The organism is Thalassotalea marina (genome assembly GCF_014656435.1).
GTDB classification, from domain to species: domain Bacteria; phylum Pseudomonadota; class Gammaproteobacteria; order Enterobacterales; family Alteromonadaceae; genus Thalassotalea_C; species Thalassotalea_C marina.
The window spans coordinates 1-230686 of record NZ_BNCK01000008.1 but is presented as its reverse complement, the minus strand read 5'-3'; the positions used below and the strand labels follow the sequence as shown (position 1 = coordinate 230686).

General features: G+C 39.3%; 205 protein-coding genes and 1 riboswitch (1 of these 206 cut by a window edge). Of the genes, 81 read left to right on the top strand and 124 right to left on the bottom strand.

The window, feature by feature from the left end:
- Positions 1-664, top strand: the 3' portion of a protein-coding gene (locus IE199_RS17060) for a substrate-binding periplasmic protein (protein WP_189772986.1). The gene continues 116 nt to the left of window position 1, outside the view; only the last 664 of its 780 coding nucleotides appear in the window; its start codon lies off the left edge, out of view; the stop codon is at positions 662-664.
- A gap of 123 nt (positions 665-787) precedes the next feature.
- On the opposite strand, the gene IE199_RS17055 is transcribed toward IE199_RS17060, so the two are convergent.
- Positions 788-1654 (bottom strand): flagellar protein MotY, encoded by an 867-nt coding sequence (locus IE199_RS17055; protein WP_189772984.1) that lies wholly within the window; start codon positions 1652-1654, stop codon positions 788-790.
- Between the two features lie 203 nt (positions 1655-1857).
- Between IE199_RS17055 and rnt the strand changes: the two genes are divergently transcribed.
- A complete protein-coding gene (rnt, locus tag IE199_RS17050) occupies positions 1858-2538 on the top strand; it encodes a ribonuclease T (protein ID WP_189772982.1) in 681 nt (226 codons plus the stop codon).
- On the opposite strand, the gene IE199_RS17045 is transcribed toward rnt, so the two are convergent.
- From IE199_RS17045 to IE199_RS17035, 3 genes are all read right to left on the bottom strand, one after another.
- Positions 2535-2909 carry a hypothetical protein gene (locus tag IE199_RS17045; RefSeq protein WP_189772981.1) on the bottom strand — a complete coding sequence of 125 codons (375 nt, stop codon included), beginning with the start codon at positions 2907-2909 and terminating at the stop codon, positions 2535-2537. The genes rnt and IE199_RS17045 overlap by 4 nt on opposite strands.
- Positions 2910-3074: 165 nt before the next feature.
- Positions 3075-3680: a peroxiredoxin gene (locus IE199_RS17040; protein WP_189772979.1), complete on the bottom strand. Its 606-nt coding sequence runs from the start codon at positions 3678-3680 to the stop codon at positions 3075-3077.
- An 89-nt stretch (positions 3681-3769) separates the two neighbouring features.
- On the bottom strand, positions 3770-4111 hold the full coding sequence (locus tag IE199_RS17035; protein WP_189772977.1) for a Grx4 family monothiol glutaredoxin: 342 nt from the start codon (positions 4109-4111) through the stop codon (positions 3770-3772).
- A gap of 262 nt (positions 4112-4373) precedes the next feature.
- Between IE199_RS17035 and sodB the strand changes: the two genes are divergently transcribed.
- The 4 genes from sodB (at position 4374) to IE199_RS17015 (ending at position 10036) form a co-directional block, all read left to right on the top strand.
- The gene (gene sodB / locus IE199_RS17030; RefSeq protein WP_189772975.1) at positions 4374-4955 is read left to right on the top strand and encodes a superoxide dismutase [Fe]; all 582 of its coding nucleotides are present in this window, start codon (positions 4374-4376) and stop codon (positions 4953-4955) included.
- A gap of 295 nt (positions 4956-5250) precedes the next feature.
- Complete coding sequence (locus IE199_RS17025) at positions 5251-7185, top strand: PrkA family serine protein kinase (protein ID WP_189772973.1); 1935 nt, start codon at positions 5251-5253, stop codon at positions 7183-7185.
- A gap of 24 nt (positions 7186-7209) precedes the next feature.
- On the top strand, positions 7210-8487 hold the full coding sequence (locus tag IE199_RS17020) for a YeaH/YhbH family protein (RefSeq protein WP_189772970.1): 1278 nt from the start codon (positions 7210-7212) through the stop codon (positions 8485-8487).
- Between the two features lie 28 nt (positions 8488-8515).
- On the top strand, positions 8516-10036 hold the full coding sequence (locus IE199_RS17015) for a SpoVR family protein (protein WP_189772969.1): 1521 nt from the start codon (positions 8516-8518) through the stop codon (positions 10034-10036).
- Between the two features lie 52 nt (positions 10037-10088).
- Here the strand turns inward: IE199_RS17015 and IE199_RS17010 are convergent, their stop codons facing one another.
- The 10 genes from IE199_RS17010 to fadR all read right to left on the bottom strand — a co-directional run bounded on the left by IE199_RS17010 (position 10089) and on the right by fadR (position 27518).
- Entirely contained in the window at positions 10089-11078 is a 990-nt protein-coding gene (locus tag IE199_RS17010; protein WP_189772966.1) for an isoaspartyl peptidase/L-asparaginase family protein, read from the bottom strand.
- 38 nt (positions 11079-11116) lie between these two features.
- Positions 11117-11983: a glucosamine kinase nucleotide-binding domain-containing protein gene (locus tag IE199_RS17005; protein WP_189772964.1), complete on the bottom strand. Its 867-nt coding sequence runs from the start codon at positions 11981-11983 to the stop codon at positions 11117-11119.
- 109 nt (positions 11984-12092) lie between these two features.
- Complete coding sequence (locus tag IE199_RS17000) at positions 12093-13883, bottom strand: sodium:solute symporter family protein (protein ID WP_189772962.1); 1791 nt, start codon at positions 13881-13883, stop codon at positions 12093-12095.
- Between the two features lie 15 nt (positions 13884-13898).
- A complete protein-coding gene (locus tag IE199_RS16995) occupies positions 13899-16430 on the bottom strand; it encodes a beta-mannosidase (RefSeq protein ID WP_189772961.1) in 2532 nt (843 codons plus the stop codon).
- Positions 16431-16511: 81 nt separating this feature from the next.
- Positions 16512-17249: a copper homeostasis protein CutC gene (locus tag IE199_RS16990; protein ID WP_189772960.1), complete on the bottom strand. Its 738-nt coding sequence runs from the start codon at positions 17247-17249 to the stop codon at positions 16512-16514.
- On the bottom strand, positions 17249-18994 hold the full coding sequence (locus IE199_RS16985) for an endo-beta-N-acetylglucosaminidase (RefSeq protein WP_189772959.1): 1746 nt from the start codon (positions 18992-18994) through the stop codon (positions 17249-17251). The genes IE199_RS16990 and IE199_RS16985 overlap by 1 nt, the downstream gene beginning before the upstream one ends.
- A 131-nt stretch (positions 18995-19125) precedes the next feature.
- Positions 19126-22014: a discoidin domain-containing protein gene (locus tag IE199_RS16980; RefSeq protein WP_189772958.1), complete on the bottom strand. Its 2889-nt coding sequence runs from the start codon at positions 22012-22014 to the stop codon at positions 19126-19128.
- An 86-nt stretch (positions 22015-22100) separates the two neighbouring features.
- Positions 22101-25058, bottom strand: coding sequence for a TonB-dependent receptor (locus IE199_RS16975; RefSeq protein WP_189772957.1), 2958 nt, complete (start codon positions 25056-25058; stop codon positions 22101-22103).
- A 361-nt stretch (positions 25059-25419) separates the two neighbouring features.
- A complete protein-coding gene (locus IE199_RS16970; RefSeq protein WP_189772955.1) occupies positions 25420-26430 on the bottom strand; it encodes a LacI family DNA-binding transcriptional regulator in 1011 nt (336 codons plus the stop codon).
- Between the two features lie 377 nt (positions 26431-26807).
- Entirely contained in the window at positions 26808-27518 is a 711-nt protein-coding gene (gene fadR / locus IE199_RS16965; RefSeq protein WP_189772953.1) for a fatty acid metabolism transcriptional regulator FadR, read from the bottom strand.
- 340 nt (positions 27519-27858) lie between these two features.
- Between fadR and IE199_RS16960 the strand changes: the two genes are divergently transcribed.
- The 3 genes from IE199_RS16960 (at position 27859) to dsbB (ending at position 31715) form a co-directional block, all read left to right on the top strand.
- A complete protein-coding gene (locus IE199_RS16960; protein ID WP_373304822.1) occupies positions 27859-29157 on the top strand; it encodes a M24 family metallopeptidase in 1299 nt (432 codons plus the stop codon).
- Positions 29158-29509: 352 nt separating this feature from the next.
- Positions 29510-31099: a sodium/proton antiporter NhaB gene (gene nhaB, locus IE199_RS16955; protein ID WP_189772950.1), complete on the top strand. Its 1590-nt coding sequence runs from the start codon at positions 29510-29512 to the stop codon at positions 31097-31099.
- A gap of 97 nt (positions 31100-31196) precedes the next feature.
- On the top strand, positions 31197-31715 hold the full coding sequence (gene dsbB, locus IE199_RS16950; RefSeq protein WP_189772943.1) for a disulfide bond formation protein DsbB: 519 nt from the start codon (positions 31197-31199) through the stop codon (positions 31713-31715).
- Between the two features lie 40 nt (positions 31716-31755).
- Here dsbB and IE199_RS16945 read toward each other — a convergent pair whose 3' ends face one another.
- The 3 genes from IE199_RS16945 to IE199_RS16935 form a co-directional block, all read right to left on the bottom strand.
- Entirely contained in the window at positions 31756-32400 is a 645-nt protein-coding gene (locus IE199_RS16945) for a LiaF domain-containing protein (RefSeq protein ID WP_189772941.1), read from the bottom strand.
- Positions 32401-32601: 201 nt separating this feature from the next.
- On the bottom strand, positions 32602-33399 hold the full coding sequence (locus IE199_RS16940; RefSeq protein ID WP_189772939.1) for an FRG domain-containing protein: 798 nt from the start codon (positions 33397-33399) through the stop codon (positions 32602-32604).
- Between the two features lie 91 nt (positions 33400-33490).
- Positions 33491-34528 carry a GGDEF domain-containing protein gene (locus tag IE199_RS16935; RefSeq protein ID WP_189772937.1) on the bottom strand — a complete coding sequence of 346 codons (1038 nt, stop codon included), beginning with the start codon at positions 34526-34528 and terminating at the stop codon, positions 33491-33493.
- A 184-nt stretch (positions 34529-34712) separates the two neighbouring features.
- Between IE199_RS16935 and map the strand changes: the two genes are divergently transcribed.
- The 4 genes from map to IE199_RS16915 all read left to right on the top strand — a co-directional run bounded on the left by map (position 34713) and on the right by IE199_RS16915 (position 39587).
- On the top strand, positions 34713-35501 hold the full coding sequence (gene map, locus IE199_RS16930) for a type I methionyl aminopeptidase (RefSeq protein WP_189772935.1): 789 nt from the start codon (positions 34713-34715) through the stop codon (positions 35499-35501).
- Between the two features lie 23 nt (positions 35502-35524).
- Positions 35525-38149, top strand: coding sequence for a [protein-PII] uridylyltransferase (gene glnD / locus IE199_RS16925; protein WP_229854793.1), 2625 nt, complete (start codon positions 35525-35527; stop codon positions 38147-38149).
- Positions 38150-38173: 24 nt separating this feature from the next.
- A complete protein-coding gene (gene dapD, locus IE199_RS16920) occupies positions 38174-39004 on the top strand; it encodes a 2,3,4,5-tetrahydropyridine-2,6-dicarboxylate N-succinyltransferase (protein WP_189772933.1) in 831 nt (276 codons plus the stop codon).
- Between the two features lie 241 nt (positions 39005-39245).
- Positions 39246-39587, top strand: a complete 342-nt coding sequence (locus IE199_RS16915) for a hypothetical protein (protein ID WP_189772931.1) — start codon at positions 39246-39248, stop codon at positions 39585-39587.
- On the opposite strand, the gene truC is transcribed toward IE199_RS16915, so the two are convergent.
- Positions 39571-40332 (bottom strand): tRNA pseudouridine(65) synthase TruC, encoded by a 762-nt coding sequence (gene truC, locus IE199_RS16910; protein WP_229854791.1) that lies wholly within the window; start codon positions 40330-40332, stop codon positions 39571-39573. The two genes, IE199_RS16915 and truC, sit on opposite strands and share 17 nt — an antisense overlap.
- Positions 40333-40410: 78 nt before the next feature.
- Here truC and IE199_RS16905 point away from each other — a divergent pair, with 78 nt between their 5' ends.
- The 3 genes from IE199_RS16905 to IE199_RS16895 all read left to right on the top strand — a co-directional run bounded on the left by IE199_RS16905 (position 40411) and on the right by IE199_RS16895 (position 43490).
- Positions 40411-41418 carry a DUF3549 family protein gene (locus IE199_RS16905; protein WP_189772929.1) on the top strand — a complete coding sequence of 336 codons (1008 nt, stop codon included), beginning with the start codon at positions 40411-40413 and terminating at the stop codon, positions 41416-41418.
- Between the two features lie 17 nt (positions 41419-41435).
- Positions 41436-41735, top strand: coding sequence for a DUF3301 domain-containing protein (locus tag IE199_RS16900; RefSeq protein ID WP_189772927.1), 300 nt, complete (start codon positions 41436-41438; stop codon positions 41733-41735).
- Positions 41736-42395: 660 nt separating this feature from the next.
- On the top strand, positions 42396-43490 hold the full coding sequence (locus IE199_RS16895; protein WP_189772925.1) for a hypothetical protein: 1095 nt from the start codon (positions 42396-42398) through the stop codon (positions 43488-43490).
- A 583-nt stretch (positions 43491-44073) separates the two neighbouring features.
- On the opposite strand, the gene IE199_RS16890 is transcribed toward IE199_RS16895, so the two are convergent.
- Positions 44074-44739, bottom strand: a complete 666-nt coding sequence (locus IE199_RS16890) for a GNAT family N-acetyltransferase (protein ID WP_189772923.1) — start codon at positions 44737-44739, stop codon at positions 44074-44076.
- Between the two features lie 92 nt (positions 44740-44831).
- Complete coding sequence (locus IE199_RS16885; RefSeq protein ID WP_229854789.1) at positions 44832-45896, bottom strand: beta-ketoacyl-ACP synthase 3; 1065 nt, start codon at positions 45894-45896, stop codon at positions 44832-44834.
- A 177-nt stretch (positions 45897-46073) separates the two neighbouring features.
- Between IE199_RS16885 and IE199_RS16880 the strand changes: the two genes are divergently transcribed.
- From IE199_RS16880 to IE199_RS16870, 3 genes are all read left to right on the top strand, one after another.
- Positions 46074-46289 (top strand): dodecin, encoded by a 216-nt coding sequence (locus IE199_RS16880; protein ID WP_189772918.1) that lies wholly within the window; start codon positions 46074-46076, stop codon positions 46287-46289.
- 107 nt (positions 46290-46396) lie between these two features.
- Positions 46397-48274 (top strand): GNAT family N-acetyltransferase, encoded by a 1878-nt coding sequence (locus IE199_RS16875; protein WP_189773095.1) that lies wholly within the window; start codon positions 46397-46399, stop codon positions 48272-48274.
- A gap of 3 nt (positions 48275-48277) precedes the next feature.
- Positions 48278-49201: a histone deacetylase family protein gene (locus tag IE199_RS16870; RefSeq protein WP_189772916.1), complete on the top strand. Its 924-nt coding sequence runs from the start codon at positions 48278-48280 to the stop codon at positions 49199-49201.
- A 14-nt stretch (positions 49202-49215) separates the two neighbouring features.
- Here IE199_RS16870 and IE199_RS16865 read toward each other — a convergent pair whose 3' ends face one another.
- The 5 genes from IE199_RS16865 to IE199_RS16845 form a co-directional block, all read right to left on the bottom strand.
- A complete protein-coding gene (locus IE199_RS16865; protein WP_189772914.1) occupies positions 49216-49893 on the bottom strand; it encodes an MOSC domain-containing protein in 678 nt (225 codons plus the stop codon).
- 70 nt (positions 49894-49963) lie between these two features.
- Entirely contained in the window at positions 49964-50299 is a 336-nt protein-coding gene (gene hpf, locus IE199_RS16860; RefSeq protein WP_189772912.1) for a ribosome hibernation-promoting factor, HPF/YfiA family, read from the bottom strand.
- Positions 50300-50529: 230 nt separating this feature from the next.
- On the bottom strand, positions 50530-50703 hold the full coding sequence (locus IE199_RS16855) for a DUF3545 family protein (protein WP_189772910.1): 174 nt from the start codon (positions 50701-50703) through the stop codon (positions 50530-50532).
- 130 nt (positions 50704-50833) lie between these two features.
- Positions 50834-51670 (bottom strand): HDOD domain-containing protein, encoded by an 837-nt coding sequence (locus IE199_RS16850; RefSeq protein ID WP_189772908.1) that lies wholly within the window; start codon positions 51668-51670, stop codon positions 50834-50836.
- Between the two features lie 33 nt (positions 51671-51703).
- On the bottom strand, positions 51704-52645 hold the full coding sequence (locus IE199_RS16845; RefSeq protein ID WP_189772906.1) for a DUF808 domain-containing protein: 942 nt from the start codon (positions 52643-52645) through the stop codon (positions 51704-51706).
- Between the two features lie 280 nt (positions 52646-52925).
- Here IE199_RS16845 and IE199_RS16840 point away from each other — a divergent pair, with 280 nt between their 5' ends.
- The 4 genes from IE199_RS16840 to IE199_RS16825 all read left to right on the top strand — a co-directional run bounded on the left by IE199_RS16840 (position 52926) and on the right by IE199_RS16825 (position 57470).
- Positions 52926-55463 carry an ExeM/NucH family extracellular endonuclease gene (locus IE199_RS16840; protein ID WP_189772903.1) on the top strand — a complete coding sequence of 846 codons (2538 nt, stop codon included), beginning with the start codon at positions 52926-52928 and terminating at the stop codon, positions 55461-55463.
- Positions 55464-55475: 12 nt separating this feature from the next.
- On the top strand, positions 55476-55970 hold the full coding sequence (locus IE199_RS16835; RefSeq protein ID WP_189772901.1) for a hypothetical protein: 495 nt from the start codon (positions 55476-55478) through the stop codon (positions 55968-55970).
- Positions 55971-56221: 251 nt separating this feature from the next.
- Complete coding sequence (locus IE199_RS16830; protein ID WP_189772899.1) at positions 56222-56608, top strand: GntR family transcriptional regulator; 387 nt, start codon at positions 56222-56224, stop codon at positions 56606-56608.
- A 10-nt stretch (positions 56609-56618) separates the two neighbouring features.
- Positions 56619-57470 carry a hypothetical protein gene (locus tag IE199_RS16825; RefSeq protein ID WP_189772897.1) on the top strand — a complete coding sequence of 284 codons (852 nt, stop codon included), beginning with the start codon at positions 56619-56621 and terminating at the stop codon, positions 57468-57470.
- Positions 57471-57542: 72 nt separating this feature from the next.
- On the opposite strand, the gene efpL is transcribed toward IE199_RS16825, so the two are convergent.
- The 4 genes from efpL to IE199_RS16805 all read right to left on the bottom strand — a co-directional run bounded on the left by efpL (position 57543) and on the right by IE199_RS16805 (position 60154).
- Positions 57543-58115, bottom strand: a complete 573-nt coding sequence (efpL, locus tag IE199_RS16820) for an elongation factor P-like protein EfpL (protein ID WP_189772895.1) — start codon at positions 58113-58115, stop codon at positions 57543-57545.
- Between the two features lie 38 nt (positions 58116-58153).
- A complete protein-coding gene (locus tag IE199_RS16815) occupies positions 58154-59080 on the bottom strand; it encodes a M14 family metallopeptidase (protein ID WP_189772893.1) in 927 nt (308 codons plus the stop codon).
- Between the two features lie 119 nt (positions 59081-59199).
- On the bottom strand, positions 59200-59361 hold the full coding sequence (locus tag IE199_RS16810; RefSeq protein WP_189772891.1) for a hypothetical protein: 162 nt from the start codon (positions 59359-59361) through the stop codon (positions 59200-59202).
- A 34-nt stretch (positions 59362-59395) separates the two neighbouring features.
- A complete protein-coding gene (locus IE199_RS16805) occupies positions 59396-60154 on the bottom strand; it encodes a hypothetical protein (RefSeq protein ID WP_189772889.1) in 759 nt (252 codons plus the stop codon).
- Positions 60155-60383: 229 nt separating this feature from the next.
- Between IE199_RS16805 and IE199_RS16800 the strand changes: the two genes are divergently transcribed.
- Positions 60384-61469, top strand: coding sequence for a c-type cytochrome (locus IE199_RS16800; RefSeq protein ID WP_189772882.1), 1086 nt, complete (start codon positions 60384-60386; stop codon positions 61467-61469).
- Positions 61470-61484: 15 nt separating this feature from the next.
- Positions 61485-62537, top strand: coding sequence for an aldo/keto reductase (locus tag IE199_RS16795; protein ID WP_189772880.1), 1053 nt, complete (start codon positions 61485-61487; stop codon positions 62535-62537).
- Between the two features lie 68 nt (positions 62538-62605).
- Here IE199_RS16795 and IE199_RS16790 read toward each other — a convergent pair whose 3' ends face one another.
- From IE199_RS16790 to IE199_RS16775, 4 genes are all read right to left on the bottom strand, one after another.
- On the bottom strand, positions 62606-63751 hold the full coding sequence (locus tag IE199_RS16790; RefSeq protein WP_189772878.1) for a hypothetical protein: 1146 nt from the start codon (positions 63749-63751) through the stop codon (positions 62606-62608).
- Positions 63752-63835: 84 nt separating this feature from the next.
- Positions 63836-63918: riboswitch (cyclic di-GMP riboswitch) on the bottom strand.
- Between the two features lie 32 nt (positions 63919-63950).
- On the bottom strand, positions 63951-65171 hold the full coding sequence (gene arsJ / locus IE199_RS16785) for an organoarsenical effux MFS transporter ArsJ (RefSeq protein WP_189772876.1): 1221 nt from the start codon (positions 65169-65171) through the stop codon (positions 63951-63953).
- Positions 65172-65183: 12 nt separating this feature from the next.
- Positions 65184-66191 (bottom strand): ArsJ-associated glyceraldehyde-3-phosphate dehydrogenase, encoded by a 1008-nt coding sequence (locus tag IE199_RS16780; RefSeq protein ID WP_189772874.1) that lies wholly within the window; start codon positions 66189-66191, stop codon positions 65184-65186.
- Positions 66192-66245: 54 nt separating this feature from the next.
- Complete coding sequence (locus tag IE199_RS16775; RefSeq protein WP_189772872.1) at positions 66246-67031, bottom strand: metalloregulator ArsR/SmtB family transcription factor; 786 nt, start codon at positions 67029-67031, stop codon at positions 66246-66248.
- Positions 67032-67253: 222 nt separating this feature from the next.
- Between IE199_RS16775 and ppc the strand changes: the two genes are divergently transcribed.
- From ppc to IE199_RS16760, 3 genes are all read left to right on the top strand, one after another.
- Complete coding sequence (gene ppc / locus IE199_RS16770; protein WP_189772870.1) at positions 67254-69815, top strand: phosphoenolpyruvate carboxylase; 2562 nt, start codon at positions 67254-67256, stop codon at positions 69813-69815.
- Positions 69816-70020: 205 nt separating this feature from the next.
- On the top strand, positions 70021-70725 hold the full coding sequence (locus IE199_RS16765) for a hypothetical protein (protein WP_189772868.1): 705 nt from the start codon (positions 70021-70023) through the stop codon (positions 70723-70725).
- A gap of 113 nt (positions 70726-70838) precedes the next feature.
- Positions 70839-71681 carry an alpha/beta hydrolase gene (locus IE199_RS16760; protein ID WP_189772866.1) on the top strand — a complete coding sequence of 281 codons (843 nt, stop codon included), beginning with the start codon at positions 70839-70841 and terminating at the stop codon, positions 71679-71681.
- 123 nt (positions 71682-71804) lie between these two features.
- On the opposite strand, the gene IE199_RS16755 is transcribed toward IE199_RS16760, so the two are convergent.
- On the bottom strand, positions 71805-72557 hold the full coding sequence (locus IE199_RS16755; RefSeq protein ID WP_189772864.1) for a sporulation protein: 753 nt from the start codon (positions 72555-72557) through the stop codon (positions 71805-71807).
- Between the two features lie 156 nt (positions 72558-72713).
- Here IE199_RS16755 and IE199_RS16750 point away from each other — a divergent pair, with 156 nt between their 5' ends.
- Complete coding sequence (locus IE199_RS16750) at positions 72714-73904, top strand: serine hydrolase domain-containing protein (RefSeq protein ID WP_189772863.1); 1191 nt, start codon at positions 72714-72716, stop codon at positions 73902-73904.
- A 52-nt stretch (positions 73905-73956) separates the two neighbouring features.
- On the opposite strand, the gene IE199_RS16745 is transcribed toward IE199_RS16750, so the two are convergent.
- Positions 73957-75246, bottom strand: coding sequence for a S41 family peptidase (locus IE199_RS16745; RefSeq protein ID WP_189772861.1), 1290 nt, complete (start codon positions 75244-75246; stop codon positions 73957-73959).
- Between the two features lie 201 nt (positions 75247-75447).
- Between IE199_RS16745 and IE199_RS16740 the strand changes: the two genes are divergently transcribed.
- The 7 genes from IE199_RS16740 (at position 75448) to IE199_RS16710 (ending at position 82099) form a co-directional block, all read left to right on the top strand.
- Positions 75448-76245 (top strand): acyl-CoA thioesterase, encoded by a 798-nt coding sequence (locus IE199_RS16740; RefSeq protein ID WP_189772859.1) that lies wholly within the window; start codon positions 75448-75450, stop codon positions 76243-76245.
- A gap of 62 nt (positions 76246-76307) precedes the next feature.
- Positions 76308-77183: a dTDP-4-dehydrorhamnose reductase family protein gene (locus IE199_RS16735; RefSeq protein WP_189772857.1), complete on the top strand. Its 876-nt coding sequence runs from the start codon at positions 76308-76310 to the stop codon at positions 77181-77183.
- A 112-nt stretch (positions 77184-77295) separates the two neighbouring features.
- Complete coding sequence (locus IE199_RS16730) at positions 77296-78396, top strand: ABC transporter substrate-binding protein (protein ID WP_189772855.1); 1101 nt, start codon at positions 77296-77298, stop codon at positions 78394-78396.
- Positions 78397-78478: 82 nt separating this feature from the next.
- Complete coding sequence (locus IE199_RS16725) at positions 78479-79600, top strand: GNAT family N-acetyltransferase (protein WP_229854786.1); 1122 nt, start codon at positions 78479-78481, stop codon at positions 79598-79600.
- Between the two features lie 13 nt (positions 79601-79613).
- Complete coding sequence (locus tag IE199_RS16720; protein ID WP_189773090.1) at positions 79614-80228, top strand: DUF938 domain-containing protein; 615 nt, start codon at positions 79614-79616, stop codon at positions 80226-80228.
- Positions 80229-80514: 286 nt separating this feature from the next.
- Positions 80515-81711, top strand: coding sequence for an acetyltransferase domain-containing protein (locus tag IE199_RS16715; protein ID WP_229854784.1), 1197 nt, complete (start codon positions 80515-80517; stop codon positions 81709-81711).
- Positions 81712-81817: 106 nt separating this feature from the next.
- A complete protein-coding gene (locus tag IE199_RS16710; protein ID WP_189772854.1) occupies positions 81818-82099 on the top strand; it encodes a hypothetical protein in 282 nt (93 codons plus the stop codon).
- A gap of 45 nt (positions 82100-82144) precedes the next feature.
- Here IE199_RS16710 and IE199_RS16705 read toward each other — a convergent pair whose 3' ends face one another.
- The 13 genes from IE199_RS16705 to bluB all read right to left on the bottom strand — a co-directional run bounded on the left by IE199_RS16705 (position 82145) and on the right by bluB (position 94561).
- Positions 82145-82555 carry a VOC family protein gene (locus tag IE199_RS16705; RefSeq protein WP_189772852.1) on the bottom strand — a complete coding sequence of 137 codons (411 nt, stop codon included), beginning with the start codon at positions 82553-82555 and terminating at the stop codon, positions 82145-82147.
- A 13-nt stretch (positions 82556-82568) separates the two neighbouring features.
- Positions 82569-83477: a LysR family transcriptional regulator gene (locus IE199_RS16700; RefSeq protein ID WP_189772850.1), complete on the bottom strand. Its 909-nt coding sequence runs from the start codon at positions 83475-83477 to the stop codon at positions 82569-82571.
- 137 nt (positions 83478-83614) lie between these two features.
- Positions 83615-84592, bottom strand: coding sequence for a glutathione S-transferase family protein (locus IE199_RS16695; RefSeq protein ID WP_189772848.1), 978 nt, complete (start codon positions 84590-84592; stop codon positions 83615-83617).
- 13 nt (positions 84593-84605) lie between these two features.
- Positions 84606-85439, bottom strand: a complete 834-nt coding sequence (locus IE199_RS16690) for a pirin family protein (protein ID WP_189772846.1) — start codon at positions 85437-85439, stop codon at positions 84606-84608.
- Positions 85440-85958: 519 nt separating this feature from the next.
- Positions 85959-86276, bottom strand: a complete 318-nt coding sequence (locus IE199_RS16685) for a hypothetical protein (RefSeq protein ID WP_189772843.1) — start codon at positions 86274-86276, stop codon at positions 85959-85961.
- A gap of 76 nt (positions 86277-86352) precedes the next feature.
- On the bottom strand, positions 86353-86733 hold the full coding sequence (locus IE199_RS16680; protein WP_189772841.1) for a hypothetical protein: 381 nt from the start codon (positions 86731-86733) through the stop codon (positions 86353-86355).
- 57 nt (positions 86734-86790) lie between these two features.
- Entirely contained in the window at positions 86791-86988 is a 198-nt protein-coding gene (locus IE199_RS16675; RefSeq protein WP_189772839.1) for a hypothetical protein, read from the bottom strand.
- Between the two features lie 173 nt (positions 86989-87161).
- Positions 87162-87563, bottom strand: coding sequence for a hypothetical protein (locus IE199_RS16670; RefSeq protein ID WP_189772837.1), 402 nt, complete (start codon positions 87561-87563; stop codon positions 87162-87164).
- On the bottom strand, positions 87563-90634 hold the full coding sequence (locus IE199_RS16665) for an error-prone DNA polymerase (RefSeq protein ID WP_189772835.1): 3072 nt from the start codon (positions 90632-90634) through the stop codon (positions 87563-87565). The genes IE199_RS16670 and IE199_RS16665 overlap by 1 nt, the downstream gene beginning before the upstream one ends.
- A complete protein-coding gene (locus IE199_RS16660) occupies positions 90634-92040 on the bottom strand; it encodes a Y-family DNA polymerase (RefSeq protein WP_189772833.1) in 1407 nt (468 codons plus the stop codon). Before IE199_RS16660 ends, IE199_RS16665 begins: the two co-directional genes overlap by 1 nt.
- 2 nt (positions 92041-92042) lie before the next feature.
- Positions 92043-92723 (bottom strand): translesion DNA synthesis-associated protein ImuA, encoded by a 681-nt coding sequence (gene imuA / locus IE199_RS16655; protein WP_189772831.1) that lies wholly within the window; start codon positions 92721-92723, stop codon positions 92043-92045.
- A 205-nt stretch (positions 92724-92928) separates the two neighbouring features.
- Complete coding sequence (locus tag IE199_RS16650) at positions 92929-93843, bottom strand: TlpA family protein disulfide reductase (RefSeq protein WP_189772829.1); 915 nt, start codon at positions 93841-93843, stop codon at positions 92929-92931.
- Positions 93844-93907: 64 nt separating this feature from the next.
- On the bottom strand, positions 93908-94561 hold the full coding sequence (gene bluB / locus IE199_RS16645) for a 5,6-dimethylbenzimidazole synthase (protein ID WP_189772827.1): 654 nt from the start codon (positions 94559-94561) through the stop codon (positions 93908-93910).
- Positions 94562-94746: 185 nt separating this feature from the next.
- On the opposite strand from bluB, the gene ribA reads away from it, so the two are divergent.
- From ribA to IE199_RS16630, 3 genes are all read left to right on the top strand, one after another.
- A complete protein-coding gene (gene ribA / locus IE199_RS16640; RefSeq protein WP_189772825.1) occupies positions 94747-95364 on the top strand; it encodes a GTP cyclohydrolase II RibA in 618 nt (205 codons plus the stop codon).
- Between the two features lie 132 nt (positions 95365-95496).
- Positions 95497-96357 carry an alpha/beta hydrolase gene (locus IE199_RS16635; RefSeq protein WP_189772823.1) on the top strand — a complete coding sequence of 287 codons (861 nt, stop codon included), beginning with the start codon at positions 95497-95499 and terminating at the stop codon, positions 96355-96357.
- Positions 96354-96971 carry a TetR/AcrR family transcriptional regulator gene (locus tag IE199_RS16630; RefSeq protein ID WP_189772821.1) on the top strand — a complete coding sequence of 206 codons (618 nt, stop codon included), beginning with the start codon at positions 96354-96356 and terminating at the stop codon, positions 96969-96971. Before IE199_RS16635 ends, IE199_RS16630 begins: the two co-directional genes overlap by 4 nt.
- Here IE199_RS16630 and IE199_RS16625 read toward each other — a convergent pair.
- The gene (locus tag IE199_RS16625) at positions 96968-97933 is read right to left on the bottom strand and encodes a phosphotransferase (RefSeq protein ID WP_189772819.1); all 966 of its coding nucleotides are present in this window, start codon (positions 97931-97933) and stop codon (positions 96968-96970) included. The genes IE199_RS16630 and IE199_RS16625 overlap by 4 nt on opposite strands.
- 135 nt (positions 97934-98068) lie before the next feature.
- Between IE199_RS16625 and IE199_RS16620 the strand changes: the two genes are divergently transcribed.
- From IE199_RS16620 to IE199_RS16595, 6 genes are all read left to right on the top strand, one after another.
- The gene (locus IE199_RS16620; protein ID WP_189772817.1) at positions 98069-98710 is read left to right on the top strand and encodes a hypothetical protein; all 642 of its coding nucleotides are present in this window, start codon (positions 98069-98071) and stop codon (positions 98708-98710) included.
- Positions 98707-99471 (top strand): DUF3307 domain-containing protein, encoded by a 765-nt coding sequence (locus IE199_RS16615; protein ID WP_229854782.1) that lies wholly within the window; start codon positions 98707-98709, stop codon positions 99469-99471. The genes IE199_RS16620 and IE199_RS16615 overlap by 4 nt, the downstream gene beginning before the upstream one ends.
- Positions 99472-99560: 89 nt before the next feature.
- The gene (locus IE199_RS16610; protein WP_189772815.1) at positions 99561-100511 is read left to right on the top strand and encodes an alpha/beta fold hydrolase; all 951 of its coding nucleotides are present in this window, start codon (positions 99561-99563) and stop codon (positions 100509-100511) included.
- A gap of 385 nt (positions 100512-100896) precedes the next feature.
- The gene (locus IE199_RS16605) at positions 100897-103692 is read left to right on the top strand and encodes a TonB-dependent receptor plug domain-containing protein (protein WP_189772813.1); all 2796 of its coding nucleotides are present in this window, start codon (positions 100897-100899) and stop codon (positions 103690-103692) included.
- Positions 103693-104045: 353 nt separating this feature from the next.
- On the top strand, positions 104046-104453 hold the full coding sequence (locus IE199_RS16600; RefSeq protein ID WP_189772811.1) for a GFA family protein: 408 nt from the start codon (positions 104046-104048) through the stop codon (positions 104451-104453).
- 169 nt (positions 104454-104622) lie between these two features.
- The gene (locus IE199_RS16595; RefSeq protein WP_189772809.1) at positions 104623-105360 is read left to right on the top strand and encodes a substrate-binding periplasmic protein; all 738 of its coding nucleotides are present in this window, start codon (positions 104623-104625) and stop codon (positions 105358-105360) included.
- Positions 105361-105376: 16 nt separating this feature from the next.
- Here IE199_RS16595 and IE199_RS16590 read toward each other — a convergent pair whose 3' ends face one another.
- Positions 105377-105721 carry a Fis family transcriptional regulator gene (locus IE199_RS16590; protein ID WP_189772807.1) on the bottom strand — a complete coding sequence of 115 codons (345 nt, stop codon included), beginning with the start codon at positions 105719-105721 and terminating at the stop codon, positions 105377-105379.
- 185 nt (positions 105722-105906) lie between these two features.
- Here IE199_RS16590 and IE199_RS16585 point away from each other — a divergent pair, with 185 nt between their 5' ends.
- Entirely contained in the window at positions 105907-106419 is a 513-nt protein-coding gene (locus IE199_RS16585) for a TFIIB-type zinc ribbon-containing protein (RefSeq protein WP_189772804.1), read from the top strand.
- Positions 106420-106462: 43 nt separating this feature from the next.
- Here IE199_RS16585 and IE199_RS16580 read toward each other — a convergent pair whose 3' ends face one another.
- On the bottom strand, positions 106463-107620 hold the full coding sequence (locus IE199_RS16580; protein WP_189772803.1) for an alpha/beta hydrolase-fold protein: 1158 nt from the start codon (positions 107618-107620) through the stop codon (positions 106463-106465).
- A gap of 229 nt (positions 107621-107849) precedes the next feature.
- Here IE199_RS16580 and IE199_RS16575 point away from each other — a divergent pair, with 229 nt between their 5' ends.
- The 4 genes from IE199_RS16575 (at position 107850) to IE199_RS16560 (ending at position 113467) form a co-directional block, all read left to right on the top strand.
- A complete protein-coding gene (locus tag IE199_RS16575; protein WP_189772802.1) occupies positions 107850-108770 on the top strand; it encodes a winged helix-turn-helix domain-containing protein in 921 nt (306 codons plus the stop codon).
- A 70-nt stretch (positions 108771-108840) separates the two neighbouring features.
- Entirely contained in the window at positions 108841-110274 is a 1434-nt protein-coding gene (locus tag IE199_RS16570; protein WP_189772801.1) for a serine hydrolase domain-containing protein, read from the top strand.
- Positions 110275-110300: 26 nt separating this feature from the next.
- Positions 110301-111305 (top strand): alpha/beta fold hydrolase, encoded by a 1005-nt coding sequence (locus IE199_RS16565; protein ID WP_189772800.1) that lies wholly within the window; start codon positions 110301-110303, stop codon positions 111303-111305.
- A gap of 197 nt (positions 111306-111502) precedes the next feature.
- Positions 111503-113467: a RiPP maturation radical SAM C-methyltransferase gene (locus IE199_RS16560; RefSeq protein WP_189772799.1), complete on the top strand. Its 1965-nt coding sequence runs from the start codon at positions 111503-111505 to the stop codon at positions 113465-113467.
- Positions 113468-113509: 42 nt separating this feature from the next.
- Here the strand turns inward: IE199_RS16560 and IE199_RS16555 are convergent, their stop codons facing one another.
- Together IE199_RS16555 and IE199_RS16550 are read right to left on the bottom strand one after the other, a co-directional pair.
- Entirely contained in the window at positions 113510-114499 is a 990-nt protein-coding gene (locus tag IE199_RS16555) for a GGDEF domain-containing response regulator (RefSeq protein WP_189772798.1), read from the bottom strand.
- Positions 114500-114521: 22 nt separating this feature from the next.
- Positions 114522-120602: a response regulator gene (locus tag IE199_RS16550; RefSeq protein WP_189772796.1), complete on the bottom strand. Its 6081-nt coding sequence runs from the start codon at positions 120600-120602 to the stop codon at positions 114522-114524.
- A gap of 212 nt (positions 120603-120814) precedes the next feature.
- Between IE199_RS16550 and IE199_RS16545 the strand changes: the two genes are divergently transcribed.
- Together IE199_RS16545 and IE199_RS16540 are read left to right on the top strand one after the other, a co-directional pair.
- Positions 120815-120994, top strand: a complete 180-nt coding sequence (locus tag IE199_RS16545) for a hypothetical protein (protein WP_189772795.1) — start codon at positions 120815-120817, stop codon at positions 120992-120994.
- 15 nt (positions 120995-121009) lie between these two features.
- Complete coding sequence (locus IE199_RS16540) at positions 121010-121675, top strand: iron-containing redox enzyme family protein (protein WP_189772794.1); 666 nt, start codon at positions 121010-121012, stop codon at positions 121673-121675.
- An 84-nt stretch (positions 121676-121759) separates the two neighbouring features.
- On the opposite strand, the gene IE199_RS16535 is transcribed toward IE199_RS16540, so the two are convergent.
- The gene (locus tag IE199_RS16535) at positions 121760-122557 is read right to left on the bottom strand and encodes a GNAT family N-acetyltransferase (protein WP_189772793.1); all 798 of its coding nucleotides are present in this window, start codon (positions 122555-122557) and stop codon (positions 121760-121762) included.
- Between the two features lie 133 nt (positions 122558-122690).
- On the opposite strand from IE199_RS16535, the gene IE199_RS16530 reads away from it, so the two are divergent.
- Positions 122691-122918, top strand: a complete 228-nt coding sequence (locus tag IE199_RS16530) for a hypothetical protein (protein ID WP_189772792.1) — start codon at positions 122691-122693, stop codon at positions 122916-122918.
- A gap of 41 nt (positions 122919-122959) precedes the next feature.
- Here the strand turns inward: IE199_RS16530 and IE199_RS16525 are convergent, their stop codons facing one another.
- A complete protein-coding gene (locus IE199_RS16525; protein ID WP_189772791.1) occupies positions 122960-124078 on the bottom strand; it encodes a pyridoxal-phosphate-dependent aminotransferase family protein in 1119 nt (372 codons plus the stop codon).
- 167 nt (positions 124079-124245) lie between these two features.
- On the opposite strand from IE199_RS16525, the gene IE199_RS16520 reads away from it, so the two are divergent.
- Entirely contained in the window at positions 124246-124791 is a 546-nt protein-coding gene (locus tag IE199_RS16520) for a YaeQ family protein (protein ID WP_189772790.1), read from the top strand.
- A 72-nt stretch (positions 124792-124863) separates the two neighbouring features.
- Entirely contained in the window at positions 124864-126192 is a 1329-nt protein-coding gene (locus IE199_RS16515; RefSeq protein WP_189772789.1) for a M20/M25/M40 family metallo-hydrolase, read from the top strand.
- 220 nt (positions 126193-126412) lie between these two features.
- On the opposite strand, the gene IE199_RS16510 is transcribed toward IE199_RS16515, so the two are convergent.
- Positions 126413-127798 (bottom strand): DUF3300 domain-containing protein, encoded by a 1386-nt coding sequence (locus tag IE199_RS16510; protein WP_189772788.1) that lies wholly within the window; start codon positions 127796-127798, stop codon positions 126413-126415.
- Positions 127799-127961: 163 nt separating this feature from the next.
- Here IE199_RS16510 and IE199_RS16505 point away from each other — a divergent pair, with 163 nt between their 5' ends.
- The 3 genes from IE199_RS16505 to IE199_RS16495 are packed head-to-tail and all read left to right on the top strand — an operon-like array spanning position 127962 to position 129404.
- The gene (locus IE199_RS16505) at positions 127962-128465 is read left to right on the top strand and encodes a DUF2867 domain-containing protein (RefSeq protein WP_189772786.1); all 504 of its coding nucleotides are present in this window, start codon (positions 127962-127964) and stop codon (positions 128463-128465) included.
- Positions 128462-129016, top strand: coding sequence for a TetR/AcrR family transcriptional regulator (locus IE199_RS16500; protein WP_189772784.1), 555 nt, complete (start codon positions 128462-128464; stop codon positions 129014-129016). Before IE199_RS16505 ends, IE199_RS16500 begins: the two co-directional genes overlap by 4 nt.
- Position 129017: 1 nt before the next feature.
- The gene (locus IE199_RS16495; protein WP_189772782.1) at positions 129018-129404 is read left to right on the top strand and encodes a DUF6463 family protein; all 387 of its coding nucleotides are present in this window, start codon (positions 129018-129020) and stop codon (positions 129402-129404) included.
- Here the strand turns inward: IE199_RS16495 and IE199_RS16490 are convergent.
- The 3 genes from IE199_RS16490 to IE199_RS16480 form a co-directional block, all read right to left on the bottom strand.
- Positions 129382-130665, bottom strand: a complete 1284-nt coding sequence (locus tag IE199_RS16490; RefSeq protein WP_229854780.1) for an ATP-binding protein — start codon at positions 130663-130665, stop codon at positions 129382-129384. The genes IE199_RS16495 and IE199_RS16490 overlap by 23 nt on opposite strands.
- 69 nt (positions 130666-130734) lie before the next feature.
- Entirely contained in the window at positions 130735-131418 is a 684-nt protein-coding gene (locus tag IE199_RS16485) for a response regulator transcription factor (protein WP_189772779.1), read from the bottom strand.
- Position 131419: 1 nt separating this feature from the next.
- Positions 131420-131713 (bottom strand): PepSY domain-containing protein, encoded by a 294-nt coding sequence (locus IE199_RS16480; protein WP_229854779.1) that lies wholly within the window; start codon positions 131711-131713, stop codon positions 131420-131422.
- Between the two features lie 207 nt (positions 131714-131920).
- Between IE199_RS16480 and IE199_RS16475 the strand changes: the two genes are divergently transcribed.
- On the top strand, positions 131921-132715 hold the full coding sequence (locus tag IE199_RS16475) for a choice-of-anchor H family protein (RefSeq protein ID WP_229854778.1): 795 nt from the start codon (positions 131921-131923) through the stop codon (positions 132713-132715).
- 54 nt (positions 132716-132769) lie between these two features.
- On the opposite strand, the gene IE199_RS16470 is transcribed toward IE199_RS16475, so the two are convergent.
- From IE199_RS16470 to IE199_RS16460, 3 genes are all read right to left on the bottom strand, one after another.
- Positions 132770-133972, bottom strand: a complete 1203-nt coding sequence (locus tag IE199_RS16470; protein ID WP_189772775.1) for an acyltransferase family protein — start codon at positions 133970-133972, stop codon at positions 132770-132772.
- Positions 133973-134096: 124 nt separating this feature from the next.
- Positions 134097-134438 (bottom strand): tautomerase family protein, encoded by a 342-nt coding sequence (locus IE199_RS16465; RefSeq protein ID WP_189772773.1) that lies wholly within the window; start codon positions 134436-134438, stop codon positions 134097-134099.
- A gap of 39 nt (positions 134439-134477) precedes the next feature.
- Positions 134478-135230, bottom strand: coding sequence for a hypothetical protein (locus IE199_RS16460; RefSeq protein WP_189772771.1), 753 nt, complete (start codon positions 135228-135230; stop codon positions 134478-134480).
- Positions 135231-135345: 115 nt separating this feature from the next.
- Between IE199_RS16460 and IE199_RS16455 the strand changes: the two genes are divergently transcribed.
- On the top strand, positions 135346-135777 hold the full coding sequence (locus tag IE199_RS16455) for a hypothetical protein (protein WP_189772769.1): 432 nt from the start codon (positions 135346-135348) through the stop codon (positions 135775-135777).
- A gap of 46 nt (positions 135778-135823) precedes the next feature.
- On the opposite strand, the gene IE199_RS16450 is transcribed toward IE199_RS16455, so the two are convergent.
- The 3 genes from IE199_RS16450 to IE199_RS16440 form a co-directional block, all read right to left on the bottom strand.
- On the bottom strand, positions 135824-136708 hold the full coding sequence (locus IE199_RS16450) for an alpha/beta fold hydrolase (protein WP_189772767.1): 885 nt from the start codon (positions 136706-136708) through the stop codon (positions 135824-135826).
- Between the two features lie 74 nt (positions 136709-136782).
- Positions 136783-137385 carry a PepSY domain-containing protein gene (locus IE199_RS16445; protein ID WP_268245330.1) on the bottom strand — a complete coding sequence of 201 codons (603 nt, stop codon included), beginning with the start codon at positions 137383-137385 and terminating at the stop codon, positions 136783-136785.
- Positions 137386-137439: 54 nt separating this feature from the next.
- A complete protein-coding gene (locus IE199_RS16440) occupies positions 137440-139119 on the bottom strand; it encodes an ABC transporter ATP-binding protein (protein ID WP_189772763.1) in 1680 nt (559 codons plus the stop codon).
- 171 nt (positions 139120-139290) lie between these two features.
- Here IE199_RS16440 and IE199_RS16435 point away from each other — a divergent pair, with 171 nt between their 5' ends.
- The gene (locus tag IE199_RS16435; RefSeq protein ID WP_189772761.1) at positions 139291-140166 is read left to right on the top strand and encodes a TetR/AcrR family transcriptional regulator; all 876 of its coding nucleotides are present in this window, start codon (positions 139291-139293) and stop codon (positions 140164-140166) included.
- A gap of 128 nt (positions 140167-140294) precedes the next feature.
- Here IE199_RS16435 and IE199_RS16430 read toward each other — a convergent pair whose 3' ends face one another.
- From IE199_RS16430 to seqA, 7 genes are all read right to left on the bottom strand, one after another.
- A complete protein-coding gene (locus IE199_RS16430; protein ID WP_189772759.1) occupies positions 140295-141851 on the bottom strand; it encodes a dihydrolipoyllysine-residue acetyltransferase in 1557 nt (518 codons plus the stop codon).
- Positions 141852-141860: 9 nt separating this feature from the next.
- Complete coding sequence (locus IE199_RS16425; RefSeq protein ID WP_189772757.1) at positions 141861-142838, bottom strand: alpha-ketoacid dehydrogenase subunit beta; 978 nt, start codon at positions 142836-142838, stop codon at positions 141861-141863.
- Positions 142838-144022 carry a thiamine pyrophosphate-dependent dehydrogenase E1 component subunit alpha gene (locus IE199_RS16420; RefSeq protein WP_189772755.1) on the bottom strand — a complete coding sequence of 395 codons (1185 nt, stop codon included), beginning with the start codon at positions 144020-144022 and terminating at the stop codon, positions 142838-142840. Before IE199_RS16420 ends, IE199_RS16425 begins: the two co-directional genes overlap by 1 nt.
- Positions 144023-144312: 290 nt before the next feature.
- Entirely contained in the window at positions 144313-145428 is a 1116-nt protein-coding gene (gene astE, locus IE199_RS16415) for a succinylglutamate desuccinylase (RefSeq protein ID WP_189772753.1), read from the bottom strand.
- Positions 145429-145524: 96 nt separating this feature from the next.
- The gene (locus IE199_RS16410; protein ID WP_189772752.1) at positions 145525-146268 is read right to left on the bottom strand and encodes a GGDEF domain-containing protein; all 744 of its coding nucleotides are present in this window, start codon (positions 146266-146268) and stop codon (positions 145525-145527) included.
- A gap of 92 nt (positions 146269-146360) precedes the next feature.
- Entirely contained in the window at positions 146361-148007 is a 1647-nt protein-coding gene (pgm, locus tag IE199_RS16405) for a phosphoglucomutase (alpha-D-glucose-1,6-bisphosphate-dependent) (RefSeq protein WP_189772750.1), read from the bottom strand.
- Positions 148008-148025: 18 nt separating this feature from the next.
- A complete protein-coding gene (seqA, locus tag IE199_RS16400) occupies positions 148026-148577 on the bottom strand; it encodes a replication initiation negative regulator SeqA (protein ID WP_189772748.1) in 552 nt (183 codons plus the stop codon).
- 155 nt (positions 148578-148732) lie between these two features.
- On the opposite strand from seqA, the gene IE199_RS16395 reads away from it, so the two are divergent.
- From IE199_RS16395 to fur, 5 genes are all read left to right on the top strand, one after another.
- The gene (locus IE199_RS16395; RefSeq protein WP_189772746.1) at positions 148733-149500 is read left to right on the top strand and encodes an alpha/beta fold hydrolase; all 768 of its coding nucleotides are present in this window, start codon (positions 148733-148735) and stop codon (positions 149498-149500) included.
- A 113-nt stretch (positions 149501-149613) separates the two neighbouring features.
- On the top strand, positions 149614-149835 hold the full coding sequence (locus tag IE199_RS16390; RefSeq protein WP_189772744.1) for a DUF2788 domain-containing protein: 222 nt from the start codon (positions 149614-149616) through the stop codon (positions 149833-149835).
- 4 nt (positions 149836-149839) lie between these two features.
- A complete protein-coding gene (gene ybfE / locus IE199_RS16385) occupies positions 149840-150121 on the top strand; it encodes a LexA regulated protein (RefSeq protein WP_189772742.1) in 282 nt (93 codons plus the stop codon).
- A 19-nt stretch (positions 150122-150140) separates the two neighbouring features.
- A complete protein-coding gene (gene fldA, locus IE199_RS16380) occupies positions 150141-150668 on the top strand; it encodes a flavodoxin FldA (RefSeq protein ID WP_189772740.1) in 528 nt (175 codons plus the stop codon).
- A gap of 207 nt (positions 150669-150875) precedes the next feature.
- Entirely contained in the window at positions 150876-151319 is a 444-nt protein-coding gene (gene fur / locus IE199_RS16375; protein ID WP_189772738.1) for a ferric iron uptake transcriptional regulator, read from the top strand.
- 59 nt (positions 151320-151378) lie between these two features.
- On the opposite strand, the gene IE199_RS16370 is transcribed toward fur, so the two are convergent.
- The 21 genes from IE199_RS16370 to rpsB all read right to left on the bottom strand — a co-directional run bounded on the left by IE199_RS16370 (position 151379) and on the right by rpsB (position 175242).
- On the bottom strand, positions 151379-151837 hold the full coding sequence (locus tag IE199_RS16370; protein ID WP_189772737.1) for a GNAT family N-acetyltransferase: 459 nt from the start codon (positions 151835-151837) through the stop codon (positions 151379-151381).
- Positions 151821-152735 (bottom strand): DMT family transporter, encoded by a 915-nt coding sequence (locus tag IE199_RS16365; protein WP_189772735.1) that lies wholly within the window; start codon positions 152733-152735, stop codon positions 151821-151823. Before IE199_RS16365 ends, IE199_RS16370 begins: the two co-directional genes overlap by 17 nt.
- A gap of 348 nt (positions 152736-153083) precedes the next feature.
- Positions 153084-154262 (bottom strand): dicarboxylate/amino acid:cation symporter, encoded by a 1179-nt coding sequence (locus IE199_RS16360; protein ID WP_189772733.1) that lies wholly within the window; start codon positions 154260-154262, stop codon positions 153084-153086.
- A 73-nt stretch (positions 154263-154335) separates the two neighbouring features.
- Positions 154336-155688, bottom strand: coding sequence for a tRNA lysidine(34) synthetase TilS (gene tilS, locus IE199_RS16355; protein ID WP_189772731.1), 1353 nt, complete (start codon positions 155686-155688; stop codon positions 154336-154338).
- A gap of 41 nt (positions 155689-155729) precedes the next feature.
- Positions 155730-156686 carry an acetyl-CoA carboxylase carboxyl transferase subunit alpha gene (accA, locus tag IE199_RS16350; RefSeq protein ID WP_189772721.1) on the bottom strand — a complete coding sequence of 319 codons (957 nt, stop codon included), beginning with the start codon at positions 156684-156686 and terminating at the stop codon, positions 155730-155732.
- Positions 156687-156749: 63 nt separating this feature from the next.
- Positions 156750-160280: a DNA polymerase III subunit alpha gene (gene dnaE, locus IE199_RS16345; protein ID WP_189772719.1), complete on the bottom strand. Its 3531-nt coding sequence runs from the start codon at positions 160278-160280 to the stop codon at positions 156750-156752.
- Positions 160281-160282: 2 nt separating this feature from the next.
- Positions 160283-160915 carry a ribonuclease HII gene (gene rnhB, locus IE199_RS16340; RefSeq protein WP_189772717.1) on the bottom strand — a complete coding sequence of 211 codons (633 nt, stop codon included), beginning with the start codon at positions 160913-160915 and terminating at the stop codon, positions 160283-160285.
- 3 nt (positions 160916-160918) lie between these two features.
- Positions 160919-162088, bottom strand: coding sequence for a lipid-A-disaccharide synthase (gene lpxB, locus IE199_RS16335; protein ID WP_189772715.1), 1170 nt, complete (start codon positions 162086-162088; stop codon positions 160919-160921).
- Between the two features lie 2 nt (positions 162089-162090).
- Positions 162091-162861: an acyl-ACP--UDP-N-acetylglucosamine O-acyltransferase gene (lpxA, locus tag IE199_RS16330; RefSeq protein WP_189772713.1), complete on the bottom strand. Its 771-nt coding sequence runs from the start codon at positions 162859-162861 to the stop codon at positions 162091-162093.
- Between the two features lie 14 nt (positions 162862-162875).
- Positions 162876-163328 (bottom strand): 3-hydroxyacyl-ACP dehydratase FabZ, encoded by a 453-nt coding sequence (gene fabZ, locus IE199_RS16325; protein ID WP_189772710.1) that lies wholly within the window; start codon positions 163326-163328, stop codon positions 162876-162878.
- A 46-nt stretch (positions 163329-163374) separates the two neighbouring features.
- Positions 163375-164406 (bottom strand): UDP-3-O-(3-hydroxymyristoyl)glucosamine N-acyltransferase, encoded by a 1032-nt coding sequence (gene lpxD / locus IE199_RS16320; RefSeq protein WP_189772708.1) that lies wholly within the window; start codon positions 164404-164406, stop codon positions 163375-163377.
- Between the two features lie 158 nt (positions 164407-164564).
- Positions 164565-165080, bottom strand: a complete 516-nt coding sequence (locus IE199_RS16315; protein ID WP_189772706.1) for an OmpH/Skp family outer membrane protein — start codon at positions 165078-165080, stop codon at positions 164565-164567.
- A 61-nt stretch (positions 165081-165141) separates the two neighbouring features.
- Positions 165142-167610 (bottom strand): outer membrane protein assembly factor BamA, encoded by a 2469-nt coding sequence (bamA, locus tag IE199_RS16310; protein WP_189772704.1) that lies wholly within the window; start codon positions 167608-167610, stop codon positions 165142-165144.
- Positions 167611-167639: 29 nt separating this feature from the next.
- On the bottom strand, positions 167640-168995 hold the full coding sequence (gene rseP / locus IE199_RS16305) for a sigma E protease regulator RseP (RefSeq protein WP_189772702.1): 1356 nt from the start codon (positions 168993-168995) through the stop codon (positions 167640-167642).
- A 5-nt stretch (positions 168996-169000) separates the two neighbouring features.
- Positions 169001-170224, bottom strand: a complete 1224-nt coding sequence (ispC, locus tag IE199_RS16300; RefSeq protein ID WP_189772700.1) for a 1-deoxy-D-xylulose-5-phosphate reductoisomerase — start codon at positions 170222-170224, stop codon at positions 169001-169003.
- Positions 170225-170233: 9 nt separating this feature from the next.
- On the bottom strand, positions 170234-171103 hold the full coding sequence (locus IE199_RS16295; RefSeq protein WP_189772698.1) for a phosphatidate cytidylyltransferase: 870 nt from the start codon (positions 171101-171103) through the stop codon (positions 170234-170236).
- A 36-nt stretch (positions 171104-171139) separates the two neighbouring features.
- The gene (gene uppS, locus IE199_RS16290) at positions 171140-171895 is read right to left on the bottom strand and encodes a polyprenyl diphosphate synthase (protein WP_268245329.1); all 756 of its coding nucleotides are present in this window, start codon (positions 171893-171895) and stop codon (positions 171140-171142) included.
- Positions 171896-171973: 78 nt separating this feature from the next.
- Complete coding sequence (frr, locus tag IE199_RS16285; RefSeq protein ID WP_189772694.1) at positions 171974-172531, bottom strand: ribosome recycling factor; 558 nt, start codon at positions 172529-172531, stop codon at positions 171974-171976.
- 24 nt (positions 172532-172555) lie between these two features.
- On the bottom strand, positions 172556-173296 hold the full coding sequence (gene pyrH / locus IE199_RS16280; protein WP_189772692.1) for a UMP kinase: 741 nt from the start codon (positions 173294-173296) through the stop codon (positions 172556-172558).
- Between the two features lie 286 nt (positions 173297-173582).
- Positions 173583-174422, bottom strand: coding sequence for a translation elongation factor Ts (tsf, locus tag IE199_RS16275; RefSeq protein ID WP_189772690.1), 840 nt, complete (start codon positions 174420-174422; stop codon positions 173583-173585).
- A 91-nt stretch (positions 174423-174513) separates the two neighbouring features.
- The gene (gene rpsB / locus IE199_RS16270; protein ID WP_189772688.1) at positions 174514-175242 is read right to left on the bottom strand and encodes a 30S ribosomal protein S2; all 729 of its coding nucleotides are present in this window, start codon (positions 175240-175242) and stop codon (positions 174514-174516) included.
- A gap of 403 nt (positions 175243-175645) precedes the next feature.
- On the opposite strand from rpsB, the gene IE199_RS16265 reads away from it, so the two are divergent.
- Positions 175646-176251, top strand: coding sequence for a protein-disulfide isomerase (locus IE199_RS16265; protein ID WP_189772686.1), 606 nt, complete (start codon positions 175646-175648; stop codon positions 176249-176251).
- 68 nt (positions 176252-176319) lie between these two features.
- Here IE199_RS16265 and rpsO read toward each other — a convergent pair whose 3' ends face one another.
- From rpsO to rimP, 6 genes are all read right to left on the bottom strand, one after another.
- A complete protein-coding gene (rpsO, locus tag IE199_RS16260) occupies positions 176320-176589 on the bottom strand; it encodes a 30S ribosomal protein S15 (protein WP_189772684.1) in 270 nt (89 codons plus the stop codon).
- Between the two features lie 112 nt (positions 176590-176701).
- A complete protein-coding gene (gene truB, locus IE199_RS16255; protein WP_189772675.1) occupies positions 176702-177649 on the bottom strand; it encodes a tRNA pseudouridine(55) synthase TruB in 948 nt (315 codons plus the stop codon).
- Complete coding sequence (rbfA, locus tag IE199_RS16250; protein WP_189772673.1) at positions 177650-178036, bottom strand: 30S ribosome-binding factor RbfA; 387 nt, start codon at positions 178034-178036, stop codon at positions 177650-177652.
- Positions 178037-178117: 81 nt separating this feature from the next.
- Complete coding sequence (infB, locus tag IE199_RS16245; protein ID WP_189772671.1) at positions 178118-180787, bottom strand: translation initiation factor IF-2; 2670 nt, start codon at positions 180785-180787, stop codon at positions 178118-178120.
- A gap of 21 nt (positions 180788-180808) precedes the next feature.
- A complete protein-coding gene (gene nusA, locus IE199_RS16240) occupies positions 180809-182305 on the bottom strand; it encodes a transcription termination factor NusA (protein ID WP_189772669.1) in 1497 nt (498 codons plus the stop codon).
- A 39-nt stretch (positions 182306-182344) separates the two neighbouring features.
- Positions 182345-182803 carry a ribosome maturation factor RimP gene (gene rimP, locus IE199_RS16235; RefSeq protein WP_189772667.1) on the bottom strand — a complete coding sequence of 153 codons (459 nt, stop codon included), beginning with the start codon at positions 182801-182803 and terminating at the stop codon, positions 182345-182347.
- Between the two features lie 498 nt (positions 182804-183301).
- On the opposite strand from rimP, the gene IE199_RS16230 reads away from it, so the two are divergent.
- From IE199_RS16230 to nth, 8 genes are all read left to right on the top strand, one after another.
- Complete coding sequence (locus IE199_RS16230; protein WP_189772664.1) at positions 183302-185161, top strand: EAL domain-containing protein; 1860 nt, start codon at positions 183302-183304, stop codon at positions 185159-185161.
- A 258-nt stretch (positions 185162-185419) separates the two neighbouring features.
- Entirely contained in the window at positions 185420-186001 is a 582-nt protein-coding gene (rsxA, locus tag IE199_RS16225) for an electron transport complex subunit RsxA (RefSeq protein WP_189772662.1), read from the top strand.
- Positions 186001-186555, top strand: coding sequence for an electron transport complex subunit RsxB (gene rsxB, locus IE199_RS16220; RefSeq protein ID WP_189772660.1), 555 nt, complete (start codon positions 186001-186003; stop codon positions 186553-186555). The genes rsxA and rsxB overlap by 1 nt, the downstream gene beginning before the upstream one ends.
- A 10-nt stretch (positions 186556-186565) precedes the next feature.
- A complete protein-coding gene (rsxC, locus tag IE199_RS16215; protein WP_189772658.1) occupies positions 186566-189142 on the top strand; it encodes an electron transport complex subunit RsxC in 2577 nt (858 codons plus the stop codon).
- A 4-nt stretch (positions 189143-189146) separates the two neighbouring features.
- A complete protein-coding gene (gene rsxD, locus IE199_RS16210) occupies positions 189147-190196 on the top strand; it encodes an electron transport complex subunit RsxD (protein WP_189772656.1) in 1050 nt (349 codons plus the stop codon).
- A 9-nt stretch (positions 190197-190205) separates the two neighbouring features.
- Positions 190206-190832, top strand: coding sequence for an electron transport complex subunit RsxG (rsxG, locus tag IE199_RS16205; RefSeq protein ID WP_189772654.1), 627 nt, complete (start codon positions 190206-190208; stop codon positions 190830-190832).
- On the top strand, positions 190832-191536 hold the full coding sequence (locus IE199_RS16200; RefSeq protein WP_189772652.1) for an electron transport complex subunit E: 705 nt from the start codon (positions 190832-190834) through the stop codon (positions 191534-191536). The genes rsxG and IE199_RS16200 overlap by 1 nt, the downstream gene beginning before the upstream one ends.
- A 116-nt stretch (positions 191537-191652) precedes the next feature.
- Positions 191653-192285, top strand: coding sequence for an endonuclease III (gene nth, locus IE199_RS16195; protein WP_189772650.1), 633 nt, complete (start codon positions 191653-191655; stop codon positions 192283-192285).
- Positions 192286-192429: 144 nt separating this feature from the next.
- Here nth and IE199_RS16190 read toward each other — a convergent pair whose 3' ends face one another.
- The 7 genes from IE199_RS16190 to IE199_RS16160 all read right to left on the bottom strand — a co-directional run bounded on the left by IE199_RS16190 (position 192430) and on the right by IE199_RS16160 (position 199492).
- On the bottom strand, positions 192430-193824 hold the full coding sequence (locus IE199_RS16190) for a serine hydrolase (protein ID WP_189772648.1): 1395 nt from the start codon (positions 193822-193824) through the stop codon (positions 192430-192432).
- A gap of 132 nt (positions 193825-193956) precedes the next feature.
- Positions 193957-194568: a hypothetical protein gene (locus tag IE199_RS16185; RefSeq protein ID WP_189772646.1), complete on the bottom strand. Its 612-nt coding sequence runs from the start codon at positions 194566-194568 to the stop codon at positions 193957-193959.
- Between the two features lies 1 nt (position 194569).
- Positions 194570-195046: an RNA polymerase sigma factor gene (locus IE199_RS16180; RefSeq protein WP_189772645.1), complete on the bottom strand. Its 477-nt coding sequence runs from the start codon at positions 195044-195046 to the stop codon at positions 194570-194572.
- A gap of 825 nt (positions 195047-195871) precedes the next feature.
- Positions 195872-196999, bottom strand: a complete 1128-nt coding sequence (locus IE199_RS16175) for an ABC transporter permease (RefSeq protein ID WP_189772643.1) — start codon at positions 196997-196999, stop codon at positions 195872-195874.
- Positions 196999-197931: an ABC transporter ATP-binding protein gene (locus IE199_RS16170; RefSeq protein ID WP_229854777.1), complete on the bottom strand. Its 933-nt coding sequence runs from the start codon at positions 197929-197931 to the stop codon at positions 196999-197001. Before IE199_RS16170 ends, IE199_RS16175 begins: the two co-directional genes overlap by 1 nt.
- Entirely contained in the window at positions 197921-198859 is a 939-nt protein-coding gene (locus tag IE199_RS16165; protein ID WP_189772639.1) for an HlyD family secretion protein, read from the bottom strand. The genes IE199_RS16170 and IE199_RS16165 overlap by 11 nt, the downstream gene beginning before the upstream one ends.
- On the bottom strand, positions 198860-199492 hold the full coding sequence (locus tag IE199_RS16160) for a TetR/AcrR family transcriptional regulator (RefSeq protein WP_189772637.1): 633 nt from the start codon (positions 199490-199492) through the stop codon (positions 198860-198862).
- 348 nt (positions 199493-199840) lie between these two features.
- Between IE199_RS16160 and IE199_RS16155 the strand changes: the two genes are divergently transcribed.
- On the top strand, positions 199841-200260 hold the full coding sequence (locus IE199_RS16155) for a VOC family protein (RefSeq protein ID WP_189772634.1): 420 nt from the start codon (positions 199841-199843) through the stop codon (positions 200258-200260).
- A 61-nt stretch (positions 200261-200321) separates the two neighbouring features.
- Here the strand turns inward: IE199_RS16155 and katG are convergent, their stop codons facing one another.
- From katG to IE199_RS16135, 4 genes are all read right to left on the bottom strand, one after another.
- Entirely contained in the window at positions 200322-202469 is a 2148-nt protein-coding gene (katG, locus tag IE199_RS16150; RefSeq protein WP_189772632.1) for a catalase/peroxidase HPI, read from the bottom strand.
- Positions 202470-202695: 226 nt separating this feature from the next.
- Positions 202696-204708, bottom strand: coding sequence for a fused MFS/spermidine synthase (locus IE199_RS16145; RefSeq protein WP_189772630.1), 2013 nt, complete (start codon positions 204706-204708; stop codon positions 202696-202698).
- A 132-nt stretch (positions 204709-204840) separates the two neighbouring features.
- Positions 204841-206076, bottom strand: coding sequence for a Na+/H+ antiporter NhaA (gene nhaA / locus IE199_RS16140; RefSeq protein ID WP_189772628.1), 1236 nt, complete (start codon positions 206074-206076; stop codon positions 204841-204843).
- 26 nt (positions 206077-206102) lie between these two features.
- Positions 206103-206519 carry a hypothetical protein gene (locus IE199_RS16135; protein ID WP_189772627.1) on the bottom strand — a complete coding sequence of 139 codons (417 nt, stop codon included), beginning with the start codon at positions 206517-206519 and terminating at the stop codon, positions 206103-206105.
- 129 nt (positions 206520-206648) lie between these two features.
- Here IE199_RS16135 and nhaR point away from each other — a divergent pair, with 129 nt between their 5' ends.
- Positions 206649-207548 carry a transcriptional activator NhaR gene (nhaR, locus tag IE199_RS16130; protein WP_189772624.1) on the top strand — a complete coding sequence of 300 codons (900 nt, stop codon included), beginning with the start codon at positions 206649-206651 and terminating at the stop codon, positions 207546-207548.
- Positions 207549-207814: 266 nt separating this feature from the next.
- On the opposite strand, the gene IE199_RS16125 is transcribed toward nhaR, so the two are convergent.
- Entirely contained in the window at positions 207815-209458 is a 1644-nt protein-coding gene (locus IE199_RS16125) for a SulP family inorganic anion transporter (protein ID WP_189772622.1), read from the bottom strand.
- Positions 209459-209672: 214 nt separating this feature from the next.
- Positions 209673-210443 (bottom strand): transcriptional repressor AgaR, encoded by a 771-nt coding sequence (agaR, locus tag IE199_RS16120; protein ID WP_189772620.1) that lies wholly within the window; start codon positions 210441-210443, stop codon positions 209673-209675.
- Positions 210444-210731: 288 nt separating this feature from the next.
- Between agaR (IE199_RS16120) and IE199_RS16115 the strand changes: the two genes are divergently transcribed.
- Positions 210732-212051, top strand: coding sequence for a sugar MFS transporter (locus IE199_RS16115; protein ID WP_189772618.1), 1320 nt, complete (start codon positions 210732-210734; stop codon positions 212049-212051).
- 92 nt (positions 212052-212143) lie between these two features.
- On the opposite strand, the gene IE199_RS16110 is transcribed toward IE199_RS16115, so the two are convergent.
- The 6 genes from IE199_RS16110 to IE199_RS16085 are packed head-to-tail and all read right to left on the bottom strand — an operon-like array spanning position 212144 to position 218846.
- The gene (locus IE199_RS16110) at positions 212144-212593 is read right to left on the bottom strand and encodes a hypothetical protein (protein WP_189772616.1); all 450 of its coding nucleotides are present in this window, start codon (positions 212591-212593) and stop codon (positions 212144-212146) included.
- Positions 212593-214278, bottom strand: coding sequence for a GMC oxidoreductase (locus tag IE199_RS16105; RefSeq protein WP_189772614.1), 1686 nt, complete (start codon positions 214276-214278; stop codon positions 212593-212595). Before IE199_RS16105 ends, IE199_RS16110 begins: the two co-directional genes overlap by 1 nt.
- Positions 214279-214290: 12 nt before the next feature.
- Positions 214291-215478, bottom strand: a complete 1188-nt coding sequence (gene nagA / locus IE199_RS16100) for an N-acetylglucosamine-6-phosphate deacetylase (RefSeq protein ID WP_189772611.1) — start codon at positions 215476-215478, stop codon at positions 214291-214293.
- A complete protein-coding gene (locus tag IE199_RS16095) occupies positions 215465-216385 on the bottom strand; it encodes an ROK family protein (RefSeq protein ID WP_229854776.1) in 921 nt (306 codons plus the stop codon). The genes nagA and IE199_RS16095 overlap by 14 nt, the downstream gene beginning before the upstream one ends.
- 29 nt (positions 216386-216414) lie before the next feature.
- Positions 216415-217545: an SIS domain-containing protein gene (locus IE199_RS16090; protein WP_189772609.1), complete on the bottom strand. Its 1131-nt coding sequence runs from the start codon at positions 217543-217545 to the stop codon at positions 216415-216417.
- Positions 217542-218846 carry a D-tagatose-bisphosphate aldolase, class II, non-catalytic subunit gene (locus IE199_RS16085; protein WP_189772608.1) on the bottom strand — a complete coding sequence of 435 codons (1305 nt, stop codon included), beginning with the start codon at positions 218844-218846 and terminating at the stop codon, positions 217542-217544. Before IE199_RS16085 ends, IE199_RS16090 begins: the two co-directional genes overlap by 4 nt.
- Positions 218847-219136: 290 nt before the next feature.
- Here IE199_RS16085 and IE199_RS16080 point away from each other — a divergent pair, with 290 nt between their 5' ends.
- Positions 219137-220594, top strand: a complete 1458-nt coding sequence (locus tag IE199_RS16080; RefSeq protein WP_189772607.1) for a Gfo/Idh/MocA family protein — start codon at positions 219137-219139, stop codon at positions 220592-220594.
- A gap of 172 nt (positions 220595-220766) precedes the next feature.
- Here IE199_RS16080 and agaR (IE199_RS16075) read toward each other — a convergent pair whose 3' ends face one another.
- The gene (gene agaR / locus IE199_RS16075; RefSeq protein ID WP_189772606.1) at positions 220767-221528 is read right to left on the bottom strand and encodes a transcriptional repressor AgaR; all 762 of its coding nucleotides are present in this window, start codon (positions 221526-221528) and stop codon (positions 220767-220769) included.
- Positions 221529-221799: 271 nt separating this feature from the next.
- Here agaR (IE199_RS16075) and IE199_RS16070 point away from each other — a divergent pair, with 271 nt between their 5' ends.
- The gene (locus tag IE199_RS16070) at positions 221800-224640 is read left to right on the top strand and encodes a TonB-dependent receptor (RefSeq protein WP_189772605.1); all 2841 of its coding nucleotides are present in this window, start codon (positions 221800-221802) and stop codon (positions 224638-224640) included.
- 300 nt (positions 224641-224940) lie between these two features.
- Complete coding sequence (locus tag IE199_RS16065) at positions 224941-226302, top strand: DUF3472 domain-containing protein (RefSeq protein WP_189772604.1); 1362 nt, start codon at positions 224941-224943, stop codon at positions 226300-226302.
- Between the two features lie 55 nt (positions 226303-226357).
- Here the strand turns inward: IE199_RS16065 and IE199_RS16060 are convergent, their stop codons facing one another.
- From IE199_RS16060 to IE199_RS16040, 5 genes are all read right to left on the bottom strand, one after another.
- Positions 226358-226756, bottom strand: a complete 399-nt coding sequence (locus IE199_RS16060; RefSeq protein ID WP_189772603.1) for a MerC domain-containing protein — start codon at positions 226754-226756, stop codon at positions 226358-226360.
- Between the two features lie 48 nt (positions 226757-226804).
- Positions 226805-227458, bottom strand: coding sequence for a DUF1826 domain-containing protein (locus IE199_RS16055; protein ID WP_189772602.1), 654 nt, complete (start codon positions 227456-227458; stop codon positions 226805-226807).
- A 331-nt stretch (positions 227459-227789) separates the two neighbouring features.
- Positions 227790-228266: a GNAT family N-acetyltransferase gene (locus IE199_RS16050; RefSeq protein ID WP_189772594.1), complete on the bottom strand. Its 477-nt coding sequence runs from the start codon at positions 228264-228266 to the stop codon at positions 227790-227792.
- Positions 228267-228389: 123 nt separating this feature from the next.
- Positions 228390-228584 carry a glycine zipper domain-containing protein gene (locus IE199_RS16045; RefSeq protein ID WP_189772592.1) on the bottom strand — a complete coding sequence of 65 codons (195 nt, stop codon included), beginning with the start codon at positions 228582-228584 and terminating at the stop codon, positions 228390-228392.
- Positions 228585-229470: 886 nt separating this feature from the next.
- On the bottom strand, positions 229471-230445 hold the full coding sequence (locus tag IE199_RS16040) for a transposase (RefSeq protein WP_189772590.1): 975 nt from the start codon (positions 230443-230445) through the stop codon (positions 229471-229473).
- Between the last annotated feature and the right edge of the window lie 241 nt (positions 230446-230686).

Sequence of the window (230686 nt, the reverse complement as noted above, 5' to 3'; positions counted from 1 at the left end):
TACTCAAGGGAAAATTGAAGGGTTCAGTACTGAAGTTGTCAAAGAAGTATTTAAGCGGGCCGATATTCCGTATAGTTTATCTATCAATTCTTGGACTCGCTCATACAACTTAACACTGCAGCGTAAAGGGGTTTGTATTTACTCTATTGCTCGATTGGCGTTTAGAGAGCCTCTTTTTCATTGGGTTGGCAATATTACCAATACGAATATGGTGATTTTTGGCGCCAAAGGACACCCACCTTATCAGTTAAAAAGTATCGAAGAAGCGCAACAATATACCGCAGCAGTAATAAAAGACGATATTACACATCAAGCACTGCTTAAAAGTGGCTTTAAAGATGGTGAAAATCTGTATGTTGTAGAAAATACGAGTTCTTTACTTAAGTTGTTAACCAGCCGTGATGATATTGACTTAATTGTAGCCGACGACATTACAATTCATTACCGCGCGAGGTTAGCCAATATAGATATGTCGAAAATATCGCGATTATTTGAAATGCCAGATTTGCCGTTAAATTTTTATTTAGCCTGTAACAAAGATACCGACAAAAATGTATTGTCAAAACTTGAACAAGCATTAATCGACTTAAAACGTGATGGAAGTTATCAAAAAATATTTGAGCGGTGGCAGCAGTATTTGCCAAATGCAGAGCCAAGTAAGTAACCTCAACTTCGCATAAAAAATGCGTTTCTAGGTACTACTATTTATATACAAACAAGAGGTTAAGAAAAAAACGCCCTAATTAAGGGCGTTTTATCAAAGTTTATTCTAGGTTAACCACAGTATTTAAGGCTTTTCCATTCGGATAACTACTCGCCTATTTTTAGCTCGCCCTAATACGGTATCATTTGATGCAATGTGGCGATTTTCACCGTAGCCTTTGGCTTCTATTCTAGTAGGGTCGATACCATTCTCAATAAAGTACTGACGAATTTTTTCAGCTCTTTTCTGAGAGGTTTTTAAGTTTGTATTTCTTGCACCCCAGCTATCGGAAAAACCGTCAATTAGTACTAATTCTAAATCTTGATCTAAAGATAGGTAGTCCCTAATCATATTAATTTTTCGTTTAGACGCTTTTGTGAATTTATCTGAGCCAAACTCAAAATTTAACACCGTATAAGCAATGTCATCAAAACTGTAATTTAGTAATCGGCCAACGCAACCAACAAACTTTTGATAAGCTTTATGAAACTTAGAAGATGATAAGCCAACCGAAATTTTATCGGCATCGTTGTACCAATCATCATAATAAAAGGTAGGACTCATGCCTTTCTCAAGTTCTGTTAACATGGTCCAAGCGACTTTTTTAGGTAAATCTGGAGAAAATTGCTTGTGCAACTTCATGTTTGCTAAAGTTCGTCCGCCTATGCCAGGTCGCCATGAAGGTGCTATTGACCTTACTTCTGCCAATGAATAATTGTCGGGCAAATTGAGCATATCAAGCTCAAACATCATGTTGGTATTACGATTGGCTTTAGCAAAAAACTTTGCCTCACCATAATTAGGAATATTGTGAGATAAGGTACATTGTAATCGAGAGTCGTCTTTTAACTGCCAACTTGAATTAGATAGATCTGCTTGGTACTGACGTATACCCGCGCTTGCTTGCGACACAAATACAGAGAGAGAAATTGCAAGAAGTAGTTTTTTCATATCGATCAATCAGTAATTAAGCTTATTTTATCTATCGGCAATACTGCTGCTTCCTTTAACATTAATTTTATTTTCGCTGACAATTGTACATTTAGCTAGCAATAATTTGGTTCATTATTAATTATTACTGTGTTCCGTTAGTTTTCAACATTAATTTCTGACATAATGCGCGCATCTTCAAAAAGCAAAAATAAAGTTTAAATATGAGTGGCGAAAGCGCAACACAACCATCTACTGAAAACTCAAATAAATATAACTATACAGATCGCTTTCGCGGTTATTTTCCCGTAGTGATTGACGTAGAAACCGCTGGATTTAACGCTCAAACTGATGCTTTACTTGAAATAGCGGCAAGCACGCTAAACTTTGATGAAACAACAGGACTGTTTTCTCTCGATCAAACCCAGCACTTTAATGTTGAGCCTTTTGAAGGAGCAAATTTAGAGCCTGCGGCTTTAGAGTTTACTGGCATCGATCCAACGAACCCTCTTAGAGGCGCGGTTGATGAAAGCCATGCATTAAAAGAAATATTTAAAACTGTTCGAAAGAAGATGAAAGCAGTAGGCTGCAAACGTGCCATTATTGTTGCTCACAATGCCGCTTTTGATTTAGGTTTTTTAAATGCTGCGATTGAAAGATGTAACATTAAACGTTCCCCATTTCATCCCTTTGTAAGCTTTGATACCACGACGCTTTCAGGCCTAGCGCTAGGTCAAACCGTGTTAGCCAAAGCTTGTGAAGCTGCGGGGTTAGATTTTAATAATAAAGAGGCGCACTCAGCGCTATATGACACTGAAAAAACAGCAGAATTATTTTGTTTTATTTTAAATAAGTGGCAGACCTTGGGTGGTTGGCCTGTTGAACCAATACCCACTGAGGATTAAAACAAGCCCTGTTTGCGTGTACGGTTATTGTGCCGACAGATAAGATTACGAATTGCCCAAATCATCAGGCTAAACGCAATAAATTGCACTATGTTACTGTTAGAAATCATTAATAATAAAATACCAACGGCGCTAAATGCGTAAGGTAAAAATTCGTAAATAAGCTCTGGTAGCCAAACACGCTTTTGTTTATGTTTATACTTATCGCGCCTGCGATGAGCTGAGCGTTGCACCAGTACGATACAAGCAGCCAAATAAAAAACCGCCCCTGAAAACAATAGTGGCCAACTATCCCCTAAGGAAAACAAAGCGCCACTGGCTAAAAAATAGCCATAAGGAAGGTTTTCATATACAACACGCGGTAACTCCATCTTTCTACCTAAATCAATGCCTTGTTAAGCTAAGCTTAGTACAAAGTGCAAAAATGCAATAATTTGATTTATCGCACATAATTTTTATTGGTACATGTAACGACATTTATTTAGAGCAGAAAAAAGGCCGCTGTTGCGGCCTTTTCTATACTAATTCACTACAACTTATAGTTTGTCAGCATTGTCTGTTAGGTATGAAGCAACGCCGTCTGGAGATGCAGTCATGCCTTTGTCACCTTTGTTCCAACCAGCAGGACATACTTCACCGTGCTCTTGGTGGAATTGTAAAGCATCAACCATACGTAACATTTCATCAACGTTACGGCCTAATGGAAGGTCGTTAACTACTTGATGACGAACATTACCTTCTTCATCAATTAAGAAAGAACCACGGAAAGCAACACCAGCTTCTGGATGCTCAACGTCGTATGCTTGACAGATTTCGTGTTTAACGTCAGCAACTAATGTGTATTGAACTGGACCAATACCACCTTCGTTTACTGGCGTGTTACGCCATGCGTTGTGAGAAAATTGAGAATCGATAGAAACACCGATTACTTCTACACCGCGGCTTTTGAATTCTTCAAAGCGGTGATCAAATGCGATAAGCTCTGATGGACAAACAAATGTGAAGTCTAACGGATAGAAAAATACAACTGCTTTTTTGCCTTTAATTGCTTCTGATAACGTGAAGTTATCAACGATTTCACCACTACCTAAAACTGCTGCAGCTGTAAAGTCAGGTGCCGGACGGCCCACTAATACACTCATTTTATTCTCCAATGTTATATGTATGTTTGTAATACCCCAATAAGTATTGAGGCGCTACGTGTATTTTCAACTCTTGGTTTAAATTAAATTTATTCTTGATCTTCATTAGTTGCAGCACGCTCTGCTGCTTCTTTGATCAATGGCTGTAACTCACCTTGTTGAAACATCTCAAGAATAATGTCACAACCGCCAACTAGCTCACCTTCAACCCACAATTGAGGAAACGTTGGCCAGTCTGCATATGCTGGTAGTTCAGCGCGAATATCTGGATTTTGTAAAATATCTACATAAGCAAATTTTTCACCACAAGACATCAATGCTTGAGATGCTTGAGCAGAAAAACCACAACTTGGTAACTTAGGAGAGCCCTTCATGTATAGTAAAATGCTATTTTCTGCGATTTGCTGCTTTATACGCTCTACTGTTTCCATTTTTAAACCTCGATTAATCATAGCCAATGCTACGCATATGGTGCTTGTTTCAGCATTATTCAATGCGGAAACAACTAATAATAAAATTTTTTAAATAAAAGGGCTTAGCCTTGAAATATAGGCTAGTAATACCTATAAATTTGAGTACACTATGCATAGCTTAAAAATACTTGAGTATTTTACTCGGATTTTTATAAAAACAAACCACTAAATTTGGTTTAGGGCAAAATAATTCTTTCTAATCAATTCCCGGAGAATATAAATGGCTATTGAATTACCTGCATTACCATATGCAATGGATGCACTTGCACCTCATATCTCACAAGAAACTTTAGAGTTTCATTATGGTAAACATCACAACACATACGTAGTTAAATTAAACGGTTTAATCGAAGGTACTGATTTCGAAGGTAAGTCTTTAGAAGAAATTGTTAAAACTTCTGAAGGTGGTGTTTTTAATAACGCTGCTCAAATTTGGAACCACACTTTCTACTGGAACAGCTTAAGCCCTAACGGTGGTGGTGAGCCTACTGGTGCATTAGCTGACGCAATCAATGCAAAATTTGGTTCATTTGAAGCGTTTAAAGCAGCATTTAACGACAAGGCAGTAAACAACTTCGGTTCTAGCTGGACTTGGTTAGTAAAAACTGCTGACGGTAGCTTAGACATTGTTAACACATCAAATGCTGCAACACCATTAACTGAAGATGGCGTAACTCCATTGATGACAGTTGATTTATGGGAACATGCTTACTATATCGATTACCGTAATTTACGCCCTAGCTACATGGAAGCTTTTTGGGCATTAATTAACTGGGAATTTGCTTCAGCAAACTTCGCTTAATTTCTGCTAAATTAATTTTTAAAGCCAGCCAATATTTGTGCTGGCTTTTTTTATGCCCTCTTTCCAGCACCTTTTTATAATTTATTACCCTCGTTACATTTTTTGTCTAAATAATTTGCAGCAACAGCTAAATTTCGTACTAAGCTTACATTAGGACTTTTTGAATTTATGGTTAAGTAAATGCCTTAGCAAACAATAGATGTGTTGGCGCAAGTGATGAATTACTTGTCAGCTCTGATTTGCGACCTTGTGGCTAAAGTGCATTTATGTGCGCAATTATTCTATGGAGACGGTTATGAGTATTTTTCAACACTATCAATCACGCTACGATGAACTACAAGAAGAGTCATGTTCAATTCAAGATTTTCTTGCTATCTGTCGTGATAATAAAATGGCTTATGCTAGTGCTGCTGAAAGGTTATTATCGGCCATTGGCGAGCCTGAAATGATAGACACCTCATCTGATCCCAGATTGAGTCGCATTTTTTCCAACCGTGTAATTTCTAGATACCCTGCCTTTAAAGAATTTTTTGGTATGGAGGAGGCAATCGAACAGATTGTTTCGTACCTCAAGCATGCCTCACAAGGCTTGGAAGAACAAAAACAAATATTGTATTTATTGGGGCCTGTTGGTGGTGGTAAATCTTCTCTAGCTGAAAAACTAAAAGCCTTAATGCAGCAAGAAGCGATCTACGTGTTAAGTGCCAATGGGGTACGTAGCCCAGTAAATGACCATCCTTTTTGCTTATTTGACAAAAACGCTGACGGTAAAATATTGATGGATGAATACAACATTCCAGAGCGCTATTTAAATACCATCATGTCACCTTGGGTTGCTAAACGTTTGCATGAATTTAAAGGTGATATTTCAAAGTTTGAAGTAGTTAAAGTGTACCCGTCAATTTTAGACCAAATTGCTATCGCCAAAACTGAGCCAGGCGATGACAACAACCAAGATATTTCTAGCTTGGTGGGTAAGGTTGACATTCGTCAACTTGAGCATTTTGCACAAAACGATCCTGACGCCTACAGCTACTCTGGGGCACTTTGTCGAGCAAACCAAGGCTTGATGGAATTTGTTGAAATGTTTAAAGCACCAATAAAAGTGCTACATCCTTTATTAACAGCTACTCAAGAAGGAAATTACAATCCAACTGAAGGGTTATCTGCACTACCCTTTGACGGTATTTTATTAGCGCATTCAAACGAATCAGAATGGCAAACCTTTAGAAACAACAAAAATAACGAGGCATTTTTAGACCGAGTTTATATCGTTAAAGTCCCGTACTGCATGAGAATTTCAGAAGAAGTTAAAATCTATGAAAAATTACTCAAAAATTCTGAGCTAGCAAACGCACAATGTGCACCAGACACATTGGAAACATTGGCACAGTTTTCTGTACTTTCTCGATTAAAAGAGCCTGAAAACTCCAGCATTTATTCGAAAATGCGCGTTTATGACGGTGAAAGCTTAAAAGATACTGACCCTAAAGCTAAATCTTACCAGGAGTATCGAGACTACGCAGGTGTAGACGAAGGCATGTCGGGCCTGTCTACTCGCTTTGCATTCAAAATATTGTCGCGAGTTTTTAACTTTGACCATATGGAGGTTGCTGCTAACCCTGTTCATTTGTTCTATGTTCTTGAACAGCAAATAGAAAGAGAACAACTGCCCAAGGAAACATCTGAACGTTACCTTACTTTTATTAAAGAGTATTTAACACCACAGTATATTGATTTCATTGGTAAAGAAATACAAACAGCTTATTTAGAATCATACTCAGAATATGGCCAGAATATATTTGATCGTTATGTCACGTACGCTGACTTTTGGATCCAAGATCAAGAATATCGAGACACAGAAACCGGCCAATTATTTGATAGAGAAGCGTTAAATAACGAACTAGAAAAAATAGAAAAGCCAGCTGGTATTAGTAATCCAAAAGACTTTAGAAACGAAATTGTTAATTTTGTCTTAAGAGCAAGAGCCAATAACAAAGGTAAAAATCCGAATTGGACCAGTTATGAAAAACTGCGCACTGTCATCGAGAAAAAGATGTTCTCCAATACCGAAGACTTGCTACCAGTTATTTCATTTAATGCTAAAACATCAACTGACGATCAACAAAAACACGATGATTTTGTCAAACGTATGATGACCAAAGGCTACACCAAAAAACAAGTGCGTTTGCTTTCTGAATGGTACTTGCGTGTTAGGAAGTCGTCTTAAGGATTAGCAACTGAGGTAAATTGCATGGCAAATTTTATTGATAGACGCCTCAATAGTAAAAACAAAAGCACCGTCAATAGGCAGCGCTTTATCAGGCGTTACAAATCACAGATTAAAAAATCTGTCGAAGAGGCGATTAATCAACGCGGTGTGACTGATGTTGAAAGTGGCGAAAATGTTACTATTCCAAAAAAAGACATGTCGGAGCCCATTTTTCACCAAGGCAAAGGCGGCGTCAGAGACCGAATTCACCCTGGTAATGACCAATATTCTGCTGGCGATAAAATCAAACGTCCTCCTCAGCAAGGAGGACAAGGCTCAGGCCAAGGTGAAGCCAGTGATTCTGGAGAAGGTCAAGATGACTTTGTCTTCTCTATTTCTAAAGATGAATATCTTAATTTGTTGTTTGAAGACCTTGAATTGCCCAATTTAGAAAAAAACCAGTTGGACAAATTGGTTGACTATAAAACAGTACGTTCAGGTTATTGTACTCAGGGGGTACCAGCAAACATCGACATTGTTAAATCGCTACAAGGCTCAATAGCTCGTCGTATTGCGATGACCTCTTCGAAACGCAAAGAATTAAAAGCGCTTGAACAACAATTAGAAGCATTGGAAAAGGACCCACATGATCATGTTGCGCAAGAGAAAAAGTTGCAACAAGACATTGTCGATTTAAAGTCAAAAATAGCCGCGGTTCCTTTCATTGATACTTTTGATTTACGGTTTCGTAATTACGCAAAACAACCAGTGCCAACTTCAAAAGCTGTAATGTTTTGTCTAATGGATGTTTCTGGCTCAATGGACCAGGCAACTAAAGACATGGCAAAGCGCTTTTATATCTTACTGTATCTTTTTCTAACGAGAACATACAAAACCATCGATGTGGTTTATATCCGTCATCATACGCAAGCAAAAGAAGTTGATGAACAAGAGTTTTTCTACTCTCAGGAGACAGGTGGAACAATAGCTTCTAGCGCCTTGGAGTTAATGATAAAAGTTATTGATGAGCGATATAACCCCAGAGAATGGAATATTTATGGAGCTCAAGCATCTGATGGTGATAATTGGGCTGACGACTCGCCCTATTGTTATAAATTGATGACCCAAGACTTATTACCCCTATGCCGCTATTTCGCTTACATAGAAATAACGCAACGCGCTCATCAAACGCTTTGGCAACAATACCAAAAAGTCGCTGATACCACACCACATTTTGCTATGCAGCATATAAAATCCGTGGAGGATATTTACCCCGTTTTTAGAGAGCTTTTCAAAAAAAATACCAAACAAGTAGCGTAACCATTTAGGTTTTTAACAGGAGAATTTTATGCCTCGACGTAAGAAGCTAGCAGATGGACCAGACTGGACGTTTGAACTGCTTGAACAATACCAAGCAGAAATTGCTCGTGTGGCAGAGCACTATCGTTTAGATACCTATAAAAACCAAATTGAAGTTATTACTGCTGAACAAATGATGGATGCTTACGCCAGTGTCGGTATGCCAATAGGCTATAACCACTGGACTTTTGGCAAAAAATTCATTCAAACCGAACAGACATATAAGCGCGGACAAATGGGCTTAGCTTATGAGATTGTGATTAATTCAGATCCTTGTATCTCATATTTAATGGAAGAAAATTCTATCACTATGCAGGCTTTAGTGATGGCTCACGCCTGTTATGGCCATAATAGTTTTTTTAAGGGAAATTATTTATTTCAATCATGGACTGATGCCAGTTCGATTATTGATTACCTTTTATTTGCCAAAAACTATATTGCAGAGTGTGAAAACAAATATGGCGTAGATGAAGTTGAAGCCTGTTTAGATGCGTGTCATGCCTTGATGGCGCATGGTGTTGATCGCTATAAACGCCCACAAAAAGTGTCAATGACCGAAGAGAAAAAAAGGCAGAAATTGCGTGCTGAGTATATGCAGTCTCAAGTGAACATGTTATGGAGAACCCTGCCTGAAGCGGTGAAAAAAACCAAAACAGAGACGCTAAACTTTCCTTCTGAGCCACAAGAAAACATTTTATATTTCATTGAAAAAAACGCGCCGTTATTAAAACCATGGCAACGTGAAATCGTTCGAATTGTTCGAAAAATTTCTCAATATTTTTACCCGCAAAAGCAAACCCAAGTAATGAACGAGGGTTGGGCTTGTTTTTGGCATTACACCATATTAAATCACCTGTATGACGAAGGCTTAGTCAGCGACAACTTTATGATGGAGTTTTTGCATAGTCATACCAATGTTGTCGCACAACCCGAATACAATAGCCCGTATTATTCAGGTATTAATCCTTATGCGTTGGGCTTTAACATGTTTATGGACATTAAACGAATTTGCCAAGAACCGACCGAAGAGGACAAAAAGTGGTTTCCAGAAATTGCAGGTAAAGATTGGCTAGACACAGTTCACTTTGCCATGGAAAACTTTAAAGACGAAAGTTTTATCAGTCAGTTTTTATCACCTAAGTTGATGCGCGATTTTAAACTATTTCACATTCATGACGATGATAAAGAAAACTTCATCGAAATATCAGCTATACATAATGAAGCAGGTTATCACAGCATACGTGCAGCATTATCAAATCAATATAACTTAAGTAACCTTGAACCGAACATCCAAGTGATTAATGCTGATATCCAAGGTGATCGTTCATTAACACTAAAATATACAAGGCATAATGAAATACCACTTGCCGACTCAAAACATGAAGTTTTGAAACATCTTTATTATTTGTGGCAATTTGATGTCAAACTTGTTGAAGATAATGATGAGGGTAAACCCGTAATCATTGCACAATGCCCTATCCCTGAAGTCAATACAGAAAAGGCGAGCTAACAAGCTCGCCTTTTCTATACAAAACTAACATAAGTTACATGCCCAACTAATGTCAGGAAGAAGCAAGAATACTTGGCGCATCAATTAACGTGGTGCCTTTAACATCCGTCACGGCATAATCAAACCCCGGTTGAATACAATAAGAGCCGTACTCTCCTTGTTTGTTTAGCGCGATAAAGCCAACTTGAAATGACTTATAATCACCCAGCTTCGTCGCTATTCTTTCAACCGCTTTTTGACAAGCCTGTTGCGGGCTCAACCCTTGTCTCATCATCTCTACAACTAAATGACAGCCAACCGTTTTAATCATTAACTCGCCCATACCTGTCGCGGTAGCAGCCCCTACTTCGTTATCAACATATAGGCCGGCACCGATAATAGGAGAGTCCCCAATTCGCCCCGCCATTTTAAAAGCAGCGCCGCTAGTAGTACAAGCCCCAGATAAATCGCCATGTTTATCTAACGCTAACATACCAATGGTGTCGTGATTTTCTATATTGATTACTGGCGCATATTTTGATTCTTTAAGCCACTCTTTCCAAGCTCGTTCTGCCTTATCTGTTAGTAAGTTTTCTTTTTTAAATCCTTGTGACAAAGCAAAATCTAAAGCTCCTTGGCCAGCGAGCATAACATGTGGCGTTTTATCCATAACAAGTCTTGCTACCGAAATCGGGTGTTTTATGTGTTTTAAATACGCAACCGAGCCACAATTTTGGTTTTCATCCATGATGCAAGCATCAAGCGTGACGTGTCCTTCTCTATCGGGATATCCTCCATAACCTACAGTCATCACGTTTGGATCTGCTTCAGGAACACGAACACCTGACTCTACTGCATCTATTGCCTTACCGTTTTCTTCCAACACCGTCCATGCCTGTTTGTTTGCTGCAATACCATGTTGCCAGGTAGAAATAACGATAGGTTTATTTGGTTTATTACCTGACTTGCGAGTAGCAGCCACCGCACCCGTAAAGGAAGTAACGCTTGAAGCTACCGCCGTTGAAAAAAGTGAGAACTTTAAAAATTGTCTTTTGCTATTCATATATTAACTCCCTGAATTTTATTGTTATCTAAGCAATTTTACTGACCAAGCTGAGTTTTCATAAAACAAATAGCCCCTTGCTCTGCACAGAGCCTCATCGGCTTTAGTTGCTGTATAGTCGTTGGTGCGAGCCTTGTTGTAATTTGCTCTGCAACACCACCTGTAATGGATAAACGTGGTGGGTTCGTTGCTAGTAATTTCTCAGCTACTTTATCAATAAAGGAAGCACTCTTATCAAGTATTCTATTTGCGATTTGATCGCCAGAAGACGCAGCTAGAAATACCAATGGCGCCATCCTACCGTATTCAACCGCTTTAGCGCCAATTAAGTGTTCAGCAATTTGTGGCGATCCAAGGTGTTCTTGAATTAACTCTGTTAACAAGGTGGGGGCAGATAAACCATCTTGTGCCAAAATCACTTTTTGTACTGCTTGAAAACCAAGCCATGCGCCACTGCAATAATCCCCCATTAAAAAGCCTTGTCCTCCAATTAATGTCTCATTCCCTTGCACCATAGCTTTAGCACTAAAACCCGTTCCGGCAATTATCAAGGCACCGTCTTCACCTGCATGTGCACCATATAAAGCGGTAGTTAAGTCATCTGTTAACACCAAAGATTTAAAGGGGTGTACCCAACTATCCATCAATACTTGATATTTTGGTAAATGTAAGCCAGCCAAACCTGCGCCAACAACTAACGAAGAAATACGATGTGATGGTAAGTCAGCATTCCTCATTGCCTCCGTAACTGCCATCATAATAGAATCAGTAACTGTTTTAACGCCATGAGAAGGGTTAGCTGTTCCACCATACCCTAAGCCAAGCAGCTCACCTCGGTCGTTTTCAATACGTACACGGCAATTAGTTGCACCACCATCAACGCCAGCAAATATTATATCGGTCACTCTTTTCTCACTTCTATGTTTATCATTAAAATCAACTCGCTAATACATTTACTAGTCAACTCTTCTATAGAGATTATTTTTGAGCACTCTCTTAAAGTTACTACTGCGCTCAATTTTCTAATTTGTCGTACCAATTTTTTTTCAAGATAAATGAAGTAAATGCCAACAAAGATATCGCAATCGACATAGCATGAAACTCTCTAATAACCAGATAGATGGGAATAACGACAAGTGTTAATTGCCAGACAATACCGACAACTACATTACTAACATCACGTTGAAAATGGCTTTTTTGCACAAAAGTAGGATTACGCTGTTTAACTTTTTTACGAATGGGTGACCACCAGCCCCACGGCCTAACTTGTTGATAAAATGCTATCAACACTTCATCCTTTTCTGCGGGTGTTAACAAGGTACCTGAAATTGAGCCTATAAGGCCCGCTAAGAACAAAAATGGAAACGCATAAAGTGGTTGCAGCTCAGGAAACAATAAAGGCAATAATAGTGCAGCCAACAGGCCTGCTACTAAACCATAAAAATAACCATACGCATTAAAGCGCCACCAATGCCATTTAAGGATATTAGCAGCGGCATATCCACCAAACAAAGCGCCAAAAATCCACTGCATGATGTCGTTAATAGACGAAATCAACAAACCGACACCAATGCCAACAACCACTAATAAAGTTGTGACCAGATAACTCATCTGAATATAAGTACGATTATCGGCATTGGGATTAATATGCTTTTTATATATGTCATTAACAATGTATGCTGGCGCTGCGTTTACTGCAGCAGCATAGGTTGACATAAAAGCCGCCAGTAGCCCCGCAATTAGCAAGCCTGCCAGTCCAACTGGCATTAACTCACTAATCGCGAAAGGTAGAATTTGTTCAAAATCAAATATTGCATTGTTGGTTTGAATTTTAGGTCCCATGTATACAAGTGCTAAAACTGATAACCCTGCCACCATCATGTAGCGCGGAAAAAACATAACAAGAGACACTATTGCGCTCATTTTAGCAGCATCTTTTGGGCTTTTGGTCGCCAGTATTCTTTGCATGTCATAATTTGGCACAGGACCCGCTAAACTTGACAGTACCCCTTTAAATACCATCATCATGAAGAAAAAGCCAAACAGGCCAAAGCCATCTTGATAAATTTTTTGATTGACTGAGTCAATGACGCCCGTCCAGTCTAATTCTAGCTGCCAGCCAAAAAACAGCTCATTCCAACCGTCAGGCGTTACCGCATCAAGCGCTTCTGCACTCACCATATTCATGGAAATTATACCCACTGATATTGCGGCAATTGTCATAATGACAAACTGTAATAACTCAGTAAAAACAACGCTATACATTCCACCTTTCACCACATATAAGGTGGTAAAGAAAAATATCAATAATGCGTACGTATTGGGTGATAAATCCCATGGAAAAAAGACAACAGCAAATTTGCCAATACCGATAAATGCATACGAAATGAAGCCGATAGCACTTACTACAGCGAAAAATACAACAGCAATATGGCATAATTCAGTGCCTCGACCATCTCCAAAACGTGTACGTAACCATTCAGCTCCCGTCATCACATTGGAGCGCCTTAACCAGGCCGACAAATACACCATTAAAAATACTTGATTAAAAATAGGCCATACCCAAGGTAACCAAGCACTTTTCATCCCATAGACGAAACACATCGACACCAACCACATCGTGCCAGCAATATCAAACATACCCGATGCATTTGATACACCTAACACCCACCAAGAAATCTTCTTACCCCCGAGGAAATAAGCATTGATACTTTTACTTGCCTTTTTAGACAAATAAAAACCAATCGCTATCGTGCCAAGCAAATAACCTATGATGATAAGAATATCTATTAGGTGTAAATTCAAAACTAGTCTCCAACACTACAAATGACTATCTATCATTGAAACCACTTTAATGCCGGATAATAGTGTTGAACGACATGAAACTGGGATCTGCTCAATAGACAAAGTGATCACCTTTTCCTGATTTGCGACTAAATCAAAAAAGTTATCAGAAAAGTTTTCTTTGGCTACTGGAGCTTCAACGTATACTTGCCGAGCTAGCGTATCTGATTTTAATGAAACTACAAGCAACCCATCTGATATTTCCGAACGTATATTCATTGTCGGTGATTCTAATGCTAGATCTTTGGTGGGCACGAAATAATGAAGTGCCGTGCTAATTGGTAACGTATTTTCAATTTCAAACAATGACGCCGTTAAAACAACCGATGATTTGTCAGCGTTTTTAAGCACGTGATTCAAAGAAAGTTCAACATACCTTGAGCTTGATCCCAAAAGCTCGACAATTTGTTGTTGAGACCATAATACTTCTCCCCTAAAACTCGCCAAGGTCACCTGTAGCTGGTAGCTTTTGGTTGCAAGATTATCTGAAACTAGGTTTAACCTAATATTTTGATCCCTTTCATCAATAAAAACAGCAACAGGCTCAAATGATCTTTTAACCTGATAATGCATCGCTTTCCACTTTCCGTAGTAATCAATGCCCGACCAAGAAGCAACAGGCCAACAGTCGTTAAACTGCCAATATAAAGACCCCATACAAAATGGCATAGCACTGCGATGCGCTTCAAACGCTATTTTCATGCCTAACGCTTGCTGTACTTGGCTGACATACAAAAAGCTCTCAAAATCTTTTGGCTTTTTATACTCACTTTCCATATAACTGCTGATCAGAGCGTTGCCACGTGGATGTTTTTGATGCAGCTTCATTACATCAGATTCAATGTGTAAGTCACGTTGTTCGCTGTACTGACACACTGAAGATAACAAGGGAAAAGACTGAAAACCAAATTCACTCATAAAACGTGGAATGCGATTTTTAAACTCGCTAAAGGGCTGTTCACCATGCCAAACGCCCCAATAATGGTTATCCCCTTTGTTATCATCTGCTTTAATTTCCCAAAAACCAATTGGCGAAGAAGAAAAATAAAAGCGCTCGGGATCCAACTGTTCAACTAAGGCAGGCAATACAGATTTAAATAACAGTTCGTATTCTTGTTTTAACTGCTTGTAAATTTCATCAGAATAATTAAATGTTTGCGGCCAGTTCCAAAATTTAATGCCCATTTCTGTTTCATTGTTACCACACCATAAGACCAAACAAGCATGGTTTCTTAATCGTTTGACGTTGTATATCACTTCTGCTCTAACATTCTCAAGAAAGGCTTCGTCGGCGGGGTACAAACTGCAGGCAAACATAAAATCTTGCCAAATAAGTATGCCGTACTCGTCAGCTAGTTGGTAAAACTCGTCCGCCTCATAAATACCACCTCCCCAAACTCGTAACATATTCATGTTGGCAGCTACCGCATCTTCAAACACTTTTTTGTATTTTTCACTAGTAACACGACTAGGAAAACTGTCCGAAGGGATATAATTCGCGCCTTTCATGAAAGTTGGATAACCGTTAATTTTGACAAAAAAAGACTCGCCTATGTCATCCTTTTCATTGATCACTTCAATGGTGCGTAGACCCACTTTTCTTTCTTGGTGTGAAATGCACCGCAGCCCTTGATAAAGTGAGATATTTAGCGCATATAAATGTGCATCACCTAAACCTGCTGGCCACCAGCGTTTTGGGTTAATAATGGTGATAGGAATGGCGTAAGTCTTTTCGCCAGCTTCCATTGCCACAGCAACAGGTATAGTCAACTCAGGTATTGAATCACAGACAATCACTAGTTGTCCGGAAAAACGATCAATGGCATTGAGCGTCACATTAACAACTAATTGCGCTTTCGCATCATCCAGGAAAACTTGTTGTATATATATGTCACAAATATGTGATTGCGCTAAAAAATCAATACTGACATCGCGCCATATACCTGAAGTGACAAAACGTGGCCCCCAATCCCAGCCATACTGATAAGGTGCTTTACGTGAATAAACGCTCAGCCGTTCTTCAGATTTATCGTTTTCTGCTGGGTAAGTAAACCCCTTCGCCTTGTGCTTAGCCATCACCTCATTTATCGGCGATCTAAATTTGACCAATAGCTCATTTTCGCCCAAAACAAGAGCGTGTAAACAGCGAACTTTAGCGCCAACAAACATATTTTCGTTTTGGTGAATAAGCGTCTTGTTTAAGTACACATCACAATAGGTGTCTAAGCCATCAAAATTTAACAGCACTTCAGCTGCGTTCAAGTCATCATGATTAACATGGAATACTTTTTTATATTCCCAGTCACAATGTTCAATCCACTGCAATGAATTTTCGTTTTTTCTGTAAAATGGGTCGTCAATCACACCAATATCAAGTAAATCAGTAAAGTTACATCCAGGCACTGTCGCATCTGCCCATTGGTCATCCCCTGACTTTCTAAATTGCCAGTAACCATTTAGGTCGACGTGTTTGGTTTCTTGTCTACTTACTTCTTCTGATACAAACATAAATTAACTAATTAACTCAATATTTTTTGGATAAGCCCTACAGTGAAGCACGTAAAGGCAAAGACTCACTCAAATCATTCATCATGACAACACATGGTTTCTCATTTCATGTAGTTTTGTGCCATCGACGACATCATTTTGCATAACGCCACTATTAGCATGGAAAGACACCCGCGCTGCTTTACCAGCTGATCTCCCGATAAGGTGATGATGCAATTGCTGTATATTGTCTGGATTAACACCGCCGCCAACCACTAACTCTATAGCGTTATCAGCCCAGCGGATGATATTTTTTAACGTTGAAATGCCATCTACAGCCCCTAAGTCAGCTCCCCAAGGCGTGCCATTGCTTAACACTCTGTTTACGCCATAGCTTACAAGCTCAGCTAACGCTGTCGCTTTGTTTGAAAGCTGATCGAAAGCACGATGAAAAGTAACGTGCAAATTTAAGGAATGACATAGTGGCATCAATGCTTGTAACACCACTTCATCAAGGGCATTTTGACGAGTTAAGGTGCCAAAAACTACGCCATTAACACCTAACTGAGCGGCAACTTCAATTTGTCTTTTCATCACTAATAGTTCTTCAGCAGAATAGACGAAGTCACCTGCTCTCGGCCGAATCATCACTAATAAACCAGCTCTTTGTCGAAATGCCTGACGTGCAATTGAGATTGCTTGTTGACTAGGCGTTAAACCACCTGAGGAAAGGTCATAACAAAGTTCTATTCGGTCAGCACCAGCATTGTAAGAAACGTTAACATTTTGCTCCAATTTCGCGAGGTCATTGCTATCTAAACAAACTTCTATTTGAGTCACTAGTTTAACTCCATAAATCCAATATTTGCCTTAAATGACGTTACCGTTTTATCCTTGGTCGCTAACCCTATAGCCACAATAGATTGACCTTGATAATCGCTCAAGCTCACTTTATGTGTTTGCCAATTTGAGCCTTTTGCAGGTAAAGACACAGAGATGTGTTTTCCATTGGCAGTCTCTAACCAAACTTCTATCAACTCGCCTGGAGTATTTTGCTTAAACGCTACTGTAAAGCTACTCGCTGAATTAATGTTGAAGCGAGTACTGTATAGCGGTACAACGGCGCGTCCTTGTGATAGATCACCAACTACTGCAAGTGAACTTCCTCCGGAATAGGCGCTGTCAAAGTCATAGTTGAGCGCCAAAGAGTTATTACCTTCGATAGCAAATTGCCACGTCGGTACAATGTCTTGCTTTGCTATGTCGTGCCATTCGCCACGCACCGCTGTCCCATGTTCAAACCATTGCAAGCCATGGCCGGTGTTAAAACTTGTGCTAAAGGGCAAGGCCATTAATGGCGATTTTGCCGGAATATACCGAGCTAAACCCACCCAACTTTGCGATTTGTCATGTGTCATGGGGTTTAAATCATCGCCTGCAAACAGTCGTTGTTCAGTTTGGTAAAAAGCTTGATAGTCTTGTTTGTCGGACTGAAAACGGCTCAAAGCCTTAATGTCATCAGTACCTGCAAAGTTAAAATTGGCGTTGTTACCAAATAAAGCAATCGAGCCCAATCCCGCTTTGTGTGTTGCAGGGAATAAAGCATCTAGCCACTGCGTAGACCTAAACATTGCTTGTGCATTTCGTGCTGGCCACAAGTCAACACCGAAATAAACATCATAAGGAGCACGGTCGATTTGATTTACGTGTGAAAAAGACTGCTTCGCCATGTCCTCATTCCACCAGTAATTTAAGAATATTGCATCACTGATACGTTGTTTTCCATCTTGAAAATAAGGCGTGTTTTGCTTATTGAGCATATTTTGCCATTTTACCTGCCCGTCACTAATCATGGCGTCGTACCAGTGAATTTCCATATGCTCTGGTGCTATTTGGGTTAAATAACGCATAAAGTCTTGCATCTCTTGAGCAAGATATTTCCCTGTTTTAAAGTCTTGACGAGCGATTAGCTGACCATTTTCATCCTTTTGTTTGGTCAAATCAGTTTCTTGATTCATCAGCCAACCATCAAAATTATAATAATCGGCTATTGCTAAAAGCTCTTTAGCAACTGGAAATTCGCCATTTTCGTCACGAGCTAAAAAGCGCTTAACAGTGTCAATTGAACCGCCATACTGGTTAACCGCTAAAAAAATTGATCCCAGTACTTTAACGCCGTTACGATGCGCAGTATCAACCCATGGGCGAGCCGGTATACTAACGGTTTCATTTGCTGTGCCTGCAAACCAAACTAATGAGTCAATATAAGACCAGTGAGTAAAGTTATAGAGATTAAACACATCTTGTTGCGTGTTATAGTTGCCCAAGTTATTCATACCATCTGGCGCAATAAGTACTTTAAGATCTGGGTGTGTCGGCAAATCAGTTTCAACACGAAACCTAGGTTGAACAGGTACCGTACTTATAACGTTTTCAGCTTTCAACGACGGCGTTTCACTCCAAGACTTCACCTGCTCTAAGGTTAACGACAATGGCGGCTTATTATGATTAATGTCCGCGTAAATCGGGAAAGGTGTTAGTAGTGTACTTGCTAGTAGTAACGCACTTGAAACTATTGTTTTCATGAATTTTTTTTGCTCACTATCAATGTATTTAACTGCTTTATACAGCTTCAATAGTTAATGTGAAAGAAGGATGTACATATTGTGTTAGGGAGATAAATATGTACGCCCTTCCCTCATCATTAACCAACTACTTACATTTGCGGGCCGATTAATTCTATTTCAGCGATTTGCATCAAGGTATCGTCACCTTTATTTTTAGTAATATTTAGGCGATAACTTTCAAAAGCGAAGCCATTGCCCATGTCAAATAGCTTTCTTTCAAATCTGTTATCCCATGACTCACCAACCCAGTTACCTATAGTCACCCAAGTTACTCCACCATCGTTCGAGCCTTGTAAGTTGAAGTTTTCAGGGTCTCGGTTATCGGCGTCATTGGCACTGGTGATTGCCAAGCTACTAACTATTTGTGCAGTTAGAAAGTCTACCTGAATCCAAGAAGGATCTTCCTCACTTGGTGCTCCTGCCCAATCGTTATGATCTAACCATTTAGTGTTAGTATCATTGTCAAACGCTTTAGTTTCTGCTTCACCATCACCAATACGGTTTCTCGCAGTGATCACAACACCTGCTGTTTCTGAATGATCTACAGCATTGTATTGCGGTCCAATCAACTCAATTTCAGCAACTTGCATTAAGGTATCATCACCTTTGTTTTTCGTGATGTTTAAGCGGTAGTAGCTATACGCTAAGTCATTACTAAAAACCAATAATTTACGTTCAAAACGTTGGTCAAACGATTCGCCCAGCCAATTTGCTAGCGTGATCCAATTTTCACCGTCGTTTGACGCTTGAATATTAAAGTTTTCAGGGTCACGATTCTCTGCATCATTTGCGCTAATCAGTCCTAGTTTGTTTACTGTAACAGGTTCAGGGAATTGCACTTGCACCCAAGAAGGCGCTTCTTCTGTTGGTGCTCCAGCCCAATCATTATGATCTAGCCATTTCGTTTCAAGGTTACCATCAAATGCCATGGTTTCAGCTTCCGCATCACCGATACGATTGCTCGCAGTGATTGTGGTACCGACTGCCAAGCCATGATTTAAATCAGGTAACTTTGGACCTATCAACTCAATTTCCGCGACTTGCATTAGCGTATCATCACCCTTATTTTTTGTGATGTTTAAGCGATATGTGGTAAATGCTAAGCTGTTCGCAAAGCCAAACACTTTACGCTCAAAGCGCTCATCAAACGATTCCCCCAACCATGATCCTAAAAGTGTCCATGTTGCTCCACCGTCATTTGACGCTAAAATATCAAAGTTTTCAGGGTCTCTATTTGGTGCATCATTTGCACTCGTTATTGCTAGTTCATTAACGGCAACAGCTTCAGTGAAATCAACTTGTACCCATGAAGGGTCTTCGCTGCTCGGTGCCCCTGCCCAGTCGTTGTGATCTAACCATTTCGTATTTACGTCACCATCAAACGCTTTACTTTCTGCTTCACCATCACCGATACGATTTCTTGCCGTAATCGCAATATTAGAGTCAACTTTTGTGTGGTCGACACTTTCATAAATTGGACCAACAAATTGAATCTCTGCCAATTGCATTAACGTGTCATTACCTTTGTTTTTTGTAATATTCAGACGGTAATAACGGTAAGCTAAGCTATTGGCAAATTTAAAGGCTTTTCGCTGAAAGCGCTCATCAAACGCCTCACCGACAAATGAGGCTAACGTAACCCATGTTTCTCCGTCTTGAGAGCCTAAAATATCAAAGTTTTCAGGATCTCTATTATCGGCATCATTTGCACTGGTAATGTAAACGGCATTAACAGCATGAGCCTGCTCAAATTGCACTTGAATCCATGACGGATCTTCCACCGTTGGTGCACCGGCCCAATCATTATGATCTAACCACTTAGTATCAACATCACCATCAAATGCTTTAGTTTCTGCCTCACCATCACCAATTCTGTTTCGAGCGGTAATAACAGCGCCAGCCATATTTTCTGGTGTTGTTACTTCCCGAACTGGCCCTGATGCCGCTTGTTCTTCAATGAGTGGTAAAGTTAAATCCATTACATCATCTGCGGTTAAGCCAAGTTCAGCGATAAATGGATGTTGCGTTAAAGATTGATATAAGTGACTTCGTAAGGCGTTCAATGCATCTGGATTACCTGCGATTGCAGCCTGCATGTTTGCATAAGCATTGACCAAAGTAGCTTGTTGCGTATAACCCGATGCAAATGATGAGAAAGCACCATTAAGCAACGATAGTTTAACTTCAGTATCAGGCAGATAAGTATCTGTACATACTTCTTCCATTACCTCGTTACCATCGTCATCTAACAAAGGTTCGCCATTATCGTCTAACACAGGCTGATCTTCACACTCAGTGCTGACAATAAAGTTTTCTAATTTTTCTGCACTCACTACAGGTAGAGAAAATACATTAACGTTATTCGCATCAATGCCTAATGCCTTTAATACCAATGTTGAATACTCTTGCTGTGCTAATAACAGTAGTTGCTCGGTAGAGACATTCCGACCTTCACTAATCGCTTCTTGGATCATCTTTGTAGCAAAAGATGTCAATACATTGATATGAAAGGTAGCATCGCTTGCCGTTGCTTGATGACCATAAGGCACAGTCACGTACGTTAGTGTACTCAACTGGGTACCAGCAATAACGTTGCCGGCGACAGTATCTCCCATTGAGGCGTCACCACATTGCACGGCATCACATGTCATCAAGCTATTAGCGTTTGCCGTAGCTGTTATTTCAACAATGCCTGTTATGCCAAAGCCAGCGTCACTCTTTACCGTAATTTCGCCGTTACCTTCGGTATTGGTTTGTGCCGTATCTCCTAGTCTTTTTAACTTAGCACCGTTTAACGCGTTTACTTCAATATCTGCAAATGCCAAAGTGCCCTTAATAGCACTACCTGACAAGGTTGCAGACGTTGACTCTATTCTCTTTGGTATGCTTTCTGGTTTTGGATCATCACTTCCGCCACCACACGCTGACAACACCAGCGCTATCGACGTGCTTAGGGAGAGTATTGTAAATTTACTCATAATTTGTTCCTCTTAATCTTTCAATTCAAGCTCTAACTCATGGCCATTGGGTTTTGGTTTTGATTTTAAATTGGCCTATTTTTTTGTTAGAAACTATATGAAATGCCAGCGTAAATGCGGCGACCGGTATAAGCATTGCTACGATATCGAGCGTCAGTGTCATCGCCGATATGCGAAAAGCTCTCAGACTCTGTTAAATTGATAACAGAGGCGGTTGCGACTAATTTATCTGTAATGTTGTACGACGCATTAATATCAATTTGGTCGTACTTATCAGCGAATACTTCCATACCGTTAGCAATGCCCAGCAAAGTGTCGCCGCGAAGGTTATAAGACGCTCGTACGCTAAAGTCTTCATTTTCGTAGTACGCTGAAAAGTTAAATTGATAGTCTGCGCTGCCAATCAAGCCTGATTCACCAATTTTGGCACCGTCTACGTCAACGTCTGCTTTGTTAGTATCGTTGTAGGTGTAGTTACTATAAAAGCCGAAGCCATTAGCAAAAACATGCTGGATAAACACTTCAACACCACGAGACGTTGCATTAGAGCCATTACCAGTTGTTGAGTAGTTTTCAATAAGCACATTGTCGCCACCAGCTGTCACCGTTTGTCCAGCAATTTCAAACGTTCTGGTAGGAATATCTTTAGTGGTATCAATTACTAGAGGAACAACAAAGTTGTCAACATCCTTGTTAAACAGTGCTAAACCAACCGCAGATCCGTCGGCGTAGTAGTACTCTAAACTTATATCAGCCTGAACAGATTCAAATGCTTTTAAGTTTTTATTACCGCCACTACCCGACCAGCCAGGTATGGTATTAAATTCAGCGCGATCTGAAGCAAATTCATTTGAGATCCAAGTAAGTCTTTCTTGGCTACCGAGATCACTGTAGTCAGGACGCGAAATAACTTTTGCCAACGCACCACGAAGTACAAGTTTATCGGTAACATCGTAAGCAATGTTAAAACTAGGCAGTACATGTGTATCTTCGCTTGTTTGTTCAACTAAGATATATTCATCTTCAGAATAGGTATCGCCACTCAGTTGATTGCCGTCTTCATCCCAATAGTTTTTATAAAATATGAATAGGTCAGTAGAAGAGCCTGTTGTTTCAGTTTTAACCAGTCTTACGCCAAAGTTTCCTCGAAACCTATCGCCCATAAAATCACCTTGTACATAACCAGCGGTAATTTGCTCTTCAATGTCATAAACAAAGTTCTTTTCGTTGCGTGTATATTTTACAAAGTTATCTTTTAGGTAATCCGCGTATGCGCCCCAATTAATCGTTGGCATTAAGTTAATACCAAAACCTCCGGGAATATTTCCCATAGGCTTATCATTTAGTATTAATCGCGCGTCAGGCATACCGTCATTCCACTGGTAACTGTCTGCTCTGGTAATGCCGCCTTCGCTTGCTTCTCCTGCTGCGATGTCAAAGCTGGGATCTAAATAAAATGTATTTCTTGTTTCCCGATGCAAACTTGCTTTGCGATATTTGAGACCAGTTCGAAGCGTATGAAAGATGCCTAAATCTATATCTAAGTTAAGGTCTGCTTGAAAGTAGTCTTCTTCAAGTGTGCTTTTAACAAAACTTGAGTTAGAAGAGCCTGGATCAACACCACCACCAATACCTGCCTGTAGATTAGTTAGCATGTTAGGGTCAACATAAATATGCATTTTTTTATTGTCGATGTACCAACCAGAATATGCTGCTGAGTTTTCGATTGCTGGCTCACCCGTGTCTTTATTTGAAGCATAATAGGCAGCTTCGTAGCGCTCTTCTGGCCCGCCTTCAGATTCCGTATGACCTGCAACAACGGTTAACGTGTAGCTATCACCTTCATACATCGCTGAAAAATCAAAAGTGTCAGAAGTTGACTCTTCTCTGTTGTATACCCCGCGAATCCACGGGAAATGCATCATTTGTTCTTCACCGGTCGCACCTATGGTATAGTCAGCACCAGTAATAATGGTGCCTGAATCATCGGTAGCAATATCCGTAATCATGCCATTGGTCAGATGCCATTCAGGCATATCAATAGCAGACATTGTGGAGTCTAACCCCAGTTTAAAACCAAAATAGTTAAAGGTAAGTTCTAAGCGCTCAAGCGGACGCCATTGTGTGGTGAATTGTACCCCTTCTCGCTCTCTCTGTTCTTCAAAAACACTGGTACGGGTAAATTGTGGCACCCACATGTTTTCATAGCGATTGCCATACGCGTCAACTGGTGCCGCATTGGTCAAGGTATTTTCTACAAAATTGCCATTAACGTCAGCCGAAGTACTGGCGCTTCCTGTCCAACGCCAAGAGTTTGCGCTACCAGTTAAAGAACGATTGGTTCTATCTTGTTGGGTATAGCCCAACAAAAAACCAAGTGTCGACGCTTCATTCTTCCATGAATAAACACCGGTAAATTGAGGCTCGTACTTATCAGTTACATCTGCATAAGTATATTCAACACCGAAAGTGCCTGAGTTAGCATCCATATCAAGTGGCTTTCTGGTATGCAGTAAAACGGTACCACCAACACCACCTTCATCAATGTGAGCTTCAGGTGATTTATAGACCTCAACACGTTCAATCATTGCAGAGGGAAGCAGCGCATAGTCAAATGACCTTGAAGGTTCACCAGGAGACGACGCAATAAAATTACCGTTAAGTTGCGTATACGTTAAATCCGATGAAAGACCACGAATACTAACCGTAGAGCCTTCACCGCCGCTTCTTGATATAACAACGCCAGGGACACGTTGCAGTGAATCAGCAACATTTTTGTCAGGGAATTTGCCGATGTCTTCTGCTGTGATGGCGTCAACCATAGCATTTGACAGCCTTTTAATTGAAAGGTTTTTAGCTGAGCTTGCCAATATACCCGTGACTTCTATGACTTCTATATCATTTTCTTTTTTATCATCTAATTCAGCCGACTCTTGTGCATGTGCAACGCCTACTGCACATAAAATTGCACTACACAGAAGTGAGCGTTTAAAAAAGGTAGATAATGGAACATTGAGAGGTGCGTCTAACTTTCCCGCCTGCATGTCGTGTTCTCCTTCAGATTTATTGTTATATATTTATTTTTGTAGTTATGGACTAATGTGAATTACAGAGCCTAAAGCCCTAATTAACATTTATGTAAAACAAACGACCACATGTAATCGATTACATTACACTATATTAAAAAAGCCATGCGAGTTTTGCCCCTCATGGCTTATAGCAATCATATAGAAACAAAATGTAATCGATTGCAAAACAAATTTATACTAGAATCAAAAAAAAAGAGTGTCAACAATTTTATGTATAAAAATTATTCAAAAGGCAGGTATCAAAATAGTGTTGCTGGCATGGTAAGGCATATCACCTAACACCTATACCCATCGTTTGCAGCGCCAGAATTAGCCTCTAACTATTTTTAGCTAGACCTGTGCTTTCTCTTTCTACCAGTTGAAATTGCATAATCTCGCGATCTTTTTTTAGCACTTCTTTACGAATTTGTTTCAGCACTACTTCAACCGCTTTTCTACCCATTTCACTGGCCGGTTGATGGATAGTTGTCAAGGGGGGATCGATATAACCAGACACTTTAATATCATCAAAACCAACAACGGAGATATCTCCAGGTACCTTCAAGCCATGTTTTTTGATTTCATGAATAGCACCTATGGCAATATCATCATTAAAGCAAAAAATCGCTGTAGGTTTTTCATGTCGAGACATTAAAATATTAACTCCCTTCTCCCCAGCTTCGATGCTATATTCACCGCCAACAATCATATCGTCATTAAACGCTATATTCTCTTCTGCTAAAACACTGGTTATTCCGCCCAAACGATCTCGATGAATTTGACTATCAATTTGGCCGGCTATCACAGCAAATTTTTGATGCCCATAACTGATTAAATGCTTTGCCAAAGCTCGACATGCTGCATAATTATCTAACTCAATGACTGGATATTTTATATCAGAAACGATACGTTCACAGACACTTACCATTGGAACGGCTTCAGCAAGGGCAGCGTCATTATCTGAGAATGGGAAAGAGTGATCCAAGTGGATAATTCCATCAACTCGATTAGACAGAACCATGCCTGCATATTCGTTCTCTCTAGCCGGGTCACCTTGGGTATCACCTAATAAAACAGAGTAACCACTTTCTTGAGCAGCTTGTTCAATTCCTTGAATGATCTTGAGAAAAAAAGGATTGGATAAATTAGGAACAAGAACAACAATCGTATTCGTTTTGCCTGTTTTAATGCTTGAAGCAAGCACATTAGGTCGATAGCCTGACTCAGCAATAGCCTTTAAAATTTTCTCTCGAGTCTTTTCGCTCACCATGCTGGGATTTTTCAACGCTCTAGACACGGTAGCAGTAGAAACTCCTGCCAGCTGACAGACTTTTTTAATTGTCGACATGTTTTATTCCTATTTGGACTCAGGTTGATGAAACCGATAACAATTGTATCCAAAATAGATACTTAAATTCTATTCAACACATACGAATATTATATAAAATTCCATTTAAGTCTATGACTTTTAGGAGCTTTAGTAAGAGCTCATGCTTAATCATTAAGCCCACAACTAATTTAAGCTTTCGAGAGTACAATGTAAATGATTACATTACCTATAATTTGAGTGCTGTATTGAAGTTACTGCTGATGCTATTTAGCTGCTTGGGAATGTTTGGCAGTATTATTTGAATATTATATAGAGGATAAATATTGATAAAGCGTAATAACTCACGCTTTATCATATACATAGTGTTCGAAATGGAATTATCGATGAAAACTTGGTTACGCTGATAATTCTTTTAACACATCATCTTTCAACTCAGCCCATAATTTACCAGATTCAATACCAAACTTTCGTACAGCTAATACTGACTCGTCAAATTGCTGCTTTTGAGCAAGTTCAATAAGCTTTTCATAGTAATTACGCGAAATCTCTCTGCCGTTTGGATGAGCAAAATACAAGCTTCCCAGTCTTGAATAAAGACCCTTAAAGCCATTTAAAATCAGTAAATAAATAGGGTTACCTGAAGCTACGACCAATTCTTTGTTTAATTGATAATCAAACTCAGCGTAGGCTTCACCAGTGTCTTCAATTTCCTGGTAGCCCTTTAACAACTCAATCGCCTTCTCAGGGTTGTTCTTAAGCGCACCTCTGACATATATTGCACTGATATTAGTGCGCGCTGACATAAGATTGTCGACTAAGTCGGGAATACCATCTTGATCAAGTTGCGCTAATGTTTCTAACACGTTAAGGCTTGAAGTATCCCAAAAGTTATTCACTTTTGTCGGTTTGCCATGTTTAATCGTTAACCAACCATCTCTAGCTAGTCTTTGAAGGACTTCTCGTAACGTTGTGCGCGTAACACCGATCAGTTCTGATAACTCTCTTTCTGCGGGTAATATTGAACCCGGCGGGAAACCACCGTTCCAAATGGATTCAACGATATACTGCTCAGCAAATCCGGCTGGACTGTGTGCTTTAATAACCATACGGCTCCACGCGATTATATAACCAAAATTGAAACTGATTGTACCAGAAGATTTTTTTGGTACAAGCTGCATATTGTCTATTATTAGATATCCTTTTAAATGCATGAGTTAGCATTTTTACCTAGCATCAAATAACAAAAATATTATTGTATGGAGTTTTTAGACACTTTAACACCTGATAAAATTTGCATTCATTAATCTCACTTATTGTGTCATTGAACAGAAAATAGTTGTTACCGATCACCTTGTACAATAATGTAACGATTACAAATCAACCAATTATGGAAGCTAGACAGTGAAATCTACTCGCTTTTTTGTATTAATTTTTAGCATGTTTGTTATGTCAACTGCATGCGCAAGCATTATTAACAAAACTCCACCGGAAATAATGTCAATGCAACAACGAGCTCAATGGATTGATGGCATATTAGAAAAGCGTATATCTACTCTTATGCCTTCGCTAATGAAAGAATCAGGCATTGATATGTGGATATTGATCAGTAGAGAATATAACGAAGATCCAATTTTAAAAACCCTACTTCCTGCCACTTGGTTGTCGGCACGACGCACCACTATTCTTGTATTTGCGTTAAATAAACAAGGTAAAGTTGATGCTTACGCAGTTGCTCCATATAACGTTGGAAGTGTCTTTAAAAAAGCCTGGGACAAAAAGGCGCATCCCAACCAATGGCATGCTTTAAACAGTTTAATAGAAAATCTTCAACCTAATAAAATTGGCCTAAACCAATCACAATATTGGCAGCATGCCGATGGCTTGGTAGCAACTGACAAAGAAAATTTTCTTGCTAATTTGCCAAGCGCCTACCACAACAGAATAGTCTCAGCCGAAAAACTAGCAGTATCATGGCTTGAGCAGCGCATTCCTGAAGAAATAGAAAAATACAAAGACATCGTAGCCATTGCACATAGTATTATCGCTGAAGGTTTTTCAAATAAAGTCATCATACCCGGTAAAACAACAACTAACGAGTTGATCTGGTGGTTTAGAGAAAGAGTCAGGGAGTTGAAACTACAAGTATGGTTTCACCCTAGTATTATGATCCAGCGTGCTGACCAGCGACAGTTTGATCACGAAGCAAGTTTCACCGATGGCTATGGCAACAATGTTATCCAAAAAGGTGACCTTTTGCATGTTGATTTTGGCATTAACTACTTACGATTAAATACAGATACACAGCAACATGCCTATGTGCTAAAAGAAGGTGAAACAGCAGCTCCTACATATTTAGTTGAGGCATTAAACAAAGCCAACCAATTACAAGACATATTTACCAGGCAGTTTAAGGTTGGTAGAACGGGCAATGAAGTCCTCAAAACTTCTCTTGATAAAGCTAAAAGCAAAGGCTTAAAACCTGCAATTTATACCCACCCTCTTGGTTATCACGGCCATGCTGCAGGCACAACGCTAGGTATGTGGGATAAACAAAATGGCGTTCCTGGAGACGGAGATTATCCTCTTCATCTAAATACCGCATACTCAATTGAACTCAATAATGCCATTTTTATTGAAGAATGGAACAAAGAGATTCGTGTCATGTTAGAAGAAGACGCCTTTTTTGATCAATCAGGTGTCTGGTATTTAAACGGCAGACAAACAGAACTGCTATTGGTCCGTTAGTAACAGCACTATTATCAGTCGTTATTATCACCAAACGCTATGTTTTGATGTAACGGCTGATTATTTATCCTACCTACACTTATCAATTGTAACTGGTAAATCATTGCATCTACGTAAAGCCATAACGGCAATGTTAGTTGGATATGTAATAGAATTAATCAACCAAAACGGTAAAGCCTTGAAATATACTTTGATATTAAAGATAAGAAGGCAAATCAAGTAGGATCGTGCAATATAATTTACAAGCTGAAATTTAATGCTTAAACTAACTGGTAACCTTAAGAATTAATAAAAACTACAAGTAATTAGCTCATTAACTTATTACTTACATTTCACTGCTGAAGGGTCAACTATGCAACAATCATTTGCGAGCGCATTTTACAAAAACTTTCTCGGCAATTCGCCCGAATGGTACAAACTGGCCATCATCATCTTTTTGATTGTCAATCCTATTCTATTTTTCTATGTTAGCCCGTATGTTGCAGGCTGGGCGTTAGTCCTTGAGTTTATTTTCACGTTGGCTATGGCACTTAAGTGTTACCCTCTTCAACCAGGTGGTTTGCTAGCGATTCAAGCTGTTGCCATCGGTATGACCTCGCCCTATCAAGTGTTACATGAAATACAGCTCAATATAGAAGTTATTTTATTATTAATCTTCATGGTTGCGGGTATTTATTTCATGAAAAACCTGCTGCTATTTTTATTTACAAAAATAGTAACTAAGGTTCGTTCAAAAACAGTTGTTTCACTATTATTTTGTTTTTCAAGTGCCTTTCTTTCAGCATTCCTTGACGCTCTAACGGTTATAGCCGTCATAATTAGTGTCTCTGTTGGCTTCTATTCTGTTTATCACAAAGTAGCCTCGGGCAAAGAAATTCAAAGTGATCACGATCACACATCAGACAATGAGTTACATGAATATTCTCGCGACGATTTACAATCATTTAGAGCATACCTTAGAAACCTGCTTATGCATGCAGGTGTTGGTACCGCATTAGGCGGCGTTTGTACTATAGTAGGTGAGCCACAAAACTTAATCATTGGTCAACAAGCAGGTTGGGAGTTTATTGAATTTGCTATTCGCATGTCGCCAGTTACCTTCCCTGTACTTATTGCTGGATTGTTGACTTGTGTATTACTGGAAAAACTTAAGTGGTTTGGCTATGGCGCCCCATTACCCGATACGGTTAGGCAAGTACTTATAGACTTTGACGAAGCAGAATCAAGAAATCGTGACAAACGTGAACAAGTTAAATTAATCATGCAAGGTGTTATTGCTGTTTGGTTGATTGTTGGTCTTGCATTGCACTTAGCTGCAGTAGGCTTAATTGGTTTAACTATTATTATTCTAGCGACCTCATTCACTGGCGTAACTGAAGAGCACCAAATCGGACATGCTTTTGAAGAAGCATTACCATTTACTGCGCTTCTCGCAGTATTTTTTGCAGTTGTTGCAGTTATTATTGATCAGCAGTTATTTACCCCTGTCATCAACTGGGTGTTAACGTTTGAAGGTAACATGCAATTAGTGATGTTCTATCTTGCTAACGGTTTCCTTTCAATGGTTAGTGATAACGTATTTGTTGGAACGGTATATATTACCGAGGTACAAAAAGCATTAGCCGCTGGTGTAATAACCCGAGACCAATTTGATTTACTGGCTGTTGCTATTAACACTGGCACCAATTTACCTAGTGTTGCAACACCTAATGGCCAAGCTGCATTTCTATTTTTACTTACTTCAGCCTTAGCTCCACTTATTAGATTGTCCTATGGCCGTATGGTGATTATGGCTTTCCCATATACTATTGTATTAACCCTTGTTGGCTTGCTAACCATCTATTCAGGTTTGTTAGAAAGCAAAACTCAAGAGTTCTATGATTCAGGTCTAATACAGCATCACACAGCAGATGATGGCAAATTGCCAGCAACTGGCCATTAATGATAAAACCAGAGGCGCCTAGTTGGTGCCTCTATTACGTAACATGACGTTTTAATTCAACCATTCCAATCTAATAAATAGCAATAAAGGAAACTAAGTGAAATTTTTAAGTAGTTTGAGCACTAATCCAAGAGCTTGGTTATTACTTGCTGGCAGCGCCCTTGCCTTTGAATTAATAGCTTTATTTTTTCAATACGTGATGGACTTAAGACCTTGTGTAATGTGCATTTACCAGCGCGTTGCTATCTGGGCTGTGTTCTTTGCAGGCTGCATTGGTTATTTTACTCACCGCTATATGGTAGGACGAATTGCCGCTTATGGGCTATGGGCAACAGGAGCGATTTGGGGACTGATTATCGCGCTTGAACACGTAGAAATGCAAACATCTACAATGTCATTTTTATTTAGCTGTGAGTTTGTGCCTAACTTTCCAACTTGGGCTCCCTTACATGAATGGATGCCATTTTTATTTAAAGCCGATGGTGACTGTAACAATATTGATTGGCAATTTTTAGGCTATAGTATGCCGCAATGGATGGTCGTTATTTACGGCGCTTATACTGCGGTATTTGCCGCTATCGTAATTAGCCGCATTGCCGACACAAAAAAACTGTAATCTGCTCGAATAAAAAAAGAGGCCAAGCGCCTCTTTTTTATTACCTGTTGAACATGTTTCTCATGCTATCAGCAAAAGCAACAAATTTTTCTTTTATTGTTTTTTTCAATCGAATATCCACCCCACCAAAAATAGCAACACCTTCGATTACTAATGTTGGGGCATTTCTGTCAGCTATTGACGGCGCTTTATTACTTACACCGCCGAAAATACCAAACGCTTTAGAAACAACATTGACATGTTCAGGCACGTAGATTTCTTCACCACCAAACAAACAAAACACACGAAGTGTCGTTTTTTGTCGGGTAAAAACCGCTTCACTAAAATCTAATGTACAGCCACCAAATATACTTAAAGTCCGAATTTCTCGAGCTACTGTCCAACGGCCACTACGGTCACTGCCACCAAAAATGTTTACCATGTAATCAACTTCTTCATCTTCAGATGGTGCGTAGTGCGGCACAAAGTCTTGCTTTTTGCTGTCTAGATAGTCACGGTCAACTTGTAAATCTAAATCTTCTGCTAACGATGCAATTTCAACATTATCTTGACTATTCATTGCTGTATCGAGTCGTCGCTCAAAAGCCTCAAACGAGAGCTTGCCATGGCTATAGTTCATGATCAATTGATCAATCACCTCTTCTCTAACGGTTTCTGTGGGTCTATCTTCTAATTTTACCGGCATAAAACATCCTTTTAGTCTTTGAGGTTTAACCTGTTGCAACCTCAAGTGGTTTGCTCATTTTAAGCAAGTGATGAGCCATTAAGTTATTTTCTTTAATTTCAATAACTAATATAAATATGTTAAACATGAGCTTTATCGATTTGATAATTTTTAGTTAACAGTCCAAACATTTAGCGATATTTACCACCGGCTGCTTAATAATCAAGTTAGAGATTCATTATTTTGGCTGTAGTGACGATGTAGCCATCGACTTAACCCGTCTAATCCTGGAAAGATTACCCGTTCAGTTACATTGCATTGATCAAGTTTGTCGCGTATTTCCCATTTAAGTTTTGCTGGGATGATAATTTTTCTACATAAATGAGGGTATTCTACCAACCAATCTTCTATGCTAATTGCTGAATCTGACATCACCGAAAATAGTGCAAACTGATTAACAATACGATCGTCCATAGAAGGCGGCTCAAAGAAAAGTAACATTGGGCACGGCGCAATACTCGAAAACTGCTGCAGTGTGCCACTAGCTCTATCAAGCATTTCAGTCGTAAAAGTATTTGCTCCCTCTTGCAATAGCTCTTTCCTTAAGGTGTCGTGCAGGTAATGATGAGCTTTTTCATAGTTTAAACACCAGATAGCACCGTCCAGATGGTACTTGTCCATATTTGCTGTGGCAAAATGCATGGCGATTAGAGGAGAATGAGTCCAATCTAGTAATCGTGTAGGTAAACCATGATGTTGCGCAACGGAAACCCAATGCCAGAATGAATCAGACGACACTACATCTCTGTGTGCGTACTTTTTAAAGTTGCGCATTAGATGGTGTTCAAGCGCAACAAAGTCGCCACCAAGCCTTTTTAACGTCGTATCGAGTTGGTATGTAGCGTCTGATAAGCCTCTAAAAGCGTATGGTGACCTAAACCTTAATAAACCATTATTCCATGCATCATGAAATAGGTAACTTTGCAGAGATGCCCAACTATCGGCGATTTTTATATCCATTTTGAATAAGTGTTAACACCAAAATTTTACTCAAACTATATGGGTTATATGACTTATTCATGACAGATAAGGTAGCGAGTTTAATTTTTATTTAAAAAAGCTCAATGTCGCCTTCTTCTTCATGTTCAAAAATATCACCAGAAGCTACTAATTGTTCATAATTGCAGACTTTATTTCTGCCTGCTTCTTTGGCGTAATAAAGTGCTTTGTCGGCATTATCAAAAATACTTTTGGGATGGACAGAATCAGCAACTTTAGCAAAACCAATACTAACGGTTATTTTTCCCACCATAGGAAATTTATGTTGTGACACTTTTGCACGAAATGACTCAAGCAGTTTTACAACATCATTATCAGAAATCGGCTCTAAAATGATGACAAATTCTTCACCACCAAACCTGAATAACAAGTCATTTTGGCGAAAACTGTGATTCATTAACTGTGACAATGTCAGTAACACTTCATCCCCATAAATATGGCCAAACTTGTCATTAACTTGTTTAAACAAATCAATATCTATCACCGCTAGCCATGTAGCACCGGCTTTGCCTTTTTCTCTTTTTTCGTTTTCGACAGATTCGCCATATTTTTTGTTGTAATATTGTTTTTTGATCAACTGATTGAGCTTTAAATCATAAGTACGACGATTAAATAACCCCGTTAAGCTGTCTTTTTCACTATGGGCCAAAATCGCATAAAAATTTTCACATACTTTGGTTATTGCCAAAATAGAATCTAATTTATTTGAAAAGCGTTCTTCTGAGGAGATATCAATGGCATACTCAATCTTGCCTTCAATAAGGATAGGAATAAACACGTGGTGTACCCCTTGAGAAGACTGATAAACGGTTAGTTTTAATAAATGATCAATGTTTTTGTCTAGATACTCATGTGTATCTTGAGGAACGTCAATATTCCACTGAAATTGCTTGATCCCTTCATCATCCTTTTTAACCGATAAGGTCACAATACTCTTGTAGGAAGCAAATGGAAATTCATTGTATTGGAACAAGCAAACACTGCAACTTGGGATCAATTCGGCAATTGTGGCGACAATACTGATACCAAACTCATCCGAATCACGATTATTGGTGATCTCAATAATTGAATCCAAAACTGTTTTGCTCATAATTTTATAGTCTTTAATCTAACTTATGAAAAAGCTTAATTATTACTAATTGTATGCACCCATATAGAAATTCGCGAATAAATGACAACATTAATCTAACCTTCCCATAGGCATAGCATCAAAATAAAGGTAAAATTTGCACATTATACCCTTTTAAATGCTTTAAAATTCAACTGAGATATTGATGACAATTACCATTAAAACTGCAGAAGAAATTGAAAAAATGCGCATCGCAGGTAAATTGGCTGCCGATGTATTAGAAATGATCGAACCACATGTTAAAGCAGGTGTGACGACAAATACCTTGAATGATTTATGTGCCGAGTACACGGAAAAAGTTCAACAAGCAATTTCAGCTCCGCTAAACTATCATGGATTTCCAAAGTCTATTTGTACCTCAGTAAATCATGTTGTTTGTCATGGTATCCCTAACGATGAACCACTAAAAGATGGTGATATCATTAACATCGATATAACCGTCATTAAAGATGGGTTCCACGGTGACACAAGTAAAATGTTTCTAATAGGTGATGTCACAGCAGAAGATTCAAGATTGTGCCGCATTACGCAAGAAGCGCTTTACATTGGTTTGAAAAAGGTTAAACCAGGTAATACTTTTGGCGAAATTGGTACAGCAATACAAAAATTCATCAAGAAGTCTGGTCGTTATTCTATTGTAAAAGAATACTGTGGTCACGGCATCGGCCAGGAATTTCATGAAGAGCCTCAAATTGTTCACTACAAAAACAATGATAAAACTAAAATGCAAGAAGGCATGTGTTTTACCGTTGAGCCGATGATTAATATTGGCCGAGCCAATACCGTGCTAGATAAAGAAGATAACTGGACGGTTTACACTATTGACGGCAAAAAATCTGCTCAATGGGAACACACTGTTGTAGTGACCAAAACTGGTTGTGAAATATTAACATTACGTAAAGACGACACTATCCCTAGAATGCTACACAACTAACCACAATTGTTGAGACAATATCTTTGAATACTAATTCACTTGTTCCAGCCAATTACATTGAGGCGCTTTCAATAAGCGCCCCCAATATTTCTACAAAAGAAATTTGTGAGTTAAACGCTCAGTTTTTGCAATGGCAAAAAGGGCGTTTTCAATGTGAAGAAGTCAGCAGTATTATTAATGCCCGTGCCCAATATATTGATTTAATATTAACAAAATTATGGTGTCAACACCACTTAGATGAGCACCAGATAAGTTTGTTGGCCGTCGGTGGTTACGGCCGAGGTGAACTTCACCCATACTCAGATATCGATATTTTACTGCTGACACAAGAGCAGCTAGATAAAAAGCAAGAAGCGTTAATTTCAGCATTTATTACCCAACTATGGGATATTAAACTAGATATTGGCCACAGCGTTCGCAGTATCAAAGAATGTCTAAAACAAGCGGTTAATGACGTAACAGTTGCCACTAATTTAATGGAAATGAGGCAAATTTGTGGCAATGAGTCTTTAACTCAACATTTACAGCCGTTACTCAACGAAGAAGTATTCTGGACGTCTCAAAAGTTTTTTGTGGCTAAAAGAGATGAACAGCTTGCTAGGCACAAACAATATCACGGTGCCGCCTACACGCTTGAACCCAATCTAAAAGCAAACCCTGGAGGTCTGCGCGATATACAGACCATTGGCTGGGTTGCAAAACGCCACTTTCAAGCAGACTCGCTTGAAGAGCTAGTTCAACATAATTATTTAACCAACAATGAATATAATGAATTGTTGGAATGTCAGGACTATTTATGGCGAATGCGCTGTGCCCTGCACTTTATTGCCGGACGTAGTGAAAACCGTTTGTTATTTGATTATCAGGCGGATGTAGCTGAGTTCATGGGGTTTGGCGATCAAGGCAAGTTAGCAGTAGAACGTATGATGAAAAGATTCTTTCGCATCATAGGTCGAGTCGCTGAATTAAACAAAATGTTGTTACAGCATTTTGATTACACCATTATCAAAAATAAAAAACACCAAGTTGAGTTAAAACTTAATGACGACTTTGTGGTATTAGATGGACAAATAAAAGCAATTAATAAGCGCACCTTTATGCGCTCAATTAACATCATGGAAATGTTCTTGTTAATTGCACAGCATCAGGAAATTACTGATTTACATCCTGAAACGCTAAGGCTAATGCGTAATGCTAGAAGACGTTTAGTTTCTGGCATGATGGACTACGCAAGGTGTAGAGAAATTTTTATTGAGATCATCAAGCACCCTCGCGGCTTGGGACTGCCATTAACATTGATGCACCGACATTCAATTCTTGGTGCCTATCTACCAGCGTGGCGAAATATCGTGGGTCAAATGCAGTTTGATCTTTTCCACGCGTATTCAGTTGATGAACATAGTTATCGATTATTACAAAACCTATATCGCTTTAGTAAACCTGAATTCAATGAAGAATATCCGCTGTGCAGTAAAATTGTACAACGCATCAGAAAGCCAGAAGTACTTTATTTGGCTGGTATTTTTCATGATATTGCTAAAGGTCGAGGAGGCGATCACGCCGAGCTTGGTGCTGTAGATGCGCTTCATTTTAGTGAAGATCACAAGCTGAATAAACATGATGGCCGCATGATTTCATGGCTAGTAAAACATCATTTATTGATGTCGGTTACTGCTCAACGCCGTGATATTTCAGATCCAGAGGTTATCAAAACCTTTGCCGATATCGTGCGTGACGAGGCACATTTAGACTATTTATACTGTTTGACCGTTGCTGATATGCGAGCAACCAACGAAAGCCTGTGGAATAGCTGGAAAGCAAACTTACTTGAAGAACTTTATTTTGCCACTAAAAGAGCCTTTCGACGAGGTTTAGAAAAGCCGGTTGATTTGCGTTCAAAAATAAGAGAGAACCAACAACAAGCTACGGATCTATTACTTGCGCAAGGTGTAGATGAGTCCGCAATAAAAAATTTGTGGAAAGAATATAAGGCAGATTACTTTTTACGTTATGCACCTGAACAAATACTCTGGCACAGTGAGCATATTCTAGAGCATGATAGAACAAAACCTCTCATTTTGATCAGTCCAAAGCCTTACCGTGGTGGTACTGAAGTATTTGTTTTCACTAAAGACAGAGCTAATATCTTTCACTCTATTGTATCTTTGTTGGGAGCTAAAGGCTTTTCGATTCACGATGCCAAAATTATTACCAGTAAAACGGGTTATACCGCCAATACTTTTGTTATTCTCGACCAACGCGGTAAACCGATAAACGATAGTTACAGAGCGTTAGAATTAAGCCAATCTTTGACCCATTCTTTGTTGTCTGACAGTAAACCGAGCTCAATTAAAAGACCAGCTAAAAAGCTAGCGCAATTTCGGGTTACTACGCAAGTTGGTTTTGTTGACACTGCAACACAACGAAGCACCTTGCTTGAAATCGTTGCCTTAGATAAACCTGGATTATTAGCCAAATTCGCTTCGGTATTTCAAGCACTGAATTTACATATTCACTCAGCAAAAATTACTACTTTTGGAGAGAAAGCTGAAGATGTTTTCATTATCTCAAACAGTGAAGGAAAAGCGCTGTCAGAAGTAGAACAAGCAGAGTTAAAAGAAAAACTCATTGAAGAATTATCAAATTAACCGATTTAACCAATAGGAACAATTATGTCTGAGCTACAACATATCATCGAAGACGCATTTGAAAACCGAATGGAAATTACTCCGTCAACCGTTACGACCGAAGTAAAAAATGCCGTATTAGATGCACTAGAGGCACTTAACAATGGCTCAGCCAGAGTCGCAGAAAAAGTGGCTGGCGAATGGGTTGTTCATCAATGGCTTAAAAAAGCAGTGTTATTATCATTTCGTATTTGGGATAACGAAGTCATTGACGGTGGTGAGAGCAAATATTTTGATAAAGTACCTTTAAAATACAATGATTACAGCCAAGAGCAATTTGAGAAAGATGGCGTTCGAATTGTACCACCAGCAACAGTAAGAACGGGTAGTTACGTCGGTAAAAACGTAGTTGTTATGCCGAGTTACGTGAATATTGGTGCCTATGTTGACGAAGGTACTATGGTGGATACATGGGCAACAGTAGGCTCATGTGCACAAATTGGTAAAAACGTACATTTATCTGGTGGTGTTGGTATTGGCGGTGTTTTAGAGCCATTACAAGCAGGCCCAACAATCATTGAAGATAACTGTTTCATCGGTGCCCGTTCTGAAATTGTTGAAGGTGTTATAGTTGAAGAAGGTGCAGTAATTTCAATGGGTGTTTACATCGGTCAAAGTACACGTATTTTTGATCGTGAAACCGGAGAAGTACACTACGGACGTGTACCAGCGGGCTCTGTAGTTGTACCTGGCAATTTACCTTCAAAATGCGGCACATATAGCTTGTATGCAGCTATCATCGTGAAAAAGGTTGATGCAAAAACCCGTGCTAAAGTTGGTATAAACGCGCTACTTCGTTCAGTAACTGAAGAATAACCTCAGTACGTTTCAACTCTTAGAATAAACGATAACGCCCCAGTTACTATTTTTGATAGTTCTGGGGCGTTATTTTTTTGACGCTTATCTATTGCTTTGAGTTTTGCTGATAACCAATTAGTCGTTATCAAGTATTTATTTATTTTTGTTTCATTAACTTAGCAATTAATTTTGCGCGATTTTTGACCTTGGCATGTCACTTGCGATAACACGTTTAAAGAGATTTAGAGTTATCTGCGTTATGAAAAAATCAGCCTTAGTTAGTTTGCTTTTATGTGTATTTACTGTCGCATGTAGTAGTACACCTAAAATCGCACACACAAATGACAAAAAACCGTTAATTTCAGATCATTATTTAATGTTATCTTTGTTAGATCGCCCTATCACCACCGATCAACAACTTATGGTAGCTTTTGCTCAACAACAAGATCAATTGCAACAAGGGTTAAATCCAGTATTTGTTAGGCCAGTTTATTTAATAGGTGCAGAGATTGAAACCAAACAGACGGACAAATACACTAGCTATTATTCGCAACTTATCGCCCAAGACATTAATGCTAAAAGAATTAGTGGTCCAGAGTAATTGAGTCCCAACCAAGTTTTTCAAAAGCTGATAGCCATTGCTGGTCAAAATCAGCAGAAATAACAACGCTCTCTCTTGTCACCGGATGAATAAACTGCATTGATTGTGCAAACAACATTAAGCGCTTAAAACCAAAATGTTGAGCAAAAAATGGATTTTGTTTGTTGTCCCCATAATTGATATCACCAATAATTGGGTGGCGAAGATGTGCCAGATGTTTTCTAATTTGGTGACGGCGTCCTGTCTCGGGCTTAGCCTTTATCAAAGAATATCTCACTGAGTCATAACGACCTAAAGCAATAGGTAAACTAGCAGTGCGCAGACACTGGTAGTGTGTTATTGCATCTTTTGCCTCAACCTCTTCACGTTTAAACTTATCACCAATTTTGTCCAGTTTCACTTTTATCGGGTGATCAATAGTGCCTGATTCTGGCTCTACAAAGCCCCTTGTTAATGCGTAATATTGTTTTTGAATTTGATTGTCGTGAAAATCTAAACTCAGTTGCCTCGCAACGTCTTCATTTAATGCAAACAGCAACACCCCAGAAGTTGGTTTATCTAAACGATGCAAAGGATAAGCATACTGTCCTACCAAATCTCTCACAAGTTGCAATGCAAAAAACCTTTCATCTTTATCTAAAAAGCTTCGATGAACAAAAAGATTTGCAGGTTTGTCAACGGCGACTAAATATTCGTCTTGATATAAAATCGTTAATTCTGGTTTTTCAGTGATCAAGGTAGACAAGAGATTCAACTTAAACTCGCTTTAGTTTGCGCGCTATTATCTCTATAATGCTTGCAGATTTCGAGAAGTATATTAGTTATGTCTACAATCGCTACCATTACAGAATTATTATCATTATCACAATGCCAATATCGTGTTTACGATTTAGGGCGCCGTATTGAAAAGATCAATAAAGAATCATTTGAAAAGCTTGAAAACAATCAATTGCCGCATGCAACGCCAATACAAGGGCACGCACACTTTGCCATTTGCTTTTGGCAAAAGCATTCTCCTACCCCCTATTTATGGTTTGTTAAATTGCCACTTGATGAAAGAGGATTAATTAATCAAGGCGCTAGAAACCACTTTATTGCAATTATTGTTGAAGCTTTAGGTACCGACCTTTCGGTCAATCCAACAGAAAAACAAGAAGAGCTTTTAAAAAACAACCCGTACATCTTTAACCCATCGCAATACAAGCTCGCCATGTTAAACAGTTTGCTAAACGCTGAATTAAAAAAGCCACCTAGCAGCCATTACCAGCCAGTTGTGCAATATTTTCAATCAAAGGATTGGAGCCAATGGCATCAATTAGGCGCGCAAGGACTAACCGATTTCATTTCGAGGTTAAATGAATCTTCAAATGAAGCATTATTAATTTCCGCATTAAAGCAATTACCCAACGAAGTACTATCTCCTTTATGTTCAGCCATGGAAAACGTTGAATTGTCCGCTGATCTTATTCAAGAGATCATTACATTTTATTATGAAGGAAACATTGAACAACAAGCCATGTTGTTGCGTTCACTTGCCTCTTCAACTGATCACCCATTTAGCCAGCAACTTTTTAGTGCCCTATTAAGCCAAGAGTTTATTGCTCAAGAAATAACAATTATCATCGCGGGTAGATGCTGGCAGGTACTGGAACAGCCAGAGTTTTGCTTACTTTACTTAGAAGCATTGGCAAAGCAACATGCTGATATATTTCCAGCTATTTTCAAAGATATTGTTGCTATTCCGAGTATCAGACCATATTTGTTTAGTTGTATGCGTGATCCACAACGCAGTGAAGAGCTAGCCAAAGCCATTGGTGCATTGTTTAATTAATTGATTGAAGTACAACTATGTTAGATTTTTACGTGTTAATAGTTATTTTTTTATTTGGCTGGTTTTTTGTCTTTCAGCGTAACGTTGCCGATGCAGCAAGGGTCGCTGTAAAAAAATACTGCGATAAAGAAAATCTACAGTTCATTTCAATTGCTAGAGAGTCAACGCGTTTAACATTTAATAAACGGCAAGGAGTTTGCTGGGTTAACGTGTTTGCCTTTGAATTTAGTGGTGATGGAGAGTCTGCGTACTCGGGAAAAGTAGAGTTTAAGAATTTAAAATTTACCAGCGTAGATGTCCCAGCCTATCGCATTTGATGCAAACAACAGATAAAGAAAAAGCGACTTAATGTCGCTTCTTCTCATTGGCTAGGTTATCCATCCCCTAAACTTCTACTCAGTGTCTTCCTGACATGGAACTCCAATTTCCTTTAGTAAACTTTCCATAGTAACAAACGGTGTTGACTCCAATCTCTTAACTTCCTGTTAATTATCAATCCTTGTCGCAGTTCCTTACTGCTCACCCTTTGCAAAAACATCCAATGTTTTATTTCCCTTTAGTCCTTTTCCTTGCTGAACTACTCAAATACAAAACAATCCATCGTTTGTACTTGTCTTTGGTTTTCCCTAACCCTGTGTCGTCCTGACATGATTAAGTTTAGCTTTCTTCGAATTTGATACCAGTGGACCAAAATAAATATTTAAACCTACATAACCAACAAGTCTTTTACACAACAAATTAAACTCCAATTATTCAATAACTTAACAACATTCGATAAATTTTCACCTACAAATAAAACATGAAAATCTGACATCATTGTAGGATATGTCTCACAAAGATTTTGTCAAAATTCCACGCTCAGATCTTATGCTCTGAATCCAAATTTTACATTTTTACCCTAAAAGCACCTGACATTGCGGATAAAAATGATTACCCTTGCCTCATCACTTCATTGATAAGCAAAACTTGTATCTTCTATGGAAAACACTCTTCCTCTTATCCAGTCATTATTTTGCAAACAAGGTTTAGATAACCGCCCTAGGTTTGGCGTTATTATTAGTGCGAGCCATTTTTTATTGTTATTTTTTTGGCTTATATTTTCCCAACAGCCTACCTTTTTGGCCATCATTGCCTCCGTTTTAACAGGTGTTATTTTTCTGTCGAGTAAAAGACGATTAAAAGATGCAGGTTTAGCCAATTATTGGGTATTGTTACCAGCGTTAGGCTTTATTGTCGCTTCAATCGCCTTGATTAGTTTTGACAGCTCCTGGTTATTACTTGCTTTTATACCTTCATTAATGACAGCAAGTTATCTCATTTCATTACCAACACGAAACAATCAACAATATACACAGGGCTATGCTGGCCCTGTTGACTTATTAGCTAACGCAACGAAATCTGTACATGATAGAAATAAAATAGAGCCGAGCCTTCATGGCTCTGTAGAGCACCTGCAATTAGCAGAAATTAACCATAGGGCAAATTCAACTTTTCAGCAGCCTACAAATTTGAAATCGGTAAACCTTGAACAGTGGTTCAAGGACAACATTTTATCCATTAGACATATTAAAATAATCGCCCCGCTTTGTTTTTCATTGGTTTTGATATTAGTTGTCATCCGAATCACCAATGATTCTGCTGTGGCGCCTGAAGAAGTCGATCTACCATCGAAAGTTGAACAAGTAACGCAATCACAAACTTCAACCGGTGAGCTATTAAATATTGTTGCTATGCCGGATGATTTTGAATTAGCTAGTAATGAATTTGATGGAATTAAACTTAGATGGCAAGCCGACGAAATTGCAAGCCAAACACTATGGGACGTATTGACGGCAAAGGGTGACAAATCATGTGCTAGCCTCAGTTTTAATAACGGAAGTCAGTATCGTGTGATAAACGTTATGGTCACTAATAACGACACTTATGTTGCTACATTCTCGCCTTTAGATACGGATAAGATCATTAAGGATTTAGCCTATAAAAACACATTTACTGTTTGTGGATATGATTTTTCATTAAAAGGTAGCCAAGCAGCTATTGGCAAAAATAGTTACTTTGGAAAATGGCTATAACACAAAGAAATAGCGATAGCTATTTTGGAGTATGAGCAGAATGGTTGTGGGTATTTAGAAATTGAATAAAGAAAATGCGGCCCATTAAAGAGCCGCATTTCTCTAACTAGCTTAATGCTTCCTGCATAAATATAGTTCCCGCTTCATCCCTAAATAGCTTTCCTTAGCCTTTCCTTGTTAGATCCGTTAATCGTCCTTCAATGTCCCTATAAGCGACTTATCCTAAGTCACAGCATGCGTCCATCAGCTTCCTAGCTATCTTCCCTGCTCAGATCATCCTTGTCAAAATACCGTTTTAATCCCTAACATTTCAATCTAGAAATTTGTTTAGCTTTTGCTAAACACTTAAGCATTCCGTTTCTATGTCGTCCTGACAACTTTAATATTACGCGCTTTTCGTTTTTTTCGTAGGCAATAAAATACAACCAAAAGGCAGAAGCTTATACAATACATACCGCAAAACAAGATAACCCCTTATATTACAAAAACTTAATTAAATGCAATGTTTGATTTTCTGCGATAAAAAGCTAAATATCTCACGCACATGTAAGACATGTCTTACAAAATTTATAGCAAATTGGCGCTATGAGGCTATTGAGTCATCAACTTTGTCTTCCCGATAATGCACCATTAATGAACCAGTGACATTACCAACGGATACTTCTTTTACAAATTGATAATCTACATCATTAAAAAAGGCTTTGTATTTTTCATTAGTGGCATAAACAGCAACCCCTTCACTGTCGGGGTATTCTTCTAATAACGTATTAACAGCGGCCATTAAATAGTGACCAAAACCATGATGTTGATGTAAAGGGTGAATTGCAATAAAGGAAAGCACATGGAAGTTTTTCATCGGAACGGCAGACATGACCGTTTCTTCTTTTTCGATCATTTGCTTGGTGCTGAAATAGCCCGCACCAAGTAACATTTTTAATCGCCAGTGCCAAAATCTACCGGACGCTAGACCATCTTGACGGCTGTTTAAACAAGCTACTCCGACCATAGATTCGCCCAAGTATAAGCCAACAATTGGCTGTCTAGCTTGCCAAAACGCGTTTAATTCTTCTCTGATTGATGAGCGTAATCTTTGCTCATAATCACTTTTTTCGCCTTCAAATATCTGTAAAAATACCGGATCATCGTGATATGCCTGATATAAAAGCGACACCGCCAGTTTTAAATCTTCTGCATTTAAATATGCCGCTCTGATATCTTCTTTGGTTGCTGTAGGAGCTACACTTGACATACATGACCCTCTAATTGTTGTTTTTATAAACAATAACAACAAAACTTCAAAAAGGTCAAATAGCAACAATAAATAGATTCAAATGAACCTATTTACTGCTTTGCTTGGATAATATCCTGAACTAACGCTAAACCTGATTTTGACGATTCAGGTAGTGATGCATCACTTTGAGATTTGGCAACAGGCTTATTTAAGAATGACACAACATGAGCACTCCAGGTTAAACCTCCACCAAATGCAGGCAGTAATACTTTACTGTTTTCAGTAACTAAACCTTGCTCAATAGACTCAACAAATGCAACTAATGCAGTTGCTGCCGACATATTGCCGTACTTTTCAATATTGACAAATACCTTTGATTTATCGATAGATAGTTTTTTAGCCAGCGAATCTATAATACGTAAGTTAGCTTGATGTGGAACGACTAAATCAATGTCATCTGAGGTTAGCGATAACTTTTCGAGTACCTGTTCACAGCCTTGTGCCATACCTGCAACAGCTTTTTTGAAAATTTCTTGCCCTAAGAAATTCCATTGGGCATCGCCTAATGTTCTAGCTTTATTCGCATATTTCATACCCCATCCTTGCACGGCAAGAATATCTCGAGATTCGCCAAAACAACCTAATGCCTCAGTTAGCACACCTTCAGCTTGTTCAGATGCCTCAAGAAACAAAGCCGCTGCTCCATCACCAAACAACACGGCGACATCACGATTTTGCCATTCCATAATTGGAGATATCACTTCAGCACCAATGACCAATGCATTTTTAACAACGCCACTTTTAATCATGGCAGTAGCCGTACTCAAACTATACATACCACTAGTACAAGCGGTATTTACATCCATACAAGCCGCTTTGTCTGCGCCTAATAGTCGCTGAACATTAGAAGCAGCATTTGGACAAAGTTCATCAAACGTTGTACTACCAAAAACAATTAACTCTACGTCTGCTGCAGTTTTTCCCGCTGCCGCCAATGCGTGTTCGCAAGCTATATGCGCCAACTCGCTCACCGTGACGTGTGAAATTCTCCTTTCTTTCATCCCGGTTCGGCTTGTGATCCATTCATCACTTGTGTCTAAAAACGTGGCTAAGTCATCATTTGTTAAAGTAGCTGGTGGTAAACACTTTCCCCACCCTGTAATTGCAGCGTACATCTTATTCACCTCAACCTTATATATTCTAGGAACTGATCATACCAGTTGTATCACTCGATACTAATAGTTTGTTTCTCATTAGTCCAATACTTGCTGTTTTTAGCATTAACTCGCTCGCTGTTAAGCAAACATTGACTATAGTGAATATAGCCAATTGTTTAAATTCAGGAATAACACATGTCAGACCATCACACATATAAAAAAGTTGAACTTGTCGGTTCATCTAAAACTAGCATAGAAGACGCAATTCACAATGCATTAGCCGAATGTAGCAAATCAGTTGATAACATGGACTGGTTTGAAGTGACCGAAACACGTGGCCATATTGTTGATGGCAAAGTTGGCCACTTTCAAGTGACTTTAAAAATTGGTTTTCGAATAAAAAACAGTTGATGTTTTCTTAAGCAATGCAGTAAGTTTTTGCTTTATATCAAGGCATTGTTTATCTCTATGGGGTATGATTATGCAGTTCATTGGAAGAAATAGAGAAAAACTTAGTGATGCAGCTTACTGACAAATCCGGTACGCCGGTGCTTTGGCAAGATTTCATAAAATCAGGCAATCGCATCTTTATCGGTTCAAATGCCGCAGTGCCAAATGCGCTAGTTGATAACCTTATCGACAACAGCGCACATTTACACGACATTGAAACGGTTCACATTTTAACTTTTTCCGATAATGTTTGGGCAAAACCTGAACATAAAGATTTATTCAAAGTTAATTCATTCTTTATTGGTGGTAAAAACGTTAGAGAAGCTATTTCTGAAGGCCGTGCCGATTATACACCTTGTTTTATCTCAGAAATTCCAACGCTATTTAAACAAAATATTTTACCCCTTGATGCCGCGCTGGTGATGGTCAGCCCGCCAGATGAATACGGTTATTGTTCCCTTGGCGTGAGTGTTGATGTAGTCGCAGCGGCAGTAAAGTCTGCAAAATATGTTATTGCGCAACTTAACCCGCTCATGCCGCGTACGAACGGACATAGTTTTATTCACGTCAATCAAATTCATGCATGGCTAGAAGCTGAACAGAAGTTACCTGAAATACCCGATGCCGTGATGGACCAAGTCAGTGAACGTATTGGTCAGTACACAGCAACCTTAGTTGAGAATGGTGCAACAATTCAAGTTGGTATAGGTAAGATCCCTAACGCAGTACTTAAATACTTAGCGAATCATAAAGACTTAGGTGTTCACAGTGAGATGATTTCTGATGGAATCATCGATTTAATGCTTTCTGGTGTCATTAACAATCGCCGTAAAACATTTCACAAAGGCAAAACTGTTGTAACGTTTTGTATTGGTACCCAACGGCTGTATGACTTTGTGGATAAAAACCAACATGTTGAGTTTTACCCATCTGAACATATCAACTCACCAGTAAATATAGCTAAAAATGACAACATGGTGGCTATTAATAGTGCCATTGAAGTTGACCTTACAGGCCAAGTGGTTTCTGATTCTATCGGTTATCAATTTTATAGCGGTATCGGCGGACAGGTTGACTTTGTTCGTGGTGCTTGGCTAAGTAAAGGCGGAAAACCTATCATCGCTTTACCTTCAACCACTAAAGATGGTGAAATATCGAGAATTGTAGCGCACATTACCGAAGGCGGTGGTGTAGTAACTTCCAGAGGCCATGTTGCCTATGTTGTTACCGAATACGGTATTGCTGACTTGGTTGGAAAAAGCATCCGAGAACGCGCTTTAGAACTTATCCGTATTGCCCATCCCAAATTTAGGGAAAGTTTGCTGCAAGAGGTACGTAAACATTATTGGGTGCCACCTTATCAAGACAATACACCAACATCAGTACCAGAGTTAGGTTCGGTAGAGCTTAAAAAATTCACATTAGGCGGCGAACGTTTTATTTTGCGCCCATTGTTTCCCTCTGATGAAAGGCGACTACAAGAGTTCTTTTATTCACACACAAAAGAAACCTTGATGATGCGTTATAACCACCACATGACACAAATGACACGCGAGAGCTCTTGTAAACTAGTTAGTGTAAACCAACATCAAGATTTAGCGCTTTGTTTTACTAAACGAGATCACCTAGGTGAAGTTATTCAAGCTGTTGGCCGATATTACTATATAGAAGCGATTAATGCCGCAGAAGTTGCTTTTGTCATTCGAGAAACACAACGAAGTAAAGGCATGGCAACAACTTTATTGCTACAAATGATAAAAATTGCCAAAAAACGTAACTTAAGTAAACTACTTGCCTGCGTTCGCCGAGATAATGCTCCCATGTTAAAAGTGTTCGAAAACGCGGGCTTTGTTAAAGGCTACTCGGAAGATTTTGACGAAATATCGCTGAGCTTAAATATCGAAGAGCAACCCGAAGAACAAGAAACTGACGATGAGCAAGGATAACTTATGACCGTGGGTATATTTGGTCATTACCGCTGTAATGGCCACAACATGGGTGACTACCACCCTGAGTCTCCAGCACGACTAGATGCGATTCAAGATCAGCTTATTCGAAGTGGCCTCGAATACGTCATAAAACAACAAGATGCAACTCAAATAGAACCTGAGTTACTGCATTTAGCACACGATGCTGCCTATATAGAATATATTTTTGACAACGCCCCTGAAGAAGGCTTGTTTCGCCTAGATGACGACACCGCAATGAATAACAAAACGCTAGAAGCTGCATTATTCTCAGCTGGCGCAGCCATCAATGCAGTTGATCAAGTAATGGCAGGAGAACTATCCTCAGCATTTTGCTTAACACGCCCACCGGGTCATCACGCTGAACGCGACAAAGCAATGGGTTTTTGTATCTTTAATAACATCGCCATTGCTTCAGAATACGTCAAAAAACACCACAATTTAAGCCGAGTTGCTATTTTGGATTTTGATGTACACCACGGAAATGGCACAGAAAATATCGTCAAAGATAAAGTAGGTACGCTGTTTTGTTCGAGTTACCAATACCCATTTTATCCGTTTGAAATGGTCGAAAGTGATACACCACCTATAATTAACACACCTTTACCACCAACCACTAAAGGACCTGAATTTAGAGCAGCTATCAGTGAGAAGTGGCTTGGGCATTTACATGCCTTTAAACCAGAGTTCATTTTTATTTCAGCTGGATTTGACGCGCACATTGAAGATGAAATGTCGCAAGTGAGCTTAACTGAGGACGATTACCGCTGGATCACTGACGAGATAAAGTTAATCGCCGATAAATACGCTCAAGGTAGAATTGTTTCTATGTTGGAAGGCGGCTACGCTCTTGGAGCTTTGGGTCGTTGTGCAGTAGCGCATATCAATGGGCTTATAGGTAATTAACCTTGTACAACTTACTAAGGTTTGCCATTTAATCTGAAGTACCAACTCTCTACTTCGTTTGTGGCCAACCTTGTTTTTACTTTATCCATCCAACTGTTAGATAACGCATGCTGCTGGGACAACTGCATTAAGCCTTCTTTGCATAGTGGCTGATTAAAGAAAATTTCACTTACTTGTGCCACTGTCATTGCATTTTCTGGTCGCTCAATCAAAGTTAACGGTAAACATTCATTTACCTTGCCAGGGTTGATTACACGATAAAGCCAGCCACAACGGCCATTTGCTTGCATTTCTTCGGCAAAATTCTCTAATTGCCATCGTTTATTGAGCTTAAAACAGGGTGACCGAGGTTGGCTGACCTCTATGATCGCATCTCCCCATTGGTAGCGATCGCCAATAAATACATTTGTTTCCAACATTCCCACAGAACTGATGTTTTCACCAACACCTGGTATCTGCCACAACTGTTGTTCGCCAAAGCGTTCTTGCCAATACACATAGTGTTCAGATGGGTATTGATGTAGCGCCCTTTCTAAACCACCATGAAATTTTTTTTCAGCACAGTCGTCACCTTGCAAGCCGTATAACGTTAGCTCAACATCTCCTTTAATAGGAAGTTTATCCATTGCCGTAGTCATACCAAAACGTTGTTTTACTTTGCCTTGAAAGATGGCTATTACGTTAGTCGTCATGATGAATCGAAGTTAAATTAGGTGGGTTATTTAAAGAAGAAACTAAAAAGGGGCGACGCCCCTTTTATTATTAACTTGCTTGGAACGCGTCAGATTGTTCCACTAAATATTTTTGGTGAAGCTTTTTGCTTAACTGCCCTTTGCGGTGTTTTAAAGCTGCCTCTAATTTTTTGGCCGCTTGTGCAATAGCTGCATATAGCTCTTTACCAGCAGCACGCACTGAAATCTGCTGACCTTCGTATTGCGTAGTAACCTCAAGCTTTTGTGTGTTTGGCTCAACGGTTATCACAGAATCTATTCTCATTAAATCGGGAAAATGCTTAGCAACTTTGGCAAATTTGCTTTCGATAGCTTGTTGAATTGCATCAGTAATTTTTACGTGGTGACCTGAAATTGTTATTTTCATTTTGTTACCTCTTACATGGAGAAAAGAAAAGCACGAAGTGCTAATACACCAATGAAAAAATACCTGAGCGGATTTATTCACTTGGTATACTTCTATACTCTGGGCAACAAAGTCATTTCACAAGAGGTATTTAATAATATTTTTTAATTGAATGTATATAAATGTTTCAATTAAGCGGTTTGCATTAATCAAAAAAGGCCCGAGCATGAGCTCTAAGCCTTTATTTATCGCTAGAAAGAATAAGAATCATATTCTTCTAATTCTCGTTTTAATCGCCTTCTTTCTTTTATATTTTCAATTTCTCGCCATTTACGCTTTTTACTCTTAAGCTTGGCTTTAGGGTCGTGTTCTACAATATCGTCAAAGTCTAAAAATTCTAAGTTATCCCATTCTGCGCTGTTCATTGTTTTTCCTTGATGGTTAACAATGCAATCAATTTAGTCGCAGTTTATGACGTTTATTTGAATGAAAAATGACACTTAAATGACAGCAATTTTCTGCCATTTAATCAGCTAATTACCCTACTAAATAAAATCAAATAACTTCTAAAATAGACATTATTTCCATCGCCTGTGCACTGCAATATGCTAACGCGTCATCTAGATGCTGGTCAGTAAGCCCTAGGTCTTGCATTAAGTGTTGCCCAACAAAAGCTTTTTTACTGTACATGCCAGGATGAGAGCTGACCAAAGCTAAACGTGTGGTGACAAACAACAAGCTAGCTTGTTGATCTAACTCTTCTTGATAAGCGTGACGATAGTTTCTCAATGGCTCAATAATAGCCTCTGGAAGTTGCCACGAGGCAAGTAACGCAGCGCTGCATTCAGAGTAAGTAAAACCAAACACATCCAGTTGACGCTCCCAAGGCGTGTCTTCTTTGGTATATTGTTCGCAGTATTTTATTTTTTGTGGCTCATGGTGCACTAAAACCAGCGCACCAATATTGTGAAATAGCCCAGAGAGAAAAAGGCTATCACTGTTTTTTAGGCCTATTTCATCAGCTAAATATTTAGTCATTAAGGCACAATCTACACTGATCTCCCAAAGCCTATCCATATCAGCGATTTGTTTGTCTACACCAGAAAAAGCAGCAGTTACCCCATAAGCATTAACAAGGTTTTCAACTTCCCTAAGCCCTAAAATCATCAATGCTTTATCAATACTTGCCACTTCTTTAGGAAATCCAAATAGTGCGCTATTAGCAATTTTTAATAGCTTTGACGACAATGCTGGTTCTAATGAAATTAGCGTGGCAATTTCACCCAGTGTTGCGTCAGGCTCAGACAGTTTTTGTTTAAGCTTTAAATAAACATCAGGCAATACACACAACTCTTGTGCTTGTTCTACGTAAAATTCGATGGCTTTAGACATGCTTTAATTCCATATTATTTTAACATCAATAATTTAAGTGAATCGTTGCTTGAGCGCCTGCACAGCAAAAACAATGGCGACAAGACAAAGACCCGCAATCAAACCTAACAGACCTTCAGAAAGTATAGATGAAATAGCAGACATCCAAGAACCTAAGATGTTAGTTACCTGCTGCGTAATATTTTCAATACCGTGATGTAGCCACGAAAAACTATGACTTAAAATCCCACCGCCAACAAGAAACATTGCTAAAGTACCAACGACCGATAAACTCTTCATTAATAAGGGAGCAAACTGAAGAAGTCCACGTCCTAGTAGTCGCGAAGCCGCGCTAAAACGGCCTGAAATAGAGTGGCGCAACAAATACAAGCCCAAATCATCAAGCTTTACAATCGCTGCGACTAGTCCATAAACACCAACAGTAAAAGCTAAGGCCAAACTAGACAAGACAATCACTTGTGTTTCAAAAGGAGCAGTTTTTACCGAACCGAGAACGATAACCACTATTTCAGCGGATAAAATAAAGTCTGTGCGAATAGCACCTTTTATTTTTTGCCTTTCCGCTTTGAGCAGATCTACTTGTTCATTGGACACTTTATTGAGTAATTCTGTATGTTGATTTTCAATAGATTGCGCAGAATGCAGCAGTTTATGGCAAACTTTTTCAGCCCCTTCATAACATAAATACAAACCACCAATGACCATTAGTACCGTGATTAACGGAGGATAAAGCGCACTTATTAGCAACGCACCAGGCACTAAGATCACTTTATTCCAAAACGATCCTTTGGCTACAGCCCAAACAACAGGTATTTCTCGGTTGGCTTTAACCCCTGACACTTGTTGTGCATTTAATGCTAAATCATCCCCTAACACGCCAGCTGTTTTTTTGGCGGCCGTTTTAGACAAAATAGCGACGTCATCTAATATCGTGGCAATATCATCAATTAATGCCAGTAAATTAGCACCTGCCATTGTTTTTCCTTATACAAACATTTCGCCTAAAAATGTAACACATTTACACTTTAAGTCAGTAAGCAGAAATTTATTTTTAATAACTCTGCCACTTTAATCGCACGAATCCCACGACCAGCAACACTTTACTGACCTTTTAGTCAGCTTTATTCTTAAAACTTAAATCAATATTTAACAACGCCTACATACAAATATAATAAAAACTTCACATTAACACTTTACCATTTGGACAGTTTTAGAGATAAATAGTATCCCCCACTAACAAAAACTGGCTATAACAATGAAAATAAAAACATTACTCACTGCATCTGCAATGTTGGCATTACCAGCATCAGCCGATGTGATCATTTCTGAATATGTTGAAGGTGGTTCATTCAACAAAGCTGTTGAACTATTTAATACCAGTTCAAACTCGGTTGATTTATCAACCTATCAGTTAAAACTGTATTTTAATGGTAAAACTCAAGCTTCAGTCATTGCGTTAACTGGCGCAATTGGTGCTAAACAAACCTATGTGATTGCTCATAGTGATATTGACCCTGCCGCCCACGTTGATTTTCCAACAAATAAATTGTTGTTTAATGGTGACGATGCAGTTGTACTTGAAAACGATGGAGCAATCGTCGATTCAATTGGCAAAGTAGGTCAAGATCCTGGCTCAGAATGGGGCAACGGCTTAACTAGTACCAAAGACAATTCCATCGTCAGAAACGCAAATATTTTAACTGGTGATACCAACCCTTTTGACGATTTTGACCCTGCACAAGAGTGGACAGGTTTTGCAAAGGATACCATTGAAAACCTAGGTCAACATACTGCAGATGGTGGCAGTGATAATGGTGATGGTGGTGACGGCTCAGACAATGGAGGCGGTGATAACGGTACAGGTACTGGCAACTGTGGTGAAAGCTTTACTGCAATTTCAGCAATTCAAGGTACGGGTACTACCTCTCCTTTAGCCGGCCAAACACTTTGGGTTGAAGGTATTGTGACATCTGATTTGCAAGCTGGTGGTTACAAAGGCTTTTTCATTCAAAGTGCAGACTCAGAAGTAGATAATGACAACAATAGCTCTGAAGCCTTGTTTGTTTATCACAGTGCAGACGATGTTAATGTTGGCGATCGTGTACGTATTCAAGCTGTGGCCAACGAATATAGAACGTTAACGCAACTATCAACGGTCAGTTCAATTGAGGTATGCCAGTCTAATCAAGCACTACCTACAGCAACTGTGTTTACTTTACCTGCCAACGACACTGAACGAGAAGCTTTAGAAGGTATGCGAGTTACGCTTAGCAATACAGTGGTAACAGACACGTACAACTACGGTCGCTATGGTCAATTCTCTGTTGCTTCTGAGCGTTTATTTAATCCAACTCAAGTAGCAACGCCAGGCGCAGAAGCAAATGCTTTAAGCGCGCTGAATAAGCTAAAATCAATCGCCGTAGATGATGGTTTAACTAGTCAAAACCCTGAGAGTTTACCTGCACCTGCTCCTGAGTTATCTGCGGTCAACTCGTTACGCTCTGGTGATACCATCCCAACGTTAAGCGGCATCTTGTCATATCATTTTGACCAATATGTTGTGTTTCCATCAGGTACAGTAGCTACACAAGCGTCTAACCCTAGAACGATGGAACCAAAAATAGACGTTAAAGGCAATGTAAGAGTCGCTAGCTTTAACGTGCTTAATTACTTTAACGGTAACGGGCAAGGTGGTGGTTATCCTACCGCACGTGGTGCCAAAACAGAGCAAGAGTTTATTCGTCAGCGCGATAAAGTCATTGAAGCAATTTATGCTATTAACGCAGATGTAGTCGGCTTAATGGAAATTGAAAATGACGGTTATAGCACAACATCCGCGATAGCTGATCTTGTTAACGGTTTAAACGCTAAACATAACGCTAATGTTTATGCTTTTGTGGCGCCGGTAAATGGCTCCTTAGGTGATGATGCAATTGCTGTTGGTTTGATCTACAAAAGTGCGCGAGTTTCACCCAAAGAAGCAGCCAAAATCCTAGATACCAATAACTCTCCTACTGACGAGCAGAATCAACCACTGTTTTTAGACAATAAAAACCGCCCTATGCTTACCCAAGTATTTACGCTTAATGATTCGGAGCAGCAATTTGCTGTTGCTGTTAACCATTTAAAATCTAAAGGTAGCGATTGTGACAACCTCAATGACCCAGATTTACACGATGGTCAAGGAAACTGCAACATCACACGTACTCGCGCCGCAAAAGCTATTGGCCAATTTTTAAATAATGAGCTTACTGATGTACCTACACTTGTCATAGGTGATTTAAACTCTTACGCAAAAGAAGCGCCATTAACAGCATTAGCCGATGCCGGGTTTGTCAATGTATTTGACCATCTTAATAAAACAAATACTTATTCGTATATCTATCAAGGCGAGCTTGGTCATTTAGATCACGCATTAGCTAACGATGCATTAAAAGATCAAATTGTAGACGTCACATCTTGGGCCATCAATGCTGATGAACCTCGTGTATTAGATTACAGTATGCAAAACCAACAAGCAGTACACCATACTAAGTTTTACGCGCCTGACATGTATCGTTCGTCAGACCATGATCCCGTTGTTATTGAATTAAACCTTGTACAAGCAATGTTTGGCGATTTAGACGCTGATCAAGATGTTGACCGCAACGATTTAGATCTATTTTTGCAACAAATCACCGCGGGCGAACTAACCGATATGCGTTTTGATTTTAATAATGACAATACCTTAGACCGCCGAGACGTACGTGGCTTTATGCAGCTTTGTACTCGCAGCCGTTGTGCAACAGAATAAAAGGAGTTAACCATGAAATATTTATTACTAGTACTTTGTTTTTTAAGCCATGCAGCATCAGCTACTTTAATCACCCTTGACGCTGATAAAGCTAATTATGCCACTAATGAAACTATTGAACTCAACATTAACGTCAATGATATGTTGCCAGATGCAGCTGAATTAGAATTTGATATCGCTTTTGACCCAGTGTCAATTGAATTCGATTTTCTAGATATTGCTCCATCTAGCGGTGTATTTTACGATTTTACCGATGTTAACGCGGGGATATTGACGGTTAACCTTTGGTGGTTTAGTGCGCTTGATGTACCAGCAGGTAATTTCAACTTGGCCACAGCGTTGTTTACTGCACTTTCAGATGTAAGCCCTGTGTTTAATGTTGTTTCAATGAATCAGTACGATGAACTGGGTAATTTGCTTCAACCGGTAGCTGTTGATGAGCCTTGGGCATTAGTATTGTTTGCTACTGGCCTAATTTTCATGAGCTATAGACGAATTAAAGCATAATAGTTCACGTTTTACTTTTCGCGCCTGACAACTTGCATCTCATTGTCAGGCGCTTTTTATTGTCTGTACCATCCCTTTTTTTCTCAAAATCTCTTCGTTTTTAGCACTATCTTTCAGTATTCCAATACGCTTAACTTATATTAATTTCATAAATTTCAAACAATTACATTGCACATCAAATAAACACTTTACATATCGCAATTTGATCCTGTACCATATGTACCACACCCACTAATGGTACAAGGTGTTATATGGAGATAGATATAGATATTGAATCCCCTATTCCTTTGTTTAACCAATTGGTTGAACAAATTAAACGGGGGGTAACAAAAGGCCAGTTATTGCCGGGCGCGCCGCTACCGTCAATAAGGCAACTTGCCAATGATTTAGCAGTAAACAGCAAAACGGTGGCCAAAGCGTACAAGTTGCTAGAGCGTGATGGTGTTATTGAGTCCAAAGGTTATAGAGGGTCATTTATTCATCAAAGCGCAAAACAAAATTGTCACTTTGATATAAATCAGTGGTTGATTGATAAGTTGACTGACGCTGTCAGTCTGTTGAAAAAATCTGGCGCAACAAATTCAGAAATTCGTAACGCATTTAACCACGTCATTAATACACAACAAGAGCAAAATTAAGGAGAAGGACATGCCAAATACACTACTATTCATTGCCATATTTGTTTGTCAAATTTGGTTGTTATCCTTTTATCTGCCTCACAGATATACAAATAGAATCAATTATTTACTAGAGCACTTTCCTGAGTCGCAATACCCTAAGCTGTATCCAGAATCAGAAGAAAAAGCAAAAAGTGTGAAAACAATTTATTTAACGATGAATTACCTGATGTTACTCATTGGTGTTGCATTGTTATGCTACTTTTCCCTTTTTGATGGTTCTTATCAACAAAAAGAAAAGTTCTTAGATGCCTTACCACTGTTTTACGGTATGTGTCAGTTTTTACCTATTGCTTACTTGGAAATTGCCGGTAGAAATCAGCTTAAATTAATGCGCTTAACCGATAAACGTACTCATCGAAAGGCATCATTAACACCGAGAAGCCTATTTGACTATGTACCACAGTGGTTAATTGCTGGTGTTGCTTTGGCCTTTTTGGGCAGTTTATTCTTCGATCTATATATTAATAATTGGCAATTTACTGAAAAGGTGACCATCAAGCTTGGTTCACTTATCGCAACAAATGTACTTTTTGGCGCTATTGCGTATTATCACTTGTACGGCAAGAAGTGTGACCCTTATCAGTCAGAGACAGATAGACAAAAAGTTACCCAGCACACCATTTATTCTTTAAGTGCAATAAGTATCTTTGTGTCTTTATTCTTTGCAGCACAAACGTTTGTTAACCATTTTGACCTTAGCTATGCCGAGATCATCATAAATAGCTTATATTTCCAAATTTTGGCTATCGCCAGTTTTGTTAATATTGCCAGAGGGTTAGATGTAAAAACCATGGACTTTTCAGGCTACAAAAAAGATTAGAAGTAGCAAGGTGAATTCGTAATAAAAAAGGAGTGCTTTGCACTCCTTTTTTATTGTCTGGCTGACATGGATTTACTTATCACCACGACCCATGAACTTTTTCTCTTCAGTATTAATTTTAACGATATCACCTGTTGAGATATGCTCTGGTACCTGAATAATCAAACCTGTCGAAAGCGTTGCAGGCTTAGTTCTTGATGTAGCAGATGCCCCTTTAATTGAAGGATCTGTTTCAAGTACTTCTAATTCAACACTTGACGGCAAATCTAAACCAACAGGCGTACCATCAACTAAAATCACTTGAACGCCTTGAGTTGATTCATTGATGAATAATACTTCTTCAGCAATGGCATCTTTGTGAATGTTGTATGGCGTATAGTCTTCATTGTCCATGAAAACGTACTCTTCACCATCAAGGTATGAAAACATAGACGCGCGGCGGATAAGATCAGCATAATTTAGCATGTCTACGTCTTTGAATGTTTCATCGACTTTGCCACCAGTAACCACATTGTACATTCTCATGCGATATAAACTACCACCAGCACGACCTTGTGGTACAGAACGCTCTATATCTTTAATGATATAAACACCGCCGTTAAACTCTATCGCTTGGTTCTTTTTAACTTCACTTGCCTTAGGCATAACTTATTTCCTAAATATTCACTATCTAATAATTTGTTTTATGGTTGTTTTTGACTTAAAACGTAGTCTAAACCAGAAGTTACAACAGTAGCCTGTGCTAGATTACAATTAGCGTCATCGACTTTTGGGCTATCTGGGTACACTTCCGTCGTCGTAACATACTGCGCATTAGTTAATCCCATACACAACCCAAGTTGTTTTGCCGCGTAATTTATCACACCCTCTTGTTCAATAGGAACACCAATCAGTCTATTTTCTTCATCAGCTGGTGCAATGTGAGTCACTTGAGCCACCGCATTAATGATAGCAGTTTGAAATTCAGCTTGAGGGTTTTCACTATCGGCAACTAAATAAAAACCATCTGGGATGTTCCAATTGTCATGAACGCTGCCATCTCGAGCTGCCAATGCAGGACGAAATTCAGAATTATCAGTATCTGTTGTTTCATGTAAGTCGATATGGACGATTATGTCTGACTGGTATTTAGCGATAAAATCGATAAGTGCCGCAGACTCTTCTGCCGGAGAGTCTGCATAAAAAGAACGGTTTGGATCGATAGCGTTTGCATTCCAGCGATTAATCGTTTCATATCCCCAAGGACTAATGCACGGCGCAATAATGAAATTAAAATGCTGTTCGTATTGTTCGCTGTAATCACTGGCAAAAAGCAAAGCTCCATGTACACCACTAGTTTCATAGCCATGTACCCCACCAGTTACTAATACGGTAGGCTTTTGAGCATCATAATGCTTGCTTACCAATGCAATTAAGGGATATGTGTCTGGGCTGATAGGCAGTGCCCCATAATTAACCGTGTTAAAACGATTTGCTAAAGCATGTATTTTGCTAACCACTTCTTGTTGATAGCTACGTTTTACTTGTTGGTTTGCTAACCAAAGTTGTTTTTCACTTTGCTGCCACTTTTGACCAGGTGTACCGATAGGATAAGGAGTATTTGATTGCACGGTGAAGACCTCATTAACTTTGAACTAAGTTTTGTCGATCATACCTTAATTAATGCCAATTGCATCAACCAATTACTCCTATTTACGCCAAGCGAGCTAAATTGAAATAGAGCCAAGCATTAACTCAAAGTTAAGCTAATAGTTGGCTCTTCATTTTCTTCTTTATCATCAATAACATCTGTTTTTTCTAACTCAATGTTTTCTGCTTGATTGGGCATGGTCTTGTTACCAACGCTGACAAGGTCTCGAGTAAGAACACACGCTAAACATAAGCTCATCATAAAGTTAATGCCCTTAACCTCAAAGACTTAACTTTTAGTTAAGTCTAACTGTAATATCTTCAACTTCTCTTATTTGATAAGCTCTAATGCGACTTCCGCCGGTAAATTGGCTCGCTACTTGTCCTTGTCTTGAACGACTAATTTCAATATCTAAATCACATGATTTACTGCGATCAATGGCTGAATCTTGAAACATAGTTAATTCAGTTAGATCAAACTGCTGACTGGCTACTTCATTAAATGTAATCGACTGTGAAACTCGTCTGTCACCGCCAGACGTTGCTTTGCATTTAGCTGTCATAATAATTTCCGTATTACTTTCGCTGTCCACACCGTCGATTTGAACAAGTAAATCGTTATTTGGTCCATAACTCGCGTTATCGCTCGGAGACAAAATTTTAAAATTTTGTGGTAACTCAGCCGTAGATAACATTGAGCCTTCCTTTTTACGATAAAAGTCTATCGTAAACAAAGCATTGTCAGAGGTAACACTCACTTTACTCTGATATTTAGCATCTTCAAAAATGTTGTCAAATTGCAATTTCTTCTTTGTATTTAACACTGACACTTGAAGATAATCACCACCCGCTAAAATTAGATGGGCACCTGAACTGTCGCGCTCATGTAACTCAGCTTTAACTTTACTTTCTTTGCCATCAGATTCTATTTTAAAGTCTGCCCAAATTTGTTCGGTACTCACTTTGCTTGATGCTTTATTGTCGCCACCACAAGCAAATAGCAAAAAACTAGAAGTCACTGCTATTGCTATTTTATTAATATTTGAAATTTTCATTGTTAGTCCTTTTCACAACAAGATGAATAAATGCTGAACGTATTATTCAATTAAACAGTTTTTTTAGCTGTTAGCTTTATAAGGACAAATGTTTAAAATTTGTAAAATCATTTTTCATTGCCATGCTAGGGCGTCATTTTGTTTCTAAACTTTTCCATTATAAATTGCCGATTGCGAAAAACGTTTTCGCTGGTTAGGCTTAATAAAACAATAAAATGACGGCACACTTATGATCATTAGAGCACTGGTTGTTTCCTTATTCTTGGTACCTGCAATATCAGCTCAAGAATATCAATATCAAGATATTTCTAATCCCAGAAAACTCACTGAAGCACAAGCACAAAAGGCTGAAGAAAATTATCAGAAGTACTGCTCTTTATGCCACGGAAAGGACAGACAAGGACATGTTAATGATCATGCTCCGTCTTTACGCTCAGCAAGTTTATTTGAGTCAGGTGTACCGCATGCAATTTTACGCCCTATGTCTTATGGCCGAGTAGGCACACCTATGGGAGGCTATTTAGATGAGGTAGGCGGCCCAATGACCTTGGCTGAAACATGGGATCTCACCTATTGGTTATTTGAAAAATCAGGGGTTAAACGTAAAAAACTATCAACAAATCCCGTGCATGGCGATATCAAACAAGGTGAAAAAACCTATTTACAACATTGTACAACTTGTCACGGTAAAGACGGCGAAGGCGTCACTGCCCCTGCGTTAGGTAATCCGTCAGCGTTGGCGCATAACACTGATGAATTTATTCGATATGCGATTCGTCACGGACGCCAAAATACCCCAATGCAAGCGTATGCCAAACTACTATCCAGCCAAGAAATTGATAACGTAACAGCCTTTTTACGGAGTAAAGCAAGTGGCTGGCAAGAAGCAAAGCCAGTGCTTAAATCTTTACCGACACCAGAACAATACGTCGTAAACCCAGAAGGTGAGGATCCAAACTTTACATTGAAAGATGGTTTATATGTGATGGCGACAGATTTAAACCAAGCTTTAGTACAAAAGAAAAAAATGGTTTTGTTTGACACTCGAGTTACCTCGGTTTGGCAAACCGCTCATATCGCTGGCTCAGTTCCACTGCCCTATTATTCAAATTTAGACGATATGGTGGCGGACATTCCAAAAGATGTACAAATTGTGGCATATTGTTCCTGTCCACGTGCCGCAGCAGATCACGTTATTCACCAACTCAGAGATCGCGGATATACTCGCACTGCAACACTTTGGGAAGGTATATTTGGCTGGATGCATATGGGCTACCCCGTAACTCGAGGTGATATTGAAGGTGTTCAAGATTAACAAAGGTGTACTTTAATGAAATATGTACGTTTAGGAAGTAGTGACTTAGAAGTATCTCGTGTCTGTTTAGGTACAATGACATGGGGAGTACAAAATAATCAGCAAGACGCTGATCAACAATTAGAGTTAGCACAATATTATGGTGTTAATTTTATTGATACTGCAGAAATGTACGCAATTCCTCCCAACAAAAACACTTATGGCAAAACAGAAAGCATTATTGGCAATTACTTACGAGCTAATCCTACTCGTCGAGACAACTTAGTTATTGCTAGTAAAATAGCGGGTCCCGGCTTGTCTTATATTCGAGGTGGCAGCGAAATTTCTTCTACCACGGTAAAACAAGCGGTAGATGATTCATTAACTAGGTTACAAACCGATTATATTGATCTATACCAACTCCACTGGCCAAACTATACGTCACCACATTTTGCAAAACATTGGCCAAACGATATCGCTTATACGCAGTTTAACGCTGAGCAGGAAAAAGAAAAAATCCATGATATTTTGACTGGTTTAGCGGATTGTGTAAAAGCAGGTAAAATTCGTTACTGTGGGCTTTCAGATGATACTCCATGGGGGATCATGCAATATCTTAAGTTAGCAGAACAACACAATTTACCCAAAATAGTATCAATTCAAAATGAATTTAGTTTATTGCACACTAAAGACTGGCCTTATTTAGTTGAAACTTGCGTGCATGAAGATATCGCCTATCTCCCTTGGTCTCCACTTGCTACAGGATTGCTTACTGGTAAATATCTAAACGGAGCTCGACCCGAAGGCAGTCGTTGGACATTAATGCAACGCCACGGCCTATTTCGTGATACTGAACAAACTCATATGGCAGTTCAAGCTTTTGTCGACATAGCAAAAAAACACCAATTGGCCCCGGCACAATTGGCACTAGCTTGGGTAAATCAAGTTGAAGGAGTAACCTCCACTATTATTGGTGCCACCTCTGTTGAGCAATTAACAGAAAATATTGAAGCATTTGATCTTAAACTTTCAGCGGAAGTTTTATCTGACATAACAAGCTGGCTAAAAACTTATCACCAACCGTTTTAAAAAGATAAAAAAAACCGCAGTCATAACGACTGCGGCAAAATTGTTTTAGAGAAACAAAACTTGTTGTTTTACCCTACAACAGAAGGGGATTTTCGCGTGGTAAACGCAATTCCAGCCAACGCTAAACCAAACAAGGTCCAAGTTGCAGGAGTCGGAATAGCAACGGGTTGAAGCGTGCCATTATTATTTGGAGTATTACCGCCAACAGGATCATTCGGATTTGGGCTGTTATCAGGCACTACCGGCACAGCAGCTGGACCACCACCTGACACAGGTGTTGATGTAGGATCATTACCGCCATTACCACCTTGGTTATTTTCCTGATCATTGTCATTACCTAAGTTGCCAATCACTTCGTTAACTTTGGCTCGAACAATATCATCATCTTCTGTTGGGGTTTGCATTGGCTCTTGGTCACTTGGCTTTGGTTCAAACCGGATCTGACGATGTTGCATGGTTGAAACCGCCTTCGCTTTCTCCTGCCCAGTCAAGAATAAGCCTCTGTCACTAATACTTGAACCGTCCGGAATATTAAACGCCAATGGAGCTACCGCAGAGCCTTGTTGACCAGTTGAATCAACAACAGGCGAACTATAACTTGCACGTCTTAACAAGCCATTGCCTACATCACTGTAATATTGACCAACTGTTGGTAATGCTTGAGTAAATCCAGGTTGTAAACTGGCGGTACGACCATAACTTAAATGTTGTACCTCCATTGGTTGGTAATCAGTTTCAAGCCAATCACGTGTATCTCGAATGACCGTATCACCGATATTAATCGAGGTGAACAAACTTGAATCATAGTTGTCTATGGCAAATGTTGGATCATTAACAACGTTAATCGTGATCGCATATTCGGTGTTTTGTTCATCAACAACACGTAAGTTCACCGCCATATCCTCGTCAACTTCATTAACCACAACGATAAGCGAATTGTTGTCTAGAGTTGCCCGAATAGCTTCACTATCAGACTCTATAGATGTTTGCCCAGCAGCATTTGATGCGCCGGCAAATGGGATAGTTACCACTGAATTTTCAGCAGCTAAAATACTGTTATTTGTCATACCTAACAAATAAAAGTTCGCCCCTTGTAATGGCGATATTTGTTGGCTATTTTGCCAATTTACGATACTTGCAGAAGCTGAGTGCGAAGTCACTGCTAATGCTAATATTGTCGAAATCAAAGAGAAATTAAGCTTTTGCTTATTCATCGATCCGTCCTTGCCTATAAAATTAGTTAGGTTATTCAACTATGTTTATAAACTTCTAAGGCAAGAAGGTAGGAAATTCAATTTTTCTGCAACCCCGCTACCATAGCATACGCCTTAGGTCGGAAGTTTTGCGTGTATGGATTTCGCCATACTTGCCTTTTACAAACTGTTAACTCAACAAATATACTTAACTTGCTAGTTATGTCAACATTTTATTTTCACAAGTTTCTATTTTTCTTGGTAAAAATGCAGAAATAGCCGCGGCAATGAGTAAAAAGCAAAATGAGACAATTAAACAAGCGGCTAAACCATAAAGCTGATAAATACCACCAGAGAGCACAGTGCCAAGCAATCGCCCAAGTGCATTGGCCATATAATAAAAGCCAACATCCATTGAAACGCCGTCGTCGCTGGCATAACGAACGATAAGAAAGCTATGCCAAGAAGAGTTTAACGCAAAGACAATACCAAAAATAACAAGTCCACAAACAACACTTAACACTATGGCCAAACTGCTTTGTAAGGCGATGGCAATGGTTAGCGGAATTAGCGCTAAAACAGCCGCTAATACAGTGGTTGTTAAATGATAAGAATATTTTTCTGTAAAGCGTTTAAGGAGCTGAGGAGCAACCGATTGGATTGCACCATAACCTATAATCCAGAGCGCTAAAAATCCCCCAACCCACCAATGATTCCAGCCCAACGTTGTCGCTAGAAATACAGGAAGCGCCACCACAAACCAAACATCACGAGCAGCAAATAGAAACATTCGAGCAGCAGATAAAATATTGATAGCACGGCTTTTAGAAAACACTTGGCTAAACTTAGGTTTATGGTTTGCTTTGCCTAAATCACCAGTAAGCGCATACAAGCTAAACACCCAAACCAATAACAAAGCTAAAGCCATGATTAATACAGCCGCTTTAAAGCCAAGTGTTGTTAGTAATAAGCCGCCCAGAAAAAAGCCCACACCTTTTAATGCATTTTTAGATCCAGTGAGTAAAGCAACCCATTTAAACAATTGTGAATCTTGCCCTTGCGCAACTAACATCTTAATTGAGCTTTTGGCGCTCATTTTATTCAGATCTTTTGCTATACCCGACAAAGCTTGAGCAGCCATCACATAAATAACCGTTAACCATTCACTCGGCGCAGCCAACATCAATAAAGCAACAATTTGCAATACTAATCCTACGTTCATGGTTTTATTTAGGCCAAATCGAGCGCCAAGCCAACCTCCCACTAAGTTAGTGATAACGCCAAACACTTCGTAAAACAAAAACAATAAAGCAATATTTAATGGTGAATAACCCAGTTGGTGGAAATACAACACCACTAACATTCGTAGTGCACCATCAGTTAAGGTAAATGCCCAATAGTTGCCGGTTACAATTAAATATTGCTGAATATCTTTTGTCATAGTCACTATTTTTTACTTTACAGAAAGGCCAACTTTTAATGCGAGCTCAGCGGTACGATTGGCGTAGCCCCATTCATTATCGTACCAAAGGTAGAGTTTAACTTGCGTGCCATTGACCACCATAGTCGACAAAGCATCAACAATGCTTGATCTAGGGTCTGTTTTATAATCAATTGAAACGAGTGGCTTTTCCTCATAACCTAAAATTCCGTCTAAATCCCCCTGTGCAGCTTGTTTCATCCAACCGTTAATTTCCTCAACCATCGTAGCGCGAGAAAGTTCAAACACGCAATCGGTAATTGACGCATTGGTTAACGGTACTCGAACCGCATGACCATTTAACTTACCTTTTAATTCTGGAAATATGTGGGTGATGGCGGTTGCTGAACCCGTTGTTGTCGGGATCAAGCTCGTACCACATGATCTTGCTCGACGTAAATCTTTGTGTGGCGCATCAATAATCGTTTGGGTATTGGTAATATCATGAATGGTGGTCATAGAACCGTGTTTGATACCAATATTGTCTTGTAGCACTTTAACAACAGGCGCTAAGCAGTTTGTTGTGCATGAAGCGGCCGTTACAATAGCATGCTGCTCAACATCATATAAATGATCGTTAACGCCCATCACAATATTAAGCACGCCCTCTTCTTTAACTGGTGCGGTAACAACAACACGCTTAACCCCTTGTTGAAGATATTGCTCGAGTAATGCCTTGGTTTTCATTTTACCTGAAGCTTCGATAACCACGTCACAATCTGACCAGTCTGCTTCACTGATTGTAGTGTGCCTAGTACAGCTGATGTGACAATCACCAATAATAAGGTTGTCATCTTGATGTGTCACAGGGTGTTGCCAACGACCATGTACAGAATCAAACTCCAGCAAATGAGCTAGCGTTTCAGCATTGCCTGCCGGGTCATTAATCTTTACAAACTCTATATCTTGCCAGCCAAATGCAGCGCGCAAGGTAAGTCTGCCCATACGACCAAAACCATTGATACCAATTTTTATCGTCATCGTATTACTCTCGTTTAAAATTTTGACCTAATTTGTTGTATTGTTAAGGTGAACTTATCGACAAAATGCCACTTTATCGGGTCTATTTTGCATTTTGTTTAAGCGGGTTAAATTTTCCTGAATAAAGGCAATATTAGCTTGTGTGGTTAACGCGATATTAGATTTTACCCACGTAGGTAATGCCGGGTTGAGTCGATAAAAAACCCATTGCCCATGTTTGCGAGCCAACAACAGACCGCTATTTTTTAGCACCGCCAAATTGCGCGACACTTTAGGTTGGCTTTGCTCATCGAGCGCTTCCATTAATTCACATACACAAATTTCACCAAAATAATGCGTTAGCATTAACGTTTTTAAACGAATTTCATCTGTCATACATTTAAAAAACGATAAGGGCTCTAATGTCGCTTCAGGAAGGTGATTGGTTGAAAAAGTTTCAGGAAACTCAACCTGTAAAAACATATTAATACGTTGGCAGATTTCATGGTAAGCATTATCAAAGGGATCAGAGCCTGAACGAGTGACTGGGTCTGGAATATCCCAAGCTAACACCGATCTTCCATTAATGATGCCCCGACAGTCATTTGTTGCCTGATCACAAAGTGTAATCACATAATCAAATGTTTTATCAATAAAAGGCTCAAGCCCTTTGCTGATAAGAAAGTCATGATTAATTGCATAACGGTTTAAGGTATCTATAGTTTTTGTGTGAATTTGTGTTGGATGGCTGCCCGCACTTTGAACCTCAAAATGCGCCTCAGCAACATGAGTCAAAATAGCTTGTGCAATTTGAGAACGAGCTGCGTTGGCTGTACAAACAAATAAAACTGTTTTTTTCATGTTGGCCTCATCTATTGAAGTCGACATAATACATATACTTTTTTATATATACAATTTTTTATATACAAACAATTTTGTTGTTTTGTTACAAATGGAAGTTTTTAGCTTGATAAATTATTATACAGAATTAGGCTATCACTTTTTGTTATTAGAGTTTAAGCTCAATTTACCGTACAGTGAAAACAGTCCAATTGTAGTAATAAAACAACAAAAGAGGATTTCATGTTAGAGACCATTTCAAATAACGTCCGAAAATTAGGCGAAACTTTAGGGCAAACCATTGCCAATGATAAAGGAGAGACCTGGGTCGACAATATTGAATCTGTCCGGCATCTGTCAAAACAAGCCGTTAACGGTGATTTAGACGCAATAAAAGCATTGCAAACGTTGTTTCAATCGCTCGATCAAGATGACCTTTTAGTACATGCCCGCGCCTTTAGCCAATTTCTTAATCTCGCCAATATTGCGGAGCAACAATATACGGCAAGTAGCGCAGGATTAAACGAGCTAGATTTACCACACCCACTTGATGCATTAAGTGAAAAAGTACAGGGAAAATCGCCAGCAAACATCGAAAAAGCGTTACAGCAGCTAGAAATAGAACTTGTACTCACCGCTCACCCTACCGAAGTTAACCGCCGAACATTTATACACAAATATCATGAAATTGCTTTAGAGCTTGAACAAGCAGGTGAAAACTTAAGTTCACGCGTTGAAGAGTTAATCGAACAAGCTTGGCATACCCAAGAAATAAGGAACAAACGCCCTTCCCCGCTAGACGAGTCTCGCTGGGGACTCAACACCATTAGTGATAGTTTGTGGCATGCCGTTCCCCATTTTGTCCGTGAATTGGATCAATTTAGCCAACAAAATACCGGAAAACCTTTACCTGAGAATTGCGTACCGTTAACCATGGCGAGTTGGATGGCTGGTGACAGAGATGGCAATCCCTTTGTTACCGCTAAAATCAGTCAACAAGCGATGATCAATGCCAGATTAATGGCGGCTGAATTGTATTTAACAGACTTTCAGTCTTTGTATTTAGAGCTGTCGATGAACAAGGCAACGCCAGCATTAAAAGCAGAAGATACCAATGATATTGGTCCGTATCGACAATGCTTAAAACCTATTATTGCCAAGCTTAAACAAACCATTGAACAGTTAAGTAACGGTAAAACTAAACACACCATTAAATGCTCAGACGAGTTGTATCAACCATTAAAACAGTGTCGCGACAGCTTACTCGCCGTTGGATTAACAAGAATTGCCAATTCAAAAATCATTGACCTGATGCGTAAAGTGCAATGTTTTGGCATTTCTCTCGTAAAGTTAGACGTTAGGCAACATAGTGAACGCCACGATAGTGCAATTGCAGAAATTGTTGCAGCTCTGGGACTAGGTGATTATTTAACCTGGACAGAACAAGAAAAAATTCACTTTTTAGAAACTGAAATCAATAACACTCGCCCGCTGATCCCCAATTTGACTTGGAGCGATGACACACAAGAAGTGCTCGACACCTTTAGTTTTATCGCGCAACAACCACAAGAAGCTCTGGGCATTTATATTATTTCGATGGCAAGTAAAGTCAGCGATGTATTGGCGGTTAATTTACTGATGAAAACCGCGGGCATTAGTTGGCCTATGCCAATTGCGCCATTATTTGAAACGCTAGACGATCTTAACAACGCCACTGAGGTTATGGGTAATTTGTTATCATTACCAACTTACAAACAGCGCTGCCAAAACAAACATTACGTGATGATTGGCTACAGCGATTCAGCTAAAGATGCTGGAGTATTAGCGGCGGCTTGGGGTCAATATCATGCACAAGAAGCGTTAGTTAACGAGTTCGCAAAACATGGCGTTACGTTAAAACTATTCCATGGTAGAGGCGGTACAATTGGTCGTGGCGGCGGTCCTGCACATGAAGCGATTGCTTCTCAACCTCCAGGTACACTAGATGGCGGCTTGCGGGTGACTGAACAAGGTGAAACTATTCGTTATAAGTTTGGTTTACCTAGTTTAGCTGTGCGTAGCTTACATTTATACGCCAGTGCAATACTAGACAGCTTAATTACGCCACCAGTAAAACCCAAACAAAGCTGGCGCGATACCATGGATAAAATGGCAGCGTTTAGTTGTGATATTTATCGTGGATACGTACAAAAAGAGCCTCGATTTGTACAATATTTTCGTCAAGCAACACCTGAACAAGAACTTGCTTCTCTGCCACTAGGCTCTAGGCCAAGCAAACGTAAAGTTGACGGTGGTATTGAATCACTTAGGGCTATTCCATGGATTTTTGCTTGGAGTCAAAACCGCTTAGTTCTGCCAAGCTGGCTTGGTCTGGGACAATCCCTTGAACATCACAAAGAAAGTGATGGGCATATTATTAAAGAGATGTTGAGCGAATGGCCTTACTTTAGAGCACGCCTATCTTTAATTGAAATGGTTTACTTAAAATCTGAGCCTATGATTTCTTCATTGTATGACAAAGCGCTGGTGCAAGACGATTTAGTCAACATTGGTGAAACACTCAGAGCACAGCTAGCACAAGATAAAGAAAGTGTTCTCTCGCTGTTACCACACGATGAAATCATGGCAAATGATCCATGGAATTTACATTCGTTTAATTTACGTCAGCCTTACTTGGTGCCACTGCACCTGATGCAACTTGAAGTACTTAAACGTTTACGTGAAAACCCGGAAGATCAATTTAGCGAACAAGTGTTAATGGTTACCATGGCAGGTATTGCCACAGGTTTACGTAATACTGGCTAAAAGATTTAATGTAAGTTTCTAAAGGCGCATTGGCGCCTTTTTCTTTGTTCAAAAAATGCCTAAGTCACTAACTCCCAACATTTTGCTCATACAAAATAAGTCGTTTTAAAAATAAACAAAAATAACATTGCAGTTATACATTTTTGCTTTAGTATAAATTTTAACAAGGTTCTTATACTTGATGCTGACTCTAAGGAAAGAAAGAATGCGGCGGGGTGCGATTTTTATTTTTATGTTATTAGGTATAGTTGGCTACACCTATTATTTAACAACTTCACATCATATCAAAACCAAACAAAGTAGCAGTGCACTTAAGTTACCATCAGCAACTAGCACTTTGCCAACAACGATAAATCAAACTAAGCCTCAAGAACACAGTGTGGTTGCTACAACAAAACAGCGTCAAAACCAAACAAAATACATTGAAGAACAAGAAGCACTTGAACAAAGTTTAAAAGAAAAAGTGATAGAACGGCTAACTTACAACGGTGTTTCTTACTATCAAACATTCAAACATACAGGAATATCAATCATACAGCTGGATGAGTTTCATCAAACATTATCTTTTGACTCACGTAGTACCCTTGTTGAAGATAAGTTACGAGTTCATGTGAACAAATACGCCGTATTGGGTGTTATTGATGATTATAATGTCTATTGCAACAGTTATGGCTGTGAGGTGATGGTTAATTACAATATGGATGCTGAACCTACTTACTTAGCCGAATTTGAATCGGTGAGGCTACACTCTATTACTGGTGAGCCATTAACTGTAGTGATGACTATAGTCGAACCGACGTCAAAGTTCATGTATACATTTGCTCCTTTTGATAAGCCACTTATGTACACCGATAATCGAACGTTTGAAGACTTAGTTAACAGCGTGCCATATGATGAAGAAATTGAGTAGTCAAAACATAGCCACTCATCAATTAAGGCTGATTGACAGCTAGCTCAGAAAAATACAACATTGGTCAAAAGATCTTCACCAAATTTTAGATATTAATTAGTTTGAATTAACATATGAAACTATCAACACTGCTCTTATTTTTAGTTTTAACGCCCAGTTTATCCTTTGCGCAAAAGCTTGCTATCGAGACAAATGAAAGTGACTTTGTCATTGGTAAATCAATCACTATTAAATCGAGTATTTTAAATGAAAAACGACAGCTAAATATATATCTACCAGCGAGCTATTTGCATGATAAAAGCAAAAGCTACCCAGTTATTTATTTGTTTGATGGTTCAAAAGAAGAAGATTTCATTCATATAGCTGGCATAGTGCAATTTGGTTCGTTTTCTTGGATTAACATGGTTCCTGAGTCTATCGTTGTGGGGATCGGCAACGTTGACCGAAAAAGAGATTTTACTTACCCATCAAATAACACACTTGATCAAAAAGAGTTTCCAACGTCTGGTAAGTCAGCTCACTTTATAGCTTTTATCGAAAATGAGCTGCAGCCTTATATCAACTCAAAATTTAGAACAACAACAACTAAAACCGTCATAGGGCAATCTTTAGGTGGGTTGTTAGCAACGGAAATACTGTTTAAAAAGCCAAATCTTTTTGATAACTATATTATTGTAAGCCCAAGTTTGTGGTGGGATGACGAAAAATTACTCAACATACAACTGCCCAAATACCACTCGAATAAATCTGTTTATGTCGCAGTGGGTAAAGAAGGCACAGTCATGGAAAGAACGGCAAAAGCGTTATTTGATAAGTTAGAAAATCAACAACAGCAAAATTTAACACTACATTTTGAATTTTTAGCCGATAAAACACATGGCGATGCACTTCATATAGCGGTTTATAATGCGTTTGAAAAAATATTTATGCCAAAAAACGCAATCAAAAACAAATAAAAGTTAATAAGTTAATAAGTTAATAAGTTAATAAGTTAGCTTTAATCTGTGTATTCTTTATACAGTCAGATTCACTTAAATTAAACTAAACCTGACTGCATTTATTTGAGTTAAAGCTGCGTTTTAACCCAAAATGTTTTCAATATAAGGCCTAACACTGTCAACCGTTGTGCAGTGGTTAGGAATAGAAACGCTGCGATAGCCATCGCCAGTAAAAGCACGATCTATTTCAATTAGTACACCAGTTTCTGCACCATTATCAACAAAAGTTACTTCTATCTCTTTGGCACCAAAAAATGAGCGTGATTGTGGTTTAAATTCATATTCTTGATAGCAAGGTAAATGTGATGCAAACCCATGACCACGAACACCACCGGCTTCTATATCGACTTTAAACAGTGAATAACCACTTTGATGTATCACATCCAGTACTGCAATTTGCGTCAGTGAAGGTTCAATAAACAAAGGATCTTGGTCAGAGCCATCGATGCCCGCTTTTATATCAAGACCAGTTTGTAACCATACTTTCGATACCTGTTGACCAAACAGCTGTGTTGCTGGCACTTCTGGGTGAAGCGTTAATGTAAACTGCTCTTTGCGCGTTTCGCCAGGCGCAATAACGATATCTAAAGGTTGTTGCCAATGTTGCAGTACAACACTTTTGTTGTATTCAATTTCTTCATCGCCAACATTAGATTCAGTTTTAGCCTTCGCCATTACCGCAAATTCTAACCCATTTATATGCTGCTCAACATCACCACCTACAATGATAACTTCAATATCAAAAGCATCACCTGCACGTAATTTGTCTTGTAGTAAAATTGTATCTACTTTGGCTTTACCAATACCAACACTGGCCAGTAGTTTTTTAAACATCAATCTATCCTTCTTCGATTGTAGGGCTTTAATTTACTGATTTCATAAGGTGTTTGCAAAACAATTGGCGATGGAATTATCACTTCACCTCTCTTTTTATTTGTCTTATGATTAGGTATCATCGACGCTTTTTTAAATTCTAGGTACCATTAAATTATGCGCTTCGCCCTGCTATTCTTGCTATTGCCATGTTTTACCTTCGCGCAAGATTTACAATCTATCAATAAAAGTTTTGCAAAAACGGTAAAGCAAGAATTAAGTAACAAAAGTATTCCGGGGGCAGCCTATACCATTGTTAAAGGCGATCAAGTCATTGCCATTGAAACTTTTGGACACTTGGACAAAAAGAAAAAACAAAAAGTAAATAAAGATACAGTATTTCGTCTAGCTTCGGTTTCTAAGCCGTTTGCTTCAACGCTGACCACCATGCTGGCTCAGGAAAAAAAGTTTAGCCTAGCTGATCCTATTACAAAATATGTGCCTGAATTTAAACTCAAAACACCAGGCGCAGCAGAAAAAATCCAATTAAGACATATCCTTAGTCACTCCTCTGGATTAATGCCAAATTCATACGACAATTTACTGCACGAAAATTGGAGCATGGACAAAGTCATCAAACGTTTTGACCGCATATCCCCTATTTGCCAACCGGCAAAATGTTACGGCTATCAAAACGTAGCATATGGCATGTTGCAAGATGTGATTGAACAAACACAGCGCCAAAGCTACAAAGATCTATTAACAAAGCGTATTTTTGAACCATTGGGAATGGACAATGCTTCAGTGGGTATAGACGTTTATGAACAAAGCAGTAATACCGCAAAACCACATGTTTTACGTAAGCGCGTAAAAACGGGTAGAAAAGACAAAAACGGTAAAGACATCCGCCGCTATGTTTGGCGAACAGTTGATGTAACACCTGATTTTTATAAAGTAGAGCCCGCTGCAGGTGTTAATGCCAGTATTGCAGATATGGCGAAGTGGTTGTCGGCAAACTTGGGATATAACCCTGAGGTATTACCTGCAAAACTGCTGAATGAGTTAACAACGCCTCGTATTGAAACTAAACGAGATCTGCGTCGCACATACTGGCGTAATCATATATCTGAAGCGTATTACGGTTATGGTTGGCGTATTTATCAATTTGAAGGTTATGAATTGATTTACCATTCGGGTTGGGTAGCAGGCTTTAGAGCAGATATTGCCTACTCACCTGACTTAGATATAGGCTTTGCCATGTTGATGAACGCTGAAGCAAACTCTATCAGTAAGTTGTCTACCGAATTTTGGCAATCGGTCACAGAAAGTATGTCTGTGGCGAAGTTAGCGCAGCAACAAGCAGAATAGTCGGTTAACTAATACTTAATGAAGCATCTCGTGTCAGCGATGCTTCATCTGTTTAAAGCGTTTTACAGCGCTTTATTGTTAATGGTAAATGAGAACTAAAACCTATCGATATGCCAGATTTTACATCTTCCCGATCAATAAAATGTACTGTTTGGTTCATCTTGCCTGAGCCATTACCCAACTCATAGCTGACTTTTGACTTTCCGTTTCCATAAAATTTTACTTGATAAGGAAACTGATATTTTTCAGTAGATTGATTAAAACGCGGTTCAGCAACACGATAACTCACTAAACATTTGCCTTTGGCATATTGCCATTGCCCGTACTCAATATTTTCTCGATACAGAGAATACTGCTCTTCAGGCGTAGCTCTGTCTTGAGCAACACGGTATTTAACGGCAGAGACCTTTGCTAATTCATGAGCTTGTTTTAATGAAAGTATAGAAACCACAGGTAAGTTAGGGGTTATGCCTATGCCTTCTATCGCAAATTGACTCTTAGGTTCAATTACCGTTGACACTGGATAACTCACCTCAATATCTGAAAATACTGTGTTAGTTTTTTTAAGGTTCACTTCACCGGCGGTATTTTCACCAACAACATAGGCGAGACGCTGCTGCTGCATAGCTAACGCAAAAGATTCTGCAACTCCTGAGGTAGTTGTATTGGTTAAAATAAAAAGAGGTAACTCGGGTCGGGGTTTACCTGCAATTTTAGGATCTGACTCAACCGTTAACACCGTTTCTTGATTACTATTTCTGAATATAGCTAAAGGCACTTTAGCGTTAAATAAATAGCCAGAAAGATAACGCATGGCGTTGAGGGTACCACCGTCATTTCCACGCAAATCGAAAATAAGTGCATCACTTTTTTCAATATCTTTAAACATTTTATCTATTGCTTGATTGGTTGCGTTTAAATCAAGGTCTACAATAGCAACATCACCTTGCCCGTATTGAACAGTTAATGCATTGACACTCGTGTTTGGTGCATCACTTGAAGTAGCAATATTTATTGTTACCGCATCACTGCCAAGCTTTTTAGCGATATCCTTGGATAACTTTTGACTAAAGAAGTTTTTATCTTCATATCCAGCATAATTAAACTCAACCAAGTTCGTGCGCAATACTCTTGCTAATTGTGCTATTTGTTCTTTTGAATAAATGCTGTGTTGCAATAATTGAAGCGTATTTTCGATTACTTGTTTTTGCTGGTGTTCGGTAAATTCAGCACTGTGACTAACAATTGGGCTCACACAAAGCGCTGCTGCCAAAACAATTTTGGTTTTTTGGTATTGTTTCAAAACTTGCCGCCCCGCCACCTTCATCACAATGCTCGCCATTTGCCTCTTCCCTAATTTATTTTTGTATCAATCACTTAAATCTTAACCAATATACTAACTTTTTCGTATAACGCAAATTTAATGGGAATGGTACATAGAGTAGCGAAATTAACCATAACATTTCATATTTCGACTCGCAGTGCTTTTCAGGCTCTTTAAAATTGACTAAGATACACTCATCTGACCAGTAGAGATAGCAGCATGTCAATTGACCACGTTTTTGCAGCGTTTAAAACCAAACAACAACAATACGAGCTAATGGTACCATTGAGTTGGACTCAAGGTAGAACCTTGTATGGCGGATTATCAGCAGCACTTGCTTATCAAGCAGCTGAAAACTTGATTGAAGATGAACGCTATGTACGAGCTTTTCACTGTAACTTCATTGGCCCTATTGATGCTGAACAGCCTGTTATTGTTGAAGCAGAACTTTTGCGCACTGGCAAAAATGTTAGCCAAATTGTGGCAAAGGTTTCTCAACAAGAGCAAGTGGCCACTATGGTTCAGGTATGTTTTGGCGTAAATAGAGACTCTAAACTTCACCATATTGACCAAAGTCGGCATTCACTAAAACCACCTAAAAGCCCCAAATTTATTCCACAAATCCCAAAGCTTGTCCCTAAATTTATCCAACATTTTGATTATGTGTTTGAGAAAGGCAATTTGGCTTTTACCAAAAATGAAGATGCTATTATTCACGGTTGGTCTAAGTTTTCTAAAGCACCAAATTCAATGAACATAGCTTACCTAATTGCCTTAATGGACGCCTGGCCACCAACTATGTTTCAATTATTAAGACTACCTGCACCTGCGAGCACTATGAGTTGGGATATCGAATTTATTAACCCACAAGCCATTGTCGAGCCTAATAGCTGGTTAGCCAGTGAAACAACTGCACATCATATTCAAAACGGCTATGGCCATGAAGAAGCAAAGTTTTGGAACGAACAAGGTCAGCTAATTGCCATTGCAAAACAAGTCGTTGCGATATTTGCTTAAATATTCACAAAGACCATTAAGTTTTAGTATGATGACAAAAACATCAGCAAAAATAGATTGCAATGGCAAAAATAATGGTCACAGGCGCGACAGGTCTACTTGGTCGCGCATTAATGAATACGTTAAAAAGTTCACACCATGTAATAGGGACTGGTTTTTCTCGAGCGAAACCACCACTAATATCCCTTGATTTATGCGACAAACAACAGATTGAGCAACTACTTAACCAGGAAAAACCCGATGTTGTTGTTCATGCTGCAGCTGAAAGGCGTCCCGATAAATGCGAATTTGATCAACACCAAACACTGGCACTAAACGTAGATGTCAGCCGCCAACTTGCCAGCCTGTGTACTTCATTAGGCATTCGTTTATTTTTTATCAGTACTGATTATGTATTTGATGGTACTTCACCACCGTATTTAGAATCGGCCGCTACGGCACCGCTCAATTTTTACGGTCAAAGTAAAGCCGCGGCTGAACAAGCAATTTTATCCGTATCCTCGAACCATACCATTATTCGTGTACCGGTTTTGTATGGCGAAGTTGAGTATTTAGCCGAATCTGCCGTTACGGTTATTGCAAAGCAACTTATTGAAAACAAGGCAACTAAACATGATCATTGGGCGATTAGGTTTCCAACACATGTTGAAGATATTGCGTTAACTATTAAAGACTTGATAGCGCTGCCTGTGGCCAAATCCAGTGGTATTTTTCATATATCAGGTAATCAATCGATGACCAAGTTTGACATAGCCTGCCTTATTGCAGAACATTTAGGCATCAACACTAAGACATTTGAAGCCCAATTAGAGCCAGATCAAAGCGCCCCCAGACCACATAACTGTGCATTAAAAGATACTAAACTTAATGAGTTAGGCATTAATCACCAGCGAGACTTTGCACAGGCAATAGTTCAGGTGATATCACCTCATTTGTAATATTGAAAAATAAGCACGTTGGCGAAGCAATTCGCCAACGTGCTATTAATTTGGCATATCACATGCAAATTAGACGCTTCACCTAAAAATAAAAATGCACTATGCTTAAACAATGAAATGTACATTACTCAAACTGTTATTGGGTTTATCGCTTATTTCATGGACTGCTTTAGCTGACACTCTTAACGTTGTATTTATCAATCCTGGGCATCAATCTGATAATGCTACAGGAACGTTTTGGTCTAAAGTAAGTCTTTTTATGGAAGCGGCATCCGAAGATCTCGACATAAATCTCACCACCTTTTACGCTGACAGAAACCATATTTTTATGGCTCAGCTTACCAAAGAAGTGAAAAAACAAGATCCCGACTTTGTTATTCTGGTTAATGAAAAAGGCAAAGCGGTGCAGATGGTAAAAGAATTAGCACCATTAAATGTCCCTATTTTTATGCTGCTAAACACCTTTGACGAAAATGAAATAAACGCATTTTCCGAAGCCGAAAAAGCAAATATTATCGGCAGCTTAATTCCTAACAACCGCGCGGTAGGAGAAAAACTCGCCGATTCACTGATCACCACACACCTGAGAAAAACCGCCAAGCCAAGATTGTACATGTTGGCCTTTAAAGGTGATTACGCCACTGCTGCGTCAAATGAACGTCATCAGGGATTAATGGACAGTTTATCAAAACATAAAAACATTGAATTAGTCGATGTAGTTGTTGCCAACTGGTCAGAACCACAAGCATATGCCAAGACATCAGGTCTGTTAAAACGTGTGCCTATCGATATTATATGGGCCGCAAATGACCCTATGGCTTATGGCGCTAAAAGAGCAACAATTGAAGCAAAAATTAACTACCCGATTACCATAGGTGGGATAAATGGTGATTTGCACACTAGCTTGTTCCCACTTGATGTATCTTACGGTGGCCATATGGCGCTTGGGGCTTATGCACTTGTTATGTTACGTGATTATCAAGATAAACTATTGTCAGATGGTCAAATGCATCAAAACATTAATGTCTTTAGTAAGTTATCTAAACAAGAAATTATTGCCTTAAACGAAGCCTTTTCTCATGGTGAGTTATCTGGTTATGATTTTGCTCGATTTTCTTTGGGTCATGTAAACCCGGTCGAATTTTCTTTTGATAAACTTCCATTGGTTTATTCGCAACCCAAACTGAAAGTACAAGTTAGCCCCTGCCCTTAGTAGCTATAAGGCTTATAGAGAATTTTGCCAGATTAGGTGATAGTATTTTGTGATATACCACGTCTAAAGTGACATAACCAACGTGCAACTTTCCATTTTACCTTCTATTGACGATATATCAGCGCATGACTGGCAGCGCTTTTTGTCAAAAAATAGTAGCCCTTTTATTCAACACTCATTTTTATCTGCACTTGAGAGCAGCAAAAGTGTGCATGCCAATACTGGCTGGTTTCCATACCACTTAAAGCTACATGATAAGCACAACATACATGCGTTACTTCCCATGTATGTTAAGTCGCACTCGTGGGGTGAATATGTGTTTGATTGGGCTTGGGCGGAAGCATATGAACGCTATAACATTGATTACTATCCTAAACTTCTGGTCGCTATTCCGTTTACCCCTGTACCTACTCTAAAGTTACTTAGTGATACATTGCACATAACTGAACTGTTTTCATCGTTAACAGCCATCTGTCAGCAATCCGAGCTAAATAGTTGGCACTTTTTATTTGCATCTGACATCACAATTGATGAACAACAATTAGCTCAACTCAATGTTTATACGCGTTATAGCGTGCAGTTTCATTGGCACAATAAGAATTACCACTCTTTTGAACACTATCTCAGCTTTTTTAATTCTCGAAAACGTAAACAAGTACTTAAAGAAAGGCGAAGTATCACCGAACAAAAAATAACAATACGTCGTGTCAAAGGGTGTGATATATCGACAGCAGAGTTGCAGTATTTTTATCAGGTTTATCAACAAACTTACTTAGCGCGAAATCATCAACCACATTTAACGTTGGAATTTTTTCAGCAAATATGCCGATTACAAGGCCAACAGATGCTGTTTGTTTTTGCCAATAAAGACAATAACGACGTTGCATGCGCTTTATTTTTTACTGATGAAAATAATCTTTATGGTCGCTATTGGGACTGTAGTAACCATGTTAATAATTTACATTTTGAGCTTTGTTATTACCAAGGTATTGAGTATTGTATTGAACACGGTTTAAAACACTTTAATCCAGGTACTCAAGGAGAACATAAATTGGCAAGAGGGTTTGAACCTGTTGTACTCAAATCATTCCATTGGATCAAAGATACAGGTTTTCGTAGTGCTATTCGCGCTTACTGCCAACAAGAGCAAATAGATATGTTAAGCTATGCCAAACAGTGCCGAACGCACCTACCTTTTAAATAGCCGTACGAATATGATGGAACTTCCCTTTTCTCAAGCATGTGAAAATAATCAACAACCAATATTGGAACAACTTGCAACTTTCCTTAACGGTGAAGAAAGTATTTTAGAAGTCGGCTCAGGTACAGGGCAACACGCGGTTTATTTTGCGAAAAAACTGCCTAATATTACTTGGTTTAGCGCTGATTTAGCCATTAATCACCCCCATTTAACGCAGCGATTTAAAGAGTCGACTCTGGCAAATATTTGTGGCCCACTTGAACTAGATTTAAGCCAAGATTGGTTAACTAGCACGCGTCCATTGTTGGCAAATAAAGCAGTTTCTGTCGTTTACAGCGCGAACACCTTACATATTGTCTCATGGACTTTGGTTGAACATTTTTTTACTAGCGTCTCCGAATTACTGCCCACTCACGGCCTACTGTTTGTTTATGGCCCCTTTAATTATCAAGGACGTTTTACCAGCCCAAGCAATGCCGAGTTTGATTTATGGCTTAAAGAAAGAGACGCACAAAGTGGTATTAGAGATATAGAAGCGATTGTTAAACTGGCCAATCAGCAAAAATTAACATTAAAACACGATATTGCGATGCCTGCGAATAATCGATTTTTGGTATTTCAAAAAGAATAAAGCAAAATGTTTTGTCGCTGTAGTCGCCAAACTATGGATTTGAGTCACAAATCTTACGAACTTTTCTATTAAAACTTTTCTATATGAAAGTTATGTCAGTGACAATCAATTTATCACTGAGATAACTCCGCTTCCCCGTTAATAAACTTTTTACCACCTAATCCAATTGGTATAACACCTTAAAACTTAGGTTATTTTTTGTAGCACTTATTCTAATGCAACAAACCAATAAAGATGTTATAACATCACACAAAATAAACCTAACTAATTAAATAATGGAGAAAACGTGACTACGCAAACCGTCACAAGTTCATGGCAAAACCATTCAACTGTTGAATCAACAATTAATGTAAATAAACGTTTAGCAAGCATAGATGCTCTGCGCGGCTTGGTTATTGTCTTTATGTTAATCGATCATTTAAGGGATATGTTTTATTTACATGTCCAAGTAGCTGATCCTGTTAATGTTAACGTTACTGAACCTGCCCTATTCCTGTTGCGTTTACTAAGTTCTTTATGTGCACCTATTTTTGTATTGTTAACTGGCCTTTCAGCATACCTTTATGGCTTGCACCATACTAAACAAGAAGTGGCTAAGTTTTTATTCAAACGAGGCGCAATTCTTGTTCTACTCGAACTAACAGTTATTAGCGTTGCATGGACTGGTAGCATTCCACCGAGTAAATTATATTTACAAGTTATCTGGGTGATTGGCTTGAGCATGATGTTAATGTCAGCCTTAATTTATTTACCCAAAAAAGTGCAATGGGGTTTGGCAATCACGTTGATCGCTGGACACAATGCGCTTGATAGCATTCAATTACCCTCAGAACATACTTTTCACACCATATGGGCCATTCTTCATCAGCGAGATTGGTTACAAATTACTGATTCTCTTAGCGCCAGAACAAGCTACCCATTAATACCTTGGCCCGGCATAATGTTGCTCGGTTATTTATTGGGTTGCTGCTTTAATCCTGTTATATCTGCGCAGTCAAGACAAAAACAGTTATTGAAGTTAAGTGGCGGTTTTATGGTTTGTTTTATATTGATCCGCATGAGCAACCTTTATGGTGATGCCCCTTGGTTTGTCGGAGAGCATTTTGGGATTACTTTGATGAGCTTTTTTGCACTCACTAAGTACCCACCTTCTTTACTATTTACCTTGTTTACACTTTCTATCGGCTTTGTATTACTGGTATGGTTTGAACAGCGACAACAAAGCAAGTTAACTAAAATCTTGTTAGATTTTGGCTCAGCGCCGATGTTTTTTTACATTTCTCACCTTTATATCATTGGCATCACCTATTTGTTATGCGTCAATATCTGGGGGAAAAATCAGGGCAAATATTTTGGTTTTGACCACCTAGGTTGGCTATGGCTGTTATTTGTATTGATGATAGTGCCACTTTATTTTGCCACTAAATGGTTCGGAAAACTGAAACAACGACGCAAAGATATTCGTTGGTTAAAATACTTTTAGCCGTTTTGGCGTATGAACCAAAATCAATAGACATGGACGTTTATTTTATTTGCTCTACACAATAGTTCATCACGTGCTATATTGATCTTTAAATAGGAGAACGACAATGCGCTCAATAAACAACATATACATTTTACTTGCTTTAGCAACCTGTGGGCTGTTACTTATTCCGTTTACCGCTTCACAAATTACTGCTGAAGTTGACTGGAAAATTTTTGACTATATTGTCATGGGATTACTAATTTTTGGCTTTTCCAGTTTATTTGTCTTTAGCTCTCGCCGAGTCCCTAAAAATAAACGAGTATTAGTAGGTGCTGGTCTATTTTTGTTGTTTATATACATTTGGCTTGAGCTTGCTGTTGGCGTTTTTACTACGTTAGGCAGCTGATATTTTTAATAAATTCAAAATGTACTAACGTTTTATTTCACTCGTTTACATAAACACGGCATCGTCGTGTTTATAACACTTAAATTCAAGCACATTGCCTGAAAAATCTTTTATAAAGAAGTTTTTTTGTTCATATTTTTTGCCAGCATACCTTATTTGTGGCGCATACATGTATGGAAGGTTATTTTCATCTATGCTCGCGATCAGCGCGCTAAAGTCTTGCTCAGTTAACAAACAACCAAAATGCGGCGTCGGTACAGTTAAATCATCAACTTGACCTTGCGTTGTAGCAGCAATAACGCCAACATGAGCAGACACTTGATGACCAAAAAAATTAAAGTCTAGCCACTCATCGGTACTTTGCCCTGCTTGGCAACCTAAAATATCTATATAAAATTTGCGTGTTGATTCAATATCGTTAACGTTGAACGCCAAATGAAATCGTGAACGTATCATTTTCCTTCCTATTTTATTTTAACGTTTCGTCAGACGTGGCTAAATACATACACTGGTAGCGTAATTCACCGAGAAACGTTCTCGCGGCTGGGCCAAGCAAATCACCATCATCAAATAATAAGTGCAATTTTGCAGTTCGCTTTAACCCATTATTAAGCGTTAAAGGTTTTAGTTTGCCGGTTAATAGTTCGTGTTCAATTAATGGTACGGGTAACCACGCAAAACCAAATCCACTTTTGATCATTTCTATTGAAGTCTTCATGTGGCTCACTGTCCAACGTTGCTCAGCGTCTAACCAACCTTGATCGTGATTTTTTCCATGAGCAGAATCTCTTACGACAATTTGGCGATGTGATTTTAACTGTTCAAAGCTTATTGTTTTTTCTGAACTATGCAGTAAATGATCGGGACTCGCCACGCCAAGAAACTCAATATCACAAAGCTCCTCACTAAACATACCGCTAACAGGGAAAGGAGAAATTGCGATGTCCACTTCGGCATTTTCTAACAGTTCTGTTGAGCCACTTAATACAGACTCAATCAATTCAATATGTAATAGCGGAAACTCACCCGATACTTTATCCAACACTTTATACAACAAATGTTGTGGAAAGATCTCATCTACAGCAATTCTAAGCCTAGACTCTACACCCTCTGCCAAAGTGATACCAACCGCCTCTACCCTTGCTGCCTCGTCAAGCAGGGAATCAACACGTCTTAACATCAATTTACCCGCTTCGGTAAGTAGTGTTTTTCGCCCTTCGATACGAAAAAGCTTAACATCAAGTGCATGTTCAATTTTTTGCACCGCATTGTGGATACTCGACTGACTCTTGTGAACACCAGCAGATGCCTGGTTAAAGCCACCAAAATCAACAACAGCTTTAAACATGCGCCACTGCTCTAATGTGATTTTTAACATGCCATTTCCTTTTATAAGCTTAGAAAAACGGTATCAATCGCCTAAGCAGAATAAAAAATAGATTTTTATCTTACAGTATTCTACAAAAAAGAATTAGAAGAATTAAAAATCACATCACATAGCAATAACTGCCTACATTAAACTTCTTCCCTAAAGTGTGGTGTTGAATAGTCTATCGCAGGACCTTTTGGCACAACCTGAGTAGGATTTATCATGGTATGGCTAAAATAGTAATGGCGCTTAATATGGTAAAAGTCGACTGTTTCGGCAACGCCGGCAATTTGATATAAATCACGCACGTAGTCAGCTAATTGGCTAAATTGCTCTATAGGCTTTTTATTACATTTAAAGTGTCCAACATACACTGCATCAAAACGAATTAACGTCGTAAATAATCGCCAGTCAGCTTCGGTAACTACATCACCCATTAAATATCTCTTGCCTGCTAATCGAGCATTAATCTCATCTAAGGCATCAAATAATTTGTCGTAAGCGTCTTGGTATGCTGTTTGTGATGTTGCAAAACCAGTTTTGTAAACGCCATTATTGATATGGTCGTAAATAAAAGCATTTAACTCATCAATCTCTTCACGTAAATGAGCTGGATAAAAGTCTTTTTGATTGCCCGTAATATCATTAAACGCCGAGTTAAACATACGAATAATTTCTGCCGACTCATTATTTACAATACACTGTTGCTGTTTATCCCAAAGTACAGGCACAGTCACTCGTCCAGTGTAATTTTCATTGTTTTTCAAATACACCTGATACATGTATTGACTATCAAACAGATGATCACCTGAGCTGTGATTATTGGTATCAAAAGTCCAACCATTTTCCATCATATCAGGGCTAACAACTGAGACAGAAATATGCTTTTCCAGCCCCTTTAGTTTCCTAAAAATTAATGTTCGATGTGCCCATGGACAAGCCAATGACACATACAAATGATAACGCCCAGATTCCGCTTTAAAGCCGCTATTGCCAGTTAGTCCAGCTTCGCCATCTTTCGTTACCCAATGACGTAGTTGCGCTTGCTCACGTTCAAACTTTCCGTCACTTTTTTTTGTGTCGTACCATTTATCTTGCCACTTACCTTCTACCAATAACCCCATGTTATTCTCCTTATTAACCTACTGGAATTTCGCCAAATTTTCCTGCCCGATAATCATCAATGGCTTGCCTTAGCTCTGCTTGAGTATTCATGACAAACGGTCCCATATGTGCAACTTGCTCGTTAATTCTACTGCCTGTAAAAATAAGCATTCCTGCTTCCTCTTGAGCCGAAAGCTCAAGTATAGACCTTGGTTCAATAACCAGTAGTTGACCCGCGCTAAAGCCATTAACTTGACCAGTATGCACATACACTAAAATTTGTTCATTAAGCTGACAATCAAGCGTGGCAGAACTGTTTTTAGGCAAGGTTAGATCTGCAATTGCCGCATTTGCCGAAAGTTGGGTTAACGGGGAGGTGACTGTTTTACCTGCAAATTGCCACTGTCCTGCCAGTGCTTTTAACTGCGCACCGAATTCATTAACCTGAACTGGCAAAGGGGTATCGACGGAGTCTTGATAAATTGCTGGACGCAGCTTATCTTTGGCTGGCATATTGACCCATATTTGAAAGCCATGCATCCCCTCTTCTGTTGCCACCGGCATTTCAGAGTGAACTACACCATAGCCAGTACTCATCCATTGTACATCGCCTGATGAAATCACTTTTCGGTTACCTAATTGATCTTTATGTTCAAAGCCACCTTTGATCATGTAGGTAAAGGTTTCAATACCACGGTGAGGATGAGGCGGGAAGCCACCAATAAAATCGGCTTGATCGTCAGACTTTAACTCATCAATCATTAAAAAAGGGTCAAGGTGTTGCCCTGAGAAATCAGCAACTCGTGATATTTTAACACCGTCTCCATCACTGGTTGCCATACTTTTAATCACGTTAATGACGTTCATTTTTCTACTCTGTTGGTTTATTTAGACATAGCTTAACAATCATCACAACAGAACAAAATTCGATTTTTTAGCCTTTTTCATTTCAATTTTAAGAACGAAAATTGACTCTTAACAGTGCATTTGAACAAGCAGTTACCAATAAGATTATGAGAACACACTCTTTAATATTTTTATTTTTTACTTTAGTTACCATACGCTGCAAAACTTATTATTTAGCCTCAAGTTTGTATAAGAAATACTGCTAATTGAAGAAAGCAATAACCACAATGTTACTTGGTTGTGGTTATTGCTCATTTAACGCTATCGATACGACTGCTCTCGGTATATCACCGATAATATTTGATCATAGAGGATGTACTAAATAGCATGACAATAGAGCGCGATAGTGTGTTTGTATTTAGCCATAATGGCAGAGTACAAGTTGATATCAACAGCAGGGTTGGTTCTTCAAATACCTTTAAATGAATAACAGTTAAAATTTCGGCGGCTATATAATTTCTAGCAGCCGACGAACAATATTTAAACTTTTCTAAATCTTTCTATTAAATAAAGGCTCCCAACTATGGTGCCAAAAGGAATGCTCAACAACAAAATAACCGAGAGCGGCATTGCAATGGAATGCACGGTTTTATTTTGTTTTAATAAATAGATACCACATAAGAAACATAGAAAGTTGACTGCCAACATAATGTTTATCATCAATAAAACGAGCAAAGGAAGTTTACTGGTATCAGATAGTGTTATGCCGCCAAAAATATAAATAGCTAAAAAGACTATCGTTGATAGTGCGCCATATAAGGTAAAGGCAAGTCCTGATATCTTGTATTGATTATCCATTATTTAATCCCACCTATAGAAGTTATAGTGTTGTATCGAAACATTTGTAATGCTAAACAGTTGTTTCTTTTATTCTCTATAAAAAAATGCCTGCAAAAAAGTAACCTGATCCAAATCCAAGACATCCCATAGAAAGTCCTCTAAAAAACTTCAACATTTTAGACATTTGGTAAATACTTTTTCCTTTTAGTAATGAATCAACAAGATAATCTTGCCCTGTAAGTGAAAAAATAATAGACAAACTTAATAGTCCTATAGAAATATATACATCTTGTCCTATTTCAATCACTTTTAACTGAATTAGAATAATTAGTGCGCCGATCACGGCAGACGAAAACCAAGCATATTGTTTTAATAAATCAAAATGTAATTCAGTGGTCACAGTTTCATTTTTTGCTTTATTTAACTCAGTAACATCAGTACTTTCTTGTTTTTCACTGTTGTTTTCTGTTGTCATAAACTTCAATCCTTTTTCATTATTATAAGTTTTATAAATGGCTCAATTAAAGCGCCTTTAATTTTTGCAGGTGAAAGATTCGGTAGAAACAGACTTTATATTACCTTCTCCGCATTGCTGCGTAGCTAAACGAGTATTTTCTTCAACTTGAGCAGAGCTAGTAAAAGATTCAAGAAAATTAAAAAGTAAAAACATAAAAAATATCGCCCCAATGACGATGTAATATGAGTCGTTATTTAACGATGATTTAAGCATTTATCAGCTCACTTTTGTTATTTAGGAAAAGAATCTAGAAAAAATAAGGTAACAAACTAAGTAGTAACATATATCTTTGTATCCAACATTTTTGCACCAATGGCATTAAATCTTTAGTCAATTGTGTAATGCATTGGTATTAGTATGTTAAAGCGCGATTTAATTACAATAAATTACAACAATACACTGACAGAGTCGATGACACCTAGCGCGTCTTTTTCAATCGCCGCTTGGCGTTCTTCTTCTGTTAAAATGCCAACAAATGGCGTTTTGCGTCTGATTTTACGCATGTAGGGTGTATCTTCTGTCATCCCCTGCAAAAATACCTCTGGTTGGTCAATGAGCTCTAATATACTGATCCAGTTAATGTAGTGGCTGTAACGTATGGTTTTTTCTTCTCGCTGTTGTTCTAACTTTTCTTTCACTTGCACAGCAAGCGAATGATCAGCGAGTAGCTTTTCGGCAATGGCGCGATGAATGGCGATGATTTGCCTATCGATATTTTCATCTTTTATACCCGTTTTTTTAATGGAATACGGTCTGTTTTTTCTGTGATTACTGCGTCGATTAAACATTAATGAAAATCCCGTGATGTTGTTTTTAAGGTAGCCAGTTCGTCTGTTAAGTCAATCAATTTACCAGCGATCACATGTGTCACTTCCCCTTCGCGCTCTAACATACCTTTTACTTTTAAAATTTTAGCTGTCATGTAAGGCTGTTTTTGCGCTCTAGAGGTTGCCGACCATACCACGACATTGATATTGCCGGTATCGTCTTCTAAGGTCATAAACGTTACGCCAGAGGCAGTACCTGGCGCTTGTTTTCCGGTCACAACACCGACCACAGTGACCAATGATTTGTGTGCTTTATCTTTTAATTCTGTCATACGTGTAAACTTGGTTAACTTGCCCGCTTCATCAAGCAAGGTGATCGGGTGTTTATTTAACGATAACCCCGTTGAGGCGTAATCTTCACTCAGGGTATCAATATCACTTGGCGCAAAATAAAATGCCTCTTGCTGCCCTTCATGAACGGCAAACAACGGCATATTTTGCTCTGTATCCATAATTTTCCAACGTGTTTGGTAGCGATTACCTGCAATGCGATGAAAGGCATCGGCACTGGCCAACTGTTCCATGGCATAGCGGTTAAGACCGAGTTGTTTTACCTGATTCACTGACTCAAAACCTTGCTTGGGCCTCTGCTGTAATAATTGTTTAGCCGCCTGCTGGGCAAAGCCATTAATAATGCGTAAACCTAGTCGTATCGCTTTATTACCTTCATCATCAACCACTTGATGATCATAGTATGATTCATTCACACACACAGGTAACACCTTAATGTCATGCCGTTTAGCGTCTTGTATCAGTTGTGACGGGGAATAAAACCCCATAGGTAAACTATTTAATAACGAAGTATAAAACAACGCTGGATAATAATACTTAAGCCATGCTGACACATAAGCTAATACGGCAAAAGACGCCGAATGGCTCTCTGGAAAACCATATTCGCCAAAACCTAATATTTGATTAAATATTTGTTCAGCAAACGCTACCTGATAACCACGCGCCTGCATGCCGTTGATCAACTTGGTTTTAAACTGCATGAGCTTGCCGTTTTTTTTCCAACTGGCCATCGCGCGTCTTAGCTGATCGGCCTCACCGCCTGTAAAGCCAGCAGCTACCATGGCAAGTTTAATCACCTGCTCCTGAAAAATAGGGACACCTAAGGTGCGCTCAAGCACGCTTTTAACTTCCTCTGACGGATATTCAACAGGCTCAAGGCCGTCTCGCCTTTTTAAAAAAGGATGTACCATATCCCCTTGTATTGGCCCAGGGCGCACAATAGCAATTTGAATGACTAAGTCATAATAACACTTAGGTTTCAGACGAGGTAACATGCTCATTTGAGCGCGAGATTCTATTTGAAACAAACCAACGGTATCTGCTTGTTGGATCATAGCGTAGACATCAGGGTCGCCTTGTAAGCGGGTAATTGAGGCAATACTCAATTCACGTTGATAGTGCTGCTCTACCAAAGTAAAGCATTTACGAATGGCACTTAACATGCCCAAGGCTAAAACATCAACTTTTAATAAGCCTAGCGATTCTAAATCGTCTTTATCCCACTGAATAACGGTACGTTCTGGCATACTGGCGTTTTCTACTGGCACCAATTCATACAAAGCGCCTGCTGAAATCACAAAGCCGCCAACATGTTGAGATAAGTGCCGTGGAAAGCCCTTTATTTCATTCACTAAATGAATAAACTGTTGGCCTTTGCTCGAGTCAGGATTTAACCCTAATTCCACCACTTGCGATTGCCAATCAAGCCCTCGGTCGCGGCGGTTAATGTTTTTAATAAAAAACTCTAACTGGGTGATATTGATGCCCAGCGCTTTACCCACTTCACGTATCGCGCTTTTTAAACGATAGCTGATCACCGTTGCAGCAATTGCAGTACGTTCTCTACCATATTTTTGATAGATATACTGAATAACCTCTTCGCGACGTTCATGTTCAAAATCTACATCGATATCAGGTGGTTCATCACGCTCTTTACTGATAAAACGCTCAAACAATACATTAATTTGCCGAGGATCTACCGAAGTGATTTCTAAGCAGTAACACACGATAGAGTTTGCCGCTGAGCCTCTACCCTGATACAAAATGCCTTGCTGTTTAGCAAACATCACCACATCGTGAATGGTGAGAAAATAATAGGGGTAATTCAACTCTTCTATCAGAGTCAGCTCTTTTTCAATCGTGCGTTCAATGTCACTTGGTATGCCGTCAGGAAAACGAATGTTAATACCTTTTGCCACTAGCTCTCGTAAATGCGCTATTGGCGTTTTATGGTTAGGGACTAACTCTGCGGGATATTCGTACTTAAGTTCAGCTAAATTAAAGGTGCATTGGCTAGCAATATAACAAGCTTGCATTAACCACTCATGCTTAAATAACTTACTCAACTTTGTTGTTGAGCGTAGCGTTCGTTCAGCATTAGATAAACGCTGATGTCCTAAATCAGCAATCGGCACTCCAGCTTTAATCGCCGTGAGAGTGTGCTGTAACTCTAAGCGATTAGCATGATGAAACAATACACCGCCACAGGCACAAATAGGTAATTCAAACTGTTTAGCTAACGCAACATTATGCTGAATATAAGTTTGATCGTTATGCAATAAACGCCGCTGCATACCTAGCCATAAACGAGGCCTATGGTACTTGGTTAACCACAGCCCCCAGTGCTCATCACTTACATTCCCTGTTGGTAGCCAAATAACAAAACAATGTTTGACCGACATTAAATCCCATTCTTGTAAGGCGTAATCACCTTTTTCGCTACGTCTTCTTGCATTGGTGATAACACGACAAAGCTCGGCATATGCCTTGCGGTGTGGGCACAATAAAATCACCTGTAATTCATCATTAAGCCAAAACATACTGCCAACAATAAGCTTAATCGCCAGCTCATGTTCTTTTATTGCGCTATGTGCTCGCACCACACCAGCGACTGAACATTCATCCGTAATGGCAATGGCTTGATAGCCTAAAAAGTTAGCTTGGATCGCTAATTCTTCAGGATGTGATGCCCCTTGTAAAAACGAAAAGTTACTTTGGCAAAATAATTCAGCGTATTGCATCAACTAAACATTCCGTGAATAAACCACTGTTGGTTTTTGTCTTTAAATAACCACAACCAACGCCCGGTTTCACTTCGGCCAATAAAGTAATCTCGAACAACAGGGTGATCATCCCACCAGCCGGTGACTACACGCTCTGGGCAAGAGACGATTTGAATCGCTTCTGTCGGCGGAACGGGAGTTGGCAACAATAAGCTTGGGCGTAATAGCTCACTTTTTAGGATTTTTGCCTGTACAGAAAAAGGTGCAGTTAACTGATTGGCAACTTCAGGGCGGTCATCATGTGCTATCTGCAGCCCTTTAATTTTATCTTTACCCAACTTGGCCGATAAAATCGATACTAACTCAGAAGATGACAAACTGCCCTGAGAGCCTTTAAATAAATCAACACGCTGTGCGTATTTATTGAGTGTTCGTGTCACTTTTAAAGTGATGGCGATCACAGGCGCATTAAGCTTTATCGATTCTAAAGACAATTGTGTCAACTGCTTCCACTTATCGGCACGATACTCGCCTTGTGCCGCGGTCACACTAAAACTTAAATCGTCACTATCGCGCTGATGTAGCACAAGCAATACCTCTGCAGCTAACTTATCTTTGAGCCTAAGGTAGCGATCAAGTAGTTGATAAAGTTTTAATAACGGCTTTTCCAAATACTGTAGATTAGACACTTCATAATAAAGCTCCAAATATTGCTCGAAGTGTTCAGGTGGAATATAAAAATTAACCGGATGTTGCAATTGCCCTGTCAGCCGACCAATATAATTGACGACCTCAATGTTAAAGCGTTTTGATAATGCGGGTAAGCTTAGTGATAGTAAATCGTCAAAACAATGAACGCCAACTTTCGCTAAGTGATTGATCACTTTAGGCTCAAGATCGGCACAAATCAGCGGTTGTTCCGCTATTTTTTGCTGTAAATAATGCTGATCCGCACAAATGTGATCTAATCGTTGTCGCGCTAACATTCTGGCGGCATAAGGCGAATAGCCCGTCGCGTAGTGATAACTCAGCGCCAAGCGATTTAAGTGCTGAGCAAGATGCTGCCAATAACTATTTAAATTTTGATGCAGGGTTAACATGTTTGACACCCTGAGCAACAAGCCATTAGGTGGATATAAAGCAATATCGGCCGTCACCGAATATAACCAGTGAGCAATGCGTTTTAACAAGCGACTTTCCACCTGTTGCTGATAAGGCAGTACTTTTAGCTCACTACACAAAGATGATGCGCTACCTAAGCCCATCCCCACACGAATGCCTTCATCAATTGCTAGCTGACTGAGTTGCACCACTTCATTGCGCTTTTCATCAACAATAATTAATGGCTTTATGCCAACATCGGGTTGTCGAAATAAAGCGTCTAACTGTAATGATGGAAAATGCAAATAAAGCCACAGCGTCATACTTAACTCACTTTCACCTTAGGAAAGTGCACCACGTTATCTGGCCTTGCCTGTACAGTAAGTGCCGGCCAATAATCAGCCATGCCTATGGTAAAATCGCCTGACGGCCACCCTTGTTTGCGTTTATTAATACGCGCTAAAACGCCTTGTTCATGTGCTTGTAGCGACATGCTTAAATCAAAAGGCAATGACAAAGATTCCGCTTTATTTACCCGCAAAATAAACTGATGGCTGTTACCTGTATGACTGGCAACTTGTAAACGTTTAATTTGGTGTACTTCCAGTGCTTGGTTTAGCCACATCACCACACTATGACAAGCACCACTGCGTAAACATTGCTCTGCCGCCCACAATGCTTGTTGCTGATCATCGGGGTAGACAATCAAGACTTTATCCAATTCAAAGCCTTGAGCCGCCAATGCTTGAGCACTGACAATACCCTGCGGCGCGATAAACACCACTAAGCGTTCTTGTGAAAAGGCTTGTTTAAGCAAAGGTAACAACAAACGCAGCTCACCAATACCTGGCTCACTTTGTATTTCAGTCACCCCCTGAGTAAAACCACCGGCAAGCTGTTCATCCAAGGTTTGATAACCGCTAGATTCACCCACACTAACCGTTGCTTTTTTGGAGCCCTGCCACACTAAATGCTGATGTTGCAATATATCGATTAACTTATTCATGATTCAAATCACCTGTATATATTTACAGTATAATTTACTGGTAAAAAATTTCTAGTGATCGATGAATAAATTTTTCTATTCAATTAAAAAGCATAAAAAAAGGCGACCTACCGCATCAACACAAAAGAAGCAGTTTGTCGCCATCATATATTGCTTATTATGAGTAGTGGCTTATACCAATTGGTATCACCCTATTTTTTGTACATTATTTTACCGTTTTTAACCACGCTTCAAATTCATATTTACCTGCATACACACCCAATAATTTTTTCTGGTTATCGACGATTAAATAAGTAGGTGTTCCTAGATTAGCAAGCACACGAGTTAAAGCAGAATCAGCCACTTCACCTTGATATATAACAAAAGGGTATGCGATCTCACTTTGTTCAATATGTGTTTTAAAGCTGTCTATATCAGCGGCACCTGCAATACCAATGACAGTAAACTTTTCTTGCTGGTGCAGCGCATTTATTGCAGGAATCGCCTTGCGACAAAAGCCACACCCATCACTATACACTTGGAAAATCGTCCATGGCGTCGTCTTTACTAAATCATCGATATGTTGCCCTGATAACGTTTTTGCATCCAATGACCATGTTTTATTAACTATTGGTTTTGGCAGCGCTAATTTTTTTATCTGTTCAGCGATTTTCTTTTCTCTTTGAGCTAGCTTATTTTGTCTTTCAGCTAAGGCTTGTTGATTTTCTGGCGTATTGCGTAGATATAATTGAACACTCACCTTGCCATCGACAAAACCTTTTGACTCCAACATCGCTAGGCCAATGCCAACATCATCAACAAACCCCACTGTTTGCGGCTGAGCAGATAAAAAATGTGATTGGCCTTTGCTATCTATAACTTCCACTAGGAAATCATTAATAATGTTATTATTGACACCACTAAAGGCAAAAGGAGTCGCTATCGCCCCTTTTAAGACATCACCTTGTGCATAAAGATGTACAGGAGGGAAACGCGTTGAGTTGGATGAAAAAGGTAATGTTGTATTTTCTCTTGAGTCCCACTCTAACCAGTTATCAAGGTTTATTTCATTCGCTTGTAATAACCTTGGCATATTTAGCAACAACGCTAATAACAAATAGGTAAAGAACTTTATAGCCATGTGCTTTCCTTAGCATGTAATTAAAAACTAGCATCAAATTACAAATAAAAACAACACATTGCAACTAATCGTTTTTTACTGACCACTTTTCTTTATGAATTAAACGCTCTAGATTTTCTCTTGGTAGCCAACCAAACTCTTCCAGCTCAGGTTTGCTTTTAAATTTAGAGACATACCCTAAACACAAGTAGCCAATAATATCGATGTGATCTGGAATGGCTAACGTATCTCGCAGCACTTGGTCGTGAATAATGCTAACCCAACCCAAGCCGATATTTTCAGCGCGCGCCGCTAACCACATGTTTTGAATAGCACAAACTGTACTATACAAATCCATTTCTGGTTTAATAGTACGCCCAATAACAACGGGGCCATTGCGTTGTCTATCACAAGTAACACAAATCCCTAATGGCGATTCAACAATGCCTTCAAGTTTAATGTTTTGATATGCCGCGCGTTTATCTTCAGAAAACTGTGCTGCTGATTCTGCATTGGCAAGATCAAAGCCCTGTTTAATGGCTTGTTTAGTCGCTTGCTCTGTCACCAAAATAAAATCCCAGGGCTGCATAAAGCCAACACTGGGAGCGTGATGACCTGCCGATAAAATACGCGCTAAAACATCGTCAGCGATGGGTTTATCTAAAAACTCCCTGCGCACATCTCGTCGTGCATAAATGACCTTGTATAACGCATCTCTTTCTACATCACTTATATTCATACTATCCCCCAGCAAAAGCCGGACGATTTTGCATGGTATTCCTTTAGAAATCTAGCCCCACTAAAAACAACTGTATAGAATTTGTCACAAATAAGAATCTAATAATTTCCATATCATGATAGATGTTGTTAACAATAACAGGTAAAATGCGCGCTTCGCTGTAGTTTTGATAAGGCAAATTCACAATGACCGATATACGTTCTAGAGTTTCTCTACATGTTGGCAAGCAAGGTAATATTCCTGCTGAAATTGTCACGTTTAAACAATTTACTACTGGCAACGAACATATCGCCATTATTTTTAAACAAGCAGATCAAACACAAACAGCTCCTTTAGTCCGTATGCACTCGGAATGTTTAACGGGTGATGTATTCCATTCTTCACGTTGTGACTGTGGTGATCAGCTAGATGAAACCATTGAGCGCATGTCAAAAGAAGGTGGTATTTTGTTGTACCTTCGTCAAGAAGGCCGTGGCATTGGTTTATACAACAAGTTAGACGCTTACGAGCTACAGTCTCAAGGCATGAACACCTATCAAGCGAACAAAGCATTAGGTTTTGGTGAAGACGAGCGTGAATATTCAGACGCCGTACACATGTTAAAAGCATTAAAAGTGCAACGTTTAACCTTGATCACCAATAATCCGAAAAAAATCGCTGCCCTAGCAGCTAACTTTGAATTAGTTGCCGACGAGCGCACCGGCACTTATGTGAAACAAGATAACCTCTGTTACTTAAAAACAAAGTCAGCCCACGGCGACCACTTACTCAACGCCGAAAAATTCACACCAAAAGCCAGTTAATCTGGCTTTTTTTATACCTAATTTTTATCCCATTATTTGCCTTGATTAAATTTTCTTCTTTACATAAAAGTACACTTGTTCTATTTTAATAAAAGTACAAGTGTACTATTTTTAAAAAAGTGGATGCTCAAAATGAAATTTAATTATTTTCACGGTAAACAACAAAAGTTTGGTATTACGCAGCTAGGGCTTGCCATAACAGCAGCTTTTGCCAAGTTAGCACCGAAATTAAGTACGCTTGTAGGTAAACAATTGCTGTTAAACCCACATGGCAGACGTCGCTATCAATTTAAGCAAATTGAACCGAGACATGAGCTTAACTTAGTCACCTCTATGGGTACTGCACATGTGAACTTATTTGGCTCAAGCAGAGAGGTCATTGTCTTAACTCATGGTTGGGGAGATAACAGCTACAGTTTTGAACGTCTCATTCAATCGTTGACCGAACAAGGATATATGGTTGCCGCCGTTGATCACATTGGCCATGGCAAATCAACCGGTAACAAAGCTCACCTATTAAGTTTTATTGAAACCATGGAAATCTTACTTGAACACTTTGAGCTAGAACGCATTAAGGTTAGCGCTATTGTCGCGCATTCCATGGGCGCTATCGCGACATTGAACTTGCCTGAAGCGTCACTAGACAATAAAAAAATTGTCTTGATCTCATCCCCTGTGCAATTTTTTGATCTGATGTTTGAAAAAGTTGAGCAAGTGGGTATTTCTAGGCGATTATTGATCCGAGTATTGGAACAAGTTAGCGGTGCATATGGCCGAACATGGCATCAGTTAAAATCAGAAAACCAACGCAATAAACTGGGAATGGACGTCACTTTTGTTCATGATTTAAACGATCGCTTTGCGCCATTCGAGCACCTTAAACAGTTTATCCAAGGTCATGACAAAGTTATTACTACTGAAGGACTTGGTCACAGCAAAATTTTAGGGGATACTAAGGTTATTGATTCAATTACTCGGGTACTGGCTTCTTGAGCAATAAAGGCGAACGCACTCGCAAAGAAATTTTAAAACAAAGCATCATCTTTAGCAGTAAATTTGGCTTGGCTGATATCACTATAGGTCAAGTCTCTAAACTGTGTAATATGTCGCGAACTGGCGTTATTTCACACTTTAAAAACAAAGAAGATATGCAAATTGCGATTTTGCAATTTGGTGAAGATCTCTACATTGACCGCGTGATTAAACCTGCTTGGCGTGAAAACCATTTAGAACATGTAGAAGCACTACTCGACAATTGGGCGAATTGGACCAGTGAGATGTTTAATGATTATTTGATCAGCTGTCCCTTTATCAAAGCGGTTGTAGAATTTCAAAATCGTCCAGACTCTCCAGTGCGTACTTTTGTGATTGATCAACAAAACAGGCTAATTGACTATTTACGCCATCGCATTCAACGCTGTATTGAGCATGATTTATTAATTCCCGATGCTAAAAGCCATGTCATTGCCTATGAACTGTATAGCCTGTATTTAGGGCACGCCATTACTCAACACACTGTCACCTTTGAAACCGCAGATGCTATGTTTCGCCAAAGTGTTAAGCGTTTACTTAAGCAGTATCGACGTGAAGCAACTATCACAGATTAAAGCAGTGCCAGCCCTTGTGCTGATTTTTCTTTCATAAAATGACAAACTTTCCAGCTCTCTGGGTTCCATCCCAATAAAAAGCGATAAAAGTCAGCCCAAGCAATAGGATATAACTCGGTATATTCTTGTGATAAGGCACCCATATCTATGCGCTTGTTGTAGTGTATTAGCGCTTCTTTAAGACATGATAGGTAGATATCAAGTATTTGATCATCATATTGATAAAGTTGCTGATTAGAAAAACAACTACCAGCAAGGTAAGCCAGATCTTTTACCCCTACTCCTTTACCGACATATTGAAAATCAACAGCAGCGACTCTATCCCCTGCTGTTTGAAAGCATAAATTAGCAAATTTAGCATCACCATGGATCAAGGTTAAAAACTGTGCTTGATTCAATTTATTATCAATGTTGCTCGCTTGTGTTTTATATTCACTTTCTGGCATGCCTTGCCATTCATCTTGACGAGTTGCTAAGTGCCAGTAGCTGCCAATTGGCCAAAGCCCTTGCCCATCATTGCCGATAAAGTTTGCATGAAAATAGGCAAGCCATTTTACTGCACGGGTAAATGTGTCCCAACAGCCTTTATCATATCGAAGATCGTAGCCATTCTCATCCAAGTCTTCCATAACTAACAAAGTGTATTCTCTGTCGTTTAAACTCGCGATAAGCTTTGGCACTTTATGATAAATATCTGTCGATTGTGCGTACTCTTGATAAAAATGAGCTTCTACTTGGTAGGATTTAAGCTTTCGTTGATGGCCAACTAAAGAGTTCCAACCTCTGGGATGATTAACTTGATCAGGTGGTGCAACCACTTTTACGATGAAATGTTTTGCCTGTTTATGGCTAAAAATACGAAGTATCTGTCCATAGCCACTCCACAATGACTGAACTTGATGCGATAACGCTATTGAATCATCTTCAAGTAAATGTTTAAGCTTATTTATTATATCTACCATCGTCATTTAACTATTTCTAACACCTAAAAAAGCAACTAAATATAATTGCCAAATATAAAGGCAACTATATTTGATTGCCTAAATCAAAGCAATTATATATAGTTTATATCGAATATGACGAGAGTATATCGAATTATGAGCTTAGCCGTATTAACTGGCGACATAGTAAACTCCACTAAAATGCCAGCAACTGAATATCAATTAGTCATTAACAGACTACAACGCTTAATTGTTCAGGCAGATGAACACTTCTCTGCATCAGGACAGATCTTTAGAGGCGACGCCTTTCAGTTGCACTATACAGACATAGCGCAAGCGTTAAAAAGTACTTTGCTTATCAAGTTAGGTTTGTACATCACAGAACAAGTACCAAGCCCTGTGCAATGCACTTTGTCATTAGCCTATGGACAAGGATTGGTTAAAAACGAAAGCCCAAATACCTCATCAGGGCCCGTTTATACCACCTCTGGCAGGGAGTTGGAAAATACAACAAGTGGCGATTTATCTGTGCATATATCTCACTGTGATGCTCAGAATGAACTTATCTTACTGACGCAATTTTTAAATCATTTGTTAAACCGCTTAACAAAAACTCAAGCTGAGTTACTATATCAGTATGTAATGAGTGACTTTGCAGAACACAAAAAACTGGCAGAGCTAACAGGCACAACTAGACAAAACATTAGTAACCGCTTAGCGAATATTGGTGCGACGTTAGTTGAAAATTATTGTCAACTCATCAACCAATATGTAGCGACTATCAAAGGGAACATATGATCGAATTATTGCTGCTTTTAATCACGGCTCATGTCATTGCTGATTTCTATTTACAGCCTGCAAGTTGGGTAAGCTGTAGAAACAGCAAACACCTTAAATCTCCGGCGCTGAAAAAACACCTTCTTGTTCATGCTACTTTGTACTCACTGGTGTTTATCACCTGCCAAACCTCAATATTCGCCGCTATTATCGCAGTCATTGTTCTCACTTTAACTCATGGCATCATAGATTTATGGAAATCATATAGGCCAAACAACTTAACTTACTTTGTCATTGATCAGCTGTTACATTTATTGATAATTTTGAGCGTTTGGATAGCAATAGCGCAAATAAGTTGGCAAAGCATACAAGACGCGTTAATTCTTATCGCTCAACCACAAAATGTCATTATCGCATTAGCTTACGTTCTGGTTTGTAAACCAGCCTCGGTCATTATTGCGCTGGCATTGCAAAAATATACTCGCGCCTTATCGCAAGAAAATAGTAACTCAGCACATGCAACTGACAATATGGGATTAGTGTCTGCAGGCGCCATGATAGGTTACATTGAGCGTTGTTTAGCCATCACATTTATTTTTGTTGGACAATTTGCAGGTATTGGATTTCTTGTCGCAACAAAAACTATTTTCCGTTTTGGCGATCTCACTAAAAACAAAGACATGAAGCTAACGGAATACATGATGTTAGGCACGCTACTTAGCTATGCGATTGCGCTAGTCATTGGCTGGAACGCTATAGATTTATATCAACAACTTAGCTAACGATACTATTTAACATAAAGTTTTAACTAACACGTCATATTAATGCATTAAAGTAAGTGATCGGGCTTGCCAATTCCGCCTTTTACTTAATGAAAAACAACGTTGTTACCCCTTCTGGAATCTCATTACATTATGAAGACGCTGGAAGAAAATCTGCTCCAGCAATAATTTTGATCATGGGCTTAGGCGCACAAATGACAGCCTGGCCAGACGAACTCTACTATGGCTTAGTTAACAAAGGGTTTCGAGTTATTCGATTTGATAACCGAGATGTCGGCAAGTCAAGCCACTTAAATCACCATCAAGCCCCTAACATTGTAAAAACTTGGTTAAGTCGAAAATTCTCTTTACCAGTAAAAACGCCTTATAACCTAGATGATATGGCAGACGACGTATTAGCCATAATGAAAGCGAGGAAAATAAAAAAAGCACATATCGTCGGCGCATCGATGGGCGGTATGATTGCGCAAATATTGGCAGCAAAACATAAAAAACGAGTATTAAGTTTAGTTTCTATAATGTCATCGTCACATGCTCCGTTTATCTCTAAAGAAAACCTCGCGTTACTCATTAAGTTGGCCAAGTTTCAGCAAAATACACCTGAAGCTGCTATTGAATACAACATAAAACTCAACCAATTAATTAGCAGTAAAACACACTTACCCGACATAGATACTTTGCGTAACAAAGCACTCAACCATGTACGCCGAGGTCATAATCCTCAGGGTGTAAAGCGCCAACTGGCCGCGATGACAGCTAGCGGCTGTAGAAAACATTTAAATACCAAAATCAAAGTGCCGACATTAGTTATTCACGGAGCTAACGATCCGGTAATATCAGTAAATAAAGGCCAAGAAACAGCACAACATATTAAAAAAGCAAAACTGAAGGTCATCGAAGATATGGCGCACGACTTTCCTCTCCCGCTAATGAAAAAACTGACTAAACAGATCACTAAACATGTTAAAAAAGCTGAGCGAAAGCGCCAACAAAAATTAGTAAAAAAACAAACGTCACTAACTCCAATAAATCAACATTAATTAAGGGGTGTTGGCAAATCAATTTAAACACAAATATCTATTGAAATACCTATGTCAACAAGCTTCAAATTGATTACATTAAGTACAACTTTGTAATAATTTGTTAACAAAATATTGACCATTTATTAATCGGCATATATCAATTAGTTATTAAAGCGTTGTTTTTATTGCCTTTGCTCTCGTACACAAACCAACCTGCCCAAAAAACAAACACTTAATAGGTTTCATAAATGTTACAACTAGGTTTTATCCTTGTTGTTATTCATGTTAAAAGATGCGCACAAATTTCGGCACGACTGCAAGTTACAACAATGCGTAACCTGATATGTCAGCCTACGAAATTTGCAATATAAAACATAAAATATAAAAACTAGGGAATCTCAATTTGAAAAATTTAAGTATTTTAGCAGTTGCTGTAAAATCAGCGCTGTTTGCAGGTGCTGTCACAAGTTTTGCTTCTGTTGCTGCTGACGAGCAAAACGCAGCGGAAGACAAGAAAATCGAAAAAGTAACCGTCACAGGTTCACGTATCAAGCGTATCGATTTTGAAGGTCCTTCTCCTGTAACTGTTTTAAGCGCTGAAGATATGCAAGCAGCTGGTTTTAACAACGTATATGACGCGTTACAAAACCTAACTATCGCACAAGGCGTTGCGGGCGAGCAATCTGCCAACAGTTCACAAATGGCTGGCCAGCAAATTAACATCCGAGGCCTAGGCCCTGCGCGTGCATTAACACTTATTAATGGCCGCCGTGTTACTGACAACCCAACGGCATCATACAACTCTGGTCAGTTCTTTGACTTTTCCATTATTCCAATGGCAGCTGTTAAGCGTATCGAAGTATTAACGGGTGGTGGTTCAGCTATTTACGGTTCAGACGCTGTAGCTGGTGTTATTAACGTTATTCTTAAAGAAAATGTAGAAGATACTGAACTTAACCTTACTTACGGTAAAAGAACTGAAGGCGGCGGTGTTCAGAAATCAATTCAGCTTGTTTCAGGCTATAGCACAGACAAGTTAAGCTCTACTTTTACTTTTGAATACCAAGAGCAAGAAGGTTTATGGGCGCAAGATAAAGGTGCATTTGATCACTTAAATGATAACCCGAATGGCCACGATGGTTCTGCTTCACGTATTGCTTGGCACTATATTGGCGGCGGTGCATTTAAATCACCTACAGCTGAAACTTGTGAAGCGATGGCACCAGGAAGTGTACCTCTACCATATGCATCTAACTATGATGGCTTAATTTGTGGTACAGAAAGAACAAGTAACTATAGTATCGAAAACCCGAGAGAGCGTATCTCTGCTTTAGCTAACTTTACTTATGACCTTACAGATGATGTTCAATTATTTGGTAACGCATTAGCATGGGCCTCTGAAACAAATAACCAAATTTTCCGTAAAGGTATTGTTTGGCGTGGTGATAATCCATATACAAACAAATACGAACAAGCTTACGTGAGCTTTTCTCAGGAAGATTTCCCTGCGAGTAGCTTCAACGAAAAAGAAACTTATGCATTTTTGGGTGGCGCTCGCGGCGTAATCTTTGATGAGTTTGACTGGGTATTAGGTGTAAACTTAAGCCGTACTAGCGAATACCAAAAATCACGTCAATTTAAGCAAAAAGCAGTAACTGAGTGGATTCAAGCTGTTGACTATGACCCAATCCAACCTTTTGATACTAGCTTGTTATCAGAAGATTCTGTGGGCTACCGTTGGTCAGACGCATTTTCTACTTCTCGCTCAATTGATTTCTCTGTATCAGGTAGTGTTTATGAGCTTCCAGCTGGCCCAATTCAGTTTTCAACCATTGCCGAATATAAGCGTGATGAGTATAAAATTGTAGTAGACCCGACAGCTAGACAAGGCCAAGATCCTGAAGGGGGTTGGACTAATGGCTCGGCATCTTTTGGTGCTGGTGACCGTGAACGTTTCTCGTTAGGTGTAGAGTTTAATGTGCCAGTTACTGAGCAAATCGAGTTAGGTGTTGCTTCACGTTATGACTCATATCATGATAAATCAGAGACCGGTGGCCGTTTAACAAGCCAGGCATCACTTACTTATCGCCCACTTGAAAACTTATTGTTTAGAACAAGTGTTGCAGAGTCATTCCGCGCACCAGATATGCACCACGTATTCCGTGCTCGCAGCGACGGTTTCTATAATTCAGGTGTTTATGATTTTTACCAATGTCGTTTAGATGATACAGGTAATGGCAACCAGGACGGCTATAAAGCTGGCTGTTTGGACTTTACCCCAAGTACTGGTGGTAGCCCACGTCATTTAGGTATAGGTAACGCTAAACTTAAAGAAGAAAAGGGTCTTAACTATAATATTGGTGTGGTTTATGAGCCAATTGAAAACTTGACGTTAAAGTTAGACTACTACGACATTGAAATTGAAAATGAAATTACATCAGAAAGCATCACAGATATTCTAAAACGTGAAGCTGATTGTCGTATCGGTAGAGCGCACCCTGAAGATGGTACAGAAACTTACGACATCAATTCAGAAGAATGTCAAAGAACCATTAGTCAAGTAGAGCGAGAGCCTTCTGATGAAAACGGTATTGGTGAAATTGTTCGCCTTAAGCCAGCTTATATTAACCGTTCTTCAACACGTCAGTCTGGTTACGACTTTAAACTTACTTATAAATTAACTACTGATGACTGGGGTTTCTTCAAAGCAGATGCTGGCTATACCTATGTAGATAAATGGGAAACAACTGACCTTGATGTTACTCGTGATATTTATAGTACGTTGACTAACGATGACAGCCGTACACCAAGATCTAACTTGTCAGCTCAATTAGGTTGGGGCTATGGTGATTTCTATACGCAGTTCACTGCATTTAGAAAAGGCTCAATCTTACGTGAAGACTGCTTCCGTGGTTACGAAGAAGATGGAGTTACTGAGAAGTATGATCGTTCATTAGAGTGTAACGAAAAAACCGCTGATGGTGAAAATAAGCTGAAGCGACTTGACGCACAATGGACTGTGAATATGACAATGAGTTACTCATTCATTGAAAATCATAGAATTATCCTATCAGTGAACAACTTAACTGATCATAACGGCCGCAAAGACCAAACTGAACAAGATTGGCCTTGGGTAAACAGAGATGTTTATGATATTAAAGGACGTTATGCATCTCTTAGATATAACTTCAAATTCTAATATTTAATTGAAGTTAATCATTATTTAATGCCGGTGAGTTAAATGCTTACCGGCATTTTTTTATCTATAAAACACTTAAATTTAGTAGAAAGTTACAGACAAAAATAAAGCGCTCCAAAGAAGCGCCTTATGTGTCAGGAAAAGCGTCGAACTAACTACCTGAAAGTAATTTAGGGTTAATCACTAGGTTGCGTACGCCGTGAGCATGATCTTCATTAAACTCTTTAGCATTGCTTTATACTAAACACTTAGTAATAGGTATTTCGTTGACAGCGAGCAAGGCTAAGTACAATTATAAGTAAAAGACCAGAATATCTGATATGGTTAAATGACGTTAAGTACAGGAATATACGATGAATAAATATTACCAAGGGTCATGTTTGTGTGGTGAAATCAAACTTGAAATTACGGGCAATCTTGAACAATTTTTTCTTTGTCACTGCCAACACTGCCAAAAAGATACTGGCTCAGCCTATGCCGCTAATTTGTTTTCCACCACGGCGTCACTACACATTCTGTCAGGAAATGACAATATCCAAACGTTTAAACTCACAAACAGCAGACACAGTAAAAGCTTTTGTAGCCGTTGCGGATCAGCCATGCCACATTATCAAATGGACGGAAAATTATTGGTTGTACCGGCGGGTTGTTTAGATACCCCAATAGACATTATGCCTAATGCACACATCTTCACTGATAGTAAGGCAAACTGGGAGCACCATTTGAATAATATTCCAAGTCTGGGTGGTCTGCCCACTTAAGGTAAAAATATTATTAAAATGTGATATTAATCAATTAGTAGCCTTATTTTTTCTACTTAGCCTTTATCGCTAAAAACAATTTGATTAAAATCTCCATTTTAAAGTTACAATAATGTTAACAACCAATTTAAAGGAACAGAAGGTGTTGATAAATAAAAAGATTATATTTATGTATCTTTTATTCACTATGCCAACCGTTACCGCAAAAGAAGCGTTAGACATTGTTGTGGGTTTAGAAAGACCGCCATATATCATAGAAGAAAACGCTCAGGGCTTTGAGTTAGAGCTGGTTAATGCCGTATTAAATCGGTTAGACAAAGCGGCTAATTATTTATTTGTGCCTTTTGGCCGTTCAGAAAAAATGTTAATGAATGACAGCATTGACGGCATGACAACAACTAATGCTTATATGATCTCAAACAAGGAGCAACTAACAAATCCTTATGTTATTTACCAAAACGTTGCTATCTCTCTATCTGAAAACAATCTAAGTATTGAGCAAATTCAAGATCTTGGTAACTATTCAATAGCAACCTTTGAGGAAGCGCATAAGGTACTTGGCGAAGAATTTACCCAAGCTATTGAACGAAGTCCAATGTATACGCAAGTAGTAGACAGGTTATCGCAATTAGAATTACTATTTCGTAATCGAGTTGATGTTATCGTGATGGACATCAATATTTTCAATTATTTTTATGCCATTAATAAAACACACTTTAATGAACAAGCGTTTGAGGTACATGATATCTTTCCAAAGATGCATTACCAAATGGCCTTTAAAGATCTCAAGTTAGTTAGTGATTTCAACCACGCCTATCAAGAATTTATTCAATCAACAGAATTTAGCAAGTTACAAAGTAAATACAAAATGTTGCTTGCCGAAATCCCTGAGCAAAACGCGCCGTAACGCTTTATATTTCCTATCAATGCACTAAACGTTTCGCCCAGTTTCCTGCATGTTGCTGTCTGCAATTTTCTTCTGTGTCGTAGCTAATCTGAGTTTTGGGTTTTACGAGTTTAATGTTTATTTTGTTTAATGCTGATACAACTTGATCAGCTAGAAAAGTATTTTGCGAGCAACGTAAATAATTAGCTAAATTTGCATTGGTATCAAAAACAAGCGTGATTTCCAAGCTATGTGGAAATCGGTTGTAATCTACTGTATGAGTTAACCACTCAAAACCGTCGATTTGCTTTAACGCATGTTCACAAACTTCAGTCAGTACTTGTATTATTTGGTTATCTATTTTTTTATCAGTTTTACGCATGTCGGTATCAAGTCTGTTTTAATTTTATAAAAATAAAACAGAAATTAGTGATTAGCTTGAGTATAGTGAATGCTATTGTAACCAGACTACTGATAAAAATCTTTTTTATGACACAATCACAATGCACATCATGCCACCATATAACTCAAGGTAAAATCATGCATTGCCCCATGTGTAATGGCAGCATGAAAATTCAAAGACCATCAACTGTAAAAAACTGCCCTCGTTGTAAAACAACCTTAGAAGTTCATCATTATAGAAACCTAGAATTAGACAAATGTATTCAATGTGAAGGGCTTTGGATAGAGCCGGAAAAATTCTCAGTGTTAACTTCAGAATTTGACGTATATCGAGATGATACTAGCGATCCCAATTATTCTCGACCAGGATTACCAGCAGCAGAAAATTATTTACCCTGCCCCAATTGCCAAAATGTTATGTCTAGACGAAATTTTAAAGCTATTTCTGGCGTATTAATTGACGCCTGCATTCATTGTGGAGTGTGGTTAGACAAAGACGAACTGCAACATATCCGCAATTTTATCGCTAGCGGCGGATTAGATAAGTCGCAAGACAGACAACTAACCAAACAACAATTAGATATTGAAGAGTTAGAAGACAGAGTCTCAGATCTTGAGTTAATGGAAAAAATGCTCAATAAATTTGACTTAAAAAGAATATTTTTCAGAGGGTTCTAACATCCACAAATACAATATTGTTAACGTTAGCCCTCTTCAATCATTAGCCGTGTTCAAGCTCAGCAACTTTACTTTGGTAATATTGTTGCGCTTGAGCATCTCGGTTCGATTTCTTAGCAAACCTTAAAGCATCTTGATAGGCTTGTAGTGCTTTTTTATGTTCTTGCTTATGTTCATAGATAAAACCTAACGCGCCATAAATAAACATAGGCTCTTGATAATTTGCTACTTGTTGTTCAAGTAATTCTATGGCTTGTTCAAGCTTCCCTTCACCATAAAAAGCAAAAGCTAACCCCGTAATCGTATGAATTGGAATTCTGCTTTCAACACGGTATTTCAAGCCTCGCTTTATAAAAAACTCGCTTAGCTTATCCATTCCTCCAAAGGTGTTAAACGCCTGATAATTTGGCAAAGCAGGCGCTTCAAAATCACGAAATACAAAGCTCAAACCATTATACATCGCGGCATAAGCAGCACTGGTGTGATTATGTCCGTTAAGTATTTGTAAATGCCAATTCACCTTTGCTGTAGCGTTTTTTTCTAAAATCGAGGCCAATTGCTCAGCGCCATCAACAAAACCGAGTCCCTCTCTGTTTTTTTCACCTACAGAAAAGTAAACATCTGTTTCAATTGGTAATTTGCTTTTAAGCTTTTGGGCAAAATCGTCAAAAAATTCCTCTTCATTTGTGTCAATTGCAGGGCTAGATGCAATAAATTTGCTAAAAGCATTACCACCTTTAGCAAATTCAACTAAAGACACTAACCCCATGGCCGAATGCCCAAAAAACACTTTTATTGCAGAAGTGCTGTAACTCTCTGTGATAAATGGGGTAACTTCCTTGTTAATGAAGGTTAAAAATTGTGCCCTGCCATCGTAACTATCGCGCATACGCTGACCTGTATTGTTACTTATTCCAACTATGATGGTTTGCGGCATTTTTCCTGCTTCAACTAATTGCTGCATGGCAATGACAGCATGCTTAAAGTGACGACTACCATCTAATACATACAGCACCGGATATTTTGCCTGTTGTTTCGAATATGCACTGGGTAAATGAATAAGTATTTCACGCGTCTCGTTTAGCGTTTCAGATTGAATCGTTTGAACATGACCAAAGGTTTCAACAATTTCAGTTGAATAACTCGTTTGAGCTGCAACTAAAAAAATTATTCCATAAAAATAGCGCTTAGCAATGTGCATACATAATGTCCTCTTTTTATTGGCATTATGTTCTAAGTCCATCGTAAACTTGGCAATAGAAAAAGCAGTGTTTTAGCTAATGAAAAACTGATGGTTAACTGATGAAACAAATAATTGGTGATTTGATGAGACCTAATATCGCCACTTTAGCGCTATTAACAAAAATAATGACCTGATACACTTTTACACAGGCACAGCAATTACATTAATTTAGGATGACTTATCTCTAATGAAAGAGAATAACAATTTGGTATTTGACGATTTAACATACCAAGTCACTAAAGACAATCAGTCAGTGAACTTAAACCCTTTAAGTTTTAAATTACTGTACACTCTCGCACAAACACCTCTTCAAGTCGTTCCCATTAAAACGCTGATCGACAATGTTTGGTCTAACACTGAAGTTAGTCCAGACACGTTAAAACAACGAGTATTTGTATTGCGAAAATCACTCGAGCAGTCATCTCTTGAAGGCTTGTCTATTCAAGCAGTGAGAGGAGAAGGTTACCGCTTGTTGATTGAACCTGTGCAACAAGCAAGTGAAAACTCAACAAAACCAGCACAGTTAGTCGAAATAAACGCTTCAAAAATATCAAATATCAACAAAAAAACTTGGGGTATTGCACTAGCGTTAGTTTTTTTTGTTGCTTTACTGTTCCATTACTTTGCTCAACCACCTGTTCATGAAAAGGCAGCAAGTAATAATCGCATCGCACTTTGGAGCAACATGTCGCCAAGTGAAATGCCAAATCATGCGGCTGCCATTTATCAAACTTGGAATCAATTACTTAACCAAGAAAACCAAGCACAAAACATTCAACTTATATTATCAAATCAACGACACGAACAAGCATTACCAGTGCAAGCAAGAAAAGACCGAATTGCTTTAATCAGTTTTTTAGACGTTATAACCGTAAATAATCAAACCATAATAAAGTTGAGTTTAGTTGAACCAACAACGGCTACCATTTTGCGCACTGACAACCTTTCATCCTTGACCGATGATTCATTAAATCAAGTATTACAATCTCAACTTAATGGTATTAACGCGTTAATTACTTCTGGAAAACTGTATTTAAACAAACAACAGCGAGAATTTGCCAAAGACCCTATTTGGCCAACGTTAAAAGCACTTGCTAACCCATCGTAACCATTCATAACCCTTATTAACTGGCGGTTTTTTCATAATCCATGCTCAATGATTCAAAAAGGAGCATGGTATGAAAAAACACATTTTTATCTTACTGGCATGCATGACTTACATGCCAATATCTTTTGCTAATACAGCTAACGTAAACCCCAGTAAAGGGCTTAGCCCATACGAAAAAGAGCTAACTAAATTACTTAATAGCCTGAACACAGTCACAGGTGTTCCTGGCTTTTCTGTGGCGGTAACTCACAAAGGTAAACTTGTTGCCTCTGTTGCTACCGGCTTTGCTGATGTAAAAAATCAACAGCCTGCAACGCCTGATACAACTTTTCGATTGGCCAGTGTATCAAAACTTATTGGTGCTACTATGTTGGCCGAGTTAGTTACTCTTGAGCAATTAGACCCAGATTTAGGTATTGGACATTACTACCCCGAACTCAACAGCAAATATCATCACATAACGGTTAGGCAGTTATTGTCACATACCTCAGGACTGCCTCATTATCAGGTAAAAGACTTTGATATTTACGACCAGCACTTCACTTCAGCCGTAGCGGCGGTTAAAACACTTAAAAATCGAGACTTATTATCGCGAGCTGGTTCAGAATATTTATATTCAACTCACGGCTACACACTAGCAGGTGCACTCTACGAAAAAATAACCAAACAGCCATTGTCACAAGCTGTTAAAAACTTTGTAGCGCGCTGGACGGATAAAACAACTCCTGCCATTGAAAACATTAACGCCCTATCACCATCAAGCTCAAAGCTTTACGAGTTAACCCGTGACGGTGCTGAGCCTATTGCTTTTGGCGAAAAGTCTTATAGCGTATTTGGTGCTGGGCTTTTTGCATCAGCTAGTGACCTCGCATTGTTTGGCGCAAAAGTATTAGAAAAAAGCCAAAATGAATCACCTTTAGGACAGCTTTTATTTACGCCAACAAAATTTCTAAACGGCGATCTGGTAAGTAACGACCGATTTGCCGTCGGCTTTGGTTGGCGCATCTCTACCGACGCCCAAGGACGAACAGTATATCATCATGCTGGCGCCACTCCTGGAGCAAGGTCAATTCTTGCGATTTTTCCAGAACAAGAAGTCAGTATTGCCTTTTTATCAAATAGCAGCTGGATCTCATCTATCGATAAATTAGCATTTGCGCTAGCTGGGCTTTATATCGACAACGCAACACTTGATCCTAAAAACAACATCAAGATTGAGGTGAAAAATAAAGGCCAACAAGTCAGTAGTCACACTAGTTGCCAAGTAAACATGTGTTATTTAACCGACAACACGACTGACTACGCCAACTGGTTAAACACATTTAACACATCAAACAATCCCATTAAGCAATGGCCATTATTTACCTACTCCACAAAACACGGTCAACGACTACTGATGGTAACTAAAATTGGTATCACTTCATTTGAAGGTAAAAACAACGTCTTTGAAATAGATGCAGGTAAACATCAAACCTACTCCATACAACTTACTGAAACACAATAACCAAGTCTTACAATGAGGATAACCTTATGTTTAAAGCATTTTTAATTACCCTATCACTACTATTGTGCCTTAACTGCTCAGCATTATTGGCAAAGACTAACGAAAACCCATTACCTAAACCCTATGGTCAAGGAACTTATATTAAGAGTAAATTTGGCCAAATCTATTTTGAGGCGGACGGTGAAGGTACTCCAGTTGTAATGCTTAATGGTGGGCCAGGTGCTGCACGTACTATTTTTTGGGGAGCATTAGATTTTTTAAAACCGCATGGCTTTCAAATCATCTATTTCGATGAAACTGGCGTTGGAAGAGCAACACGAAAAATTCCAGAGAAATTTTCCCCAACGATCACCGTTGAAGACATAGAAACATTACGCAAACATCTTAACGTCCCTAAACTTGTGTTAGCTGGTCATTCATATGGAGGAATTCCAGCGGTGCAATACGCGCTAACCTATCCAGATAGGGTTGAAAATTTAATCATGTTAAGTGCATCAGCTGATGGTGTAAGCCAACAAATGAACGTTGACGCGGCTAAATATTTAAGAAAAACCTTTTTTCCGCAAAAATGGGAACAGCTGGAATCAATAAGAGCAAAGGGGCTGTTAACAAGTAGTCCAGAATATATGAAAGCTTTTTACAACAGAGAAATCGGCAACATGTCTGACTGGTATGATCCAAGTAAACGCTCCGGGCTCAGAAAATACCGTTCAAGAGACAAACGTGACGGCTCAAATCTAAATGTTTATTTTGACATGGCTGGCTTAGACCCAGAAGTAAAGATATCTGGAACACTAAAGAATGTGGTCATTGATGAAACCATGTTTAAAAACTTTAATATTCCCACCTTAATTATTAACGGTAGAAAAGACTGGAAAACAACACCTGAAATGGCTTATCGATTTTATAAGATGTTACCTAAAGGCACAGCAACACTTAAATTTTTAGAGCACACAGGTCATTGGACATGGGCGGAACAGCCTGAAGAATTTGCCGAAACTTTAACCCAATTTTTAACCACTAAACGTTAACATTACTTGGTTGCCGAGTTATTTAATAAGCAGTTAGACTAATAACTCGGTAGCTCGCCCCTACCTCACTTCAAATAAAGTAAATCTTTATAAAACCTCAATTAATTCATGGTTATTTATTGCAGTTAACACGCTAGCGTTCATCGCTATTTTATAATAGGCTTGTAAACACGTGACCTTAGCAAGTTATAAAAATAATGATAAAGGATGTTTGTCTCGTAAGTTTACCTTACTCTTCAATTACAACTCCGTCTATTTCCCTTGGAGTACTTGAAACTTACATAACTAAATACGGATATTCTGTCGAAGCAATCTACGGCAACGTAAAGTTTGCATCAATAATTGGCTTAGCCGAATATGATCTAATAGACAGTTCTTTTAATGACTACCTCATTGGTGAGTGGACATTTTCTCGTGCAGCCTTTCCAGATGCCAATTTAAATGACGAAGGCTTTTTTAACTTATTTACCGATCTTGATGACGAAAAAATTGCTCAGCTTTTAGATATTAGAAACAAAGCCGAAGCTTTTATTGAAGCAATTGCCCAAGATATTTTAAAACTTAAACCTAAAATTCTTGGTTGCACTTCTACCTTCCAACAAAATTGTGCCTCACTGGCACTTATGCGCCGCATAAAAGCATTAGAACCAAGCATTATTACTATGCTTGGAGGCGCAAACTGCGAAGGCATTATGGGGCAAACCATTAGTGAAAACTTTCACTGGGTAGATTATGTATTTTCTGGCGAATGTGACGATGTTATAGGCCCTTTTATTGATAAGCTAATGAAAGGCGAACATATAGACTACCGCAACTTACCTAACGGGTTTATTTCGCAAAAACATAAAAACCTTACTGCTGATTTAGGTTGTCAATCAAAGCCACCGCGTGCCTACATAAGTGATATGTCTGTTGTTGGAATGCCAATTTACGACAGTTATTTTGACACGTTAAAAGAACTGCAACTTGAAGAGTTTATCTCGCCGGGCTTATTGGCCGAAACTTCTCGTGGGTGTTGGTGGGGAGCAAAGCAGCACTGTACCTTTTGCGGACTAAACGGCGGCACTATGACCCACCGTTCTAAACCTGCTGATGTTGCTATTAATGAATTTGAAACCTTATCCAGCAAATACAACACCAATAAGTTTTTGGTGGTAGACAACATTTTGCCTGTTGAATACATGAAAACAGTTTTACCTGAGCTTTCAAAAGTAAAAGAATACAACTTGTTTTATGAAACAAAAGCTAACTTGAAAAAGCATCATGTTGAAACCATGGCTAAAGCGGGTATCAAGTGGATACAACCAGGTATTGAAGGCTTACATGACGACTTTTTAAAGGCGATTAAAAAAGGTACAACCGCAATTCAAAATATTGCGGCATTGAAGTGGTGTAGAAGTTACGGTATTCGCGTTACATGGAACTTATTGTGTGAAGCGCCTTTTGAACAAGAGAGCTGGTATGAAGAGATGCTCGAATGGCTACCTATGGTAACTCACTTACATCCTCCTTTTGATCAAATGGCAAAAATTTGTTATCACCGTTTTAGTCCGTATTTTAATAATCCGGAACAATATAACCTCACGCTTGAGCCAACCAAAAGTTATCAATATATTTACCCGTTACAAGGTGAAGCTTTATCAAATATTGCTTATTTCTTTAATCAAGCCTCAGATAAAACTCAGGGCATTTATACGTTAAATTTCACCTTTAAACCGCAAAGCAAAGCCCTAGGTCAAGTTCAAGCTTTATTAGACAATTGGAGTGAGCAATGGCAAAGCGGAGCCATTCCAATGTGTTATATGGTCGATAAAGGCGAAAGTATTATCATAATGGATACACGTGAAGTGGCGACAAACTTCACTCACATTTTAACCGGTATAAAAGCACAGCTTTATCGTTTAGCGTCAGAGCCTATTCCGAAAGAGCGTTTGATCAAAAAACTGCTAGAGCTACAACCTAATGAAGAGCTAGCTGAGATTGATCAAGCCATCGCCGACTTAATTGATAACAAACTGATGATCAATTTAAGTAAATGTTTAATGGCGTTAGCTTTTGTCGGTGAATCTCCTACCATGCTTGATAACAACGAATCACCAGGTGGTAGCATTAACTTGGCTAAAATTGCAGAAAGTCGAGTTGAAAAACAACGTGTAGAGTAATAAACAAGTTAAGGGCTAGTCATCTAAACATAGCCCTTAGTTTTAAACCGCAGCTTGTGTTTTAAAGAAGGTTTCTACCACTATTTGATTACGCCCTTGGCGTTTGGCTTGATACAACAACCTATCGGCGATGCCAATTACTTGCTCAGGTGAGGTTGATTGCTCACCATCAATTAACACAGCTCCAATGCTCATGGTTAAATAACGAGAAACTTGCGAATGCTCATGGATAATTGCTTTATCAGCTAACGCTTGCATCAAGTTATTCATCACTAATTTTGCCCCATCTAAATTACTGTCGGGTAAAATCATCACAAATTCTTCACCGCCGTAACGTGCGGCAAAATCACGGGGTCGTTTCAGTACTTCTCTAAAGGTTGCAGCAACCTTTTTTAGCGCAATATCACCAGCACCGTGACCATAGTTATCGTTATATTGTTTGAAAAAATCAACATCAATAATGGCAACCAATAACTGCTTTTTATCTCGTTTGTTTGCCGCCACTTCATCAACCAACACCGCATCCATTTTTCGTCGATTAGATATGCCAGTAAGCGCATCAATATGAGCAATGGAATCTAACATTTTTCGCTGATAAATTAGCTCTAAATGCATTAACACGCGCGCTATAACGATATTGGCTTTAAATGGTTTGTAAATATAATCACAGCCACCCAAATCAAAGCCTCGCTCTTCGTCGTCACTGTTGGCAAGCCCTGTGATAAAAATAACCGATACTGCCATAGTCACCGGATCATTTTTAATCTCTTCGATAACCTCAAAGCCAGATTTATCCGGCATGATCACGTCAAGTAGCATTAAATCTGGCACATGTTTCTTTGCCAATTCAATTGCCTGCTCGCCATTTTTTGCAAAGATGATGGTTGCTTGATCCTGTAAAAGCTCTTTTAATACCTTACGGTTAGCTTTTTCATCGTCAACAATCAGTATCTTTTGCTCTATATCACCCATATTCTTTATCATGCGCTTTGTGGAGCTTTCTGTCGCTTCATGATTTAGTTTTTCATTCACAGTGTTATACGTCTTATTTTAGTTATTCTAATGCTGTTATAAGCTCTTCTATTTTATCAATAGCCTCGCCATATTCTATGTCATCAATATTGTCAGCAATATGTTTAGCCAACAAATAGTGTGAAGTCCCCTTTGTTAGTTGGAGTAATCGAGGAATTAAGTCTTCCGCCTCAGCGTTTTCTTCTGCCACTAAGCCATGAATTGAGTTTAACAACACCTTTAGTTGCCCTGAATTAACCTCAACACTTTGCTCTACATTAAAGGCAGTATCGTTAGGCGACGATAATGGCAACTCAGCAAGTTCCATTAATACGTTATTCAATTCGATACAGGTTTCAGCAACAAGAATATCAGCTGACGTTGGATCTTCTTTAAGCTGAGCTTCTAATTGTCGAGCACGTTTAGCTAGTTGATAAGCACCAATATAATTTGCATTCGATTTTAACGAGTGTGCAATTCTAAAAGCCGTATCGTAGTCTTTATCGCGGTATATATCGCCTAATTCGTCAACGGTGGCATGGTAGTTACTGGCAAAGTCTATTACTAGCTTTTCAAAAATACCGGTTCTTCCCCCCATACCCTGTATCGCGGCTTCGGCGTCTAAACATTTAAGCTTTTTGATTTCAGAGAGTAAATCACCTTTTACTTGCTCTTCAGGACTAACGACGACTGATTGAGTTTGTGGATGAGGTTCTCTGATAGCTGACACAGGAGCACTTAACCACTTCGACAACAAAGTAAATAACGCGTTTGGATCAATTGGCTTAGTGAAGTAATCATTCATGCCCACTTCAATACAACGGTCTAACTCTTCTTGCATAGCGTGAGCTGTCATCGCAATGATGGGTAGATCGGCATATTTTTCGTGGGCTCTAATCGCGCGCGTTGCAGTTAAACCGTCCATCACTGGCATTTGTAGATCCATAAATACCATGTCATAACTATGGTCTTCGAGTTTATCTAGTGCTTGTTGACCATTCTCTGCCACATCAATATTAACGCGAGTTTCTTCTAAGAAGCCCAACACTACTTGTTGGTTTAACGCATTATCTTCAACCAATAATATATTGGCGTGAGATAAATCTAATATACCTTTAGGTTGTGATGAATAGGTTACGTGTTTACCGTCCATTTTCAGTGCTCCCATCATGGCATCAAGTAACATGGAAGCATCAACAGGCTTTTCAAGAAAACCATCAACCCCTGCTGATTGTGACAAGGTCATGGCATCGTTTTTATCAAATGCCGTCACCATCAGTACTGCTGGAATATTATTTTTGTCTTCCAATTCACTAATTTTATGTGCTAACTCAATGCCATCCATTTTCGGCATCCGCCAGTCGGTGATCACTAAATCAAAGGGTTGTTCAATTAACTTGGCGTTGTCTAACAGTTCCAGTGCGGTATACGCGTTATTGGTTGTAGTTATCTTACAGCCAAATTGCTCAAGTAAATCTTGGAGAACACTCAAACACAAGGCATTGTCATCAACAACTAATACACTAAGACCTTCAATCATCATGGACTGATTAGCGACTAACTCGCTATTTTCAACGTGATCATAAGCGACGGTAAAGCTAAAGGTACTGCCTTCGCCAAGCTCACTTTCAACCCATATATCACCACCCATAAGCGTAGTTAGCTGCTTACAGATAGATAAGCCTAGGCCAGTACCACCAAATTTACGAGTAATAGAACTATCTGCCTGGCTAAACGACTTAAACAAGCCATTCATTGCCCCGGCTTCTAAACCAATGCCGGTATCAGTAACTGAAAATGCTAGGCTGTTTTTTCTACTAGGATCTTTTTTAACGTCAATTAAAACATGACCATGTTCGGTAAACTTAACAGCATTGCTTACCAAGTTAACTAAAATTTGTTGTAGCCTGACAGGGTCAGATTTGATCTGTTTTGGCACATCTGGCGCAACTTTCACCACGAGTTCAAGCCCTTTACTATGAGCTTTAAGCGCACAAATATTGGCGGTTTTTTTGATCAGGGCTTCAATGTTCATCACCACCGATTCAATGGTCATCTTACCCGCTTCAATTTTCGAGAAGTCCAAAATATCATTGATCAACCCAAGCAGCGCCTGCGAAGCGTCTTGCGTTTTTTCTATCAGATCTTTTTGGTGATTATTCAGTTGAGTTTTTAATGCTAAATGACTTAAACCAATAATGGCGTTCATTGGCGTGCGAATTTCATGGCTCATTTTAGCCAAAAATTCACTTTTAGCCTGCGTTGCTTTTTCAAGTTCTTCTGTACGTGTAGCAACTTGAAATTCCAGATGTCGATTTATATCAAGCAAACTCAAGTGGTTTTCAACGCGAGTTAACAACTCATGTTTTGAAATCGGTTTACTTAAATAGTCATTGCCACCTACTGAGAAGCTTTCTACTAAATCAATCACTTGGTTTTTAGCCGTTAAGAAGATGACCGGCATTTCATTCAGTGAATAGATATCTCGAATTTTTTTACAAACTTCATAGCCAGACATTTTTGGCATCATAATATCAAGTAGCACTAAATCAAACGGACGAGCTTTTGCACTTTCAGCATCGCCATCACCATTGATTAAGGCCAAGGCTTGTTTACCACTGGCCGCTTCTGTTAGTTGATAACCTTTTAAGCCTAGATGATTTACTAATACCTGACGGTTAATAGCGTCATCATCAACCACTAGGATATGATATTTTTGATAATCAAGTTCTCGAGCACTAAGTTGGCTCAACTCTTGTGCGTCTAAACTCACATATTCAATTTCATTGTCTAAATGTTGTAAGCGGTTTAGTTTTTGTAAGTTTGTCGACTTAACTACATTGGTGACATCAGATATCGCATCTTCTTCAATTGGTAAAGTAAAAGTAAAGCAACTACCTTTACCTAACGTTGACTCAACAGAAATTTTACCTCCGTGAAGTTCAACCAACTGTTTGGTAACGGCAAGACCTAAACCCGTACCGCTTTGCTCTCGATTTACATTGCCTTGAAGCTGTTCAAATGAGTTAAAAATATCTTCTAATTTATCTTTTGGAATACCAATGCCAGTATCAGCGACAGAAATACTGATCACGTCATCAAGATGTTTTGCTGATACTTTCACTTGCCCTGATTCTGTAAACTTAATGGCATTACCAATCAAGTTATACAAAATTTGCTCAACACGATTTTCATCGGCATTAACCAAAGGTAATTCTGCAGAGACTGTATTTTTGAGTGTGATATCTTTATCGCCAATTAGCGGTGTGGAAACCGTCAACACCACATCGGTTAAGCTGTGAAGTTCTACCCCTGAGCGATTAAGTTTAAGGTTGTGGTTTTTAAGCTTTGAAAAATCGAGAATATCGTTAACTAAATTTGACAAACGCTTACCGCTGGCAACGACCATGGCAAGGTTTTTATTTGCCGCATCAGGTAGCTGGCCTGAGGCACCATCAATTAACGATTCAGCAAGCCCAATAATGCCATTAAGCGGCGTTCTAAGCTCATGTGAAGTATTGGCCAAAAACTCATCTTTTAATTTATCTGCGCGTGTTAGCTGCACATTTATGGCATGTTCACGCAAACGTTGGTAGTTTTGACGATATAAAATTAAACCAAATATCCCAATAAAAATAGCAATATAAGAAGTATAAGCCCACCAAGTTTTCCACATAGGTGGCAGCACTTTAATTTTTAATGACTTGCCTTGTTCATTCCAATAACCGTCACCATTACTGGCTTTAACTCTTAAAACATAGTTGCCAGAAGGTAAGCTGGTATACGTTGCTCGACGATTTTTTGCATCAGTGTGGATCCACTTTTCATCAAAACCCTCAAGCATATACGCGTATTGGTTATTCATGGGCTCAGCAAAATGCAAAGCAGCAAATTCAAATGAAACTAATTTTTCATCGTACGTGAGAACAAGTTCATCTAATTCGTTAATTGAGGCGGGAATGGTGAATTTTGAGTTTGGATTTTTTTCTTTTGTACTTTTAATATCAACATGTTCGTTATGGACTAAGAAGTCAGTTAGAAGAACATTTGGAGTAGTTAGATCGTGTCTAATGTTATTAGGATAAAAACGGTTGAATCCGTCTATACCACCAAAAAACACTTCACCTCTTTTACTTTTATAAAAACTTAATGAGTTGAATTCATTTCCTTGCAACCCATCATTTTTATCATAATTTTTAAAGGTATCATTACTTACATCTAACTTAGAAATTCCTTTCATCGTACTGAGCCAAATATTTTTAGATTCATCTTGTACAATTCCCTGAATAACATTGCTAGGTAGCCCTTGCTTTATTGTATACCTGCTAAATGTTTCATTCGATTTATCAAATCTATTGAGGCCATTATTTGTTCCTATCCATAGAAAGCCGTCATTACTGTCCAAAATACTGGTAACATAATTGCTCGAGATAGAATTTTCTATATTGGGCTCTGATTTGTATACAGTAATGTTTTCTGTAGACAGGTTTAGTCGATTTAGCCCTCCAGTCTCAGTTCCGATCCAAAGGTAACCATCAGTATCTTTTGCGATTGCCCATATTTTATCATCTGACAACGAATTATTGCTGTTTGAGCTTTTGTAAACTTCAAATGTCTCAGATTTTTTATTAAATTTATTTAATCCTCCCCCCCATGTTCCTATCCACAATATATCTTGGTCATTTAAAAAGGATAATACGTTATCATGACTTAGCGAATTTGTATCATTTCCAGATTTTTTATATGTTTTAAAATTCTTGGTTTCTAAACTGAATTTCGAAAATCCACCACCTATCGTTCCGATCCAAAACTCATTTTCATTTTCTTCAGCGATAGAAGTAATGATGTCACTTTGTAATTCGTTAGCATCGTTGACATTTTTCTTAAAAGTTTCAAAGTTTTTTTGATTTGTTTTTTTTACATTAAGCCCAGCACCGTAGGTTCCTAACAACAAATTTCCTTTTTCACTTTCGTAAATACCAACAATTAAATTACTACTCAGTGATTCAGCACCATTCTCCTTTTTAGTTGTCTGAAATTGTGACTTTTTGCTATCAAGCCTTAAAAAGCCGTTTGTAAAAGTGCCAACATAAATTCCACCGTAGTTGTCTTCAATTATATCTGTGACGTGAACATTCACACCTAATTTAAGGTTATCATCAGATATGACAACGGGTTTTTTAGTTTCATTTCCATAATGAAACTTAAAAATCCCAGTATAGGATGCCACCCATATTTCACCCTTTAACTTAAAAAGTTTAGTCACTTTCAAATCATCAAAAGATTTAAAGTTTACATTTTTAGAGATTGTTTGATTGGCGATTGAATAATCAAAAAGTCCTTTATTGGAACCTACTAATAATGTTTGTTCATTTACTTTTAGAATTGCAGTAATACTAGAGGAAAGTCTCACTTTTTTAGTCAATGAATACGACGCGCTTGAAGTATCAATTGAGAACACTTGACCATTATCAGCCCCCACCCATAACAAGTTGTCTTTGATATCAGTAACCAATACCTTCGCTTTAAAGTCGTCACTTTTCCAAGATATACTTATATTGTTTGGGAACTCTAAATTATCACCACTTGTTCTTTCCAGATTTAACTGTGCAACTCCAATGTCTGTTGCAATCCAAATATCTCCATTAGAGTCTTCAACAATTTGTTCGACAACACTATTGCTAAATTCACTTTCTGAGCTAATTGTGAGAAAAGATTCTCTTTTTGGTAACCAAAGGTTTACGCCTCCTCCATTTGTCCCAAACCACAACCTTCCTTTTGAATCTTGTAAACTTGAAAAAACTTGGCCGCTACTAATGCTGCCTGGTTCAGTCAATGAAGGTCTAAAAACTTCAAACTCGTATCCATTAAATCTATTAAGTCCATCTGCAGTACCAACCCAAAGAAACCCATATGAGTCAAGTAGTAATGTTTCAGCTGTAGCTTGAGATAACCCATCACCTAATGAGTATGCATCTGAGACAAGTTCTATTTTTTGAATTTCACCATATTCTTGTGCAATTGACATAGTCGAATAACAAAACAAAAAAGACAAAATAATGGAATTTAGAAAGCTTATTCCAGGACGAATATTTGTGGTCCAATTTTTATTATTATTTTGCATGGGAAACTTTAAGTGGTTTTCTTGTGTAGGTTATTCTGAATAATTAAACAAAAAAGTAAAGTTAATACTGTCAAAATTGATAAGCACATATAAAACTATTTTTGATTTACTAATCAATTTCTTGACACCAAAATAATATCTCACTTATTCTAGACCTGAACAGGTATATATTTGTTTAATATCGCTTAATCAATAAACAATGGAATATTAAAATGACAAAAGAACAATCACACAGTGACCATCTTCATGCGGAAGGAATTATTAATAAAGACGAGCTTACAGAAGAGCATTTGAAAGCGATCGATAGCTTATCCAAAGAAGAAGTAGAACAGATTAAAAAAATTAACAAAACTATTCAAAAAACCAGCCCTGGTGTAGGAATAATGCTTTAGAGGGCAACAAAGATTATGACAACTCATTTTGAGCGACTAACAAAAAGCATGAGCGTTTTATCATTAAACGCTCGAGCGGTAGGCCAGAAGTATTATGAGTTGTCTTGCTACCCTGAAGTTGTAAAAGAACATATTTGGGTAAACCAAATGGTAGCAAGAGCAACAGTACCGCTAATGCAACAGGTGTTGGTTAAGATGGAGGAGTTCCCTAAGGACGAGTTGTACCATATCTTAACGAGTTATATGAAAAAACATATAGCTGAAGAAACAGATCATGATGAGTGGTATGTAAATGATCTAAAATTGCTTGGTATCTCGAGAGAAGAAATATTTTCTAGAGTTCCACCTCCAAGTGTTGCAGCCCTCACAGGTTCTCAATATTATTGGATAAACCACCACCACCCAGTATCTTTTATGGGGTACTTAGGATGCTTAGAGGTTTATCACCCTACCGTCGAGTATGTTGAAGGATTAATCACAAATTCAGGCTTACCGCGTGAAGCCTTCAGTACTGTGATGGAACATGCAGTAATTGATGCACAACATAAAGAAGACATTATAAGAACTATTAACAGTTTACCCTTAACTGAAGAGTTATATAAATCGATAGAATTGAGTGCATTTCAAACGTTTAGGTATGTGGCAAAAGTTATGGAAGATGTTTGTAGAGCAGCTCCCTAAGTAATACATCAATTAGACAAAGGACTAAGACTTAAAGCGCCCTAGTCCTTGATTTGAACTATTGTAAATAACTTATGTAAAAAGTTATTTATTGTATAAATAAATGTCGCTTACATCATTTTCTACAAAACCTAGCTTTTTATAAATCCTTTTCCCTGCATCAGTGGCAAATAGTACGGCTTTATCATTGCCCAATTTAGCGGCATATTCCAAAATATACTCAGCAATTGCTTGACCAAACCCCATCCTTCTAAAATCAGGAATCGTAGACATACTGTAAATGCCGGCACTTTTTGGGGTAAAAAATAATGCTGCGGTACACACAGGCTTATTATTGTAAAACCCAATAAAACATCTTATTTTAGAGTGCGGTTCAAAGCCAAAAGTCCGATAAATTTCTAAAAATGCTTGTGACACAAACTCTGGTATTTCAAATCCTTGTTGAAATGTAGTCGCCCATAAGTCAAGCTCTTCTCTAGCACTTACTACATTAATTTCTAAATTAGTTTGCCGCTCGCTTTTTCTATATCCTAAAATATTCATAGACATTCCAGACTGTGTATCAGCCAGTACAAAGCCTTTATTTTTTAGTATGTTATCTAAGCCTACAGGTAAAGAAGAGCGTGAAACATTCCAACAAAATGGTAAGTTTAACTGACTGAAACATCCGATAATATCTTCAACTTTAGAATTAGCACTTTCAGAAGTTAAGTTAGTATTAATCACACAATTAAATGCAGGAAAGGGTAATTTACTTTTGCAATAAGTCACATCTTCATTATTGCAAAACACAGTTTCAGGTAATTTGTCAAAATGAGAGTATAAGCCACAAAGGTTATCTATAATTTCCCCATCAAACGGAATAGTCTTATTTTTGAGCATCTTTCATTATCATGGCATCCTTTAATTGACACATAAGATAACTTCACTCCAGAAAAAGGCAATAGATAAACATCAATTGATACAATTCAACGTTTCAAATTTACTACTTAATTTCAATTAGTTAATCTATCAAATGTTTACCTCTCCTTTTGAAAGGCGCCTAGGCGGGCATTCATTTTTGTGCTTAGGATTTGATCATAAAAAAGAAGTATTTATTTGCAGAAACTCTTTGGGAGCAGACTTTGGCGATAACGGTGATTGTTACATTCCCTACAGCTATATCACGGGTAGCCATTTTGACGATAATGGTAACTTAACCGCCAATACATTTAGTTTTTGGCGGTTTAGTGTCGATAATTAAATATTAAATCAATTTTTTTAGTCTGGTTAACTCAAAAGTTATCACACCAGCACTTCTTTCAACGCACTTAAACAAAGGGCAACATTTGCTCTGTTAGCACTGTGTCCCATTAAGCCTATGCGCCAAGCTTTACCTGCAAATTGCCCAAGGCCAGCACCAATTTCTAAATTGTAGTCGTTAAGTAATATAGCTCTAACCTTAGCATCATCTATACCTTGTGGAATAAGCACTGTATTTAATTGTGCTAAGCGCTCTGCTTGTGGCACAACAAAATCTACCCCTAATTTTTCAAGGCCTGTCGCAAGTAGCTGATGCATGTCTTGATGGCGTTGCCAGCTATTTTCCAAGCCTTCGTCATGTAATATCACCAATGACTCGTGCAGTGCATATAATGAATTAACCGGTGCGGTATGGTGGTATGCACGTTTACCTTCACCAGACCAATATGACATCACTAGCGATTGATCTAAAAACCAGCTTGGTACGGGTGTTTCGCGATGCTTGATAATATCAACGGCACGGTCACTAAAGCTTACGGGCGATATACCAGGTACACAGGACAAACATTTTTGACTGCCAGAATAAATGGCATCGATTCCCCATTCATCAACTCTAAGCTCACTGCCCCCAAGTGAAGTTACCGCATCAACAATAGTTAAACATTGATGTTTACGAGCAATTTCACATAAGGTTTTTGCATCAGATCTTGCGCCAGTGGATGTTTCTGCATGCACAAAAGCAACAAATTTCGCTTGGGGAGTTTGTTCTAGCAAATTGTCGAGCGCTTGAGCATCTACCGCTCTGCCCCATTCACTCTCCAGTAAGACTAAGTTAGCGCCAATACGTTTAACATTTTCTGCCATACGACCGCCAAACACACCGTTTTGACATACCACGACGGTGTCTTGTGGTTGCACTAAGTTAACAAAACATGCCTCCATTCCTGCCGAACCAGGTGCCGACAAAGCGAGCGTCATTTCATTTTCTGTTTGAAACGCATATTGCAGTAAGGCTTTTACTTCATCCATCATGCCGACAAATTTAGGGTCTAAATGTCCTATTGTTGGCCTTGCTAACGCAGAAAGTACTCGAGCGCTAACATCAGATGGGCCTGGCCCCATTAATGTGCGTTCTGGAGGAATGAATGAAGTAAAGGTCATATTAAACTCTCAAGCTATTCGATAAAACGTAAGTATTTACTTTATCACCGTATATTACATCAACTAAATTAATTACTGTTATCTCAAACATTCATTTGAAAAATAGTTTTTGATATGGCGAAAATACACGTACAATCTGCGCCATTATTTATAAAGTAACTGACGTTATGGCTCTTAAATCAACCATTTATAAAGCGACTATTCATTTGTCGGATATGGATCGTGATTATTACGACACCTTAAGTTTAACGATAGCTCAACACCCTTCCGAAACCGACCTTCGCATGATGACGCATATTTTGGCCTTTATTTTAAATGCGAGTGAAACATTAACGTTTGGCAAAGGCGTGAGCGACGAAGACGAAGCAGTGCTTTGGCAGCAAAACTATAACGACGAAATAGAACTATGGGTTGAACTTGGCCAACCTGACGAAAAACGTATTAAGCGTGCCTGCAATAAAGCAAAGTTAGCCAAACTTTATGGTTATCATTCACCGTTTGATGTGTGGTGGCAACAAAACGTTAATAAGTTGGCAACCTATCATAATTTAACGGTTGAACGCTTTGACTATAGCGCGCTAGAACATCTTGCAAGCCTTGTAGAACGTACCATGGAAATTCAGGCCAGCATTCAAGATGGCCAACTTTGGTTAACCATAGGTGATGAATCTTTGTTAATTGAACGCGAAACTTTACAGTTAGCAACACAATAAGCCGCTTAAAGCTATTGCAAATACCTGACAGATACTCAATAGTAAGCTTTTGAGTTCTTTCAGGTAATTACAATGGCAAAAACAACAAAAACCTTAATCGCCACCGCTCTTTCATTTGCGTTATTTACTGGCGCTTCTTCAAGTGCACTCGCTAACAACATTTCTTTTGACACCATGACAAAAGATATAACTTTCTTAGCCAGTGACAATTTAAAAGGCCGCGCAAGTTTCAGCCCAGAAATTGACAAAGCAGCAGATTATATCAGCGATCGTTTTAAAGCCATTGGACTTATGCCTATGGCGGGCGAATCAAGCTTTAAGCAAACGTTTGAAATCACTACGATTAAACCTAAGTCAATTGCAGCTGCGCTAAATGGCAAAACACTAGACGAAAAATCACTGGGTATGGCTAGCACCATTGCTCAAATTAACTGGCAATCAACTAACGATTTTAAAACAACTGTAATCGGTGAGCAGGATGATATGCGCCAAATTATTCGCCAGATGAATAATGATGGCGGAAAACATTTAGTTTTAGTTAATCCAAAACATGCAAAAATGTTCGCTGGTTACAGCGGTTATTTTGCCCGAGGTTTAAATAAACTAAATTTAGATCATCAAGGCGCAATTGTAATGTTGTTAACAGAAGAAACTAGCGTTAACAGCATTGATTTAAAAGCTGAAACAGAAATTAAAAAGCGCGAGTTAACCAATGTAGTGGGTGTACTTCCAGGTAAAGAAAGCAAAGAAGAAATTGTGCTTTATTCTGCTCACTATGATCACTTAGGCGCTGGCGAAGGTGAAGGCGATGTTGTTTACAATGGTGCCGATGATGACGCATCAGGTACAACTGCCATAATGAACCTAGCAGAATTTTTTGCTAAAAAAGGCGATAACAAACGTACGTTAATGTTTAGTGCTTTTACTGCCGAGGAAATTGGCGGCTTTGGTTCACGTTATTTTTCACAACAACTTAATCCTGACGACGTTGTTGCGATGATCAACATTGAAATGATCGGTAAACCATCAAAGTTTGGCCCTGGCCGCATTTGGATGACAGGCATGGAGCGCTCTTCATTAGGTGAAGAACTCAATAAACGATTAACAGGTACAGACGGCGAAATTCATGCTGATCCATACCCTAAACAAAACCTGTTTTACCGTTCAGATAACGCCACTCTAGCGCGTTTAGGTGTGCCAGCTCACAGCTTTAGTAGTACGCAATTAGATAAAGATCAGCACTACCATAAAGTGACAGATGATTTAGCAAGTCTTGATTTGAAATCAATGCATCAAGTGATCGAAAGCTTGTCAATTTCAACACAAGGATTGGTTGATGGCAGCATCACACCAACACGTGTTGATGTTAGTAAAGTGGCTGGTCGTGGCAAAATTTATTAAGCTCATCTTCATATAAGCAACGCTTTTCTAGGTGCTATTTTTACTGACTTGTGCGTTATTTTGAGTTCAGACAAAAATATCGACCTAGAAATGTATGAGACTGCTAATTTATTGTCTTATTTGATTTAGCACTGTGTCTTATACCAACCTGTAGTTATTTAAAATAATAATACCGCTTCACCTCCATGTGAGCGGTATTAGACCTGCGGATTCAGCAACACTAATGATTTTTAAATTGTCGACTGGATGATTTCATCGACTTGTGGTTGCTTGAACCGCTTGCCACTTTAGCGCGAGACATACGCTTGTGGCCTCCCTGAGCCGATTGGCGTTCACGAGATTTTACTTTCGTGCTGTATTGCTTCGATCTTTCCTTCATGTGACTTTTATACTTTACTGATTCGTATCGAGCCTGTTCGCGTTTTACTGGACGATATTCACTTTTCTCCTTAGCAATATGTTTACGTGCTAGGTTATCTCTTTTAAATTCCGCTTTATCACGCGCTTTCGAAGCATGGAATCGAGCCGTTGGCTGGTTAGCTTTAACAGGAGAAATATGTTTTTCTCTGTGTTTGTTAACCTTCACCGCCTGATTTACTTTTAAGCTATGGCTTACCTTCTCATGACGTGAACTGGCATAATCTTTTGTACGATACGAACTCTTATGCGGATATGTTTTGCGCTCTTTAATACGAACTGACTTTGCCTCACGATAACTCGGTTGATGACTTGCATAACGTGTTTTTATCGTAGGTGTTCGATAAGCCACACCTTTTCTATGGCGAGGATTATGAACCCAGCGTTTTACTTCATGGCTAGTTGTAATTCGTTGGTTGCGGTGATAACGGTTTTTCCAGTGATAGCGACTTTTATAGTGCTTATGTACCACCCTATAATGATTCCAATGTAAACCAACAAAGAAAAAGTCGAGTGCTAGATCTACCCCTGAGCGCCAATAAAACGGGCCATGATAATAGCTATAATGAACAGGTCGTTGCCAATATACTGGCGGATAATGACGCCAGCGCCAATCACCATATACCACTCGAGTATCGTAGTAAGGTACATAAACTATTTCAGATTCACGTGGCTCAATAATGATAGTTTTCTTTTCACGAATAATATCAACATTGTCCATTTGTGCTAAGTTACCTGCAATATCGGCACGTTTACGTAAAGACTGCACCCCAGCCAAAACTTGCTCTTCATCTTGTAAAAAAGCATCACCTAAATTGCGCATCCAAGTTAAGTCAGTACTTAGCTTTTCTATGATGTTTGGAAAACGGGTTAACGCCTTAACACTTGGGTCCCAATCTTGTTCACCTACTAACCGTGCAAGCTCTTTGTCGGTATAGTTTTTATGATTTTTAATAAATCGATCTGCATCTATTACTTCAATAGGGTACGTTGCCGCGATAAGAATATGTGTCAGCAAGGTATCTGGATACAATGCAATAGGAGCAAGCATTTGCTCTAGTTCAGCCTCTGTAAACACAGTTGCCTGAGTTTCACTTTGATTGTTCACAACTCTTGCTTCTACATGATAAGAAGTGCTCAGTAACCCTGTTAACATCGCTGCTATCAATAATGATTTTTTTGCTGCCATTATGTCCACCTGCTTGTGTTTTTTGCTGATAGTTCACAATGTAGCGAATGTAAACTGAATGTTACCTGAATAAAATAAAAGCTATTTTCTATATTAAATTTATTGCCTCATAACATACCATACGGTATGGTATGTAACAGATAACTATTCAATGGAAGATTTTATGTTTTCAGCTATTTCCTCATTAACCGCCCCTTTTGCTGATCGGCTGGCCGAAAAGTCTCGCAATAATTACTTTAGAGATGCACTGGTTATCTCTAGAGAAAAAACAGAACTTTCCCCCAGTGAAACGCAATTCGCCATTTTTAACTACATGCCATCATGGGTAACAGCCCTAATGAGTTTGCGAAATAAGCTTGTTACTCTGTTTGGCTTTGACGTTGGCAAAGCTAATTTTAAGACTGAAAAAACCGAATTAGATGTTGGCGACAAAGCTGGCTTTTTAACCGTATCAGAAAAACATGATGATGAGATCATTAACCAAGCAGAAGATAAACACATGGAGTTTTTTATTTCGGTCAAGTTAACAGATACCAACATCATTGTTTCTACCCTGGTCATTAAAAAAACGTTTTTGGGCAAACTTTATGTGAATAGCGTTTTGCCCTTTCACTATTTTATTGCAAGAGCCGTGATCAATAATGCACGTAAAGCAGGCAGAATATGACTGATTATCAAATATCTGCAGCCAAACAAGATTGGCTAGATTTTGCATTAGCTGTATTAAAAAAACATGGTCCAGAGCGATTAAAAATACAACCCCTGTGTGATGCCAAGGGCGTTTCAAAAGGTTCCTTTTATCACCATTTTGCCTCCAGAGCAGATTTTATCGAACAACTGATGGAGTATTGGTATCAATCGATGACGGTTAGTTTTATAGAACAAGCCAACACCAAAGGCTCACCTCTTGAGCGTCTTGAAAAGCTTGATCAAGTAATCGCCAGCAATAAAACAGGCACTGAGCTGCATATTCGCGCTTGGGCATTAAAAACGCCGTCAATTAGACCACACCTTGAGAAGATAGATAAACAACGCCAAGCCTACTTAGCAGAGTGTTATGTCGGTTTAGGCTTAGCGCCTCAATTGGCCGAAGATTACGCACTAATGGCTTATGCTAATTTTTTAGGCATGCAGCAAATTTATCCAACACCAAGTATTGAGGAAGTTTTACGCGTCACCACACTTGGTATGAAATCATTATTGAAACTGGAGCGGTAAAATGAAATATTCAGGTTATTATTTATTTGCTACTGGTGTTTTACATAACTTAATTGGCTTTGTGATGGGTTGGCCTGTTTTACTCGATATGTCAGATGCGGGGTGGATTTCTAGCACAATTGTTGATGGGCAAGTATTGTTTGACCGAGAAGCCATTTCTTGGTTTTTGATCACTGGCTTTTTTTGGATGGCCTTTGGTTTAACGTTACAAAAAGCCATTGACCAAGGTTTTGTGCCCCCGATATCTTTAGGCTTAAGCTTTATAGTTATCGGTGTGATTGTCGCCTTTATTATGCCGATATCAGGGGCTTATCTTTTTATAATCCAAGGAATTGTATTGTTAATTGGCGCAAATAAAGCTCAGATTACTGTTCAAAACGCAGGGTAAATTTAGCACCACCTAACGAGCTAGAGCTACCAATATGTAGCTCTCCTTTGTAGCTGTCTACTAAATCACGAACAATAGCAAGGCCAATACCATGGCCTTGACTATATGTATCGGCTCGTTTACCTCGTTGAAGAATAAGCTCTATCTTTTCTTCTGCTATGCCTTGTCCATCGTCTTGCACACAAATTTCTAAACATTTATGAAGTTGCACAATAGCAATTGACACGCTCGAATGAGCCGCTTTACATGCGTTATCTAACAAATTACCTAATATTTCTAGTAAATCAGCTTCATCACCTTTAAAAATAGCGTCTTCTGTTAAATTAACATTCATCGACAACTGCTTATCGCGGTAAATTTTTTGCAAACTATTAGTTAGCTTTTTCAACGTGGGTTCAATTTCTATCCCCAGATGCCATGCCGATTGCCCTGCACTTTGAGCACGCTTTAATTGATGTTCGATCATTAAATTCATCACATCAATTTGCTCCTGACTTAAACTGGTTCCTACAATATTCACTTGCCCCTGCAACACGGCTAATGGCGTTTTTAAACTGTGTGCCAGATCAGATAAAGCATTGCGGTATCGGGTGCGTTGTACCTGTTCAGTTTGTAATAAAGTGTTGATTTGTTCGGTGACTTGCTCAAGCTCAATAGGATACTCTTGCTCAAGCTGCTTGCTTTTGCCCTGCTCTATGCGGTGAATTTCATCAGTTAATGTATGTAAAGGTTTTAAGCTCCACTGCAGCCACGCATATTGTGATAACAATAACACCAGCATTAATACAATGAGGCCTAAGGCAATTTGTCCGCGAAACTCATCCATCAATTCAATAAAGGCCGCTTTGTTTTGAATGACATGAATCGTAATTTCATGTTCTCCAATATCATCGGTAAAGCTAGCTGAAAAACTATAAATAAAATGTGGATTGCGTTCTAAGGTAATACTGGCAAAGGTGTTATTGCCGACAGCAGGAATCGGTAATCGCCTTGGAACATTGAGTGCCAACAAAGATGCTGATTGCCATAAATTTTGCCCATTGCTCAATTGCGTAATGGTGGCATATAAACCGGATTGACTGGTATTAAAACGACTTTCAGTTAAAGCCTCTGGCATGATCAATTGACCATTTTCAAACTCAGCAACAGCCAATAAGCTATATGAATACGCCGTTAATTCATTTTTAATGGCAGATTCCATGTGCTGCTGATAAGCATTTGAAATAAGCAGGCCAACTAACGGCAAGATAACTATGATCATAAAAATCGCGCTCAGCAACAAGCGCGACTTTAAAGAGTTTTGACGGAAAAAAGACAACGGCATAATCCATTAATTCGTTGGGTTGAACACTCGCATTTTATAACCTTGTCCACGCATGGTTTCGATAAATTGAAGCTCAGCGTCAGGGTCGAGTTTTTTACGTAAGCGTCGTACAAACACTTCTATTACGTTTGAATCAAGATCAAAGTCTTGATCGTAAATATGTTCAGTTAATTGTGTTTTAGAAATCACTTGTCCCAAATGTAAGGTTAAATATTCAAACACTTTATATTCATAGCTGCTCAAAGACACCGCCTGACCATTAACTTTAACTTCCATGCTCGCAGTATCTAGTGAAAAAGGCCCATTATTAATAACCGGGCTAGCTTGGCCTACACTGCGACGAATTAAGGCGTTTAAACGTGCTAATAACTCTTCAGGTTGAAACGGCTTAGTTAAATAATCGTCTGCGCCGGCATCTAAGCCTTCCACTTTATCTTGCCAACGGTCACGCGCGGTTAATACGATAATTGGAAACTTAATGTCTTGCTGACGAATTGTTTCAATTAAGGTTTTGCCATCCATTTTTGGCAAACCTAAATCGATTATCGCAGCATCATATTGGTACTCAGTTGCTTGATACAGCCCTATTTCACCATCTTCAGCACAATCTACACTGTACTTAGCATTTTCAAGTTGTGTTTTTAATTGCGTCTGTAAATTTAAATCGTCTTCAACTAACAATAATCGCATATTATTTTCCTGATACTTTTCCTGTAATGGCATCAATTTTCATTGATACAACATGACCATTATCTTTTAATACTTTTACTTTATAACCAGGATTACCATTCACTTTGGCGCGTTCAACCTTTAATACTTTACCGCCAGTATGTTTTTTGACTAAACGAGCGGCTTGTTGGGCATTGTTCACCTTGTAGTGCTGGCCATTAAAATACGGGGCGGCCTTACACTCAATAGCAGTTATGCCAGAGATGGTCAGCATTAACGCAACAACAATTGATGGTATAACCGATTTTTGACTCATTGCTCCTACCATAGGTTTACGTTTTAAACTCGCACAGTGTAAAAGTTATCTTGATGAATGACAATCTATCAAGCAATAACTGAATCATGACTGAACAGGGTTTTATGCTTGTTAACCCTCTAAAAACAGTCAATTTTATGTTCAGCACTCGTTCAGAAACTTTGGTCTTTAATGGCCATAAGTTTGACATTGTCGAGGAAGATAAAGATGAACAACACGATTTCAACCATCACGTTAGCACTGGCATTAACATCTGCTACGCAATTGGCGTATGCAACTGAAGGAACTGAAAAAAATTACTCTGTTAGCAGTGTCAAACAGAGTTGGGATAAAAGCAAAGCGTTGACTCAATTAAAAGAAAGCAAATCACTTTCTGACTCGCCAAATGTATTGATAGGCAAAACACGCGAGCAAGTTAAAGCGCTGAAAAAGCAGTTGTATTCTAATGATTTCGCCAGTAAATCAAGTACAAAACAAGCGCAAAGTGCACAATCGTTTGACCACAGCTTTTCAATTTATGACGGCTACGCGTCTTTAATTGAAGATATTGACCAAGACGGTTACTTTCAAACCTTTAGCGTGACCTTTGATGCTGACGTGATCAACTACCAATTTAATGAACACGCTAGAGTTTATGCTGAACTTTATTTAAGTAAAGATGGTGGTGATTGGATCCACTACTACACAACGGAAAACTTTTCTATTTATGGTGAAAGTGAAGATGATGCCTTTGAAGTGTATACCACGCTAAATCAAGGCTATGTGCCTGCTAACTACGACGTATTAATTGATCTATATGAAGTTGGTTATTCCGATATTGTTGCTTCATACAGCGCTGACGACAACAGTGATTTATACGCATTACCGTTAGAGAGCAGTGATTACGACCCTACTTATCAAGAAGTTTATGTTAGCGAAAGTCATAGTCATGGTGGCAGTGTTTATTGGTTGTTATCTTTACTAGCAATAACACCTTGGATCAGAAAACGCATTAAGAAATAACTTTATTACACTTAGCACCACACTCCCAACCTAAAATCTGTGGTGCTGAGTGCCTCAATCCACCGCTAAATCAGCCACTTTTTTTGAAACAACCTTCTGGCCATTCAGCCACTGACCTAGCCAAGTTTTTCTCACTAAAAAATGATAACTAATAAAACCAATAACAAAGGTTAATGTTAAGGCGGCAATGAGTTTAATGATCGCATGTGTTTGCCAATCTAACATTGGCATTTGTATTAGCAATAACAGTGGAATATGAACAATATAAAGCCAATATGAGGCGTCGGCGATATACCGAACAATAGCATTTTGCTTATCAATGAGCTTCTTGCCATAACAAAGCGCTAATAAAGAAAAATATACCGATGAAAAAGCTTGCAAGATAACCATGGCAACATGTTCAAAACCTTGAGTAATTTTAGCGCCCTGCTCTATCATTAACTTCACTTCATCTATGGTTAATGCCTTTGGCATTAAGGCATAAAAAGTTAAGTAGCTACAGGTAGCAATAGCAAGCATCACGTGCCTGTGTTGATACAATTGCTCAAGTACTTTTTGACGTTTAAATATAGCAACACCAACAAAAAAGAATACGCCGTAAAAGCCATATGACCATAACTCTGGGTACAGCTTTTCAGGAGCAGGAAATGGCGCGTCGACGCTGTATGTCGCAGGAATGATAAGTACCGGAAACATGACCAATAAAAATGGCACTGACGCTATATCATTTGTCCAGCGCCCTTGAACCAATTTATTTTTATACAAAGCAGCGAGTACTAAACAAAAACCAAATAAATTAAATAAAAACCACAAATGTGCAGTGCTTAAATCTGAGTTTTGCTTTTCAAGCTCTTTTGACATCGCCAGGACGGGAGGTAAATGATGAATATTGTCCATAGCCCAAAAGATGGTGGTCACAACAATACCGATGACAAGTGGCAAAAACACGATTAATGGTAATAAAACACGTGTGCTTCTGTTTTTTATAAAACCCTTAACTCCACGCTTTTCTATCAACATGTAGGCGAAAAAACCCGCAATGATAAAAAATAAAGGCATTCGGAAGGTGTGCAGCCAAAATGCGATAACATCAACAACAACTGAGTGTTGTTGGTCAGCTAGAAACCAAATGTTATGTAAAAGAGGACTGTAGGCAAGTATCGCATGGAACACGATACCAACGAGCATAGCGAGTGCGCGCAAATTGTCCATATAGTGATAACGAGACTGTTGATGACTCACCAAAGAGCTATGCATGTAAATCCCCGTGATAATGCATTGATGATTTCTACATAAAACAGGGATTCACTTTACGTCATTTTAATCATTAAAAAAATGACCATAATCTAAAAACTAGTTATTTTTACAATAAGTTACATTTTTAGTTTTGAAGTTTAATGTAACTTTCGCTGTGTAAATCACTCACTTCAACGCTTATCGTGGTATTAACAAAAGCATACGCTGATAACGCCTCGGCTATTGCCTTACTTAACATTTGCTTTTGCTCAACCGTTCTACCGGAAAGAATTTTGTTATTCACATGAATAAAAAACGTTTGCCCCTCAGGCAAATAATAATTTTCATAAACTATGCTACGAACTTTAATCGCATCTTTAGTAAATAAACCCGTGGAAAATGCCGCGTCAAATAAACTTTTTTGTACTGAACTTATAACATCTGAAATTTGGGCAACAGCTGAATGCTCTATCACAATATGAGGCATAAATTAAAACTCAACAAAATCAATAAAATTGAAAGTGTATTATTCCATAACCTGGCTAATTTCATAAGTACAATAAACTCGCGCGTAATTGCTACCTTTATTGTACTTCGTCATAGGAATGAGTTGATAACCTTGTAATTTACCGTTTTCAATATCACGTTCAAATGTTTGACGATGAAAATATAGAACCTGTTGCCAAGCAGGGCTGCGAAATAAAAGATATTGATTGTCTTCTATCGACCAAGTACCTCTGTATTGGTTTTGTTGGTAATCTTGTTTATTTTTATCCCAAACTTCTTCATTTAATACAAAATTGCCACTTTCTTTTATCTCAAGTGTGGCGGTATTTTCACAATTTCTCGCACCATATTCACTGTAAAGTGGAATATTGTATTTACCGGCACGAGCTCTTTCATTAGTAATACTTAACCCAGCAGGAACTAAATATATCCCCATGTTATTGGCGGAAAAACTGTGATTATTGGCTAACATTAATCCCGTTGCGCCAATTGGAAAGCCTAGTGAAGACACCTGTTCCATGACTTCTATTGCGGCTTTATCAGTGCCTCTGCTAGGTGCATAAATTAAGGTATTATCATTTACTGTGCTTGGAAACTCTAAACGATTTACCTCAACAGTTAAGTTTTCATTAACGCTCAAGCTCTCAACAACTTGTTGCTCTTGTTCTTCTGAAAGGTACTTAGCATAGACATGCACGGTATTATGCGACGAACAGCCTTGCAGCAGAATAATTGCTAATAAAAATATTACACGTTTCAACTTAGTCATCACTATTAAATTACAGGTGTAATCCAAATGTATTACAACAGTAATATATAAGTAAAGTTTTATTTATTGAATAAATTCACTAGACTTGAGTAGACATAATTATAATAAGAGATTAACTATGGAAAACAATTCACAAGCTCCACGTTGGTTTTCAGTCTGTGCAGTTTTAGCACTGGTTTGGAACCTACTGGGTTTATTGGCTTTTATAAGCCATTTAATGTTAACCCCTGAAATCATTGCGCAATTCCCGCCAGAACAGCAGCCCCTATATCAAAATATTCCTGTTTGGGTAACCGCTGCTTTTGCTCTTGCGGTAATTGGTGGTTGTTTGGGATGTGTATTATTAATAATGCGTAATTCACTAGCTAAGATAGTATTAATTTTGTCTTTGCTAGGCGTTATTGTACAAAATATTTATTCATTCTTTATTATCGACACTATTGCTGTAGCAGGCCCTTCAAGTGCGGTAATGCCAATTTTAGTTATCATTATTGCAATGGCACTTATTTTGATGGCAAATAAAGGCCAACAGAATCATTGGCTCAACTAGAAAATTTATAATATTGTAAAAAAATGCCCAATTAACTGGGCATTTTTTATGACCGTTTTACTAGCCAATCACTCACTTTAGGAAAGTGGTCTTCAACACATTGCTTAGCTGTCAGCATATTGATGTGGTCATAATCAAGTAAATTGCCATTTTGCTTTGACAATAACGAAACTTCTGCCTTGGGGTTAGTTTCTTCAACATGTGCAATTACATCATCAATATGCCCGAGTAAATCGTCATTGATACCTGTCATGTGCCAAGTTTCGGGCCAAGTAATATTTTTAGCGGCATTGGCGTAATCAAAACCATCTTCAGGATCAATCCAAGGTTTTGGCTTAACCCAGTCGATACTCTGGCGTAAAAAATCATAAGTTTCGTTGTCAGCGCCGAACTTAAGTTTGACCATATTGATGAAACCTTTACGTTTTGCAATTGCAGGTGCTAAACGATTCCAAAATAAATCAACCTTCCAAAATTTGTGAAAGCTTTTCCTGTGCACACTGCGTTTGGTGCCAAAACACACAATGCTTTTAACATCCGGCAAATAATTTGGCATACGAGCTAAAGCGCTATTAAAGATTACGCCGCCCCATGAATGACATATAACATGCATCGCTTTACCCGTTTGGGCTTTTACCAAATCGATGAAAGCTGGAACATCATGTACGATCATTTCATGTTGACCATGTTTTGGATCTTCATTTATTGATGGCGTACTTTGCCCTTTACCACGAAAGTCTGCGACAAATACATCAAACCCTTGTGCAGCAAGATAACAAGCTAAGCCTTTCCCCGACTCAGTATAAAATATTTTGCCATTCTCGATCGTACCGTGCAGCATGAGTATCGGTGTGCCACCAGAGCTTTCAAAAATTCGACGCACATGTAATTGATGAGTGCCCTCTTTGATAAAAAGCGATTTTTGATGCATGACTAAAACCTAAAAAATTGAATCAAGCTACCTTACACAACAACAGGTCTGACCACAAGACCCGGTTGTTAAGGCTAATATTTAATCGTCGGTTTACGTAATGACATCCAAGTACCAAGTACGGCTAATAACAGTACAAGCATCAGACCAATAACGCCCAAGTACTGGTCGAAGGCTTTATTGCCTGTCCAACGCAGATAATGAATATCATAAATTGTATTGATAAAGTCAGTATCTTGGCCATATTGCCTTAACGACAAACCTTGCCAATTAACGGTTACTTCAACGCCTGTTGAGGTAGTTGCTTTAACACCATCAACAGAAACAATATCGCCATAGCGTGCTTTCTTTTGCGTAATAGCATCATTGACTAACAATCGAATTTGTTCGGGCGTTAATTCATCCTTTTTTACTTCATTGTTGTCTAAAAAGTGACGCCAGCCGTCACTGTTTTTGATCAACACATGATGCCCTAAAATTGTTTGCATTTGTTTAACTTCGAGCGTGCTATCATCGATTAAACTCTCTGCCAGTCCTGCAACAGGATATTGTTTAATATTTAGCGCTTGATAAGCTTCTTGATAACCAGGTTTAAAAAAGAAAAACACGCCAGTTACTACCCAAGCAATAAACGGTAGTAACATTATGAGTCCTAAAATTTTGTGAAAGCGGCGCACCACATACCTCCTGCATGCTATATTTTTGTTATTTTAGTGCGCAGCATACTAACACTATGCTACCCGTTGGCAAGTTTTGCTTATCCGGCCGTTTTCTAGTGTAACCACGTGATCTGATGGTGAAATTAACTGCTTGTTATGTGTCACCATCACCACATGAATATTAGCCGACATATGACGCAACAGTGACATAATTGATGCTTCATTGTCTTTGTCTAATGCAGATGACGGTTCGTCTAACACCAGTAGCTGAGGTTTTCTCAACAACGCGCGGGCTATAGCAAAACGCTGTTTTTCTCCTCCTGAAAATAACTGTTGCTGTTCACTTACCAATATATCTAAATCACCATTAATTTTATTGAACCATGACAACAAGCCAACCTGTTCAATACATGCCATTATTTCTTCATCCGATGGCACTGTAGTTAAACCTAGCAGCAAATTTTCACGAATGGATGCATGAAAGAGTCTCGGTTCTTGATCTACCCACGCCATATTACCTCGAACACTATTAAGCTGATAATCTGTAAAAGGTAGTTCGTTGACCAAAATATTAGACTGGGTTTCATGATAAAAACCCAATAACTGTTGAATTAAGGTTGATTTTCCACTGCCACTTTCACCAAGAATCACCGTTAGTCCAGCTGCAGAAAACGCTAAATTAATATCAGTTAAAATCAACTTACCGTCAGCTTCAAATTTAAGTTTGTTTAGCCTTATTGACGATAGCTTTTTCAATTCAAGATTCCCGCCTTCACTTTCCATCTCATATTGATTTATTTCATTTAGCCTTACTGCCGCTCCAGCAGCTTTTTGTAAATTTGAAAAGAACATACCTAATGAAATTAAGGGAAACGCTAGCCCAAACAAGTACATTAAAAAAGCAGTTACCGTACCCAATGTCATTGAGCCTTGTGCTATCCAATGAGCGGAAAAAGCCAATATTGCAACCATGCTCATCATTAATACCAAGTTGGAAATTGGATTAATCATGGACACTACCCGAGCTTCACGCATTGCATGATGAAAGCTATTGTTTAACAATCCTTTACTTCGATTCAATACGCTTTGTTTAGCATTGTGAGCGCGTATCATTTTGCCACTTTTAAAACACTCTGAAACATAAGTGAATAAATCTGCTTCAGCATCTTGCATTGCTTTACCTATACCTCGCATTGAAAGTGCCAACGGTGTGATCACCAATGCTCCGATCGCTATACACGCCAGCAACACAAGTGTTAATCGCCAATCTAGCAAAAACATAACAACTATGACTGCGATAAGTGAAATAACACCGCTAATTAGGCCTATAAGATCTTCCGCCAAAATCGATTTAACTGACGCAGAATCATTCATAATACGAGCACTTAATTCAGCACTATGTTCATTATTTAAAATGGCTTGTTTTGTATTAACAAGTCGCCCGATCAAAGAATAACGTAAGCTCAAATTGGTATGTTCGCCCATTCTCGCACCATACCAAGCTAAAGCGCCCTCACTGATTGCCGCAATAACAACCACAAAGACCAAACCCAAAATGACCACGTAGTCAAACCCGAGTTGATTAATGTTGTCAACTAAATGACGACTGTACAATGGGATTACCAGCTCTAGTCCAGTGGCGACAATAATCAACAATGTCATATATAAAAAGCTTTTATTATTCGGTTTATGCGTCGACAAAAGCTGCCATAGCCCTGTTAATTCAGGCGATGCATTATCATTCCCTTTCATTTCAACCTCACAAATGACCAATAAGTCAAAAACAATTCACTTGGTCACACTATAATTGACCATAAAGTCACTTTCAAGTGACTACTTGGTCAAAGGTTAACTTTGTGGCATGATATGCTAATTCACCATCGCCAAAATCCTTGATTGGGTTAGATTTATTAGGGTATTTAAGTGAGTACAAAACGAGATTTAATTTTATCTTCTGCCAAAGCGTTATTTGTTGAACATGGTATTTCAGGCACAACCATCGCCAGTATCGCCTCAAATGCTGGGATTGCTAAAGGCTCTGTATATTCATACTTTAAAAGTAAACAAGACATCGTGCATGCCTTGTTAACACAGCTACTTGAATTAAGTCAGTTACAACTGGAACAGTTACTTACTGATAAATCACTGGCTGGAGTGTCATTGATTGAGGCATATATCAACCACGAATTGAGTCAAGTAAGTGAAGAAAGAGCTTTAACACAAGCTATCGCTTACGACGATAGTGCCGTAATGGATGATGATGCTATCGAATATATTCAAAGTATTCGAGCCACTTACTATCAAAATCAGTTAAAACTGATTGCTAACGCCTATGCAGAACTTGATGAAAAATGGCACATGGATGTTATCGCTCTGCTAAATGGCGCGTTGCAGGAATATAGCATCTATATTGCGTTAGATAATGCCCAACTAACACTAGAGCGATGTGCCAAAGTCATCTCAGCAGCCATAGATGCAGTAATAGGCAGTTTCTCAACAACAACGTTAGAACCTGCTCTCACGCCTGAAGATCTGCCTTTATATCACGATGACCCACAAGTCAGACAATTAACCAAAGCAAAATTGTTAGTTTCTGAGCTAAAAAACCAAAGTAATGAACTTGCTACGAAAGACAAAACAGTAGTCAATGAAACTTTAACTTTACTGGAAACTCAATTAGAACAAGACATTCTCAATAGTGTTTTACTGCGTGCCTTAATCGCCAATTTAGCCCCATATAAAGGCTTAAGTGCTAAGCGAGCACAACTTGCAGAGCTACTTGATGTTGAGTTAATTTGATACCGCTGAACATCCCCGATCATGTATAAAAAAACCCAGCATCTCGCTGGGCTTTTACGTGTTTGATTAGTTAACCTCAGGTTTTTATAAGAAATAGTGCTTATGCGAAGCTAAGGTTAATTATCTTTTTAGCTCATATGCACAAGCATATTTGTTGGCTCTTCTAGGAAAGACTTCCAAAGATTACAGAACCTAGCAATTGTACCACCATCAATAATACGATGATCACCAGACCAACTTACTTGCATAATGGCACGAGATTCAACTTCACCTTTATCATTAAAGCGCGGTAAATGCTGCACTTTACCTAAAGCCACAATCGCAGATTCAGGCTTATTGATAATTGGTGTAGCAACTGTTCCACCAATAGCACCGATATTTGAAATCGTGATAGTTCCACCTTTAAGGTCTTCTGAGGCAACACGGCCAGAACGAGCACCTTCAGTTAAGCGAGCAATATCTTGCGCTAAATCTAAAATTGACTTAGTTTGCACCTGTTTGACATTGGGTACTAATAAACCCACTTTAGAGTCAACCGCCATGCCGATATTGTGATCATCAAAATAAGTGATCTCAGTACACTCTTCATTAGGCTGAGAATTAACCACAGGAAACTGCTTTAACGCCAATGACATTGCTTTCATGAAAAATGGCATCATGGTGAGCTTAATGTCTTGCTTAGCGTAAACTTCTTTTAATTCGCCACGAAGTTTAATTAACTTCGTCATGTCAATTTCTTCGCAGTAAGTAAAGTGTGGGATGGTAGACACAGACGCTGTCATTGCTTTTGCCATCGCAGCTTTTACACCACGAATTGGTTCAACACGGGTACCACCAACAGCTGTTTGTGTTGACGAAGTCGCTGCTGTAGGTTGAGCGCCCTGCTCATTAAACGCAACAACATCTTCTTTAAAAATACGACCTTTTTTACCGCTACCTGGTACTTGGTGAATATTGACGCCTAACTCACGTGCAACACGGCGCACAGCTGGGCTTGCAACCGCTTTTTTATTGACGACTTTTTCATTGCTAGCAACAACAGGTGCAGGCTTTTCTACCTTGGCAGCAACAGGTGCTGGAGTTTCTTCTTTAGCAACTGGGGTAGCAGCAGGAGTACCACCTGTTGAAGCTCTTTCTAAAGCAAATAATGGTGCATGTACTTTAGCAATCTCACCTTTACCATAATGAAGTTTAACGACGGTACCAGCATGCATTGCTGGAATTTGTACCATGGCTTTGTCAGTCATTACATCAGCTACGGGCTGATCTTCTTCAATAACATCACCTTCGGCAACTAACCATTCAACTACTTCACATTCAACAATACCTTCGCCAATATCAGGCAAGATAAAGTCTTCTATAATTGTTCCCGTTGTTGCTGCTGCAACAGGTGCTTGTGCTGGTTCAGCAGCCGGGGCGCTAGGCGCAGACTCTGATCCTGCCTCACCTTCTGGCGTCATGGCAAATAATGGCGCATGTACTTTAGCAATATCACCTTTGGCATAATAAAGTTTATCTACAATACCTGAATGCATCGCTGGAATTTGTACCATTGCTTTGTCTGTCATTACGTCAGCAACAGGTTGATCTTCTTCGATGCGATCACCTTCTTTTACTAGCCATTCCACCAGCTCACATTCAACGATACCTTCACCAATATCGGGTAAAATAAAATCAATGCTCATGTTAATGTCCTAGTAATTTACGCTATTTTTAATCGCTTCATACACTTTTAAGTGATCAGCCGCGTGTTCTTTTTCAAGTGCTAGTGGGTATGGTGTATCTAATCCACAAACGCGTGCTATTGGCGATTCTAAGTGTAAGAAACATTCACTCTGAATAGTTGCTGCAATTTCACTTGCAAAACCAGCAGTTAATGGCGCTTCTTGCGATATTAATAAACGTCCGGTTTTCATTACCGAGCTAGCAACCGTTTCAACGTCCCAAGGTAAAATAGTTCTTAAGTCGATAATTTCACATGAAATACCGTCTTTTTTCGCCATTTCCGCCGCTTTTTCGATAATCTCCATCTGAGCGCCCCAAGCAAGTAACGTAATATCGCTACCTTGTTGTACCACTTCAGCTTTGCCTATTGGCAATTGGTAATCTTCAGTTGGTACTTCACCTACTGATGCACGATATAAGCGCTTAGGTTCAAAAAATACCACTGGGTTATCATCACGAATAGAGGCCAACAACAAACCCTTTGCTTGATATGGGTTACGTGGCACAACTATTTTCAAACCTGGCGTGTGAGCAAAATATGCTTCAGGTGATTGACTGTGATACAAGCCACCTGCGATACCACCACCGTATGGTGTACGAATGGTTAACTTGCCCACATTAAATTCATTACCACTGCGGTATCTGAATTTTGCCGACTCGTTAACAATTTGGTCAAAAGCAGGGAAAATGTAATCGGCAAACTGAATTTCAGCAATTGGTGTACTGCCTTGCGCCGCTAAACCATTGGCAAAACCGATAATGCCTTGCTCAACTAATGGTGTGTTAAAACAGCGCGTTTTACCGTATTTTTCTTGTAAACCACTGGTTGCTCTAAATACACCACCAAAATGGCCAACATCTTCACCAAAACACACAGCACTGTCGTTTTCTGCCATGGCAATGTCTAAGGCGTTATTGATTGCCTGTAATAAGTTCATTTGTGCCATTATTTAATTCTCCCAGCAGTAAACGGATAGGCTTCGGGATATTTTTTAATATGAAGTTTTAAATCATCCAATTGCTTTTGCAAATGCTGCGGCACTTGGTCATAAACATCAGAAACAAGATCTTCTACAGGTGGCTTATCAATTTTTTCAGCCACTTTTACTGCTGCTAAAATTTCTTCACGTAGTTTTTCAAAAAGTGCAGTTTCTTGCTCTTCACTCCACCACCCTTGCGCCAACATCCAAGACTTCATGCGTGAAATTGGATCGTGAGCGTGCCATTTGGCCTCTTCTTCTTTAGTACGGTAGCCTGTTGGGTCATCCGATGTAGAGTGAGCACCTAAACGATAAGACATTGCTTCAATGATCACCGGCTTGTTTTCTTCTAATGCGTAAGCACGTGCTAATTGCACCGCCTTTAACACAGCCAAAATGTCATTACCGTCAATACGAATGGTTTTAATACCATAACCGACACCACGAGAGGCAATACCATTACCAACATACTGCTCTTCAGATGGTGTTGAAATCGCATAACCGTTATTACGGCAGAAGAAGATTGTTGGGCACTGATGCACTGCTGCCATATTTAAGCCAGCATGAAAATCACCTTCAGACGCAGCACCTTCGCCAAAGTAACACATAGTCACTGCAGGTTGCCCTTGAAGTCTTTGGCCATATGCATAACCAGCAGCTTGTGGAATTTGTGTACCCAAAGGAGAGGAAATCGTCATGTAGTTTAATTCATTACTGCCGTAATGAATTGGCATTTGACGGCCTTTACCAAGATCTTTTTCATTTGAAAACATTTGGTTCATAAAGTTTTCAAGCGAAAAGCCACGGTAGATTAGCGCGCCTTGTTCACGATATTGCGCCATGATCATGTCTTGTGGTTCAAGACCCGCTGCGCCACCTACACTGGCAGCTTCTTCACCAAGCGCAGCCATGTAAAAGCTGATTCGTCCTTGGCGTTGTGCGGCAATCATGCGCTCGTCTAACACACGGTGAAAAGCTAGCGCTTGATACATTTTTACCGCGTGTTCTTGGTTAATCTCTGGAAGTTCTGCACCGTCATAAACAGTGCCATCTTGTTGTAAAATCTTGAGGATGGGGATTTCAACTGAATGACCATCAATAAAAGCTGCGGTATGGACAACCGGGCTTTCTTTGTAAATATCAGTATTCATAGCCTTCTCTTATGTAGTGCCCTTGAAACAAGGAAATCTTTAAACGTCTAGCCACAAGTATAGTGCTTGTTTGCGTTAGACAATTAAAGATTTGATGCGTTGTTATATAAATTATTGCTGCCTGAACTTTACCTTTACGTTAACTGTAATGCAAGGAATAGCAGTTAACCTTAACGTAAACTTTTAGCTAAGTGTAAACTAATATGTTCACTTATTTTTGATCTTAATCTATAAAGTGTTTGTTCAAGGCAGCCCTTGTAAACTTTTATCTAGCGCTAAATATAAACGTGCTAAATTTCACTATTTAATGCTGAAGGAACAACGGTTAGCAATGCTCGTTGACCAATAGCAACTTTGGCATTTGGAAAAATAATGGCTTCGCCGTCTTGTTGCGCTTTGATTTCATTTTCACCATCAATCGCAAGCACATAACCTTTTGTAAAGTCAGTAAAGTTTGGTGCATCATCAGCAAAATTTAAGGTGAAATTTTCATGGTGACGATTGATCACTTGCGCCACGGTGAAAATATGAAAGTCAGCTTCATCAAATGCTTTTAACTGTAAATCTTCACCTGATACAAGTCGTGTTAAGGTTGTTTTTACTTGTTCAAATTGTGACATATCATTTTCGCCAAATGGCCTGACCTTACCTAACTCAACAGTAAAAGCATCGGCAGCAAATTCATTGGAAGAAAAATAACTAAATGTTGTTGTTGGTGAGTTTGATAACAAGATGGTATTAACACCACAAGCTAGTAAAAATTGCAGTTGTTCTGGTTTTCTTGGTTTTCCATGCAGAAACGGATAAACAGCAAATTTGTCATATTTTGCACCGCGAATAGCGGTATGCAAATCGTAATGCATGCGTTCTCGGCTATTACCAAGCTCGGTGCCTTGTTGAAAAAATGCTCTAACGGTGTTTTCTAGCAATAAAGCACGCTCTCGCTCTTTATTGATCAACCCTACTCCCTGACCTTGGTCAATAGAATGGCCGCCTGAAAATAAGCGATTCATGTTCTCTTCAACAAAACGTTGAGCGACGTTCATCGATGCTGGATTACCAAAAATAAACAACACACGCTGTGCTAATGGCAATTCACCTAAAATGAGTTTTTGCACTAACTCGGCACATATTTCAATGGGCGCAGTTTCATTACCGTGCACGCCACATGATAAAACAATATCTTGTGTAGACGTTTGCGTTAGTGGTTCAAAAACTATGATGCCTGTTTCTAATACTTTGGCAATGCTCTTGTTGCCAGAAGCGCTGTGTGTAATTTCAAATTGGAAAGTTTCAGGAAGTGACCAAGGATGTTCACGAGAGATTGATAGAAAGTCACCTGTTGATTGTAATTGCTGCTGTAAGTTACCCAAACCATTTTCTTCTTCAAGGAAACAATGGCACATATTGTAAGATAATTTGGTAACTAAATGGCAGTTTGTCGAAAAATATTTTTTAGGTAAGCGTGAAATATTCTATCCACGCTTACTGTTTGTTAAATGCTAGGCAGTTACATGACCGTGAATATTGTTCTCACCTCTGTGTTTGGCAACGGCCAAAGCATCTTCAACATCATGAAGGATGTCTTCAACGATATGCCCTTTTTGGTAGAGGCTAAAACCAATACAACACGTCAGATCCACCGTTGCTGTCATAATTTGTTTACTGATCAGTTGTTGTAATTCTAATGCAAATTCAGCAGGTGTTTTTTTCGTTGTTACGTTAGCCACAACGATAAAATTATCATCTAACCAACGACACAATAGTGCACCTTCAGGTAAATTATTACCCACCCGTTGAGCCACTAACTTCAATACGTCGTCACCCACCATTTGCCCATACATATCATTGATTTTTTTAAAGTTATCGAGGTCGATTTGATATATAGCAAAATCTTGGCCTTTTTCATTCGCTAAATCACACCAAGTTACCAAGCTAATTTGTCCTGCGCGTCGATTAGGTAAGCCTGTCAGTGGGTCCAATAAAGACATATGCTCTAATGTTTGTGCCATTAACCCAAGTTCTTTAATACGGCGATAGCTAAAAATTAAAAAGCTAATGGCGACGGTAATACCCAAAGGAATAATTTCATCAACTTCAAAATGTTCATAGTCGCGAGAAAATTGATACAGCGACTCAAGAACATCAAAATTCATGAAGGCAAAAAAGAAGATCAAGTTAACCACCACAAGTACAGTGAGGTCTTTGATCACAGTTGGACGATGCATATATTGACGATGAGGCATATACGAGTAATTTCTCCTACAGCAATGACATCAAAATTACTACACACCCTCCTTGGTAAATAGTTAAGTTAGTTAAAAATCAATTATTTAAATTACAAGCCATCTCTACTAAAAATATCGTAGACAATTGCTTGTGCGTCAAGAATTATTTGATCTAAATGTGCTTTATCAATAAAACTCTCTGCGTATATTTTATAAATATCTTCGGTGCCAGAAGGCCTAGCAGCAAACCAACCATTGGCAGATATCACTTTAATTCCACCAATAGCTGCACCATTTCCTGTGGCATGAGTGACTTTCTGTTCGATTGCCTCTCCTGCTAGTTCGGTAGCAGAGATATCTTCGGCATTTAAACGCGTAAACACCTGCTTTTGCTCAAAACTAGCGACAGCTTCAACTCTACCATAAATTGGTTCACCCAATTGCTTGGCAAGTTCTTGATAATACTGATAAGGGTCTTTACCTGTTACTGCGACAATTTCAGCCGCTAATAACGCCATAATAAAACCGTCTTTATCTGTCGTCCAACAACTGCCATCTTTGGCGATAAATGAAGCCCCTGCACTTTCTTCACCGCCAAAAGCGTATTCACTCGAATGCAGGCCATCAACAAACCATTTGAAACCCACAGGAACTTCAGACAATGGTTTATCCAATAAGTTCGCTACGCGATCGATTATTGAGCTAGAAACTAAGGTTTTACCTATTTTACAGGAGCTTGGCCAACTTCTGTGCGTCATTAAGTAATGAATTGCTACAGCCAAAAAGTGGTTCGGATTCATCAAACCACCCGCTTTAGTCACTATGCCATGACGATCAAAATCAGGGTCATTGCCAACCGCAATATCAAACTCATCTTTTAAGGCGATCAAACCTGCCATCGCATAAGCCGATGAACAATCCATGCGGATTTTGCCGTCTTTATCTAACGGCATAAAAGCAAAACTGGCATCAACCTTTGGGTTGACAACGGTTAAATCTAAATCATATTTAGCAGCAATTCTAGGCCAATAATCGATGCCTGAACCTCCTAATGGATCGACACCTATTTTAATTTTTGCCTCAGCTATTGATCGCATATCCAAAACTTTGTCTAGCTCATCCACATAAAAGCCAATAAAGTCTTGTTTAGTCACTAATTCTGATGCAAGTGCATCTTCATAAATGGCCTGCCTAGCTTCCAACATGCCTTTATGAATAATATCGTTAGCACGTTTTTCAATACGTTTAGTTACTTCGCCTTCAGCGGGTCCACCATGTGGAGGGTTATATTTAATACCACCATCAGAAGGTGGATTGTGTGAAGGGGTAATGATAAGCCCATCGGCAAATGAATCATTATTAGCATTGTATGCAATGATCAGGCGTGAAATAACAGGTGTAGGTGTAAACCCTAAATCTTCTTGAATCACCACAGGTACATTGTTGGCTACTAATACGCTAAGCGCGGTTGCAAAGGCTGGCTCAGACAAAGCATGTGTATCTTTGCCTAAATAAAGCGGGCCTTTGTAACCTTGTTCGGTTCTGTATTCAGCAACAGCCTGACATATGGCTACTATATGATGTTCGTTAAAGCTACTTTTAAATGCACTCCCCCTGTGACCTGAAGTGCCAAAGCTTACACGTTGTGATTGCGTAGCAACATTGGGCTGTTTTATATAATAATGGCTTACTAATTGCGCAATGTTATCGATATCTTCTGGTCGTGCAGGTTGCCCTGCGTGCGGATGTACAGACATAAGTTTCCTTTTTATGAACTATAGTAAATCTCTAATTTTTTCAATCTGTTGATCTGAATAATCAAGGGCTTTTGCAACCTCGGTTATCATCATTTTTTTACGCGTTGTATTTGAGTTGGTAATAACCCAATAAGGGCTTTCTGGAATTTGACGTGGCTTAGTACTACTGCCAGATTCTGATAGTTCCTTTTCACTTTGAGCAAAATACAAACGGTCACGCCCACGAATATCTAAAACAACAGCAAAGTCGTCACCGTGGACACGTTGAAGAGCAGACAGTAACAATAAAAATCGTCCAACAACACCACGTTGCATAGACAACTCTTCTTTGTTTATCACGTCAAAAACATTAGCTTTATTCGCTGTAGCGGCAACTTTCTCAGCGGGCTTTTCTTGTTCATCTACAGTAAACGTTTTTGTAATTTCAGAAGATTTTTTAGTCACTGATTCGGTTTGAGAACCCGGCAGTGACAACAAGCGACGTAAGATAGATGAGGCACTTTCACCAATAAATTGTGTTTGCGAAGCTAAATACTGATATAAGTCTTCATCAATTTCGATATGTTTCATCTAAACAACCTTACATTCTTACATTAAATTTTTTCGACGAGATTATACTGACCTTACCGTTAAGTCTCTATAACAATTTAGCTTCTTTGGGTAAATTCAGTATAATCGACACCATTACCAGCAAATTCAAATCAAATTTTTATTACAATTCTTTTATGGCAACTTTACATCATGTTCAGCAGGGACAAGGTCCACACTTATTATTAATTCATGGCCTTTTGGGTAGTTTAGAAAACCTCAACATGGTGGCTAAACCTATGGCCAGCCATTTTACTGTGACCAATGTCGATGTACGCAACCATGGAAACTCAGTTCATTTACCTGATATGCACTATGATGAATTAGCACAAGACATTATCGACACTATGGACTCGCTAAACATTGATAAAGCGCATGTTTTGGGCCATTCAATGGGCGGAAAAATAGCGATGCAATTAGCGCTAGAGCACCCAGCCAGAGTAAATAAACTTGCTGTTGCGGATATTGCCCCAGTGCAGTACTCAGCACATCATGAGCAAATTTTTGCGGGACTAAATGCTATCGATTTAGCGGCAATAAAAAGCAGAACTGATGCCGACAAAACATTAGCTCAATACGTTGAAACGCCTAGTGTAAGACAATTCTTATTACGTAACCTCACCAAAACTGAGCAAGGTTTTGCATTTAAATGTAACCTCGACTATCTAACGCAAGGCTATAGCCAAATCATGACAGCATATCAAGGCAATAGCACTTTTAACTCACCTACCCTTTTTATTAAAGGAGGTGAATCAAATTATATAACCAGCGAACACAGAGCAAAAATCAACCAACTCTTTCCTCACGCCAAAGCCAAGATCATTCAAGGCGCAGGTCATTGGTTGCATGCTGAGAAAACGGTAGCCTTTAATAAAATATTATTAGACTTTCTTCTAGATCAATAAAAGTGCAACTTTTTAGCAATTTAATTGCATATGCAACATTTTATATGTTAAAAAGGGCTGCGCATTGTATTGGCGATATGCTATAGTCGCGCCTGAAATTTTTATGGTGAATTATGCTTGCTGAACATTTTGCGTTAATTGAAGCTATTGGCTTAAATTTATTCTTTTTATTTATTTTTGTTTTCATAGGGTTATCTATCAATGACGTTATGAAGAAAAATGATGTTCCTAAAATGGGGCAATACGTTGTTTATTTCGTATTGTTTCTAGGTTGTGCTGGCTTTATTGCTAAAGGCGTTATCCAATTTATATGGGAAAGCCAAGGCATAGGTTAACAGCATGGCAAAACAAGTTTCAGATTTAACAACGATCGATCTGTTTGGTGATGACAAGCGACCAGGACGCCCGAGGACAAATCCTCATTCACGTAGCGTCCAAGTAAAAATCAACAAGCGTAACCAAGTAAAGCGTGATCGCAACAATGGTTTAAAACGCGTTGAATTCAAGCTTCACCACAGTTTAATCGAACAGCTAGACGAGCTGGCTAAAAACTCGGGCTGCAACCGCAGTGAGTTGATTGAGTCACTTATTGTCAAAGCGCTAGCAAGTAACGAAAATTAGAGTTGATAAGGTTATATTCATGGCAATCGTAGGTTTATTTTTCGGGAGTGATACTGGAAACACCGAAGCAGTCGCTAAAATGATCCAGAAAAAGCTTGGTAAAAAATTAGTAGATGTGAAAGACATCGCTAAAAGCACCAAAGAAGAAATCGCTGAATTTGATATGCTTATTTTAGGTATTCCTACATGGTATTACGGCGAAAACCAGTGTGACTGGGATGACTTTTTACCAGAACTAGAAGAAATTGATTTCACAGATAAGTTGGTTGCAATATACGGCTTAGGCGATCAGGAAGATTACGCAGAGTATTTTTGTGATGCGATGGAGCCACTGCGTGATATCGTTGAATCAAAAGGTGCTGTTATTGTTGGCAACTGGCCAAATGAAGGCTATGAATTTGAAGCATCAAAGGCACTTATTGACGATAATACGTTTATTGGTTTGTGTATTGATGAAGACCGCCAACCTGAGTTAACAGAAGCTCGTGTTGATAAATGGGTTAACCAGATTCATGAAGAAATGTGCTTAGCTGAGTTAGCTGATTAATTAGTACAGAAAAGAAAATTAAAAGCCTGCTTTTCAAGCAGGTTTTTTTTATCCCGAAAAAATACCCCTATTTAAATCATGGATTTTTTTAAATAAAAACGCTAACTTTGTTGGCAATTTTCAATAAATTAAAACAAATTAGCGCTTTTCAGGCGAGCAAAATACACCTATAATTTTACCTTTATTGTCCAATTGAGAAGTTGCTTCATGTCCGATCAAAACGAAGAGCTAAAAAGAGCCGGATTGAAAATTACTTTACCGCGTGTGAAGATTTTGACGATTCTGCAAGATCCAGGTAACCAACATATTAGCGCGGAAGATGTTTATAAAATCCTGTTAGATCTGAATGAAGAAATCGGTTTAGCAACTGTATACCGCGTGTTAAACCAATTTGATGATGCGGGTATTGTTACACGTCATCACTTCGAAGGTGGCAAATCAGTATTTGAATTAAGCCATAAGAAACATCACGATCATTTAGTGTGTTTAAAATGTGGTAAGGTTGTTGAATTTGAAGATGACGTTATTGAGCAACGTCAAGAAGATGTAGCAAAATCGCATAACATCAAATTAACTAACCACAGTTTATACTTGTATGGTGAATGTGAAGATAAAGAAGCGTGTGAAAAGTACCGCACTTCACAAAACTAAAAACGACTCACTTTTTAGATTAAAAAAAGCGCCTAAGCGCTTTTTTTTATGCCCGCTTATTACTGTAGCGACCATTTCATTTGATATTCCAGCCCATTTTCACCAATTACTTTAAACCCCATTCTTTCGTATAATCGCCTTGCAGGGTTTTGGTAAAGTACATTTAAGGTAATAGGCATATTAACGCTTTGTGCTTTTGATTGGAGTAAAGACAATACCTTAGTCCCTACTCCTTTTCCGTGATAATCAGGCAAAATTTGAAACTGACGAATATGCCACCTATCGGCCATTTGCCCCAGCTTTACCACGCCAATGGCCTTATCAGCAAGATTCAATAAGTAAGTATCATTGTAATACTCTAATATTCTCGCTTTATGTTGCTCGTCGTCATAGTCTAAGCCAGCCGCCAACAGGTGTTCAGTCATCGACAGCTTTCTCAGTTCAAGCAAAAAGTTTATATCTTCTGGCGCTGCTTTGTTAAAGGTCAGCACTAATTTTTCTTTATGTTTGGGTATCATTAACTTTTTTGAACCTATATCTGACAACGTATTCAACTTTACTACTCCACTGGTAACAAGTTAAGCCAAAAACGACAAAACCTGCACCAACGATCAAGTTGTCAGTGATCACTTCATCATTGAGCAGTGCACCTAAAGTAATGGCAAGTACCGGTGTGATCATCGTCACCAATGCAACCGTACTGGCTGAAAGTTTTTGCAGCACATAAAAATAAGAAATAAACCCTATTAACGAGCCAAAAAGCCCTAAATAAATGATTGCACTTACCGATCTTATTGACCATTGTTGATAATCTAACGTGCCATCAAGCAATAGCCACATCACTAAAAACAGAGGTGTACTGAACGTTAAAGCGCCCACAGTTGTCGCAACTGGGTTAATTTTTATATTAATGGTTTTAACCATTACACCACTTAAACTAAAAAAGAACACGGCGATTAATACGAATATAATGCCAATATAAGCATCCGCTTTTAACGTCATTTTGTCATAACAAACAATCACTAAGCCAATAAGTGCCGCGACCAAGGCTAATTTCTTTATATGATTAAACCTATCTTCAGCTAGTAACTTTTGCGCCAACACACCAGACAATATTGGTGATAAGCCAAAGATCAGAGACATTAAGCCTGAAGAAATATAGGAAGCTGCGGCATACGACAATGACATACCACCAAAAATACCAATGGCAGAAAAAGAATAAAGCTTAAGAGCCTCTTTGTGCCATGGCAAATGAATTCGACAGACAATAATAATGCCCCAGCCAATAAGCCACGCAATTAACATGCGAAGTAACACAGCCATCGTTGGTTCGACTGTTTCACTGCTCCAAACAATACCTAACGGTGTTGTTGACCATATTAATACAACAGCTAAATAGGCGATTGGCACCCTCATTGTCTTGCTCCTATTTTATGACAATGTGTGCAGTAGACAGGCGGAAAAAGTGATATAAACCGCAGCTGACTCACTGCGGTTAACGACTTGTTGACTACAATCGTTTAGCAGCACTAGCCCAGCGCATTGCCTTGACGGCATTGCGGGTACGCCAATTAGTATTGAGTAGCTGCTTTGTAATCATGAATTCAGATAGTAATTAATATATATTTTTATTCATACTGACCTTCACTGCTTTTCAAGTCAAGCGCTTTGTTGATATCAGCCAGATTAATTTATATGTGATAGGCAACTGCATTTTATCGCCATAAAAAAAAGCCGCTATGCGGCTTTTTTTAGATTAATGTTTTACACTTCGGACTTATGTTCAATAGTTGCTAGTCCATCTTCGCCAGCAAACTTGTCTACCCACAGCGCGATGGCGCCATCGCCGGTTACGTTACATGCAGTACCAAAGCTGTCTTGTGCCATATATAGCGCAATCATCAATGCCAACGCTGCGTCACTGAAACCTAGCATACTCGCTAACAAACCTAGAGCTGACATTACGGCTCCTCCTGGTGCTCCAGGGGCTGCGATCATAGTCACACCAAGCATAAGAATAAAACCAATAATACCGCCGATGCTTGGCAATGATAATTCTGGTGTCATGATCATTACCGCTGTTGCACAAGTAATGATAGTAATTGTAGAGCCACTTAAATGAATTGAGGCGCACAATGGCACGGTGAAGTTTGCAACGCCATCACTGACTTTATTAGCTTTATTGGCTTTTAACGACACAGGGATTGTTGCCGCACTTGACATAGTACCTAATGCGGTAAAATATGCAGGCATCATGTTTTTAAGTAATAGCGCTGGTGACTTACCAGTTGCAGCACCAGTTACTACGTAAAGTACTGCGATCCAAACCCAATGCATAATAACCGCTAGAATTAACACAACACCAAAGGTTTTAAGTGTAGTAAATACAGAGCCGTCAACTGTCATGTCAGCAAACACACCAGCAATATAAAATGGCAATGCTGGGATGATCACTTTGCTTAACAACATTTCAATAATATCTTTAGCTTCATTTAGTGTGGTGCGCAATGAATTAGCATTGGTAGCACTGATACCAATACCAAAAATAAAGGCCACTGCTAAAGCCGTCATCACATCAAAAAGTGGTTTTACTTGAAAATCAATAAACCCTTGTACTTTTTCACCATGACTTGCCTCTGCAACACTACCTGCAGTTAAGTCTGGTAAAACGTTACTTGCAACGATAAAAGCTAAAATACCCGCCACTATGGTTGAGCCATACGCTAAACCAACAGTTTTACCTAACAGCGATCCTGAGCCTTTAGGTAGCGATGCAATACCGCTTGCAATGTAAAATAAGATAATGAGTGGAATAGTAAATTTAATTAACTGACCAATGAGGTTTTGCGCTGTAAAAACTAATTGAACGATAAAGTCTGGTGCATAAAGTCCCACCAGAATACCGGCAACAATACCGGCAATTAGCTTCAAAACAAGGTTCATAATGTCTCCGATTTTTATAGTAGTAGGAAGAAGCGTGTTATCCCGCTTTTGTTTTATTCTAACCTGACTTACCTTAGGCAAGCCAGTTAAGATAATAGGTTTGTCGACAGTCTGCTTGTTTAAACGGTTGACATACAAATTGCCCTGCGGCAGCGACCAGTTCATTTTGACTAAAAAGCAAAGGTATTCTATTGCGCTGCCAGGTAGGTATCGCCAATTCTTGCCATACTTTTTTTAAACTTCTGTGGTGCTGTCGATAATCAGGCAAGATTTTAGGGTTGTTATGGGTAAACTGAACACTTAGTTGCTCATCTTTATTTGTCACAGCAAAAACTAATGTTTTATCACCGTTGGCGTCTGGCGTAGTCGAAATCACCAACTTACCTAAATCATCAGGAAGATCTAGCGATACTTGCCCTGCTTTAGGCAAAATAACGTTAGCACTCCACGAAGTAATATCTTCATATTCTTTGGTAAGGTACAACTGACTTTGAAAATGACGTAGCCAATGATCACCAAGCTTTACCTTTAACGTCGACAACTCTGGTTGTTGAATTTGAAGTAGCGCTTGTTCAATTTGCACTTGGCTTGGCATTTTGGCGTCATTATTTTGTAATAGCTGACGTATCACCTGCTTCTGTCTGGCAAAAGATAATGCCAATAAGGGCTCAACACTGATTCGCCCTTCGTTAGATAATGTTAGTTGAAGATCTTGTTCAGCGACTTCATTTAGAATTTGCTGAGCTTCCTGACAATGTTGTGCTGAACGAGCAACAGTGCTGATAAAAGCAGTCCAACGCTCTGTTAGCATAGGCGTAAGGTGATGTCGGATAAAGTTGCGATCAAAGCGCGTATCCTGATTCGACTCGTCTTCTATCCAATCAAGCGCATGCAACTTAGCGTAATCATAAATTGCTCGTTTCGATGTATTTAACAGAGGACGACACAACACTTGCTGCTGATGCCCCAAATTACTTAATTGTTGCATGGCACCAAGGCCTTGCACACCAGAGCCACGCTTTAACGCCAATAAAAAGGTTTCCCATTGATCGTCTTGGTGATGTCCAGTCACGATAACTGCGTTTTTATGACACACCGTTTTAAACACTTGATATCTGGCTTCTCTAGCAACCGCTTCGAGGCTTTCTCTTGCATTAACCGTTAACTTTACACGATGAGTGACTAGTGGCAGCTTTAACTGGTTACAGGTGTGCTCAGCAAATGCCAACCAAGTATCAGCATTATCACTTAAGCCATGATGAACGTGGCAAACATTTAAGTTTAAATCAGGAAACTTTGAAGATTTTAAATTAGCTAAAGCGTGCAGTAATACTTGTGAATCTATTCCACCACTAAAAGCTACCCAGACAGGTCGCTTTATAAACGGTTGTAAAGTAGTGGCAAGGGAATTTAAGATAAGCGACATAAGAAAAAGGGCTTAGTGTTTTACTAAGCCCTGATATTCGATTAGCAATAACCGTATGACATTAAACGTTGATAACGTTTTTCGATTAGCTCTTCTTTTGATAACCCATCTAACTCTTCTAATTGAGACTTGATGGTTTGTTTTAGTTGTGCCGCCATTTCGTCTACATTGCGATGTGCACCACCCATTGGCTCAGGAACAATAGTATCAATCAGTTCTAATTCTTTGATACGATTTGCCGTGATACCCATAGCTTCAGCCGCAGTTGATGCTTTCTCAGCAGTTTTCCATAAAATAGAGGCACAGCCTTCAGGAGAAATTACTGAATACGTTGAATACTGCAGCATGTTGACTCGGTCACCAACACCAATAGCTAAGGCACCACCAGAGCCGCCTTCACCAATAACAGTACAAATAATTGGTACATTTAAGCGTGCCATTACTTGTAGGTTCTTTGCAATTGCTTCACTTTGACCACGTTCTTCCGCACCAATACCTGGGTAAGCGCCTGGCGTGTCAATGAAAGTAATAATTGGCATATTAAAACGCTCAGCCATTTCCATTAAACGAAGCGCTTTACGATACCCTTCAGGGCGAGGCATTCCAAAGTTGCGTTTTACTTTTTCCGCCGTTGTACGACCTTTTTGATGGCCAATTACCATGACTGGTTTGTCGTCAATACGTGCAATACCACCAACAATCGCTTTGTCGTCAGCATAAGCACGATCACCAGCTAATTCATCAAACTCGGTAAAGATACGTGGTAAATAATCTTCCGTGTAAGGGCGTTGTGGATGACGTGCAACACGAGCCGTTTGCCATGGATCTAGATTTTCAAATATTTTACGTGTTTGTTCTTTGTTTTTTTCACGTAATTGCGTAATTTGCTCTTCTAGATCAAGGTCAAGTTCTTGTCCCGAGTTTACTAATTGCAATTCTTCAATTTTTGCTTCAAGTTCAGCAATCGGCTGCTCAAAATCTAAAAAGTTCAATGACATTGGTTGTTCTTACCTATTATCTAAAATCTTATTACATTGATAAATAACGCTTTTTAGCATTATCTATTTGAATTCTAACGCTACGTTTTCTTCACCCAACAATACTTTTAGCTGATTCAATAATCTATCAGCTGGTGATACGCGCCATTGTACGCCCAATTCTAGCATACCTTTTGCTTCATCTCTTTGATAAAAAACACGAACTGGGCACGTACCATCTTTATACTCAGATAATATCTGACTAAAGTCTTGGACAAAAGTTTCCGCGATGTCATTTCGATAGACGTTTAAGTCCAGTGAAGAAACATAATTTTCGCGCGCTTCTTCAATGGTCATTATATCGCGGGCAGTCATTGTATTACCACCTGAGTAATCATCAAAGCTGACCTGTCCAGTACAGACCAAAATTGAGTCGGTGACTAACTGCTCTGCAAACCTATCATAATCATCGGGGAAGAGTCTAACATCCATACGCGCACTCTTGTCATCTAAAGTGACTAGTGCCCAGCGACGTCCACGTTTATTGGTGAGTACACGCACACCTATCACTAAACCTACCGCCGTAGATGTACGATCTTTACCTGTTGGCTGCATCGCCACTAACCGACCGGATGCGTATTTTTTAATTTCTTTTAAGTAGCGATTAATCGGGTGCCCTGTTAAATACAAGCCGAGTGTTTCTTTTTCTCCCTCAAGCCATACTTCTTCTGGCCACATAGGCACTTCTTTAAACGCTTGTCTTGTATCGTCCGGCTCTTCATTTATCAGGCCGAATAAATCATCTTGCCCTATCGCTTGTGCTTTTGCATGCTGTTCAGCAGCCTTGATAGCCTCTGGCAATGTTTCAAACAATGCGGCTCGATGTGGGCCTTTGTCGGTGCGAGGTCCAAGGTTATCCATCGCGCCTGACTTAATTAACCTTTCTAATACACGTTTGTTGGTTTTCTTTAAATCAACACGGGCACAAAAATCAAATAAATCAACAAACGGACCACCAGCTTCACGCGCGGCAATTATCGCTTCAATTGGGCCTTCACCTACCCCTTTAACTGCGCCAATACCATAAACAATTTCGTTGTCATCGTTTACCGTAAACTTATAAAGGCCAGAATTCACATCAGGTGGCAGTAACTTAAGCCCCATGTTGCTGCATTCATCGACCAAGGTAACAATTTTGTCTGTGTTATCCATATCGGCAGACATTACTGCTGCCATAAAGGGCTCAGGATGGTGCGCCTTCATCCAAAGTGTCTGGTACGACACCAAGGCATAAGCAGCAGAGTGAGATTTGTTAAAACCGTAACCGGCAAATTTTTCTACCAAGTCGAAGATCTTCATGGCGAGCTCGCCATCAACTCCTTGGCTTATTGCACCTTCTTCAAAAACGGCACGCTGTTTGGCCATTTCCTCTGGCTTCTTTTTACCCATAGCTCGACGCAACATATCTGCGCCACCAAGCGTATAGCCGGCCAACACCTGGGCAATTTGCATAACCTGCTCTTGGTACAAAATAATACCGTAAGTCGGTTCAAGGATTGGCTTTAGTGACTCATGTTGCCATGTTGCATCGGGATAAGACACTTCCTCACGGCCGTGTTTACGTTCGATAAAGTTATCTACCATGCCCGAATCAAGTGGGCCTGGGCGAAACAGTGCTACTAACGCGATAATATCTTCAAAACAGTCAGGTTTAAGCTTTTCTATCAGCGCCTTCATCCCTGACGATTCTAGCTGGAATACTGCTGTTGTTTGCGATGCTAATAAGACTTTAAATGATGCTTTATCATCTAATGGAATAGCTGCAATGTCGATGGGCTCTTTGCCGGCTTTGAGTAGCTTTTCATCCGCCATCTCAATCGCCCATTGCAATATGGTTAATGTTCTAAGACCTAAGAAGTCAAATTTAACCAGTCCAGCATCTTCTACGTCATTTTTATCGAACTGGGTAACAGGGTTTTTACCTTCATCATCACAATATAGAGGCGCAAAATCTGTAATTGTCGTCGGTGAAATAACAACACCACCGGCGTGTTTACCGGCGTTACGTGTGGTACCTTCCAGAATTCGACACATGTCGATAAGGTCTTTCACTTCACTATCTTGGTGATATAGTTCTGGTAACTTAGGCTCAACATCAAAGGCTTTTGCCAGAGTCATGCCCGGATCACCAGGGATCAGCTTAGAGATACGATCAACAAAACCATAGGGGTGACCTAAAACACGGCCTACATCTCGAATAACCGCCTTAGCCGCCATGGTACCAAAGGTGATAATTTGCGATACAGCATCTCGACCGTATAACTCTGCGGTATGGTCAATTACCTCATCACGTCGATCCATACAAAAGTCGACGTCAAAGTCGGGCATCGAAATACGTTCTGGGTTTAAGAATCGTTCAAAAAGTAAGTCAAATTCTAGTGGATCTAAGTCGGTAATTTTTAATGCATAGGCCACTAATGAACCAGCACCAGAGCCACGGCCGGGTCCAACAGGAATATTGTTATCTTTACTCCACTGAATAAATTCCATTACGATAAGGAAGTATCCAGGGAAACCCATGTTGTTAATTACGTCGAGTTCTATTTTAAGGCGTTCGTCGTAAGGCTTTCTAATTTCTGCAAAATCTGGGGAGTCTTTATCAAACAAAAACTCGAGCCTTTCTTGTAGGCCCTCTTCCGATACCTTGATCAGGAAGTCGTCAATTTTCATGCCCTCTGTAGGGAAATCAGGTAAGAAGTACTCACCAAGCCTAACAGTGACATTACAACGTTTAGCAATTTCTACGGTGTTTTGTAGAGCCTCTGGAATATCAGAGAATAACTCCAACATTTCCTGTTCACTACGTAAATACTGCTGGGGAGAAAAGCGCCTCGGGCGTCTTTTATCGTCAAGTGTATAACCATCATGAATACTGACACGAATCTCATGTGCATCAAATAAGTCTTCAGTAAGGAAAACAACTTCGTTTGTTGCAACAACGGGTAAGCCACGTGCAATCGCCAATTTTACTGCAAGGTGAAGATAGTTCTCCTCGTCTTCACGTCCGGTGCGAATAAGCTCAAGAAAGTAGTTATTAGCAAAGTGCTGTTGATAAAAGTCCACCATGGAATCAACCATGGCGTTATTGCCTTTGAGCAGAGCTTTACCAACATCACCGTCTTTTGCCCCAGACAGCAAAATTAAACCTTCGGCATATTCGACTAACCAATCGCGATCGATAACCGCTTTGCCTTGAACATGCCCACGAAGATAAGCTTTGGAAATAAGCTCAGTTAGGTTTTTATAACCAGTATTATTTGAAGCGATTACAACTAAACGAGAAAGCTCGTTTTCTAACTCAGGACATTGAACCCAAAAGTCACTACCAATGATTGGTTTTACCCCTGCCCCATGACACGCATGATAAAACTTAACAAGGCCACACAAGTTGGTTTGATCGGTTAGCGCAATCGCTGGCATTTTGAATTCTTGCGCCTTGGCAAGAATAGGTTTCACTTTATTCAAGCCATCACACATAGAAAAGTCACTATGCACACGCAAATGAATAAATTTTGGCTCTTGGAAGGCCTCAGCTGGGGCTTGAGTATCTGTCATTATTATTTTTGATTTTCGATAACGGCGGCAACAGGTTTAAAACTTTTACGATAACAGTCTAATACGCCATGTTCGACTATTTTTTCTAAATGAGCTTTGGTTGGGTAGCCTTTATGACTTGCAAAGCCATATTCAGGATGAACTTTATCCAAAGCGATCATCTCCTCGTCTCTAGCCACTTTGGCCAAGATGGATGCGGCACTAATTTCAGCAACCCGAGCGTCACCTTTAACAACCGCTTGTGTCTGTATTTTACCTTCAGCACCACCAAATGTTGGACATCGATTACCATCAACTAATACATAATCAGGCTCAATGTCTAACCCATGAACAGCTCTTTGCATCGCTAACATTGTGGCATGCAATATATTAATAGTATCAATTTCTTCAGGTGTCGCTCGCGCAATACACCATGCCGTGGCTTTTTCTTTAATTTCTTCTGCTAACAAAGCGCGTTTTTTCTCAGACAACTTTTTAGAGTCAGTAAGACCTTCAATCGGGTTATCTGGATCTAAGATCACAGCAGCGGTAACAACATCGCCAACCAGTGGGCCTCTTCCTACCTCGTCAACACCCGCGATTCGGTAAGCTGCTGGATAGACAAATGCTGGTAATTCTACTTTAGCTTTAGCCATACCTTAAGATTCCGCCATTAGGTCAATCACAGCCTGCGCCGACTGCTTACTCGCGTTTTGTTTTAAGCTTTGATGAATGTCTAAATAAGACTGGGTTAAATCACTTTGATCTTGATAAAGGCGCTCTTTAAGCAAGGGGACAATTTTGTCAGTAGTCACATTGCCTTGCAATAACTCAGGTAACAAGGCTTTATCTGCCAGAAGGTTTGGTAATGAAAACCATTTAATTTTCACAAAACCTTTAAACATATGATAAGTCATAGGGTTAAATTTATAACAGACCACCATTGGACGTTTAATCAGCGCCGCTTCAAGCGTTACTGTACCAGAAGCGATAAGCAAGCAATCGCTTGCCGCCATCACTTGTTGTGTTTTATCAACTACCACAGTTATAGGTAATTCTGGCGCATGCTCTTGATGAAGTTTGTTAAATTGCTCAGCACGCTTTTCGCTAACCATAGGCGCAACAAAGGTCAGCGTACTATCTTCTTGAAAAAGCTGTTTAGCAGAAGCAAGAAACACAGGGACTAATCTGGATAACTCACCGCCACGACTTCCTGGCATAATAGCCAGTATTTTTCCGTTACCTAGCCCTAGCTCTTCTCTTGCTTTGGCTTTATCTGAGCTCAAAGGAATATCATCAGCCAATGGGTGACCAACAAAAGTACAAGGGACGTTATATTTATCGTAAAACGCTTTTTCAAAAGGTAGTAAGCTCAACACCATATTCGTCGCTTCTGCGATTTTGAAAATACGTTTATGACGCCATGCCCAAACACTTGGACTGACATAATGAATGGTTTTAATACCACTTTGTTTTAAAGGCAATTCTAAACGAAGATTAAAGTCTGGTGCATCTATGCCAATAAAAACATCTGGGCGATGCTGTTTAAAGTAATCGACTAACTCATCGCGTACTTTAAATAAACGTCTTAAGCGGCCAAGCACCTCGAAAACGCCCATGACGGCAAGCTCTTCCATATCAAACAATGAATTGAAGCCCAACGCCTTCATTTTCGGCCCACCGATGCCTACAAATTTAGCATCAGGAAAGGTTTTTAGCAGTTCTTTCATTAGACCTGCGCCTAATGTATCACCAGAGTGTTCACCGACAACAATACCAAATAAAGGCGCCTTGTCGGCGCCTGCTTCAACTAATAGTTGCTCTTTCATAGCTATCGAATAATGCCGCGATTTGAAGACTGAATGAACTCAACAAAAAGCTTAAGCTCAGCTGATGCTGGAAGCTCTTGTTCGATTGCCGACACGGCTTGTTCAACCGTTAAACCGTCGCGATATACTTTACGGTATGCTTTTTTAATTGCACGAATTGTTTCAGGTTCAAAACCACGTCGTTTTAAGCCTTCGCTATTTAATCCATAAGGTTTAGCTGCATTACCAGACGCCATTACATAAGGCGGTACATCTTTTAAGATAAGTGAAGTAGCGGCAATAAAACTATGTGCACCAATGTGACAAAACTGATGCACGCCAGACTGGCCACCTAAAATAGCAAAATCACCAACATGAACATGACCTGCAATTGAAGCGTTGTTCGCTAAAATACAGTTATTACCCACAACACAATCATGTGCCACATGAGTATATGCCATAAATAAGTTGTTACTACCTATGATGGTTTCACCGTTATCTTGAATAGTGCCACGATGCACAGTACAAGATTCACGAAATACGTTATTGTCACCAACGATTAATTTAGTTGGCTCTCCATCATATTTTAAGTCTTGGCATTCCTCGCCAATCGACGCAAATTGAAAAATGCGATTACCTTTGCCTAACACGGTAGGACCATTAATCACTACATTAGGTCCAATGTGGCAATCGTCACCAATTTCTACGTCTTTGCTTATATAAGTCCATGGCCCAATAGTAACGTTGTTACCAATTTTAGCCCCTTCTTCAATAATGGCTTGAGGATGAATCAAGTTATAGGCTCCTATTACATCTTTCTTCGAGCACACATAAGGTCAGCTGAACAGACAACTTTGCCATCAACGCGAGCTTCACCATAAAATTTCCACATACCACGACGCTCTTTCAAAAATTCGACGTGTAAGTGCATGGTATCGCCTGGTAAAACAGGGTGTTTAAACTTGGCATTATCGATTGACGCAAATAAATACATTTCGTCATTTTCACGAGCTTCTGTACTCTTAAATCCTAAAATACCAGTCGCTTGTGCTAGTGCTTCGAGGATCATAACACCAGGGAAAATAGCTAACTCAGGGAAATGACCAGTAAAAACAGGCTCATTAATCGTCACATTCTTAATGGCGTGAAGGCTTTTACCTGGTTCAAAGTCAAGTACACGATCAACCAATAACATTGGATAACGATGAGGGATTAATTTACGGATCTCCTCGACATCAAGTGTATTCTTTTGAGTTTCCAATTTAGTGTCCTTTAATATTTATAAGTAGTTACAACAAGTTAGATTTTTAGTTTTCAGTGCTTAAGGCACTAACTTGCTGTTCTAATGTCTTAATCTTAGCATTAGTTGCTTCGAGCTTTCTAATTCTAGCGTTAGTTTTATGCCACTCTTTATTAGGTTGGCAAGGAGAGCCTGAGGAATAGACTCCTCCGGTCGTAATGTCTTTAGTTACCATAGTCATACCAGTAAACACACATCCATCTGCGATATTGATATGTCCGTTAACGCCGACTAACCCAGCTATTGTACAGTGTTTTCCAATCACAGTACTACCAGCAATCACACTGCATGCAGCCATTGCGGTGTTTTCACCAATAACAACATTGTGGGCAATTTGAATCTGGTTATCTAAAATAACGCCATCTTTAATTTCAGTATCGCCTAAAGCGCCACGATCAATAGTCGTGCTGGCACCAATCTCAACATTGTTACCAATAATGACCGACCCTAATTGTGGAATTTTTATCCACTTGCCTTTATCGTTTGCATAACCAAAGCCATCGGAGCCGATAACGGTATTTGCTTGAATTAAGCAACTATGACCAATTATCACGCGATGGTAAATAGAAACATTAGCCCAAACAGTTGTATTCGCACCAATTTTTACATCTTGCCCGACAAAACAACCAGTGCCAATACAAACGTTATCAGCAAGTTCAACACCGGCTTCAACAACGGTATTAGCCCCAATAGTCACGCCCTCGCCTAACTTAACAGACTCATCAACAATTGCTGATGGATGTATAGAATAGGCGGGTTTAGGTGTTGTATCTAACATTTGAGCCACGTAAGCATAACCTAAATAAGGGTTTTTCATCACTAGCGCGTTTGTTGGACATTCTTCAAGACAGTCTTCAGAAATAATAACCGCAGAGGCTTTAGTTATCGCTAACTGCTGACGATACTTACTGTTAGATAAAAAGGCAATTTGCCCTTGTTGGGCTTGGGTTAGGGTCGCTAAACTATGAATTAGACAATTATTGTCACCATGTACCGTGGCACCGATTTTATCGGCAAGCTCAGCCAATGTATAACTCATCAAGGGATCAATTTCTCTTTTCGGGGGTTGTATTTAATAGCACTATTGTAGGCTATTAAAGTGCAATAGAGAAACCTTAAATTGAGCCTGATTGACCATTAGAGCAATGATCAATCAAGTTCAAATATGGCTTTCAGCTAAAAAGCCTACAGCACAAATTATTTAATTTTGCTTACTTGTTCAATAATGTTTTGCGTAATTTCATGTTCTGGCTTACTGAACAATGCAGCTTGTTTATTTAATACATGGTCGTATTTCTTGTCAGCTGCTACTTTATCGATCGCTTGACGAATTAACGCTAAAATTTTGTTAGTTTCTTCGTTTTGACGAACACCAGCTTGCTGTTGAAGCGCTTGACCTTTCTCTTGATAAATTTTGAACGCATCAGCGATTTGCTTATCAAGATCTTCAACGTCTTTTTTGCTCATGATTGAAGCATCACGCTTTTTCTTCTCTTGGAAGTATTTAATGTCTTTTTCTAGCTGTGCTAATTCTGCACGAGCGTCTTTAAATTCATTTTCAAGCGTTTGGCGAATTGCATCAGTTTGTGGAATGCTACCCATCACTTCTTGCATGTTTACTACTGCGATTTTTTGATCTGCCATAGCAGCACCTGACAATAGTGCGCTTGATGCTACAGTTGCCAACGCAACAGATTTAAATAACTTTTTCAATGTCTTCTCCTAGCTTGTCGATTTGCTACTATTAATTGTTATATAAGGATTAAACGTCCAATTAAAAGGTTTTACCAATATTAAAGTTGAAGAATTTAGTGTCATCACCCTCTTCTTCCTTCAATGGTTTAGCAAAACTAAATATCATTGGTCCCATTGGTGAAATCCACTGGATTGATAAACCAGCAGACGCTCGAAATCTTCCTACATCTGAGTAATCATCAAGCTTAACAAACTCTCTTGGTGCTAAGTCTTTATAGTCACTCGTGCTAAATTCAGTATCCCATACGTTACCCGCATCAACAAAGAAACTTGTTCTAACACTGTTAGAAAAGCTTTCATCAAGAAAAGGAGTTGGTACTATTAGCTCAATACCTGCTAAGGCAATAGCGTTACCACCTACAGAACGACGAGATACACCAATTACATCATGATCTGGGCCTAAACAACAGCCACCACCACCTACAGGGTCAGGTGTTCCTGGAATACGTTGCGGTGTGCGGTAAATAGCACGTGGGCCCACAATATTTGTTTCAAAACCACGTAAGGTATCAGAACCACCACCGGCACGGAAGTTTTCCCAGAACGGTAACATCTGGTCATTACCGTTATAGTCGCCATAACCATTACCATAACCTAACTGCAAGCTGGTTTTAAAGCTCCATCCTCTGGCAATAGGAAAGTACCACACGGTATCTAAATTAACTTTGAAATAGTTATTATCAGAGTTTGGCGTCGTCATTTTATATGACAACGTCTGCTGCGAACCGGCAGTTGGAAAACGACCTCGGTTTAACGTTGAACGAGAAATCGCCGCAGTAATATCAAAGTTTTCGAACTCTAAACCGGCATCCGGTGAATTAGGATCCGAATAAAGTTCATAGAATCTTTGAATTTGCTCATATGTTTGTAAGCGAGTGATACCGTTATGTTTATAACCAATACCAAAGTTCAGACGAATATATTCATCAATCGCAAAACCAAAGTTAACACCTAAACCATAACTTTTTTGGTTGAACTCAACTAAGTTTGCACTACCTGCATCAAACTCGTTATAGAAGAGTGTTCCACCTAATGAAATAGCGTCAGTAGTAAAATAAGGGTCGGTGTACGAAACACTAACAGAGCGAGAATAACTTACCGTATTAATGTTAAATGCTAACAGATTACCGGTACCTAAAAAGTTATTTTGTTGAATACCAGCGTTTAAGCTCATTTTAGTCGCTGAGCCATAACCTATACCTGCGGTAAATGATCCTGAAGGTTGTTCTTTAACAGAAAAATCAATATCAACTAGGTCTTCTTCACCTGGTAATTGTTTTGTATCAAACTCAATATTTTCTAAATAAGGTAAACGTTGTAACCACGCCTTTGAGTTTTCAACTAAGCTGTTTGATAGCCAAGCACCTTCCATTTGACGTAGTTCTCGTCGTAAAACTTCGTCCGAGGTTACATGGTTACCAGTAAAATTAATTCTGTTAACGTAAATACGTTTTCCAGGGTCAACTGAAATGGTCAACTTAACTGTTTTATCTTCTTCGTTGATTTCTGGAATGGTATTTACTTTTGGATAGGCATAACCAAATCGTCCTAGGAATCGACTTATCGATTCTTCGGTATATGTAACTAATGTGCCATTATATAGTTCATTTGCTGCCATTGGGTTAATGGCACGAATCGCTTTTTCAAAGCCTGCCATATCACCTATAAAGTCAACCTCACTTACCGTATATTTTTCACCTTCAGTAATATTCAAGGTGATATATACAGCTTTTTTGTCAGGTGTCATTGATACCTGAGTTGAGTCCACTTTGTATTGTAGATAACCGCGGTCAAGATAGTGACTTTTGATAGTTTCCATATCGCCTTCAAGCTTTTGCTTTTGATAGCGATCTTGAGCCATAAAGTCCCACCAAGGAGAGTCAAATGTCAATTCAGCACGTTCTAACAATTCTTGATCAGAGAACACTTCGTTGCCAACAATGTTGATACGTTGTATGGCCGCTGCTTCCCCTTCTGAAAACACAAACTTAATATTGACACGATTACGTGGTAGATGTGTTATTTCAGCTTTAACGTCTGCATTGTATTTACCAATTGAATGGTAAAAATCTTCTAAACCCATTTCTAGGTTAGAAATCACAGTGCGATCTAAAGTTTCGCCAACACGAATATCTTGACCTTCAAGACTTTCTACTAGCTGCTCTTCTTTAAGATCTTTGTTACCGTCAAATTCAATTTCGCTTATCGTTTCACGCTCTTTAACGCGAAAGATAACTCGATTACCATCACGTGAAACTGATATATCGTTAAAGTGACCAGATTTATATAGAGCTTTAATAGATTGAGACACTCTAAATTCATTAAGAGTATCGCCTACATTAAACGGTATATGGGTCAATGCCGCACCTAATGCAACACGCTGTAGTCCTTTAACCTGAATGTCTTCAACTTGAAATTCTTCAGCTGCATTCGCGCTTACGCCTGTAGCAGCTAACATTACCGCCAAGGCTATCTTTTTCATCATCATAAAAACTAAACTTTATTACTTCTTGTTATTTATAACCGCGATAAATCGTTAAATAATGCGATACTCATCAGGCCTAATATGGCTAGTGTACCAAATTTAAAACCTATTTCTTGAACTTTTTGCGAAACGGGCTTTCCCGTTAAAAGCTCTATAAGGTAATAAACTAAATGGCCGCCATCAAGTACTGGAATAGGTAAAATGTTAATTATTCCTAAATTAATACTAATTAGCGCCAAAAAGCCTAAAAAATACACAAAACCATAACCAGCATGGTTACCTGCTTCTTGTGCAATTGATATAGGGCCACTCAAGTTTTTTACCGAAACATCACCCGTAATTAACTTACCGATCATATCAAAGCTGAGCACGATTAGTTGCCAGGTTCGAGCTAAACTCTGCTCTAGAGCTGAATATAAGCCGTAAGATAATTCGATGCGGTATTCTGAAGGATAAGGTTCAGACTTGGGACTTAACCCTAAATACCCTTGTGTTTCGCCATTTACTTCTCGAGCTTTGGGTGTAGCAGTTAAAACTACCACTTTTCCAGCACGTAATACTTCAATTGCAATCGTTTGATTAGGGTAAGTGCGAATTAGTTCCGTGAATTTTTGCCAATCGCCGTTTATTTGCTTATTGTCGATGCTAATAATTTGATCATCGAGTAAAAATCCAGCGTTAGCTGCAGGGCTTTTCTCTTGAACTAAGCCTACTTCATTAAGAATTTTAGGCCTGAATATTTGGATGCCTAAACTATCAATTGCCGAGGCTTTTTCCGGTTCAAATTTCCAATCTCTAGTATCTAATTGATGTAATGTCGCCGATACATTACCTTGTTCTTTGGTTTTTATTTCAATTGATGGTTCGCCGATATTGGCGACTAGCGCAAGATTTACGTCTTGCCAATCACGTGTTGTTTGGCCTGCTACTTCTATTATTTCACTTTTATTTGTTATGTTTGCATTGGCAGCAATTGAATTTTCGGTAACGTCACCAACTATAGGCTTTACACTGGGGACACCAACAAGAAACATCAAATAAAACGCAAAGATAGCAAAAAGAAAGTTTGCTAAAGGACCTGCTCCGACGATAGCGATACGTTGATAGACTGATTTATTATTGAAAGTATAAGGTTTGTCTTCTGGCTTGACGTCATCTACGCGTTCATCGAGCATTTTGACGTACCCACCCAATGGGATTAACGCGATGACAAATTCGGTGCCATGTTTATCATAAAAGCGCCAAATGGGTTTACCAAAACCAATTGCAAAACGATGAACTTTCACTCCATTTTTTCGTGCAACCCAAAAGTGTCCGTATTCATGTACGGTAATCAATACGCCTAATGCAATAACAAATGAGCTTAGATCCCGTAAAAATTCGAACACGATGACTATTCCTTTTCCTTTGTATAACTATCAGTAGCTAAACCTTCAATCATTGATTGAGCATATTTTCTGACCTTGCTATCAAGGGCAATGACTTGTTCAATGGTTTCTACAGTATTAGCAACAAACTGGGTTACCGAGGCTTTGTTGATACTGAAGATATCGGTAAATTTAATTTTATTGTCTAAAAATGCGGCAACGGCTATTTCATTTGCTGCATTAAGAGCAGTACATGCCGCTTGGCCTGACTTACATGCTTCAATAGCTAATTTTAAGTTGGGGTAACGTTTGAAGTCTGGCTGTTGAAACTCAAACGACGCAGTTTTAAAGAAATCCAGAGGTTCGACACCAGCTTCAATTCTTTCTGGGTAAGCTAAAGCGTGTGCAATTGGGGTTCGCATGTCAGGGTTACCCATTTGCGCTAACACTGAGCCGTCTTTGTATTGCACCATAGAATGGATAGTACTTTGTGGATGCAACACCACTTGGATATCGTCAGCGTCAACATTAAACAGCCACTTTGCTTCGATAAACTCTAATCCTTTGTTCATCATAGTGGCTGAGTCGACAGAAATTTTTTGTCCCATATCCCAATTGGGGTGAGCGCAAGCTTCTTCTGGCGTCACTAAATCTAAGGTATTTATTGCTCGGGTTCTAAAAGGTCCGCCTGAACCGGTCAATAATATTTTACTCACGCCTTCAGATGCGAGTTGGCACGTGCCGACATTTTGCTGACCATGTTGTGGCAAACATTGAAAAATCGCATTGTGTTCACTGTCGATTGGTAAAATGACGGCGTTGGATTTTTTCATGGCATCAATAAAAATTTGCCCTGAAGTCACTAATGCTTCTTTATTTGCAAGTAAAACTCTTTTGCCCGCTTCAACCGCAGCTAGTGTTGGCAACATGCCTGACGCGCCAACAATGGCCGCCATGACAGTATCGACTTGTTGTAACTCTGACACCTCTATTAATGCTTGTTTTCCACTAAGCACCTTAATGTCTGCGATCTTGTGTTGCTCGAATTTTACTAATAACTGACTAGCAGCTTGCTCACATACCATCACCACCATTTGTGGCTTAAACTGTTGGCACTGCGACAGCATTAACTCTACATTTCGATTTGCGGCTAAGGCAATGACTTGGTATTTGTCTGGGTGTCTCGAGACAACATCTAACGTGCTTACACCAATAGACCCAGTCGAGCCCAAAATAGTTAACTTACGCACAAATATTCCTTAAGACCAACCTAATAAGGCATAGCATAATGCAAATACAGGCGCTGTTGCCGTTAAACTATCAATGCGATCAAGCACACCACCGTGACCTGGTAAAATAGAACCACTGTCTTTTATTCCTGCTTGGCGCTTAAACATACTTTCATTTAAATCACCTAATACTGAAATAGTGGTAATAATGCCGGTAACACCAACGACCAATAGATACTGTTGAAGCTGCCAATTTAAAAAGAAACCAGCTACACAAACTAAAATACAGGCAAAGATAACACCACCAATAAAACCTTCCATCGTTTTACCTGGGCTAACTTGCGGCATTAACTTATGTTTACCAATAGATTTACCAACGAAATAAGCACCTATATCGGCACTCCATACCATCAAAAATAGGAACATGATTAGCTGAGCGCCATGGTAACTGTCGGCTTGATAATCACTTGCCCTTAACACCACAAAAGCAAGCCATGTAGGAACTAAGGTTAGCCATCCAAAAAGGCCACGGATTGAGCGATGACTTGACCAAAATGAACTGCATCTTGGGTACATAAACGTTAGCGTTGCCGAAACAGCCCACCATAAAATAGCTAGCCACAACACATAGCTAACATTGCTGTTAAGAGAGCCATCCGCTTGCCATAATTGTTCCAGTGGCACCATATACCAAAATGCAGAAATCAACACACAAGTGGTGACAACAAAAGCAATTCTTCGACGTTTGTTTTCAAAGCCCATGAGTGGACCCCATTCCCAAGCGCCAATTGCCATAACGGCCATGATCAATAATGAAAACTGTTCTAGCGAAAGATAAAAAATAGCAAAAATAACAGCCGGAGCTAATATAATTGCAGTAATTACACGTTTAATTAACAAAAGATAACCCTTTTATATTTAATGTAGTTATTGTTGTTATCTACTTTCTTGTACTTGTTCACCGGTTTGGCCAAAACGTCTTTCGCGATTTCCAAAGCTATTAATAGCCGTTTTGAAAGCGTCTTCTCTAAAATCTGGCCAAAGTATATCGGTAAAGTAAAACTCTGCATATGCCGCCTGCCACAGCAGAAAGTTACTTATCCTATAATCACCACCCGTTCGAATCAATAAGTCTAGGTCTGGTAAATCCCCTAAACTGGTGTAGGAATCAAAAACGGATTCATCTATTTGGTTAAGGTCTAGTTCGCCACTTTTGACTTTTGCAGCAACTTGAGTTGCAGCATTAGTTATATCCCAGCGCCCACCATAATTGGCTGCAACGGATAAAACCATGTCGGTATTGTCTTGCGTGAGAGTTTGCGCCTCGTTAATTTTCTTTCTTAGTTTTTCAGAAAATCGAGACACATCACCTATGACTTGAAAACGAATACCATTTTTGTGGAGTTTTCTAACTTCGCGTGTCAGCACCAGCATGAACAAATCCATCAATACACTGACTTCTTGTTCAGGTCTACGCCAATTTTCACTGCTAAAAGCAAATAAGGTTAGCGCTTTAACCCCTTCTTTCCTCGCAGTAGATACAACAGCACGAACTGATTCTACACCGTTTTTATGGCCAACAACGCGAGTTTTACCCCTTTGTTGAGCCCAACGACCGTTACCATCCATAATGATCGCGACATGTTGTGGTGTTTGTTCAGTGCTATTATCTGTCGTTATTGCCTCTGCCACACGTGCTCCCTGATAAAAATTCAAGATAATAAAAAACGCCGCAGTTTAATACTGCGACGTTATACAATGGATAGTAAATTAAATTTCCATCAATTCAGATTCTTTATCAGCAAGGATAACGTCTACTTGCTTGACAAAGGTATCTGTGATTTTTTGAATTTCATCTTCAGCTTGATGCATTTCGTCGTCACTGATCTCTTTGTCTTTGTTCAGTGCTTTAATGTCTGAATTTGCATCACGACGAATGTTGCGAATAGCGATTTTGCCATTTTCGCCTTCACCTTTAACTACTTTTACTAAGTCTTTACGACGTTCTTCTGTAAGCGGAGGTAAAGGAATACGGATTAATGTACCTTGAGATGAAGGGTTTAATCCAAGATCAGAGGCCATAATGGCTTTCTCTACAGCCGAGATCATGCTTTTATCAAACACAGTCACTGCGATAGTACGTGCATCTGGCACTGAAATATTACCCACTTGGCTTAATGGCGTATCTACACCGTAATATTCAACTGAAATGCTATCTAATAAAGAAGCGTGTGCACGACCAGTTCTTACTTTGTTTAAGCTGTTCTTTAACGCTTCAATACTTTTTGCCATACGCTCTTGCGCGTCTTGTTTAATTTCTTTAATCACGTTGATAATCCTTAGTTTGCTCAATTAAGCTAAATTTTCAGCATGATCTATGGTTGTACCTTCTTCGTCGCCCATGATCACTGCTTTTAATGCACCTGGCTTGTTCATGTTAAATACACGAATTGGCATGCTGTGATCACGTGCTAACGTAAATGCCGCCAAGTCCATTACTTTTAATTCTTTTTCTAATACTTCTGGGTATGTTAAATGGTTATACAATTCAGCTTCCGGGTTTTTAACGGGATCGTCTGAATAAATACCATCAACTTTAGTCGCTTTAAGTACTGCGTCGGCTTCAATTTCAATGCCACGAAGACATGCAGCCGAGTCAGTTGTAAAGAATGGGTTACCTGTGCCCGCACTAAAGATAACTACTCGACCAGATTTTAACAAGCTAATTGCTTCAGCCCAGTTGTAAGTATCACAAACACCAGCCAAGTCAATTGCTGACATTAAACGAGCGTTGACAAATGCACGGTGCAAAGCATCACGCATCGCTAAGCCGTTCATCACAGTGGCTAACATACCCATTTGGTCACCGACTACGCGATTCATACCCGCTTCAGCAAGACCAGCACCTCTAAAGAGGTTGCCTCCACCAATAACTAAACCTACTTGAATGCCCATTTCAACGAGCTCTTTGATTTCTTGCGCCATGCGATCCAAAATTTTAGGATCGATACCGAAGCCTTCATCGCCCATTAAGGCTTCACCACTAAGTTTTAGAAGGATACGACGATATTTTGGTTTTAGGTTTGTGCTCATAAAACAAACATTCCTGTAATGATAAATTGCAATAAATGCAGACAATAAACTAGCTATGGTCGAAGACCGCGGCTATTTTAATCGTTTTTTCACACTATCGAAAGCTTAATATTAAAAAAGCGATTTTATTGATTATTTATTAGTTAATTTGATGGAATTATTCGCGCCAAAAGCCGATATGCTGATGACCGATAAAGAAAATGAATAACACTTTTTATTTATAAAACGCAAAAAAGGTGGCTATTGCCACCTTTTTTAAACAAATTCTTTCGAATTTAAAAGCAGATTATGCACCTTTAGCAGCAGCGATTTGCGCTTCTACTTCAGCAGCAAAGTCTTCTTGTTTCTTCTCGATACCTTCACCTACTTCTAAGCGAACGAATGTAGAAACAGAAACACCTTTCTCTTTTAAGATTTCACCAACAGAACGCTTTGGTTCCATGATGAAAGGTTGACCCGTTAAAGAAACTTCACCTGTGAATTTCTTCATGCGGCCAGAAACCATTTTCTCAGCGATTTCAGCAGGCTTGCCTTCGTTCATCGCGATTTCGATTTGAATAGCTTTCTCTTTTTCAACTACTTCAGCAGGAACGTCTTCTGGATTAACGTATTCTGGCTTAGAAGCAGCAACGTGCATTGCAATGTGCTTAAGAGTTTCTGCGTCGCCTTCACCAGCAACAACAACACCAATTTTTGCACCGTGCTTGTAAGAAGCAAGAGCAGTACCTTCAACGTAAGCTACGCGACGTACATTGATGTTTTCACCAATTTTAGCAACTAGGGCAACACGCTCTTCTTCAAATTGTGCTTGAAGTTCTTCGATTGAAGGCTTAGAAGCAGCAGCTGCATCAGCTACTTTGTTAGCGAATGCTAAGAAGTTGTCATCTTTAGCAACGAAGTCTGTTTGACAGTTAACTTCAACTAAAGCGCCATCTTTAATGATGATTTGGCCTTCAGCAGCGATGTTACCTGCTTTTTTAGCAGCTTTAGCTTGACCAGACTTACGCATGTTTTCAATCGCAAGTTCCATATCACCGTCAACTTCTTGAAGGGCTTTTTTACAGTCCATCATGCCAGCGCCAGTACGCTCGCGTAATTCTTTAACCATTGCAGCAGTAATTGCCATGAGTTAATTCCTCAAATTTTCAGATATGTTTAAATACATTGCCATAAACCTGTTAAGTATTTATGGCAATGTCGCGTTAGAAAAGACTGAATTACTCAGCTTCTACGAAGCCGTCTTTTTCAGCTTGAACAACGATGTCTTTCTCACGACCTTCTAAAACAGCGTTTGCAGCTGATTCAGTGTATAGGCTTACTGCACGGATCGCGTCGTCGTTACCAGGGATGATGTAATCAACGCCATCAGGGTTTGAGTTAGTATCAACTACAGCAATTACTGGAATACCTAGGTTGTTCGCTTCTTTAATCGCAATGTGCTCGTGATCAGCATCGATGATGAAAAGAACGTCAGGTAAACCACCCATGTTCTTGATACCACCTAAGCTCTTCTCAAGCTTATCCATTTCACGAGTACGCATTAACGCTTCTTTCTTAGTTAACGCTTCGAAAGTACCGTCAGTGCTTTGAGTTTCTAAGTCTTTAAGACGCTTGATAGATTGACGAACTGTTTTCCAGTTAGTCAACATACCACCTAACCAGCGGTGGTTAACGTAGTATTGGTCACTCTTAAGAGCAGCTTCTTTGATCGCTTCGCTTGCAGCGCGCTTAGTACCAACAAATAATACTTTACCTTTCTTAGCAGAAACGCCAGAAATGAAAGCTAAAGCTTCGTTGAACATAGGAACAGTTTGCTCTAAGTTAATGATATGAACTTTATCACGAGCACCAAAAATGTAAGACTTCATTTTTGGGTTCCAGTAGCGAGTTTTGTGACCGAAGTGAACACCTGCTTTAAGCATGTCACGCATAGATACGTTTGGCATAATATTTTCCTTTGGGGTTAAGCGTTCATACACCCAATATATTCGACGCTAAATGCGCACCCCGATATATCTTTGCTAGATGTATGTGAGTTTATTTAAAAGTACCTTTTTGGTACAACCAGTCACCGAACTTAAGCAGAAAACAAGTAACTTGTATCCAGACCCAGTTTCAGCGGCGCACTTTATACCACATCCACAGCTTAAATTCTATTGTTATTTTGGATAACACAACGACATAGAACGACTTTTGACACTTTCTATATTTCGTGAATTTACTGGGGACCGTTAAATGGATGTTCGCTGATAAATTTAAAACGGTAGAACTAATACGAGAAAATATTGTACAGAGAACTATGACAACAGTTAAAATAACGCCAATTTTTTAAACGAATAAATAGTTACAATGGCCTTAGAACTTTACTTTATTTACGACAGCCACTGCCCGTGGAGTTACGCGGCAACCCCTTTACTCAATGCAGTCGCACAAGCGAGATCAGATATTAATATTCACACGCTGCACGCTTGCCATTTTGATGGTGATTTTTCAATCGATAATGACACAATTAATCAAGTAAAAGCGTTATCAAATGTAGAATTTTCCAATAACTATATGGAGCAATGTGACAAAAAGTTTAACGCCACATTAGTTGCTAACGTAATGAGCTGGGTTGAACAAAAAGCACAAGGTAAATCGCTAACCTTACTTAATGCAATTCAAAAAGCTATTTTTGTCGAAGGTAAAGCACTGCAGAACGTTGAAGAGCTTTCAGAAATAATAGAGGCATACAAATTGTCGCCACCAGGCAAATGTTTAAAAACTGACGCCATGGCAAAAGAAGCTGAATTCGCTTTAGGTGATATTGACGAAATCCAACAAATTATCGGCACACAAGCTATTCCTGCTCTGCTATTAGCCGTTGACGATGAATTAGTGTTGTTAAATCACAACTTATACATTGGCGCGCCTGAAAAAATAGTCGAAGCGATCGCACTGGAACTAGGCGAATAAATCAAAAATTTATTCTCCAAGATCAAAAAAGGAGCCATTCGGCTCCTTTTTCAATATCAGGACATCGATTAACGACGTAGACCTAATTTAGCGATTAACGCTGAGTAACGCTCAACATCTTTACGCTTTAAGTAGTCTAAAAGCTTACGACGTTGGCTAACCATGCGTAATAAACCACGACGTGAGTGGTGATCATGGATGTGTGCTTTGAAGTGACCTTGTAGGTGGTTGATTTGTGTAGTTAACAAAGCAACTTGAACTTCAGAAGAACCTGTGTCACCTTCTTTAGTCGCATATTCCGCTACGATAGCAGCTTTTTGTTCAGCATTTAAAGACATAATATGTACCTTAATTTTAGTGTTTAACAATCGCGTCAAGCCGAACACTAACTCAGCAAGACGTTCAAAAGAGCGCGTATTCTATCAGTATTTAGCAACAAAGCAATCTAATTTATTGCTCACTGATCACGGTAATTCGTTTAGGAGCCACTAAGCCATTATCGTCGATCACACCGACGCCTATAAACTCTTGTTCATCTTCATGCTCAATATATACCTGCACATTACCTTCAACAGGACAGCTTGACGCTTGAACTGGATTACCATTTCTTAAAAATGATGCACTCATCGGGTCAACAGATACTTTCGGCAAATCAACCACTGCAGTATTCATCGGTAATAACAGTGGATCGAGCAACTCAGATGGTGACTGTTCATTGCCTCTTGCTTGTTCAAGTAAATGTTCAAGTTGTTCTAGCGTTACCATTTTTTCTCTAGGGTAACTTCCAACTGCAACACGTCTCAAGGCAGCAACATGTGCCCCACAACCTAAAAATTCACCTAAATCATCAATAATGGTTCGAATATAAGTGCCTTTAGATACGTGTAACTCAAGATCAACTTCATCACCCTCAAAGCGTAATAAATCGAGCTGAAACACTTCGATTTCACGAGACTCTCGAGGAACTTCAATACCTTCTCTTGCATATTTATACAAAGGCTGACCTTGGTATTTTAACGCTGAATACATCGAAGGTATTTGCTGAGTTTTACCACGAAAGGTGTCTAAAGCTGCTATCAAGGCTGCTTCTGAAACATCAACAGGTTTTGTTGATACCACTTCACCATCGAGATCACTTGTCGTTGTTCTTACACCAAGTTTTGCTGTGACTTGATACGTTTTGTCTGTATCGAGTAAAAACTGAGAAAACTTAGTCGCTTCGCCCAAACAAACAGGCAACATCCCCGTTGCTAACGGATCAAGTGCACCGGTGTGACCTGCTTTTTGTGCAAAGTAAATACGCTTTACTTTTTGCAACGCATTATTAGACGAAATGTCATACGGCTTATCAAGCAGAACAATCCCATTGACTGGCCTGCCCTTTCTGCGTTTTGCCATCTACGCATCACCTTTATCATTTTTCTTTTGTTGATCAGACGCGACCGCTTGATCTACAAGGCTTGACATGCGCACACCTTCAATCATTGATTTATCATAGACAAAGCGTAGTTCAGGCATAATACGTGCTTTTATGCGTTTTGCTAATAAGCCACGAATAAAGCCTGATGCTTCGTTTAACAATTCAATTGATTGTTCAACGTTTTGCCCTTCAAGAGTAAAAAACGTTACATAGATAGTAGCGTAGGCAAGATCGCGCGTCACTTCTACCGCGTTCACGGTGACCATGCCCATACGAGGATCTTTCACTTCGCGTTGAATGATCATCGCCACTTCTTTTTGAATTTCTTGACCTACTCGGTCGGTGCGAGAAAAATCTCTGCTCATAGAAACCCCTTTGAAATACTCAGATAAAAACGGGGGCAAAGCCCCCATTTGATGTAAATTACTTAAGTAAAAGTTAACACATTATAGTGTTCTTTTCACTTCCACTACTTCGTAAACTTCGATTTGGTCACCAACTCTTACGTCATTGTAGTTCTTAACACCGATACCACACTCAGTACCGTTACGAACTTCTTGTACGTCATCTTTAAAGCGACGTAATGACTCAAGCTCACCTTCATAAATAACAACGTTATCGCGAAGTACACGGATTGGATTATTACGCTTGATGATACCCTCTGTTACCATACAACCTGCAATTGCACCAATTTTTGGTGATTTAAATACGTCACGCACTTCAGCTAAACCAATGATTTCTTGCTTGAATTCTGGAGCAAGTAAACCACTCATTGCCTGCTTAACTTCATCAATTAGATGATAAATTACGCTGTAGTAACGTAAGTCTACGCCTTCTGATTCAATCACTCGGCGAGCAGATGCGTCAGCACGAACGTTAAAACCAACAACGATAGCGTTAGAAGCTGCCGCAAGCGATGCGTCAGTTTCTGTGATACCACCAACACCAGAGCCAATGATTTTCACTTTTACTTCATCAGTTGATAGCTTCACAAGAGCGTCTGAAATTGCTTCCAATGAACCTTGTACGTCAGACTTAAGTACCACGTTAACTTCTGATACTTCGCCTTCTGCCATATCAGAGAACATGTTCTCCAATTTCGCTTTTTGTTGACGAGCTAGTTTAACATCGCGGAATTTGCCTTGACGATAAAGCGCTACTTCACGAGCCTTCTTCTCATCTTTAACAACAGTTGCTTCATCACCTGATTGAGGTACACCAGAAAGACCTAAAATCTCTACCGGAATTGATGGCCCAGCAGAATCAATTTGTCTACCTAGTTCGTCACGCATAGCACGTACACGACCGTACTCAAGACCACATAAAACGATGTCACCTTGTCTTAAAGTACCTTCTTGAACAAGGATAGTCGCAACTGGACCACGGCCTTTATCAAGTTTAGATTCAACAACAACACCCGTTGCCATTTGGTCAATAACAGCAGTTAACTCTAATACTTCAGATTGTAACAATACGGCATCTAGAAGTTCATCAATACCTAAACCAGTTTTTGCTGATACATGAACAAACTGTACATCACCACCCCAGTCTTCTGGGATAACGTCGTGTTGTGACAATTCAGTTTTAACACGATCTGGATCAGCCGTTTCTTTATCCATTTTGTTTACAGCGATGATAATAGGCGCATTCGCCGCTTTAGCATGCTGAATAGCTTCAATGGTTTGAGGCATTACACCATCATCTGCCGCTACAACGATAATTACGATATCTGTCGCTTTAGCACCACGTGAACGCATAGCTGTAAACGCAGCGTGACCTGGAGTATCTAAGAAGGTAACCATGCCACCTTCAGTCTCAACATGGTATGCACCAATATGTTGCGTAATACCACCAGCTTCGCCTGCTGCTACTTTAGCTTCACGAATATAGTCAAGTAATGATGTTTTACCGTGGTCAACATGGCCCATAATAGTCACAACTGGAGCACGTGTAATTGCTTCACCTGCATCACCGCGATCTGAAAGTACCGCTTCTTCAAGCGCATTCTCTTTCACTAAAATCACGTTATGACCCATTTCTTCTGCAACAAGTGCAGCTGTTTCTTGGTCAATCACTTGGTTAATGGTTGCCATAGCACCCATTTTGAACATCACTTTAACAACTTCAGCACCTTTAACGGCCATCTTATTTGCTAACTCAGCAACAGAAATAGTCTCACTAATGCGAACTTCTTTCGTTTTTGCTTCAACAGGTTTTTGGAAACCGTGTTTTAAGCTCTTCGGTGCTGATAGTGTTTTCTTCTTGCCCTTACCTATGGTAACTGGCTTTTCTTCCGGCTTTTTCTTTTTCTTACGACGGCGACGATTTCCCTCTTCTTCAGCATCAACAGCATCTTCTGCTTCTTGTGCATACTTAGATGAAGTAACGTGTACAACGTCGTTTTCATGTGCTTTACGTTCAGCTTCTTCAGCTTTCCAGCGCGCTTCATTTTCTTCAGCTAATTTACGTGCAGCTTCTGCAGCAGCTTTTGCCTCAGCTTCGGCTTTTACTGCAGCTTCTTTTTCAGCTTGTTCACGAAGAATACGAGCTTCTTCGCTTTCTACTGGTTCAGACACTTTAGCTTGTTCAATTTCTGCCGCTTTAGCACGAGCTGCCTCTTTAGCTTTGCGATCGGCTTCTGCTTTTGCTTCTGCATCAGCTTTTGCCTTAGCTTCTGCATCGGCTTTTGCTTTTGCTTCTGCCTCAGCTTTTGCTTTCGCTTCTGCTTCAGCTTTCGCCTGAGCTTCAGCTTCTGCGCGTGCTTTTTCTTCTTCTTCCGCTTTTGCTTGAGCTTCAGCAAATTGCTGTTCCTCAAGATCACTGCGTTTTACATAAGTACGCTTCTTACGCACTTCAACTTGCACTGACTTAGCTTTGCTGCCGCTACCAAGTACAAGCGTAGATTTTTTCTTACGGCTTAGGGTCATTTTGCTTGGTTGAGCCGCAGAGTCATCACCATGTTGTTTTTTCAAATGTTCCAACAATGACTCTTTTTCTTGTTCAGTAATATTATCTTGAGCAGATTTTGAAATACCAATATCTGCCAATTGACTAACCAATCTCTCGACCGGTGCACCTATTTCACTGGCAAGTTGTTCTACTGTTACCGATGCCATCTTATTGTGTTCCCCCGGTGATTATTCTTCGTTAAACCAACAAATGTTACGAGCAGCCATGATAAGCTGTCCTGCTTTTTCTTCGTCAAGCTCTTCAATATCTGAAATATCATCAACACCTTGTTCCGCAAGGTCTTCAAGTGTTGCAACACCACGACTTGCTAAAACAAAAGCAAGGTGACGTTCCATACCTTCTAGATTTAATAAATCATCTGCTGGTTCTGCATTTTCTAATGATTCTTCACTTGCAAGTGCTTGCGTTGTTAACGCCGCTTTTGCTCGCTCGCGAAGCTCTTCTACGATGTCTTCATCCATGCCATCAATTTCTAACAGCTCAGCCACTGGTACGTATGCAATTTCTTCTAACGAGGTAAAACCCTCTTCAACCAGTAACGTGGCAAAATCATCATCAATATCAAGCTTTTCAGTAAACAGGTTTAATACCTTGTCATTTTCAGCTTGATGCTTAGCTGTCATATCTTCCACTGTCATTACATTTAGCTCCCAACCTGTTAGGTTGCTTGCTAAACGTACGTTTTGGCCGTTTCGGCCAATTGCCATTGCTAAATTACCTTCTTCAACAGCAATATCCATTGTGCGTCTGTCTTCATCAACAATAATTGATGCAACTTCCGCAGGCGCCATAGCATTGATAACAAACTGTGCTGGATTGTCATCAAATAGCACGATATCTACACGTTCACCGCCAAGTTCACCTGACACGGCTTGTACACGTGAACCACGCATACCAACACATGCACCCACAGGGTCGATGCGCTTGTCATTAGACTTAACGGCAATTTTTGCGCGAGAGCCTGGATCACGAGCAGCGCCACGGATCTCAAGCATTTCTTCACCAATTTCAGGTACTTCAACACGGAAAAGCTCAATAAGCATTTCAGGTTTAGTGCGTGAAACAAATAACTGTGCGCCGCGAGCTTCAGGTTTAATCGCATAAAGTAAACCACGTACACGGTCACCCGGACGGAAAACTTCGCGTGGTAACATGTCGTCACGATAAATAATCGCTTCTGCATTGTTACCTAAATCTAAAATTACGCTATCGCGACTCGCTTTTTTAACAACACCCGTAATTAACTCACCCACTTGATCTTGGTATGAATCAACAATAAGTGCACGCTCAGCTTCACGTACTTTTTGTACGATAACTTGCTTAGCCGTTTGTGTGGTAATACGGTCAAACTTGATTGATTCAATTTGTTCTTCAACATAATCACCAAGTTGGATTTCAGGCTCTTCGTATTGCGCCGCTGCTAGACCGATTTCCGCATATGGATTTTCCATCGGAGCTTCTGAATCTTCCACCACTAACCAACGTCTAAAAGTATCAAACTCACCAGTTTTACGGTCGATTGATACTCTTACGGCAATATCACCCTCATATTTTTTCTTTGTTGCTGTTTCTAATGCTGTTTCCATTGCTAGAAAAATGCTTTCACGCGGTAATGCTTTTTCATTTGAAACGGCATCTACAACCAGTAATACTTCCTTACTCATGCTACTTTGCCTTTATAAAATTCGTTTTCACTACATTGATTAGTTAAACTGTGGGACCAAATTGCCCTTATCTATATTGCTAAAGATAAGTTCATAAGATTCACCGTCTACTACAACGACTAATACATCATTCTCGATCGCTTTTAATTCACCTTTAAATTTACGGCGGCCATTCAGTGGCATGTTAAGTTTGACATTGACCACTTCACCGATAACTTCTTGATAGTGCGCTAAAGAAAATAGCGGTCTATCTAACCCAGGTGACGATACTTCTAAGTTGTATTCCGTACTTATTGGATCTTCTACATCGAGTATGGCACTCACAGAATGACTAACTTCCGCACAATCATCGACAGTAATGCCTTGCTCGTGATCAATAAACACGCGCAAAATAGAATGTTTGCCTGCACTAACAAACTCTACACCTAGTAACTCTTTGCCTGTTGCGTCAACGGCCGGTCTAAGCATTTCTGTTAACTTGTCTTCAAATTTAGCCAATCACTTTCTCCAATTTTCTAGTGTTCAGAAACAAAAAAAGGGCTTTAAGCCCAGCGATAATTCATGCTGTAAGTACTTTATAAAAAGTACAAAAAAACCCCATTACGGGGCCTATTACACTGAAGCCCGCAATGTCTGACGATAACATTATCGTCTATTCGATAAAGTAATAACGAATATGAAAATTTCAATATTCGCCTTCAGTGTTTTTACCGTACCGAAAAAGTTGCCGCCGATTATATAGCGATGACACAATAAGCGCAAGGGACTAACCCCAAAAAGCTAGGAATTTACCGATTAAAATGAATAATTAATAGCAAGTAGGTGCCACACGCCTAACCTCGAAGACATTCAGATGTTAGTATTGTAGAACATTTCATGTTATAACTTTGTTATGTGGCTGTGATTTTAGCGCTAAACGTTTGTCTTTAAAGTAAGTTATGTTGTTATACCAACTCAATTAAATTTGGTATTAGTGGTGAATTTTCAAGGGCTGATATGTATACATTTACACAATTAGTTTTACGCAATATTGCACTAGCTGTTTGTTTTAACATCGCCGTTATGGCCATTGGAAGTGTTTTTCTATCAAGCAATCTAGCCGAAAAGCAAACTTTGTTTGGTCAACAATTAACTACTACAGTCGATAATGTAGACGAACAAACACTGCCCCAATTAAGCCAACTCTGGTTAAACAGCGACACGCTTTCATCATTAAGCATTACAGATTCAACGTCGAAAGCTATCGTTAATCAAACATCTCAACTATCAGCACTTGCTAGTTTATTTGCGCCTACACCAACAAAAATATCAGCCCCTAAATCAAAACTTTCAATCAACTTTCAACTAAATCCAACATCTAGTGTTAACCTCATGTTAGTGGTATTTTCTGTGGTTTTAGTACTTTCGTTGGTACTTGCAATAGTTTCAGCAAGAGTAAGTATTTCACGCTACGGCAATATCGTTACACAGATTAATCAACAAATTAAAATAGCCTTTAGTGATGATAGCGAAATTACTCATCAATTAGCATTTGACTTACCTGAGCTTGAACAAGGTATCAAAGAGATCCAAAGCTTGCTGTCAGGCCACTTAGAAAATACCTCAACGCTTGAAAATAAAGCATACGTAGACCCATTAACCCAAATTGATAATCGAACTCGTTTTGTTCAATCCTTTGAAGCAAAAGATGACAATATGGAGTTTGGTGTGCTGACAATCACACGATGCTCAGAGCTGCAAACAATTAATCAAATTCACGGTTATAAAGAGGGTGATAACTACATTACCCAAGTAGCCAACATTATTAAAAATGAAATAAGCCGGATTAAAGGTGGCGCTGTATTTCGTTTAAATAGTTCAGATTTTGCCTGTATTTTACCCAACGTCACCATTAAAGCAGCAGAGACATTCGCTGATAACTTAACAAACAAATTTAATGATTATCAACGAGCATCAGACTTAGATTCAGTCGGCTATACTGGCTTAGTTGCCTTTACTAGCGATAGTCCTCTGGGCGAATTATTGGCGTTAGCCGATACCGGTATTAGTGTTGCCCAAACAAAACAGAAAAACGCCTGGTACTCTCAAACTGATAGCAGCATTTTAGAAAGCAAAAGTGCCAGTTATGGTAACCAAAGCTGGCGACAAGAGATCGACAGCGTATTAGAAAATCAACGTGTCACCTTGTTAGTACAACCAATTAAACCGAACTCTCGAAATACCAAAGTATATGGCGAATTTTTAGCACGTTTTTTAAATTCTAGTGAAGAAATGTTACCTACCGCATCATTTCTCGCTATGGCGGAAAAGTTAGATAAAATTGTTGAAATAGATCGCATGATTATCGATAAGGCATTTAGCCTAATCAAAGAAAAGAACTTAACTGACCAACAATTTGGCATCAATATTAGTGCACGCTCTATACATGACGAACATTTTCTAATTTGGTTAGAGAGACGACTATTAAGAGACCCTGCAATCAGTTCAAATCTTGTGTTTGAAATTACTGAGTATGGCTTGCAGCAAAACATTAAAACCAGTAAACGTTTTATCGACATGGTGCACCGAGCCGGTGCTCGAATTACCGTAGAGCGTTTTGGTGTAGGCTTAACCTCATTTAAATTTTTCCGAGATCTCAAGCCTGACTTTATCAAAATGGATAGCACCTATACTCGTGATATCGATGAAGATAAAAACAACCAATACTTCCTGCGTTTAATGATTGATTTAGCACACAGGTTAAGCATTAGCGTGTTAGCTGAAAGCGTTGAAAGTCAGGAAGAAAAGTTTACCTTAGAAAAGTTATTTGTTGATGGATGCCAAGGTTATTACTTAGGTAAACCGGAAAAAATTTAGATTATCACCACAAAAAGCTTAAATTTATTGGTTGCTTGATTTTAAAAACTGAAGCACAAATTAAAAATATTATTTCGATTAATCAAGTAGATCAATTCCTTACTCGCAGTAAGGTTGTACGACAAACTTTACTGCTTTTCATAAAACACCCCACTTTTATATTGCATATGCAACAACAAACACTAAGTAAACTATTGTGATTTTTGCTAGAAACGCGGATAATAAGCGGAATTTTATAGCGAAATTTTTCTAATCAAAATGACAGACTACCTATTGCTCCTAATAGGCACAGTATTAGTCAATAACTTCGTCTTAGTGAAGTTTTTAGGCTTGTGTCCTTTTATGGGGGTATCTTCAAAAGTTGAAACTGCAATTGGAATGTCATTTGCTACTACCTTTGTAATGACATTAGCGTCACTACTAAGCTACTTAGTAGATACCTATTTACTTGAGCCGTTATCGCTACAATACCTTACCACAATGACTTTCATACTGGTTATTGCGGTAGTAGTTCAGTTCACTGAAATGGTAGTGCATAAAACCAGTGCTAACCTTTATCGCTCTCTTGGTATATTTTTACCACTAATCACCTCTAACTGTGCCGTTTTAGGTGTAGCGTTATTAAATACCTACGAAAAACATAACTTTTTAGAATCGATAATTTATGGTTTTAGTGCGGCGCTTGGCTTTTCATTAGTGTTGGTGATGTTTTCGGCGATGCGTGAAAAACTGGCCAATGCAGATGTTCCCAAACCGTTTAAAGGTTCTGCCATTGCGATGATCACCGCAGGTTTGATGTCTCTGGCATTTATGGGCTTTACCGGGTTGGTGAAATTGTAATGACTGTATTAATTGCCATTCTTGTTGTTGGGCTTATCAGTTTAGCCTTTGGCGCCCTACTCGGTTTTGCTTCAGTAAAGTTTAAGGTTGAAGGCGATCCGCTTGCTGAACAAATTGACGCGATATTACCGCAAACTCAATGTGGACAATGCGGTTACCCAGGCTGTAAACCATATGCTGACGCTGTTGCCAATGGCGAAGCGATAAATAAATGTGCTCCAGGTGGTGACGACACCATCAAAAAAATAGCTGATTTGATGGGTGTTGAGCCTATAGCTATGGACGAAGCACATGAAACAGACAATACACCAAAAGTTGCCTTTATTATCGAAGAAGATTGTATTGGCTGTACTAAGTGTATACAAGCCTGTCCTGTTGACGCGATTATCGGCACTACCAAACAAATGCACACCATTATTGCTGATGAATGTACTGGCTGTGATCTTTGTGTTGCTCCATGTCCTGTGGATTGCATAGAGATGCGACCTATTCCCCAAACCACACGAAATTGGCAGTGGGATTTAGCTAACATTCCAGTCACACAAATTGATTAAAGAGGAAACGTTGGAAACTGTTATTGAGCGTATAGAACAAGGCCGCTTCTGGCAATTTCACGGTGGTATTCACCCACCTGAAATGAAGTTCTTAACCACAAATAAACCAATTAGAACGGTTTCGCTACCGCAACGACTCGTTTTGCCAATACAACAACACATTGGTGAAGCAGGTGAACTTATTGTTAAGCCAGGTGATTATGTACTTAAAGGCCAGCCGCTAACTAAAACCACAGTACCTTTGGCGGTTCCTATTCATGCCCCAACAAGTGGCACTATAGCAAGTATTGAAAATCATATTATCGCCCATCCGTCTGGCTTGAATGAGATGTCAGTGATTTTAATGCCTGACGGTGAAGACAGATGGCGCGAACGCCATATTGTCGAAAACTACAGCCAATTAGACAAAAATACCCTAGTTGAAAAAATTGCTAATGCCGGTATCGCAGGCATGGGGGGAGCTGGCTTCCCAACCCATATCAAAGTCAATACTAAAGCAAAAATCGACTTTTTAATTATCAATGCCGCCGAATGTGAACCTTACATCACCGCGGATGACTTATTGATGCGAGAACATGCAGCATCTGTAATTGAAGGTATAAAAATACTCGATAAAATTTTAGAGCCAGCGTTTATCCTGATAGGTATAGAAGATAACAAGCCTGAAGCAATTGATGCACTTAACCATGAAATTAAACAGTTTGATAAAATCAAGCTGTGTGTTGTTCCCACCAAGTACCCTACTGGTGGTGAAAAACAGCTTATAAAAATTTTAACGGGTAAAGAAGTACCTTCAGGTGTGTTACCTAGCAGTTTAGGCATTGTGATGCAAAACGTAGGCACTTGCCACGCTATTGCTGAAGCAGTTATTTCTGACACGCCACTGATAAAACGTGTGGTGACGGTAACAGGCCAAGCGTTAGAAAAACCTCAAAACGTATGGGCCTTACTGGGCACCCCAATCGAGCATTTACTGCAAGAGTGCCAGTATCCACAACAACAGAAAAGACATATCATAATGGGCGGCCCAATGATGGGCTTTAGCTTACCAAATACTCAAGTCCCTGTTGTAAAAACCACAAACTGTATTCTAGCGCCAAGTGAAAAAGAAATCCCCGATGCCAATCAAGAGATTGAGTGCATTCGCTGTGGTCAATGTGCCGAAGTATGCCCGGCTCAACTACTTCCGCAAGAATTACAATGGCACGCTAAAGCCAAAGATAGTGAACAACTGACTAAGTTAAACTTGTTTGACTGTATAGAGTGTGGTGCCTGCGCGTACGTATGCCCTAGCCACATTCCGCTAGTTCATTATTACCGAGTTTCCAAAGCTGAAATACGTCAACAAAAGCTACTCGATATTAAAGCAGAAAAGGCAAAACAGCGCTTCGAAGCACGTAAAGCCAGATTAGAACGCGATAAAAAAGCTCGAGAAGAAAAACACAAAAAAGCAGCTGAAGCTCGTCGAGCACGTATGAACTCAGGCACTGAAGAAGCTAACAAAGAAAAATCAGCTGTAGCAGCTGCGTTAGCTCGTGTTCAAGCGAAGAAGGCTCAACAATCAGGTGTTCAAGCTAATACAACAAATGATGATAAAAAATCACAAGTAGCTGACGCTATAGCACGTGCAAAAGCGAAAAAAGCTGGTCAAAGCGCGCCAAATGGTGATGCTGGCGATGATAAAAAACAGCAAGTCGCCGCTGCAATTGCAAGAGCAAAAGCTAAAAAGCTCGCAGCTAAAGAACAAGCAAATGATGATTCAGCAGAAGAAAACATCAACGCAGTAGAAACAAAACCTACTAGTGCACAAGATGATAAAAAAGCTCGTGTTGCCGCTGCGGTTGCTAGAGCAAAGGCGAAAAAACTAGCAGCTCAAGAACAACCAAGCGACGTAGGAACAGACGATACAGGTAAATCACCTGAGACGATATCTAGTACGGCAGAGGACGCTAAAAAAGCACGTATTGCAGCAGCTGTTGCCAAAGCAAAAGCTAAAAAACTAGCAGCAAATACAGAATCAGATGACCAGCGTACAGAAGGTGAAGCAGAAGCAAGCACCAAAGACAAAGATGATGTCATGGCCGAAGCAATTGTTGAACCACCCCAAGAAACATCAACTTCTACGCAAGATGATAAAAAAGCGCGTATAGCGGCAGCGGTTGCCAAGGCAAAAGCGAAAAAACTAGCAGCAAATACAGGTTCAGATGACCAGCGTACAGAAGGTGAAGCAGAAGCAAGCACTAAAGATAAAGCTGAAGTCACCGCCGAAGCTGTTGTTGAACCTATGCAAGAAACATCAACTTCTGCACAAGATGATAAAAAAGCGCGTATAGCGGCTGCGGTTGCCAAGGCAAAAGCGAAAAAACAAGCGGCCAATGCAGATACCGATGTTAAGCAAGTAGAAGGTGAAGCAAAAGCCAGCACCAAAGATAAAACCAATGTCACGGCTGAAGCTGATGTTGAAGCTGCTGGCGAGACATCAACATCTGCACAAGATGATAAAAAAGCACGTATTGCCGCAGCTGTCGCCAAGGCAAAAGCTAAAAAACTAGCAGAAAAAGCACAAAAAGATAATCAAACGAGTTAATTAAATGGCCTATTGGATCGCAAGCTCACCACATAACCATATACAAGACAAAACATCTGCATTAATGCGTCTTGTAATTTACGCCACTATCCCAGGCATTATTGCTCAGTGGTATTTCTTCGGTTGGGGTAACCTAATTCAAATTGGTTTGGCGACCGTAACCGCATTAATTGCCGAGTTTTTAGTATTGTCGCTTCGGGAAAAAAACATCAAAGAGCAATTATTTGATGGTAGTGCAATATTAACCGCCGTATTAATAGGTATCAGTATACCTGCCCTCGCGCCTTGGTGGGTTTCGGTACTTGGCGCTTTGTTTGCTATCGCTATAGTAAAACAACTGTATGGCGGCTTGGGTCATAACCCATTTAATCCCGCAATGGCGGCATATGTAATGTTGCTAATCTCTTTTCCTGTACAAATGACCTTGTGGCAACCTCCACTAAGCTTAATGCATCATCAACTGGATTTTGTTAACACGCTTTCGGTTATTTTCACTAACTTTACCCTAGACGGTTATTCAGTAGAGCAGCTTAGAACACATATTGACGGCTTTACTATGGCTACACCGTTAGACACAGTAAAAACAGCGTTAACTATGGGTAAAACTGTGGAAGAAGCGATGACAAGCCCTGTGATTGGTGAGTACTTTTCTGTAGGTTGGCAATGGATAAATGCGGCCTTTTTATTAGGTGGCTTTGTTTTAATATACAAAAAAGCGATTTCTTGGGTGACGCCAGCTAGCTTCTTAGCCAGTATTTTTGTCTGTAGCTTTATTGCTTTTATGGTTAGCCCTGACACTAACACTTCAACTATGTTCCACTGGTTTAGTGGCGCTACCATGTTAGGGGCATTTTTTATCTTAACTGACCCAGTTTCAGGAGCTACCAGTGTAAAAGGACGTATAGTGTTTGCCGCACTAGCCGGCTTTTTAGTCTTCATCATCAGAAAATATGGTGGTTACCCAGATGCTGTCGCTTTTGCTGTTTTGTTATGTAATATGGCCGCACCGTTAATCGACCAATTTACTCGCCCTAGAACATATGGTCACCAATAAGGAAGTCGTATGAAAAAAGCAATAGAGAGCAACGCCAGAATTCTTGCTGTTTTTGCCATCGCATGTACGGCTGTGGTAGGTATTGTTAACTTATTAACAAAAGACACCATTAACAAACAAGAACAACGCTATTTAATTAAAACACTGTCTCAAATTGTCGACCCAACATCTCACGATAACGATATGACACAAAGCTGCGTCATTATTCAAGATGACACTTTAGGCAGCGAACCACAAAAAGCATACCTTGCTTTTAAGGGTGACACACCTGTCGCTGCTGCGATTACTACAACGGCACCTGATGGTTACAGCGGTAACATTTACTTATTAGTCGCCGTAAATTATCAGAATCAAGTAACGGGTGTACGAACTTTAAAACACCAAGAAACACCGGGCTTGGGCGATAAAATAGAAACAAGAAAAAGTGACTGGATCTTCAGTTTTAATGGCAAAACTATCGAATCGGACGATGACTCTCACTGGGCAGTGAAAAAAGACGGCGGTACCTTCGATCAGTTTACTGGTGCAACCATAACACCTAGAGCAGTAGTTAATGCCACTAAACGCACCTTGCTTTACTTTTCAGAGCATAAACAAACGTTATTTAGTTCAACACAATCTTGTCAGGAGGACTAATGAACATTCCTCAAGAGTATAAAGATTTAACATGGCAAGGGTTATGGAAAAATAACCCTGGTTTAGTTCAACTACTAGGCTTGTGTCCACTACTTGCCGTAACTTCAACCGTAGTGAATGCATTAGGTTTAGGTTTAGCAACCCTGTTTGTTTTAGTATGTTCAAACGCCACGGTATCTGTGGTACAAAAATGGGTGCCAAAAGAAGTCCGTATCCCAATTTTTGTATTAATCATTGCCGCCTTTGTTACCTGTGTACAATTACTAATGAATGCCTTTGCTTTTAGCTTGTACGAATCATTAGGGATCTTTTTACCACTAATCGTAACTAACTGCGCCATTATTGGTCGGGCAGAAGCTTACGCCTCTAAAAACCCTTTAAAACAAGCAAGTTATGACGGCTTTATTATGGGTGTTGGCTTCTTGTTAGTGTTGTTAGCTTTGGGCGCTATACGAGAAGTATTAGGCCAAGGCACCTTGTTTGACGGCGCCGATTTACTATTAGGTTCATGGGCAGCGTCGTTACGAATAGAAGTATTTGCCTTAGACAATCAATTTTTATTGGCTATATTGCCACCAGGTGCCTTTATCGCCATGGGCTTTTTAATCGCCTTAAAAAATAAAATTGATGCCAGCATTGCAGAAAAGCAACCGAAAAAAGCTGAACAATCTATTGAACGTGTAAGGGTAAACTTCGACAGTTAACGGCCAACACCGAACAGCGCTGGGCAACGAATGTTTTGATCGTATAACAAAAAATAATGCGCTGGGTAAACCACTGGGCAATGGTTTACCCACGCTAAACAAAATATGGCTATACCATGAATAAAGAAAAACGACTGGCGATTTTAACTCGTCTGCGCGACGACAATCCACATCCCGAAACAGAGCTAAACTTTACCACGCCTTTTGAGTTACTCATTGCCGTTTTACTCTCAGCACAGGCGACCGACGTTGGTGTAAATAAAGCGACAGCTAAACTTTACCCTGTTGCTAATACGCCACAAGCCATTTTAGACTTAGGCTTAGATAAGCTAAAAGAATATATTAAAACGATTGGCCTATTTAACACTAAAGCCGAAAACACGATAAAAACCTGCCGTATTTTGGTTGAACAACATGGCGGTGAAGTACCAGAAAACAGAGCAGCTTTAGAAGCCCTACCCGGTGTTGGCAGAAAAACAGCCAATGTCGTGCTTAACTGCGCGTTTGGCTGGCCTACCATTGCTGTAGATACCCATATCTATCGCTTATGTAATAGAACTAAATTTGCCATGGGCAAAACGGTTGATGATGTTGAGCAAAAGCTAATCAAGGTCGTGCCGAAAGAATTTAAAGTTGATGTGCACCACTGGTTAATATTGCATGGTCGCTATGTCTGCACCGCTAGAAAGCCAAAATGCGGCGCTTGTATTATTGAAGATTTATGTGAGTTTAAGGAAAAATCTGAGTAGTACAAAGACGCCTTATTATTAAGGCGCAGTTTGAATCGTTGTGAACAATCAGACTATTTTGATTGCTTTTACGTGGTTCTATTTAAGTAAACTGATCAGTATTCATAACAAACTGTTTACTTCGACCTATAAATAGAACTCTTACTAATCCAGTTTCTTACCTGGCAGTGATTGACCACCTTGATACATAATAAGTGAGGTTGCGACGCCTTCAATATCAAGTTCAAATTGAATTCTCGCTTTTACTGCATTGTTAACAAATTCGTAATTTGAGTTGGCGGTTAAAGGCAATATTGGTTGCCCCGTGGCTTGGACAAATAACTTATCTCCTTTATGAGTTATCGACAAAACAAAGCCTGGCACCAGCTCATACTTTCCAATCAATTTTGCTAAAGCTTCTTCAGTTACCTTGGCAGGAGTTGTTAGCTTTAAAGATGCTAAAGAGTTAGTCAAATAACTGTAACCAATCTCATCTAACAATATTGAAGTGTTTGATAAAATTACGATACCTTTATTCAAATTAGGATTAAAGCCAATAAACGAAGCGAATCCACCTGTTTGACCATTGTGCAAATAAACATCACCTTCGTCTGTATTCTGTATGATCCAACCTAATCCTATTTTAGTATTCGAATGACCAAATTTAGCTGTCGGCTGGTGAGTCAATTTGATTGCTGACGCCAACTTGTTCTGATGCATATTAGCTTTTAAAAAAAGTGCCATGTTGGAAGTACTAGAAACAACACCACCTGCGCCAACCATTGCTGGTAACTGCCAATATTCAGTGGGTTCAAGGCTGCCATTATGTCCTATGCTTCTTCTTGTATGCTTAGCTTCAGGCACATTGACATAGGTTTCCTTCATCTTTAATGGTGTTAATACCCGTTGGTTCAACATTTGTTCGTAATTTAAATTATCAATTTCTGCCAGAGTAAGTCCCAATAAACCAACGGCAAGGTTTGAGTACTCAGGTGCTTCACCAACTTCTCGCGGTAACTTGAAGTGGCGAAGAAATTCGTACATCATTTCTTTTGTGTAATCAGCGTAAGGGTTTAATGGCTTTCCAAACGGCATATTACTAGGAAGTCTAGGCAAGCCCGAATGATGATTTGCCAATGACTCGAACGTAATAACTTTGTTATTTTTTATTGGTAATCTAACGGACTTAGGCAAATAATTTTGCACTGCATCAGACAATGTTAATTGGCCTTCATCGACAAAGGTTGCAAGTGCTGTTGAGGTAAGTACTTTGCTTATTGAGCCGATTTCAAACAAAGTGTTTTGGTCAACTTTTTGCGCTGTTTCCTTGTTTGCCATGCCAACATTAATGAAGCTCACCTCACCGTTTTCTATGATAGCAGCTGCGACTCCTACACTTATTTTTTCCGTTTCTACTTTGTGTTTAAGCACACTCTCCAATGCAGTATTAGCTGATGCAGCTTTTGAATTACCAGAGATAATTGCAATCATTATTGTAATAATTATGACGATCATCCCTGAAAAGGAAGCTTTGCTGTTTCTTGGTTGTTTATTGTTCATTGTCGATATTCCTTAATAAATTTTGGCCACACTTGTCCTAAGCGACTTTCTCAGCAAGTCGCTCAAAACATTATTTTAAGAGGTTACGGTTGTCGTAGTGTCGTCGATAAACGACTAGTTATTTAATCGATTTTATTGACGGCTCTGCGAGCTAATTTCCGACAGACGTTGTTCAATATTTTTTAGTAAAGGGCCGAACTTTTCTTTGGCTGCGCGTTTATTTAAAAAATACACTCCCACCATCAATAGGCCAACACATATGTAATACCAATGCATGTTGCCAGATATTTGTGGTACACCAGATTCGTTTACGTTTGCCCCCAAAGTGATAAGCAAAATAGCAACTGTTAATGGTCCTATGTACCACCACACAATAGACTCTAGCATTTGTTTTTGTTGTTGAATTTTTTGTTTTTCTTGAATTAAAAAATCTTTAACACTATCACTCTTTTTAACAGCCACTTTTTTTGCAGATGTTAAACGATATGGGATATAAACACTGGCGACGATTGCAATTATGCAACCTATACTTTGCATCGTACTGGCTGAATTCAATAAACCCAGAATCCAAACTGGGATAAGTAATATCGCTATTCCAATTTCTAGAAAATCACGACGTTTAATTTCTTTATCAATCTTAGATGTTTGTTGCTCAATCATGTCTATCATCTCGGTTAAGTCTTCAGGAGTTGATTTGGTTGTAATAGCTTGTTGCCAGCCTTGCTTTAATTCATCTAGATTCATATCAATCTCCTATGTACTTGCTTTCAAATTCATTTTTAATGCGCTTTATGCGCGATCTAACGGCATTGGAACTTATACCAAGCACCTTAGCGCTGTCGTCCGACGAAAGACCATCTAGGTACATCATCAGCAAACTTGCGTCTGTGTCACTTAAACTATCCATAAAGCGATTTAGAATGTCGGCCTGACAATTTTCTTGCGGTGGCAGAAGCTCTTGAATAGATTGGTGTAACGGAGATTGTTTAATCTCTTTTATCTTTATTGCCACACGAGCAAATGTGCAGGCTGTATTTAGTGCCACTTTATATACCCATGTTTCTTGTTTTGACTCACCACTAAAAGACTCAAAACTTCTCCAAAGTTGCAGCAATATTTCTTGATACATATCATCAAATTCGCCTTCATGACTATACCTAGACGCTATATACCTGATCCGTCCTTGGTTATTGATGATCATTTGTTCGAATTCTTTACGCATCTGATATCTGCATTTTGCCTTTTGGATAGATATTTAATTAGTCGGTGATAAAACACGATTGTGTCATATTGGCTAAATATTTTTTTAATTAAGCCGTCCCTTTGGAATTCAAACCCTAGTTTTAGTATATTCACTAAAATGATTTCATTTAAAATCTGAACGTTAAACACATAAGTTTGTATTGTTTTAACAAGCGACTTTACTCAATTTAATTTAATAACCACTCTTTTTAGTTTTTGAGTGAAGAAGGCATAGTGAAATAAGCCTGCAGAATAAAGCCCCAAAAAATAAAAATAGAATCAAACAATTAAAAATTTATAGCTAATAAATTTGATAGATTTGCACGTGAGCCTAAATGGGAGCTTGCATCATTGAAAATTTATGAGAGTTTAAGGAAAAGCTCGAATAAAAGTTAGTTAAGCTCCTTCTAAATTTTAACTAACTAAGCAAACACTTCTAAACTTGCCTATTTTAATAGAGGGCAACTTTAGGTTGGTACTTTAAAATATTATGAGCGGGTGGTTAATTCCCTCTAACTTCTCAACTTTTCGAAAATAGTTTTTGGATCAGTAAATTACCACCAATATTATTCATTGGCTGGCTACAAAAATTGGTATATAACAATAGCAGCAACAAATAAAACAAACACATTTCATGAGAATTGAGCCTGCCTGCACAGCGAAAACTGAAACCCTTAAATCAGTTAAAACAGCTACGATTAATCAACAATCGCGTATTTGATACATAACTAGCTGCTAAACAATGCTAGACAATTTGCGTTTGATTTGTCCGTTGTATTTACGTGGTAAATATTAATTTGGATGATTAATCTAAGGTTCTGCGATAACGTAAAATGGCCAAACAGCCCACCACTAGAATGAACAATAACATAGCGAAGAACTCATGCGTTAGCTGAGCAAATGGCGCACCTTTAAGCATAATGCCACGGACAATTCTAAGAAAATGCGTTAATGGCAGCACTTCCCCAATGTATTGCGCCCACACTGGCATGCCACGAAATGGAAACATAAAGCCAGAAAGTAAAATTGACGGTAGAAAAAAGAAGAAAGTCATTTGCATCGCTTGCATTTGAGTTTTGGCAATAGTTGAGAAGGTAAACCCTAAACATAGGTTAGCAATAATAAAAACCAATACCGCCAATACAAGCAGGTTAAAACTACCTTGAAACGGCACGGCAAACAAATATTTGGCGGCTAGTAAAATCACCACGGTTTGCACTAAACCCACCAAAACGTATGGCAATATTTTACCTAACATCACTTCAAACGGCTTTGCTGGCATGGCTAAAATATTTTCTAAATTGCCTTTTTCACTTTCTCTGGTCATGGCCATCGAGGTGATCATCACACCTGTCATGGTCAAGATAACGCCAAGTAGCCCAGGGACAATATTGAACTGGGTAATATTTTCTGGGTTATATTTGTTGTGAATAACAACGTCAATCGCTTGGGGCTTTTGCTTAAGATAAGACAACGCGCCAACAGATAACGGTGCAATACTTTGAGCGATGATATCTTTTACTCGGCTAATTGCATTGGATGATGCCGACGGATCTGACGCATCAGCTTCAATTAACACTTGAGGCATTTGTTGCTTAACCAACTGGCGAGTAAATCCTTTAGGTATATAAATAACAAAGGAAACTTCACCTCGACTAAGCATAGCTTCAGCTTGCTGGTAGCTTTGTACTTGTTGGGTAAACTGGTAATAACCTGAGTTTTCAAACCCCTTCAACATAGCACGCGTAAACTCTGTGTTTTCTTCCGCATAAATTGCTGTTGGCAAACTTTTAGGGTCAGTATTAATGGCGTACCCAAATAGTACCAATTGAATAATAGGAATACCTATCATCATCGCAAAGGTCATACGATCTCTGCGCATTTGGATCAGCTCTTTAACTAAAATGGCCCATGTTCGAATTAAGTATTGCATTAATGTTGCCTCAAATCTAAGCCACTTCTTGTCATCAGTGAAATAAAAACATCTTCAAGACTTGGCTTGACCTGATGCCAAGTCAATTGGTTATAAGGCGGTGACTGTAATACTTGGTTTAACAGCGCTTGATTAGTCCCACTAACGTGAATTGCCGAACCAAAAAATGCGGCGAACTCTACGCCATCTTCTTGATTTAGAGCCTCGCTAATAGCACGCACATTGGGCTCATCAGCGCGATAGGTTACTAATTGAGATCCTTTGGTCACTTGGGCAACACTACCCTGGGTGATTAACTTGCCATTAGCTAAATAAACAATTGAATCACAACGCTCCGCCTCATCCATATAATGTGTGGAGACTAACACTGTCATACCGTGGTTTGCTAAGGTATGGATTTCGCGCCAAAATTCTCGTCGTGCTTGCGGATCTACCCCAGCAGTGGGTTCATCTAACAACAACAGCTTAGGTTTGTGCATGGTCACCGCAGCAAGTGCTAACCTTTGTTTCCAGCCACCAGATAACGCGCCAGCAAGCTGGTTTTTACGATGAAACAAGCCTAAATTTTTTAACGTGTTATCAACTAGTTCACTTCTATTGGCTAAGTGATACATGCGGGCAACAAAATCTAAGTTTTCTTTAATGGTGAGATCTTCCCAGAATGAGAATTTTTGTGTCATGTAGCCAGTTTGCAGCTTAATTTTTTCACTATCACGTAAAATATCTAATCCTAGACATTCCCCTTGTCCTTCTGAAGGTTTTAACAAACCACAGATCATGCGAATTGTCGTGGTTTTTCCTGAGCCGTTAGGGCCTAAAAATCCCCAAACCTGCCCTTTTGGCATGTCAATGCTAACTTGACTTACCACCTCAGTTTTACCAAAACGTTTGGTTAAACCACGCACCGATATAGCTAATTCACTACTCGACATACACATCTACCGGCTGACCAATATTTAACAAATTGTTTTCCATTTCAGCCTCAACGGTAAACACTAGCTTATCTCGCACCCTCGGCCCATAAAGTACAGGCGGGGTAAATTCCGCCTTTTTAGCAATAAAGGAAATTTTAGCTTTAATAGGGTTTTCTGTTTTATCTTGATTAACCCAAACCGTTTCCCCCAATTGAAAGCTGGCTAAGTCACTTTGTGGTACGGTAAAACGCACCTTTTTAATATCATCCAATAAAACAGATAAAATCGGTGTGCCTGCTTTAACAAACTCTCGTTGACGATAAAAAACTTGGCTTACCGAGCCAGCCGAAGGCGATACTATGTTACGTTGGTCATTCAGCCATTGCTGCTGATTTAACTTGGCTTGTTTGGCCAAATAAAGCTCACTTTGTGCTAAGGTTGCTAACTCTCTAGCAGGCAGTTTTAATGCGGCAATTTGAGAGTGATAACTTTGAATTTGTCGCTTAAGAACATCTTTTTTAGTTAACAACAAATCTAATTCATTTTGACTGCTTAACGCTTTCGTGATGAGCTCTTTGGTTCTAGTGATATTTTTTTCTACCAGCTTTAACTCTTCTTGAAGTGCTAACATTTGACTGTTCACTACCGCAATTTCCTCCGCTCTCGCGCCATGTTTCATATCATCGACTAGATAAGATTGGCTTTTCAGCTCATTTGAAAGTTGCTTTATTTGCAGCGCTTGCAATGATTGATCTAGCTGAGCAATTGGCTGTGAGGCAAGGAGTTTGTCACCTTCATCCACTAATAATTCTTCAATAAAGCCATCTTGTGGTGTTATTGCGTAGCTATACTCACCTTCAATGTAGCCAGAGTATGTTGGCTTTTCTTGTGTTTGTTCACTACAAGCAACCAGCAGTAAACAGACGCTTAACGTGACATATTTCATTTAATTTTCCTTAATGCCAAGCGAACAGAACATATTACGCAAGTGCTGTTGAAACAGCGCGTTAATATCGTTTTCACTTTTGTTATCGCCATTTAAAATCACATACCAAATCACAGAAAAAATTACCGGCGCGATCACTAACCGTGCCATTACTTTGCTATTTTCAACGTTAATTTCTTTGTTGGTATTACCTTTATCTAACAATTTTGTTAATGCCATCAAACCTTTTTCAATCACTTGCTCACGGTAATTTTGTGCAACTTCTGGAAAAGCAAATGAATCACTGATGATCACCTTGATAAGCTTAGGCAAAGGGCTATAAAGGATAACCTTAGGCAGAAAGTTGAACATATTGCTCAACCCTTGTTTAACCGATGGCGATTGCTCAAGAAGTTGGGTTAATTCACCTAATTTAGGTAACGCTACTTGCTCGATAATGGCTTGGAATAATTCTTCCTTGGTTTTGAAATAAAGATATAAGGTGCCTTTAGACACTCCTGCCATATTAGCAATATCATCCATACGAGTTGCTTTAAAACCCTGTAGATAAAACTGCTCTAACGCAGCCATTAATATCACTTGTTTGCGCTTCTCTTTATCGCGCTCTGAAATTGCTCTTGTTTTTGTTTGCACTACCACAACCTTAAATGACTGACCAGTCAGTTATTTAATGAAGGTAATTTAAAGTGGTTATTTTGTCTACAATTAATTTCAATAAAATATCTATACTAAGGCTTTTGTTATTAAACCTACATAAGATGAACCTTTAAACTTGATGTTTTGGCCATATGTTAGTGAATGATATTAGAGCGTGTTGTTATGTCTTATTGATATGATAAAACCGTTGGTCGCTATATTTTCCAATCATCGTTTTGTTAATAAGTGCTTGGCGACAGAAAAGTTAATTACCTCTTTTAAGTTAGGGCAAAAATAAAAGAGGTGTATGTTCACATAATTTGTTTTGCTAGATTAAGGGCTACCATGAAATTCTTACATACCATGATCCGCGTTTCCGACGTTGATGCGTCATTAGATTTTTTTGTAAATAAACTAGGCTTAGTTGAAACCAACCGCTATGACGTGCCAGAAGGTAAATTTACTTTGATCTTTTTAGCAACTGAACCTGGCGCACCAGAAATAGAACTAACCCATAACTGGGATTCAGACGAAGTTTACACTGCTGGGCGTAATTTTGGTCATGTTGCTTATGAAGTTGATGATATTTACGCACTTTGCCAATCATTAATGGATAAAGGTGTGGTTATTAACCGTCCACCACGTTGTGGTCGTATGGCATTTATTAAATCGCCAGATGGCATTTCCGTTGAGCTATTACAAAAAGGCGAAGCGTTAGCACCACAAGAGCCGTGGGTCAGTATGGAAAATACTGGCACTTGGTAAAGGCATCAAAGAAGTAAAGTTGTTAAAGGGCTAAGCAAGCTTAGCCCCTGTTTTTCTTAACTTAATAAATACCAGCATTCATAACTTTGTTCCAAGCACTAACAAAATCTTTAACAAACTTTTCTTGGTTATCATCTTGGGCATAAAGTTCAGCATAAGCCCGCAATATAGAATTTGACCCAATCACTAAATCAACACGTGTTGCAGTCCATTTAACTTGACCTGAATCTCTATCACAAAGCTCATACGTGTTTTTACCAGTAGGTTTCCAGCTGTTAGACATATCGGTTAAATGCACAAAGAAATCATTGGTTAACACCCCAACTCTGTCAGTGAATACACCATGTGGGCTTTGGTCATAGTTAGTGCCAAGTACACGCATACCCGCAACCAATAAAATCATTTCAGGTGCAGTGAGGCCTAAAAGTTGCGCCTTATCCAATAGCAGCTCTTCAGGACTTACCGCGAAGTCGCTTTTCAGCCAATTACGAAATCCATCATGAATAGGCTCTAACACGTCAAATGACTCTGCATCGGTCATGTCATCGGTTGCATCTCCGCGCCCAGGCGTAAACTCAATTTTTATATTGAATCCAGCAGCTTGCGCAGCCTGCTCTAGTGCATAATTACCAGCTAAAACGATAATATCAGCGATACTGGCGCCTGTCGCCGCCGAAGTTTTTTCATATACAGCAAGAACCTTGGCTAGGCGTTCAGGTTCATTGCCCTGCCAGCTTGACTGTGGAGCTAATCTTATACGACTGCCGTTAGTGCCACCGCGTTTATCTGATTGTCTATATGTGCGGGCACTATCCCAAGCAGTACAAATCATTTCAGCTGAACTTAAGCCGCTTGTTTTGATTTGCGCTAATACATCGTCTTGATTGTAATTTGTATTGCCCGCTGGCACAGGGTCTTGCCAGATCAAGTCTTCACTGGGTACATCGGGTCCAATGTAACGGCTCTTAGGCCCCATATCTCTGTGGGTTAATTTAAACCAAGCTCTAGCAAATACTTCTGAGAAATACGCAGGGTCTTGATAAAATCGTTCAGAAATTTTGCGATAATCAGGATCCATTTTCATCGCCATATCTGCGTCTGTCATAATGGGATTATTGCGACGTTTAGGATCGCCAACGTCTATTGGCTTGTCTTGCTCATTGATACTAACAGGCTCCCATTGCCAAGCACCCGCAGGACTTTTTTTAAGTTGCCAATCATGATTTAGCAACAATTCAAAATAGCCATTATCCCATTGAGTAGGATGTGTGGTCCAAGCACCTTCTAATCCACTGGTAACCGCTTTGCTGCCAGTACCTTTTGACGTTTTATTTAACCAACCTAAACCTTGGTCTTCAACATCAGTACCTTCTGGCTCAGGGCCCAATACAGAAGCATCACCATTACCATGACATTTACCCACCGTGTGACCACCGGCGGTAAGTGCAACAGTTTCTTCATCGTTCATTGCCATGCGTGCAAAGGTTTCACGCACATCTTTAGCCGTTTTTAACGGGTCTGGCTTGCCATCAACACCTTCTGGATTGACATATATCAGCCCCATCATCACAGCAGCCAATGGGTTATCTAAATCTCTATCGCCAGAATAACGGCTATTATCATTATCACTTGGCGCTAACCATTCTTTTTCTGCGCCCCAGTAAATGTCTTTTTCTGGGTGCCAAATATCTTCACGACCAAAACCAAAACCAAAGGTCTTTAGTCCCATAGATTCATAAGCAACCGTGCCAGCATAAGCAATGAGATCAGCCCAACTCAGTTTGTTGCCGTATTTCTTTTTGATTGGCCATAATAATCGGCGGGCTTTGTCTAAGTTGGCGTTGTCGGGCCAAGAATTTAAAGGCGCAAACCTTAAGTTACCAGTAGCTGCACCACCTCTTCCATCGGCAACTCTGTAGGTTCCAGCCGAATGCCAAGACATACGAATCATCAAACCACCATAGTGGCCCCAATCAGCTGGCCACCAAGATTGACTGTCTGTCATTAACGCTACTAGGTCTTTTTTCAGTGCGGCGTAATCAAGCTTTTTAACTTCTTCGGCATAGTTAAACGAACTTGCCATTGGGTTAGTTTTTTCATCGTGCTGATGTAAAATATCTAAGTTAAGGTTTTTAGGCCACCAATCAGTGTTTGCCTTACCACTTTCAGTCAAACTACCATGCATTACTGGGCATTTACCTGCCGACATAAATTACTCCTTTACTTTGTGCGTCTAGAATCAGGCTTGTACAAGCAAAATTCGATCTAGGGCTAATATACGAATAAAACTGATAAATCGATTACTCACTGCCATTATTAAATTAAGTTGCAGTAAAGTATTAAGAATAGGTGAGATTTGTTCAAAAGAGCAATGTTGATAAAACACTAAAAATTGTAGGAAAAATAAAGCGCCGTTAACGGCGCTTTATCTGAAGTTATTTTAACAGAGATAACAAGTGACTGAAGTCGTCTGTCCATATGACCTGTTTGTCTTTGGGTACATTAACAGGTGTTTGAGTCAGTTTTAATTTTGCTGAGTTGATGACTGCAGGGTTGTTGGTCATCCACACCCAATCGGTATCATGTTGCCCTTCATAATCGGCCTTGGTTCTAAAATACATCAGTTCATAACCAAGTTCTTTCGATAAGCCCACCATTAGCGGTAACAGATGTAAGTGGCTATTTGAGATATGAAACGCCAATATGCCCTGCTCTTTTACTAGCTTCTGATACAGTTTGATGGCTTCCACCGTAATTAAATGCTGAGGAATACTGTCACCAGAAAACGCATCAAGCACTAACAGATCTAGAGGTTTAAAGTCAGAATTTGATAATGATGCCAAAGACAATCTAGCGTCACCTTCGATCACTTTTACGTCAGCTTTGCTGCCAGACAAAAAGGTAAAATAATTGTTTGCCGCGTTAATTACTGAAGGGTTTAATTCATAAAAAGTAAAGGTATCACCAGCTTTGCCATAAGCAGCAAGTGCACCAGCACCCAAACCGATAAAACCGGCATTAATAGCACCATTTTGTTGTGCTGTTTGGATGGCGAGTGCGCCACCAGTTCCCGCCCTAAAATAACTCAACGGGATATGATGTTTATTCTTATCAACATATTGAGTGCCATGAGACGTTGTACCATCAATTAAACGGCGCTCCATTTCCCCTTGTATTTCTACTTCTTTAACACTTAACACACCAAAGAAATTACGCTCTTGATAAATATCGGTTTGTTGATAAGCACTGTTAAGTGTCACAAAAAGTGCGGAAATTAAACCGGCAATGACAAAGCTTACCACTGGCAGCTTTTTCATGCCTTGTTGGTTAAATTGGTGCACAGCAATCAAGGCAAATAACACAATAAATGCTAGAGGAAATTCAAGGAACTGCGTCCAAATTTGTGGGGCAATTAATGCAATAAACACTGAGCCAGCAAAACCACCAAACGACATCGTTAAATAAAATGGCGTCAATTGGCTAGCGTCAGGTTTTGCTTTAGCTAGCTCACCATGACACACCATACAGGCTGTAAATAATACACAGCTAAAAAGCACTAATTGAGTGATAAAATCAAACTGTGCGCCGATAAAGAAAAGGAAGATGGCAATGGCAGAACACAAGGCTAAAAACGCCAACCAATACCAACGTACGTACCATTTTTCATGATGGAAGCAGACGATAAAAGACAGCAAATACAAACATAAAGGTAATATCCATAAAAATGGAATAGGTGCCACATTTTGGGTAATTGCATTGGTAGTTGCCACGAGGAAAATCACCCCTAATGCAGAATAACCAAACCAAAATAAAAACGATGAAAGCTTAACCGTTGAACCTGCTTGTTCCGCTGATTTCACTTGATTAAATTTCTCGCTTTTACTTATTTGCCACAACATAGATAAAAACGCAGCAACAAACACAGCATAAACTAGTGACCAGGTAACATTTTGAGTACTAGAAGATAAGACTGGCTCAATAACAAAAGGAAATGAAAGCAATGCCAACAAGGAAGCGGCATTTGACCAAGAATAGAGAAAATACGGTGATTTTCCTTCATTAACCAAAGCAAACCATTTTTGCACCAAAGGTGCCGTTGCCGATAAAGTAAAATATGGCACGCCGACACTTAGAAACAAGATCAGTAAAATATCGGTAAGCGGCGACTGGCTTGCTTCACTCGATAACGCTTCATAGCCAATGGGCAGTAATAACAGAGACAAGACCAGCAATGAGGCATGACAGAAAAGCTGTTTCCTAACAGGTAAGTACTTAGCAATTAAGTGACTATAACCGTACCCAAGTAACAGAGTTCCTTGGAAAAACAACATACAGGTTGTCCAAACTGACGAGCCTCCGCCAAAATAAGGCAGGATTTGTTTAGCAATTAGCGGTTGGACCTGAAACAGCAAAAAGGCTGCGAGGAATATAACAATAAGAAACAGCATGGTTTTGTACTTTCAAAAATAATCGCAACATTAAACAGAAAAGTACAAAATTTATCAAAGAGTATTTTGCATTTAATGTGAAGGTAATGACCAAACAGCCATTACCTTCAAACATTTAGTTAGGGATAATTATTACCTGCCACTAACACGTTCGCTACGCATTTGGATCAAATGTGACATCATTCTAAATCGTCTGACTTTTATTTTGTCAGGCAATGAAGCTTTCAACCAGAAAAAACCAATTAACGCAGACAGTATTGACGCAACAAGGATACCTAGTCGTTCATCTACTATTTGATTATTACCCGTCGTTTCAAACGCTAACGACCCGATAAATAAACTCATGGTAAAACCAACACCACATAAAATAGAGACGCCGCCCAGTTGCGATAAGGTAATACCCTTAGGTAGTTTGGCTAACTTAAGCTTAATCGCCAAATAACAAATACCAAATACCCCTAGCGGTTTACCAATAAACAAACCTGCAGCTATCCCTAAGGTCACAGGGTGTGTTAACGAATCAACACTTATTGCCCCTAGGTCGATACCAGCATTGGCAAAAGCAAATATCGGTAAAATGACAAAGGCAACTGATGAATGCAAACTGTTTTCTAATTGTTTCACTGGTGAATACTGTTTGCGTTTGCTTTCCCACATTGGGATAAAAAACGCTAGCAAGACACCGGCTAAGGTTGCATGTACACCTGATTTAAGCAGTGATACCCACAATATTCCGCCAACAAACATATAAGCAGGAATATCGGTCACCCCTCGCTTGTTTAACATCGTCAATACACCTAAACAGGTTAAGGCGATAGCTAGCGGCACGGGAGCAATTTCCTGACTATAAAACAACGCAATAATTAGGATAGCGCCAATGTCATCAATAATGGCTAACGTGACCAAAAACATTTTTAATGACGTAGGGACTCGCCTTCCTAACAAGGCCAAAATACCAAGAGCAAATGCTATATCAGTTGCAGCAGGAATTGCCCAGCCCATGCGATTAACATTGTCGTTATAGTTAAAGACTAGATAGATAGCTGCAGGAATTACCATACCACCAACAGCGCCAATAATAGGCAACACAACATTGTTAGGGTTAGATAATTGCCCTTCTAACATTTCACGTTTTAACTCTAAACCAACCAGGAAGAAAAACGCTGCCATTAGGCCGTCGTTAATCCAGAGCAATAACGGTTTATCGATAGCAATTGCGCCAATATGAACACCTGCCGGTATCCCTATTAGCATTTCGTAATACACAGACAATGGGCTATTAGCCACCAATAAAGCAAGCAAGGTGGCGAACATCAAAATAATACCCGCAGATGCTTCGAGCTTTAAAAATTTACGTAAAGAAGTCATTTCAACCTCAAACTACTACAAAAGGTTTAACAGCTATACGCTTTGGCAAGCGCTGCTGTGATACTTTCTACGGTCAAGATGTCTTTTTTAGTATGCTCTTTATACTGATCGAACTCTTTTTTAAAGTCGTCATAGCTCAAATCACTTGGCACACAAATTTCGTCAACACCTAATGTTCTTTTGGTCACCGCAGCATAACTGGCAGTTGGTGTGCGATTGTTCATCGCTCGATCTACCACACCGTCGGTTTCATCACGTGTTAATAAATTTTGTTTCTTACTAATTAAGCCATAGAAAAAACCACGGCATTTCTGTTTTTGTTCGGCATTAATTGAATCGCTCAAACACTCGGCGATAAAGGCATCGGCTGAAAACTGCCCGGCTGATGATGTTGGAATATAAGAAAAAACGACAAGTAAAACTGCAATAGATAGATTACGCATGTATCACCTCCAAATTGAAAAATTTAAGCGAGGTTAACAGCAAAAATTTAACCCGCTCTTTTGCAATCTACTGAATAAGACACTAAGATAAAATCTATTTTAACCTGAGAGTTAGTTCGTTATTTTCGAATGTTTATCAATATTAACTACAACCATTTATATTATTTCTGGGTTTGTGCAACCGAAGGTGGCGTGTCTAAAGCGGCAGAAGTTTTGCACTTAACACCACAAACAGTCAGCGCCCAAATTTCGTCACTTGAACAAAGATTAGGTCACAAGCTATTCGAAAAATCAGGTCGAACACTTAAGCTCACTGAATTTGGTGCGGTGACCAAAACTTATGCCGATGATATCTTTTCTAAAGCACATGAATGGTTAAATACTGCAGTCACCGGTGAACACAACGCGACTGCTATTTGCCGAGTTGGAGTTACCGACGGCTTACCTAAATCTTTGGTTAGTAAATGGCTATCGCCCATGCTACAAGTTAATTCATCGGTAAGGTTAGATTGTGAGGACGGCAGTATCGACGATTTGCTTTTGTTATTATCACGCCACAAGCTTGATCTGATCTTAACGGATATCCCCCTTTCACCTGATTTTCATGATTTAGCTGAATGCCAAAAAATAGGTAAAAGTGCGATGGGTATTTTTGCTGAAGAAAAAACTGCAGATGCCCTTGCGGCACAGTTTCCACAATCACTGCATCAACAAAAGATGGTAATGCCAGGGACTGCAACCCCTATCAGCATTCAACTTGAACATTGGTTTAACCTCAATGCCATTCAACCTCAAGTAACCGTATATGCCACTGATATCGCATTAATGAAAACATTAGGTCGAGATGGCTTTGGTCTTTTTGCCGCGCCATTAATTGTTGAGCAGGAAATAAAAAGCCAATTTCATGTAAAAAGAATTGGCGTTGCAGAAAAAGTGTTTCAGGAATATTTTTTGATAACACCAAGGCGCTCTATTGTGCATCCTGCTGTGACTGAAATAGTCAAGAGCGCCAGCAAACTATCAAAATAATTTATACCAACTCAATTAAATATTTGGTCACTTAGCGAGAATTAAAAGGGTTAGAGACAAGGCATTGGTTGCAAAGAATGGTCGCTCCCTTGTTAAAACCAATAACACAGTCTATAAGCCTTTTAAACTCGCCCTTGGGAACTCATTAGCGCCCTGATAACTTCCCTAAATAATCGAACCATAGAGTGACTATGCTTAAATTATTTAGCTTGTTCTAAGCTCGCTAATGAAGTTCTAAGTTGGCCGAATATTTAATAGAATTGGTATTACAGTGAATTGAACTCACTATCTAACCAAGCAAATGCTGCTTTACGCGTACTAAAACGCTGATCTTCAGGAACCAACTCGGTAACACCTATTTTATCGAGTTTTTCCCCTACTTCATTTTTAGGGTAAACAAACAACAAAGTTACGCCTAAGTCTATCGCCTCGGCGATGGCATTTTCCATGGTTAACGCAATGGTATCATCGATAAAGGGCACATCGGTTAAATCCATTACCACAATTTTATATTGAGATAATACACGGTGTTGCTTAGACATGGCGCGCGATAAACCAAACATCATAGGACCACTTAGATAAACCAATAACAACTGGTCTTTAAAGCGAGCAAATACTGACTGCTCTTCTTTGGTTAACCTAAGCTCATCGTCAGTATCAGTGATGGTTTTAATACTGCGTGTTTGCGCAGCACTTAGTTTTTCAATAGTAACAATATTGGCGATAAACAAGCCAATACCTACCGCCATGATCAAGTCGACAAATATTGTGACAAACAACACTAAATACATGATCATCGACGAGTGACGTGACACAAGATGAGCTCGTTTGATAAAGCTCCAATCTAAAATATCTAAACCGACTTTAAAGGCAATAGCAGCCAATAATGCCGTAGGGACCAACTCAAGCCAGTCGGTCAACAAAAAGGCTGCAATACATAATGCTACAACCCTAATAACGCCTGAAGTAACTGTTTTACCACCAGCCTGAATATTAACAACCGTCCCCATGGTTGCACCAGCACCAGGTAAACCACCTAGAAAGCCAGAAACTAAGTTGCCGATGCCTTGACCAGTTAATTCTTTGTCTGAGTCGTGATCTTCTTTTGTTAAGTTATCGGCAATAAGCGAGGTTAACATCGAATCTATACAGCCTAAGGTACCTAAGATTAAGGCATCCACTAACATGTCATCTAACAAGTTATAGTCAAAGGTTGGCCAATAAATTTGTGGTAAACCGATATTGATTTCACCAATACGAGATACGTCACTGTGGCTAAAAACCAATAGAGAAAAGATTGAAACACCAACTAAAGCAATTAATTGGGCAGGTACTTTTTGTGCAAGCTTTTTAGGGGTAAAAAATAGAACCGCAAGCGATAATGCTGCAATTACTACTTCCGGTAAAGATATATTAGAAAATATATAGCCTAGGTTATTGAGGGTACCTGCTGCGCCTGGCTCAGGTGCTTTAACACCCAATAAAGGCCCTAATTGCAATAAGATAAGTATACAACCGATGCCAGACATAAATCCTGAGATTACGCTATACGGCATCATGGTAATGTATTTACCGAGGGAAAGCTTCGACAGTACTAGCTGTACTACACCGGCCATCATTACCACAGTAAAGGCCATTGCCATGCCATTTTCTGGGTTACTTGCCAACATTTCAGCAATAACAACAGTAAAAACAACCGTCATTGGGCCTGTTGGCTCGGAGATAAGTGTTTTGGTTCCACCAAATAAGGTAGCAAACAAACCAATGAGAACGGCGCCGTAAACACCAGCGGCCGCCCCCGCGCCACTTGCCACACCAAAAGCAAGTGCTAGCGGTAAAGAAACAATGGCGGCAGATAAGCCCCCAAATGCATCGCCACGTAAGTTTTTTGTGGTAGGTATATTTATCATGTTGAAAATTAACGCTTATTTGACAGAAAAGTTAACAAATTAGTTCACTATTTTGACTATCAGCTTATGAATTCCATTCGTTATACCAATAGTTGTTGCATTCAACTCCTGCTGGCAACATGTTTCAACAGGGCATTCTATCGCTTATTAACTTTGATTTAATCAATTATTTTATATTTTTTATTTTTCAGCAGTTTGCTAAAGATATATGCGATTATTTATCAACAATGATCAACATCACATTTAATGCATCCAACTCATTAACAACTTCCTGCGGTATGCCACTGTCGGTCACTAATACGTCAATATCTTCAAAGTTAATGATTGTATGCAACGAACGACGACCAAATTTAGATGAATCTGTCGCAACAATTACTTGCTCTGCTGCACCACACATGGCGCGATTAAAATTTGCTTCTGGCTCGTAATGAGTACTAATACCTCGATGTAAATCGATACCATCTACCCCTAGCACCACTTTATTGAAGTTATAATATTTAAGCTTCTCTTCTGCTTGTGTGCCGTAAAATGACATTGATTTTCGGCGAAGAAAACCACCTGAGATGATCAACTCACATTCATCATTGGCTGCCAGTTCGTTAGCGATATTTAAACCATTGGTTAAAATCGTAATGCCTTTTTTCCCTGATAAACTCTGCGCAACTTCTTCAGTTGTGGTACCAGAGTCTATTATCACACTGTCGCCATCTTGGATAAGATCAGCAACAGCACGGCCAATGAGCTTTTTAATTTTGTGATTTTTTTTATGTTTTTCTTTAATCGAAAGCTCTTTGGTTAAACGGTTGCTCGCCACCGCTCCACCTCTTGAGCGTACAATAAGCCCAAGCTTATTGAGTTCATTTAAATCGTGACGAATAGTAACAGTAGAAATTTCAAATTTTTCAGCGAGGGCTTTAACCGATACAGAGCCGAGTTGCTCAGTCATCATGACAATTTCATGTCTACGTTCAATAGTACTTAGCATTTTTATTTTCACTTATAATAATTATCGCGATAGGCGAATTCGATTTATATTCCCTAGAACAACATTGGGAAGTTAAAAATCCGAATAAAATTCGCCTTCAATAGATGCATGTTAAAACGCAAACATACTTTTTTAAAGGGAAAACTTATTTACCTGCGCTTTAGCATGACATTTATCACTTTCAACAAAATCATTTCGAAAGGTTTCGTAACTTTCATTTGGTTTGCTTTAATGGCAAATTTATGGAATTATCCTTCTTTTGTGGATCATTTCTTATGAGGAAGTTACATGACTACTGCAACAATAAATCAAGAAAATAGCAGTAATAACAGTGTATTACTCCCTATGTTCATCATAGGTGGGTTGTTTTTTATGTTTGGCTTTGTTACTTGGCTAAACGGCTCTCTAATACCTTTTTTGCAAATTGCTTGTGAGTTAAATCATACACAAGCTTATTTAGTCACTTTAGTGTTTTATATCGCCTACACATTAATGGCGTTACCTGCTGCTCGCGTACTAGAAAAAACAGGTTATAAAACAGGTATTGTTATTGGCTTGTTTGTCATGGCAATCGGTGCCTTAATCTTTATTCCTGCAGCTCAAACTAAACTTTACAGCGTTTTTCTTGTTGCATTGTTTATCTTAGGAAGTGGTTTAACTTTATTACAAACGGCCACTAACCCGTTTATTGTATTGATTGGTCGCCGTGAAACTGCCGCTGTTCGCATCAGTATTATGGGTATTTTGAATAAATCTGCCGGTGTTATTGCACCTTTGGTTTTTACCGCTTGGGTACTTGCCGACATGGACCAATTTACCCCAGAAAAAATTGCCTTGTTAAGTGAAGTTGACAAACACGCACAGTTACAGGAATTGTCTGAACGACTGATTTTCCCATACCTATTAATGGCGGTATCACTTGTAATACTTGCAGCATTTATCAAGTTTTCTCCGTTGCCTGAGCCCAATATCAATGAGCAAAACGACACGGCATCAAGCAATAAATCAATCAAAGACTTCCCGCATTTGATCTTAGGGGTTGTTACCTTGTTTTTATATGTTGGTGCTGAAGTCGTTGCTGGTGACACCATAGGCTTATACGGAAAAGAAATGGGGGTGCAAAACTTTGCCCAGCTCACCTCTTACACCATGGCGTTTATGGTGGTTGCCTATGTGTTAGGTATGGTGCTAATTCCAAAATATATTTCGCAAGAGACCGCGTTAAAAGCGTCTGCACTATTAGGTATGATCTTTACCATGTTGATCATATTATCCTCTACGACTGACGCCTCAATATGGAACAGCTTATTTTTCTGGTTAGATATTCCAGCCTTGCCTAACAGTGTGTTGTTTGTTGCGTTACTGGGCTTTTCTAATGCTCTTGTGTGGCCAGCTGTATGGCCGATGGCACTAAAAGATTTAGGCAGCTACACGGCAAAAGGTTCAGCTTGGCTAATTATGGGGATTTCAGGTGGTGCTATCATTCCTGTTATTTACGGTGTTCTCGCCGACTCTATTGACAGCCAGTTAGCTTACGCTGTGATGTTCCCTTGTTATGCATTTATCGCTTACTTTGCAATTTGGGGACATAAAAAAGCCAAGCTTTAGCGCTTAGTAACCCTCAAATTATTCAATAAAAAACGGACTTCATGTCCGTTTTTTATTGAGCATTTTTTGTTGCCATCAAATAAGACAAAAATTTAACAGGGTTGATATCCCATTGTGCTTGGTAATTCGAGTGCTACTTGAGGATGTGAAAAAAGCCCAATTAAGCCAAAATCTCGTATCTTGACTAACATGTCTGCAAATCTTTCATTTTGCATCGCTTTAGTAATTTCACTATGTAATTCTTGTGGTGTTAAGCCATGTATGTTTTTTTGAAACGAATAAAGCGCTCTTTCTAATGCAATTCTTTCATCACTCAACAAACTTTGCTCAATCATTAACGAAATAAAAGGCACTAAGTTTATGTTGTGCTGTTGAAAGCGCTCAGGTACAGGCACTAACGCAGGTTGCAGCACTTCTAGCACCTGCATATTGTTTTCAACGTTATGCTGCTGTGCTTGTTGCCACATCGTTGATAAAGCGCCTGGGCTTACCACTGCACCAGTAGTTGCTAACAATGACTGGATAAACTGTCGTCTGTCCACTAAAACACTCCTTGAGACAATAATTTGCCTGCATGATGTGCAGCTCGAGCGGTAAACGCCATATAGGTAAGCGATGGGTTTTGATAGCCTGACGAGGTCATAAAAGCGCCGTCAGTCACATATACATTGGCAACTAGATGCAGCTGGTTGTTTGAATTGACCATTGAGTCTTTTGGACTATGCCCCATTCTCGCCGTACCCATTTCATGAATCGCTTGACCAGGGGCTGATCCTGAATCATAAGGGGTAACATCTTTATAGCCAGCAGCCGTTAACATCTTCATCGCTTGCTGTTTCATATCGTTGCGCATTAACTGCTCATTGCGTTTAAACGTGCAGTCAAAATTCACTTGAGGTAACCCCCATTGATCAAGCTTTTGATGGTCTAGAGTGAGTTTGTTTTCTTTGTAAGGTAAACATTCACCAAAGCCAATCAAAGTGACTCGCCATGGGCCGGGTTCAAACAGTGATTCAACGTAGTCTTGGCCAAACTCTAGCTCTTTAAAGCCTCGTCGCCAATCACCTCGTGTTGCATAACCTTGATAACCGTAACCTCGAACAAAACTTTGTTGCTGCTTTTCTACATTTCGAAACCTAGGAATGTGAAAGCCAACCGGCCTACGACCTATATCAAAACTTTGAGCAAATTTATCCGCTATGCCAGAAGCGCCGATACGAAAATGGTGGTCCATCAAGTAGTGCCCCAACGTACCACTATCGTTGCCTAAACCTTGAGGGAATCTTTTACTGGTGCTTTGTAACAATAATGCCGTGCTGGCTACTGTCGATGCACAACAAAAAATGACACGAGCTCGATAATATTTTTGCTTTTTATCCAAGCGACCTATGGTTTTGACCCCTTGAGCCAAACCAGTTTTATCATCGTAAACAATTTCACTGGCTATAGTATCGGTGATTAACGTCAAATTCCCAGTTTTGGTAGCCGCAGGTAAGGTTGACGCATTAGCGCTAAAATAACTACCGGTTGGGCAACCTCTCATACAACGATTTCGATAACTACACTGTGCTCGACCTTCAAAGCCTTCATGAGTGGTTAAATGAGCCACTCGCCCAATAGTTAGGTGACGGTCAAATTTAGTTTTTAAGGTTTGTCTTAAATCTTTTTCTACACAATTTAACGGCATAGCTGGCAAATAAGGGCCATCAGGTAATTGAGGTAAAGCTAATGCCTCTCCCATCACGCCAATAAAACGTTCAACTTTATCGTACCAAGGTGCAATATCTTGGTAACGAACAGGCCAGTCGATACCATGACCATCTTGTTTGTTGGCAGAAAAGTCTAAATCACTAAAGCGTAAACACTGACGTCCCCAAGTAATTGAGCGACCGCCAACATGATAACCTCTGATCCAATCAAATCGTTGCTGTTCTTGATAAGGGTGATCGATATCATCAACAAACCAATGTTTGATATCTTGATTTAACGCATAACCTGTTCGGCCTTGCTTAGCTTTGCGTAGCTTGTCTTTGGCGCTGGCTTGGCCAGCAAGAGGAAGTTGCCAATTTTCTTTATCGGCGGTGTGATAATCTTTTTGATGTTCTATCATGCGGCCGCGTTCAATCACGGCCACTTTAAAACCCTGCTCTGTTAATTCTTTGGCTGCCCAACCGCCACTGATGCCACTTCCGATCACTATGGCATCAAAAGCACCGTCACACTGCATACAAGTTTCTTATTATTCGCTGATAAAAGTACTGAGTTGTGGCGAATGATAACAAAGTTTCCCATCAATGATAGTGCCATGTACGCTACAATCTTCAGCCATTAACACTAAGTCAGCAAATTTACCTACGGCGATACTGCCAACAGACTCTTGAAGTTGAATGTGCTTGGCTGGTGAACTAGTTGCCATATTAATTGCACGAGCAAAGCTAACATCAGCAAGCTCTACCATATTTTTAACCGCTTTATTGAGCGTTAACGTGCTACCCGCCAAAGAGTTGGTGAGTGTACGAGCAACCCCGTGTTCAACAACAATATCAAGTTCACCTAATCGATATTGACCATCGGCAAGGCCACCGGCATTGATGCAATCACTGATCAAAGCCACTTTTTCTTCGCCTTTAAGCTGTAATACCATTTGCATAATCAGCGGATGTAAATGAATACCATCGGCAATCACTTCCACAAGTGCCTTTTTATCCATCAACAAGGTACCAGCACAGCCAGGATCTCTATGATGAATACCTTTCATGCCATTAAATACATGAACACCACCACAAGCACCTAAGCGCAGCGCCTCTTTCGTTTGTTCATGATTTGCATTGGTATGGCCTAACATAGGCACAACGTTTTTTTCCACTAAATAAGGGATCATCGCCATGTTATCTTCAAGCTCAGGTGCTAAAGCAAACATTTTTAGTGAGCCTTTACTGGCGTCAATAATGGCGTCAATTCGCTCTTGCGTTAATGGTAAAAAGAACTTTTCATTATGAGCTCCTTTTTGCGCCTCGCTGAAAAACAAACCTTCGTTATATGCACCAAGAATTTTTGCGCCAGGTAACTTTCGTTCTCTTGCTCGGCCAATAGCCTGATAAGCTTCAAGGGTGACATCCCATTTAGCCGTGACGGTAGTACCTAAAAAGCCAGTGACACCAAATTTAGCCAAAGACGCTGAAATCGCGTCTATCGCTTCATCGGTTCCGTCCATGATGTCAAAACCATCACGTCCATGAATATGCAAATCAATCATCCCTGGCACCATTTTCAGGGATGGAAAATCAAATTGTGGCCAGTCGATGTGTGGTTCACGGCCAATGGCAACAATCTTTTGCTGTTCTACCAACAACCAGTGATCTTTAAGTATTCCCTGCTCGGTATATATTTCACCCGCGCGAATGGAAAAACACTCAGCAAATTGCATGATTAGCTCCTAAAATCGCCGCGCCGCGCACACCACTTGAATCACCATACTTTGCTCTTAACACCTTAGGTGATTGAAAGCCTGGGAACATATGTCTGGCAATATATTCAGGTAAACCGTCGACAATTGCATCAACCAAAGATAAACCGCCACCTAAAACTATGGCTTCGGGCTCCATTAGTTTGACCAGTGTGGCAAACACTTCACCTAAAATATCAAGGTAACAAGATAAAACCACTTGCGCATAATGCTCACCTTGCACAAGACGCAAATGCCATTCTTTGGCACTGATCTGTTCATTGGCAAAATGCTGATACAACTTGCTGATACCAGGGCCTGAAATGTAGGACTCTACACAGCCCATTAAACCACAGCCACATTGCAAAACAGGCAGTTTATATTTTTGCTGCAACACTGCTGACAAAGGTAAATGACCATATTCGCCAGCAACACCCAATTGGGTTTTTTGCAACTTACCATCAACACACATACCGCCCGCAGCGCCGGTACCGATAATAGCGCAAAACACGCGGCTAAAGTCTTGACCAGCGCCATGCCATGCTTCAGATAAAGCAAAACAGCGAGTGTCGTTGTGAATGACAACACTGCGTTTAAGCGCTAATTCTAAATCCGGTTTGATTAATTTACCTGTGGCACAGGGAATATTGGCTGATAGCACTTTGCCCTGATGATCAATCAATCCAGGCATGCCAATACCAATACTGCCTTTGCTATGACTTTTAGCATCAGCCGCCTCAATCTGTGCGATCACTGTAGATAAAAATTGTTGGTAATCATTCACTGGCGTTTTTACACGCCAGCAATCAACTTGCTCTAAGTTTTCATTAAAAATGGCGGTTTCAATTTTAGTCCCGCCAATATCCAAACCGTAGGTCAACATTGTCATTTTAAACCATTAAATTTCTTAAAATTAACCTAAACTCTGCTGTTTGGGTGCGGATAAATTGTCACACCTTGAACGACGCGATTTACTTCGCCTGACGGACACGGGTTATCAGGCGTTAATGACAATTGTAGTGACTTGTAAAATGACAACAACTGACAGTGCACAATATACGGTAACGATGCCCAAATATCATCGGTTTTAGTCGCTAATTCGCCAGCAGATTGATCAATAACATAAATTGACTTGGCAATACCATCACGCTGCAACTCACTAAGCAAATCGCTGTCATATTTTCGTGTATATTCGTCATTTGACATCATGACAAAAATATCAGTATTACCATTAACTAGTGATTTTGGTCCATGTCTAAAACCCAGTGGGCTTTCACAGTAACTAAATACTTGGCCAGCTGTTAACTCTAAACATTTAAGCGCCGCTTCTTTGGCTATACCAAGTAATGGACCAGAACCTAAGAAAACTACTCGCTCAGGCATATTTTCTGCCTGCTGTTTAATCTCTTCAAGTTGATTTTCCAACAATACATCACTGGTTTTAATAGCACTAAGTAACTGACTAGAGTCAGTTGAAAACACACACATAGTTGCAACTAACATTGAGGTAAAGCTGCTGGTCATCGCAAAACTTTGATCAAGCGTTTGCTGTGGCATTAACAAGGTATAACGGTTGTCTTTGCCATTAGATCCTGTCGCTAATTCCCCTTCAGGGTTACAAGTGATAATCAAGTGATAGCAATTATCGACCAAGCTGTCCGCTAACTCTACTGCCGCTAAGCTTTCAGGACTATTACCTGATCTAGCGTAGGAAATAACCAAGGTAGGATATTCAGCTAACAAATAGTTCTCTGGGTTACTCACGATATTAGTCGTGCTAATTGCAACACTGGTACGACCCGTAATCTTGGCGATTTCAGGTGCTACCGCATCACCAACATAAGCAGAAGTCCCTGCACCGGTATAAATAATACGAAGTTTTGGTTGCGCTAATATCGGTGCTAAAAAGCTGTCTAACGCTTCACGTTGTTGCTCAACTGAGTGCAAAACTTGTTGCCAGGCTTGAGGTTGTTGAGCAATCTCTTTTGCTGTCCAATAGGCGTTATTTTGCTTCAGTTCTTGTTCTGAAAAAGTTAAATAATGTGTCATGCGATAGCTTTCTCTTGAGCATTGTTTGTTTGACAGGCATTTGAATATACCGAAGTCACCTGCATTATTTTATCAATAACTAACGCTTGTGCATCAAGCGATAATTTGCCATTTCTAATGGCTTGAAATTGTTCCGGCAAAAATTGACTCACTAACGGTAGTGGAATATCAACCTCTGAAAGGTTTTGCATCATGCGTTTAACTGCTTGGTTAACTCTATCATTTGCCCAATAATAACGAATACGATCGCTAAAACTATAATGGCGATAGAATGGCTCTAAGCTTGCTGGTACTTGGTAATATTTTTTCCAGTTTGCAGGCTCTGCCAACATAGTTTGTTCGCACACGTCGCGTAAATATGAACGCTTTTCCGGTGCAACTAAATATTCTTCGATATAGGACAAGGCAAAAAGCCCCTCGCGTAATGCAAACGTCAGTTGAGGGCCAACTTTCAAAATAGCGAAATGATCTGAAACCAATGCCTTATATGCATCATTCTTTTGATAATCAGTTGAATGCGCTTCAAATACAATATTATCAATTTTTTCAATATGCTTAGCTAAAGCTTTAGCTTCTTCTGGCTGATAATCCACCACTTGTGTATGGTCGAATTCAACCCCAGGCTGCACAACAATAGCAATAATACGAGAAATCGCTTTTTCTAAGCCTAGCGCTTTAAACGCATCATAATGATGCTTAAGGGTAAGATCGACACTTGCCGTTGATGTCACTTCGACGCTTTCAATTGCTTCTGTTTCACCGCCAGGTACCGGTACTTCAGTGCCAACAACATAAAGTAAATCTGAATAGCCAAACGTTTCAATCGCAGTTTGTTCAGCAACTTTACACAACACACTAGCACGATATGCAATTTCTTCTTCTGGCACTGCCTGTGGATCACCAAAACATGCCATGCTTGTATCTAAGTGAATCTTTTTAAAACCAGCTTTCACATATTCTGCAATTAAATCTTTTGAAAGCTCAATCGCCTCTTCCGCACCTTTATCTACCCAACAAACAGGGCCTAGATGATCACCACCTAAAATAATGCGTTCACGAGGGAAATCTAGCTCATCAGCAATATCATAAACAAAATTAACAAAATCAATAGGCTTCATCCCTGTATAACCGCCAAATTGATTTACTTGGTTTGCTGTCGATTCGATTAGCACAGACTGCCCATCTTTAACGGCCTGCATCATCGCAGCCTTAATAACTAATGGGTGTGCACAACATACAGAGTAGATACCACCTTGACCTGTCTCTCTATTTTCCTGAATCTTAGATAATAAATATTTCATTTCTTGTCCAATGAACTCATAGCCGTTAATTGTTCAGCTTTACGAAAATTTAAATAAACACTAGCAACTTTCATTTACTTTCACAAGCTAAAAATTATTCGAAAGCCAAACTTATGACAATATAACCATAACATTCAAACACTTAACAACACCAAGACCTATATCAAAAAATATTTTATGAAAGTTTTCGAAAGCTTTTATTGCCTTGTTTGCATTTTTGGTGGTATAAATGTGCAACAACAACGATTAATAGTGTGCTCAACGCAAAACTAATTAAAAAAGGGGATATCATGTCAACGATAGATCGTCGTAAGTTTCTTAAGTCTGCAGCAGCAGTCTCTGCAGCTACGGTTGCTGCAGGTTGTGCTTCTAGCAGTAACAACACTCAAGGTTTTATTCCAAAAGCTAAAGGCAGCAGTGTTATGGGTTTGAAAACCCAATTAGACATTGTTCGTGTAGGTTTTATTGGGGTTGGCCAACGTGGTAGCGGTCACGTAAAACATTTCTGTCAAATCGAAGGTGTGGAAATTAAAGCAATTTGTGATACACATGCGGAAATGTTAGACAAGTCAATCGACTACGTAGTAAAGAAGGGCTTACCTAAACCTGGTCGTTACACAGGTTCTGATTACGCATATCGTGACATGTTATCTCGTGATGACATCGACATTGTTATTATTTCAACACCATGGAAATGGCACACACCAATGGCTGTTGATACCATGGAAAGTGGTAAACATGCCTTTGTTGAAGTACCAGCGGCAACAACAGTTGAAGAATGTTGGCAGTTAGTTGACACAGCTGAAAGAACGCAGAAAAACTGCATGATGATGGAAAACGTAAACTATGGTCGTGATGAGCTGATGGTGCTTAACATGGCACGTTTAGGTTTATTTGGTGACCTATTACATGCTGAAGCTGCTTATATTCATGAACTGCGTTGGCAAATGAAAGAAATTGAACACAGCACGGGTTCGTGGCGTACATTCTGGCATACTAAACGTAACGGTAACCTATACCCTACACATGGTTTAGGCCCAGTTGCACAATACATGAACATTAACCGTGGTGACCGTTTTGACTATGTAACGTCGATGAGTTCACCTGCACTTGGTCGCGCAGCCTACGCGAAACGTGAGTTTGACGCAAACCATTCACGCAACGCACTAAATTATGTTGCTGGTGACATGAACACTAGCATTATTAAAACAGTGAAAGGTCGCTCTATCATGGTTCAACATGATACAACGAGCCCTCGCCCGTACAGCAGACATAACTTAATTCAAGGTACTAATGGTACTTTTGCTGGCTTCCCTAACCGTATTGCGCTTGAAACTGCACCACCAAAAATCAAAGCAATTTACGAAAACGAATATAAAGAAGCATTAGCTAAATGGAAAGCTAATGGTGAACAAGGAAGAAAACCTCATCTTGCGAATTTCCATAGTTGGGATTACGACATGGAAAAATGGTACAAACATTTTGATCATCCATTATGGACAAGAATGGGTGAAGAAGCTGTACGTAATGGTGGTCACGGTGGTATGGACTTCATCATGTTATGGCGTATGGTTCACTGTTTACGTAACAATGAACCACTAGATCAAGACGTTTATGACGCGGCTGCATGGTCGGTGATCTTCCCACTGAGCATGGCGTCAGTTGCAGATCGTAGTAACAGTCAGACAATTCCTGACTTTACACGTGGTGCTTGGAAAACAGGTAAACCTCTAGGCATCGTTTCTTAATCTACTTAAATCTTACTTTCCTTTTAAATTGTAGATACCTTTGGCCCACGTAATGTGGGCCTTTTTTTAACTGATTTTTTGATGGTTCATACTAGTTGGTAGGTGATTTATACGAATTGCTATAGGTTGGAAAGGTAGTTTGTAGCAATAACGCTTAGTTAAAATTCATTAGCTAGGCGATAATGACTTTAACGCCAAGCTTTTCAACTTCTTTAACGAACATCTCTGGCACGCCCTCATCAGTGACCAATACATCTAAATCCTCTAAGCCACATATTTTATGTACGCCCGCTCGATTAAACTTCGATGAATCAGTAACTGCGATAACGGTGCCAGCAACGTTACACATGAGTCGATTTAGAATCGCTTCATATTCAAAGTGGGTTGTTAAACCACTATTAAAATCAATGCCATCAACGCCCAGTATTACCTTGTTAAAGTGATAACGTTCAATACTGTCTTCCGCTTGCCTACCGTAAAACGATTGTGATGTTTTTCGTAAAATGCCACCGGTCATTAACACTTCTATGCCGTCGTGCTGCAATAAGTTTTGTGCAACGTTTAAACCATTGGTCATCACCACCAGATGTTCTAAGTCACCAAGTGTTTTGGCAATTTCAGCTGTCGTTGAGCCTGAATCTAAAATTAGTGCATCACCTTCGTTAATTAAACTTTTCGCTGCAGCCGCTAACCGCCTTTTTACTTCTGTTTGCGCGTTATGCTTTTCGTCAATGGTCAGCTCTCGTTGAATTCTATGACTCGCGACAGCGCCACCACGTGTTCTCACCAGTAAATTTTTTTTCGCTAAATAGTTTAGGTCGGCTCTTATCGTCACTGCAGATACATCGTAGCGCGCTACTAATTGATCTACTTCAACTTTTCCATGTGCCAATGTATCTTGCACTATCTCATGCCTGCGCTCTATTGCTCTCATACACACTCCTTGAAACTGTTACTTAGATAGTAACACACTTTCGATACCTTTCAATTCATCATTTTTTACGAACACCCTTTCGTTTTAATTTTACCATTTATTTACAACCACTTAACTCATCAACCAGCTATAAATATAGCAGTCTTCGTAGTTTTTTCGAAAGTTTTTATTAACTTTCATACTTGATAATCACCTTTCATTAATCATAAATTATACACAGGAAACATATAAAGCTAACTATTAATACAACAATTGCTTAAAGGGGAAACCTGTGAAAAGTCACAAGAAAACTACATTAAGCTTGATCATTTCGAGTGTTTTGTGCAGCTATGCTGCCCAAGCTCAAGATACTCAAGCATCAAATAAAGATAAAAAAGATACTGAAGATAAAATTGAAGTAATCCAGGTAACTGGCTTAAAGAACAGTATTAAAGAATCTCTTTTTATCAAACAAAACTCAGTTAACGTTGTCGACGCTATCGTTGCTGAAGACATTGGTAAATTTCCAGATCAAAACATTGCAGAAGCACTTCAACGTGTAACTGGCATCACAATCACACGTAATGGCGGTGAAGGGCAAAACGTTATTGTTCGTGGTTTAGGTGGCGATTACAACGTTGCTACCATCAATGGTCGTCGTATGGCATCAGAGCACAACAGCCGTAACTTTAACTACGACTTAATTGCTTCTGAGCTACTATCTGGGGTTGATGTATATAAATCACCTGTTGCACGTACTCAAGAAGGTGGTATTGGTTCAGTTATCAATATTAAAACCAGACGCCCACTAGATTTTGACGGCTTTACATTAAGCGGTTCAGTAAAAGGTATTTACGAAGATCGTGTAGAAGAGTTTGATCCTCAAGCATCATTTTTAATCAGTGACACATTTTTTGATGGCACTTTTGGTGCACTTTTCACAGGCGTTTATTCAGAACGCACATTAAGAACTGACCGCTATGACGGCCAAGGTTTCTATAACGAAGGAAACGAGAGCTGGATTTCAGTTCGCCAAGACGTAGATGGCAACGGCGAATTTGACGAAACTATCGATAAAGAGTACGGCTCTGTTATTCCTGGTTATGTTCGTTACGATAACTGGCAAGATAACCGTGAACGTATTGGCGCAAGCTTAGCTTTACAGTGGATGCCAAACGACAAAATCGAAATGGCTTTCGATAGCTTGTACTCGTCTTACGACACTGACGGTACGCGAAATGCCCTTTCTTTTGTTACCTATGATGAATCATGGACACCTGGCATCCCTAACGTTACCGACTTAGGCTTTAATGATGAAGGCTTAGTCAATAAGCTTACGTTAGGTAATGGCGCAATGGCTGAAGTAATTAACTCTTCAACACCTCGTCGTACAAAAGCTTTCCAAGTGGGTTTAAACACTCGTTGGTATTATTCTCCTGCATTAGTTTTTGAAGCTGATGTTTCACACTCGGCAACTAAAAACGAAAACAGTGGTGACAACCGCTTTATTGTTGCCCGTGGCTTTGTTAAAGATGTCACTATTGATGCATCTTCAAACAATTTATTACCAGACATTACTATGTCTGAGCCGTTAACATCTGACGCTCCTTTTGGCGCTCACTACAGCTACAACTCAGGTGAAGAAGTTGAAGATGAAATCACTGAAGTTCGTCTTGGTGGTGAATGGGCATTAGACCATGATTACATTACAACGGTAAGATTTGGTGTTCACTACGGTAAACAAACTAAAGACAGATCTAACTTCCGTTCTGCTAACGCATCAATGTTCTCTAACGGTGGTGCTTACTTCAAATCAGATAGTTACAAGCACTACAACCCAGATTTATCTTCTGCAGAAGACATGTTTGGCTTAAACCTATTCAGATTACCAAAAGAAGTATTGTTAGATGCAAACTTTGACAACTTCTTATCTGGTGTTGCGGGTAAACACCCTGAGCCGTGGGCACGATTTGATTACGACAAGCTTTTCGCTTTTTATGAGTCTATCTCTAAAGATGCAGCAAATGAGCAAATCAAAGGTTCACCTCAGCCAAAAGATTCATTCTCATTATCTGAAACAACAACAGCAGCATTTGTTGAAGTTGACATCGAAAATGAAATTTTTGACCTACCTTACACGTTAAACTTGGGTCTTCGCGCTGTTGAAACTGAAGTTAAAAGTACAGGTTACTCATTAAACATCGACAAAGTAAAATTACAAGATGTAGAAAGAGAAGATGACGAAGGTAATATTGAACAAGTATTACAATTTGTAGGTAAACAAGCGCAATACCAAGAAGCTGTATCATACACAGATTCTTACACCGATGTATTACCTAGCCTTAACTTCAAGTTAAACCTACGTGAAGATTTAGTTTATCGTTTTAACGCGGCAAAAGTTTTAACACGTCCAAACATCGGTTATTTAACTGCGTGGAGTTCTGTAAACCTATCAAAGCAAGAATACTCTGCTTCATCACCTGGATTAGAGCCAATGCGCGCTAACCAGTTTGATACTGCATTAGAGTGGTACTTCTCTGAATACGGAGCGTTAACAACCGCGTATTTCTATAAAGATATTGAGTCTACTAACCCTATCTTTGCCGAAACAGGTGTTACTAAGATTGATGGCCGTGATTTTAGAACGAAGAGCTATGTTACAGGCGAATATGGTGCTGACGTACAAGGTTTAGAGATTGCTTACCAACAAGCTTTAACTGAAATCCTTCCTGCGCCATTTGATGGTTTTGGTGTTCAGTTCAACTATACCTACGTGAAAAGTAAAGATGAAGATCCGGAAAAAGAAGGTCTTCCATTTATTCGCATGCCGAAAAACTCTTATAACGCAGTTATATACTACGAAAAAGACGGCATTCAAGCTCGTATAGCGTACAACTGGCGCAACAAAATGCTGATCAACCCAGAAGAATGGGGTGGCGCAAGCTGGGAAGTTGACTACGGTCAGTTAGATTTCAGCTCTAGTTACGACGTCAACGAAAACATGACAGTTAACTTTAGTATTCGCAACATGACTAACGAAAGTAACTGGACATATGTTGACCGCAGAGAGCAAGTACGTTTCTTAAGTACTTACGGTCGAGTGTTTAACCTGGGCGTGAACATGAAGTTTTAATCGACTTCTATCCCTGGAGACAAGGAAGTCCAATTTTATAATCAACTTTAATAATGATGTTAATTGGCAGACAAGTAATAGCTCAAGCACCGGAGGCACCCCTGACAAAAGTGATTGTCTCTCTTGAACATGGAAAGCAAGTACTTTTGAGTGTTAAAGGTTCTGTCGTCATTTTCAGCATTGATATTAAATTTTAGTTCGATTTTATCCTTGGAGACATGGACGTCCATTTTTTAAATACTGACAAAATCAACATGAAAGGTATGCCAATTTGCATGCCTTTTTATTTGGAGTAAATACATGATTAAACAGCTTCATTGCCACATTGGTGCAAGTTTACTTTTTTCTTTATCTTTACTTGTGGGGTGTGGTGGTTCTAGTTCAAGTAAACCAGAACCAACAGCTAGTGAAAAACCAGCAGAGACTAAAGATCCCGCTGAGTTAACCAAAATTAAAATTCCTGTTGCTGGTAACAGTTGGATTGCCAACGATATTGATGCATCAAATACCTTGATCAGCGACAATGGCCTGCAAGGTTGGAAAAATACCGACCAAGAACTTATCACTTTTGTTTACCTTGAAAATACTGGCAACCTTCACTTAAGCCTTGATACTAAAGTTGCGTCAGGTAGTTCAACATTAGAAGTTGAGGTAGCAGGAAAAACAAAACTAATAACCTTAAACAACACTGAGCAAAAAGCTATCTATGTTGATGAATTTGTTATTGATGAAGCAGGATATCAGCGAATCGTTATCCGCGGCATCAATCATTCAGCAGATACTATCGCTGATATTCAACACGTTAACATTGGTGGAACGGCTAGCACTGGCAATATTTATTATGTAAAAGACGACTTTTACTGGGGACGTCGCGGCCCTTCTGTGCATTTAAACTATCAAGTGCCTAACCCAGACGCCGCTTATGAATGGTTTTACACAGAGCTTGAAGTACCTCAAGGCCAAGATACGATGGGATCTTATTTTATGGCTAACGGTTTTGCTGAAGGTTACATGGGGATCCAAGTAAACTCTCCAACCGAACGTCGTGTACTTTTTTCAGTATGGAGCCCTTACCAAACTGACAACCCAAATGAAATACCAGAAGAAGATCGCATCAAACTACTTAAAAAAGGTGCTGATGTGAATACAGGTAAGTTTGGTAACGAAGGTTCAGGTGGCCAAAGCTTTTTAGTTTATAACTGGAAGCCTGATACACGCTATCGTTTCTTATTGCGTATAAAGCCGGCAGATATCGACCAACATAGTGACTATACTGCTTATTTTTATGCACCTGAATTAGAAAAATGGCAGTTAATCGCCAGCTTCAGACGCCCTAAAACATCAACTTATGTTGCAAGACCACATGCCTTTCTTGAAAACTTTATTACCGGTGCTGGCCAATTTGAGCGTAAAGCATATTACGGTAACCAGTGGTTACGTACCGATGGCGGCGACTGGCAAGCAATTAGCCAAGCGAGTTTCAGCTATGATGCAACTGCAGACAAAAAAGCACGTATGGACTACCAAGGTGGTGAAGAAAATGGTGAATTTTTCTTACGAAATACAGGATTTTTTACCGGACCAACAACCTTTGGTACTCAATTCACTCGTGAACAAACCGATGCACCAAACATTGATTTTGATATGATCAACGCACTTTAATCAACAACTTGATTAAATGAAAGGGAGAAGCTAGTTAAGCTCTCCCTTTTTTGTTTTAACAATGGCAATCTTGGCGCTGACATAATCGATAGTTAAGGAGATGACCGTAAGCGATAATCACCGCCCCCACTAAGGTCAATGCTCTTTCCATGCCCTGCCCTAATATTTCACCACCAACAATGGCAGTTAGCACTAAAATAAATAAACCTATAGAAATCGGGATGGTGACATCATAACGCTTGTGTTTACGACACCCTAATACTGCTGCCAGTACACTTGATGGTAATACCGCATAAACCATATACAGATGAAAGTTTTCACCCGCTAAACCTAACGCGGCTAAGGCAGGCATAAGCGCAATTAACACTGGCGCCATCAAACAATGAATAACACATAAAGCAGACAAAGAAATAGCAAACTTGTCTAAAAATACAGAGAGCTTGGAAAAATACATAATAAAGTACCTATTGTACAAATAGTGATAACCATGATCTGATCGAATTTAACGTGCAAAATCTAATGTCATCACAATACGAGGCGAATCTGGGGCAGCACTGGGTGAACGGTGCACTAACCCTCTCCCCTCATTGTTTAGCCATTTTTCCCCTTTTAGCAACGCCACATCGCCTGCTTGCATTTGTTCAATCATTGTATGATCTAAACAAATGCCTGACTGTTCATCAGTTAATCCTGCGCTAGCAATACCTAATTTAGTGCGGTCAATGTTGTCCTCTATCAGCCATTGTGTCGCGACCCCACAATAAGTAACAACCAAACGACAAGGCACATGATCAACATGAAACTTAGGACACATGGCACCAGTTAGCTTTTTGAGTCGCAAGCCAGCGGCGTTTAAATCAAATAAACAGCAGTACATGTCAATTAACAGAGCAACATGATCTGCAAATGCTTCTACCCCCGTCATATCACTATATCGTTCAAGGATCAGATCTTTGGCTTGTTCAGGTTCAACAATGGTTGCTAAAGAGGGGAAAGCGTAATCAACAACAGCACTTGATAAGCTATCAACTAACGCAGGTGGCACACTTTGCCGCCATATCCCGATATTACAGTTCTCTTGATATATAGCGGTGAATGCTTGAGGAGTATCGCCTAAATTGGCGTAAGGGTAATTAATGGTAGTTTCAGCGAGCATATCTGTTAAATCAAATCATTCAAAACAAATGTTATAATATAACATAACAAGCAAAAATCAATTATTGATTACTTTTTGTAACAGTTAAAACCATGATACTCATTGTAACAATAAATTTGCTTACATAGTGAGAGCTAAAAGGTTTAAAGCATCAGCAAAACTAGATATTACAGGCGACTTGACGAGCACAAGCGCATAAAAATAACACCTTAACAAGGTAGGACGAGCACTTTTCAATACTTTCGAATACTGCCTTAGTTACTAATTCAAAATGTATAATAAAAATACCACGCGAGCTGAATTGCTTTAGAGTACTTTGTTATGCAAAACCTCACAGCGAGCGCTGAAACTGACCATTTTGAACATTAAAGCCTAATTTTTTAAACAAAGCTTTAGATCGAAAGTTGCCTTCATCGATATCTGCATACAATTTTACAATGCCCAAAGTTTTTGCATGAAGAAGTAATAAACCAAGCGCTTCTGTCATGAAGCCTTGTCGCCAATATGATGAATTTAGTAAACACCCAAGCTCACAAGAATGACCACAAGCGCTAAAACTGTGTAATCCGCAAGTTCCGATAACTTTGTTGGTCGCTTGCTCAACAACTGCCCATTCAAAGGATTCACCCGCCTTTTCTAGTTGGGCAACGCTTTCTAGCATCTGAAATATCGTATCTTTTGATGTAAAAACCGGATCTGAGGCAAATTCCATTGTTTGAATATCACCATAAATTTCAAACAAATCATCTAAATCATTGGCTTGAATTGACCTCAAAACAACGTTAATTCCGTTTAAATTAGGCTTCATTTTTCCCCTAATGGTATAACGCAGTCATAAGCGTCAGAAAACTATTGGCTAAACTTAGTGATGAAAACAAACCAAGTGTGTTAAGTCCTTTATTGAAGACTATGTTCTTTGCCAATTACAAGCCTACTCATCGTTGTTTTTTTCTTGTTTACTCTTTTGTCCTAAAGCTATCGCAGCTCCAATAGCAATTCCTACTCCAATACCTAAAGCTAAATTCCCAAGAGCTACGCCAATACCAGAACCTATTGCTACCCCGATAGCAATGCCAAATGCGATTGCGTTATTTTTAGTGTTATCATTTTTGTTCCAATTACCCATTTGAACTCCCTAAGCATTTAACGAATGAAATGAACGACCAACTCGGCATCAATATGCCATAGTGAAGTTGATAAACAGGCTCAATTTAGCCAATTCTGTACTTAGTATCCACACAGTGGATGTTTATGACAAGTGCAAAGCCTGCCTTTATTTTAAGATATTGATTATCTTTAAAAGAGTCCGATAGCGATAATTAAAGTCGCCAATCATATAAATGACTGATAACCGCATCTTGCTGCTGAAACGGCAATTCAACCAAAACTCTCAAAGCTAGTGTTAGAAACAGGCTTATAACTCGTTGTATTAGGCAAAAAATCTGTGTTCGACTTTGAAAGAGTTGAACTTGTACAAGCTAACAAGCAGGCAGAGTTGGAAGACTAGACAAAAAAATAAAGCAGACACCCAAAATAACATTAACAAGAAGTAACTGAATATCTAAACGTAATTAATATTGAGATGCACCAGATTCACCTTTATCAAAAACTGGAATGAATCACTATAAACAAATCAAAAAGATGAATTGAGTGTTTCTGTAGAGTAATTAAGAAATCTAGGCTGAACATCTACCTTCCAATTAAAGAATAGTTAGACTCGATTAGGTTAATTAGGTGTTTAGGCTAATAGCTTCTCACAATTAGCGAGATTGGTGCGCCGTATTAAAAACTAAAGCAGACACCCAATATAACATTAACAAGAAGTAACTGAATATCTAAACGTAATTAATATTGAGATGCGCCAGATTCACCTTTATCAAAAACAGGAATAAATCACTATAAACAAATCAAAAAGATGAATTGAGTGTTTCTGTAGAGTAATTAAGAAATCTTGGCTGAACATCTCCCTTCCAATTAAAGAATAGTTAGACTCGATTAAGTTAATTTGGTGTTTAGGCTAATAGCTTCTCACAATTAGCGAGATTGGTGCGCCGTATTCGTTGTTGGTGATGGCAATATTCGGTCAAGCTATCAACATCACCCACAGCGCCTCGAAAATAGCGGCTAAATTGTTGACTTAAAATAGCCCAGTTATCGGCGCTGATATTAAGCCGTGTGAGCAGTTTGGGTTGATGCTGTGTAATAAAACCTTTTTTATCTTCTCTGATACAACGCCCTGTCTTTTCAACAAGTTCAATATAGTCCGTTAAAGCAAACGGTAGGCCTGTTGGCATATCTTTTCTCGGATTACCCACAAAAGGTTGTAACTTTTCAGGCTGCTTGCCTTTAATAGCCGCTTTGATGCGTAATTTAATACTGGTGTAGTTTGAGGTTTCCGGTGTTTTAGCTATGTTGGCTCTAATCGGGTTTAAATCCACGTAAGCCATACAAGCGGCTAATGCTTTTTCATCGAGTAATGCTTGTGAGCTAAAGCGACCTTCCCAGAATCGACCTTTACAGTTATCTTCTCGGTTTGCTTGTCTGGCAATCGATTCATTTAATAAGCGCATCAACCAGCTGATATCCATTAAGCGTTTACGGTATTGCTCAGCGGTTTGTTTGACTATGTATAACATGGGCTCCAATAGCGTTTCACCACGTAAATACTTTTGTGTTAGCAACGTGCCATTAAAGAGTTGATGCCAGCGTTTAAGCACCTCATCCATTGACCAATTATTTGCAGTCTCTTCATCAATAAACAGAACCAAATGAACGTGGTTACTCATTATTGCATAAGCACAGACATCAATGGCAAAGACATCACTCAGTTGAAACAGTTTCTTCTCAACCCATTGCCTTCGGTGTTCATAACTTTTACCAGTAACAACATCTTTACCACACAAAAAAGCACGGCGAACACAACGGGAAATACAATGATAATATGGGGTAGCCGCCAAACACACTTGGCGGCTTCTGGCGATAGTCATCTCGCTTCCTTGCGATAACAATAATGATGGTCAAAGCCTAGTTAAGTTTTGAAATTTTGCCAACTAAAGGTGGGTGTCCACTTTATTTTTTTAGCAGTCCCGTCACTTTATTGGCTTGATACTTATTGAACCTTCTCCCCGAAGTTTAACCATTGGCTAAACTTCTAGGCGACCAAACCAAAAGGAGAAAGCTCAATGAAATTCTATACCAAATTACATGATTTTTATTGTGGGATCGACC

Excerpts from the sequence above, each read along its gene's own strand:
- IE199_RS17055 (WP_189772984.1), bottom strand. The coding sequence starts at position 1,654 with ATGAAAAAACTACTTCTTGCAATTTCTCTCTCTGTATTTGTGTCGCAA.
- rnt (WP_189772982.1), top strand. The coding sequence starts at position 1,858 with ATGAGTGGCGAAAGCGCAACACAACCATCTACTGAAAACTCAAATAAA.
- IE199_RS17045 (WP_189772981.1), bottom strand. The coding sequence starts at position 2,909 with ATGGAGTTACCGCGTGTTGTATATGAAAACCTTCCTTATGGCTATTTT.
- IE199_RS17040 (WP_189772979.1), bottom strand. The coding sequence starts at position 3,680 with ATGAGTGTATTAGTGGGCCGTCCGGCACCTGACTTTACAGCTGCAGCA.
- IE199_RS17035 (WP_189772977.1), bottom strand. The coding sequence starts at position 4,111 with ATGGAAACAGTAGAGCGTATAAAGCAGCAAATCGCAGAAAATAGCATT.
- sodB (WP_189772975.1), top strand. The coding sequence starts at position 4,374 with ATGGCTATTGAATTACCTGCATTACCATATGCAATGGATGCACTTGCA.
- IE199_RS17025 (WP_189772973.1), top strand. The coding sequence starts at position 5,251 with ATGAGTATTTTTCAACACTATCAATCACGCTACGATGAACTACAAGAA.
- IE199_RS17020 (WP_189772970.1), top strand. The coding sequence starts at position 7,210 with ATGGCAAATTTTATTGATAGACGCCTCAATAGTAAAAACAAAAGCACC.
- IE199_RS17015 (WP_189772969.1), top strand. The coding sequence starts at position 8,516 with ATGCCTCGACGTAAGAAGCTAGCAGATGGACCAGACTGGACGTTTGAA.
- IE199_RS17010 (WP_189772966.1), bottom strand. The coding sequence starts at position 11,078 with ATGAATAGCAAAAGACAATTTTTAAAGTTCTCACTTTTTTCAACGGCG.
- IE199_RS16995 (WP_189772961.1), bottom strand. The coding sequence starts at position 16,430 with ATGTTTGTATCAGAAGAAGTAAGTAGACAAGAAACCAAACACGTCGAC.
- IE199_RS16985 (WP_189772959.1), bottom strand. The coding sequence starts at position 18,994 with ATGAAAACAATAGTTTCAAGTGCGTTACTACTAGCAAGTACACTACTA.
- IE199_RS16980 (WP_189772958.1), bottom strand. The coding sequence starts at position 22,014 with ATGAGTAAATTTACAATACTCTCCCTAAGCACGTCGATAGCGCTGGTG.
- IE199_RS16975 (WP_189772957.1), bottom strand. The coding sequence starts at position 25,058 with ATGCAGGCGGGAAAGTTAGACGCACCTCTCAATGTTCCATTATCTACC.
- IE199_RS16970 (WP_189772955.1), bottom strand. The coding sequence starts at position 26,430 with ATGTCGACAATTAAAAAAGTCTGTCAGCTGGCAGGAGTTTCTACTGCT.
- fadR (WP_189772953.1), bottom strand. The coding sequence starts at position 27,518 with ATGGTTATTAAAGCACACAGTCCAGCCGGATTTGCTGAGCAGTATATC.
- IE199_RS16960 (WP_373304822.1), top strand. The coding sequence starts at position 27,859 with ATGTCAACTGCATGCGCAAGCATTATTAACAAAACTCCACCGGAAATA.
- nhaB (WP_189772950.1), top strand. The coding sequence starts at position 29,510 with ATGCAACAATCATTTGCGAGCGCATTTTACAAAAACTTTCTCGGCAAT.
- IE199_RS16945 (WP_189772941.1), bottom strand. The coding sequence starts at position 32,400 with ATGCCGGTAAAATTAGAAGATAGACCCACAGAAACCGTTAGAGAAGAG.
- IE199_RS16940 (WP_189772939.1), bottom strand. The coding sequence starts at position 33,399 with ATGGATATAAAAATCGCCGATAGTTGGGCATCTCTGCAAAGTTACCTA.
- IE199_RS16935 (WP_189772937.1), bottom strand. The coding sequence starts at position 34,528 with ATGAGCAAAACAGTTTTGGATTCAATTATTGAGATCACCAATAATCGT.
- map (WP_189772935.1), top strand. The coding sequence starts at position 34,713 with ATGACAATTACCATTAAAACTGCAGAAGAAATTGAAAAAATGCGCATC.
- dapD (WP_189772933.1), top strand. The coding sequence starts at position 38,174 with ATGTCTGAGCTACAACATATCATCGAAGACGCATTTGAAAACCGAATG.
- IE199_RS16915 (WP_189772931.1), top strand. The coding sequence starts at position 39,246 with ATGAAAAAATCAGCCTTAGTTAGTTTGCTTTTATGTGTATTTACTGTC.
- IE199_RS16905 (WP_189772929.1), top strand. The coding sequence starts at position 40,411 with ATGTCTACAATCGCTACCATTACAGAATTATTATCATTATCACAATGC.
- IE199_RS16900 (WP_189772927.1), top strand. The coding sequence starts at position 41,436 with ATGTTAGATTTTTACGTGTTAATAGTTATTTTTTTATTTGGCTGGTTT.
- IE199_RS16895 (WP_189772925.1), top strand. The coding sequence starts at position 42,396 with ATGGAAAACACTCTTCCTCTTATCCAGTCATTATTTTGCAAACAAGGT.
- IE199_RS16890 (WP_189772923.1), bottom strand. The coding sequence starts at position 44,739 with ATGTCAAGTGTAGCTCCTACAGCAACCAAAGAAGATATCAGAGCGGCA.
- IE199_RS16885 (WP_229854789.1), bottom strand. The coding sequence starts at position 45,896 with ATGTACGCTGCAATTACAGGGTGGGGAAAGTGTTTACCACCAGCTACT.
- IE199_RS16880 (WP_189772918.1), top strand. The coding sequence starts at position 46,074 with ATGTCAGACCATCACACATATAAAAAAGTTGAACTTGTCGGTTCATCT.
- IE199_RS16875 (WP_189773095.1), top strand. The coding sequence starts at position 46,397 with ATGCAGCTTACTGACAAATCCGGTACGCCGGTGCTTTGGCAAGATTTC.
- IE199_RS16870 (WP_189772916.1), top strand. The coding sequence starts at position 48,278 with ATGACCGTGGGTATATTTGGTCATTACCGCTGTAATGGCCACAACATG.
- IE199_RS16865 (WP_189772914.1), bottom strand. The coding sequence starts at position 49,893 with ATGACGACTAACGTAATAGCCATCTTTCAAGGCAAAGTAAAACAACGT.
- hpf (WP_189772912.1), bottom strand. The coding sequence starts at position 50,299 with ATGAAAATAACAATTTCAGGTCACCACGTAAAAATTACTGATGCAATT.
- IE199_RS16855 (WP_189772910.1), bottom strand. The coding sequence starts at position 50,703 with ATGAACAGCGCAGAATGGGATAACTTAGAATTTTTAGACTTTGACGAT.
- IE199_RS16850 (WP_189772908.1), bottom strand. The coding sequence starts at position 51,670 with ATGTCTAAAGCCATCGAATTTTACGTAGAACAAGCACAAGAGTTGTGT.
- IE199_RS16845 (WP_189772906.1), bottom strand. The coding sequence starts at position 52,645 with ATGGCAGGTGCTAATTTACTGGCATTAATTGATGATATTGCCACGATA.
- IE199_RS16840 (WP_189772903.1), top strand. The coding sequence starts at position 52,926 with ATGAAAATAAAAACATTACTCACTGCATCTGCAATGTTGGCATTACCA.
- IE199_RS16835 (WP_189772901.1), top strand. The coding sequence starts at position 55,476 with ATGAAATATTTATTACTAGTACTTTGTTTTTTAAGCCATGCAGCATCA.
- IE199_RS16830 (WP_189772899.1), top strand. The coding sequence starts at position 56,222 with ATGGAGATAGATATAGATATTGAATCCCCTATTCCTTTGTTTAACCAA.
- IE199_RS16825 (WP_189772897.1), top strand. The coding sequence starts at position 56,619 with ATGCCAAATACACTACTATTCATTGCCATATTTGTTTGTCAAATTTGG.
- efpL (WP_189772895.1), bottom strand. The coding sequence starts at position 58,115 with ATGCCTAAGGCAAGTGAAGTTAAAAAGAACCAAGCGATAGAGTTTAAC.
- IE199_RS16810 (WP_189772891.1), bottom strand. The coding sequence starts at position 59,361 with ATGATGAGCTTATGTTTAGCGTGTGTTCTTACTCGAGACCTTGTCAGC.
- IE199_RS16805 (WP_189772889.1), bottom strand. The coding sequence starts at position 60,154 with ATGAAAATTTCAAATATTAATAAAATAGCAATAGCAGTGACTTCTAGT.
- IE199_RS16800 (WP_189772882.1), top strand. The coding sequence starts at position 60,384 with ATGATCATTAGAGCACTGGTTGTTTCCTTATTCTTGGTACCTGCAATA.
- IE199_RS16795 (WP_189772880.1), top strand. The coding sequence starts at position 61,485 with ATGAAATATGTACGTTTAGGAAGTAGTGACTTAGAAGTATCTCGTGTC.
- IE199_RS16790 (WP_189772878.1), bottom strand. The coding sequence starts at position 63,751 with ATGAATAAGCAAAAGCTTAATTTCTCTTTGATTTCGACAATATTAGCA.
- arsJ (WP_189772876.1), bottom strand. The coding sequence starts at position 65,171 with ATGACAAAAGATATTCAGCAATATTTAATTGTAACCGGCAACTATTGG.
- IE199_RS16780 (WP_189772874.1), bottom strand. The coding sequence starts at position 66,191 with ATGACGATAAAAATTGGTATCAATGGTTTTGGTCGTATGGGCAGACTT.
- IE199_RS16775 (WP_189772872.1), bottom strand. The coding sequence starts at position 67,031 with ATGAAAAAAACAGTTTTATTTGTTTGTACAGCCAACGCAGCTCGTTCT.
- ppc (WP_189772870.1), top strand. The coding sequence starts at position 67,254 with ATGTTAGAGACCATTTCAAATAACGTCCGAAAATTAGGCGAAACTTTA.
- IE199_RS16765 (WP_189772868.1), top strand. The coding sequence starts at position 70,021 with ATGCGGCGGGGTGCGATTTTTATTTTTATGTTATTAGGTATAGTTGGC.
- IE199_RS16760 (WP_189772866.1), top strand. The coding sequence starts at position 70,839 with ATGAAACTATCAACACTGCTCTTATTTTTAGTTTTAACGCCCAGTTTA.
- IE199_RS16755 (WP_189772864.1), bottom strand. The coding sequence starts at position 72,557 with ATGTTTAAAAAACTACTGGCCAGTGTTGGTATTGGTAAAGCCAAAGTA.
- IE199_RS16750 (WP_189772863.1), top strand. The coding sequence starts at position 72,714 with ATGCGCTTCGCCCTGCTATTCTTGCTATTGCCATGTTTTACCTTCGCG.
- IE199_RS16745 (WP_189772861.1), bottom strand. The coding sequence starts at position 75,246 with ATGGCGAGCATTGTGATGAAGGTGGCGGGGCGGCAAGTTTTGAAACAA.
- IE199_RS16740 (WP_189772859.1), top strand. The coding sequence starts at position 75,448 with ATGTCAATTGACCACGTTTTTGCAGCGTTTAAAACCAAACAACAACAA.
- IE199_RS16735 (WP_189772857.1), top strand. The coding sequence starts at position 76,308 with ATGGCAAAAATAATGGTCACAGGCGCGACAGGTCTACTTGGTCGCGCA.
- IE199_RS16730 (WP_189772855.1), top strand. The coding sequence starts at position 77,296 with ATGAAATGTACATTACTCAAACTGTTATTGGGTTTATCGCTTATTTCA.
- IE199_RS16720 (WP_189773090.1), top strand. The coding sequence starts at position 79,614 with ATGGAACTTCCCTTTTCTCAAGCATGTGAAAATAATCAACAACCAATA.
- IE199_RS16710 (WP_189772854.1), top strand. The coding sequence starts at position 81,818 with ATGCGCTCAATAAACAACATATACATTTTACTTGCTTTAGCAACCTGT.
- IE199_RS16705 (WP_189772852.1), bottom strand. The coding sequence starts at position 82,555 with ATGATACGTTCACGATTTCATTTGGCGTTCAACGTTAACGATATTGAA.
- IE199_RS16700 (WP_189772850.1), bottom strand. The coding sequence starts at position 83,477 with ATGTTAAAAATCACATTAGAGCAGTGGCGCATGTTTAAAGCTGTTGTT.
- IE199_RS16695 (WP_189772848.1), bottom strand. The coding sequence starts at position 84,592 with ATGGGGTTATTGGTAGAAGGTAAGTGGCAAGATAAATGGTACGACACA.
- IE199_RS16690 (WP_189772846.1), bottom strand. The coding sequence starts at position 85,439 with ATGAACGTCATTAACGTGATTAAAAGTATGGCAACCAGTGATGGAGAC.
- IE199_RS16685 (WP_189772843.1), bottom strand. The coding sequence starts at position 86,276 with ATGGATAATCAATACAAGATATCAGGACTTGCCTTTACCTTATATGGC.
- IE199_RS16680 (WP_189772841.1), bottom strand. The coding sequence starts at position 86,733 with ATGACAACAGAAAACAACAGTGAAAAACAAGAAAGTACTGATGTTACT.
- IE199_RS16675 (WP_189772839.1), bottom strand. The coding sequence starts at position 86,988 with ATGCTTAAATCATCGTTAAATAACGACTCATATTACATCGTCATTGGG.
- IE199_RS16670 (WP_189772837.1), bottom strand. The coding sequence starts at position 87,563 with ATGTTTAATCGACGCAGTAATCACAGAAAAAACAGACCGTATTCCATT.
- IE199_RS16665 (WP_189772835.1), bottom strand. The coding sequence starts at position 90,634 with ATGCAATACGCTGAATTATTTTGCCAAAGTAACTTTTCGTTTTTACAA.
- IE199_RS16660 (WP_189772833.1), bottom strand. The coding sequence starts at position 92,040 with ATGACGCTGTGGCTTTATTTGCATTTTCCATCATTACAGTTAGACGCT.
- imuA (WP_189772831.1), bottom strand. The coding sequence starts at position 92,723 with ATGAATAAGTTAATCGATATATTGCAACATCAGCATTTAGTGTGGCAG.
- IE199_RS16650 (WP_189772829.1), bottom strand. The coding sequence starts at position 93,843 with ATGGCTATAAAGTTCTTTACCTATTTGTTATTAGCGTTGTTGCTAAAT.
- bluB (WP_189772827.1), bottom strand. The coding sequence starts at position 94,561 with ATGAATATAAGTGATGTAGAAAGAGATGCGTTATACAAGGTCATTTAT.
- ribA (WP_189772825.1), top strand. The coding sequence starts at position 94,747 with ATGACCGATATACGTTCTAGAGTTTCTCTACATGTTGGCAAGCAAGGT.
- IE199_RS16635 (WP_189772823.1), top strand. The coding sequence starts at position 95,497 with ATGAAATTTAATTATTTTCACGGTAAACAACAAAAGTTTGGTATTACG.
- IE199_RS16625 (WP_189772819.1), bottom strand. The coding sequence starts at position 97,933 with ATGGTAGATATAATAAATAAGCTTAAACATTTACTTGAAGATGATTCA.
- IE199_RS16620 (WP_189772817.1), top strand. The coding sequence starts at position 98,069 with ATGAGCTTAGCCGTATTAACTGGCGACATAGTAAACTCCACTAAAATG.
- IE199_RS16615 (WP_229854782.1), top strand. The coding sequence starts at position 98,707 with ATGATCGAATTATTGCTGCTTTTAATCACGGCTCATGTCATTGCTGAT.
- IE199_RS16610 (WP_189772815.1), top strand. The coding sequence starts at position 99,561 with ATGAAAAACAACGTTGTTACCCCTTCTGGAATCTCATTACATTATGAA.
- IE199_RS16600 (WP_189772811.1), top strand. The coding sequence starts at position 104,046 with ATGAATAAATATTACCAAGGGTCATGTTTGTGTGGTGAAATCAAACTT.
- IE199_RS16595 (WP_189772809.1), top strand. The coding sequence starts at position 104,623 with ATGTATCTTTTATTCACTATGCCAACCGTTACCGCAAAAGAAGCGTTA.
- IE199_RS16590 (WP_189772807.1), bottom strand. The coding sequence starts at position 105,721 with ATGCGTAAAACTGATAAAAAAATAGATAACCAAATAATACAAGTACTG.
- IE199_RS16585 (WP_189772804.1), top strand. The coding sequence starts at position 105,907 with ATGAAAATTCAAAGACCATCAACTGTAAAAAACTGCCCTCGTTGTAAA.
- IE199_RS16580 (WP_189772803.1), bottom strand. The coding sequence starts at position 107,620 with ATGCACATTGCTAAGCGCTATTTTTATGGAATAATTTTTTTAGTTGCA.
- IE199_RS16575 (WP_189772802.1), top strand. The coding sequence starts at position 107,850 with ATGAAAGAGAATAACAATTTGGTATTTGACGATTTAACATACCAAGTC.
- IE199_RS16570 (WP_189772801.1), top strand. The coding sequence starts at position 108,841 with ATGAAAAAACACATTTTTATCTTACTGGCATGCATGACTTACATGCCA.
- IE199_RS16565 (WP_189772800.1), top strand. The coding sequence starts at position 110,301 with ATGTTTAAAGCATTTTTAATTACCCTATCACTACTATTGTGCCTTAAC.
- IE199_RS16560 (WP_189772799.1), top strand. The coding sequence starts at position 111,503 with ATGATAAAGGATGTTTGTCTCGTAAGTTTACCTTACTCTTCAATTACA.
- IE199_RS16550 (WP_189772796.1), bottom strand. The coding sequence starts at position 120,602 with ATGCAAAATAATAATAAAAATTGGACCACAAATATTCGTCCTGGAATA.
- IE199_RS16545 (WP_189772795.1), top strand. The coding sequence starts at position 120,815 with ATGACAAAAGAACAATCACACAGTGACCATCTTCATGCGGAAGGAATT.
- IE199_RS16540 (WP_189772794.1), top strand. The coding sequence starts at position 121,010 with ATGACAACTCATTTTGAGCGACTAACAAAAAGCATGAGCGTTTTATCA.
- IE199_RS16535 (WP_189772793.1), bottom strand. The coding sequence starts at position 122,557 with ATGCTCAAAAATAAGACTATTCCGTTTGATGGGGAAATTATAGATAAC.
- IE199_RS16530 (WP_189772792.1), top strand. The coding sequence starts at position 122,691 with ATGTTTACCTCTCCTTTTGAAAGGCGCCTAGGCGGGCATTCATTTTTG.
- IE199_RS16525 (WP_189772791.1), bottom strand. The coding sequence starts at position 124,078 with ATGACCTTTACTTCATTCATTCCTCCAGAACGCACATTAATGGGGCCA.
- IE199_RS16520 (WP_189772790.1), top strand. The coding sequence starts at position 124,246 with ATGGCTCTTAAATCAACCATTTATAAAGCGACTATTCATTTGTCGGAT.
- IE199_RS16515 (WP_189772789.1), top strand. The coding sequence starts at position 124,864 with ATGGCAAAAACAACAAAAACCTTAATCGCCACCGCTCTTTCATTTGCG.
- IE199_RS16510 (WP_189772788.1), bottom strand. The coding sequence starts at position 127,798 with ATGGCAGCAAAAAAATCATTATTGATAGCAGCGATGTTAACAGGGTTA.
- IE199_RS16505 (WP_189772786.1), top strand. The coding sequence starts at position 127,962 with ATGTTTTCAGCTATTTCCTCATTAACCGCCCCTTTTGCTGATCGGCTG.
- IE199_RS16500 (WP_189772784.1), top strand. The coding sequence starts at position 128,462 with ATGACTGATTATCAAATATCTGCAGCCAAACAAGATTGGCTAGATTTT.
- IE199_RS16495 (WP_189772782.1), top strand. The coding sequence starts at position 129,018 with ATGAAATATTCAGGTTATTATTTATTTGCTACTGGTGTTTTACATAAC.
- IE199_RS16490 (WP_229854780.1), bottom strand. The coding sequence starts at position 130,665 with ATGATCATAGTTATCTTGCCGTTAGTTGGCCTGCTTATTTCAAATGCT.
- IE199_RS16485 (WP_189772779.1), bottom strand. The coding sequence starts at position 131,418 with ATGCGATTATTGTTAGTTGAAGACGATTTAAATTTACAGACGCAATTA.
- IE199_RS16480 (WP_229854779.1), bottom strand. The coding sequence starts at position 131,713 with ATGAGTCAAAAATCGGTTATACCATCAATTGTTGTTGCGTTAATGCTG.
- IE199_RS16475 (WP_229854778.1), top strand. The coding sequence starts at position 131,921 with ATGAACAACACGATTTCAACCATCACGTTAGCACTGGCATTAACATCT.
- IE199_RS16470 (WP_189772775.1), bottom strand. The coding sequence starts at position 133,972 with ATGCATAGCTCTTTGGTGAGTCATCAACAGTCTCGTTATCACTATATG.
- IE199_RS16465 (WP_189772773.1), bottom strand. The coding sequence starts at position 134,438 with ATGCCTCATATTGTGATAGAGCATTCAGCTGTTGCCCAAATTTCAGAT.
- IE199_RS16455 (WP_189772769.1), top strand. The coding sequence starts at position 135,346 with ATGGAAAACAATTCACAAGCTCCACGTTGGTTTTCAGTCTGTGCAGTT.
- IE199_RS16450 (WP_189772767.1), bottom strand. The coding sequence starts at position 136,708 with ATGCATCAAAAATCGCTTTTTATCAAAGAGGGCACTCATCAATTACAT.
- IE199_RS16440 (WP_189772763.1), bottom strand. The coding sequence starts at position 139,119 with ATGAAAGGGAATGATAATGCATCGCCTGAATTAACAGGGCTATGGCAG.
- IE199_RS16430 (WP_189772759.1), bottom strand. The coding sequence starts at position 141,851 with ATGAGCATTGATTTTATTTTACCCGATATTGGTGAAGGTATCGTTGAA.
- IE199_RS16425 (WP_189772757.1), bottom strand. The coding sequence starts at position 142,838 with ATGGCACAAATGAACTTATTACAGGCAATCAATAACGCCTTAGACATT.
- IE199_RS16420 (WP_189772755.1), bottom strand. The coding sequence starts at position 144,022 with ATGAATACTGATATTTACAAAGAAAGCCCGGTTGTCCATACCGCAGCT.
- astE (WP_189772753.1), bottom strand. The coding sequence starts at position 145,428 with ATGTGCCATTGTTTCCTTGAAGAAGAAAATGGTTTGGGTAACTTACAG.
- IE199_RS16410 (WP_189772752.1), bottom strand. The coding sequence starts at position 146,268 with ATGCCTCATCGTCAATATATGCATCGTCCAACTGTGATCAAAGACCTC.
- pgm (WP_189772750.1), bottom strand. The coding sequence starts at position 148,007 with ATGTCTGTACATCCGCACGCAGGGCAACCTGCACGACCAGAAGATATC.
- seqA (WP_189772748.1), bottom strand. The coding sequence starts at position 148,577 with ATGAAACATATCGAAATTGATGAAGACTTATATCAGTATTTAGCTTCG.
- IE199_RS16395 (WP_189772746.1), top strand. The coding sequence starts at position 148,733 with ATGGCAACTTTACATCATGTTCAGCAGGGACAAGGTCCACACTTATTA.
- IE199_RS16390 (WP_189772744.1), top strand. The coding sequence starts at position 149,614 with ATGCTTGCTGAACATTTTGCGTTAATTGAAGCTATTGGCTTAAATTTA.
- ybfE (WP_189772742.1), top strand. The coding sequence starts at position 149,840 with ATGGCAAAACAAGTTTCAGATTTAACAACGATCGATCTGTTTGGTGAT.
- fldA (WP_189772740.1), top strand. The coding sequence starts at position 150,141 with ATGGCAATCGTAGGTTTATTTTTCGGGAGTGATACTGGAAACACCGAA.
- fur (WP_189772738.1), top strand. The coding sequence starts at position 150,876 with ATGTCCGATCAAAACGAAGAGCTAAAAAGAGCCGGATTGAAAATTACT.
- IE199_RS16370 (WP_189772737.1), bottom strand. The coding sequence starts at position 151,837 with ATGATACCCAAACATAAAGAAAAATTAGTGCTGACCTTTAACAAAGCA.
- IE199_RS16365 (WP_189772735.1), bottom strand. The coding sequence starts at position 152,735 with ATGAGGGTGCCAATCGCCTATTTAGCTGTTGTATTAATATGGTCAACA.
- IE199_RS16360 (WP_189772733.1), bottom strand. The coding sequence starts at position 154,262 with ATGAACCTTGTTTTGAAGCTAATTGCCGGTATTGTTGCCGGTATTCTG.
- tilS (WP_189772731.1), bottom strand. The coding sequence starts at position 155,688 with ATGTCGCTTATCTTAAATTCCCTTGCCACTACTTTACAACCGTTTATA.
- accA (WP_189772721.1), bottom strand. The coding sequence starts at position 156,686 with ATGTCATTGAACTTTTTAGATTTTGAGCAGCCGATTGCTGAACTTGAA.
- dnaE (WP_189772719.1), bottom strand. The coding sequence starts at position 160,280 with ATGACAGATACTCAAGCCCCAGCTGAGGCCTTCCAAGAGCCAAAATTT.
- rnhB (WP_189772717.1), bottom strand. The coding sequence starts at position 160,915 with ATGGCTAAAGCTAAAGTAGAATTACCAGCATTTGTCTATCCAGCAGCT.
- lpxB (WP_189772715.1), bottom strand. The coding sequence starts at position 162,088 with ATGAAAGAGCAACTATTAGTTGAAGCAGGCGCCGACAAGGCGCCTTTA.
- lpxD (WP_189772708.1), bottom strand. The coding sequence starts at position 164,406 with ATGAGTTATACATTGGCTGAGCTTGCCGATAAAATCGGTGCCACGGTA.
- bamA (WP_189772704.1), bottom strand. The coding sequence starts at position 167,610 with ATGATGATGAAAAAGATAGCCTTGGCGGTAATGTTAGCTGCTACAGGC.
- pyrH (WP_189772692.1), bottom strand. The coding sequence starts at position 173,296 with ATGAGCACAAACCTAAAACCAAAATATCGTCGTATCCTTCTAAAACTT.
- tsf (WP_189772690.1), bottom strand. The coding sequence starts at position 174,422 with ATGGCAATTACTGCTGCAATGGTTAAAGAATTACGCGAGCGTACTGGC.
- rpsB (WP_189772688.1), bottom strand. The coding sequence starts at position 175,242 with ATGCCAAACGTATCTATGCGTGACATGCTTAAAGCAGGTGTTCACTTC.
- IE199_RS16265 (WP_189772686.1), top strand. The coding sequence starts at position 175,646 with ATGGCCTTAGAACTTTACTTTATTTACGACAGCCACTGCCCGTGGAGT.
- rpsO (WP_189772684.1), bottom strand. The coding sequence starts at position 176,589 with ATGTCTTTAAATGCTGAACAAAAAGCTGCTATCGTAGCGGAATATGCG.
- truB (WP_189772675.1), bottom strand. The coding sequence starts at position 177,649 with ATGGCAAAACGCAGAAAGGGCAGGCCAGTCAATGGGATTGTTCTGCTT.
- rbfA (WP_189772673.1), bottom strand. The coding sequence starts at position 178,036 with ATGAGCAGAGATTTTTCTCGCACCGACCGAGTAGGTCAAGAAATTCAA.
- infB (WP_189772671.1), bottom strand. The coding sequence starts at position 180,787 with ATGGCATCGGTAACAGTAGAACAACTTGCCAGTGAAATAGGTGCACCG.
- nusA (WP_189772669.1), bottom strand. The coding sequence starts at position 182,305 with ATGAGTAAGGAAGTATTACTGGTTGTAGATGCCGTTTCAAATGAAAAA.
- IE199_RS16230 (WP_189772664.1), top strand. The coding sequence starts at position 183,302 with ATGTATACATTTACACAATTAGTTTTACGCAATATTGCACTAGCTGTT.
- rsxA (WP_189772662.1), top strand. The coding sequence starts at position 185,420 with ATGACAGACTACCTATTGCTCCTAATAGGCACAGTATTAGTCAATAAC.
- rsxB (WP_189772660.1), top strand. The coding sequence starts at position 186,001 with ATGACTGTATTAATTGCCATTCTTGTTGTTGGGCTTATCAGTTTAGCC.
- rsxD (WP_189772656.1), top strand. The coding sequence starts at position 189,147 with ATGGCCTATTGGATCGCAAGCTCACCACATAACCATATACAAGACAAA.
- rsxG (WP_189772654.1), top strand. The coding sequence starts at position 190,206 with ATGAAAAAAGCAATAGAGAGCAACGCCAGAATTCTTGCTGTTTTTGCC.
- IE199_RS16200 (WP_189772652.1), top strand. The coding sequence starts at position 190,832 with ATGAACATTCCTCAAGAGTATAAAGATTTAACATGGCAAGGGTTATGG.
- nth (WP_189772650.1), top strand. The coding sequence starts at position 191,653 with ATGAATAAAGAAAAACGACTGGCGATTTTAACTCGTCTGCGCGACGAC.
- IE199_RS16190 (WP_189772648.1), bottom strand. The coding sequence starts at position 193,824 with ATGAACAATAAACAACCAAGAAACAGCAAAGCTTCCTTTTCAGGGATG.
- IE199_RS16185 (WP_189772646.1), bottom strand. The coding sequence starts at position 194,568 with ATGAATCTAGATGAATTAAAGCAAGGCTGGCAACAAGCTATTACAACC.
- IE199_RS16180 (WP_189772645.1), bottom strand. The coding sequence starts at position 195,046 with ATGCGTAAAGAATTCGAACAAATGATCATCAATAACCAAGGACGGATC.
- IE199_RS16175 (WP_189772643.1), bottom strand. The coding sequence starts at position 196,999 with ATGCAATACTTAATTCGAACATGGGCCATTTTAGTTAAAGAGCTGATC.
- IE199_RS16170 (WP_229854777.1), bottom strand. The coding sequence starts at position 197,931 with ATGTCGAGTAGTGAATTAGCTATATCGGTGCGTGGTTTAACCAAACGT.
- IE199_RS16165 (WP_189772639.1), bottom strand. The coding sequence starts at position 198,859 with ATGAAATATGTCACGTTAAGCGTCTGTTTACTGCTGGTTGCTTGTAGT.
- IE199_RS16155 (WP_189772634.1), top strand. The coding sequence starts at position 199,841 with ATGAAATTCTTACATACCATGATCCGCGTTTCCGACGTTGATGCGTCA.
- katG (WP_189772632.1), bottom strand. The coding sequence starts at position 202,469 with ATGTCGGCAGGTAAATGCCCAGTAATGCATGGTAGTTTGACTGAAAGT.
- IE199_RS16145 (WP_189772630.1), bottom strand. The coding sequence starts at position 204,708 with ATGCTGTTTCTTATTGTTATATTCCTCGCAGCCTTTTTGCTGTTTCAG.
- nhaA (WP_189772628.1), bottom strand. The coding sequence starts at position 206,076 with ATGACTTCTTTACGTAAATTTTTAAAGCTCGAAGCATCTGCGGGTATT.
- IE199_RS16135 (WP_189772627.1), bottom strand. The coding sequence starts at position 206,519 with ATGCGTAATCTATCTATTGCAGTTTTACTTGTCGTTTTTTCTTATATT.
- nhaR (WP_189772624.1), top strand. The coding sequence starts at position 206,649 with ATGTTTATCAATATTAACTACAACCATTTATATTATTTCTGGGTTTGT.
- IE199_RS16125 (WP_189772622.1), bottom strand. The coding sequence starts at position 209,458 with ATGATAAATATACCTACCACAAAAAACTTACGTGGCGATGCATTTGGG.
- agaR (WP_189772620.1), bottom strand. The coding sequence starts at position 210,443 with ATGCTAAGTACTATTGAACGTAGACATGAAATTGTCATGATGACTGAG.
- IE199_RS16115 (WP_189772618.1), top strand. The coding sequence starts at position 210,732 with ATGACTACTGCAACAATAAATCAAGAAAATAGCAGTAATAACAGTGTA.
- IE199_RS16105 (WP_189772614.1), bottom strand. The coding sequence starts at position 214,278 with ATGCAGTGTGACGGTGCTTTTGATGCCATAGTGATCGGAAGTGGCATC.
- nagA (WP_189772611.1), bottom strand. The coding sequence starts at position 215,478 with ATGCAATTTGCTGAGTGTTTTTCCATTCGCGCGGGTGAAATATATACC.
- IE199_RS16095 (WP_229854776.1), bottom strand. The coding sequence starts at position 216,385 with ATGACAATGTTGACCTACGGTTTGGATATTGGCGGGACTAAAATTGAA.
- IE199_RS16090 (WP_189772609.1), bottom strand. The coding sequence starts at position 217,545 with ATGACACATTATTTAACTTTTTCAGAACAAGAACTGAAGCAAAATAAC.
- IE199_RS16085 (WP_189772608.1), bottom strand. The coding sequence starts at position 218,846 with ATGAAATATTTATTATCTAAGATTCAGGAAAATAGAGAGACAGGTCAA.
- IE199_RS16080 (WP_189772607.1), top strand. The coding sequence starts at position 219,137 with ATGTCAACGATAGATCGTCGTAAGTTTCTTAAGTCTGCAGCAGCAGTC.
- agaR (WP_189772606.1), bottom strand. The coding sequence starts at position 221,528 with ATGAGAGCAATAGAGCGCAGGCATGAGATAGTGCAAGATACATTGGCA.
- IE199_RS16065 (WP_189772604.1), top strand. The coding sequence starts at position 224,941 with ATGATTAAACAGCTTCATTGCCACATTGGTGCAAGTTTACTTTTTTCT.
- IE199_RS16060 (WP_189772603.1), bottom strand. The coding sequence starts at position 226,756 with ATGTATTTTTCCAAGCTCTCTGTATTTTTAGACAAGTTTGCTATTTCT.
- IE199_RS16055 (WP_189772602.1), bottom strand. The coding sequence starts at position 227,458 with ATGCTCGCTGAAACTACCATTAATTACCCTTACGCCAATTTAGGCGAT.
- IE199_RS16050 (WP_189772594.1), bottom strand. The coding sequence starts at position 228,266 with ATGAAGCCTAATTTAAACGGAATTAACGTTGTTTTGAGGTCAATTCAA.
- IE199_RS16045 (WP_189772592.1), bottom strand. The coding sequence starts at position 228,584 with ATGGGTAATTGGAACAAAAATGATAACACTAAAAATAACGCAATCGCA.
- IE199_RS16040 (WP_189772590.1), bottom strand. The coding sequence starts at position 230,445 with ATGACTATCGCCAGAAGCCGCCAAGTGTGTTTGGCGGCTACCCCATAT.